We start from the raw sequence: 225,292 nt of genomic DNA, 5'->3' as shown, positions 1-225,292 counted from the left end.
GCCCGGTTCCCGTCCGTGCAACATCGCAAGAACGACGAACAAGGAGGAACGATGGATGCAGCCTCTCTGAAACTCGGCCTCGTCGGCAACTGCGCCGTCAGCGCACTGATCGACGACCGCGCCCGCGTCGTCTGGTGCTGCGCCCCGCGCTTCGACGGCGATCCCGTCTTCCACGCCCTCATCGACTCCCCGGAGGGCATCGGTCCTGACGGCACGTTCCAGGTGGAACTGGAAGATTTTTCCCGCAGCGAGCAGTCTTACGACCACGGCACCGCCGTGCTGCGCACCCGCCTCTACGACACGCACGGCAACGCGATCGAGGTCACCGACTTCATGCCGCGCTTCTTCCTCAACGACCGGCCCTACCGGCCCATGATGCTGGTGCGCCGCATGCGCCCGATCCAGGGCCATCCCCGCATCCGCGTGATCCTGCGGCCCGTCATCCAGTGGGGCTCCGCCCAGCCGGCCCGCACCCGGGGCAGCAACCACCTGCGCTTCGTCAGCCCGGACGGCACCATCCGGCTGACCACCAACGCGCCGCTGACCTACGTCCAGGAAGAGACGCCCTTCGCGCTCGACATGCCGATGAGCTTCATCTTCGGCCCCGACGAGACGCTGGACCGCGCCGTCGAGGACACCGCGCGGCTGCTCGAGGAGAAGACCATCAGCTACTGGCGCGACTGGACGCGCCGGCTCGCCATCCCGCTCGAATGGCAGGAGGCGGTGATCCGCGCCGCCATCACGCTGAAGATGTGCCTGTTCGAGGAGACCGGCGCCATCGTCGCCGCGATGACCACCAGCGTGCCCGAGGCGCCGCACACGCAGCGAAACTGGGACTACCGCTACTGCTGGCTGCGCGACGCCTTCTTCGTGGTGCGCGCGCTCAACAGCCTGTCCGAGACCGGCACCATGGAGGACTACCTGCGCTGGATGCGCAACATCATCGGCCAGTCCAAGGACGGCCACGTGCAGCCGCTCTACGGCATCGGTCTGGAAGCCAAGCTGACCGAGTACATGGTCCCGCACCTGCGCGGCTACCGCGGCATGGGCCCGGTGCGCGCGGGCAACCAGGCCTACGAGCATTTCCAGCACGACGTCTACGGCAACATCGTGCTGGGCTCGGCGCAGTCCTTCTTCGACCACCGCCTGCACCAGCGCGCCGGCATCGACGAGTTCGCGCTGCTGGAACGCGCCGGCGAGCAGGCCTTCGCCATCCACGACAAGCCCGACGCCGGCATGTGGGAGCTGCGCACGCGGGCGCGCGTGCACACCTCGTCGGTGCTGATGAACTGGGCCGCCTGCGACCGCCTGGCCAGGATCGCGCGCGAGCTCAAGCTGCCGCAGCGCGCCGCGCTGTGGCAGGAACGCGCCACGCTGATCAAGCAGAAGATCCTGGACAACGCCTGGAGCGAACAGCGCCAGGCCTTCGTCGAGAGCTTCGGCGGCAAGGATCTCGACGCCAGCGTGCTGCTGATGACCGAGGTCGGCTTCATCGATCCGAAGGACCCGCGCTTCGTGAAGACCGTCGACGCGCTGGAGGCGTCGCTCTGCGACGGCCCCTACATGCGCCGCTACGAAGCGCCCGACGACTTCGGCAAGCCCGAGACCTCGTTCAACATCTGCGCGTTCTGGCGCATCGACGCGCTCGCGCGCATCGGCCGCGTCGAGCAGGCGCGGGAGCTGTTCGAGTCGCTGCTCGCCTCGCGCAACCACGTGGGCCTGCTGTCCGAGGACACCCACCCGGTCACCGGCGAGCTGTGGGGCAACTTCCCGCAGACCTACTCGATGGTGGGCATCATCAACTGCGCGATGCGACTATCGAAGCCGTGGGACTCGGAGATCTGAGCGGGCGCCGCGCCCACGGCCCCCGCTCGCTTAAGCCTGGACCATGCCACCGTCGACGAACAGCTCGATGCCGGTGACGAAGGACGAGGCGTCGGAGGCCAGGTAGACCGCCGCCTTCGCGATGTCCTCCGGCTGGCCGATGCGGCCGATCGGCAGCTGCGAGGTCAGGTAGTCCAGCAGGCCCTGCTGGTTGGCCGGGTCAGGGCCGGCCAGTTCCACCAGGCCCGGCGTGTGGATCGGGCCGGGGGACAGCGTGTTGATGCGGATCGCGCGGCCCTTCAGGTCGAGGATCCAGCTGCGCGCCAGATTGCGCACCGCCGCCTTCGTCGCGCTGTAGATGCTGAAGTTGGCCGTGCCCATCGAGCTCGTCGTCGATCCGGCGAGGATCACCGACGCACCGGCCGCCGCCTTGTCCAGCAGCGGCAGCGCCTTCTGCACGGTGAAGATCACACCCTTGACGTTGCGCTCGAAGGTCTCGTCGACGTGCTGCTCGGTCAGCTCGCCGAGCGGCGCCATCGTGCCGCCGCCGGCATTGGCGTAGAGCACGTCCAGGCGGCCATGGCGCTCGCCGACCTCGGCGTACAGCCGGTCGAGATCGGCCAGCTTCGTCGAATCCGCCTGCACACCGATCGCGTTCGGGCCGATCGCGGCGACGGCCGCGTCGAGTTCCGGCTTGCGCCGGCCGGTGATGTAGACGACGGCGCCTTCCGACGCGAAGGCCTTCGCGGCCGCCAGGCCGATGCCGGTGGTGCCGCCGGTGACGACCGCGACCTTGCCTTCAAGTTGCTTGCTCATGATTCGCTCCATTCAGGATGTGGTGAAGAGGTGAGCGAAGCTTAAGAATTCGCCACGATCGAATAAAGCCGTCGATCCCGACTTCTTTTTTCCATTCATGAATAATCGCCCTGTGGTCGCGAGGGCGGCGTCGTCCTGATGCGGCGATGCCTGGCGACGTTGGGGAGAGATCGATGGATCAATTGCTGGCCCTGCGCGTCTTCGTGCGCATCGCCGAGTCGGGTGCGTTCTCGAAGGCCGCGGACGCGATGAACATTCCGCGGCCGACCGTGACGAAACTGGTGCAGGACCTGGAGCGCCACCTCGGCACGCGGCTGCTGCAACGCACGACGCGTCGCGTCAGCGTGACGCCCGAAGGCGCGGCGTACTACGAGCGCGCGCGGCGCCTGATCGAGGACCTCGCGGAGATGGACGAGCTCGCCGCGCAGACGCGCGCGCAGGCGCGAGGCCGGCTGCGCGTGGACATCGGCTCGGTGCTCGCGAACATGATCCTGATCCCCGCCCTGCCCGACTTCCGCGCGCGGCACCCCGAGCTGCACGTGGACCTCGGCGTCAGCGACCGTCCCGTCGACCTCATCGGCGAAGGCGTCGACTGCGTGATCCGCGGCGGCGAGCTCGCGGACAACACGCTGGTGGCGCGCCGCATCGCCGACCTCGACTGGGTCACCTGCGCGAGCCCGGTCTACCTGAAGGCGCGCGGCGTCCCGAGGCATCCGTCGGAGCTGATCGCCCGCACCCATGGGCCGGAGGACCGTTCCCGCGTGCCGGGACATGCGATCGCGGGCTACTTCTCGTCGTTGACGGGCCGGGCGTTTCCGCTGGAGTTCCACCGCGGCGAGGAGCACCTGCAGATCGCCGGCGAGGCCGTGATGGCCGTCAACGAAAGCACCGCGCACCTCAGCGCGCTGCTCTCCGGCGCGGGACTGGGCCAGACCTTCCGCTTCGCGGTCACGCCGCACCTGAAGACCGGCGCGCTGCGCACGGTGCTCGACGACTGGACCCGGCCGCGTCACCCGCTGCACGTGGTCTACCCGGCGTCGCGGCACCTGAGCGCGAAGCTGCGGCTCTTCGTCGATTGGGTCGCGGAGGTGTTCGCGCCGTTCGACGATCGGCGTTGAATCGCAGGGCCGTCGAGACGCCCCGATGTTCAGCGCATCGGCGCGCGGCCCGTCGGCCCGGCCGGTGCCGGTGCCGGTGCCATCGCTGCGCTTGCTGGTGCGGGCTTCGCGCGCACCACCCACAGCACCGACGCGATCGACAGCCCGACGATGACCAGGTTGCTCATTGCGAAGAGCACCGGCGCGAGTGTCGTGAAGACCGGATCGTCACCGCGTTCGGCGAAGCGCATCGTGCCGGTGGAGATCGCGGTCGCGCCGAAGGTGAACGCCCAATAGGACAGCGTGAACGGCTGCCTGATCCAAGGCATCAGCCGCAGCACCATCAGCGCCTGCACGATCGCGTAGCCCAGCAGCATGCGGGCGACGATGTCCGGCGGACCGGTGGTGACCGCCGCGTAGGCCAGCAGCGACACCGCCGGCGGCGCCATCTGGATGCCCACCGTCGGCCGCAACGCCAGGGGCATCGGCTCGACGGTCAGCAGGCGGCCCAGGATGATGGACTCCTGGACGATCCAGGCCAGCACGCCGGCCCCGAAGAACAGCTGGCCCCACGTCGGCCAGCCGAGCGCCGACATCGCGATCGCGGACACCAGGTTGGCGCCGACCGTCGGCAGGTAGAGCACCGTGGTGGTGGTCTTCTCGTCGCGACCGCCGCGCCATTGGCCGCCGTGGCGCCACAGACCGAAGAGCAGCGACGCCGCCGCGCCGGCGAGGATGATCACCGTCCCCGCGCCGTGCGCGTGCGGCAGCACGCCGATGCCGGCGAGCATCGTCGCCACCGGCACCAGGGCGATGAAGCAGCACAGGATGGGGTGCGCGGCCTCGGCCTTGGCGGCCTCGCGCACCGCGATCCACTTGACCGCGAACCGGAGGAGCAGCACCGCCCAGACAGTCACGGCGACCGCCATGACGGCCTCGCCGATCCACGCGGGAAAGCCCCACAGGCGCGCCGCGACGCGCCAGCCGTTGCCCAGGCCGGTCAGGCCCAGCACCATGCTGAAGTAGGAGGCGGGGACCGCCCATCGGGATGCGTTCATCGGGGTGCTCCTGCGCACGACGACCGGGGAAGCGGTCGGACGAGCGGACTGTAGAGTGAGAATCGCTGCGGCTGTGACATGGCATTTGCCGGATCGGACAACACATGGACAAGCTCGATGCCATGACCCTCTTCGTGGCCGTCGTCCAGGATGGCGGGTTCTCCGCGGCGGCGCGGCGCCTCGGCGTTTCAGCGCCGGTCGTGACGCGCGCGGTGAGCGAGCTCGAGGCCGCGATGAACGTGCGGCTGCTGGTGCGCACGACGCGCGTGGTCAAGGTGACCGAGGTCGGCGAGCGCTACGCGCAGGACTGCCGGCGTGTGCTCGGCGAGCTGCAGGAGATCGAGCAGGCCGCGAGCGGCACGCACGGCGCGGTGAAAGGGAAGCTGGTCGTCAGCGCATCGGTGATGTTCGGGCGGCTGCGACTCAACGCGGTGGTGCTCGACTACCTAAAGCAGTATCCCGAGACCGAGGTCGAATGCCGCTTCATCGATCGCAACGTGAATCTGCTCAACGAAGACGTCGACGTGGCGATCCGCATCGGCGATCTGCCTGACGCCTCGTTCCACGCGACGCCGCTGACCACGGTGCGGCGCATGGCGGTCGCGTCACCGGCGTATCTCAAGCGGAACGGAACGCCCAGGCAGCCGAAGGATCTCGCGCAGCACACGCTGATCGCGGCGACGGGCGTGGAACCCGGCTCGGAGTGGAAGTTCCGCGCCGGGTCGGGTGTCGACGCCGCCACGGTCGCCGTGCCGGTCCGGGCCAGGCTCGCGACCAACAGCAACGACCACGCCATCGTCGCGGCGAGCGAAGGCCTCGGGATCACGCGCGTGCTGTCGTACATGGTCGAGGAACAGCTCGCCGCAGGTGAGCTCGTGGAGGTGCTCGCGAAGCACGCGCCGCCGGCCGTGCCCGTGCAGGCGTTGCAGCATCAGGGACTGAGAGCGTCGCGCAAGGTACGGGCGTTCATCGATCTGGCGGTGGAGCGGCTGCGAGGCTGAGTCCCGGGAACGACTGCGTGAGGCCTGGCGCGGGCGCTCCACGGGGCATGGGGCATCCCTCCAGGGACCCCAAGCCCCATTCCGGCCCCACGGAGACCCGTGTACGCGGGCCTCGGCGTGCGTCAGGTCAGGAGCACGCGACGGCCGAGGGCAGCGAGCGGGCGCTCGACGACACGCTGCACGCCGGGACGAAGCAGCAGGGGCTTCAGCGTCATGCGGACCGCGAGACCCATCGGGATGTTCGAGCTGACGAGCCGGATCGCCTCCGCGGTCAGCCGCTCCGCGTCGGCGATGGGCGCAGGCCCCCATCGACGCCGCCCGTGCGCAGGCGGCCGTTCACCGCGTGCCTCAACGCGATCGAGGCATCCTCCTTGCGCAGTTCCAGCGCGCGACGCACCAGCGCCGTGAGCACTTGGCCGCGGTGCAGCCCCTCGATCTCGCGGTACTTGCGGAAGAAGGCGAAGAAGTTCTTGTAGTGCTGCACCTCATCGCAGCGGATGCGCCAGAAGAGGTCGCGCAGCACCGGCTCGTCGCAGGCCTCGTGCAAGGCCTGGTAGTAAGTCGTCGTGCCCATCTCGACGATGCAGCGCGCCACCATCTCCTGGCCGCGCGTGGGCTCGAGTTCGTCCATCGTGCACAGCCGCGCATATTCCTCGAAGAAGCCGGCGTAGGCCGATTCCCAGTCGAAACCGGGCCACACGTGCCGCACGTAGGCCTTCAACGCGGCGCCATGCTGGAGCTCTTCCGGCTCCCAGTGATCGCGCAGCCATGCGGCGACCTCGGGATCGTCGGCGAAATGTTCGATCAGGTTGCGCGTGTACATGTCGCTGCCGCTCTCGATGAACGAGGCGCTGCAGACGAGCAGGAAGAGCGCATCGTGCCCGCGCACGCGCTCAGGCTCAATGCGGGAGAGGTCCAGGTCTTGCAAGGACCAACGTGAAGGGGTCGGGGGAACAACGGTCATGTCGCAAGGTCCGGCAATCCGTGTGCGTGTCATTCCAACAGGACCCGGGTCCACGCGGCGTTAAGGCCCCGCATGGCCCCGCATCGTTGTGTCAAAGGGTAGGGATCGCCGCGCCGACATGGACTGGCCTCAGAATGGGCCCATCCACCGACGTCCCCGATGGCCCGACGCTCCTCCACCACCGCCCTGCGCAAGGCCTGGAACAAGGGCCTGCGCGCCGTGACGGGTCAGGTCATGCGCGCGGCGACCAAGGCCGCCCGGAGCGCTGCGCAGGACGTCGTGCCAGGGGTGGCGAAGACGCCGCCACATCCGTCGCCCGGTCTCGGCGACTGGCTGTCCGGCCTGGCGACCGGGCGCGCGGGCATGCGGCGCTTCCGGCTCTTCCGGCCAGCGGGGCTCACAGCAGGCGAACGCCCGCCGCTGATCGTGATGCTGCACGGCTGCGGACAGGATCCGGCGGGCTTTGCGCGCAGCACGCGGATGAACCGGGTCGCCGCGCGCGAGCGCTGCCTGGTGCTGTATCCGGAGCAGAGCCGGCTCGCCAATCCGCAACGCTGCTGGAACTGGTTCGACACCGAGTCCGGCCGCGCGCAGGGCGAGGCGGCGCTGATCCTCGCCGCGATCGATCAGGTCTGCCTGCTCCACGGCGCCGATCGCGCGCGTGTGGCGATCGTGGGGCTGTCTGCCGGCGCGGGCATGGCTGCGCTGCTGGCGACGATGCATCCCGAGCGTTTCCAGGCCGTCGCGATGCATTCGGGGGTGCCGCCCGGGCTGTCCGGTTCAGCGACGACGGCGTTGCGCGCGATGCGCGGCAAGGCCCCGGCCGCCGCGATCGAAGGCGGCGCGGCATGGCCGCCGCTGCTCGTGATCCAGGGCAACAAGGATTCCGTCGTGGCGGCGTCCAATGCGTTCGAGGCCGCGCGCCAGTGGGCACTCGCCGCGGGCGCCGCCACCGTGCGCGATCGCCGGCTGCAACGCGGCAAGCGGTTGCCGATGACGGTCGTCGAATTCAAGCGTGGAAGCACCGTCGCGGCGACGCTCGTCGAGATCGACGGCCTCGGGCATGCGTGGAGCGGCGGGCCCGCGAAGGAAGCGTTCAGCGATCCGAACGGGCCGGACGCGACGGCGATGATCTGGCGTTTCGTCGCCAAGCGCTTCGCGTCGATGCGCTGAGGTCTTCTGCCTGCCGAGGTTGCTGGCCCTCACCCCCACCCTCTCCCGCAAGCGGGCGAGGGAGTCCGACCGGCTCTTCTCGCAGCGCCTGCTCCTCTTGCTCCCTCTCCCGCTAGCGGGAGGAGCCCCCATGTCAAACGAAATCAGCGGTAGCCCTTGCTCCCTCTCCCCTTTCGGGAGAGGGCAGGGGTGAGGGCCAGCGGCGGTGGAAGTGCTGATGCCTTCTTCCACTCTCGCAGAGACTTTCCCTTCAGGCCTGAAGCTCGCTGCCCGCGAGCAGATCGCGCCATTGCTGCTGCTGCTCGGCGAACTCCCGCCAGGCCTCGTCGGCCAGCGCCTGATGCCGGTCCGCATCGGCCGCCTCGCCCAGCAGGCGGAAGGTCTGCGCCAGCCGGCTGTGCGTGATCGCGCGGTCGTCGAGTTCGCAATCCGGATCGAGTTCGATCTCGGCCTCGCGCGCCTGGTGCAGCGCGTGCTCGTGCTGGCCGAGGTTGGCCCGGCACCAGGCCAGGTCCGACAGCAGGCTGCTGCCCAGACGCTCCAGCCCCAGCGACATCGCCTGCGGCAGGTGCTCTTCGTAGAGCCGTCTGGCCTCGTCGAAGCCGCCCTGCATCGTCAGCACCTGCGCGCGCAGCACCGGCGTCAGCTCCGTCATCATCTGCGCGCCGACGGCCTCGTCGAAGTGGTGGACCGAGTCCACCGAGAGCATCAGCTCGGACCCGCGCCACGACTGGCTCGCCAGGCTCTCGCGCCGCAGCTGCGAGGCCCGCATGCCGGCCATGTTGAACATCAATGCGGACAGCGACGCATCATCGCCCTCCACCGACGCATGGCGGCGCGCGCGGATGTACCAGCGCTGCGCAGCCGCGTTGTCCCCGGCGTAATGCCAGCTCAGGCCCATCGTCATCGCGACGCGCGCCAGCGCCACGTTGTGCTCGGGCGGCGCCTCGTCGAGGCAGCGCTTCGCGTGTTCCACCAGCGCCACCGGGTCGTGACGGATGAAGGCCAGTTGCGCCAGCCAGGCCGACGCGAGCACGCGCACTTCGATGTGCGCCGGCGCGGTCCCCGCGATCGCATGCGCGCGCTGGATGCGGTCCCAGGCCTGCTGCGCGACGAAGCCGTTGTAATAGCTCATCAGGCCTTCGGCCATGTGCAGCCACGCGCCGATCTCCGGATGCGGATGCTGGAAGGAGAGCTGATGCAGCGCGGTCAGCGCCTCGCGCGCCTCGCCCACCGCGCCGTGACGCGCCAGCAGCATCGCGCGCTTGGCCCGCGCCGCGGCCGAGGCCGTCGGCGAGGTCGCGGCGGCGATGTCCTTGTCCAGCTGCTTCAGCAGCCGCGACTTGATGACCAGGGGGCCGCGGCGGTCGCGGCGGAGGCAGGCGGGGCTGAAGCGTCGTGCATGCCGGCCTCAGCGGGTCAGCCGGTCGAGCGCTTCCTGGTACTTCGCGGACGTGTTGGCGATCACATCCTCCGGCAGCGCCGGCGGCGGCGCGACCTTGCCCCAGGGCTGGCCGTCCACCGTCGCCTGTTCCAGCCAGTCGCGCAGGAACTGCTTGTCGTAGCTCGGCGGGTTGCTGCCGACCGCGTAGCTCTCCGCCGGCCAGTAGCGCGAGGAATCGGGCGTCAGCACCTCGTCCATCAGCGTCAGGGTGCCGTCGGCATCGAGGCCGAATTCGAACTTGGTGTCCGCGATGATGATGCCCTTCGTCAGCGCGATGTCCGCGGCACGCTGGTAGAGCTGGATCGCGATGTCGCGCACGCGCTCGGCCATGTCGCGGCCGATGATCTCCGCGCAGCGCTCGAAGTCGATGTTCTCGTCGTGGTCGCCCATCTCCGCCTTGGTCGCGGGCGTGAAGATCGGCTGGGGCAGCTTGCTGGCGTTCTGCAGGCCGGCGGGCAGCTCGACGCCGCAGACCTTGCCGCTGGCCTTGTATTCGGACCAGCCGCTGCCGGCCAGGTAACCGCGCACCACCGCCTCGATCGGCAGCGGCTTCAGGCGCTTGACCAGCATCGCGCGGTCGCGGACCTGCGCCTTCTCCGCCTCCGTCACCACCGACAGCGGATCGTCGCCGGTCAGGTGGTTGGGGACGATGCCGTCCAGCTTGTCGAACCAGAACAGCGCCATCTTCGTCAGCAGCGCGCCCTTGCCCGGGATGGGCTCGCCCATGATGACGTCGAAGGCCGAGATGCGGTCCGACGCGATCATCAGGATGCGGTCGTCGCCGACCGCGTAGTTCTCCCGCACCTTGCCGCGTGCGATGAGGGGAAGGGAGGTGATCGACGAGGTGTGCAGGGCGGCGGTCATGGGTGTGCGGTCGGACGGAACGGCAAAGCCGGGATTCTAGAGGCGGCACAGGAAACCCCGCCGTCCGCGGCGCCCCGTCCATCCGCTTCAGGACGCTTCAGGACGCTCCGGAATCCGCCCGAACGAGTTAGAGCGACGTGAAGCCCACGTAGCGCGACACGAAGCGCGCCTTGCCCTCGCGCTCGAAGCGCGTCTCGTCCCAATCCCCGTCATCGAGCCGCGCAGCGGCCTGCGGCTTGAAGAGATAGGTCCAGGCCCGCTGCCAGCTGCCGTCGGCCAGCGTCACCAGCACCTCGTGGCGTTCGTAGTCCTCGCCCTCGAAGCGGTCCAGGCGTTCCCACGCCGTCTCGGGCACGTCGAGGTAGAGCCGGCCGACCACCTGATGGCCAGGCGCCGGGATCATCGCGGGGTAATCGTGACCGCGCACCGGATGGCGCACATGGTCAGCCAGGGTGGCCGACACCGGCGGCGCGGACGGCTCGGCGTCGGGACCGCAGACGCGGGCCATGATGTCCGGCCACATCAACGTGCCGTAGGTGAACGCATGTGCCATGAGCAGATCCCCAGAGACGAGTGCGGAGGTGGGCGTGCAGCAATGAAAAGACCGGCGCGAGGCCGGTCCGTTCGGAGACGTTCTGACGCGTCCGGCGTTTACTGGACGACTTGCGCCAGCTCGCCGCGCTCATAGGCGGCGGCCACGTCGACCAGGCTGCGCGGCTTGATCTTCGGGGCCTGGCCTTCGCAGCCGAACTCCAGGTAACGCGCCTTGCAGACCAGCTTGGCGGCTTCGCGGGCCGGCTTCAGCCATTCGCGGGCGTCGAACTTGTCCGGGTTCTCGAACAGGAACTTGCGCACCGCGCCGGTCATCGCCAGGCGGATGTCGGTGTCGATGTTGATCTTGCGCACGCCGTGCTTGATCGCTTCCTGGATCTCCTCGACGGGCACGCCGAAGGTCTCCTTCATCTGGCCGCCGTACTGGTTGATGATCGCCAGCAGTTCCTGCGGCACGCTCGACGAGCCGTGCATCACCAGGTGGGTGTTGGGGATGCGCTTGTGGATCTCCTTGACCCGCGAGATCGCCAGGATGTCGCCGGTGGGCTTGCGCGAGAACTTGTAGGCGCCGTGGCTGGTGCCGATGGCGATGGCCAGCGCGTCCAGCTGCGTCGCCTTGACGAACACGGCGGCTTCTTCCGGATCGGTCAGCATCTGGCTGTGGTCCAGCTTGACGTCGGCGCCGATGCCGTCTTCCTCGCCCGCGTCGCCGGTCTCGAGGTTGCCCAGGCAGCCCAGTTCGCCCTCGACGGTGACGCCGACCTTGTGCGCCATCTCGACGACGCGGCGGGTCACGTCCACGTTGTAGTCGAAGCTGGACGGGGTCTTGCCGTCATCCTTCAGCGAGCCGTCCATCATCACCGAGCCGAAGCCCAGGTTGATCGCGCCCTCGCAGACCTTCGGGCTGGTGCCGTGGTCCTGGTGCATCACCAGCGGGATGTGCGGGTAGGCCTCGACGGCGGCCTGGATCAGGTGCTTGATGAAGGCTTCGCCGGCGTACTTCCGGGCGCCGGCGCTGGCCTGCAGGATCACCGGGGCGCCGACCTCGTCGGCGGCGGCCATCACGGCCTGGACCTGCTCCAGGTTGTTGACGTTGAACGCTGGAATGCCGTAGCCCTGTTCGGCCGCGTGATCCAGCAGCTGGCGCATCGAGACGAGTGCCATGAGAGTTCTCCGAGATAGTGAAAAATCCTGTGGCCGCGGGCGGGCGCCGAACTTCGTCGTCGACCTCGCCGTAACCGCGCCGTAACTGATCGGGATTCTAGCCAGCCCCCATGACGGGCCCTGTAACCAACCTGGGGCTCCCCCAAACTGGTGCCATACCAGTGCCCCTGCGGCATCCTCGCCCAGGGACCGCGCCCCCTGGCCGGCCTCCTGGTGAGAATGCGCGCACGGGCGCAGACCGCATCCGCGCGCCCGGGCTCCCCCGGACAGGGGTCTCTTCGCTTGCGCGGCGGCGGAAGCGGCCGGTAGGCTGTCGCCCGGGCGTCCCGGCCCGTCGGAGCAAGCGCCGTGCCTTGCCCCGCCGCCGGTGGCGAGGACCGCCCGCGCGACCGCCGCTTCCAGGAATTTCATGACCCGCCTCGCGATCGATCAGCTGACGCTCTGGATCACCGCCGCCGCCAACGAGCACTCGCTCGACCTGCCCGCCTTCGTCGAGGAGCGCACCGGCGCCAGCCACCGCGCCACGCTGAACGCGCTGCGCCGCCTGGTCGACGCCCACTGGCTGACGCGCTCCGGCACCGCCCGCCGGCCGGTGTTCGGGCCGGGCGCGCTGCGGCAGGTGGCGCGCAGCTACACGCTGCACGGGCTGATGGAGGACGTGGTCTGGCAGCGCGACTACGCGCCCCATTTCGCCTTGCCGCGCCATGTCGCTCGGATGATCCAGCACGGCTTCACCGAGCTGGTGAACAACGCCATCGACCACAGCGGCGGCACCAGCGTCACCGTGTCGCTGCGACAGACGCCGACGCACGCGCAGCTGCTGGTATCGGACGACGGCTGCGGCGTCTTCGACAAGATCCGCGACACCTATGAGCTGACCGACGCGCGCCACGCGATGCTGGAGCTCAGCAAGGGCCGGCTGACGACGCAGCCGCAGGCGCACACCGGGCGCGGGCTGTTCTTCAGCTCGCAGCTGGCGGACGTCTTCGACATCCATGCCAACGGCAAGGCCTTCCAGCGCCGCGCCTGGGAAGGCAACGCATGGAAGGACGGCAAGGGCCTGCCGCGCCAGGGCAGCTCGATCTACATGGCGATGTCGCTGGAAAGCAAGCGCACGCTGGAGCAGGTCCTGGAGCAGTGGAGCGTCGACGGCACCGGCATCGCCTTCGACCAGACGCGGGTGATGCTCAACCTGGTCGTGGTCGCGGGCCAGATGCTGGACTCGCGCGCACAGGCGCGTCGCGTCGCGGCACGGTTGCCGCAGTTCAAGCGCGCGGAGGTGGACTTCGACGGCGTCACCGACGTCGGACATGCGTTTGCGGATGAACTCTTCCGCGTCTTCGCGCGTGCGCACCAGGAAGTGGAGCTCGTGCCCCTGAACATGACACCGCGCATCGCCGCGCTGGTGCAGGCCGCGCGCAACAGCTGAGGCCGGCGCGCTCAGAGAGCGCTGTCGACCAGCGCCTGGATCGCCGCACGGCTGCGGGCGACCGCTTCGTCCAGCCGCGGCAGCAGCGCGGCGGCTTCGCTGCCCTTGGCGGCGGCGAACAGGATGCCCTCCTCCACCACGGGTTTGGGCAGCACCTGGAATGGCACGCCGGTGCGCAGCGCGCGCAGGCGTCGTTCCAGCGCGGCGGCACTGCCACGGTGGGTCGCGAGCATCGCGTCGCAGCGACCGATCGCCAGCATGCGCGCACGGCCGCCGAGGTCGTTGCCGCCGTTCTCCACACGGAACAGCTGCTGCCGCCGGGCTTCCTCGAAGGCCGGGCCATAGGTCGAACCGCGCGGCACGCACAACGCGTGGCCGCGCAGGTCCTCGAGCCGGTCGAACCGGATCGGCTTCGCTTTCGGCACGACCAGCCAGCCTCGGCTCACGAAGACCGGCTGGCTGTACGCGAACAGCTTGTCCCGCGCCGGGTTGCGCGACAGCCCGAAGACCAGGTGCTGGCCGAGCTGGGCGCCCAGCAGCGCGCGCGGCCAGGGCAGGAACAGCAGTTCCCACTGCAGGCCGGCGGCCTCGGCGATCTGCTTGAGCAGCGGCAGGACAAAGGGCTTGTGGGTCTGCTCGCTGACCGCGAGCCGGACCGGCGTCTGGTCGTCCACGACGGACCAGGGCGCTGAATCGGCACCGGCGGCACCGGCGCCGCCGCCCTGCGCGAGCACGGTCCCGACCATCGCCGCGCCGGCGCCGCCGATCAGCAGATCGCGGCGACGCAGCGGGGTCACGCGCGCGCTCCGCAGGTCAGCCGACCCGGCAGACCTTCAGCATGTTGGTGCCGCCCGGGTAGCCCATCGGCTCGCCGCAGGTGATCGCGTAGGTGTCGCCCGGCATCAGCACGCCGCGTTCGATCAGCAGGTCCTCGGCCGCCTTCAGCGCCTCGTCGCGGTCGTTGAAGTTGGGCATCAGCAGCGGCGTGACGTTGCGGTACAGCGCCAGCTTGCGCTGCGTCAGCACCTGCGAGGTCAGCGCGAAGATCGGCACGTGGATGCGGTGGCGGCTCATCCACAGCGCGGTGGAGCCGGACTCGGTCAGCGCCACGATCGCCTTGCAGCCCAGGTGGTGCGCCGTGAACAGCGCGCCCATCGCGATCGACTGGTCGATGCGGCCGAACTGGCGGTTGGCGAAGTCGGTGTCCAGCGTCACGAACTCGGCGTTCTCGGCTTCGAGCGCGATCGCGGCCATCTGCTGGATGGTCTCGATCGGGAAGCGGCCGGCGGCGGTCTCGGCGCTCAGCATCACGGCGTCGGTGCCGTCGAGCACGGCGTTGGCGACGTCGGAGACCTCGGCGCGCGTCGGCACCGGGTTCACGATCATCGACTCCATCATCTGCGTGGCGGTGATGCAGACCTTGTCGAGTTCCAGCGCCATCTTGATCATGCGCTTCTGCAGCGCGGGCACGGCGGCGTTGCCGACTTCCACGGCCAGATCGCCGCGGGCGACCATGATGCCGTCGGAGGCCTTCAGGATCGCTTCCAGGTGCGGGATCGCCTCGTAGCGCTCGATCTTGGCGATCATCCCCGGCTTGTGGCGGTACGGCTCGCCGGCGACGTTGGCCAGCTGGCGCGCCATCTCCATGTCGGTGGCGTTCTTGGGGAAGCTCACCGCCAGGTATTCGCACTGGAAGGACATCGCCGTCTTGATGTCCTCCATGTCCTTGCCGGTCAGCGCGGGCGCGGTCAGGCCGCCGCCCTGCTTGTTGATACCCTTGTTGTTGGACAGCTCGCCGCCCTGCTTGACGATGGTGTGCACCTGCGAGCCGCGCACCGACTCGACCGTCAGCACCAGCAGACCGTCGTTCAGCAGCAGCGTGTCGCCGGGCTTCACGTCACGGGGCAGTTCCTTGTAGTCCAGGCCCACGACCATCTCGTTGCCGGGCTCGGTGCGGTCGGCGTCCAGCACGAAGGGCGTGCCGTTGATCAGCTCGATCTTGCCGTTCTCGAACTTGCCGACGCGGATCTTCGGACCCTGCAGGTCGGCCATGATGGCCACCTGCCGGCCGGCACGCGCGGCGACCTCACGCACCATGCGGGCCCGGTCGATGTGGTCCTGCGCCTTGCCGTGCGAGAAGTTCAGCCGCACCACGTCGACGCCGGCCTGGATCATTTTTTCCAGGACCTCGGGGGACGACGAGGCGGGACCGAGGGTGGCGACGATCTTGGTGGCACGGGACATGTCTTGTCTCTGTCTGAAATTTAGTTACAGCGGTCGATTATGAGCCGCCAAAACGACATCGGAACAGTTTCCACGAGTTACGGAGGAGTTTCCAACGGCTCCAGTCGTTGGACCGGGCGCCCGGCGGCATGTCCACCCCCGGCGACTCGGGCGTCGCGAGGGGCGCCCAACTCGGTCCGCTCGCCTTCGGCTCGCTGCCCTCAGACAGTCTGCGCCCAGTCAGTCGTGGAAGCGCGCTCCGCGCGCCTCGCGTCACCCTCCTCGCCGGGGGTGGCCATGCCACCTCCCAGCAAGGCTCAGACCTTCGCCGCCTTGACGTCCGCCACCGCCAGCGCCGTCATGTTGACGATCCGGCGCACCGTCGCGGACGGGGTCAGGATGTGCACCGGGCGCTTGGCACCCAGCAGGATCGGCCCCACCGTCACGCCCTGGCCGCCAACGACCTTCAGCACGTTGAACAGGATGTTCGCAGCGTCCAGCGTCGGCAGCACCAGCAGGTTGGCCGAACCGGACAAGGTCGACTCCGGCAGGAAGTTGTTGCGCACGTCCTCGGACAGCGCCGCGTCGCCGTGCATCTCACCGTCGCATTCGATGGTCGGATACGCGGCGGCGAACAGGTCGCGGGCGCGGCGCATCTTGACCGCCGACGCGCGCTTGCTGCTGCCGAACATCGAGTGCGACAGGAAGGCCACCTTCGGCGGCAGGCCGAAGCGCTGCAGCTCCTCGGCCGCCTGCCAGGCGATGTCGGCGAGCTGCTCGGCCGTCGGATCCTCGTTGACGAAGGTGTCGGCGATGAAGAGCGTGCGCTGCTCCAGCATCAGCGCGTTCATCGTCGCGAAGTTGGAGACCTCCGGCTTCAGGCCGATCAGGTTCTGGATGTGCTCCAGGTGCGAGTCGAAGCGACCCACCGTGCCGCAGATCATCGCGTCGGCGTCGCCTAGCTGGATCGCGAGTGCGCCGATCGTCGTGTTGGAGCGGCGCACGGCGGACTTGGACATCTCCGGGGTGAAGCCGTTGCGGCCCATGACCTGGTGGTAGGCCTCCCAGTACTGGCGGAAGCGGTGGTCGTTCTCGGGGTCGATGACGAGCGCGTCCTCGCCCAGCTTGATGCGCAGGCCGGCGCGCTTCAGGCGCATCGCGATGACCTCGGGACGGCCGATCAGCGTCGGCTTGGCGAGACCTTCGTCCAGCGCCACCTGCACCGCGCGCAGCACGCGCTCATCCTCGCCCTCGGCGTAGATGACGCGGGCGGGATGGGCCTTCGCCTCGGCGAAGACCGGACGCATGAACATGCCGGTCTGGTAGACGAAGCGCGACAGCTGCTCGCGGTAGGCGGCCATGTCCTGGATCGGACGCGTGGCGACGCCGGACTCCTCGGCGGCCTTGGCCACGGCCGGCGCGATGCGCAGGATCAGGCGGCTGTCGAAGGGCTTGGGGATGATGTAGTCGGGACCGAAGGCCAGGTCTTGCCCCGCATAGGCGGCGGCGACTTCCGGCGGCGTCTCGGCCTTGGCCAGCTCGGCGATCTCGCGCACGCAGGCGAGCTTCATCGCCTCGGTGATCTTGGTCGCGCCGCAGTCCAGCGCGCCGCGGAAGATGTACGGGAAACACAGGACGTTGTTGACCTGGTTCGGATAGTCCGAACGCCCCGTCGCCACGATGCAGTCGGGGCGAGCTTCCTTGGCGAGTTCGGGACGGATCTCCGGCTCGGGATTGGCCAGCGCCAGGATGATGGGCTGGCGCGCCATCGTCTTGACCATCTCGGCGGTCAGCACGCCGGCGGCCGAGCAGCCCAGGAACACGTCCGCGTCCTTGACGACGTCGGCCAGCGTGCGCGCCGAGGTGATCTGGCAATAGCGGCGCTTGGACTCGTCGAGCTTGCCGGCATCGGCGCGCTCGCTCTGGATCACGCCCTTGGAGTCGACGGCGAAGACGTTCTCGCGCTTCACGCCCAGGCCGACCATCACGTCCAGGCAGGCGATGGCCGCGGCACCGGCGCCCGACACCGCCACCTTCACCGCGCCGATGTCCTTGCCCACGAGCTCCAGGCCGTTCAGCAGCGCCGCGCTCGAGATGATCGCGGTGCCGTGCTGGTCGTCGTGGAAGACGGGGATGTTCATGCGCGCGCTCAGCTGCTTCTCGATGTAGAAGCACTCGGGCGCCTTGATGTCCTCGAGGTTGACGCCGCCCAGCGTGGGCTCCATCGCCGCGATGATCTCGACGAGCTTGTCGGGATCGCGCTCGGCCAGCTCGATGTCGAAGACGTCGATGCCGGCGAACTTCTTGAACAGGCAGCCCTTGCCTTCCATCACCGGCTTGGCGGCCAGCGGGCCGATGTCGCCCAGGCCCAGCACTGCGGTGCCGTTGGTGATGACGCCGACGAGGTTGCCGCGCGAGGTGAAGTCGGCGGCCAGCGACGGATCGCGCTCGATGTCCAGGCAGGGATAGGCGACGCCCGGCGAGTAGGCCAGCGACAGGTCGCGCTGGTTCGCGAGCGGCTTGGTCGGCGTGACGGCGATCTTGCCGCGCGTCGGGAAGCGGTGGTAGTCCCGCGCCGCCTCGCGCAGTGCGGCCTCGGCCGGGCTCAGGTCGAGGTCGTCGTTCTTGTCGGTCATGCAAATCTCCGTCGCGATGAATGGGGCCCGGCGCCCTGTGGGTGGCGGTCTTCGCGGCGCGACAACGCGCCTCCGTAACCGCGCGGTAATGGGGCCTGGGGGGCGCAAAGCTTAATCCTCCGGCTCCGGCGGCGCGATGAATTCAGCTTTAACTCCCATGCAAAGATGGCAATCGCCGATGCCCGCGATGGAATCCGCATCGGGATTTGCCCGCAAGTTGGAGCAAGCTCCCTATATCCGTCCGCAAGTGCGGCCACCCGGACGTCCATCACGGCGTGCGAAGAACGTGCTCACTAAAATGCGCCCCGCTGTCGACTACCTCTTTCGAGCCCCCACGCCGTGCCTGCCTCCTTCCCTGCTTCGCAGCGCCGTGCGCTGCTTCGCCTGACTGCTACCCTCCCCATCACCCTCGCCTTCGCCGCACCGCGCACCCTGTTCGCGCAGACCGCGGCAGTCGCCGGGGCCGGCGCCTCGTTCCCCTCGCTGGTCTACGGCCGGTGGGCGTCGGCCTATGAGAAGACCAAGGGTCAGGCCGTGACCTACAAGCCGACCGGCTCCGGCGACGGCGTCAAGCAGATCACCGCGCGCGGCGTGGCCTTCGGCGGCAGCGACTCGCCGCTGGCGGTGGAAGAACTCACCAAGCGCAAGCTCGTCCAGATCCCGATGCTGGTCGGCGGCATCGTGCCGGTGGTCAATCTGCCGGGCGTGCCGGAAGGCCGTCTGCAGCTCACCGGCGACCTGCTCGCCGAGTTGATGCTGGGCCGCGTCGCGAAGTGGAACGACGGCCGCATCGCCGCGCTGAATCCCGGCGTCGCGCTGCCGGCGCTGCCGGTGAAGCGCATCGTGCGCGCGGACAAGTCCGGCACGACCGAGGGCTACACGAAGTACCTGAGCGCGGTGTCGCCCTCCTTTGCGAAGGACGTGGGCGCGAACGCGCAGCCGAAGTGGCCCGGCGAGGTCGAGGCGGCCGAGGGCAATGACGGCATGGCCAAGGCGCTGAAGGCGGCGCCCGGCACGATCGCCTATGTGAGTTACGACCGCGTGCAGCGCGACAAGCTCAACGGCGTGCGCCTGCGCAATGCGGCCGGCCAATGGGTGGCCGCAGGCGAGACCGGCTTCAAGTCCGCGATCGCCAACAGCGACCTCTCGCGCAAGGGCGACGACCTGGCCTCGCTGATGGACCGCGACGGCGCGGAGAGCTGGCCCATCACGATGACCAGCTTCATCCTGATCGACGCGACGCCCACGACCAGCGTCGGCGCGGCGCCGGTGATGAGCTTCCTGTACTGGTGCTTCATGCACGGCGACGACCTGACGCGCGGCACCGGCTTCGCGCCGCTGCCCGTCGCGCTGCAGTCCAAGCTGGCCGCCCGCTTCGCGGCGGTCAAGCCGGCCGACGGAAAGCTGCCGGCCTACCTGGGGATCTGAATCCCTCCGGTCAATCCGAAGCGGTTCGGGGAATCTGGAGCCGTCCGGTCAACTCGGTGCATTCTCACTCCCTCTCCCGCTTGCGGGAGAGGGCGAGGGTGAGGGCCAGCGGCCGAGGCAGTACGCCATTCAGCCCTTCAGTCGAGGCGTCGCGTCGACGCGCGCCTGCAGTTCAGGTGGAAGTCCCTCGGTCATGTAGCTGAAGCGCGGCATCCAGTCGCGTCCCGCTGGAAGCACGAGTCTCATCGTCAACGCCAAGGTCGTCGCGACCTGCTCGAGGGTGAGCTTCATCGCGATCATCCGCTCCGGATCGATGCGCAGCACGACGGCCACAGTCGACGGCTCGACCGGCACGTCGAAAAGCCAAGCCTGCACGATGGTCGAGTTGACCGACACGGCCCGGCGTAGCGCCTCGATCTGCGATGGCGCGAGATCGCAAGGCTGAACCCGTCCGTGCTCGATCGCCGCCTGGGCCTGGGCTTGCCGGCGATGGAGACGACGCCAAGCGGCTTCGTCCGGCAACTCCGGCAACTCCGGCAATTCCGATAGCACGGGCTGGCTGTCCGCATCGAGCCCGACCAACGCCTCATGCGCCATCGCCCAGCTCAGGCGCTCGGCGGCGCCTGCCCACGGCCCTTGAGCCTGACAGAGTTCCGGCCACACGCCGCCCATCCATTGGGCGGCGGCACTCTCTTCCCAGGCGGGTGGCCGCAGATTGAGCGACTCACCGGCCACGCCGAGCGCCTCCATCCGCTGGCGGTGCGGCGGATGACTGCCCTGCGGCTGACGATGGCGCAGCGCTTCGGCGATTTCCTCCGGCGTCGGCGGGCGCGCGATCAGTTCCTGGACCGGCTCGTCGGCCCATTGCGCGGGCGGCTCGGCGCTGGCGCGCAGTGCATCCAGGTCCAGCGTCGTGGACGCATCGCCCTGGCGCATGACGGCGATCTCGATCAACAGCAGCGCACGCGCCAACGCCTCCGGCGACGCCCACCGCGCCGCCAGCGCATCGGCCTCGAATTCGCAGCGTCGCGAATGCGCCTCTGAAGCGCGACTGAACCACGGGAGGAAGAGCTCCGCGAAGTTCGCACCGGCGCGATCCCAGGGACTGCTGTCGTCCTCATCCTCGCGAACGCTCGCGGCCCAGGCGGTCCACGCCGCCCGCGTGCGATAGAGCCAATGCCCGAGCCGCCCATGCCGGCGCGAGAAGTGCCCCAGCTCATGTGCAATCACGGCCTCCGCCGCGGCGGTGTCCAGCAATCGCAGCAGCGGCAGGCCGAGGATCAGCACCCGCCGGGTCGGCCGCAGCGAGACGCCGCGATTTTCTTCGAGCGCCCCGGCGTTGATGCTGTTGTCGATCGCGATCGCATGAAGGCGCGGAGCCCCGATGGCATCGGTCATCTCGTCGACGCGAGCGTAGAGCCGCGGCGCCTGCTCGCGGCTCAGGTGTTGCGTCGATCCGTGCCGGCTCGGCTGCGCCAGCCAGGCCATCAGCACGAAGCCCAGTACGCCCGCGCCCCAGAAGAGCCAGTTGTCGAACACCGCGGCCGGCGCCAGCGTCACCAGCGCCGCCGGCACCAGCAGCATCAGCTGATGGAAGAACGACGCCGCCAGCGCGGCCAGCGCCAGCCAGACGGGCGCGATGCCCGTCTCCGTGCCGTGCGCCGCGGGCGCCGCGCCGTCGATGTCGCTCATGATCTTCCTCCCTCTGCGCCCGAGTCCTGCGTGGGACCGGGTCGAAGAAAAGGGCGCTCGACGGCGCCCTCGATGTCCAGCCGCCGCGCGACTGCTGTACTGCCACCGCCGCTGGCCCTCACCCCTGCCCTCTCCCGCAAGCGGGAGAGGGGGCAAGAAGGGCAGAGGCGGTAGCGAGGGTCTTCAACCCTGCGCGCGCTTGGCCAGGATCTCGAACGCGGGCAGCGTCTTGCCTTCCAGCACTTCGAGGAAGGCGCCGCCGCCGGTGGAGATGTAGCCCACCTGGTCTTCGATGCCGTACTTGGCGATCGCCGCCAGCGTGTCGCCGCCGCCGGCGATCGAGAACGCGTCCGACTCGGCGATGGCGCGCGCGATGGTCTCGGTGCCGTGGGCGAAGGCGTCGAACTCGAACACGCCGACCGGACCGTTCCACACGATCGTGCCGGCCGCCTTCAGTTGTTCGGCCAGGAGTGCGGCCGTCTTCGGGCCGATGTCCAGGATCAGGTCGTCGTCGGCGACGTCGGTCGCGGCCTTCACCGTGGCCGGCGCGTCCGCGGCGAAGGTCTTGGCCGTCACCACGTCCACCGGGATCGGCACCGCGGCGCCGCGCGCCTTCATGGCCTCGATCACGGCCCTGGCTTCACCGACCAGGTCGGGCTCGGCCAGCGACTTGCCGATCTTCAGGCCGGCCGCCAGCAGGAAGGTGTTGGCGATGCCGCCGCCGACGATCAGGCCGTCGACGTTGGCCGACAGCGACTTCAGGATGGTCAGCTTGGTCGAGACCTTGGAGCCCGCCACGATCGCCACCAGCGGGCGCTTCGGATTGGCCAGGGCCTTGGTGATCGCGTCGATCTCGGCGGCGAGCAGCGGGCCGGCGCAGGCGATCTTCGCGAACTGCGCGATGCCGTAGGTCGAGGCTTCCGCGCGGTGCGCGGTGCCGAAGGCGTCGTGCACGAAGATGTCGCACAGCGCGGCCATCTTCTTCGACAGTTCCTCGCTGTTCTTCTTCTCGCCCTTGTTGACGCGGCAGTTCTCGAGCAGCACGACCTGACCCGGCTTCACGTCGACGCCGTCGACCCAGTTCGCGACCAGCGGCACGTCACGGCCGAGCAGCTCTCCCATCCGCTTGGCGACCGGCGCCAGCGAGTCCTCGGGCTTGAATTCGCCCTCGGTCGGGCGGCCCAGGTGAGACGTGACCATCACCGCGGCACCGGCCTTCAGCGCCATCTCGATCGCGGGGATCGAGGCGCGGACGCGGGTGTCCTCGGTGATCTGGCCGGCGTCGTTGAGCGGCACATTCAGGTCGGCGCGGATGAAGACGCGCTGGTCGGCCACCTTGCCGGCGGCGATCAGATCGGCGAAACGCAGGACGTTCATGGGATGAGCTTCGAGTAGTTGGAAAGCGGTGCGCCGGGGCTGGCGCGCGTGGCGGAGAAGCAGCGCGCGAAGCCCGGCAAATCGGGCCGCAGCTTAACAGCCGCGTGACGGCGACCCGTGTCCGAGCGGGTTACGGAACGCCGCTGAAACCCGCGACCCGAGGCCTCGGCAGTCCGATCCCCGGGCCGGGCGCGGCCCTGTTCACCAGCCCAGGCCGATCCTCAGCGCGAGCATCACCGCGGTGCCGCTGACGATGGTCCCGAGGATGCCTCGCTTCCAGAAGAAGTAGGCCGTGCCGACGGCGGCCGCGTAAAGCCGCGCATCCTTCCAGGTGTGGATCAGCTCGCCCTGGGTCATGACGATCTCCGGCACGATCACCGCGGCGAGCGCCGCCAGCGGCGCGTAGCGCAGCCCGTCCCGGACCCACTGCGGCAGCGGGATCTCTCGGTCCGGGATCATGAAGAAGCTGCGCGTGACCATCGTGATCACCGCCATGCCGAGGATGCCGAGCACCGCCTCCCACACGCTCATGCGGACCTCCTGGAGGACGAGTCGGACGGACCGGCCGGCGGCAGCCACTTCTCCATCAGCAGCCCGACCGCCACCGCGGCGGCGATCGCCACCAGGATGTTGAGCCGCAGCGGCAGCGCATACGCCGCCACCGCCGCGCAGCCGGCCACCACGCCCGAGATCCAGGTGTTGCGGTCCTTCAGCAGCGAGTAGCTCAGCCCCAGCAGCGCGAGCACGCCGGCAAAGCCCAGGCCCCAGTTCGTCGGGATGCGGTCGGCGAGCAGGATGCCGGTGATGGCCGGGATCTGCCACGCGAACCAGTTGGTCGCCACGCCGCCCCAGAAGTAGGGGAGCTGGTGGTCCGGATCGGGCTGCAGGTCGGGGAAGCGCTTGAGGAAGGCGACGTAGTTGAGGTCGGCCGCGAAGTAGCCGATGAGCAGGCGCTGCGTGCGCGGAAGCGGCCCGAAGTACAGGCGCCACTGGGCGCTGAAGATGACGAAGCGCAGGTTGACGCAGAACGCCGTGGCCCAGAGCACCCACAGCGGCGCGCCGCTGGCGAGCAGCGGCAGCGCGGCCAGCTGCGAGCTGCCGGCGAAGACCGCCAGGCTCATCAGCAGTGAGAGGCCCACGCCCAGGCCGCTCTTGACCATGGCCACGCCGGTCACCAGCCCCCAGGCCGAGATGCCCAGGGTGATGCCCAGCATCTCCTTCGCGCCGCGCTTGAATTCCGGGTGGCGCACCAGCGCCGAGAGTCCTTCCGCCATGGGCGCGATTGTCGTCTGCGCGGTGCAGAAACGAATCGCCCCTCGCCCGCCGTCGCGGTGAGGGGCGTCCACACAGCGCCCGGGGCGCCGCGTCAGGCCGTCACTTCAGCTTGCGCACCGAGCCCGACCCGGCGTTGGACATGCTGATCTCCGGGCTGCCGACGTACCCGACATCGCCGGAGCCGGCGATGCGCACGTCCAGCTTGCGGGTCGGCGCCACGGTGACGTCGCCGCTGCCGGAGATGCTGACCTTGGCCTCGTCGACGACCAGCTCGCGGGTCTTGACGTCGCCGCTGCCGGCCACCGTCACCGACAAGGCGTTGGCCTTGCCGTTGAACGACATGTCCCCGCTGCCGGCGACGCGCAGCGTCACATGGTCGGCGTCCAGGCCCTGCACGCGCAGGTCGCCGCTGCCGGCGATGCTGGCGTCCAGGTTGCCAGTCTTCATCGCCTCGACGCGGATGTCGCCCGAGCCGGAGATCGACAGGCCGCGCAGCTGGCGCATGTCGAGCGTGATGGTCGGCGTGCCCCGGGCGTTCAGGCTGTAGCCGCGCTTGGGCGAGATCTCCAGCGTGCGGCCCTTGCTGCCGTCGACGACCTTGGTCTCGATGTAGGTGAAGAGGTTGCGGTCGGTCCTGACCTCGACCTTGTCGGCCGAGCCCTGGCGCACCAGGACCTTGAAGTCGCCCGACAGCGCGACCGCATCGAACGCGCCGACATCGCGGGCGTCGGCGGCGACGTCGCCATTGCCTTCGATGCGCTGCGAGCTGCCGAAGCTCAGCGACCAGGCGTGCGCGGTGCCGACGGCGCCCACGGACGCGAGGCTCAGCGCGGCGATGGCGAACAGACGGCGGGTGGCGCGGTGGGACGTTGTGGTCATGAGCGATCTCCTGATCTTTCGGATGATCGTATCTTCGTCGCGACGTCCCGGTCGCGCGAGCGGGCGGTGACGAACTGCACCATCCAGGGAATCAGCTGCACGGCGGACCGATGCGCCGGACGCCCCGACGGCCGCTCAATGCCCGCCCTTGCCCTTGTCCGGCGCCTTGTCCGACGCTTTGTCAGACGCTTTGTCAGACGTCTTCTCGGCCGGCTTGTCCGCGGCCTTCTCGCCGACCTGCCCCTTGGCGGAGCGCGGCGACTCTTCCTCCTCGTCGGACGCCGCCGCGGCGGGCCGGCTGGCCTGCGGATTCGCGACCTGCGGGCGCGTGCCTTCCAGCTTGTTCTCGCGCATGTACTCGTCCATCTCCCGCCAGCCGTCGTAAACCGCGGCCTTCTGGGCCTTGGGGTTGAGGGCGTAGCAGTCCTCGATGGCGCGCAGCGCGTTGCGACAGGCGCCGCCGATGGCCTTGCCCTCGGCCTGCTTGGCCGCGGCGACCTTGGCGGGATCCTCGATGCCGAGCTGATCGCAGCCAGCCAGCAGCACGGCGGCGCCGAGCAACGCCGCCGGGACGGTCAGGGAACGGAAAGAGGCGGTCATGCTGTCCTTTTCGACCGCCGGGGACAGGCGCTCGCATGGAGCGCACCGGCGGGATCGGGTCATTGTGCCGCCGACCCCGACCCCCTCGATCCAATGAAAAACACCGCCCGGAGGCGGTGTTTCGAGTTTCCGGCGCATCCCCTGCCGCTCAGCGGCGGACCATCGCCATCAGGCGCTGGACGCGTTCCTCGGTCGACGGGTGGGTGCTGAACAGCCCCTTGAGGCCGCCGCCCGACAGCGGGTTCATGATCATCATCTGCGCCGTCTCCGGGTGACGCTCGGCCGTCTCCAGCGGGATGCCCTGGGCATAGCGGTGGATCTTGTCCAGCGCGCTCGCCAGCGCCTGCGGGTCGCCGGAGATCTCCGCGCCGCCGCGGTCCGCCTCGAACTCGCGGGCGCGGCTGATCGCCATCTGGATCAGCGAGGCCGCGATCGGCGCCAGGATCGCCACCAGGAGGCCGACGATCGGGTTGGCCGGACGGCCCTCGCTGTCGCGCGGGCTGAAGAACATCGCGAAGTTCGCCAGCATCGAGATCGCGCCGGCCATCGTCGCGCTGACCGTCGAGATCAGGATGTCGCGGTGCTTCACGTGCGCCAGCTCGTGCGCCATCACGCCGCGCAGCTCGCGCTCGGACAGCACGCGCACGATGCCGGTCGTCGCGGCGACGGCCGCGTTCTCCGGATTGCGGCCGGTGGCGAAGGCGTTCGGCGCGTCTTCCTGGATCAGGTAGACCTTGGGCATCGGCAGCTGGGCGCGCTCGGCCAGTTCCTTGACCATGTTGTAGAACTGCGGCGCGCTGCGCTCGTCGACTTCCTGGGCGTTGTACATCTTCAACACCAGCTTGTCGGAGAACCAGTAGCTGAAGAAGTTCATGCCCACGGCCACGACCAGCGCGATCAGCATGCCCGTCTGGCCACCCAGCAGGGAGCCGATCACCATGAACAGCGCGGTGATGGCGGCCATCAGGATGGCGGTCTTCATCAGGTTGAACATTGCAATCACTCCTCGAAAACAGCGGCAACAGCCGCGAAGGGAAATCCACCGGAACGGTACACCGTCCCGATGTCCCACGTGACGGCAAGCTGGCAAGCTTCAAGCCGGTACCAGGCCGGTTTGTCCGACGGTTCAGTCAGGGTTAAGCGAAGCGCGCACCGGCCTGGAGCGGTCGGGCCTGCAGGAAGGCCGCCGCGGGCAGGCGCTTGCCGCCGGCGCGCTGGAGCTCGGTCAGCCGCACGCTGCCGGTGCCGCAGGCGACGACCGGACCTTCGGGCGAGACCGCCAGCACCAGACCCGGCTCGCCGAGCGCGCCCTCGGGCTCGACGACCTCGGCACGCCAGACCTTGACCGCCTCGCCGTCGAGTTGCGCGACGCCGCCCGGGAAGGGGTCGAAGGCCCGCAGCCGGCGCACGATCTGCGCAGCGTCGTGGTGCCACAGGATCTGGCTCTCGGTCTTCTCGATCTTGTGGGCGTAGGTGACCCCCGCCTCAGGCTGCTTCACCGGATGGAAGCCGCCGCAGGCGGCCAGCTCGAGCGCCTCGACGATCAGCCGGCCGCCGAGCGTCGCCAGCTTGTCGTGCAAGGTCCCGGTCGTGTCCGCCGCGGCGATCGGCAGCCGCTCGAGCAGCAGCATGTCGCCGGTGTCCAGGCCCTCGTCCATCTGCATGATGGTGATGCCGGTCTCGGCGTCGCCGGCCTCGATCGCGCGGTGGATCGGCGCGGCACCGCGCCAACGCGGCAGGATCGAGCCGTGGATGTTCAGGCAGCCCAGCCGAGGCAGTTCCAGCACCCACTGCGGCAGGATCAGCCCATAGGCAGCGACGATGAGCACGTCCGGACGCGCATCGCGCAACGCCTGCCGTCCGGCTTCTGCTTCCTCGGGGAACTTGCCGTCCAGCCGCAGGCTGCGCGGCTGCGCCACGGCGATGCCGCGGGCCACCGCCAGCTGCTTCACCGGCGAGGCCTGCAGCTTCATGCCGCGACCGGCGGGACGGTCCGGCTGGCTCAGCACGAGCGGCACCTCGAAGCCGGCATCGAGCAGCGCCTGCAGCGCCACGGCGGCGAATTCAGGGGTGCCGGCGAAGGCGACGCGCAGACCGGCTGTCGAAGCGGCAGCCATCAGTGCTTCGCGTCCTCGCGGGCCTTCTTCACCAGCTTGGTCTTGATGCGTTCGCGCTTCAGCGGGCTCAGGTACTCGACGAACACCTTGCCGGCGAGGTGGTCCATCTCATGCTGCACGCAGACGGCCAGCAGGCCTTCGGCATCGAACTGGAAGGTGTGGCCGTCGCGGTCCAGCGCCTGGACGGTGACCTTCTTGTGGCGCATGACCTTGTCATAGATCGTCGGCACGGAGAGACAGCCCTCCTCGCCTTCCATCATCTCCTCGCTGCGCGCGACGAGCTCCGGATTGATCAGCACCAGCGGCTGGTTGCGCTCCTCGGAGACGTCCATGACCAGCAGGCGCTCGTGCACGTCCACCTGCGTGGCGGCCAGGCCGACGCCGTCGGCGTCGTACATCGTCTCCAGCATGTCGTCGGCCAGCGCGCGCAGGCGGTCATCGACCGCCGCGATGGGCTTGGCCACGGTGTGCAGGCGTGGATCGGGGTATCGAAGAATGGAAAGTTTCGCCATGGTGAGGACGCGGGGCGCGGTGAGCGGCTGTGGACAGCGCACAACGCCGGTTTGTAAGGGCTTGCAAGGGAGGGCGGGCCGGTTCATTGCCGGACCCCATGAACCGGGGCAGAATCGCCGTCAGCGAGACGGTTGATTTTCGCCGATTTGGCGGTCAGTCTGGCCCTCGTCACAAAAGCGCCATTGGCCACGAGGGGCCTTGGATCTCGGCGCGCGGAGAACAAGTAATGACGCAAAGGCGGCCGCTGGGCTTGACGATGATTTCTGCAGCCCTGCTGGCGGGCACCTTTGCCGCCGCGCCGTCGTTCGCGGCGGGGGACTTCCCGATCACCCAAGGACAGCGCCAGACGGCGCAGCAGGTCGCACAGGCCGGTGTGCCGCTGTCGGAGCTGGCGCCCAACGCCCCCGACTCGTACACCGTCAAGTCGGGCGACACGCTGTGGGCGATCTCGGGCCTCTTCCTGAAGAGCCCGTGGCGCTGGCCCGAGCTGTGGGGCATGAACACCGAACAGATCCGCAATCCCCACCTGATCTATCCCGGTCAGGTGCTGATGCTGATCAAGGCCGACGGCCGCGCCCGCCTGCAGGTGGGTCGCGATGTCGGCGCCGGCGGCCCCGGCGGCACGGTGAAGCTGTCGCCGCGCGTGCGCGCCGAGTCGCTGTACGACGGCTCCATCGCCGCCATCCCGCAACATCTGATCGAACCCTTCCTCAACGAGGCGGTGGTGCTCACCGGCAATGAGCTGGAGACGGCGCCCCGCATCGTCGCGGCGCAGGAAAACCGCGTCTGGATGACCAAGGGCGACCTGGCCTACGCCCGCGGCAACCTGCCCCCCGACGCGAACGCCTTCCGCGTGTTCCGCGAGCCGCGCCCGCTGCGCGACCCGCAGACCAAGGAAGTGCTCGGCTATGAAGCCGTCTATGTCGGCACCGCCGACCTGACCCGCGCCGGCAGCGGCGGCGGCACGAAGGACGAGGTCCCGGCCACGCTGACGCTGACGCTGAACCGCGTCGAGGCCCAGCCGGGTGACCGCCTGGCCCCGGTGCCAGAGCGCGGCTACACAAGCTACGTGCCCCACGCGCCTCAAGGCCCTATCGCCGGATCCATCATTTCGGTGTACGGCGATGCGATCACTGCCGGCCAGAACCAGATCGTGGCGCTGAACAAGGGCCGGCAGGACGGCCTCGAGCGCGGCCACGTGCTGGCGTTGTGGCATACCGGGCAAGTGGTGCGTGATCCCACGACCGCGCGCCGCGAAGAGGTCCGGCTCCCTGACGAGCGTCACGGCCAACTGTTCGTGTTCCAGGTGTTCGACCGCGTGTCGTATGCGCTGATCCTGACTGTCAAGGAGCCGGTCGTCTCGGGCGACCGCTTCACGCAGCCGTAAGCGCGGCGGCCAGCGCGGCGGTTCTCCGGTTCAGGTCATCCCGAGGACCGCACGGATGAGCCCCGACGAACTGCGCGACTGGCTCCACCTGCTCTCCTGCGTCTCACGCGGGGTTGCCCGACGGCTGCTGGCCCGTCACGGCGCACCAGGCGCCGTCTTGCGAGCAGGCCGCGCCGGCTGGGGAAACGCCCTCTCTCCCGAGGAGGCCACACTGCTGGCCAAGGGACCCGATCAGCTGGACCGGCTGGTCCGCCGGACCGAGGACTGGCTGGCCAGCGGCGAGCGTCGCTCGATCCTCCTGCTGGACGCCCCCGACTACCCCCTCCCCCTCCTGCACACGGCGGATCCACCGCTGATGCTTTATCTCGACGGCCGGCGCGAGCTGCTCGCCGAGCGCTGCGTGGCCGTCGTCGGCAGCCGGCATCCGAGCCCGCAAGGGGACGAGAATGCACGCTACTTCGCCGCCGGCCTCGGCGAGGCGGGATTCTGCGTGGTCTCCGGACTGGCGCAGGGCATCGACGGCGCCGCACATGAGGCCGCGCTGAACACACGAGGGAGCACGATCGCAGTCCTGGGTACCGGGCCGGACAAGGTGTTCCCGCTGGACCATGCGGATCTCTCCCGCCACGTCGCGCGACGCGGGCTCCTGGTGAGCGAGTACTTTGTCGGCACGCCCCCGATGGCGCCGAATTTTCCGCAGCGCAATCGCATCATCGCGGGACTGTCGGAAGGCTGCCTGGTGGTCGAGGCCGCCATGAAGTCGGGATCGCTGATCACCGCCCGGCAGGCATCCGAGGCAGGACGGGAGGTGTTCGCCGTGCCGGGCCCCATCCATGCGCCGCAATCCAAGGGCTGCCATCACCTGCTCAAGCAGGGCGCCTGCCTGGTCCAGGCGTTGGAAGACCTGCTCGACGAACTGCCCGCCGGCGGCCTGCCCCGCACGGCGACGCTCGACCTCGAATCCGACCCCGACGCAGAGCCGGCACCCGCCTCCAAACCGGTGGAGACGGATGACGATCACCCGCTCCTGCGAGCGATCGGACGGGACACGGTGTCGCTGGAGCAGCTCTCGCAGCGCAGCGGTTGGGCGCAGGACGAACTCAACGCGACATTGCTGGACCTGGAATTGGAGGGCCGTGTCGCACGCCTCCCTGGTGCCCTCTTCCAGCGCCGCGGCGCGGCGTGAATCCCGATCCCGTCAACGACGCGTTTCGACGCTCGGGACGGGGAAATTCAGTGGCTCGGACCGTTCATTTCGGCGGGAAGGGCTTTCTGGGCGTCGGTTATAGTCCCCGCCATGTTTGACGTCCTCGTCTACCTGTACGAAACCTATTGGCGGCCCGACGCCTGCCCGGATCACGCACAACTGACCCGGAAACTGTCGGCGGTCGGGTTCGAGGACGACGAGATCCGCGACGCCCTGTCGTGGCTGGACGGCCTGGCCGGCGCGGCGGAATCCCATCACGGCGAACCCGGCGATCGCAGCATGCGCGTCTACACGCGCGATGAACAGGATCACCTGGGCGAGAGCTCGATCGGCTTCATCAGCTTCCTGGCCTCGGCGGGCGTGCTGCCGACCGCCATGCGCGAGATGGTGATCGATCGCGCGATGGCCATCCCCGGCGGTCCGCTCGACCTCGAGGACCTGAAGATCATCGTGCTGATGGTGTTCTGGAGCCTGGGCGAGGAGCCCGATGCGCTGATCCTCGACGAGTTGTTCGTCGCTCCGGAAGAGCGCCTGATCCACTGATCCGCATGCCGCCGATGGCGGAACAGGAACCGGCCCCGCATCGCGGCGCCGGTTTTTTCATGGGCAGGGGGAACGCCGGCCAGCCTCAGGCAAGCAGGCGACTGGGATCGACTTCGAGCTTCGCGAGCGCGTTGCGCGTCGCCTTCACGGTGAGCGATTCGTCCTGCGCCGGCAGCATCAGCCCCGCCTGCAGGAATGCGGCCAGGCGGCTCAGCTGGAACAGCACGCCACGCCCCTGCGGCGAGACGAACAGGATCAGGTGGTGCCGCAGCCCGCGCCAGACGAGCTGGACCGGCTCGACCCGGCCACGGTAATCGAGCATGTACCAGCTGCCGACCTGCAGCTCGCGCGCCCAGGCCAGCATCGCCGTCGTCGGCGCGGCGCCGCCCTCGGCGACCACTTCCAGCCCCTCGCACTCATGGCTGGACAGGTCGCGCACCAGGGTCTCGTTGATCTCGCCGGAATCGGGCGACGGGAGCATCGCCTCCAGCGTCTCGAGCTGGCTCATCAGGTCGTCGAGCCGCTCGCGCGGGATCGCTGCCGTCTTGGCGGTGAACGCGGCGGCCAGCGCGTTGTTCAATGAACGGATGTGCTCGTCCTGGCGCTCGTGACCCAGCCCCGCATGGCCCATGCCGTCGCGCAGCGTCTTCAACAGCGGTGGCAGGCGACGGATCACCTCGGCCCGGTCCTCGCGCGACACCTTCGCGCTCGCCGACCAGATCAGGTCGGCCGCCGCGCGCTTCATCGCCTTGGTCTGCTCGGCTTGCGGTCCGTAGCGCACGCCGGTCACCGCCAGCACATCCGCCCAGACCTGGAACAGGAAATCACGCACGCCATCCTGCACCGGCACCTCGGACAGCATCTTGCGCAGCTCGATCGTGTACTGGATCGCCAGCGTCTCGCGCTGCTCGACCTGCTGGGCGAGCGACACGCCCTTCTTCGAGACCTCGTTTTCCTGCTCGAAGTAGTGGTCGAGGAACTTCTCGAACTCGGTCAGCACCGTCTGGAAGACGCGTCTGCCGGTGTCGGGATAGGCCTCGACGACCTGCACCACGCGCTTGATCTCGCGCTCCAGCGCATCGCCGATCTCGGCGGTCGAGGTGCTGAAGCCCATCACACACGACCCCATCCGGTCGATCAGTCGGCGCGCGGGGTGATCGTCGGTGGCGAAGAAATCAGGCTCGCTGACGGCCACGCGCAAGACCGGCATCTGCAGCCGCGCGAACCAGACGCGGATCGCCGGCGGGATGCGCTCTTCCTGCAGGATGGCCTGGAACAGCAGCGCGACCAGTTCGATCGTGGCGCGCTCGGCCGGCGTATCGGCCGCGTTCTTCAGGACCTGCTTCAGGGCCTGGTTGCGATGGCGGATCTCGTCCAGCGCCTGAGGCGCCGTCAGCTCCTGGTCGACGGTCGCGACCTTGTCGGCGCGCCGCTGCACCGCTTCCTGCGCATGATTGATCGCGGCGCTCAGCCGCGGCGAACCTGCCCGCGTCGACGGGCCGCCCGGATGCCCGGACATCGTTCCCGGGCCCGCCGGCGCGGCGGGCAATCCGCTGCGCGTCGCCGGCCCCGCCGCCGGCATGCCGCCAGGACGCGTCGGCGTCGGCGCCTGGGGCGGCCGTGGCGGCTGTGCCAGTTCCGGCACATGCCGCGCAAGCACGCGCTGCAGTTGCGCCATCACCTGCTGGGCGGACTGGCTCGCCGGCGTTCCCGCCGGTCCGGCGGCCTGGGCACCCACCTGCGCGGCCTGCGGGGCGATGCCGCCATGCGCCGGGCCCACGCCCTGCGCAGGCCCCAGCGGCGCCGCCTGCGTCATGCCTCCCGCCGGCGCGTTGCGACGGATGAAGGGACGCAGGTCGACTTCGGGCATCACGCCCTGCTGGATCAGCCAGTGGTTGGCCTCGTGATAGGCCTCGTTCAGCAGTTGGGAGAACTCATGGTGCAGCCAACGCTGCAGCATCTGCCAGACCGAGCTGCTCAGTCCGGCCTCGAACCAGGCGTCGAGCACCAGCCGCGCCAGCACCTGCGCGCGCAGCAGGTCCTGCTGCGGCAGGTCCTCGATGCGCTCCAGCGACTGCATCCGATTGCGCAGGTCGCTGAATTCCCAGCTGGCCTTGTCCATCATCGCCAGCGCCAGGCGCGAGGCGATGATCTCGCGCTCGATCGTGTCGTCGCTGACGAGGGTCAGGTTCTGCGGGCGCGAGGACAGCGAGGCCGACCGGGAGTCGCCCGCACCGTGATGGAACGCGTGCCTCAGCGACTTGCCCAGCCGCGCATGCCACGGCGTCGAGGCACGCTGCCACGCCTCGAACGCATCGCGGCGGGCCATCTGCAGCGCGTGTTCGGCCGGCTGCATGAGCTGATCCTGCACCGCCGTGGTGAGGATGGCCACCATGGCGGGCAGCCCTCGCAGCAGCACCTCCGTGTGGACGCGCCGCGCTTGCGAAGCCAGGGCCTGGGATCTTGCGTCGGCGGCGGTCATCGAGCTCGAGTTTGAGGAGTGCGGATGACTCTACTACACCACCGCGCCCGCGTTGGGGTCATCCGGGTCGCCGGCCTTGGCGGGACCCGCCTTGACCAGGTCCTCGCGCTTGACGCCCAGCCACATCGCGATCGCCGCGGCCACGAAGACCGACGAGTAGATGCCGAACAGGATGCCGATCGTCAGCGCCACCGCGAAGTAGTGCAGCGTCGGGCCGCCGAACAGCAGCATCGACAGCACCATCATCTGCGTCGAGCCGTGCGTGATGATCGTGCGGCTGATCGTGGAGGTGATCGCGTGGTCGATGACCTCGTGGGTGTTGAGCTTGCGGTACTTCCGGAAGGCCTCGCGGATCCGGTCGAAGATGACCACCGACTCGTTCACCGAGTAACCCAGCACCGCCAGGATCGCCGCCAGCACCGCCAGCGAGAACTCCCACTGGAAGTAGGCGAAGAAGCCCAGGATGATCACCACGTCGTGCAGGTTGGCGATGATGCCGGCCACGGCGAACTTCCACTCGAAGCGGAAGGCCAGGTACAGCATGATGCCGATGACGGTGAAGCCCAGCGCGTAGGCGGCGTCGTGCGCCAGTTCGGCGCCGACCGACGGCCCGACCACCTCGCTGCGGGTGAGCTTCAGCGGCTCGGCATCGCCGACCGCGCAGGCCTGACGGGTCACAGCCTCGCCCTGCGGCGTGACCTCCTGGTGCTGGACGACCTGGCCATTCTCGGACTTGCACAGCTCGCCGAACACGCGGCTGACCAGCACGTCCTGCTTGACGTCGGGCTTGACCGGCAGGCGGATCATCACGTCGCGCGAGGTGCCGAAGTTGGTCACCTGGATCTCGCCGAAGCCCATCTGCTCGACGGTGTGACGCGTCTTGTTGATGTCGGCGGCCTGGGCGTACTGGACCTCGACCACCGTGCCGCCGGTGAACTCGATCGAGAAGTGCAGGCCCTTCGTGACCAGGAAGAAGACCGCGGCGACGAAGGTGAGGAAGGACACGGCGTTGAGGATCAACGCGTGTTTCATGAACGGGATGTCCCGTTTGATTCGGAAGAATTCCATGGCGTGGTCTCGCTAAGGGGGCCGCAGCCGTTGTTACTTGGCCTCGACGGCTTCAGCCGCCGATTCGGTCGGCAGCGCGGTCGTGCCGGGCTTCCAGACGGTGCCGATGGACACGGACTTCAGCCGCTTGCGGCCGCCGTACCAGAGGTTGACCAGCGCGCGCGAGAACATCACCGACGAGATCATCGAGGTGATGATGCCCAGGCAATGCACCACGGCGAAGCCCTTGATCGGACCGGAACCGAAGGCCAGCAGCGCCAGGCCCGCGATCAGCGTCGTCACGTTGGAGTCCAGGATGGTCGCCCACGCGCGCTCGTAGCCGGCGTGGATCGCCTGCTGCGGCGCGAGACCGGCGCGCAGTTCCTCGCGCACCCGCTCGTTGATCAGCACGTTGGCGTCGATGGCCATGCCCAGCACCAGCGCGATCGCCGCGATGCCCGGCAGGCTCAGCGTGGCCTGAAGCATCGACAGCACCGCCAGCAGCAGCAGCAGGTTGAAGCCCAGCGCCACCGCGGAGAACACGCCGAACATCATGTAGTACAGGCACATGAAGACGGCCACCGCGACGAAGCCCCAGGTCACCGACGCGATGCCCTTGTCGATGTTGTCCTTGCCCAGCGACGGGCCGATGGTGCGTTCCTCGATGATCTCCATCGGCGCGGCCAGCGAGCCGGCGCGCAGCAGCAGCGCGGTGTCGCTGGCTTCCTGCGTGGACATGGCGCCGCCGGTGATCGAGAAGCTGTTGCCCAGCTCGCCGCGGATGACCGGCGCGGTCACGACCTGACCCTTGCCCTTCTCGAACAGCAGGATCGCCAGGCGCTTGCCGATGTTCTCGCGGGACACGTCCTTGATGACGCGGGCGCCCTTGGCGTCCATCTTCAGCGTCACGGAGGGCTGGTGGTTCTCGTCGAAGCTCGGCTGCGCGTCGTTCAGGTTGTCGCCGGTGACGACGACCTGGCGCTTGACGATGATCGGCGTGACGCCGTCCTTCTCGGTGAAGCGCTCGGTGCCGAAGGGCACCGGACCCGTGCCGGACAGCGCGGCCGTGGCCTCGGCGCTGTCGTCCACCATGCGCATCTCCAGCGTCGCGGTGCGGCCGATGATGTCCTTGGCCTTGGCCGTGTCCTGCACGCCCGGCAGCTGGACGACGACGCGGTCGCGGCCCTGCTGCAGGATCACCGGCTCGGCGACGCCCAGTTCGTTGACGCGGTTGTGCAGCGTGGTGATGTTCTGCTTGATCGCGGCGTCCTGGACGGCGATCACCGCCTTGGGCGTCAGCGAGCCGGTCAGGCGCAGCTCGGTGCCGGCGCCGGACGGCGTCCAGGCGAAGTCGGGCACCTGGTCGCGCAGCAGGTTCTGCGCCTGCGTGCGGGTGGCCTCGTCGCGGAAGTTGATGGCGACGTCGTTGCCTTCGCGGCTCACGCCGGCATGGCGGATGGTCTTGTCGCGCAGCATCGTGCGGACGTCGGAGGCCATCGACTCGGCCTTCTTCGTCAGCGCCGACTTCATGTCGACCTGCATCAGGAAGTGCACGCCGCCGCGCAGGTCCAGGCCCAGGTACATCGGGAACGCGTGCAGCGCGGTCAGCCAGGCCGGCGAGCGCGACACCAGGTTCAGCGCGACGATGTAGGTGGGGTCGGACGTCTCGTTGCCGTTCAGGGCCTTGGCGATCGCGTCCTTCGCCTTGATCTGGGCGTCGGTGTCATGGAAGCGCGCGCGGATCGAGCTGCCCTCCAGGTGCACGAAGTCGGGCGTGACGCCGACCTGCGTGATCGCCTGCTCGACGCGCTGGCGCACCGCGTCGTCGATCTTGACGACGACCTTGGCGCTGGACACCTGCACCGCCGGCGCTTCGCCGAACAGGTTGGGGAGCGTGTAGATCAGGCCGACGAGCAGCGCCACGACGAGCAGCGCGTACTTCCACAGCGGATAACGGTTCATGAGGAGGTCCTCTGCAAACCAGGCGCCGGGTCGGCCGATGCGATGCATCGTGCCGGGGCGCCTCTGAAAACCGACCCGGCGCGTGCGTCGCACGGGCCGGGTCGTCAGGGGCGGTCACGCCGGACGCGGCCGCCCCGGGTCGGGGTTTCGAATTATTTCGAGACGGTGCCCTTGGGCAGCACTTGCACGACGGACGTGCGCTGGACCTGGATCTCGACGCCGGAGGCGATCTCGACGGTCAGGTACTGCTCGCCGATCTTGACGACCTTGCCGAGCATGCCGCCGCCGGTGATGACCTCGTCGCCCTTGGCCAGGGCCTCGACCATCGTCTTGTGCTCCTTCTGGCGCTTCATCTGGGGGCGGATCATCACGAAGTACATGACGACGAAGACGGCCACCAGGGGCAGCATCTGCAGGAAGCCACCGGTCGGGTCGGACGAGGCGGCACCCGCGGTCTGGGCAAAAGCGTTGGAAATAAACACGTCGATATCCCTCAGGAATTGCGTTGGCGTCGGCCCGCGGGCCGGAGCGCCGCCGGACACGAGGTCCTGGCGTACGGAAGAACCGGTGATTGTATGCGGCCCATCCGGCCGGCCCGGCACCGGCCGGACGCGGATTTAACTGGGGTTGACCTGCGCAAACTCAATCCGATGCCGCTCCGGGGATACCCGCACGCCGGACCTGCGATGATCCGCGCCCATGACTTCAGGCACCCTTGAGCTGCAGGACATCGACAAGCGCCGTCAGGCGGACCAGGCCTACGACGCGATCGAGACGCTGATCGCGACCTTGCAGTTGCGCCCCGGCGCGCCGGTGGTGGAATCGGCGTTGATCGCGCGGATCGGGCTGGGTCGGACGCCGACGCGCGAGGCGCTGATGCGGCTGGTCGCCAGCGGCCTGATCACGCAGCAGCCACGGCGCGGCCTGCTGGTCAGCGACATGCCGCTGGCGGAGCACCTGGACCTGCTGGAAGCGCGACGGCCGCTGGAGCGGCTGATCGCGTGCTGCTCGGCCCGCCGGGCCTCACCGGCGCAACGCTCGGCACTGATGGCCTGCGCCGCCCTCATGGCCGAGGCGGCCGAGCGGCATGACCTCGAGGCCTACATGCGCGTGGACCAGTCGCTGGACCGGGTCAACCACACGGCCTGCCGCAACCGGTACGCGGTCGCGGCGGTGCTGCCGATGATCATCCAGTGCCGGCGCTTCTGGTATGCGTACCGGCACCTGGGCGACGTCGCCGTCGGCGCGCGCGCGCATCAGCAGCTCGCGGAGGCGATCGCCGGCGGGGACGGCGAGGCCGCCGCGTCGGCCTCGGACGTCCTGATGGACCACCTGCGCGTGTTCACGCAGCGGGTGATCGCCTGACAGTCCTGTGGCGCCCGCTCATCGGAAGCGCACGCGGGCGACGCTGATCTGCGTCGTGCCGTCCGGCAGCGGCTTCACCGAGACGACGCGGAAATCCTTCGGCAGGCCGACCTTGTAGAGCTGACCGCCGGCATCGGGCTTGTCGTCGTCGCAAGTCAGCGGACCACCGTCCTTCGGCTTGCCGCGCGGGGCGTCGGCGGCGCCGCAGTCCAGCGGCGTGCCGTAGCGCGACAGCGCACGGCGGTAGAACTTCCCGACACGATCGACTTCGTCCCTGCTCTGGAATTTTCCGGCTGTCAGCTGCATGCCGAACAGCCCGCCCCACAGGCTCATCTGCACGCTCGACTTGTCCTCGTCGCGATCCTTGTAGGGCACCGCGCCGGGGTAGAGCGGCGTCTCGAGGCCGGCACCATCGGTCCTGGTGTCGACGCGGATGCCGGCACCGAACCCTTCCGACGCGGGAGGGGGCGGCGCCGGCTGCGCGCAGGCACCGAGCGCCAGCGTGACGGCGCCGACGAGCAATGCGGCGCGAGGCATCCGGACAGGCGGGCGGCAGGCGGCGGACGGCGCCGGCGAGGACGCCGGCAAGGACAGCGAGGAGGTCGACGGCTGGATCACGGAGCGCTCCCTGGTTCGTGGTGTGCGACGCACTCTACGAAGGGGCGCGGTGGGGAGCACCCATGCGGCGACCAACTGCGGCTCCGGACGGACAGGCCGCATCGATGGCGGAGAAGCCGCGTCCTCAGGCCTGACGGCGCAAGGTCCACAGCGCGACGGCGATGAGTCCGACGCCCGCCATCTGCGACAGACTCAGCGCCCGGCCATAAACCGCCCAGTCGACCAGCACCGCGGTCCCGGGATAGACGAACTGCAGCACCGCGATGCGTCCGGTGCCGAGCCGCGCCATGCCCGCGTACAGCACGACATACGCCAGCCCCGTGTGCAGGACGCCGAGTCCCGCCAACCAGCCCCAGGAAGCGCCCAACGCCGGCAGCCCGTGCATCAGAGGCCACGGCAGCGCCACCACGGCGCCCACGAGGCACTGTCCCGCCGACAGCGCGAACGAACCGGCGCGTTCGGCCTCGAGCTTGGCAATGAAACTCGCCGCCGCGTAACTCACTGAACCGAGCAGGCACATCCCCACCCCGAGCGCGTAGCCCGGCAGTTGCAGGGCGCCGCCGGTCGAGCCGACCGGCGCGAATGCCTCATCCGCGATGCCGGTGGCCAGCGCGAGGCCGCACAAGGCGATGGCGGCGGCCATCCACTGGGCGCGCGTCACGCGTTCGCGCAGCCAGAACGCCCCCATCGCCATCAACCAGAACGGCTGCACATGGAACACGACCGTCGACACGGCGATCGAGCAGCGCGGAATGGCCGCGAAGAACAGCCCCCAATTCACGACGGTGAGCAGACCCACGGCAAGGACCGCCGCCAGCGCGCGCCCGCGCAGCCGCACGAGTTCGCCGAGTCGGCCGCGCGCGGCGCCCCACAGCAACAGGGCCGCGAGCCCGAACACACAACGGAACCACACCGTCGTTGCCGGGTCCTGCGCCGCCTCCTCGACGAACACGCCGATCGTGCCGAGCAGCAATCCGCCACCGACCATGAGCGCCAGGCCTTCGTGCTGGCGACGGCCCTGCGTGTCCGGGCCGGCCGGCGAGGCCTCGACGACGGAGGCCTCGCCAGTGCCGGGCCCAGTTCCGGTGGCAGCCCTGGTGGAGGGGATGTTGGCATCCGCGGCGGACGGCACGAGCGATGAGGACATGCGACGAGTCTCGGGCGCCACCTGCATCCGGCAAAGCGAATCCTCTTCACGTTTAGCATCACGGAATCGAATGGAAGCCCATGACGGGCAGAGAACCCGGATGCCCTCGACCGACCTTCAACTGGATTGGCTGCGCGCCTTCGTGGCGGCGGTGGATGCCGGCTCGCTGACGGCGGCGGGCGTGCTGGTTCACCGCTCGCAATCCGCACTGAGCATGCAGATCGCCAAGCTGGAACAGGCGGTTGGCCAACCGGTGCTGGTGCGCACGCCGCGACGGCTGGACCTCACGCCAGCGGGACGCGAACTGCTGGGCCACGCGCGCCGCCTGATCGCCCAGCACGACGAGGCGGTCCAGTCGCTCCGGCGGGAGACGCTGCATGGCCGGCTCACGATCGGCGTGCCGGAGGACTACGCCCTGCCCTACCTCACCCCGGTGCTGCGGGACTTCGCCGGTCGGCACACGGCGGTGGAACTGACGCTGGTCTGCCAGCAGTCGACGGTCCTCATCCCGCGCGTGTTGCACGGCGAAGTCGACGTGGCCGTCGTGACGCGTGATCGCGCTGGGCGCGGACAGCCACTGTTCGACGAGCCGCTGGCCTGGTTCGGCGCGCCGCGCTTCGAGGCATGGCGGCAGACGCCCCTGCCCGTCGCGGTGTACGAGTCGGGCAGCCTCGCGCGCAAAGCGGCGCTGTCCGCGCTGACGGCGTTGAAGCGGCCGCACCGCATCGTCTGCGACAGCGCGAGCCCGGCCGGCATGCTGGCGGCGGTCGAGAGCGGCCTGGCCATCGCGCTGTTCACACGCTGCAGCGTGCCCGAGGGCATGGAACTGCTGGACGAACGGCACGGCATGCCGCCCGCCACCTCGCTACCGGCGATGTCGGTGGTGCTGATGCGCAGCAAGGCGTCGGCGGGCTCGGCAGCCGCCGACGCCTTCGCGGGCCAGGTCTTGCGCACGCTGGCGCGCAGCCGGACGGGCTCGACTATGCTGCGCCGATGATGCTGCTCCGCCGGCTGCGGCCGCTCCTTCTCCTGCTGGTTTGCGCTGCGCTCACGGGCGCGCCGGGCGCCTGGGCCGCGGAGCCGCTGCGCATCGGCTCCAAGCGGTTCACGGAGAGCTACATCCTCGCCGAGGTGATCGCGCAGACGGTGCGCGCCGACGACCCGGGCGCCGAGGTCGAGATCCGTCAGGGCCTGGGCAACACGGCCATCGTCCACGCCGCGCTGAAGGCCGGCAGCATCGACGTCTACCCGGAATACCTCGGCACGATCGAGCGGGAGATCCTCGGTCACGCGACCACCGGCGCGCCGCTCGAACAACTGCAGGCGGAACTGCGCCCGCTCGGCCTCGCGATCGGCGTGCCGCTCGGCTTCAACAACGGCTACGCGCTGGCGATGCGTTCAGCGCAGGCGCGGGAACTCGGTCTCACCGCGCTGTCCCAGTTGAAAGGACAGCCGGCGTTGAAGCTCGGCCTGAGCAACGAGTTCCTGGGCCGCGCGGACGGCTGGCCGGGTCTGATGACACGCTATGCGCTGCCGCAGACGCCGACCGGGCTCGATCACGGGCTCGCGTATCGCGCGCTCGCCGATGCCCAGATCGATGTCACCGACGTGTACACGACCGACGCGCAGATCGCGGCGCTCGACCTCACGGTCCTGGCCGACGACGGGCGATTCTTCCCGCGCTACGACGCGGTGCTGCTGTATCGCATCGATCTGCCGCAGCGGCATCCGCGCGCCTGGGCCGCCTTGCAGACGCTGCGCGGGCGCATCGACGAGACCGCGATGATCGCGATGAACGCGCAGGCGGAGGTCAAGCGCCAGCCGTTCGACGCGATCGCACGCGAGTTCCTCGCGAAACGGGGCACGACGTCCGGGTCTGCCGAGCCGGTCGAGTCGGGCTTGTGGACGAGATTGACCGGGCCGGACCTCGGACGCCTCACGGGGCAACACCTGGCGCTCGTGCTTGGCGCCGTCGCGCTGGCCACGCTGGTCGGCGTGCCGCTGGCGGTCGCGCTGCACCCCTGGCCGCGCTGGCGCGAGGCGCTGCTGGCCGTCTGCGCCCTGCTGCAGACCGTGCCCTCACTGGCGATGCTGGCGCTGTTGATCTGGGCGATGAACCGGATCGGACCCGTGCCGGCGCTGGTGGCGCTGACCCTCTATGCGCTGCTGCCGGTGCTGCGCAACTGCACCGTCGGGCTCAGCGAGGTCCCCGAGGGGTTGACCACGGCCGCAAAGGCGCTCGGGCTCACGCGGGGTCAGGTGCTGCGGTCGGTGCAGTTGCCGCTGGCCTTGCCGGTCATGCTGGCGGGCCTGCGCACGGCGGCCAGCCTGTCGGTCGGCACCGCCACGATGGCGGCCTTCATCGGTGCCGGGGGCTATGGGGAACGCATCGTCACCGGGCTCGCGTTGAACGATCAGACCTTGCTGCTCGCGGGCGCATTGCCCGCTGCGGCGCTGGCCCTGCTCTTCGAAGGCGTGTTCGGATTGATGGCCTGGACATTGGCGAAAAGTCGCGGCGCCTGACACCGGCCGCGCACGCGCTCGACGCCGGCGGCTCAGACCTCGCCGGCAGCGAACTCGTGTTCCAGCTCCGCGTAGCAGCGCTGCTGCGCGGCGGACCAGTCCCCCAGTTGCGCGGGCTGCAGCCCCGGCTGCATCAGCTGGCGCAGCGCGACCGCCTGCGCCTGCCGCACCAGATGGGCCAGCACGACGGACTCGGCGCCCCGGCCCGGGCGAGGCGCCAGTGCCTCGGCGACCTGCGGCGGGAAGCCCCAGTGCTCGACGATCTGCGCCGACCACGCGGCCGTGAGCGGCAGCAGCTGGCGATGCAGGCCTTCGCGGTCCAGCGGCGGCACCGAAGGCGCGGACATCCCGTCCAGCGCGCGCAGCAGCGCCATCAGGCCGAGTTGCGAACTGAGACCGGCGAGGTAGGCGGAGAACTCGTCGTCGCCCGCATTGGCCAGGCGCGCCGTCGCGAACGCGGTGCGCTCGCTGAGGTCCCACAGCAGCGTGCCGGAGCGGCTGCCGTAGCGCCCCTTGCCATGATGGAAGATGGGGCGCAGCGCGACGCTCATCACCAACTGGTCCAGGCCCTGCTGGCCGAGCACCATCACGGCGCCGGCGAGATCGGTGATCTCGCGTTCGGTCCGATAGCGCGGGGAGTTGGCCAGCCGCATCAGCTCGCCAACCAGGCTGGGATCGCGCGACATCAGCTGCACCAGCTCCGTCGAGGACACGTTGCTGCGCCGCACGAGGCGCATCAGCTGCGGCAGCACCGCGGGCAGGCGGGGCAGCAGGTCGGCCCATTGGGAGCCGCGCTGCGCCTGCAGGCGTTGCATCAGCCCCTGCTCGCCGGCCGACGGGGGCACGTCCTTCAGACGCGACAAGCCGAACAGCCGGGTGCTGAAGTGCAGCCACTCCGGCGAGGCATCGAGCGTGGGGAAGACGATGTCGCCGCCGCTGTACACCGCCGTCTGGGTCGAGACCATGCCGGGGCCCTGCGAGTGCGAGGACGCCGACGACAGCGTGGGCGGGAGCGGGATGTCGACCGGCCGGACCGGCGCCGCCGCGGAGGGCGATCCCTTCGATGCCCCGCCCGAGGCGGAGGCTCCGCCTGTCGACCTGGAGTCGGCGGAACCGGTGAGCAGTTTGCGGAGGGAGGACAGCAGAGCCATGGCGCGAATTCGACGAATTATGGTCGGCCGGTCCCGCCCGGGTGTTTCGTGGGCGTCACGCTTCTCCCCCGATTCGGGGTGGAAAGGGCCGCTTGCGGCGTTTCGTCACGCGGCGGCGGGTTTCATTGCGGCTGGCGACTCGCTCCGAGGTAGGTGTCGATGACCCGGGAATCCTTCGCCAGTTCTGCGGCGGGTCCCTCGAGCGCGATCTCACCGGTCTCCAGCACATAGCCGTAGTCGGCGACTTCCAGCGCGGCCCGCGCGTTCTGCTCGATCAGCAGGATGGACACCCCCGCCTCGCGCAGCTGCGCGACGATGCGGAACACCTCCTTGACGATCAGCGGCGCCAGGCCGAGGCTGGGTTCGTCGAGCATCAGCAGCTTCGGGCGCGCCATCAGCGCGCGGCCGACGGCCAGCATCTGGCGCTCGCCCCCGGACAAGGTGCCGGCGAGCTGCACTCGACGCTCCTTCAGGCGGGGAAGAGCGTGTAGACGCGGTCCAGTTCATCGCGCCACCCCTTCACGCCCAGGCGCATCGGCCGGAAGCCGCCGAGCACCAGGTTGTCCTCGACCGACATCGTGGTGAACAGCTCCCGCTTCTCGGGCACCAGCGCGAGCCCCCGCATCACCCGATCCTCGAGACCCAGGCCCTGGATGTCCTGTCCGTCGAAGATCACCTGCCCGCGCGCCGGCAGCACGCCCATCAGCGCATTCAGCGTGGTGCTCTTGCCGGCGCCGTTCGGACCGATGACGGTCACGACCTCCCCTTCTCGCAGGCGCAGGTCCAGGCCCGTCAGCACCTCGGCTCGGCCGTAGCCGGCCTGCAGGCCGGTGACCTTCAGCAACTCGCTCATGTCAGTGCTCCGTTCCCAGGTAGGCCGCGCGCACCTCGGGGCTGGCCTGCACCTCGGCGGGCGTGCCCTCGATCAGCTTGGTGCCGAACTCCATCACCACGATGCGGTCCGTCAGGCCCATGACGAAGTCCATGTCGTGCTCGACCAGCAGGATGCTCATGCCCCCCGCACGCAACTGGCGCAGCACGTCGGCCAGCGCCTGCTTCTCCTTGTGGCGCAGGCCCGCGGCGGGCTCGTCCAGCAACAGCAGCGACGGGTCGCTGCACAGCGCCCGCGCGATCTCCATCAGCCGCTGCGGCCCGAGCGCCAGGTTGCCCGCGAGTTCATGCAGATGGTCCTGCATGCCGATGCGGCGCAGCTGGGTCTCGGCTTCGGCGAAGAGGCGTTTCTCCTCCGCGCGATCGAGGCGAAGCATCGCCCGCGCCGTGCCACTGTGCGAGCGCAGGTAGCCGCCGAGCGCGACGTTCTCCAGCACCGTCATGTCCGCGATCATCTTCACGTGCTGGAAGGTCCGCGACAGGCCGCGACGCGCGATCTGTCGCGCCGGCAGGCCGGTGATGGACTCGCCGGCGAAGCGCAGTTCGCCGCTGGTCGCGGTCAGCACGCCGGAGACCAGGTTGAAGGTCGTCGACTTGCCGGCGCCGTTCGGCCCGATCAGGCCCATGATCTCGCCCGCGCGCAGCTCGAAGCTGACGTCGTTCACGGCCACCAGTCCGCCGAACTGCTTGCGCAGCTTGTCGACCTTCAACAGCACCGAGCCGGCCTGAGGCTTCGCGCGCGACTCGAGCGGGGCGGCCCCCTCCCAGTCCCGCTCGCGAGGCCGTGCGGGCCACCAGCGCGACAGCGCCGTCTGCAGCGACGGCCACAGGCCTTTCGGCGCGTACTTCAGCATCAGCACCAGCACGACGCCGAGCACGATGATCTCGAAGTTGCCGTTGCTGCCGAGCAGCGCGGGCAGCAGCTCCTTGAGCTGGTCCTCGATGATCTTGAACACACCCGCGCCGACGAAGGCGCCCCACACGCTGGACACGCCGCCGACGACCGCCATGAACAGGTATTCGATCCCCATCTTCAGGCCGAAGGGGCTCGGGTTCACCGTGCGCTGGACGTGCGCGAAGAGCCAGCCCGAGATCGACGCCAGCAGCGCGGCGATCAGGAAGACCACGACCTTGTAGCGGAAGGTCGAGACACCCATCGATTCGGCCATCACCGTCGCCCCACCGAGCGCCCGGATCGCCCGTCCTGGACGCGAGTCCAGCAGGTTTCGCACGGCGATGGCGCCGAGGATCGCGAACAGCCAGATCAGGTAGTAGATCGCGCGACCGTCGGCGAGGCTGACGCCGAACAGCGTGATTGCCGGCACGCCGAGCAGGCCGTCGTACTTGCCCAGGGACTCCATGTTGGCGATGGTGAAGTTCAGGCTCAGCGCCCAGGCGATCGTCGCCAGCGGCAGGTAGTGCCCCGACATGCGCAGCGTGATCAGGGCCAGTACCAGCGCAATGCCGAGCGTGATCACGAGGCCCGCGGCCAGGCCGATCCAGGGCGAGAGCCCGTAGCGCGCGCTCAGCAGGGCCGTGGTGTACGCGCCGACGCCGACGAAGGCGGCCTGCCCGAACGAGGTCAGCCCGCCCACGCCGGTCAGCAGCACCAGCCCCAGGGCGACGAGCGCGAACATGCCGATGTAGTTCAGCTGGGTGATCCAGAACTCGGGGACCGGCAGCAACGGCAGGACGGCGAGCGTGGCCAGCAGCAGCGCCGGCACGATGCGGCGCGACCACGAGTGGGAGGCGACGGAGGGAGCCGCGGTGGAAGCGGGCGTGACAGCGGCCTTCACGGCCACGGATGGATCGGAGGCCACGTCAATGCTCCTCGTGATGCGGGTCGCGCCAGCTGCGCCACAGCAGCACCGGCAGGATGGAGGTGAAGACGATGACCTCCTTGAAGGCGCTGGCCCAGAAGGAACTGAACGATTCGATCAGCCCGACCAGCAGCGCGCCGAGCGCGGCGCCCGGATAACTCGACAGCCCGGCGAAGACGGCGGCCACGAAGCCCTTCAGGCCGATGAGGAAGCCGCTGTCGTAGAAGATCGTCGTCGTGGGGCTGATCAGGATGCCCGACAGCGCGCCGATGAAGGCCGCGAGCGTGAACGACAGCCGGCCCGCCGACGTACTGGAAATCCCCATGAGCCGGGCACCGAGCCGGTTCACCGCGGTCGCGCGCAGCGCCTTCCCGTAGAGGCTCTTCTCGAAGAACAGCCACAGCGCGACGATCAGCGCCGCCGAGGCCATCACGATGATCAGCGTCTGGCCCGAGAACATCAGGGGCCCCGCCGAATAGCTCGCCTCCCAGAAGCTCGGATTGCGCGAGCCCTCGGCCCCGAAGAACACCAGGCCGAGCCCGGTCAATGCGAAGTGCACGCCGACCGAGACGATCAGCAGCACCAGCACCGACGCATCCGCCAGCGACTGGTAGGCCAACCGGTAGAGCAGTCCGCCCATCGGCGTCACGACCGCCAGCGTCAGCAACGCCTGCGCCACCAGCGGCAGTTTCATCGGCGCGAGCCAGAGCGCGCAGAGTCCGATCGCGACGCCGGGCAATGCCCGCCCCGCGATCCCCGCCCATTCGGCCTTGATCCGTCCGGCGCGTGCGGCCGCGATCAGGTCCAGCACGCCCGCCAGCAGCGCCATGGCGATCAGGAAGTGGATCGTCAGCGGCGTGTGTCCGAGCTGCAGGCCTGCCAGCGTCAACGCGCCGAAGGCGACGAACTCCCCTTGAGGAATGAAGATCACCCGCGTGACCGCGAAGACCAGGACCAGGGCCAGTGCCAGCAGCGCGTAGATCGCGCCGTTGGTCACCCCGTCCAGCACCAGGATGCTTGCAATCGCCCCGTCCACCTTGTCTCCTGTCGTGGTACCGGGCAAGGCCGTTGACCGCGCGTCGCCGATGCGTGCCGGCGCCGTCGCGACCGCTCCGAAGGCCGTCGCCCGGGGGTTGGTCGTCCATGGGACGTGTGGCGACCGACTCTAGCGGGAAGCCCTCAGCCTTCCGTCAGTGGATGCCGCATTGACATTTCGCAAGAGATTAATCCGACCGGTCGGTCGAAGTTGAGGCTTGTCCGCCAGCCGGGCGCCGACCAGATGCCGGGCCGGTCAGACCGTCTCGAATTCGTTGCGCAGCGCGTGCAGGTGCAGACACGCCTTCGCGGTGGCACGGCGCAGGTCCAGTTCTTCGCGCTTGGTCCAGACACGGGCGGCATCCCGCTGCCCGAGCGCGATCACGCCGAAGGTCTTGCCGTTGATCTGCCCCGAGACGTCGAGCATCGCGCGCCAGGTCGGCGGCGGTTGCAGCGCGCTCAGCCGCGGATCAGCCAGCGCATCGGTGCAGTTGTAGACGCCCTCTGACAGCAGGGCGTCGAAATAGCCCGGATAGGCGCGTTGCTCGCAAAGCGGCCGTTGATGGCTCGCGCCGTCGACCGCATGTGCCCCGAGGCATCGCAGGCGATGTTCACCGGGCTCGCCATCCAGCAGCCAGAGGCTGGCGTGCGAGCTGCGGAAGTAGCCGCACAGCGCCTCGCTGACGGCCTGCGCATAGCGCTCGGCCAATTCGCCGGTCGTTTCCAGGCGGCTGTCGCGGGCCTCGGTCGCCGGCCATTCCATGTCCTGACTGGCCGCCCGCATGGCGGCAAACAGCCCTTCGATCCTTTCCATCGCTGCGCTCGCTCCCTGTGTGTCCTTGTTGTTGACGCCACGGTGAAACGGCGCGGCGGCATTCTAGGTGTTTTCCCTAAATCGCGCCAAGCACCTTTGAACGGGCTTTCGCCGGAGGGGAACACAGGGGCCTTCAGCAGCGGACGAATGTCTGTTGGAGCCGATTCGGGCGACCTTCGCGCGAGGTCATTAGCGATGCCCCGGTACGGGGAGGCCCCGGCTTATAGGAAAATACGGGTTTCGCCGTCTGTCCCTGGGGGGAACTTGGGACGGTCGGCGCGGCATTTCAAACTCTTATCAGGATCAGGAACAGCGTGGCCAAGGATACGACCAAGACGACCATCGAAGCCGATGGTCTGCGCTATCGCTCTAAAGCGCCAGGTTCGCCGTTCGCGGCAACCTCTTCGTTTGGCGCGGCAACCATGTCGTGCTTCCTCTGCGGAAAGCATCGCCCCCGGGCGCTGCTGAAGTCCCGCAAGCTGCTGGGCAAGTCCCAGCCAGTCTGCGCTCCTTCCTGCAAGGAACTGGAAGAGCAGCTGACCAAGAAGTAAGTCCAGGCTTACCGGGCGTCCGCAGGACGCCATGCCCTAGGACGCCCGGAAGCAGCGTCCACAGACCGCGCGGTAACGGGAGTTGCCGCCGATCTCGACCTGCGCGCCCTCGGTCTGCTTGCGACCGGTGGCGTCGACACGCATGTTCATCGTGGCCTTGCGGCCGCAATCGCAGATGGTCTTCATCTCGTCCATCTCGTCGGCGAGCGCCAGCAGCGCGGCCGAGCCCGTGAACAGCTCGCCGCGGAAGTCCGTCCGCAGGCCGTAGCAGATGACAGGCACATGGCGCATGTGCGCGATCTCGTGCAGCGACCAGACCTGGTCCTTCGTCAGGAACTGTGCCTCGTCGACAAGGATGCAGGCGATGCCTGGCGACTGCGTGATCAGCGCGCGGAAGTCCGTCTCGCCGTTGAAGACCTCCGCCACCCGCTGCGGACCCAGCCGTGACGTGACCATCCCCTTGCCATAGCGGTCGTCGACGCCGGCGGTGAACAGGCGCACCGCATGACCGCGCTCCTCGTAGTTGTGTGCCACCTGCAGCAGGGCGGTGGACTTGCCGGCATTCATCGCGGCGTAGCGGAAAAACAGTTTGGCCATGGTTCTCGAACGCCCGGGCTTCCGGGCACGCGGGCGATTGTCGGCGCAAAAACCGCCGTTCGTCGGACGGTGCTTTCACCCCGGGCAAGCGATGTAGCGGGGCGTCACACGCCCCACCTACTATCGATCGCGAGGGAATCGATGCGCCGACGGGACACGAACCCGCCGGCGCGAACAAGAGCGCCAAGCGAAGCGAGACCATGAGCAAAGACACCTGCACCGCCGTTCGGGATGACGGCCTGCGCTATGCCTCCAAGCTGGGGGGGTCGCCGTTCCAAGGCAGCGGTCAGACCCGCTCCTGTTTCAAGTGCGGTCGCCATCGGCCGCCGAGCAGCCTCCAGTCCAAGCGGATCCTGGGCCGGACCGAACTGGTCTGCAAGCCCGCCTGCGAACCGAAGACCTGATTCCACTCCGGAAGACGTCCTCAGGCAGGACGGGCGACTTCCGTCGATAGTCGCGAATTGCCACGCCCGCGCGGCTATGGGCACAATCCCCCTTTTCCCCGAAGGCCGGCCCCGCGCCGCTTGATGCATGTCCTCCAGCACCCCGCCGCAAGGCGAAGTGATCTCCTCCGAGTTCCCCGATCAGAAGGCCCCCGCCACCGAGACGACGGAGGCCGGCTTGACGGCACCCGCGTCGGAGGCCGCAGAGCCCGTGCAGGAAGTTGACGAATCCTCCGGCGAGGCCGCCACAGACGTCGAATCTGGCGAGGTCGCGCCCGTCGGCGCAACGCCTGGTCAGCCGAAGACCGCCGAGGGCGGTCGCGTCGATGTCCAGGCCGTCGCGGCCAAGCTCAAGGAGCTGTTCCCTGCGCTGTTTGCCGGCGGCGCCAAGCCGCTGAAGCTGCGCGTGCAATCCGACATCCAGCAGCGCGCGCCGGGCCAGTTCACCAAGGCACAGCTGTCCGCATTCCTGCGCCGCTACACGGGCGGCACCGGCTACCTGATCGCACTGACCCGCGCGAAGACGCGCTTCGACCTCGACGGCCAACCTGCCGGCGAGCTCAGCGATGAACACAGAGTCGCCGCACAGGAAGAACTGACCCGCCGCCGCGGCATCTCCGACGCACGCCGCGCCGAGGAAGATCGCGGTCGCCAGGAACGCTCGCAGCTGCTGCGCGACTTCTCGCGCACGACGCTGACGCCGGCAAATTTCTGCGCGCTGAAGGGCCTGACTCAGGAGCAGTTGGACGCCCAGCTGAAGCTGGCGCGCGAGGAAGAAGCGCAACAGCCGCCGCGTCCGGAGCGCAATGACCGCCCCCTCGCGGCGGTGAGCACCGTCGTGGTGGTGGACCTCGCGGCGAAGGCCATCCTGGAGGTCCGGGCCAGGGTCCGCGCGGCGACCGTCCGCGCCGTGACGGCCAAAGCCGTCCGAACGACGGACGCAAGCCCCCGCGTCAACCGCGCTGATCTTCCGATGCCCGCCACCGAGGGTGGCCTGAGCGGCCGACGCCCCCTTTGCGAGGGATGCGGACGGCCGCTCGTCGCTTGCTGGTGCGGCTGCGTGCGCCGGGTCGCGAACGGCGCGGCGCTGCTCATCCTCCAGGACGCCGACGAGGCGGGGCATGCGAAGGGAACCGGCGCGCTACTGGCGCGTTGCCTGTCGCGCGTGGAGTTGCGCGTCGGTGAGCGCTTCGAGCCACCGCCTTCCCTCGATGGATTCCTCCTGCTCTATCCACGGACAAGCGGCGAAGCACCAATCACTCGCTCGCCCAACCATCAGACACCTTCGGTGGCCGCGGGGGTCACAACGACAACACTGGTCGCGCTTGACGGCACCTGGCGCGGCAGTCGCCGGCTGCTCGCCTTGAACCCATGGCTTCAAGCGTTGCCGCGACTCGCCCTCGATGCTCCGCCGCCTTCGCGCTACACCATCCGCCGCGCCCATGCGGACACGCAGCGCAGCACACTCGAAGCCTGCGCCCTGGCGCTGGCAGTGCTCGACGGCGACGAGTCCCGCTATCTGCCGCTGTGGCTTGCCATGGAGGCCTTTGTCGCCCTGCAACGCCGCCTGGCGGGTCACCCCACACCCTCGCTGGTTTGAAGCGCCAGCGGTAAGCTGCGGCGCCATGACGACCCTCGCCACCTCGCCCACTCCAGCCCCGGCCTCTGAGCCGCGATTGACCTCGCTCTCTCACGGCGGAGGGTGCGGATGCAAGATCGCACCAGGCGTGCTGTCGGAGATCCTCAAGAGCACCAACGCCCTGCCGGTGCCCAAGGAGTTGCTGGTCGGCATCGAGACCTCGGACGATGCGGCGGTTTATCAGCTCAACGATGAGCAGGCCCTGGTCGCGACCACCGACTTCTTCATGCCGATCGTCGACGACCCGTACGACTTCGGCCGCATCGCCGCGACCAATGCGATCAGCGACGTCTACGCGATGGGAGGGCGTCCCATCATGGCGTTAGCACTCGTCGGCATGCCCATCGCGGTGCTGAGCGCAACGACGATCGGGCGCATCCTTGAAGGCGGCGCCTCCGTCTGCCGTCAGGCCGGTATCCCGATCGCTGGCGGGCACACGATCGATTCCGTCGAGCCGATCTATGGACTGGTCGCTCTGGGGCTGGTTCACCCCTTGCGCGTGAAGCGCAACGCGGACGCCAAGGTCGGCGACGTGCTCGTGCTGGGCAAGGCGCTCGGCGTGGGCGTGATGTCGGCGGCGCTGAAGAAGGGCAGACTCGACGATGCGTCCTATCAGCGAATGCTGGAGGCGACCACGTTGCTGAACACACCGGGACCGGAACTCGCGGCTCTCGACGGCGTGCACGCCTTGACCGACGTGACCGGCTTCGGATTGGCCGGGCATGCACTCGAGATCGCACGGGGCTCGCGTTGCGGGATCGAGATCGATTGGGCGGCGGTGCCCTTGCTCGAAGGTGTCCGATCCCTCGCCTCCGAGGGCCTGATCACCGGAGCATCCGGGCGCAATTGGTCCGCCTATGGCGCCGAGATCGCGCTCTCCGCCTCGCTGCCGATGGAGACGCAGGCGCTGGTCAGCGATCCGCAGACCAGCGGCGGCCTGCTCGTGTCATGCGCACCGGAGACGGTCGACCAAGTGATGGACGTCTTCGCGCGACACGGCTTTGGCGCCGCAGCCGTCATCGGACGCCTGGTCGCACCGGAGGTCGGTGTGCGGCTGACCATCAGTTGATGCGCGGAAAAAACAAAGGGCCCTCGCATGAGGGCCCTTGTTCGATTGGTTGCGGGGGCAGGATTTGAACCTACGACCTTTGGGTTATGAGCCCAACGAGCTACCAGACTGCTCCACCCCGCGGCTGTACCGCGCGGCGACCAGCGATGACGCTGATCTGCCGATTTGTTGAACGACCCTCAAACGCCTGATCGGCTTTCGTTTCGTTCAACCACGCTGCCCTGGGACAACGTTCAATATTCTGGTTGCGGGGGCAGGATTTGAACCTACGACCTTTGGGTTATGAGCCCAACGAGCTACCAGACTGCTCCACCCCGCGACTGAAGAATGAGAGTGTAGCACGGAATAGACCGCCCCTTCAAATTTCGACGACAGTCTTCCGGAGTCAGAGTCCGGCCGCCTGCAGCGACTGCAGAAAGCGGTCGGCATCCTGGAATCCGATCACGCGCACACCGGTCAGCTCCTCGCCCTTCGCGTCGAAGAAGATCGTGCCCGGCGGGCCGAAGAGCTTGAAGCGCTTCAGCAGCTCGCGGTCTCCGGCGTTGTTCGCGGTGACATCGGCCTTCAACAGCAGTGCGCCGGTCAGTTTGGCCTGCACGCGCGCATCGGTGAAGGTGAAGCGCTCCATCTCCTTGCACGAGACGCACCAGTCCGCATAAAAGTCGAGCATCACGGGTCTGCCGGCGCTGTGCAACGCTTCGTCCAATTCGGCGACTGTCGCGATCTTGCGGAAGCTCACCGCGGAAGATTCTGCGGTGGAGGCGGCACCCGACGCCTTGCTGGTGCTGATGACGCCGGCGAGCGGCTTCAGCGTGTCGGTCCCGCCGGCAGCAACGCCGATGAACTGCGCCACACCGAACACCATCGCTGCCACCGCTGCGCTCTTTCGCAGCCATACGCGCGGCGTATTGGCCTCGGTCCGTTGGAAGAGCCCCAGCAAGGCCGCGACAGCAATCAGCAATGAGCCCCACAGCGGCTGAGCGATCACCGTCGGCAACACGGGCTGCACGATCCACAGCGCCACCGAGAGCAGCAGCAGGCCAAAGAAGTATTTGACGGTCTCCATCCACGCACCGGCACGCGGCAAGAGGGTGCCAGCCGACAGACCCAGGAGCAGCAGCGGCACGCTCATGCCCCAGGCCAGCGCGAACAGCGCAAGTCCACCGATCGCGACGTTGCCGGTCTGGCTGATGTAGAGCAGCGCGCCGGCCAAGGGCGCGGCCACACAGGGGCTGACGATCAACGCGGACAGGCCGCCCATGACGAACACGCTGACGAACTTGCCGGCGGGCAGACGCTGCGTGGCGTCCGAGACGCCACCGGTAAAGCGGCTGGGCAGCTGGATCTCGTAGACGCCGAACATCGACAGCGAGAAGCCCACCAGCAGCAGCGCGAAGAGGGTCAGCACCCAGGGCTTCTGCAGGTAAGCCGCCAGGCCGCCGCCAGCCAGCCCCGCCGCGACGCCCAGCGCGGTGTAGAGCAGCGCCATGCCAAGCGAATAACTGAACGCGAGGAAGAACCCGCGCGCGCGCGAGGGGCCTCTCCCTGGCCCACGATGATCGAGGACAGGATCGGCAACATCGGCAGGACGCAGGGCGTGAGCGACAACAGCACGCCGGCGGCGAAGAACGCGCCGATGATCAACCACAGTCGACCGGACGCCAGCGCATCGTCGAGGGGCGATCCACCCGACTTCGCAGGAGCCGTCTGCGCGTCTTCTGCCGCCTTCACCGGCGACGCCTCGGCAGACGTGGCCGCCACCGCGTTGGCAATGCCGAAGCCGCTGAGCGCATCCGGTGCTGCGCCGACCTTCACCGCCCCATCGCCACCGAAGCCCTTCAGGCCCAGGGTCAACTGGCTCTTCATCGGCGGGTAGCACAGGCCCTTGTCCGCGCAGCCTTGTCCTGTCAGCACCAACTTCAACGGCCCGGCAGCAAGCGCCTCCACGGGCACCTTGATGCTCAAGTGGTCGCGATAGGTCTCGACCTCCTTCTGGAAGGTCTCGTCGAACTTGCGCTTCGGCGTCGGCCAGGCGATGTCGCCAAACTTCGCGTCGGTGGCGTCCAGCTTGAACTGGTCGCGATACATGTAATAGCCAGGTGCGATCGTGAAGTTCACCTGGAACTCACGATCACCAGTCAGTTGCACGTCGATCTTGAAGGCCTGCTCGGGATCGAGGAAATCGTCGGCGCGCGCCGGGCCGGCGAGCAAGGCCGAGGCCAGCGTCAGCAGCAGGAACAGCGCCGGCAGCAGGCGTCGCATCAGGGCAATGGGAGTCATGAACGCGGGGCGCATGCGGGACCGGTGGGACCCGCCTCGCCGTGAGGTCGGAAAGGCGCGAAGCTTAGCGCCAAGCGGACCGGCATGACGGTGGACAGGCACCATGCCCTGCTCGCACTGCGCGTATCGCGGACACACAAGAAAAAAGGCCAGCATTGCTGCTGGCCTTTCGTGCGCAGAAGCGAAGCGCTGCTTATTCAGCAGAGCCCTCGCCTTCGACGGCGTCAGGACGATCCACCAGTTCGACGTACGCCATCGGGGCGTTGTCGCCGACGCGGAAGCCCATCTTCAGGATGCGGGTGTAGCCGCCCGGACGGGTCGCGAAACGCGGGCCCAGTTCGTTGAACAGCTTCACGACGATGTCGCGGTCGCGCAGGCGGTCGAACGCCAGACGGCGGTTCGCAACAGTCGCTTCCTTGGCCAGGGTGATCAGCGGCTCGACGATGCGACGCAGTTCCTTCGCCTTGGGCAGCGTGGTCTTGATGGCTTCGTGCTTCAGCAGCGAGACCGCCATGTTGCGGAACATCGCGGCGCGGTGTTCGCTGGTGCGGTTCAGTTTACGGAGGCCGTTACGGTGGCGCATGGTGCTTTCCTTCCTTCAGTTATTGCCAGCAGCCGGATCAGGTACTGCCGGGGGCACCGGACGGATCGTCAGACCCGTCCTCTTTCAAAAATCAACGCTTGTCGAGACCTTGGGGCGGCCAGTTCTCGAGACGCGAACCCAGGGTCAGGCCGCGCGAGGCGAGCACTTCCTTGATTTCGTTCAGCGACTTGCGACCCAGGTTCGGGGTCTTCAGCAGCTCGGTCTCGGTACGCTGGATCAGGTCACCGATGTAATAGATGTTCTCGGCCTTCAGGCAGTTGGCCGAGCGCACGGTCAGCTCGAGCTCGTCGACCGGACGCAGCAGGATCGGATCGAAGCTGCTGGAACGGGCGGCCGGGGCTTGGTCGAACACGTCGACCAGATCGGTACCCTGCAGCTGCGCGAAGACGGCCATCTGCTCGACCAGGATCTTGGCCGAAGCGCGGATCGCTTCCTCGGGCGAGATCGCGCCGTTGGTCTCGATCTCCATGACCAGCTTGTCCAGGTCGGTACGCTGCTCGACGCGGGCGTTCTCGACGGCGTAGCTGACTCGCTTCACCGGGCTGAACGAGGCGTCCAGCACGATGCGGCCGATGGCCTTGGTCGGCTCGTCGCCGTAGCGGCGCATGTTGCCGGGCACGTAGCCGCGACCCTTCTCGACCTTGATCTGCATGTCCAACTTGCCGCCTTGCGACAGGTGGGCGATGACGTGATCGGGGTTGATGATCTCGACGTCGTGCGGGGTCTGGATGTCGGCGGCCGTGACCGGGCCTTCGCCTTCCTTGCGCAGGACCAGCGTCACTTCCTCACGGTTGTGCAGACGGAACACCACGCCCTTCAGGTTCAGCATGATGTGGACCACATCTTCCTGAACGCCGTCGATGGCGGAGTACTCGTGCAGCACGCCCGCGATCGTCACTTCCGTCGGCGCATAACCCACCATCGAGGACAGCAGCACGCGACGCAGGGCGTTGCCCAGCGTGTGGCCATAGCCGCGTTCGAACGGCTCCAGGATCACCTTGGCGCGATGACCGCCCAGGGGCTCCACAGTGATGGATTTGGGTTTGAGCAAATTCGTTTGCATGAGGTCTTTCTTTCAATACCCTCGGTTCGTTACACCGATAAGGCTGAGGGACCAACCAGGCCCGCCCATAAACAGCTGGCGAGCCCGGACGAGGAAAAGCCGAGCAGGCCCTTGCAGGGCCGCTCGGCAGGCACGAAAGAATTAACGCGAGTACAGCTCAACGATCAGCGACTCGTTGATCTCGGCGCCGAACTCATCGCGATCCGGCGTCTTCTTGAAGATGCCTTCCAGCTTCGTGGCGTCCACGGACACCCAGGCCGGCAGACCGATCGACTCAGCCAGCTTCAGGCTGTCGATGATGCGCAGCTGCTTCTTGGACTTCTCACGCACGGCGACCACGTCACCGGCTTTCACCAGGTAGGACGCGATGTTCACGACTTCGCCGTTCACCGTGATGCTCTTGTGCGAGACCAGCTGGCGGGATTCCGCGCGGGTCGAACCGAAGCCCATGCGATAGACGACGTTGTCCAGGCGCGATTCCAGCAGCACCAGCAGGTTGACACCGGTCGAACCCTTGCGGCGCTCGGCTTCAGCGAAGTAGCGGCGGAACTGACGCTCCAGCACGCCATACATGCGCTTGACCTTCTGCTTCTCGCGCAGCTGCAGACCGAAGTCCGACGTACGCTGACCCGAGGTGCGGCCGTGCTGACCCGGCTTGGTGTCGAACTTGGCCTTGTCGCTGATGGCGCGGCGGGCGCTCTTCAGGAACAGGTCGGTGCCTTCACGGCGGGAAAGTTTGGCCTTCGGGCCGAGGTAACGTGCCACTTTGCGTGTCCTTCATCAATCTGACGCGAGCTCGGAGACATTCCGGGCAACGCGCGAGTCCGGCCAGTGTTTTTGTAGGCTCGGACGGTGGGCTTCAAGAAGTCTGAGACTTCAATCGGGTCGACGTTTCCGCCGACACCTGCTGAGGGGCGTTGAAGCCTCCTCAGCAAAACGGCCGGCTGGCGCTCGCGCACCAGCCGGCGTGTTCTTAACGAACCGGAGATTATCGCACTAATCGCGACTGTCCCGCGGCGCCGCTTAGATGCGGCGGCGCTTCTGCGGGCGGCAACCGTTGTGCGGCACCGGCGTCACGTCAGAGATCGAGTTGATGCGGATGCCGAGCGCAGCCAGAGCGCGCACCGACGATTCGCGACCCGGGCCGGGGCCCTTGATCTTGACGTCCAGGTTCTTGATGCCCTGCTCCTGAGCCGCTCGGCCAGCCACTTCGGCAGCCACCTGGGCCGCGAAGGGGGTCGACTTGCGCGAACCCTTGAAGCCTTGGCCGCCAGAGGAGGCCCAGGACAGCGCACCACCCTGACGATCAGTGATCGTGATGATGGTGTTGTTGAACGAAGCGTGGACGTGGGCGATACCGTCGGCAACGTTCTTGCGAACCTTCTTGCGAACGCGCTGGGCAGCCTGGTTATTGGGTGCTTTTGCCATGGTTAGCTTTCTTCAGATGCCGCGGATTACTTCTTGCCGGTCGCCGCCGACTTGCGCGGACCCTTGCGGGTGCGGGCATTCGTGCGGGTACGCTGGCCGCGCACCGGCAGGCCACGGCGATGGCGGAAGCCACGATAGCAACCCAGGTCCATCAGGCGCTTGATGTTGATGGACATCTCGCGACGCAGGTCGCCTTCGATGGTCAGGCGGCCGACTTCCTCACGGATCTTTTCCAGATCGGAGTCGTTCAGGTCCTTGACCTTCTTGTCCAGCGGGATGCCGCAGTTGTTGCAGATCTTCTGCGCGGTCGTACGGCCAATGCCGTAGATCGAAGTCAGACCGATCTCCGTGTGCTTGTGCGGCGGAATGTTGATACCAGCAATACGTGCCATGTGCGTCCTCTAATTCGCTTGCAGTCGTTAGGCCAATCAGCCTTGGCGCTGCTTGTGCCGCGGATCGGTACAGATCACACGCACCACGCCATTACGGCGGATGATCTTGCAATTGCGGCACATCTTCTTGACAGATGCCGAAACTTTCATGGTCTGCTCCTTGACCTACTCTGTTCGCTCAATCAGCGTTGATCCGGGGGTTGCTAAAAAGCTCACTTCGCCCGGAACACGATGCGAGCACGACTCAAATCGTACGGCGTCAATTCGACGGTCACCTTGTCGCCAGGAAGGATGCGGATGTAGTGCATCCGCATTTTCCCGGAGATGTGACCGAGAACGACGTGACTGTTTTCCAGTTTGACTCGGAAGGTTGCATTGGGGAGGTTCTCCAGAATCTCCCCTTGCATTTGGATGACGTCATCTTTCGCCATACCTTCGCACTTGCCAAATTGGAATCCAATATTCTGTTTTGCCTAGCGCCTTCAGTTGGCCTTAAAACTGGCCTTCTTCAGCAGCGACTCGTACTGCTGGCTCATCACATAGGACTGGACCTGTGCCCAGAAGTCCATCGTGACGACCACGATGATCAACAGCGACGTGCCACCGAAGTAGAACGGAACGTTGTACTTCAACGTCAGGAACTCAGGCAGCAGGCACACGCCGGTGATGTACACCGCACCCGCCAGCGTCAGTCGGGACAGGATCTTGTCGATGTGTCGAGCCGTCTGGTCTCCAGGACGGATCCCGGGGATGAACGCGCCGCTCTTCTTCAGGTTGTCTGCGGTCTCACGGCTGTTGAACACCAGCGCCGTGTAGAAGAAGCAGAAGAACACGATCGCGGCCGAATACAGCAGCACATAGATCGGTTGTCCCGGACGCAGCGCGTCAGAGATGTCCTTCAACCAGCGCATGCTGTCACCCGTCGCAAACCAGCTCACGAGCGTGGTCGGCAGCAGGATGATCGACGACGCGAAGATCGGCGGAATCACGCCCGACATGTTCAGCTTCAGCGGCAGATGCGAGCTCTGACCGCCGTAGACCTTGTTGCCAACCTGCCGCTTGGCATAGTTGACCAGGATCTTCCGCTGACCACGCTCAACGAACACGACCAGGTAGGTCACGCCGATGACGATCGCGATCACGAGCAAGCAGGAGATCACGCTCATCGCGCCGGTACGGACCAGCTCAAGCAGACCACCGATGGCGCCCGGCAGACCTGCGGCGATACCGCCGAAGATCAGGATCGAGATGCCGTTGCCCAAGCCACGTTCCGTGATCTGCTCACCCAGCCACATCAGGAACATCGTGCCAGCCACGAGACTCGTCACCGCAGTGATGCGGAAGCCGAAGCCGGGGCTCAGCACCAGACCAGGCGAACTCTCCAGAGCGAAAGCAATGCTCAAGCTCTGGAAGATCGCCAGCCCCAGCGTGCCGTAGCGGGTGTACTGCGTGATCTTGCGACGACCCGCCTCGCCTTCCTTCTTCAGCGCTTCCAGGCTCGGGACCACGTACGTCATCAACTGCATGACGATCGAGGCCGAGATGTAGGGCATGATGCCCAGCGCGAAGACGGTGAAGCGCGACAGCGCACCGCCCGAGAACATGTTGAACAGGCTCAGGATCCCGCCCTGCTGACCCTTGAACAGCTGCTGGAGCTGCGTCGGATCGATGCCGGGCACGGGGATATGAGCCCCGACACGGTAGACGACCAGCGCGAGCACCAGGAACACAAGGCGGCGACGCAGGTCGCCGAACTTGCCGCTCTTGGCCAACTGTGATGCGTTGCTTGCCACTGCTGCCTAGTCCTGTGCTTGGCTGATCAAGCGACGGAGCCGCCGGCGGCTTCGATCGCCGCCTTCGCGCCAGCCGTCACGCCCAGACCCTTGATGCTCACCTTGCGGGTGATCTCGCCGGACTTGATGACCTTGACAGCCTTGGCCAGCTCGGACACCAGGCCGACCGCCTTCAGCGTCAGCAGGTCGATCTCTTCGCTGGTCAGCAGATTCAGCTCCGACAGCGTCACTTCCGCATTGAACGGACGAGCCAGCGACTTGAAACCACGCTTGGGCAGGCGACGTTGCAGCGGCATTTGACCGCCTTCGAAGCCCACCTTGTGGAAGCCACCGGCACGCGACTTCTGTCCCTTGTGGCCGCGGCCAGCGGTCTTACCCAGACCGGAGCCGATGCCACGGCCCACGCGACGCTTGGCGTGCTTGGAACCCGAGGCGGGCTTGATGGTATTGAGTTGCATCTTGTGTTCCTCGTTGATGCCGTGCTTTACAGCACCTGCACCAGGTAGGCGATCTTGTTGATCATGCCGCGGACCGCCGGCGTGTCTTCCAGCGTCTTCGTGCTGTTCAGCTTGCGAAGACCCAGGCCGACCACCGTCGCGCGATGATCTTCACGGCAGCCGATCGGGCTGCGGACCAGCTTGACCGTGAGCGTTTTCTTTTCAGACATCTCGATCTCCTGGCGCTCAGTTGAAGATTTCTTCAACCGTCTTGCCGCGCTTCGCTGCCACTTGGGCAGGCGTGGAGCAGCGCTTGAGCGCGTCCAGCGTGGCACGAACCATGTTGTAAGGGTTGGTCGAACCGTGGCTCTTGGTCACGATGTCGGTCACGCCCATCACTTCGAAGACAGCGCGCATCGGGCCGCCGGCGATCACGCCGGTACCGGCCGGGGCCGGCGCCATGATCACGTGCGCTGCACCGTGCTCACCCACCACGTTGTGCTGGATGGTGCCGTTGCGCAGCTGGACCTTGACCATGTTGCGGCGGGCCGATTCCATCGCCTTTTGCACGGCGACCGGAACTTCCTTGGCCTTGCCCTTGCCCATGCCGATGCGGCCATCGCCGTCACCGACCACGGTCAGCGCAGCGAAGGACAGCGTGCGGCCGCCCTTCACAACCTTCGTGACGCGGTTGACCGCAATCATCTTTTCCTTCAGGCCGTCGTCGTTGCCTTCGGTCTGAGCGCGGGGTTGAAACTTTGCCATTTCCTAATCCTTTGAGCGTCAGAACTGCAGGCCGGCTTCGCGAGCGGCTTCAGCCAGGGCCTTGACACGGCCGTGGTAAGCGAAGCCCGAACGGTCGAAAGCCACCTTCTCGACGCCAGCGGCCTTCGCCTTCTCGGCGATGCGCTTGCCGATCAGGCTTGCAGCGGCCACGTTGCCACCCTTGCCGGACAGCTGCGTGCGCACTTCCTTCTCGGCCGTCGAAGCGGAGGCCAGCACGCGCTGACCGTCTTCGGAGATGACCGAGGCGTAGATATGCAGGTTCGAGCGGAAGACCGTCAGACGGGCCACGCGCTGCAGGGCGATGCGAGCACGCGTTTGACGCGAACGACGCAGGCGTTGTTCCTTCTTGTTCAGCATGGCGCGGCTCCTTACTTCTTCTTGGTCTCTTTGAGGGAGACCTTTTCGTCGGCGTAGCGGATGCCCTTGCCCTTGTAGGGCTCCGGCGGGCGGATCGCACGCACTTCAGCGGCGATCTGACCGACGACCTGGCGATCGGCACCCTTGATCAGGATTTCCGTCTGGGTCGGGCATTCGACCTTGATACCAGCCGGCATGTCCTTAACGACCGGATGCGAGAACCCGATCTGCAGGTTCAGCTTCTGGCCTTGCGCCTGGGCACGGAAACCCACGCCGACCAGGTTCAGCTTCTTCTCGAAGCCCTTGCTGACGCCGTTGGCCATGTTGGCCAGCAGAGCACGCATCGTGCCGCTCATCGCATCGGCTTCGGCCGATTCGTTGACGGGGACGAAGGTCAGCTTGCCAGCTTCCAGCTTGACCGTGACCAGCGGGTTCACGGCAACGAACAGGGTACCTTGGGCGCCCTTGACGCTGATCTTCTCAGCGGTGATCGTCACTTCCACGCCTTGCGGGAGGACGACCGGCATTTTTCCAACGCGGGACATTGTCTGTCTCTCCTTGGCTTATGCGACGTAGCAGAGCACTTCGCCGCCGACACCGGCTTGACGTGCTTTGCGGTCGGTCATCACGCCCTTCGGGGTGGTGACGATCGCCACACCCAGGCCATTCATGACCTGGGGAATATCGTGGCGGCCCTTGTAGATGCGCAGGCCGGGGCGGCTCACGCGCTCGATGCGCTCGATCACCGGACGACCGGCGTAATACTTCAGCGCGATCTCGAGCTCGGGACGGGCGGCATCGCCACGCACCGCGAAATCATCGATATAGCCTTCATCCTTCAGGACCTTGGCGATCGCGACCTTCAGCTTCGACGAAGGCATCACGACGCTGGCCTTCTCAACGCTCTGGGCGTTGCGAATGCGGGTCAGCATATCGGCGATAGGATCACTCATGCTCATACGAAATCTCCTAAACCTGCCGATTACCAGCTGGCCTTGACGACACCGGGGATGTCGCCCTTGAAGGCCAGCTCACGAATCTTGTTACGTGCCAGGCCGAACTTGCGGAACGTGCCACGGGGGCGGCCGGTCAGCTCGCAGCGGTTGCGCTGGCGGGTCGGGTTGGCGTTGCGGGGCAGCTTCTGCAGCTCCAGGCGGGCCAGATAGCGCTCTTCGTCCGACTTCTTGCTGTCGTCGATGATGGCCTTCAGTTCCGCGTACTTCTTCGCGTACTTGGCGACCAGTTGGGCGCGCTTCAGCTCACGTTGCTTGATCGAGAGTTTTGCCACGGGTCACCTCAGTTCTTGAACGGGAACTTGAACGCAGCCAGCAGTGCCTTGGCTTCGTCGTCCGTCTTGGCCGTCGTCGTGATGCTGATGTTCAGACCACGCAGAGCATCCACCTTGTCGTATTCGATTTCGGGGAAGATGATCTGTTCCTTGACGCCGATGTTGTAGTTGCCGCGGCCGTCGAACGAGCGACCCGAGATACCACGGAAGTCACGCACGCGAGGCAGGGCCACGGTCACGAAACGGTCCAGGAATTCGTACATCGTGGCGCCACGCAGCGTCACCATGCAGCCGATAGGCACGCCGTCACGAATCTTGAAGCCGGCGATTGCCTTCTTCGACTTCGTCACGACCGGCTTCTGGCCAGCGATCTTGGTCAGGTCGCCCACGGCGTGGTCCATGACCTTCTTGTCGGCGACTGCCTCGCTCACGCCCATGTTCAGCGTGATCTTGGTGATGCGCGGCACTTCCATCACGGACTTGTAGCCGAACTTTTCGGTCAGACCGGGGACGACCTTCTCGCGATAGAACTCTTGCAAACGAGCCATGTCTTACCCCTTAGGCCTTGATCTCTTCGCCGGTCGACTTGAACACGCGCACCCGCTTGCCGTCGGCGCCGAGCTTGATGCCCACGCGATCGGCCTTGCCGGAAGCGGCGTTGAAGATCGCCACGTTGGATTGATGGATGGGCATGGACTTGTCGACGATGCCGCCAGTCGTGCCCTTCAGCGGGTTCGGCTTGACGTGCTTCTTGACGACGTTGATGCCGTCGATCACGACGTGGTCAGCGTCCACGCGCAGCGTCACGGTGCCGCGCTTACCCTTGTCGCGGCCGGTCAGGACGATGATCTCGTCGCCTGTGCGAATCTTGTTCATGGCAATACCTTTGTCTGAGCGGGGCTTAGAGCACCTCAGGCGCCAGCGACACGATCTTCATGAAGCGCTCGGTACGCAGTTCACGCGTGACCGGGCCGAAGATGCGGGTGCCGATGGGCTCCAGCTTGGCGTTCAGCAGCACGGCGGCATTGCCGTCGAACTTGACCAGGGAGCCGTCTTGGCGGCGCACACCCTTGGCAGTGCGCACGACCACCGCGTTGTAAACCTCGCCTTTTTTGACGCGGCCACGCGGCGCAGCTTCCTTGATGCTGACCTTGATGATGTCGCCAATATGCGCATAACGACGCTTGGAACCACCAAGCACCTTGATGCACATGACGGACTTGGCGCCAGTGTTGTCCGCGACGTCGAGTCGCGATTGCATTTGGATCATGTCTGTCCCCAACTTTTCCCGCTCAGGCAACTGCGACCATCGCAGCCATCCAGAGAGCGGTCAGTCTTGGGCCCGTAAGCCAATCACCTGTCACCTTGCGGCGACCCGCGTCTGGCCTAAATGGGCAAGAAACCTAGAACCGAAGGCGGCTGTCCTGTGCGCTGGTCACAGAACCCGTCGAGCGACGGGGCCACCAATCGGCGAAGCTGCGGATTATGCGGCAAGCACAATCCGCCTGTCAACTGATGTTGTTGCGCGTCAGAGCGACTGCGCCTGCTTGAGCAGCGTTTCGGCGTCGCTCACCTCGAATTTGCCGGGCGCCTCGATATTGAGGCTCTTGACCACGCCGTCCTTGACCAGCATCGAGTACCGCTGCGAGCGCAGGCCCATGCCGCGCGCGACAAGGTCCAGCGTCAAACCAGTGGCCTGCGTGAACGTGGCACTGCCATCAGCCATCATGCGCACCTTGCCGGCCGTCTTCTGTTCACGACCCCAGGCACCCATCACAAACGCATCGTTGACGGACACACACCAGACCTCATCCACCCCCGCCGCCTTGAGTGCATCGGCCTGCGCGACATAGCCAGGGACGTGCTGAGCGGAGCACGTCGGCGTGAACGCGCCAGGCAGCGCGAAGATCGCCACGGTCTTTCCCGCGGTCAGCTTCTCGATGTCAAAGCTGTTCGGACCGAGCGAGCAACCCTCGCCTTCGACCTCGATGAATTCCTGCAGATTGCCAGCCGGCAGTCGATCGCCCACTTTCAGCATGTCGCGCTCCTGATTCTGTTGTCGGTGAATGAATGCGGCAGAGTGTGCCGCGAAAAATGAAAAATGGCTGGACACCGGGAATTCCGATGTTCCAGCCATTGACAGCCATGGGGCGGTCACCCGCACCAGGCCACGTCGCGCTCAAGGCGCGACATCGGCAATCAGACCAGTTGAGCCTTCTGGACCAGGCGGGTCACGACCCAGCTCTTGGTCTTCGAGAGCGGACGGCCTTCGGCGATCTCGACCACGTCGCCCATCTTGTACTCGCCATTTTCGTCATGGGCGTGGTACTTGCGGGAACGGGCCACGATCTTGCCGTAGAGCTCGTGCTTGGCACGGCGCTCAACCAGCACGGTGATCGTCTTGGCGCGCTTGTCGCTGACGACGCGACCGATCAGGGTGCGGGTGTTCTTCTCTTGAGCTTGCGTCATTTCGCGGCTCCCTTCTTCTCGGCCAGGATGGTCTTGGCGCGGGCGATGTCACGACGCGTATTGCCCAGCACCGAAGTGTTGGTCAGTTGTTGCGTCGCTTTTTGCATGCGCAGACCAAAGTGGGCCTTCAGCAGATCAGTGACTTCCTTCTTCAGGGCAGCCACGTCTTTCGCGCGCAGTTCAGATGCTTTCATGGGGTGTTCTCCAATCAGGCGCCGAGCTGGCGCGCCACGAAGGTGCAGCGCAGGGGCAGCTTGGCAGCGGCCAGCGTGAACGCCTCGCGCGCCAGTGCCTCAGGCACGCCATTGACCTCGTAGAGCACCTTGCCGGGCTGGATCTCAGCCACGTAGTACTCCGGGTTGCCCTTACCGTTACCCATACGGACTTCGGCAGGCTTTTGCGAGATCGGCTTGTCCGGGAAGATGCGGATGAAGATCCGACCACCGCGCTTGATGTGACGCGAGATGGCACGGCGAGCCGCTTCGATCTGACGAGCCGTGATACGGCCGCGCTCGGTGGCCTTCAGGCCGAAGTCACCGAAAGCGACGGTCGCGCCGCGGGTAGCAACACCAGTGTTGCGGCCCTTTTGCTCCTTGCGGTATTTGCGACGAGCGGGTTGCAGCATGTTGAGTTCTCCTTACGCCTGGCCGCCGTCAGCGGCGGGCTTGCGCACCACACGCTTCGCAGCAGGCTTGTCGCCGCCTTCGGCAGGCTTGTCGCCACGACCACGGCCACCCGGCGCGCCCGGACGGGCATTGCGACGGGGACGACGATCATCTTCGGCACCCGGGGGGTGTTGATCACGGGCGCCTCGCCATTGGCCAGACGGTCACCGCGGTACACCCACACCTTGACGCCGATCACGCCGTAGGTGGTCTTGGCTTCGGAGAAGCCGTAATCGATGTCAGCCTTCAGGGTGTGCAGGGGCACACGACCTTCGCGATACCACTCGGTACGAGCGATTTCGATGCCGTTCAGGCGGCCGGCGGACATGATCTTGATGCCCTGCGCGCCCAGACGCATCGCGTTCTGCATCGCGCGCTTCATGGCACGGCGGAACATGATGCGCTTTTCGAGCTGCTGGGTGATCGAGTCGGCGATCAGTTGAGCATCGATTTCGGGCTTGCGCACTTCCTCGATGTTGACCGCGACGGGCACGCCCAGACGCTTGGTCAGTTCGGCCTTCAGGTTCTCGATGTCCTCGCCCTTCTTGCCGATCACCACGCCCGGACGGGCCGAGAAGATCGTGATACGGGCGTTCTTCGCAGGACGCTCGATCAGGATGCGCGAAACGGCGGCGTTCTTCAGCTTGGCCTTCAGGAACTCGCGAACTTGCAGATCTTCGGCCAGCATGGTGGCGAAGTTCTGGTTGTTCGCGTACCAGCGCGACGCCCAGTTACGGGTGACGGGCAGGCGGAAGCCAGTCGGATGAATTTTCTGTCCCATAGTCTTCCTTCAGGCTCAGTGGCCGACGGTCACGTAGATATGGCAGGTCGGCTTGCTGATGCGATTGCCGCGGCCCTTGGCGCGCGCGGAGAACCGCTTCAGCGTGGTGCCCTGCTCCACGTAGATCGAGGTGACCTTCAGCTCGTCAATGTCGGCACCGTCGTTGTGCTCGGCATTGGCGATGGCCGATTCCAGCGCCTTCTTGATGATCAGCGCGGCCTTCTTCTGAGTGAACTCGAGGATGTTCAGCGCTTGATCCACCTTCTTGCCGCGGATCAGGTCAGCCACGAGGCGACCCTTATCAAACGACAGGCGGACGCCACGAACGATTGCTTTGGTTTCCATCGTCGTCATCCTTACTTCTTGCCGGCCTTCTTGTCGGCCGGGTGGCCTTTGAAGGTACGGGTCAGAGCGAACTCACCCAGTTTGTGACCGACCATCTGGTCCGACACATAGACCGGCACGTGCTGCTTGCCGTTGTGCACGGCGATCGTCAGACCGATGAACTCGGGCAGGATCGTCGAGCGACGCGACCAGGTCTTGATGGGCTTCTTGTCCTTGATGGCAACGGCCTTGTCGACCTTGGCCATCAGGTGATGGTCCACAAAGGGACCCTTCTTGAGGGAACGAGCCATGTGGGTCTACCCCTTACTTCTTGCGACGCGAGACGATGAAAGTCTGCGTGCGCTTGTTGTTGCGAGTGCGGTAGCCCTTCGTCAGGGTGTTCCACGGCGACACAGGGGCCTGACCTTCACCCGTACGACCCTCACCACCACCGTGCGGGTGGTCGACCGGGTTCATGGCGGTACCACGCACGGTCGGGCGGATACCCTTCCAGCGGATGGCGCCGGCCTTGCCGTACTGGCGCAGGCTGTGCTCTTCGTTGCTCACTTCACCGATGGTGGCGCGGCAGTCGATGTGCACGCGACGGACTTCGCCGGAGCGCAGACGGATCTGAGCGTACGAACCATCACGCGCCATCAGCACCACGGAGGTACCAGCGGAACGGGCGATCTGGGCACCCTTGCTCGGCAGCAGTTCCACGCAGTGGATCGTCGAACCCACGGGAATGTTGCGGATGGGCAGGGTGTTGCCAACCTTGATCGGGGCTTCGGCGCCGCTCAGGAGCGTCGAACCGACTTCCAGATTGCGCGGAGCGATGATGTAGCGACGTTCGCCGTCGGCATAGCACACCAGAGCGATGTGGGCCGTGCGGTTCGGGTCGTACTCGATGCGCTCGACCTTCGCCGGGATACCGTCCTTGTTGCGACGGAAGTCCACCACGCGGTAATGGTGCTTATGACCACCGCCCTTGTGGCGCATCGTGATGTGACCGTTGTTGTTACGGCCGGCATTCTGCTTCTGGGGTTCCAGCAGCGAAGCCTCTGGAGCGCCCTTGTGCAGGTGCTTGTGCACCACCTTCACCACGCCACGACGGCCAGGCGAAGTCGGCTTGACTTTAACGACGGCCATTACGCAGCCTCCCCGGAGAAGTTGAGCTCCTGGCCAGCCTTCAGCGACACGTACGCCTTCTTGACGTGGTCGCGACGACCCTGACGGCCACCGAAGCGCTTGGTCTTGCCCTTGACGTTGACAACGTTCACCGCATCGACCTCGACCTTGAACATCAGTTCAACAGCGGCCTTGATCTCAAGCTTCGTCGCGTCGCGCAAGACCTTGAACAGGACTTGGTTGTGCTTTTCGCCAGCCATCGTGGCCTTTTCGGACACGATCGGAGCGAGCAGCACCTTGGCCAGACGGCCATCAGCAAACTTGGGCGCGCTCATGCCAGCATCTCCTTCAGTTGCTCGATCGCAGCCTTCGTCACCAGGACCTTCTTGTAGAAGACCAGCGACAGCGGATCGACATAACGCGGCTCGACGACCAGCACGTTCGGCAGATTGCGCGAAGCGAGCAGCAGGTTGTCGTCCACCTGGTCGGAGATCACCATGACGTGATTCAGACCCATGCCCTTGAGCTTGGCAGCCAGCAGCTTGGTCTTCGGGGCTTCGATCGAGATCGAGTCCACGACAGCCAGGCGACCTTCACGGGCGAGTTGCGACAGGATCGCGACCATGCCGGCGCGATACATCTTCTTGTTCAGCTTGTGCGAGAAGTTCTCGTCAGGCTTGTTCGGGAAGATGCGACCGCCCCCACGCCACAGCGGCGAGGACGTCATACCAGCACGTGCGTTGCCGGTGCCCTTCTGACGGAACGGCTTCTTCGTCGAGTGACGGACTTCAGCGCGGGTCAGCTGGGCGCGGGTGCCTTGGCGGGCGTTGGCTTGATAAGCCACGACCACCTGATGCACCAGGGCTTCGTTGTAATCACGAGCGAAAAGGGTGTCGGGAGCGTCGACCTTCGACGTCGCCTGACCCTGCTCATTCAGGAGCTCGAGTTGCATCAGTTGGCTCCCTTCTTGACCTTGACCTTGACGGCCGGACGGATCACGACGAATCCTTCCTTCGCGCCAGGAACGGCACCGCGGACCAGCACCAGCTGGCGGACTTCGTCGATGCGGACGACATCCAGGTTCTGGACGGTCACGGTGACATCGCCGAGGTGGCCGGACATCTTCTTGCCCGGGAACACGCGGCCCGGATCCTGGGCCATCGAGATGGAGCCAGGAACGTTGTGCGAACGGCTGTTACCGTGCGAGGCGCGCTGCGAACTGAAGTTGTGGCGCTTGATGGTGCCTGCGAAGCCCTTACCGATCGAGGTGCCCTGCACGTCGACCAGTTGGCCGGCGGCGAGCAGCGTCACGGGGACTTGAGCGCCAGCCTTGTATTCGGCGGCGACCGCGGCATCAACGCGGAATTCTTTGATGATTTCACCGGCTTCAACACCAGCCTTGGCGAGGTGACCCGCTTGCGGCTTGGTGACGCGGGAGGCCTTGCGGGCACCGTACGTCACTTGGATGGCGCTGTAGCCGTCGGTTTCTTCGGTCTTGACCTGGGTCACGCGGTTGTTGGACACGTCCAGCACGGTCACGGGGACGGTATCACCGTCGACCGTGAACACACGCATCATGCCCACCTTGCGGCCCAGCAATCCGAGACGATTGCTAAGACTCATGGTTTTCTCCTGACCCCGAACACCTCGACGGAGACACCGCCGCGCGCCTGAAGTCATTTCACACACCCGACATCGATTGGCCGGGCCGACAAGCATCGCTCCTTCGATGAGGACAGGGGTAAAGGCCCCAAACCCCTCCGACGGCGATGCGACGAAGCCGCGCCAGGAAATCCCGGCGCGGAAAAGCTGCGGAGTATAGCGCCAACCCTGACCACACCGCAAGCCGAGCAGCATCGGCGCCCAAAGAAAAAGGCGACCCGAAGGTCGCCTTTCAGAGAGCAGCCGGATCACGCCGGCGCTGACTGCATTACTGCAGCTTGATCTCGACGTCCACGCCAGCCGGCAGGTCCAGCTTCATCAGCGCGTCGACCGTCTTGTCGGTCGGGTCGACGATGTCCATCAGACGCTGATGGGTGCGGATTTCAAACTGGTCACGCGACGTCTTGTTGACGTGCGGCGAACGCAGGATGTCGAAACGCTCCTTGCGGGTCGGCAGGGGCACGGGGCCCTTGACGATCGCGCCGGTGCGCTTGGCGGTTTCCACGATTTCCAGGGCCGATTGGTCGATCAGCTTGTAATCGAAGGCCTTCAGCCGGATGCGGATCTTTTGCTTGGTAGACATGACTTTTCCTTCAAAGAGCGACGCAATGCGCAAGGCATCGCGGAGGCAGCGATGGCGCCGCCGAGTGGGGGACGCACCACCCGCCGAAGCAGGCAGTGCGCCTCACCGGTACCCGACGGGTACCAGCAAAAGATTTACTCGATGATGGTGGCCACGACGCCCGAGCCGACGGTACGACCGCCTTCACGGATGGCGAAGCGCAGACCCTGCTCCATGGCGATCGGAGCGATCAGCTTCACGGTGATGCTGACGTTGTCGCCAGGCATGACCATTTCCTTGTCCTTCGGCAGCTCCACGGCACCGGTCACGTCCGTCGTGCGGAAGTAGAACTGGGGACGGTAGTTGTTGAAGAACGGGGTGTGACGGCCGCCCTCTTCCTTGCTCAGAACATAGATCTCAGCGGTGAAGTGGGTGTGCGGCTTGATCGAGCCGGGCTTGGCCAGCACTTGGCCGCGCTCGACGTCTTCACGCTTGGTGCCGCGCAGCAGGATACCGACGTTGTCGCCGGCTTGACCCTGGTCCAGCAGCTTGCGGAACATTTCCACGCCGGTCACGGTCGTCTTCTGGACTTCGCGGATACCGACGATCTCGATTTCCTCGCCGACCTTGATGATGCCGCGCTCGACGCGACCCGTCACCACGGTGCCGCGGCCCGAGATCGAGAACACGTCTTCCACCGGCAGCAGGAACGCGCCGTCAACGGCACGGTCCGGCTGGGGGATGTAGGTGTCCAGCGCGTCAGCCAGGCGCATGATGGCCTGCTCGCCCAGGTCGCCCGTGTCGCCTTCCAGCGCCAGCTTGGCCGAACCCTTGATGATCGGGGTGTCGTCGCCGGGGAAGTCGTACTTGCTCAGCAGCTCGCGGACTTCCATTTCCACCAGCTCCAGCAACTCGGCGTCGTCCACCATGTCGCACTTGTTCAGGAAGACGATGATGAACTTCACACCGACCTGACGCGCCAGCAGGATGTGCTCGCGGGTCTGGGGCATCGGGCCGTCAGCGGCCGAGCACACCAGGATCGCGCCGTCCATCTGGGCCGCGCCCGTGATCATGTTCTTCACATAGTCAGCGTGGCCCGGGCAGTCAACGTGCGCGTAGTGGCGGTTGGCCGTCTCGTACTCGACGTGCGCGGTGTTGATCGTGATGCCACGCGCCTTTTCTTCCGGCGCCGCGTCGATCTGGTCGTACGCCTTGGCTTCACCGCCGAACTTCTTCGACAGCACGGTCGCGATCGCGGCCGTCAGCGTGGTCTTGCCATGGTCAACGTGACCAATCGTGCCCACGTTCACGTGCGGCTTGGTACGTTCAAACTTGCCTTTTGCCATTTCAATTCTCCAAAAAGAGCATCTGTCCGGTCTGTTGGTTTAGCGTTTCCGCAGTGCCCTGAAACCCCGGCGACCGACAACCGGGAGGCGTCACTGCGAAGACGATTCGATGATCAGGAACGCAACGAGCCGGCACCCGAAGGCACCGGCTCAGGCCATCACTTCGCGCGAGCGGTGATGATCGCGTCGGCGACGTTCTTCGGAGCTTCGCTGTAGTGCTTGAACTCCATCGTGTACGTCGCGCGGCCTTGCGTGGCGGAACGCAGCGAGGTCGAGTAGCCGAACATCTCGGACAGCGGAACTTCCGCCTTGATGATCTTGCCACCGCCGACCATGTCGTCCATGCCCTGCACCATGCCGCGGCGGCTGGACAGGTCGCCCATCACCGTACCAGCATAGTCTTCCGGCGTTTCGACTTCCACGGCCATCATCGGCTCGAGGATGACCGGGCTGGCGCGACGGCAGGCTTCCTTGAAGCCCATCGAGGCGGCCATCTTGAACGCGTTTTCGTTCGAGTCCACATCGTGGTACGAACCGAAGGTCAGCGTGACCTTCACGTCCACGACCGGGTAGCCGGCCAGCACACCGTTCGGCAGGCTGTCGATGACACCCTTCTCGACCGCGGGGATGAACTCGCGAGGCACCACGCCACCCTTGATGGCGTCGACGAACTCGAAGCCCTTGCCAGCTTCTTGCGGCTCCAGCGAGAACACGACGTGACCGTACTGGCCCTTGCCGCCCGACTGACGCACGAACTTGCCTTCGACGTCGGTCACCGACTTGCGGACCGTTTCGCGATACGCCACCTGCGGCTTGCCCACGTTGGCCTCGACGCCGAATTCACGCTTCATGCGGTCGACGATGATTTCCAGGTGGAGCTCGCCCATGCCGGAAATGATGGTCTGGCCGGACTCTTCGTCGGTACGCAGACGGAAGGACGGATCTTCGGCAGCCAGACGACCCAGCGCGATGCCCATCTTTTCCTGGTCGGCCTTGGTCTTCGGCTCGACGGCCTGCGAGATCACCGGCTCCGGGAAGACCATGCGTTCCAGCGTGATGATGCTGTCCGGATCGCACAGGGTTTCGCCCGTGGTGACGTCCTTCAGACCCACGCAAGCCGCGATGTCGCCCGCCAGAATTTCCTTGATTTCTTCACGCTGGTTGGCGTGCATCTGCAGGATCCGGCCGATACGTTCCTTCTTGCCACGGACCGGGTTGTACACGGTCGCGCCCGACTGCAGCACGCCCGAGTAGACGCGCACGAAAGTCAGTTGGCCGACGTACGGGTCGGTCATCAGCTTGAAGGCCAGCGCCGAGAACTTCTCTTCGTCGGTGCGTTGACGCGTGATCGGCTGATCATCTTCGTCGGTGCCAGCAACCGGCGGGATATCCAGCGGCGACGGCAGGAAGTCGATGACGGCGTCCAGCATGCGCTGCACACCCTTGTTCTTGAACGCGGTGCCGCACAGCATCGGCTGGATCTCGGTCGCGATGGTCCGCTTGCGGATCGCGAGCTTGATCTCTTCCTCGGTCAGGTCGCCCGTCTCGAGGTACTTGTTCATCAGCTCTTCGGTGGCTTCGGCAGCCGCCTCGACCATCTTCTCGCGCCATTCCTGGGCGACTTCGACCAGGTCAGCGGGGATGTCTTCGAAGGTGAACTTCATGCCCTGGGACGCCTCGTCCCAGATGATGGCCTTCATCTTGAAGAGGTCCACCACGCCCTTGAAGTTCTCTTCCGCGCCAATGGGGATGACCACGGGCACGGGGTTTGCCTTCAGGCGGGTCTTCATCTGGTCGACGACCTTGAAGAAGTTCGCGCCGGTGCGGTCCATCTTGTTGACGAACGCCAGGCGGGGCACCTTGTACTTGTTGGCTTGGCGCCAGACGGTTTCCGACTGAGGCTGCACGCCACCGACGGCGCAGTACACCATGCAGGCGCCGTCCAGCACGCGCATCGAACGCTCGACTTCAATCGTGAAGTCCACGTGTCCGGGGGTGTCGATGATGTTGAAGCGATGCTCAGGGTAGGACATGTCCATGCCCTTCCAGAAGCAGGTCGTCGCGGCTGACGTGATCGTGATGCCGCGCTCTTGTTCCTGCTCCATCCAGTCCATCGTGGCAGCGCCGTCGTGCACTTCACCGATCTTGTGGTTCACACCGGTGTAATACAGGATGCGTTCCGTCGTGGTGGTCTTGCCGGCATCGATGTGCGCCGAGATACCGATGTTGCGGTAGCGCTCGATGGGGGTCTTGCGGGACATGGTGTCACTCCAAATGCATGGAGCCGCCATCGGGTCAGTAGTAACCCGAGGCGGCCAGAGAGGTCTTGATTAGAAGCGGAAGTGCGAGAACGCCTTGTTGGCGTCTGCCATGCGGTGGACTTCATCGCGCTTCTTCATCGCGCCACCACGGCCTTCGGAGGCCTCCAGCAGTTCGTTGGCCAGACGTTGGGCCATCGACTTCTCACCGCGCTTGCGCGCGGATTCCTTCAACCAGCGCATGGCGAGGGCCAGACGGCGGACGGGGCGAACTTCCACGGGAACTTGGTAGTTCGCACCGCCAACGCGGCGGGACTTCACTTCGACCATGGGCTTCACGTTGTTGATCGCGATCATGAAGATCTCGAGCGGGTCCTTGCCGGACTTGTTCTCGACCTGTTCCAGGGCACCGTAAATGATGCGCTCTGCGACCGCCTTCTTGCCCGATTCCATGATGACATTCATGAACTTGGACAGATCAACGCTACCGAACTTCGGGTCCGGGAGGATCTCGCGCTTGGGTACTTCGCGACGACGTGGCATGGATTCTTCCTTCAATGCTTCAGTTGGTCAGGGCTCTCGCCCCGCCGGGGATCTCCACCGACATCTGGGGGGATCCACTTACTCGGCTGCCGGTGCACAGGCACTCGGGCCGCAAAAATTCGATGACCTCTCGGCCACCAAGACCTTGGCTGTTGAGCCTTACTTCTTCGGACGCTTCGCGCCGTACTTGGAGCGCGACTGCTTGCGATCCTTGACGCCTTGCAGGTCGAGCGAACCGCGCACGATGTGGTAACGCACACCCGGCAAGTCCTTGACCCGGCCGCCGCGCACGAGCACGACGCTGTGCTCCTGCAGGTTGTGGCCTTCACCGCCGATGTACGAGATGACCTCGAAACCGTTGGTCAGGCGCACCTTGGCAACCTTACGAAGCGCCGAGTTCGGCTTCTTCGGGGTGGTGGTGTACACGCGGGTGCAGACGCCACGACGTTGCGGGCACGACTGCATGGCCGGCGACTTGGATTTCGTCACCTCGGTCTCACGACCGTGGCGAACGAGCTGATTGATGGTTGGCATAAGTAACTTGTTCCCGTTTGAAGTCACAACCCCAGCCGGCCCTGGCCTTGAGGGAGCCCCGCGATCGAGGGCCTTCCACAAGCGACAAAAGCGCAGCGCCTTGCGGCACCACGCTCGAATCAACCCCGGTCCGGTTCGAAACCTGGACTCGGGACGCATCAAGACATGCTGGAGAGCCGGCGATTGTAGGCGAGTTCAACCGAAACACACAAGGCGCTATGCTCCCGGACCCTATGAACGACGCCGCCTCCCCCGCTTTTCCGCTGCATCCAGACAACGCCGACGCTCCTGCGCCACGGGTCATCCTGGACACACAGATCGTGATGGACTGGCTGGTCTTCGACGAAGCCACCCTGGCGCCGCTGATTGCAGCGGTAGTAAGCCGGCGCTTACATTGGACCGCCACGCTGGCCATGAAGGCGGAGCTTCTCCATGTGATTGGCCGCGGCGTGGCCGCGCGCTATGCACCCGATCTCGCTCGCATCGATGAGGCCTTCGAACAGCATTGCTGCTTCGTTGACGAGCCGGAACTCGGCATCGCGCGCCCGCGCTGCAGTGACACCGACGACCAGAAGTTCATCGATCTCGGCCTGGCTTTGGCGGCCTCGCGGGCGACGACCCTCATCTCCCGCGATCGGGCCGTTCTCAAGGTGGCCAAACGCGCGGCAAAGCTCGGGCTCCCCATCTTGTCTCCCACCGCCTGGCTGAAGCTGAACGGCTCGACGTCCGCCGGCTGATTCCGTCACGCCAATGAAAAAGGCTGCCGCCCTTTCGGGACGGCAGCCTTTGAATCAAGCCGCGAGCGGCTCGATGTCTTGCGCTTACTCGCTGGCGCCGGCGTCGCTGGCCGCGTCAAGCGCGGACAGCTGGACGGCCGCCATTTCCTCGGCTTCCTGGATGGCGATGGAGCGGCGCTCGGCGTCGTCCATTTCTTCCTTGGCGCGACGCGCCTGGTGGAAGGCCATGCCGGTACCGGCCGGGATCAGGCGACCCACGATGACGTTCTCCTTCAGACCACGGAGTTCGTCGCGCTTGCCCATGATCGCGGCTTCGGTCAGCACGCGAGTCGTTTCCTGGAACGACGCCGCAGAGATGAACGAGTCCGTCGACAGCGAAGCCTTCGTGATACCCAGCAGCACGTCGGCATGCGTGACCGTCAGCTTGCCCTCGCCGCGCAGGCGGTCGTTGGTGTCCAACAGCTCCGAACGCTCGACCTGCTCGCCGGCGATGTAGGCCGAGTCGCCCGGGTTGACGATCTGCACACGACGCAGCATCTGGCGAACGATCACCTCGATGTGCTTGTCGTTGATCTTCACGCCCTGCAGACGGTACACGTCCTGCACTTCGTCGACGATGTAGCGCGCCAGTTCCTCGATACCCAGCAGACGCAGGATGTCCTGCGGATCGGCCGGGCCGTCGACCACCAGTTCGCCGCGGTTCACCACCTGGCCTTCGTGCACCAGGATGTTCTTTTCCTTGGGCACCAGCAACTCGTGCTTGCGACCTTCCGGATCGGTGATCTCGAGGCGGACCTTGCCCTTGGTCTCCTTGCCGAACGAGACCGTGCCGGTCTGTTCCGCCAGGAAGCCGGCGTCCTTCGGCGAGCGGGCTTCGAAGAGCTCGGCAACACGCGGCAGACCGCCGGTAATGTCGCGGGTCTTCTGACCTTCCACCGGGATACGCGCCAGCACTTCACCAGGAGCCAGCTCCTGACCGTCGCGGATCTGGACCAGCGAGCCGACCTGGAAGCCGATCGTCACCGAGTGATCGGTGCCGGGGATCTTCACTTCCTGGCCGTTGGCGTCCAGCAGCTTGACCTGCGGGCGGATGACCTTGGCGGCGCCGCGGCGCTTCGGGTCGATCACGACCAGCGTGGACAGGCCCGTCACCTCGTCGACCTGCTTGGCCACGGTGACGCCTTCCTCGACGTTCTCGAACTTCGCCTGACCGGCGAATTCCGTGATGATCGGGCGGGTCAGCGGGTCCCAGGTCGCCAGGATCGTGCCAGCCTTGATGGTCTGGTCCGCCTTGATGTTCAGCAGGGCGCCGTACGGCACCTTGTGACGCTCGCGCTCACGGCCGTGCGGATCCGAGATGACGATTTCGCCGGAACGCGAAATCACCACCAGTTCGCCCTTGCCGTTCGTGACGTAGCGCATCGTGGCGTTGAAACCGATGATGCCGTCCGACTTCGCTTCGACGCTCGAGGCCACCGCCGCACGCGACGCCGCACCACCGATGTGGAAGGTCCGCATCGTCAGCTGCGTGCCGGGTTCGCCGATCGACTGGGCGGCGATCACGCCCACCGCTTCGCCGGTGTTCACCATGCCGCCGCGACCCAGGTCACGGCCATAGCACTTCGCGCACAGGCCGAAACGGGTGCCGCAGGTCAGCGGGGTGCGGACCTTGACCTCGTCCACGCCGGCAGCTTCCAGCATGTCCAGGATGTCTTCGTCCAGCATGTTGCCGGCGGTCAGCAGGACGCCTTGCGTTTCCGGATGGACGACGTCGATGGCGGCCACGCGACCCAGGATGCGGTCACGCAGGGACTCGATCACCTCACCGCCTTCCACCAGGGCGCGCATGTTGATGCCGTTGTCCGTGCCGCAATCGGTCTCGGTCACGACCAGATCCTGCGTCACGTCGACCAGACGACGGGTCAGGTACCCCGAGTTCGCGGTCTTCAGCGCCGTGTCCGCCAGGCCCTTACGAGCACCGTGGGTGGAGATGAAGTACTGCAGAACGTTCAGGCCTTCGCGGAAGTTCGCCGTGATCGGCGTCTCGATGATGGAGCCGTCCGGCTTCGCCATCAGGCCGCGCATGCCGGCCAGCTGACGGATCTGCGCCGCGGAACCCCGCGCGCCCGAGTCGGCCATCATGTAGATCGAGTTGAAGGACTCCTGCTCGACTTCCTTGCCGTGGCGGTCCAGGATCTTTTCCTTGGACAGCTGCGACATCATGACCTTGCCGACCTCGTCACCGGTCTTGCCCCAGATGTCGACGACCTTGTTGTAGCGCTCGCCGGCAGTCACGAGACCCGAGACGTACTGCTGCTCGATCTCCTTGACTTCCTTCTCGGCGCGGTCGATCAGCTCGGCCTTCTGCTTGGGCACGAGCATGTCGTCGATGGCGATCGAGATGCCCGCGCGCGTGGCCAGCTTGAAACCGGACTGCAGCAGCTTGTCTGCCAGCACCACGGTTTCCTTCAGGCCGCACTTGCGGAAGGACGTGTTGATCAGCTTGGAGATTTCCTTCTTCTTCAACGCCTTGTTGATGTTGGAGAAGGGCAGGCCCTTGGGCAGGATCTCGGACAGCAGCGCACGGCCGACGGTCGTGTCGGTCAGCTTGGTCTGGGCAACCCATTCCTCGCCTTCCTTGACGTACTCGACCAGGCGCACGCTGATCTTGGCGGTGATCTCCACCGCGCCGTTCTCCAGCGCGCGGATCATCTCGGGGATGTCCGAGAAGACCATGCCCTCGCCCTTGCCGTTGGTGCGCTCGCGGGTCGCGTAGTACAGACCCAGCACCACGTCCTGCGACGGCACGATCGACGGCTCGCCCGACGCCGGGAACAGCACGTTGTTCGAGGCCAGCATCAGCACGCGGGCTTCCATCTGCGCTTCGATCGACAGCGGCACGTGGACGGCCATCTGGTCACCGTCGAAGTCGGCGTTGAACGCCGCGCAGACCAGCGGGTGCAGCTGGATCGCCTTGCCTTCGATTAGCACCGGCTCGAACGCCTGGATGCCCAGGCGGTGCAGCGTCGGCGCGCGGTTCAGCAGGACCGGATGCTCCTTGATGACCTCTTCCAGGATGTCCCAGACGACGGGGGTGCCGCTCTCGACTTCCTTCTTCGCGGCCTTGATCGTGGTCGCGATGCCCATCGCTTCCAGGCGCGAGAAGATGAAGGGCTTGAACAGCTCCAGCGCCATCAGCTTCGGCAGGCCGCACTGGTGCAGCTTGAGCGTCGGGCCCACGGTGATGACCGAACGACCCGAGTAGTCGACGCGCTTGCCCAGCAAGTTCTGACGGAAACGACCGCTCTTGCCCTTGATCATGTCGGCCAGCGACTTGAGGGCACGCTTGTTCGCGCCGGTCATCGCCTTGCCGCGGCGACCGTTGTCCAGCAGCGAGTCGACGGCTTCCTGCAGCATGCGCTTTTCGTTGCGCACGATGATCTCAGGGGCCTTCAGCTCGAGCAGACGGGCCAGGCGGTTGTTGCGGTTGATGACGCGGCGGTACAGGTCGTTCAGGTCCGACGTCGCGAAGCGGCCGCCGTCCAGCGGCACCAGCGGACGCAGGTCCGGCGGCAGCACCGGCAGCACTTCCAGCACCATCCAGTTCGGCTTGATGCCCGAGCGCTTGAAGGCCTCCATCACCTTGAGGCGCTTGGAGTTCTTCTTGATCTTCAGCTCGGAGCCGGTCATGTCGTTGCGCAGGCGGTCGATCTCGACGTCGAGATCCATTTCCGCCAGCAGCTTCTGGATGCCTTCGGCGCCCATCAGCGCGATGAACTCGTCACCGAACTCGATGCGCTTCGCGTCGTAGTCGTCCTCGGACATGATGCTGAACTTCTTCAGCGGGGTCATGCCCGGATCCACCACGACGTACGCTTCGAAGTACAGCACGCGTTCGATGTCGCGCAGCGTCATGTCGAGCACCAGGCCCAGACGCGACGGCAGCGACTTCAGGAACCAGATGTGCGCGCAAGGAGCGGCCAGCTCGATGTGGCCCATGCGCTCACGGCGCACCTTGGTCTGGGTGACTTCGACGCCGCACTTCTCGCAGATCACGCCACGGTGCTTCAGGCGCTTGTACTTGCCGCACAGGCACTCGTAGTCCTTGATCGGGCCGAAGATCTTGGCGCAGAACAGGCCATCACGTTCCGGCTTGAACGTCCGGTAGTTGATGGTCTCGGGCTTCTTCACTTCACCGAACGACCACGAGCGGATCTTCTCGGGCGAGGCCAGCCCGATCTTGATCGCGTCGAAATGTTCGTCCGGCGTGAATTGCTTGAACAGGTCCAACAAACCCTTCATACGATTCTCCTGTTCTCTTTAGTTGCGCTCGAGCTCGATGTCGATGCCCAGCGAACGGATTTCCTTCACCAGCACATTGAACGACTCGGGCATGCCGGCTTCGATCGAGTGCTCGCCCTTGACGATGGACTCGTACACCTTCGTACGGCCGTTCACGTCGTCGGACTTCACCGTCAGCATTTCCTGCAGGATGTACGAAGCGCCATAGGCTTCCAGCGCCCACACTTCCATCTCGCCGAAACGCTGTCCGCCGAACTGCGCCTTGCCGCCCAGCGGTTGCTGCGTGACCAGCGAGTACGGGCCGGTGGAGCGGGCATGCATCTTGTCGTCGACCAGGTGATGCAGCTTCAGCACGTGCATGTAGCCGATCGTCGTAGGACGCTCGAACTGCTCGCCGGTGCGGCCGTCATACAGGAAGGCCTGCGTGCGGGTGGGCGTGAGGCCCTTCTTCGCGGCGATGTCGTCCGGATAGGCCAGCTTCAGCATCGCGCGGATCTCGCTTTCCTTCGCGCCGTCGAAGACGAGGGTCGCGAAGGTCGCGCCGTGCTGCAGGTTCTGGGCCATGCCGAGGATCTCGTCATCGCTCAGTTGCGCCAGCTCCTCGGACTTGCCGCCGTTCTGGTTGAACAGCTGGTCCATGAAGTCGCGCAGCTCGGCCACGCGGGCCTCGCGTTGCAGCATGTCGCCGATGCGTTGACCGATGCCCTTGCCGGCCCAGCCCAGATGGACTTCCAGCACCTGGCCCACGTTCATCCGCGACGGGACGCCCAGCGGGTTCAGCACGATGTCGGCAGGCGTGCCGTCGGCCATGTAGGGCATGTCTTCGATCGGGGTGATCTTGGACACAACGCCCTTGTTGCCGTGACGGCCGGCCATCTTGTCGCCAGGCTGCAGGCGGCGCTTGACGGCCAGGTACACCTTGACCATCTTCAGCACGCCGGCCGGCAGCTCGTCGCCTTGCGTCAGCTTCTTGCGCTTCTCGTCATAGGCGAGGTCGAAGCTGTGACGGGTCTGCTCCAGCGAGTTCTTGATCGACTCCAGCTGGTTGGCGATGTCGTCCTCGGCGGGACGGACGTCGAACCAGTGGAACTTCTCGACCTCGGCCAGGTAGTCCTTCGAGATGACGGTGCCCTTGGTGATCTTCTTCGGACCGCCGTTGGCGATCTTGTTCACCAGGAGCTTCTCGACGCGGTCGAACGCGTCGGCTTCCACGATGCGCAGCTGGTCGTTCAGGTCCAGGCGGAAGCGCTTCAGCTCGTCGTCGATGATCTGCTGGGCGCGCTTGTCGCGCTGGATGCCTTCGCGGGTGAACACCTGCACGTCGATGACCGTGCCGTTGGTGCCCTGGTCCACGCGCAGCGACGTGTCCTTCACGTCCGAGGCCTTCTCGCCGAAGATCGCGCGCAGCAGCTTCTCTTCCGGCGTCAGCGTGGTCTCGCCCTTCGGCGTGACCTTGCCGACCAGCACGTCGCCCGGGTTCACCTCGGCACCGATGTACACGATGCCGGATTCGTCCAGACGAGCCAGCTGCTGTTCGCTCAGGTTCGGGATGTCGCGGGTGATTTCCTCGCTGCCCAGCTTCGTGTCACGGGCCATGACCACCAGTTCCTCGATGTGGATCGAGGTGTAGCGGTCTTCGGCCACCACGCGTTCGGAGATCAGGATCGAGTCTTCGAAGTTGTAGCCGTTCCACGGCATGAACGCGACCAGCATGTTCTGGCCCAGGGCCAGTTCACCCAGGTCAGTCGATGCGCCGTCGGCAATGATGTCTTCCGCGCCGACCTTGTCGCCACGCTTGACGATCGGACGCTGGTGGATGTTGGTGTTCTGGTTGCTACGCTGATACTTGATCAGGTTGTAGATGTCGACACCGACTTCACCGGCCACGGTCTCGTCGTCGTTCACGCGGATCACGATGCGGTTCGTGTCGACGTAATCGACCACGCCGCCGCGGCGCGCCGCGACCACCGTGCCCGAGTCCTTCGCAGCCACGCGCTCGACGCCCGTGCCCACGAACGCCTTTTCAGGACGCAGGGTCGGAACGGCCTGACGCTGCATGTTGGCGCCCATCAGCGCGCGGTTCGCGTCGTCGTGCTCCAGGAACGGCACCAGCGAGGCCGCGACCGACACGATCTGCGTCGGCGCCACGTCCATGTACTGGATGCGTTCCGGCGAGGTCAGCACCGATTCGCCGTTCTCACGCGCGGAGACCAGTTCGTCGACCAGTTGACCGCCTTCGTTCAGCGACGCGTTCGCCTGGGCGATCACGTACTTGCCTTCTTCGATGGCCGACAGGTAGTCGATCTGGTTGGTGACCTTCGAGTCCACCACGCGGCGGTACGGGGTTTCCAGGAAGCCGTACTCGTTCAGGCGCGCATACAGCGCCAGCGAGTTGATCAGACCGATGTTCGGGCCTTCCGGCGTTTCGATCGGGCAGACGCGGCCATAGTGGGTCGGGTGCACGTCGCGGACTTCGAAGCCGGCGCGCTCGCGGGTCAGACCGCCCGGGCCCAGGGCCGAGACACGACGCTTGTGCGTGATCTCGGACAGCGGGTTGGTCTGGTCCATGAACTGCGACAGCTGCGACGCACCGAAGAACTCCTTCAGCGCCGCGGAGATCGGCTTGGAGTTGATCAGGTCGTGCGGCATCAGGGCTTCGGTCTCGGCCTGGCCCAGACGTTCCTTGACGGCCTTCTCGATACGGGCCAGACCCGAGCGGTACTGGTTCTCGGCCAGTTCGCCGACGCAACGGACGCGACGGTTGCCCAGATGGTCGATGTCATCGACTTCGCCGCGGCCATTGCGCAGCTCGACCAGGATCTTGACGACGTCGAGGATGTCCTCGTTCGACAGCGTCATCGCACCGGTCGGGATGTCGCGGCCCACGCGGGCGTTGAACTTCATCCGGCCGACGCGCGACAGGTCGTAGGTGTCTTCGCTGTAGAACAGGCGGTTGAACAGCGCCTCGACCGCATCTTCGGTCGGCGGCTCGCCGGGGCGCATCATGCGATAGATCGCGACGCGGGCGGCCAGCTGATCGGCGGTCTCGTCCGAGGCCAGCGTCTGGCTGATGTACGCGCCTTCGTCCAGCTCGTTCGTGAACAGCGCCTGGATGTCCTTGATGCCGGCGCCGCGCAGCTTCTTCAGCAGCGAGTCGGTCAGTTCATCGTTGGCCTTGGCGATGATCTCGCCCGTGTCCGGGTCGACCATGTTCTTGGCCAGCACGCGGCCGAGCAGGAAGTCTTCCGGCACGGTCACATGCTGCGTGCCGGACTGCTCCAGCTGACGCACGTGACGGGCGGTGATGCGCTTGTCCTTCTCGACCAGCACGTTGCCGCTCTTGTCTGTGATGTCGAAACGCGCGACTTCACCCTTCAGGCGTTCGGCCACGAACTCCATCTGGGCGCCCGAGTCCATCAGGCGGAAATTGTCGAAGACGAAGAAGTGCGCCAGGATCTGCTCGGGATTCAGGCCGATGGCCTTGAGCAGGATCGTGACCGGCATCTTGCGGCGGCGGTCGACGCGGAAGTACAGGATGTCCTTCGGGTCGAACTCGAAGTCCAGCCACGAGCCGCGATACGGAATGATGCGGGCCGAGAACAGCAGCTTGCCGGACGAATGCGTCTTGCCCTTGTCGTGCTCGAAGAACACGCCGGGCGAACGGTGCAGCTGCGAGACGATGACGCGCTCGGTGCCGTTGATGATGAACGAGCCGTAGTCGGTCATGAGCGGCACTTCGCCCATGTAGACCTCTTGCTCCTTGATCTCCTTGACCGTCTTCGGCTGCGGGCTTTCCCGGTCGTAGATGATCATCTGCAGCTTCGCGCGGACAGCCGCGGCGAAGGTCAGACCGCGCTGCTGGCATTCGCGAACGTCGAACGGCGGCTTGGCGATGTTGAATTCGAGGAACTTCATTTCCACGAACCCGTTGTGCGACGTGATCGGGAAGGTGGAGAGGAACGCCGCTTGCAGGCCTTCCGGTTTGCGCTTCAGGGGAGCGACATCCTTCTGCAGGAAGTCGACATACGACTCCTTCTGCATCGTCAGCAGATACGGAACGTTGAGCACGCTCACGCGCTTGCCGAAGCTCTTGCGGATACGCTTGCGCTCGGTGTAGCTGTAGGGGGTTGCTTGCGCCATAAAGACTCCGTGTCGAGCGCGCCCCTGGCCTGGAGGCGTGCTGCGTCGGCGACTGGCTGTTCGGGCGTTGCACCACGAAGCTTGGTGGTTGGCCACTACCAACCGCTGGCGGACAACCCCGATCACCGAACGGCACGGAGGGCGTTGCACCCCACGCGTGACGCACGGCTTGACCGCGGTCCGACCAAACCGTTCTCTGCAGTCGGATCAGAGAACACTCGAAAGAACCGTGCATGATACAGCACGATGCTTTCGATTGCACTTTGTCAACCGAAACCGTCCCAGGACAAACCCTGAAACGAGGAAAGGGGAGGCCCCATGGGACCACCCCTCTCGCGGTGCGGAACCCGGTGAACAGGTCACCGGATCCCCACAAGGTCTTACTTGAGTTCGACCTTGGCGCCGGCTTCTTCCAGCTTCTTCTTGGCGGCTTCGGCGTCGGCCTTGGCGATGCCTTCCTTGACGGGCTTCGGAGCGCCGTCGACCAGGTCCTTGGCTTCCTTCAGGCCCAGGCCGGTGATTTCGCGAACGGCCTTGATGACCGAGACCTTCTGAGCGCCGGCGTCGGTCAGGACGACGGTGAACTCGGTCTTTTCTTCAGCGGCGGCAGCGCCACCGGCGGCAGCGCCACCAGCAGCCGGAGCGGCCATCGAAGCGGCGGACACGCCGAACTTCTCTTCAATCGCCTTGACCAGGTCGTTCAGTTCCAGAACGGTCATGCTGTCCAGGGCAGCCAGGAAAGCGTCTTTGTCGAATGCCATGATAGGTTCCTAAATACAGAGAGATTTGAATGCGCGAATGCAGCGTCGATCAGGCCGCGGCGGGAGCTTCTTCGGCAACGGCTTCGGCGCCGCCACCCTTCTGCTGAGCCAGGGCAGCCAGCACGGCCGCGGTGCGTTGCACCGGCGACTTGAGCAGGCCGGCGATCTGCGACAGCAGGACTTCCTTGCTCGGGACAGCCGCCAGCGCCTTCACGCCATTGACGTCCAGAGCCTTGCCGCCGTAGGCACCACCCTTGATGACGAGCTTGTCGTTGGTCTTGGCAAAGTCAGCGATGACTTTGGCAGCCGCGACAGCGTCTTCGGAAAAGCCGTAGATCAGCGGGCCGACCATGGCGTCCGTTGCAGCCTCGAACGAGGTGCCGGCGACAGCACGACGTGCCAGGGTGTTCTTCAGGACATGAAGGTACACGCCTTGGGCACGCGCGGTGACGCGCAGCTTGTTCAGGGCTTCAACGGTGAGGCCACGATACTCAGCTAACGCCAGCGTCTGGGACTTGGCGGCTTGCGCTGCCACGTCGGACACGACGGCTGCTTTCTCGTTGCGATTGAGACTCAAGGTCTACTCCTCACATTTCGCCCTCGACGCGATGTTTGACCACCGCCTCTCGGGCACCGGAATCAGCGACCTCCTGTCAGGAACCCATCGCGACGCATCGCGATTCGAATCCTTTCAGCGGGACCGCCATCTGCGCTGGCTGGAGGCCGGAGCCTCCGATTAAGCGATCTCCCCAGAACTGCGGGATCTCTCGCCAGCGGTCTTGGATGACCTGGCTGGAAAAGCTCCAGCCAGCCCACCAATTCATCAGCATCACGCCAGACTCGCGCGACGCCTCAATTGAATGCTGCTTAGGCGGCGGCCGCGGCGTTGACCGTGCCGACGTCCACGCGGGCACCAACGCCCATCGTCGACGAGACAGCGATCTTGCGCAGGTAGATGCCCTTGCTCGAGGCCGGCTTGGCCTTGTTCAGGGCTTCGATCAGCGCGCGCAGGTTGCCTTCCAGCTTGTCGGTGTCGAACGAGCGACGGCCGATCGTGCCGTGGATGATGCCGGCCTTGTCGACGCGGAACTGGACTTGACCAGCCTTGGCGTTCTTGACGGCGGTGGCGACGTCCGGGGTCACGGTGCCGACCTTCGGGTTCGGCATCAGGCCGCGCGGGCCCAGGATCTGACCCAGGGTACCGACGACACGCATGGTGTCCGGCGAAGCGATCACGACGTCGAAGGGCATGTCGCCCGCCTTGACGCGCTCGGCCAGGTCTTCCATGCCGACGACGTCGGCGCCGGCGGCCTTGGCTTCTTCAGCCTTGGCGCCTTGGGCGAACACGGCGACGCGCGTGGTCTTGCCGATGCCGTTGGGCATCACGACGGCGCCACGGACCACCTGGTCCGACTTCTTGGCGTCGACGCCCAGCTGGATCGACACGTCGATGGCTTCATCGAACTTGGCGGTGGCGCATTCCTTGACCAGGTTGAGCGCGTCGGACAACGCGTACAGCTTGGTCGATTCCACCTTGCCCTGCAGGGCTTGTTGACGCTTGGTCAGCTTGGCCATGTCAGACACCTTCCACGATGATGCCCATCGAGCGGGCGGAGCCGGCGATGGTACGGACAGCGGCATCCATGTCGGCGGCCGTCAGGTCCTTCTGCTTGGTCTTGGCGATCTCTTCCAGCTGGGCGCGGGTCAGCTTGCCGACCTTGTCCAGATGGGGGCGCTGCGAGCCCTTGTCGATCTTGGCTGCCTTCTTGATCAGCACGGTCGCCGGGGGCGACTTGATGATGAAGGTGAAGCTCTTGTCCGCGAAGGCGGTGATCACGACGGGCAGCTTGAGGCCTGGCTCATAGCTCTGCGTCTGGGCGTTGAACGCCTTGCAGAATTCCATGATGTTCAGACCACGCTGACCCAGCGCGGGACCGACCGGAGGCGACGGGTTCGCCTTGCCAGCCGGGATTTGCAGCTTGATGTAGCCGACAATCTTCTTGGCCATGTTTTCTCCTGATGGCAAAGCGACGGCCTCGCCGCATCGCCTGAGTGCTAACGCAAGGGGCTGGTCAGAGACTTACCCTTGCTCCTCTTGTCCGCCTCTCGTTGCGGACTGGTCACGGAAGGTGGTGCCGGCTTGCGCCGTCGGGCACCTTCAAGCCCATATTCCTGAAACGACCGATGGCGGCCGAGGCCGCCATGACGCTTCTTGCGCGATCAGACCTTCTCGACCTGGGCGAAGTCCAGTTCGACGGGGGTCGCACGGCCAAAGATCGTGACCGAGACGCGCAGCTTCGACTTGTCGTAGTTGACTTCCTCGATGCTGCCGTTGAAGTCGGTGAACGGGCCCTCCTTGACGCGGACGACCTCGCCGACGATCCACTCGACCTTGGGACGCGGCTTGTCCACGCCCTCTTGCATCTGGTTGACGATCTTCATGACCTCGGCTTCCGAGATCGGCGCCGGGCGGTTCTTCGCGCCACCGACGAAGCCGGTGACCTTGGACGTGTGCTTGACCAGATGCCAGCTGTCGTCGTCCATGAACATCTCGACCAGCACGTAGCCCGGGAAGAAGCGGCGCTCGGTCACGGCCTTCTTGCCGTTCTTCAGCTCGACGACTTCTTCGGTCGGCACCAGGATGCGGCCGAACTTGTCCTGCATGCCGGCGCGATCGATGCGTTCACGCAGGTTGCGCTCCACCGCCTTCTCCATGCCGGAGTAGGCGTGGACGACGTACCAGCGCTTGGCCGGGCCAGCGGGCGCGGTCGACTCGGTCGCAACGACGTTTTGATCTTCGCTCATCTTGGTCCCTATCCGTTCTCGCTCAGCGCTTCCAACCCAGGATCAGGTCGTAGAACACCCACTCCAGCGTCTTGTCGGTGAGCCACAGGAACAGCGCCATCACCACGACGAACACGAACACGTACAACGTCATCTGGCCGGCTTCCTTGCGGGTCGGCCAGACCACCTTGCCCACTTCCTTGATCGAATCCTGACCGTAGGCGATCAGCGACTTGCCGGACTCCGACGTGAAGAACGCGGCCACGGCAGCAGCCAGCAGCGCCAGCAGGGCGCCCCACTGCACCCACGGGCCTTGCTTGCTCAGCACATAGAACGCCACGATCGCCGCGACCAGCAGCACCACGGCACCGGCCAGCTTGACCTTGTCGGCGCCCGTCGTGACGGTTTCGACTTGAGGATTGGACATTGAACTCACTTCCGTGCCACGACGCTGTGTCGCGGCCTTCATCCACCCAAACATTTGGGCGGATCCACCAGCACCAAAGCCCGCCGAGATGACTCCCGCGGGCTTGGCTTGACCACTAGGACCAACGTTCGCTTATCGCTGATCGTTGGCAGGGGCAGAGGGTCTCGAACCCCCAACCTTCGGTTTTGGAGACCGACGCTCTGCCAATTGAGCTATGCCCCTGTGGTCTCTGACTGAATTACTCGATGATCGTCGCCACGACGCCCGAGCCGACGGTACGACCGCCTTCACGGATGGCGAAGCGCAGACCCTGCTCCATGGCGATCGGAGCGATCAGCTTCACGGTGATGCTGACGTTGTCGCCAGGCATGACCATTTCCTTGTCCTTCGGCAGCTCCACGGCACCGGTCACGTCCGTCGTGCGGAAGTAGAACTGGGGACGGTAGTTGTTGAAGAACGGGGTGTGACGGCCGCCCTCTTCCTTGCTCAGAACATAGATCTCAGCGGTGAAGTGGGTGTGCGGCTTGATCGAGCCGGGCTTGGCCAGCACTTGGCCGCGCTCGACGTCTTCACGCTTGGTGCCGCGCAGCAGGATACCGACGTTGTCGCCGGCTTGACCCTGGTCCAGCAGCTTGCGGAACATTTCCACGCCGGTCACGGTCGTCTTCTGGACTTCGCGGATACCGACGATCTCGATTTCCTCGCCGACCTTGATGATGCCGCGCTCGACGCGACCCGTCACCACGGTGCCGCGGCCCGAGATCGAGAACACGTCTTCCACCGGCAGCAGGAACGCGCCGTCAACGGCACGGTCCGGCTGGGGGATGTAGGTGTCCAGCGCGTCAGCCAGGCGCATGATGGCCTGCTCGCCCAGGTCGCCCGTGTCGCCTTCCAGCGCCAGCTTGGCCGAACCCTTGATGATCGGGGTGTCGTCGCCGGGGAAGTCGTACTTGCTCAGCAGCTCGCGGACTTCCATTTCCACCAGCTCCAGCAACTCGGCGTCGTCCACCATGTCGCACTTGTTCAGGAAGACGATGATGAACTTCACACCGACCTGACGCGCCAGCAGAATGTGCTCGCGGGTCTGGGGCATCGGGCCGTCAGCGGCCGAGCACACCAGGATCGCGCCGTCCATCTGGGCCGCGCCCGTGATCATGTTCTTCACATAGTCAGCGTGGCCCGGGCAGTCAACGTGCGCGTAGTGGCGGTTGGCCGTCTCGTACTCGACGTGCGCGGTGTTGATCGTGATGCCACGCGCCTTTTCTTCCGGCGCCGCGTCGATCTGGTCGTACGCCTTGGCTTCGCCGCCGAACTTCTTCGACAGCACGGTCGCGATCGCGGCCGTCAGCGTGGTCTTGCCATGGTCAACGTGGCCAATCGTGCCCACGTTCACGTGCGGCTTGGTACGTTCAAACTTGCCTTTTGCCATCATGCGCTCCTGGCGATCAGATCAATCAAGAAACGGGATAGAAGAGTTGTGGTGCCCATGGCGCGGATCGAACGCGCGACCTCTCCCTTACCAAGGGAGTGCTCTACCACTGAGCCACATGGGCATCGACACAGGATTGATGACCTTATCAGCAAACCTGTGTCGATATCTCGACACGATACCTATAACTTCCGATGGAGCGGGAAACGGGAATCGAACCCGTGTCATTAGCTTGGAAGGCTAAGGTTCTACCATTGAACTACTCCCGCCCGGGAGTTTTCCAATCCCAACCGCTCGAACCGCGAAGCGGGTGACGATCACCCGCTTCGTTGCTCTTGCATTGGTCTGCCTTGGTGGAGGAGGCTGGATTCGAACCAGCGTACGCGTTAGCGGGCAGATTTACAGTCTGCTGCCTTTAACCACTCGGCCACCCCTCCAAGGCAAGCCCACGACTATAGCACCGTTATTTTTTGGCGCAAACAAAAATTGCGTCGAAAGCTGCTCGCGTGCGATTGGCGCTCTCCGGCTTGGCGTGGACACATTCGCTCGAACGCCACCAGCCCGCTCTCCTGAATGTGGCCCAGCGCACGCACCATCACGCTGCGGAACGGACCACTATTAATACCAATCTGCGACCAAGTGGTCTCATGAGCGCCCCTTGCGGCGCGGACGTGCCGCGCAGGTGACTGCGTACCCAGACACCGCTGTCCATGCGGGTCGCGGCGATGCCACAGCAGGGAAAACACCGGCCTGAAACTGGTAGCAAAGTGGCTTTACCGCTCGTTATAGTGGCATGGCATTGGTTGCATTGAGGTGTATCGGGGGCGCCAGCTGCATGCCACTCCGCCGAAGGGTGTCGTGATTTCAGGTGCCAAGTCTTCATCACGGCCACAACTCCCTGGCCACTCGAGGAGCAGTTCATCATGAAGGTCAACAAGACCCCAATCGCGGCGGCGGTGACGCTGGCGCTGCTGAGCGCGGCATTCGCCGTGCAGGCGCAGGAACAGAAAAAGACGACAACACGCAGCTGGACCAGGTGGTGGTTACCGGCATCCGCGCGTCGCTGGAATCGGCGGCCAACATCAAGAAGAACGCCAGCGCCGTCGTGGACGCCGTGACCGCCGAAGACGTGGGCAAGCTCCCCGATTCCGACGTCGGCCAGGCCCTGGGCCGCATCCCCGGCATTTCGGTGGGCCGCGCGTTCGGCCAAGGCGCCTCGGTGTCGATCCGCGGCACGGACCCGCAGATGACGTACACCACGCTGAACGGTCAGACCGTCGCGTCCACAGGCTGGTATGACCAGATGGACATCGACCGTTCGTTCAACTATTCGCTGCTGCCCTCCGAAATGATCGGCGGCATGGAGGTCTACAAGTCCTCGCAGGCCAACCTGACCGAAGGCGGCATCGGCGGCACGGTGATCGTCAAGACCCGCAAGCCCCTGGACCTGAAGGCGAACACGGTCTTCGGCAGCGTGCGCTACGGCGACGGCACCATCAGCGACTCGGAGAAGGAAGTCTCCGGCCTGTACAGCTGGCGCAACGAGGGCCGCACCTTTGGCGCGCTGATCGCCGCCGGCCTGTCCAAGGGCGACTACATCCGCCGCGGTGTCGAGGCCGACAGCCGCTGGAACGGCGACGTGGCCCCCACCGCCTTCGTGGCGGAGCGCAAGCGCACCTCGCTCAACGTCGCCCTGCAGGCGCGCCCGGTCGAGGGCTTCGAAGTCGGCCTGAACCTGCTGAAGCTGAAGCTGGATTCCGACAGCTCCAACGCCAGCGATTACCTGATGCATGACCAGAATTGCGACAAGCGCAATACCGAGGTCAAGTCCGATCCCTTCAACCCGGACGGCATCTGCCTGCATAGCACGACCACGGCGGCCAACCCGCTGTCGAACAAGTTCTTCCAGGTCTGGGCGCGCGGCGCCAGCATGGACTCGGAAAGCGCCGTGGCCGACGCCCACTACACCCTCGGCAGCGCCAAGTTCGACCTCGTCGTCGGCACGACCAAGGCGGACGGCGGCACCTCGGCCACCACCAACTACCAGACAGGTGCCTTCGGTGGCGCCACCGGCCCCTTCACGCGGCCGAACTGGCAGGGCACGATCGACGCCACCGGCAAGCAGATCAGCATCAACCCGAGCAACAACCAGTCCTGGGGCATCGGCGCCCTGCCGGCGCAGATGTCGCCGGAAACCTGGGCCACCTCCGCCGGCCCCAACAAGGACAAGGAAAAGTTCGGCCAGCTCGACGCCACCTTCGACCTGGACTGGGGCGTCATCAACGCCTTCAAGACGGGCGTGCGCTTTGCCGACCACACCTTCGAGAAGCGCAGCTTCCGTCCGATCTGGAACGCGACGATCACGCCGGTCAACACCGCCAGCCTGTTCGACGGCTCGGTGAACGTCGGCGGCTGGACGGTGCCGCGCGCCAACATCGGTGCGATGCTGGACAACACCAACCGGAACATCGCCGGCTGGGTCGAGGACCGCTCCGGCTATGGCGAGCTGAACGAGAAGAACCGTTCGGTCTACGGCATGTTCGAGTTCGACACCCAAGGCCTGCGCGGCAATTTCGGCGTGCGCTACATCTCCACCAAGGCCACCAGCACCGGCTACAAGTTCGACGGCGTGACCCCGGCCGACCAGTACGCCGGCAACCAGAACTGGGCGACGACCACCACGTCGACCAAGTCGTCCTACAACGACGTGCTGCCGAGCATCAACCTGGCCTTCGACCTGAAGAGCAACCTGGTGCTGCGGGCCACCGCCTCGCAGGCCATCACCCGCCCGAACTTCGCCAACATGTTCGGCGTGACGGTGTCCGGCTACAACGACGACCGCAACGGCAACGAGACCTGGACCATCGGCAACATCGGCCTCAAGCCGATGAAGTCGAGCCAGGCCGACATCGGCCTGGAGTACTACTACGGCCGCGGCAACATGATGTCGGCGACCTACTTCGTCAAGGACATCTCCAACTTCGTCGTCGCCAACGCCACGCCGAACCAGAAGGTCGGGCTGGTCGACCCCAAGACCGGCGTCGACAACTGGACGGTGCAGAGCTTCCAGAACGCCGGCGGCGGCAAGATCCGCGGGGTGGAGCTGCAGGCCAACCACGCCTTCGGCAACGGCTTCGGCGCGCAGGGCAACTACACCTACACCGAAGGCAATGCGCCGGCCAGCAGCTACCTGGACCAGCTGAGCGTGTTCACCCAGTCCTCCAAGCACAACGTGAACCTGGTCGGCTACTTCGAGAACGAGCAGTACTTCGCCCGTCTGGCCTACAACTGGCGCTCGAAGTACATGATCCGCGAAGGCGCGTTCTGGTACGGCAACCGCATGCACGATGACTACGGCACGCTGGACGCCAGCGTGGGCTGGAACATCACCAAGAACCTGCGGCTGTCGTTCGAGGCGATCAACCTGACCAAGGAAGACGACGTCCAGTACGGTGCCGCCGCGGCCTCCAACACCGCCGTCAAGGACCCGCTGCGCGCCGGCTACCCGGCCTGGAGCTTCAAGGGCGAGACCACCTACAAGCTGGGCCTGAGCGCCAAGTTCTGACCGACGCAACGGCGTCACCCCGAAAGCCCGGCAGCCGCCGGGCTTTTTCATTGCGCCGCGGGGACCGGGCCGCCGCGCCAACGGGAGGCGCCTTGTCCGCCGGCCGGTGGCGCTCGTGCGCTAGAAGTCGTAGAAGGTGGTGATGGTCAGCCGGCCCCGGCGCGGGTCGCTGCTGAGCCCCAGCGCCGGGTTGACGATGGCCGAATGCAGCAGGCTGCCCCGGTAGGCCACCAGGCGGTTGAATCGCGCCGGCAGCATGCCCAGCAGCTCGAAGCAGTCGTCCGAGTCGGTGAAATAGCGCGGCGGTGCCGGGCAGCGCGCCATCTCCGCATAGATCAGGTCGCCGTAACGTTCGCGCTGATCAGCGGTGATCTGCTGCAGGCCGCTGGCCTTGTGGCGGTAGAAGGCGGTGCCCCCATGGCGCTCGTCGCAGAGGTAGAGCATCACGGCCATGAAGTGCGGCGTGCTGGCATCGAAATGCGGCACCCGCTGCAGGGGTCCCAGGTCCTCGGGGGCCACCGTCGTCAGCGAGAAGGCGCACGGCGACTTGCGCAGCGGCAATGCCTCGGGAACGCCGAAGTTCAGCCGGATCAGCGGGTCCAGCAGCTCGGTCAGGCGCTCGGTATAGGCCGCAGGCACCGGCGCTCGCAGCCCTGGATAGCCCTTGCGCTCGTCAGCGCCCGGGCAGCGCTCGAAGCGGGCTTGACTGGCCGCCTCGACCAGCTCCTGCGGATGCGCCATGAAATCGTCGATGACGACGACCGGGTGCTCGCCGACCCGCACCGAGCGGATGTCGGGCGGCATGCGAATGGCGAAGGTCTCCGGGCTCATGGAGCGGTATTGTGAGGGTGCAGCCCGCTCAGATCTTCCAATACCAGCGGCGCCGGTCGAGCTCACGCACGATCGCCCACCACACGGCGACGAACACCAGCGCAAACGCCAGCGAGCGCCCATACGGTCCGACGATCGGCTCCAGCCAGCCGAACCCGTGCGCATAGAGCGGTGCCATCCAACCGAAGCCCGCGAGGAGCACCGTACACATCCACGCGCCGGCGTACGCGGCAATCGCATTGACGCCGAAGCTGCGGAACAGTGGCGGCCAGCCGAGGCGATCGATCAGTCCGTGCGCGCCGAGCAGCGCCAATGCGGCGAGTCCCCCGGTGAAGAGCACGAACGACGGCGTCCACAGGTTCTTGTTGATCGGCATCAGGCCGATCGCATCGAGCGCGAAGCCCGCCGCCGCGGCCGTGAGTCCGATGGTCGCGAGCTGCTTCAGCGCGCCGGTGCGCAGCGCTTCGCCGCAGCGCCAGCCGAGCAACGTCGTTGCGAGCGCGCCCAGCGTGGCAACGATGCCTTCGGGATCATGGCCGAGACCGGTGACCGGATCCCACTCATACCCATGCGGCCCCAACAACCACGCATCGACGCGGCTGGCGATGTTGCCGACCTTGTCGAGCGGTCCACCCCAGAGCAGCAACGCGCCGTAGCCGAGGAGCAATGCGGCGATCCACAGACGTTGCCCGGTCGCCCGCCACTGGATGGCGATCAATCCGGTGAAGGCGAAACACAGGCCGATGCGCTGCAGCACGCCGGGAATGCGCAAGGCCGGCTTGCCCATCAGCCACCAGGCCAGCGCGTGCAGCACCAGCCCGAGCACCAGGATGCGCAACCCGCGCTTGATCACCGTGCCGCGCAGCGCGTCACCGCCGCCCGCCTCGATCCGCGCGCCCATCGCGAGGGACAGTGACACGCCCACGATGAACAGGAAGAACGGGAACACGAGGTCCGTCGGCGTCCAGCCGTTCCAGGCCGCGTGCTCCAGCGGCGCGTAGACGTAGCCCCAATCGCCGGGGTTGTTGACCAGCAGCATCGCGGCCACGGCCAGGCCGCGCAGCGCGTCGACCGACGCGATGCGTTTCGAGGGAGCGTTCATGGGAAACAGGTCGGAAGGATCAGAAGTCGCAGCGGCTCTCGAGCGCCGGCTCGCCGGCCGGCACCTGGTCGAGACGCGCAACGCCGCCGGCACGCCAGCGCTTCACCTGCGCCTCCACCGCGGCTGGACTCAATACCGTGTCCTTCGCATGGAAGACCCAGTCGACGTCCTCTTCGTACACGCGCGGCGGGCCACCCGCAGGCCCCTGCGGCAGCGGGCCTTCCGGCGAGAACCACAGGTTGAAGTTGATCGACATCGGCACCACCGGATAGTTCCGCCCGCCGTGATCGTCGACCTTGCGGCCATCGATGAACCAATGCGTGCGGCCGTCGGCGACCTGCATCACCAGCGTGTGCCAGTCCTTGCCCGGCGCGCCCAAAGGGCCGAATTCCTCATGCTGCTGGTTGAAGGCGAGCCAGGGGTCCAGCCGCACCGTCTGCCAGGTGATGCCGTAGATCCGCGTCTTCTCGCTGCCCCAGCCGCCGTTGGGCAGGTATTCCCAATCCAGCTCGCTGAACTCGGGATCGAAGTCGTGCTTCAGCGGGCTCACCACGTAGAAGGTCTGGATCACCGGATCGCCGTCGGCGCCGCTCACCGGCTGATCGCTGAAGCGCACGCGCGCGGCGTAGGTGCCGGCCAGGTATTTGCGCTGGTGGCACACCTGCACCTGCGTCGTGCCCGCGCCGGTGCCGTCGGTCGTGCCGCGCAGACGCAGCTTGCCGTCGACGAGGCTCAGCGCCTCCGGCGCCCAGCGCGCGCCAGGCAATCCCGGATGCCCGGCCGCGCTGCGCGCCGTCCACCCTTGCTGGAACATCGCCGCCGTGTCGGCGTAGCTGAAGTCGTCGAAGAAGAACTGGGGCGCCTTGCCGGCATGCGCGGACAAGGACGCGACGGCCAAGGTCACTGCGAACCAGGCTTTCATACGACACGCTCCACCGGTTCCGCCGCACCTGCCGACGAGGACGAAGATGCGCCGTGCTTCTTTCCGGGCATGCGAATGAACATCAGCAGGATCAGCGCCGGCGCGCCGCAGCCAATCGTCCACAGAAAGAAGTGCTCGTAGCCCATGGCGATCTGGATGTCGCCGCTGATCGTCTTGGACAGGATGAAGCCCAGCTGCATGACCCCGGATCCAATCGCATAGTGGGCAGTTTGGAACCTACCCGGCGCCACGACCTGCATGATGTAAAGGATCATCCCGACGAAGCCGAACCCGTAGCCCAACATCTCGACGGCGACCGCGACACCGACATGCCAGAGGTCGGACGGCATCGTGACCGCAAGGTAGTAGAAGGTCGCGTTCGGTACCGCCATCGCGACGATCAGCACGGGCATCGCGCGGCGCAGGCTCAGCCAGCTGGTGAAGTAGCCACCGGCGATGCTGCCGACAAGAAAGGCCGCCGTTCCCACCGTGCCGTAGATGCCGCCCACCTGCTCTGTCGTCAACCCCAGGCCGCCTTTTTCACGCGGTTCGATCAGGAACAACGGGCCTATCGTCTGCACCTGCCCCTCGGCGAATCGGAACATCACGATGAACAAGATCATCAGCGCGATGCCCGGCTTGTTGAGAAGATCGGCGACGACCTCGCGCAACGTTTCGCCGATGCCGGCGACAGTAAGGTCCCGATGTTCGGTGTTCAACGTGCCTGGCAACGCGTAAGCGTTGTAGGTGGCCAGCAGGAACAACAGCACCGCCAGCAGCCCGAAGATCACCGACCAGGCATTCATCACGCCGATGCCGCGTTCCAGATGGCCCGCCAGCACCAGCAGGCCGCCCAGCGTCAGGAACTTCGACGCATTGAAGAAAGCGCCCTGCCAGCCCGCAAAGGCCGCCTGCTGCTTGTCGTCGAGTGCGGACATGTAGAGCCCATCACAGGCGATGTCATGCGTGGCCGACGCATAGGCGAGCAGGAACAGCACCGCGACGCTGGCCGCAAACCACATCGGAAGCTGCAGCGCCACGACCATGAGCGCGAGGCCCGCAGCACCGGTGTACTGACCTGCCACGACGATCAGCTTCTTGCTGCGCGCCAGCTCCAGGAATGGGCTCCACAACCATTTCATCGCCCAAGCGAGGCCGAGCAGGCCGGTCCATCGCGCGATCTGGTCGTTGGCGACGCCCATGTTCTTGAACATCAGGCCGGCGATCAGCATGACGACGAAGAACTGCATGCCCTGCACGAAGTACAGGCTGGACACCCAGCGGATGGGGCTGCGGTCGCCGCGCGTTCCGGCGGCGGGGAAGTCTTCGAAGAGCTCATGGGGGAGGACCTCGGTGCGGTGCTGTGCGGGGCGGCCTGGGCCGGCTTCAATCCAGCGTGACCGGCGACTGGCCGCCGGCCTCGCCGCGGCCTTGCAGCCAGGCGCCGAGCGCGCCCAGCGCGCCGTCGGCGTAGCCCCAGCTGATCACCGTCGGTGCCGAGACATCCAGCGCCTGGAACGGATTCCACAGCACCAGATGCAGGTCCGGCCGCCATGCGGCGGCGTTGGCGCCGTAGCGCGCCCGGTGCGTCGAGGCCACGATCGTGAAGCGGCCGTCGGCCGGCACGGCGGCCCAGTCCAGCGCCGCGATGTCGCCGAGCGAGACGAACTCGACGTCGCCGTAGCCTTCGAACAGCGCGCGCACCTGGGCGCCGGTCGGGCCGGCTTCGGACACGCCGTCGGTCGGCACCTCGTCCTGCACCAGCACGCGGATCGGCCGGTCGGCCGCCGGCGGCTTGGCGCCGCGCAGCGCGCTCAGTCCCGCGGCCCAGGCGCGGCGCATCAGCACGTCGTCGGCCTCGCGCGGCGCGCCCTGGTAGTCGTCGAAGCGGACCGGGAAGTCGCGCGCCAGCTTGTCCAGTCGCGCTTCGGCCTGACGGCCGCGCCCGACGCTCAAGCCGCCGCGCGTCAACGCATCCTGCAGCGCGTGGATCGCCTGCGCCTGCTCGTCCAGCGAGCCCTGCGCCAGGATCATGTCGGCGCCGGCGTTGATCGCCAGCACCGCCGCCTTCGCGTAGCCGTAGCGTTCGGCGATGGCCTTCATCATCAGCGCGTCGGTGATGACGACGCCGTCGTAGCCGTACTCGTCGCGCAGGATGCCGCCCAGGATCGTCTTCGACAGCGTCGCCGGGTACTGCGGGTCGATCTTCGGATAGACGATGTGCGCCGTCATGATCGACGGCGCCACGTCGCGCAGCGCCTGGAAGGGCTTGAGCTCGAGCGCGTCCAGCTCGGCGCGGGACTTCTCGACCGTCGGCAGGTCCAGGTGCGAGTCGACATGCGTGTCGCCGTGACCCGGGAAGTGCTTGATGCAGCAGGCCACGCCCGCCGCCATCGAGCCCTTCATCCACGCGCCGGCCAGGCGCGTGACGGTGTCCGCGGTCTCGCCGAAGCTGCGCTCGGCGATCACCGGATTCGCCGGGTTGTTGTTGATGTCGGTGACCGGCGCGAAGTTCCAGTTGATCCCGATGCCGCGCAGGCCGCGCGCCACCGCCGCGCCGACCTGCTCGGCCAGCCCCTCGTCGCCCGCCGCGCCCAGCGCCATCGCCGACGGCGGCTGCGGCAGGAAGGTCGCGCGCACGACGGAGCCGCCCTCCTGGTCCAGCCCGATCAGCGCATCCGCGCCCATCGCTTCGCGCAGGTCGCGCGTGAGCTGACGGACCTCCGCCTCGGTGCCCAGGTTCTTGCGGAACAGGCACACCGCCCGGATCCTGTTGTCGCGCAGGAAGGCCGCGGTCGTCGCATCCAGCGTCTTGCCCTGGATGTCCACCATCACCAGCCGGCCCGGATGGAATGCTGTGTCGCTCATGTCGCTCTCTTCTGCCTGGCCCGCGGGTCGATGGCTGGGGGTGGGAATCAACTTGCAATCAATGCGCCGAAGCGCTTCTGCGCCGAAACGCGGATCCGCGATCAACGGATCCGCGCATGCGCGATCAATGCGTCTTGGTGACCTTGGCCAGATGCCGCGGCTGGTCGGGGTTCAGACCCCGCGCCTGCGCCAGCGCCTCGACCATCGGATAGAAGCTCTGCACCGCCGTGATCGGATCCAGGTCCTCGTTGCCGGTGCAGGTCAGCGGCAGCTCGGCGCCCGGCGTGCCTTCCGGCGCCGCCAGCAGCACGCGCGCGCCGCGGCCACGCATCTCTTCAGCCAGCGCCAGCAGTCCGGCCTGGGCGGGACCGCGCGGTGCGAAGACCAGCAGCGGATAGCCCTCGTCCACCAGCGCCATCGGACCGTGTTTCACTTCCGCGCCGGAGAAGGCCTCGGCCTGGATGCCGCAGGTTTCCTTGAACTTCAGCGCCGCCTCCAGCGCGATCGGCAGCGAAGTGCCACGACCGATGACGAACAGCTTGTCCGCGCCCTTGAGCACGTCCACCGCCACGTCCCAGCGCTGCTTCGCGGCCTGCTCCATCGCCTGCGGCAGTGTCTGCAACGCGGCCGACAGGTGCTCGTCACCCTGCCAGGCGGCGACGACGCGCGCGCCCGCCACCAGCTGCGCGATGTAGCTCTTGGTCGCGGCGACGCTCTGCTCGACGCCGGCATGCAGGCGGAACACGTGTTCGGCGGCAGCCTCCAGCGGCGAGCCGTCGGCATTCACGAAGGCGACCGTGCGCGCGCCGTTGGCGCGGAAGTACTGCGTCGGCGAGACCAGGTCCGGGCTCTGGCCCGATTGCGAGAACGCGAAGGACACCAGCCCCTGGCTCTGGATCTTGCTCTGGTAGAGCGTGATCAGCGACATCGGCAGCGAGGTCACGAGCCGGCCCAGCCGCGCCATCAGCAGGTAGGCCAGGTAATGCGACGCGTGGTCCGAGCTGCCGCGCGCGATCGTCAGCAGCGAGGTCGGCGGCTGCTCGCGCAGCGCGTCGCCCAGGGCGGCATAGGCGTTCTGATCGGCGGCCAGTTGACGGGCCACCACCTGCGGCGCGCTCAGCGCCTCATCCAGCATTCGCGAGGTCAATTGCTTCTCCTTCAACGACCACGCACTGCAACTGCAAGCCACGGTCCATCACCACGAAATCCGCCCAGGCGCCCGGAGCCAGACGGCCCCGGTCGTCCAGACCCAAATAGTCCGCCGCGTTCGTCGACACGCGCCGCGACGCGTCCTCGATCGGGAGGCCCAGTTTCAACACCAGGTTGCGCAGCGCCTGGTCCATCGTCAGCGTCGATCCGGCCAGCGTGCCGTCAGGCAGACGCACGCCGCCCAGGCACTTGGTGACGCGGTGCCGGCCCAGGCTGTACTCGCCGTCGGGCATGCCGGCCGCGGCCGTCGAATCGGTGACGCAGAACAGGTGCGGGATGCTGCGCAGCGCGACGCGGATCGCGCCGGGGTGCACATGCAGCAGGTCCGGAATGACCTCGGCGTACTGCGCGTGCGCCAGCGCGGCCCCGACCATGCCGGGCTCGCGGTGGTGCAGGCCCGTCATCGCGTTGAACAGGTGCGTGAAGCCGCCGGCGCCGCGGCCGAGCGCGGCGACGCCGTCTTCATAGGTGCCCAGCGAGTGGCCGATCTGGACCTGGAAGCCGGCCTCGCGCAACTGCGTGACGAGGTCGAGGTGTCCCGGCAGCTCCGGCGCCAGCGTGATCAGGCGGATCGGCGCGATCGCGTGCAGGTCGCGGATCTCGGCGATCGACGCGGCCTTGGCGAAGTCCGGCTGCGCGCCGAGCTTGCCGGGATTGATGTACGGCCCTTCGAGGTGCACGCCCAGCACGCGCGCGCCGCCCTCGGGGCGCACGACGCAGAGCTCGGCCAGGCCGCGCATCGCGTGCCGGATCTCGTCCAGCGGCGCGGTCATCGTCGTCGCGAGCAGCGACGTGGTGCCGTGTTTCGCATGCAGCTTGGCGAGCTGCGCGGCGGCGTCGCCGCCTTCCATCGTGTCGCGGCCGGCGCCGCCGTGGACGTGGGTGTCGATGAAGCCCGGGAGGACGATCGGCAGGTCCTGCGCGCCGTGGCGCACGTCGTACTCCGGCGCGGGCGTCCCGTCGATGCGGACGACGCGTCCCTTGTCATGTTCCAGCACACCGCGGATGAACCCGCTGGGTGTCAATATGAATCCGTCGATGTGCTGGGTCGTCATCCGTCTCGCCTCATCTCCGCGACGAAGTCGTAGTAGTCGCTGCGGCAGTAGGAATGGGTGAGCTCCACGGCCTGACCCTGGTCGAGGTAGCCCACGCGGGTGATGAAGAGCACCGCCTGGCCCACCGGCACCTGCAGCAGACCCGCGAGACGCGAGTCGGCATTGATGGCGCGGATGTGCTGCAGCGCGCGCACCGGCGCGCCGCCGTGCTGGGCGAGGTGCTCGTACAGCGAGGACTCGACCTTCTGCGGATCGGGCAGCACGGCCTCGGGCAGGATCGAGAGCTCATAGGCCATGACCACGGCGTCCGCCAGGCGCAGGCGTTCCAGGCGCGCGACGCGCTGACCGGTCGTCAGGCCGAGCGAGAGCTGCTCGTCCGGCGCCGCCATGGCGAAGCCGCGCGTCAGCCAGCGGCTGCTGGGCTTGAAGCCGCGCTGGTGGAGTTCTTCCGAGAAGCTGGTCAGGCGCGACAGCGGCTGCTCGAGCTTCGGGGCGATGTAGTTGCCGGAGCCGCGCTTGCGCACGATCAGGCCCTGTTCGACGAGGCGGTCGATCGCCTTGCGGGCGGTGACGCGCGAGAGGTCGAGCGACTCCGAGAGCACGCGCTCCGACGGCAGGGCCTCGTCGGCCTGGTACTGCCCTTCGCGGATCGCCTGCGCCAGCTTGTGGGCCAGCTGCATGTACAGCGGCGAGGCGGCGGCGGGATCGGGCTTGAACTGGAAGGGCAGCTTGGTGCTCATCGGGCTTCTCGTCTTCAACGGGGGTCGGAGAGAGCGCCGCGGACCAGCCGCAGCGCGCCGTCGGCCGAGTCGCCCTGGGGCGACACGCAACGGGCCCGAATGTTGCCTGAGAAAAGCGCGGCGAGCCGCTGCGCCACGCTGCCCGCGAGCGACAGCGGCAGCTGCCGCGTCGGATCGAGCGCGAGCGCGAGCTGCTCCAGTTCCGCGACCGCCTGCGCGACGAGCGCCGCGGCGGCCGGATCGGATTCCGATTGTTCGAACACGAGCGGCGCGAGTTGCGCGTACGCATGCTGGCCGGCCTGGGCGACCCAGGCGTTGATGGCGTCGCGGTCCTGGTCGTCCTGGCAGCCGGCAGCGGTCCACACGGCACGTGCCAGCGATCCGGCCTCGACGCGGCCGTCCATCGCCTTCTGCGCGGTCCGCATCGCCTGGATACCGAGCCACGCGCCGCTGCCTTCATCGCCGCCGATCCAGCCCCAGCCGCTGACGCAGACCATCGAGCCATCGGCGCGCAGCGCCTCGCCCACCGTGCCGGTGCCGGCCGCGACCACGCCGCCGGGCCGGCCCGCATGGGCACCGATGACGGACGTGGTGCCGTCGTTCACGAGTTCGATGTGGGCATAGCCGGGCTGCTGTGCGACGAAGGCCTGGGCGTGTGAGGCGACGCCGGCGCCGGAAAGGCCGAGGCCGATCGCGGTCTCGGCGAGCGGCAGCCGGTCGATGCCTGCCTTGGCCGCCGCTTCCTGCACGGCCATCTGGATGTGGCGCCAAGCCTGGGCGATGCCCTGCCCCAGCGCCGACGGTCCCGCCCAGCCCTGGCCGAGCAGCTGTCCATCGACATCGCTCAGCCGGACCCGCGTGCCGGTGCCACCGCCATCCACTCCCACCAGGAAGCGGACGCCCGCGAAGCGCGGCTGCAGAGGAGCGGACCAGGCGTCCGCCAGAGGGTGGCTTGTCATGATTAATACCAGTTTAGTACCAAAAAACGCAGAGCGTCAATTGGTAGCGCACTGGACTTAACCCTGATGCCCGAGCCCCTTTCAGAGGGGTTGCGTGGTTATGACCACCAACGTACCAGTTATGGCTCTGCAAAGAATCGGGAAGATCACGCAGCAGGTGGCCTGCCGAGGCCGCTGGCCCTCACCCCTCTCCCGCAAGCGGGAGAGGGAGTCCGACTGGGGCCATTCTTGCCCCCGCCGCCCCTTGCGCGGCAGCCACCGCATCAAGAGCCATCGCTAGTGGAAATGCCGAGGCCGTCTTGCTCCCTCTCCCGCTTGCGGGAGAGGGTGGGGGTGAAGGCCAGCGGCCGCGGTAGTACGGTCAATCCAAGGACCATCCGAGCTCGACGCCCTGCCCTTTGAGCCAGTTGCTCGCAGCCGAGAAATGCCCACAGCCGATGAACGGCGCCGGCCCCCTCGTGGCGGACAACGGCGACGGGTGGTTGGCCTGCAGCACGAGGTGCCGATGGCCCGCGGCTTCGATCAACGGCGCCTTCGCCTGCGCGTGCGCGCCCCACAGCAGATAGACCTTGGGGGCCGGGTCTCGCGCGGTGGCCGCGATGAGCGCGTCCGTCAACGACTCCCAACCCTTCTTCGCATGCGAGGCGGCGGCGCCGTCCTCGACGGTGAGGCTGGTGTTGAGCAGCAGCACGCCGCGCCGCGCCCATTCGCCGAGATGCCCCGACATCGCCGGCTGCTGCCCCAGGTCGCGCTGCAGCTCCTTGAAGATGTTGCGCAGCGACGGCGGCAGCTTCTCCCCACCGGCACGGAGAACGACAGCCCCTCCGCCTGCCCCGGCCCGTGATACGGGTCCTGGCCGACGATGACGACCTTGACGTTCGTCAGCGGCGTGAGGCGCAGCGCGCGCAGCGGATCGGGCGGGTAGATCACCGCGCCTTCAGCAAGCCGCGTCTTCAGCAGCGCCTCGATGCGCTGACCATCGGCGCCCGCGCGCCACGCGTCGATGAGCGGCTGCCAGCCGTCCCCAGCCGACCAGTCGAGGGACTTGAGCGTCGCGGACATCAGCGGAACAGCGCCGACAGCGCCGCGCCCGGATCGGGGGCGCGCATGAAGGCCTCGCCGACGAGGAAAGCGTTGACCTGCGCATCGCGCATGCGCTGCACGTCGGCCGGGCCGAGAATGCCGGACTCGGTCACCAGGAGACGATCCGCCGGCACGTTTTTCAGCAGCCCGAGCGTCGTGTCCAGCGTGACCTCGAAGGTCTTCAGGTTGCGGTTGTTGATGCCGACCATAGTCGTCTTCAACCGCAGCGCGCGCTCCAGCTCCGCACCGTCGTGCACCTCGACCAGCACGTCCAGGCCGAGGCCCAGCGCGCAGTCCTCGAGCTCGGCCATCAGGCCGTCGTCCAGGCTCGCCGCGATCAGCAGGATGCAATCCGCGCCCATCGCGCGCGCTTCGTAAACCTGGTACGGATCGATCATGAAGTCCTTGCGCAGCACCGGCAGCGCGCAGGCCGCGCGGGCCTGCTTCAGGAACTCGACCGAGCCCTGGAAGTGCGGCGCATCGGTCAGGACGCTCAGGCAGGCCGCGCCGTGCTGCTCGTAGCTCCGGGCGATGTCGGCGGGACGGAAGTCCTCGCGCAGCACGCCCTTGCTCGGGCTGGCCTTCTTCACCTCGGCGATGACGCCACTGCGGCCCGCGTCGATCTTGGCGCGCAGCGCGTTCACGAAACCGCGCGTCGGCTCGGTGCGCGATTCAGCGTCGGCGCGCAGCGCGGCCAGCGGCACGCGGGCCGACGCGGCAGCGACTTCCTCGCGCTTGACGGCGTTGATGCGATCCAGGATGTCAGACATACGATTTTCTTTTCAGGCGTTCGCGGCGGCCTGCCGCTGCGTCTCGGCGACGAACTGGTCCAGCTTCGCGCGCGCGGCGCCGGACTCGATCGCGACACGCGCCTTCGCGATGCCGTCGGCGATCGACTCGACCACGTTGGCCGCGTACAGCGTCGCGCCGGCGTTCAGCAGCACGATGTCGCGCGCCGCGCCGGGCTCGTTGCCGAGCACGCCCAGCAGCACCTGCCGGCTCTCCTCCGGACCGCTGACGCGCAGGTTGCGGCTCGCGACCATCGGCATGCCGAAGTCCTCGGGATGGATCTCGTACTCGCGGATCTCGCCGTTCCTGAGCTCGCCGACCAGCGTCGCCGCGCCCAGCGAGATCTCGTCCATGTTGTCCTTGCCGTAGACGACCACGGCGTGCTGCGCGCCGAGGCGCTGCATCACGCGGACCTGGATGCCGACGAGGTCCGGATGGAACACGCCCATCAGGATGTTGGGCGCGTCGGCCGGGTTGGTCAGCGGTCCCAGGATGTTGAAGATCGTGCGCACGCCCAGCTCCTTGCGGACGGGCGCGATGTTCTTCATCGCCGGATGGTGGTTGGGCGCGAACATGAAACCGATGCCGGTCTGGCGCACGCACTCCGCGACCGCCTGCGGCGGCAGCGACAGCGTCACGCCCAGCGCCTCCAGCACGTCCGCGCTGCCGGTCTTGGACGAGACGCTGCGGTTGCCGTGCTTGGCGACCTGCGCGCCCGCCGCGGCCGCGACGAACATCGAGCAGGTCGAGATGTTGAAGGTGTGCGCGCCGTCGCCGCCGGTGCCGACGACGTCGACCAGATGCGGGCCCGGCTCGATCGGCACCTTGACGGAGAACTCTCGCATCACCTGCGCGGCGGCGGTGATCTCGCCGATGGTCTCCTTCTTGACGCGCAGGCCGATCAGGATAGCCGCGGCGGTGACCGGCGAGATGTCGCCGCTCATGATGCGGCGCATCAGCGACAGCATCTCGTCGTGGAAGATCTCGCGGTGCTCGATGACGCGGGTCAGCGCCTCGTTGTCGGTGATGGGCATGAGGATCTCCCGCTCAGGCGTTGAAGAACCGGCGCGTCGCCGCGACCGCGCGGTCGACGCCCGCGGCGTCCACGTCGAGGTGGGTCACGAAGCGCAGCTTGTACAGCCCGGTCGTGAGCACGCCTTCGGTCTTCAGATGCTCGACCAGCTTCGCCGCGATGCCCTTGTCGACGTCGCAGAAGACGATGTTGGTCTGCGGCGCCTCGACCGTCAGACCCGGCAGGCCCTGCAGTCCTTCGGCGAGGCGCTTGGCCAGCGCGTGGTCTTCGCCCAGGCGCTTCACCTGGTGGTCGAGCGCGTAGTGCGCCGCCGACGCGAGCAGCCCGGCCTGGCGCATGCCGCCGCCGAGCATCTTGCGCCAGCGGTGCGCGCTCTTGATGAGTTCGCGCGAGCCGCACAGCACCGAGCCGACCGGCGCGCCCAGGCCCTTGGAGAAGCAGACCGACACGCTGTCGAAGTGCGAGCAGATGCGCTTCGCGGCGTCGTACGGATCGCTCCCGTCGCGCGCGGCGACGGCGACCGCCGCATTGAACAGGCGCGCGCCGTCGAGGTGGCGCGACAGGCCGTGGCGCTTCGCCAGTTCGGAGGCGGCGGCGAGGTACTCCATCGGCAGCACCTTGCCGCCGATCGTGTTCTCGAGCGCCAGCAGCCGCGTGCGCGCGAAGTGCGCGTCGTCGGGCTTGATGTTGGCTTCGATGTCGGCCAGCGGCAGCGAGCCGTCCGGCGCGTGGTTCAGCGGCTGCGGCTGGATCGAACCCAGCACCGCGGCGCCGCCGCCTTCCCAGCGGTAGGTGTGGGCGAACTGGCCGACGATGTATTCGTCGCCGCGCTGGCAGTGCGCCATCAACGCGCAGAGATTGCTCTGCGTGCCGGTGGGCATGAACAGCGCGGCCTCGAAGCCGAGCCGCTCCGCCAGCGCCGCCTGCAGCGCGTTGACGCTGGGGTCGTCGCCGAACACGTCGTCGCCCAGCGGTGCGGACGCCATGGCGGCGCGCATGCCCGCGGTCGGCTGGGTGACGGTATCGCTGCGCAGATCGACGATCGCGCTGGGATGACCTGCTGCCTTGCTGCCTTCGTTCATCGTGCCAACTCCAGGAAGTTCTTGAGCATCGCGTGACCGTGCTCCGAGAGGATGGATTCGGGATGGAACTGGACGCCCTCCAGCGGCGTCGCGGTGCCGGCGAGCGCGCGATGACGCACGCCCATGATCTCGCCGTCCTCGCTGCGGGCGCTGATCTCCAGCTCCTTCGGGATCGTCGATTCCTCGATCGCCAGCGAGTGGTAGCGGATCACGTCGAAGCGGTCGGGCAGTCCGCTGAAGACGCCTTGCGTGTCGGTCGTGATCGTCGAGGACTTGCCGTGCATCTGCACCTTGGCGCGGACGATGTTGCCGCCCAGCGCGGCGCCTATGCTCTGGTGGCCCAGGCACACACCCAGGATCGGCAACTGGCCGATGAAGCGCTGGATCGCCGGCACGCAGACGCCGGCTTCCTTGGGCGTACACGGGCCGGGCGAGAGCACCAGATGCGTCGGGTTGAGCGCGGCGATCTCGTCGAGCGTGATCTGGTCGTTGCGGACCGTCTTCACCTCGGCGCCGAGTTCGGCGAAGTACTGCACCAGGTTGAAGGTGAAGCTGTCGTAGTTGTCGATCATCAGCAGCATGTCGTTGCTCCTTCGTTCACTTCAGCTTCAGAAACCTTCTTCGACCAGTTCCGCGGCGCGCAGCAGCGCGCGCGCCTTGGCCTCGGTCTCCTTCCATTCGAGCTCGGGGACCGAGTCCGCCACGATGCCCGCCGCCGCCTGCACGTACAGCACCTGGTCCATGACGATGCCGGTGCGGATCGCGATGGCCAGGTCCATGTCGCCGCCGAAGCTCAGGTAGCCGCAGGCGCCGCCGTAGATGCCGCGCTTGACGGGTTCGAGCTCGTCGATGATCTCCATCGCGCGGATCTTGGGCGCGCCCGACAGCGTGCCGGCCGGGAAGCTGGCGCGGAACACGTCCATGTTGCCCACGCCGGGTTTCAGGATGCCCTCGACATTGCTGACGATGTGCATCACGTGCGAGTAGCGTTCGACGGCAAAGGCGTCCGTCACCTTCACGCTGCCGGTCTGCGCGATGCGGCCGGTGTCGTTGCGGGCCAGGTCGATCAGCATCAGGTGCTCGGCGCGCTCCTTCGGATCGGCCTTGAGCTCGACTTCCAGCGCCTGGTCCTGCTCCGGCGTGCCGCCGCGCGGACGCGTGCCGGCCAGCGGGCGGATCGTGACCTTGCGGCCGTCGGGCGTCTGCTCCTGGCGCACCAGGATCTCCGGCGAGGCGCCGACGATCTGGAAGTCCCCCATGTCGTAGAAGTACATGTAGGGGCTGGGGTTCAGCGAGCGCAGTGCGCGGTACAGGCTCAGCGGGGACTCGGTGTAGCGCTTCTTCAGCCGCTGGCCGAAGACGATCTGCATGCAGTCGCCGGCGGCGATGTAAGCCTTGGCCTTGTCGACGGAGGCCAGGAAGTCGGCCTTTGCGAACTCGCGCTCGACCGGATGCGCCTGGGCGCGCGCGACGCGCGGCGCGGCGACCGAGTAGCCCAGCTTGTCCTTCAGCTCGGTGAGACGCTTCTTCGCCTTGAAGTAGGCCTCGGGCTGGCCGGGGTCGGCGTAAACGATCAGGTAGAGCTTGCCCGACAGGTTGTCGATGACGGCCAGTTCCTCGCACTGCAGCAGCATCACGTCGGGCGTCGGCAGACCGCCCTGCGGCGTGGACGCGGCCAGGCGCGGCTCGATGTATCGGACGGCGTCGTAGCCGAAGTAGCCGGCCAGGCCGCCGCAGAAGCGCGGCATGCCGGGCCGGAGCGCGACCTTGAAGCGCTGCTGGTAGGCCTCGATGAAGGCGAGCGGGTCGCCCTCGTGGGTCTCGATCACGGCGCCGTCGCGGATCACGCGGGTGACGGGGCCTTCGCTCTTCAACACGGTGCGCGCGGGCAGGCCGATGAAGGAGTAGCGGCCGAAGCGCTCGCCGCCGACCACCGATTCCAGCAGGAAGCTGTGACGGCCCGGGCCGTTGCCGGCACAGAGCTTCAGGTAGAGCGAGAGCGGGGTCTCGAGATCCGCGAAGGCCTCGCTGATCAGCGGGATGCGGTTGTAGCCGTCGGCGGCCAGGCTTTGGAATTCCAGTTCGGTGATCACGTCGTCAAACCTCTCGTCGAATGCGGCGTGTCGTTTCGGTGATGCAGGGCATCACGACGCGCGCGCAAGCGCTAACTCAGGTCGCCTGTTGGACCTGCCCCGTACGGTAGGGTGCAGAGGAAGTGTGACGGTCCCGCGTCCGGGGGATAGGGGTGGACGGCGGGCGGCAAGCAGCAGGCGGCTTCAGGTGAAGTCGGACCAGGATCGCCAGGGCCAGGCTCCCCGGTCGTTCGACCCCTTGATGTGCTTGCGCGTGATAAACATGGTGCGGATCAGTGTAGCAGGCGACATGGGCAGGAGGATTCCCGGAGGCCCGGCTTCGCATGGCTGTCGGATACTTCGCCTCAGAGTCGACCGTGGAGTCGACCGATCCTTCCGGAGGGAATGGAGACACATGTCCAAGCGCAATGTCCTGATGGCCGCGGGTCTGCTCGCGGCCGCGATGCTGACGCCGATCGCGGCGTCGGCCCAGTCCACGCCTCCGGCGGCTTCCGCGGCGGCCGCGGCGCCGACCACGGCCCCCATCGAGCTGGCCGGGGTCAAGTACGACGGCAACGTCGAGGTGGCCGGCCAGAAGCTCCAGCTCAACGGCGCGGGGATCCGCTACAAGGCGATCTTCAAGGTCTACACGGCCGGGCTGTACATGAACGCGAAGGCGACGTCGCCCGAGGCCGTGCTGGCCAACACCGGCCCGAAGCGCATGCACATCCAGATGCTGCGCGACATCGACGGCGAGGAACTGGGCAAGCTCTTCACCAAGGGCATGGAGCAGAACGCGACGCGCGAGGAATTCGGCCGGTCGATCGTCGGCGTGCTGCGCATGTCGGAGATCTTCGTGCAGAAGAAGAAGCTCAAGACGGGCGAAAGCTTCGGCGTGGACTACATCCCCGGGACGGGCACGGTGGTCTTCGTCAACGGCCAGTTGATCCCTGGCGAGCCCATCAAGGGCGAGGACTTCTTCAACGTGCTGCTGAAGATCTGGCTGGGCAAGTCACCGGCCGACAGCGACCTCAAGGTGGCGCTGCTGGGCGGCGGCAAGGCGGCGGCAGCGACCAGCAACCGCAACGCGGCGGGCAGCAGCCGCTGAACGTGCCGCTCGGGGGACTGTTCAGCCGAGCAGCTCGTCGAGCCGGTCGATGTAGCGCTCCGCAGGTACATCGCGGATCGGTTGGCCGTGGTTGTAGCCGTAGCTGACGAGCGCGATCGGGCAGCCGGCCGCATGCGCGGCGCGGGCGTCGTTGCTGGAGTCGCCGATCATCCACGTCGTCGCGGGCGCTGACCCGAGCGCCTCGCAGGTCTTGAGCAGCGGCATCGGATCGGGCTTCTTGCGCTCGAAATCGTCGCCGCCGAAGACGCGGTCGAAGTAGCGGTCCAAGCCCTTGCGCTTGAGCAGCTCCCGCGCGAACGCGGCGGGCTTGTTGGTCAGGCAGGCCATCGGCAGGCCGAGCGCCTTCAACGCATCCAACCCTTCGATCACGCCGGGGAACACGTCGGCGTGCTCGCCGTTGAGCACCTCGTAGTGACGCTGGTAAAGCGCCCACGCCTGCTCGTAGTGTTCCTGGGGAGCACCGACTTCGGCGAGCACGCTGCGGATCAGGTGCTCGCTCCCCTGCCCGATCGTGTGCTCGACGAAGTCGCGCTGAACCGCGGGCAGGGCCATGTCGGCCGTCACGCGGTTCAGCACCGCGACGAAGTCGCCCAAGGTATCGACGAGCGTGCCGTCGAGGTCGAGCATGAAGGCGGAGGGGTCGGATCGAGTGCGGGCATGGCGGCATCCTAGCCGCGCCTCACTTCTTCGCCGACGGCACCTCGCCCAGCGCCGCCACCTCGGCGGCGACCTCCGCCACCAGCGCCCGCAACCACCGGTGCGCCGGGTCGTCGCGATACCTGACGTGCCACGCGATCTCCACCGGGAAGGTGCCCAGGTCCACCGGCGATGGCAGCACCCTCAATCGCTTATCCGACGCCAGCTTGCGGCAGATCTGCGCCGGCAGCGTCGCGCAGTAGTCGGTCACCGCGACCACTTCCGGCACCGACAGGAAGTGCGTCACCGACACCGCCACCTCGCGCTTCAGCCCCTGCTTCTCCAGCGCCTGAAACAGGCCCACGCGCAGCCGGCCCGGCGGCAGCATGTTCACGTGCTTGAGCTGCTCGTACTGCTTGCGCGTCATCTTGCGGTCCACCGTCGGATGCCCGCGCCGCACGATGCAGGCGAGGCCGTCGTCCATCACGTGCTGCACCACGAGGTTGTCCGGCGGATCGACCACCCGCCCGAGCACCATCGCGGTCGAACCCGAGATCACGCCCGTCTCCGCCAAGTCGGTGCCGAACGGCGTCAGCCGCACGGCCATGTTCGGTGCCTGCTCCCGCAGCCGCGCGACGATCGCCGGCACCAGCACCAGCTCGACGTAGCTGTTCGGCGCCAGCGTCACCAGCTGCGTCGACTTCGACGGATCGAAGTCCTGCTGCCCGAGGATCGCCCCATCCAGGCTTGCCAGCGCGGCGGCGATGATCGGCGCCAGCTCCTCCGCCTTCTGCGTCGGCTGCATGCCGTAGCGCTCACGGATGAAGAGCGGATCCATCAGCATCGCCCGCAATCGCGTCAGCGCGTTGGAGAGCGCCGGCTGCGTGATGCCCAGCCGCTGCGCCGCGCGGGTCACGCTGCGCTCCTCCATCACCGCCAGGAAGACCGGCAGCAGGTTCAGGTCGTATCGCATCCAGCCATGTTGCCCGACGAATATCTGTTGTTCAACGGATAAAACGGATGAATGCCCGCGCCGCTCCAAAAACGACAAGGGCCTGGCGATCCATCGATCCCAGGCCCTTGTCACGGAAGCGTCGCCGCAGCGACGCGCCGCTCAGGAGAACACGCCGACGGCCGTCACCAGCACCCGCGACTGCTGCTCCAGCGATTCCGCCGCGGCGGACGCCTGCTCCACCAGCGCGGCGTTCTGCTGCGTCGCCTGGTCCATCTGCGCGATGGCCTGGTTGATCTGCTCGATGCCAGCCGTCTGCTCCTGGCTGGCGCTGGAGATCTCGCCGACGATGTCGGTGACCCGCTTCACGCTGCCGACGATCTGCGACATGGTCGCGCCCGCCTGGCCCACCAGCGCGCCGCCGGCCTCGACCTTCTGCACCGAGTCGCCGATCAGCGCCTTGATCTCCTTGGCCGCCGTCGCGCTGCGCTGCGCCAGCGTGCGTACTTCCGAGGCCACCACCGCGAAGCCGCGACCCTGCTCGCCCGCACGGGCCGCTTCGACGGCCGCGTTCAGCGCGAGGATGTTGGTCTGGAAGGCGATCCCGTCGATCGTGCCGATGATGTCGACGATCTTGTTGGACGAGCTGCTGATCGACGCCATCGTCGCCACCACCTCGTCGACGACCTTGCCGCCCTGCACCGCGATCTCGGACGCGGACATCGCCAGCTGGTTGGCCTGGCGCGCGTTGTCGGCGCTCTGCTTGACCGTCGCGGTCAGCTCTTCCATCGAGGCCGCGGTCTCTTCCAGCGCACTCGCCTGCGATTCCGTGCGCGACGACAGGTCGCGGTTGCCGGCAGCGATCTCGCCGGCGGCCGTCGCGATCGTGTCGGTCGAGCCGCGGATCTGGCCCACGGTCGTCGACAGGCTGCGCTGCATCCGGTCCATCGCGGACAGCAGGCTGTCGGCATGCGCGCCTCGCAGGTCGACCGCCACGTTCAGATCGCCCGCGCCGATGCGGTGGACGATGTCCGACGCGTACGCCGGCTCGCCGCCCAGTTGCCGGTAGATGCTGCCGGCCAGGCGCCAGCCCAGCACGCCGACCACCGCCATCAGCGCCACGCCGATGGACAGCAGCACGACGGCGCTGCGCCAGAAGGCGTTGTCGATGTCGTCGATGTAATCGCCGAAGCCGATGATCCAGTCCCAGGGCTCGAAGCGGACCACCGCGTAGAGCTTCTCGACCTCGTCCTTCGTGTTGGGACGGGTGCCCAGCGCGATCACGGTGCCGATCTTCTTGCCTTCGAGCGCGGTGCGGTAACGCACGCCGGCCTCCTTGCCGCCCTTGGCGTCGACGATGCCGACGCGCTTCGGGTTCGGGTGCACGAGGTTGACGTCGTCGCTGTAGCCGCGGACGAAGAAGTAGAGCTCGTCCTTGCGGAAGCTGCCGATGATCAGCTTGCCCTGCTTCTGCGCTTCCTCGCGGGTGATCTTGCCCGCCGCTTCCTGCTCATGCAGCTTCTCCAGCGCGGACTGCGCCAGCACGACCAGCGTCGACAGCTGCGCGGTGCGCTCCTTCATCATCGTCTGGCGCAGCGTCGTCAGCGACACCGCGGCCAGGACGACCATGCCGGTCAACGCGGCAAGACACAGGAAGAGGATTCGGGTGCGGAGTTTCATTGGGGCGTGTGGAAGGCTGGCGGGCCGCGCACGGCGGACGGAGTGGCCCGAACGGGCCAATCCGGGTTTATCGGCCAGATCCCCCTGGGATGAACCCTGACGGGCGCTAACGCACGGCGTTATCCGTCACAACCGCACGCATCGGGGTCCGGAGCGTGAAACCGATGCCGGTCCTGCCGTCACCCGAGTCGACGAAGGTCTCGCCCCCATGCATGCGCGCGACCGCGCGCACGATGGCCAGTCCGAGGCCGAAACGGTCCCCCGCCTTGGAACGCGAGGACTCGCCGCGCCAGAAGCGGTCGAACATGCGCCGGCGGATGTCCTCCGGGATCGGATCGCCGGGGTTGACCACGACGATCCGTGCGCCATCGCCGACACCGTCGGCATCCGCCATCCGCTCGATGCGCACCGTCAACGTCGCTTCCTCGGGCGCATGCCGCGACGCATTGGTCAGCAGATTCACCAGCGCGCGGCGCAGCAGCGCGCGGTTGACGGGCAGCCGGTGCTCGCCCTCGACCGAGAGCCGCTGGTGCTTCTCCTCGAGCAGGACCTCGACGAACTCGCCCACGCCCAAGGCCTCGTCGCGCAGCGACAGCTCGACGAGGTCCGCTGCCGCATCGCCCTGGTCCGCCCGCGCGAGGAACAGCATGTCGTTGATCATCGACGCCATGCCCCGCAGCTCCTCGAGGTGGGACTCCAGCACGTCGCGCATCTCGGCCTCCGGCCGGTCGCGAGACAGCACCACCTCCGCACCGTTGATCATGATGGCCAGCGGCGTGCGCAGCTCATGCGCCACGTTCGCGTTGAAGCCTTCGAGCTGGTGCCACGCCTCCTCCATCCGCGACAGCACCTCGTTGAAGCGCTGCGCCAGCGGCATCAGCTCGGCGCTGTCCTCGGGCAGCGTGAGCCGGCGCGACAGCGCGCCGGGCTGGATCACCTCGGCCTCGCGCGACAGCGCCGACAGCGCGCGCAGTCCACGACGCGTCGCCAGCCAGGCCAGCGCGATCGTGCACAGCACGCCGGCCACGCCGACCATCAGTCCCGCGTCGTCGTAGGTCGCCAGCATCTGCTGGCGCGGCCGCGGATCCATGCCGATCAGCACCTGCGCGTCGGGAAAGACCGCGTGGTCCGGCAGCAGGAAATGCGCGCCGCGCAGCTCGACACCGTCCTTGCGGCGCAGCCAGACCTTGTCGCCGTCGCGCTGCACCGACGGCGGCATCGGCTCCGCGCCGTACAGCAGCGTGCCGTCGCGTCCGACCAGCCACACGTTCCAGCGGAAACGTCCGCCGACGCTGGTCGCCGAGAGGTGACGGCGCAGCATCGGGAGGTCGTCCATCGAGCGTGCCTCGCCGATGAAGTGCTTCACCACCTCCGTCTTGCCGAGCAGGTCGGCGCGCTCGTCGGCGATCAGCACCTGCTCCAGCGCCTTGTGCAGCAGGAAACCCGCGGCGGAGAACACCACCACCGCCACCAGCGCCAGCATCAGCACCAGCCGCGCGGAGATCGATCCCAGCCGGCCCGCGCTCATGACGACGGCGCCTCCAGCACGTAACCCATGCCGCGCACGGTGCGCAGCATCTTGGTCTCGAACGGATCGTCGACCTTCGCGCGAAGCCGCCGCACCGCGACGTCGACGACGTTGGTGTCGCTGTCGAAGTTCATGTCCCAGACCTGCTCGGCGAGCACGGTGCGCGACAGCACCTCGCCGCGACGCCGCATCAGCAGCGCGAGCAGGAGGAACTCCTTGTTGGTCAGGTCGATGGACTGCCCGCCGCGGAACGCCTTGCGGCGCGCGAGATCCAGCTGCAGGTCGCCGAGCATCAGCATCGTTTCCGAAGCGCCGCCGGCGCCGTTGCCGGCACCAGATCCCGAACGCACGCCGCGTCGCCGCAGCGCGGTCAGCCGCGCGAGCAGCTCCGAGAACGCGAAGGGCTTGACGAGGTAGTCGTCGGCGCCCTCCTGCAGCCCGTGGACGCGATCCTCGACGCCATCGCGCGCGGTCAGCATCAGCACCGCGACGTCCTTCTCCGCCTTGATCGCCTTCAGCACGCTGAAGCCGTCGATGCCCGGCAGCATCACGTCGAGCACGATCAGGTCGTACTCGCCGTTCAGCGCCAGGTGGCGGCCGTCGATGCCGTCGGCGGCCACGTCGACGACGTAGCCGTTCTCCGTCAGCCCCTTGCGGAGGTAGCCGGCGAGCTTCGGTTCATCTTCGACGACGAGGACACGCATCTCTGCTCCTTGGACGCCGCCGCCGGACTCGATGTCCTGAGGCGGCACGGGCATCACGTCGCGGATTATCGGCAGCAACTCAACGCTGACCTTGCGCGGCCTTGACGATCAGGTCGGCGACCGCCTGCGGCTGCGACAGCAGCGAGACGTGGCTCGCGTTCAGCTCGATCGTCGCGGCGCCCATGCGCTGCGCCAGGAAGCGTTGCAGGTCGGGGTTGATGGTCCGGTCCTGCGTCGAGACGGCGTACCAGCTCGGCTTCACGCGCCACGCGGCGACCGTCGTCTTGCCGCTGGCCACGGCGCGGGCGAAAGGCTGCTGCACGGCGAAGTAGGTCAGCGCCTCGGCGGACGGCAGGTCGCCGGCGAAATCTTTCAGGAAAGCCTCCTGCGACAGGCTGCCCCAGTCGCCGCTCCACTTCAGGCCGGCGGCCGCGGGCGCGGTCGGGAACTTGCGCGTCAGCGCGGGGTAGTCCTCGCCGGCGTCGGGCGCGCGGGCCGCGATGTAGACCAGGCCACTGACCTTGGGATCGGTGCCGGCCTCGGAGATCACCATGCCGGCGTAGGAGTGACCGACCAGCAGCGTCGGGCCGTCCTGCTGCGCCAGCGCGCGCTTCACGGCGTCGGCATCGTCCTGCAGGCTGGTCAGCGGGTTCTGCACCGAGGTCACGTGCAGGCCCTTGGCCTGCAGCAGCGGGATCACCTTGCCCCAGCTGGAGCCGTCGGCGTACAGGCCGTGCACCAGCACGACGTTGTGGACGGCCACCGGCGCGGACTTGGCCGAGGCGGCGGTCGACTGCGGGGCGGACGGCGCGGCATCGGTCTCGGCGTGCGCGATGCCGAAGGAGGCCGTGGCGACGAAGGCGGTGGCCATCAGCTGGCCGAGGAAGGTCTTGCGGTTCATGAGGCTCTTTCGCGTGGAGGGGCGCCGGCGGCGTCCTGGTCATCGGGTGGATCGACAGCGGCCTTGTGCCGACTGCTTGGAATGCACTGTAGAAATCGGGCTCCCACGCGAAACGCACGGCCACATTACAAGTTTGAAATCTTCGGCACGCGTCCCCTTCATTTCCTCCGTCATCCCCAACTTGACAGATTGCGACCGGCCCGCGCCGAGCCTAGGCTGAGCGCTCCACACTGCGGGAGACCCGCCATGCCCTTCGACCAGAACGCGCGCAGCAGCGGCATCGCGCTGGCACTCTCGGGCGGCGGCTTCCGCGCCGTGCTGTTCCACGTCGGCGTGCTGTGGCGGCTCAACGAACTCGGCGCGCTGGGCAAGCTCGCCCGGATCTCCAGCGTGTCCGGCGGCTCGATCACCTCGGGGCTGCTGTCCGTGCGCTGGCCGCGGCTGGCGTTCGGCGCAGACGGCCACTCCGCGCTGTTCGAGGCCGAGGTCGCCGCGCCGCTGCGTGAGTTCTGCGCGCGCAACATCGACGTCGCCTCGGTGCTGTCCGGCGCGTTCAATCCCTTCCGATCCGCCGGCGAGGCCGTCGCCGACGAGTACCGCAAGCGCCTGGGTCTCGACGCCTCGCTGCAATCGCTGCCGGACGATCCGCGCTTCGTGTTCAACGCGACCAACTACGCGACCGGCGTCAGCTTCCGCTTCTCCAAGCCCTACGCCGGCGATTACCGCATCGGCCTGATCCCGAAGCCGCGCTTCGACGTGGCGACCGCGGTCGCCTGCTCCAGCGCGTTCCCGCCGGTGCTCGCGCCGATCGAGCTGGACGTCCGGCCCGAGGACTTCACCAAGGTCGACGGCGCCGACCTCTACGACCAGATCGACTACCGCCGCCGGCTGATGCTGGCCGACGGCGGCGTCTACGACAACCTGGGGCTGGAGACGGTCTGGGGCCGCTACGAGACGGTGCTCGTCAGCGACGCCGGCAAGCCCTTCGACATCGACGCAGGCATCGGCACGATGGCGCCGCGCCAGCTGATGCGCACGATGGACATCGGCCTGAACCAGGCGCTGGCGCTGCGCAAGCGCATGCTGATCTCCGCCTACGCCCGCGGCGATGCGAAGGGGGCGTTCTGGGCCATCGACACCGACATGGCCGATTACCCGGCGACCGAGGAACCGACGCTGCCTGTCGCCCTGGCGCGCGTCGCGGACCTGGCGGCGATCCGCACGCGGCTCGATCGCTTCAAGGAGCAGGAGCAATGCGAGCTCATCAACTGGGGTTACGCGGTCAGCGATGCCGCAGTGCGATCGCGCGCGCCGCACGTGGCGACGCGGCACCAGTCGCCCGCATGGCCCTATCCGAAGCACGCGCTGAACTGAAGCCGCTCAACGGACGTCGCTCCCGCAACACCCCACGATGCCCGACATCTTCCGCATCGAACTGCTGCCGGCGCGCCACGGCGACTGCCTGCTGCTCGAGTACGGCGACGCCGCCCGCCCGCATCGGGTGCTGATCGACGGCGGCCCGATCGGCGCCTACGGCGCCTTGTCACAACGGCTGGCCGCGCTGCCCGCCGACCAGCGCGAGCTGGAGCTGCTCGTCATCACGCACGTCGACGGCGATCACATCGAGGGCTGCCTCAAACTGCTGAACCATCGCGAGCTGGCGACCTTCCGCGACATCTGGTTCAACGGCTGGCCGCACATCGCGCAGCCGCTGAAGGAGCCGCCGCCGCCCCGTCCCGGTGCGACCCACACGACGGGGACGGCGGGCGCAACAGGCGCGGATGTGAACGCCCAGCGCAGCGCGCTGCAGGGCTCGATGATCAGCGTCCGCATCGAGGACCGGCAATGGAACGCGGCCTTCCAGGGCGCGCCGATCTTCGTGCCGGCGATCGGCCCGCTGCCGGTGCGCGAGCTGCCCGGCGGGCTGCGCCTGACGCTGCTCTCGCCGACGCTGGAGAAACTCGAGAAGCTGCGCGCCGCGTGGGATCGCGCGTTGGAACGCGCCGAACTGGATGCCACCGATGAAGCCGCCCTCGGCGCCCGCCTCGAAGGCCGCGCCGCGTTCCGATCCGGTGGACTGCGCCGGCGACCGAAGCCCGAGGAGATGTTGTCCTCGACCGCGCTGGCGCTCGGACCGATCGACGACGCGGTGGCCAACGGCTCCAGCATTGCCGTGATCGCGGAATACCAGGGACGCCGCATCGCGCTGCTCGGCGACGCGCATGCGCCGACGCTGACCGCCGCGCTTCGACGCCTCGCGGGCGCGGCGGGCGAGCCGCGCCTGCGGCTCGACGCGGTGAAGATGGCCCACCACGGTTCCGCCGCCAACCTGAGCGAGGACTTCCTGAGCCGGATCGACTGCGCGACCTGGCTGGTCTCGACCGACGGCAGCATTTTCAACCACCCCGACGACGAGGCGATCCACACCGTCGTGCGCCACGTGCCGGGCGCGCGGCTGCTCTTCAACTACCGCTCGGCGCGCACGGCCCCGTGGGACGACCCGGCCCTGCGCGCCGCGCACGGCCATCAGGCCTTCTATCCGACCGACGCCGCGGCGGGTCTTTCGCTCGACCTCATGACGGGACGCCCGACGTGACCAGCATCGCCGAGGCCCAGGCGTTGTCCAGGCCTTCGTAGCGACGGTAGAGGCGCCGCCGCGCGTGCCCGAAGGCGGCATCCAGCGAGCGGCTGCGCTGCAGCATCCGGTAGAACAGCAGCGCCTGCACCGCCGCCGTCCGGTCGTTCACCCGGCATCGATAACCGAGCACGGCATGGATGCCGGCCTCGGCGGCCAGCGTCGCGAAGCCGGAGTTGCCGCTCTCGCAGCTGCTCAGGTAGACAAAGCGCGTATCACGCAGATAGCTGAGGATGTCGCCGAAGTCGACGCACTGCGGCTCCTCCTTCGGTCCGACGAACAGGAAGCCCGTGCCACCCAGCTGCCGCGCGCCGGCCGGCTGGAAGCAGGTATGGCCGGCGAAGTGGATCAGATCCCAGCCGCCGTCGCCCAGCGCCGCCACGAGGCTTTCCCGGCTGAGCGGTCCGTCGAGGCCGATGACGGTGACGTTGCGCTCGTGGAAGAGCGGCTGGCCGCTGCGCGGATCGGGCCGCGTCAGCAGCTTCTTCACCCGCGAGCATTCGCGCCGCACCGCCGTGAGCGGCGCCAGCTGCAGCGCGCCGCCCTTCAGCTGGTCGTCGTAGGCGGTGCCGTGCGTGTCCGCGCAGATCAGCAGCGCGCGGCGTGCCGCGACCGGACCGGCGAACAGGCTGCTCTGGCTCTCCTTGGCCGCCGCGAGCCGCCGCGACATCGACGCCGCCTTCGCCAGCCAGGGCACTTCCTGCGAGGGTTCGTACATCGCCTCGAGCAGCAGCGGATAGCAGTCCTCCGACACCTCGAAGGTGATGCGGTCCGTCACGTCCTTGCCGGCGTCGCCGAGCTGCTGGAAGGCCTTGAGCCGCGCGTTCTCGCGCTGCAGGCGGAAGTTCTCCTGGTCCTCGCACAGGGCGATGCGGATGCTCTTGCCGATGCGGGAGAACTCCTTGTACCAGTCGGGCTCGTGCATGTACTGCGCCTGCCAGTCGAGCCGCGCCGACTTGCTCACCGTCAGCGGCCCCGCGCCCTGGAACTGGAAGTCGATGCCGTGCATCTCGAAGCGCCAGTTGTCCGCGATCGCGGAGACGCGGATGTCGAGGCAGGGATTCAGCGCCGCGACGCGGGCCCGGCCGCCGCGCACCGCGAGCGTGCCGTTCCCGGCGCCGCCCGCGCCGCCGTCCACGTCGGCACCGTCCGCGCCGGGCGATTCCAGTCCGAGCAGCTCCAGCGCGAAGCTGCCCGCCGACGCCGGATCCGCATGCAGCGTCACCCGGAGCCGGATGCAGGCCATGTTCAGCTCGGTGGTCATCGCGGGCGCCAGCAGCATCATCGGCGTGTTGCCGAGCACGCGGACCTCGCGGCAGAACGCCAGCCCACCGTCCTCGGCGACGACCGCGCCCGCGTCGTCGGCGAGTTGACTGCCGACGATGAGGTAGTCGAAGGGCTGGGCGGTCAGCAGCTCCAGCCCGGTCTCGCGGTTGGTCTCTTCCTGGATCGTGTGACGGCCGAGCTGCCGCAGCTGCTTCTTGATCTGCGGTCCGAGGCTGCCCTGCTGCTGCGGGCTGAGCACGAGGAGGATGTCAGACATAGCCCCTCCGGCGCGGGAAGCTCAGCACGAACTCGGTGTCGCCGTCCGGCAGCACGCCCGCCTTGAGCGCGCCGCCCTGGTTCTTCATCAGCTTGCCGAGCAGCGGATTGGCCAGGCGCAGGTCCGCCTGCGCGGCCTCGGGCGCCGAGAAGCGCTCGCCGTGCCGGCGCGCCGGCGGCAGCCGCCCGCGCAGGCGCAGGAAGACGAGCTCGTCGTCCGGCACCAGCGTGAGCCGCACCATCGCCGTCTCCGGGGCCGCGCGCAGCAGCACCGACAGCAGGCTCTCCACGACGATGTGCATCTGCATGTGGTCGGCCTCCACCTCGACCTTGCGCGCTGCCGTCTCGAACACGACCTTGCGACGCTCCGACGCCGCCAGGCTGGCCAGCAGTGCGTCGATCTCGCAATCGATCCGGATCGTGCTCGCGACGCGCGAGGCGACCCGCGCCTCGCGGTTGTACATGGCGAGCCGCGTGAACGCGTGCTTCACGCGGCCCAGTTGCCGGAGCACCGTCTGCAGCTCACGGCCGCGCGCCTGCTCGCGGGCCGCCTCGGAGGCGAACGCGGCTTCGAGCTGGTCCTCCAGACATGACATCGCCATGCCCAGCGGCGCCTGCGTCTCGACGGCGAGCTCGTAGGCGGTCTCCTCGAGGAACTCCAGCTGCACCGAGCGACGGATCGGCCGCAGGTCGCGCGCGATGAAGACATGGCCTCCGAGCTTGCCGGGGAAGTCGCGCCGCGTGATGAAGACCGGAAGCCCGCCCGCGTCGGCGCCGGACGACGCCGCATCGGACGCGGCGTCGGATCCCCCGCTGGACAGGACGCCGGGCGCGGCATCCGGCGCCTCATCGATGGTAGCGCCCCGGCGGCACACCCGCATCTCGCCGATGCGATCGCCCGCCTCGGTGCCGTCGAGCAGCGCCGCCAGCGGCTCCGGATTCTGGAACAGCGCCAGCAGGCTTCGCCCTTCCAGCGCCTTGCGCGTCACGCCGAACAGCGCCTCCGCCGCCGGATTGACGCGGCGGATCCGCAGCTTCGCGTCGGTCGCGATGATCGGGTCGGAGACGTTGTTGACGCACTCCGTCATCAACGTGAGGTCGCTGATGCGCTCCATCGCGCCAGCCACCTCGTGCGCGATGTCGGCCAGCTGCCGCACGTGCTCCCGCGAGAACGCGTTCACCCGCGGATCGTCGACGTTGACGATGAAGCGCACCCGCTCGCCTTCGGAGAACAGGATGGGCACCGCCAGCTCCGAGCGGATGGGCTCGCCGTCCGGCGTCGGGAGGTACTCGGCGTCCCGCGTCACATCGGGGATCTTCTGCGGCGCCATCGTCCCCACGACCCGGCCGAGGATCCCCTGCCCGAGGCCTTGCGAGTAGTCGCCCCACGAGACGCCGGTGTCCACGGCCAGGCCGTCGTCGCCGCGCCGGGCCGAGGCGACGCGCACGATCGCCTCCCGCGCGCTGTCGATCCGGAACAGCGACACGTGCTGCCAGCCGAAGATCTCGACCAGCGCATCGGACAGGCACCGGCACGCGCCCTGGATGTCGACGCAGCGGTTGAGCTCGCGGAACATCCGCAACTGCCGGCGGTCGCGCTCGCGATCGGCGTGGTCCAGGCTGCACAGCACCGCCTCGATCAGCGGCAGCTGGTTGAACAGGGCCAGGTGCTGCTCGTCGTAGGCGCCGCGCTCGCGGCTGAGCAGCGTCATGATCGCGACGGTCCGCTCGTCCTCGCCTTCGCCGCGCGTGATGCGCCGCCACATGCTGGACTTGAGGTCCATCGCGTGCATCTGGCGGCACATCGGCTCGTCGGCCATGTCGGACCACGGCGGCTCGCTCATCACCGTCTCGAAGTCGTGGACGCCGCCGCACTGGCTCTCCATGAACGCGCGCTGCGCGGCGTTCAGCTCGTACCAGGCCGTCGGCACGTCCTGCCGGAACGGCGGATGGTTGAAGACGATCTCCGACTCCCAGGCACTGTCGTCCTCGACGACGCGCGACACCAGCATCAGATCGAAGGGCAGCTCGCGGCGCAGCGCCTCGGACACCAGCGGCAACAGGTCGGCGCGACCGGCGTGGCTCAGCGTGAGCTCGCGCACCTGATCGCTCAGCACCTGATGCTGCAGGCTGCGGAAGAAGCCCAGCGACCCCACGACGGTGCCCTGGTCGTCCATCAGCGGCAGGCCGGTGACCTCGACGGCCACCTGCCGATCCGGGTCGTCCTGGCAGGTCAGCGTGACGCGGTAGGCGCCGAGTTCGCGGTTGCGGCGTCCGCGCGTCTCCTCGTCGAGCACGCGGCCGGCCTCGCCGGCGAAGAGCCGGTCCAGGCGCAGCTGGTCGACCCGCGCCACGCCGCTCATCGTCAGTGCGGCCGCATTGGCGTAGAGCACGTTGTTCTGGAGGTCCCGCTGGATCACGGCGATCCGCGAGCCGTCGAAGACCGCCCGCTTCATCTGTCCCAGCATCGCGGCGGCCGCCGCCGAGGTGGGCCGCTGCGCGGCGTCGTGTCCGGAGTCATCCATGAGGCCGCCTCCTGGCCATCCCTGGCCATCAATCCCTTGCCGTCATCCCTTGCCAACGGCACGAAGGCTACGCCGATCGGCCGGTCGGCGCGCCTGACAACATAGGGGTCCGAGGGCCGGAAGGGGCCGATTTCATCGGTCGCCCCCGATTTCCGTGGTGCGAAGCGATCGATCGCGGTGTTGAGATCATCCACCGCAGGTATCGGTGGGTGCGCTAGTTCATCAGCGGCAGCTGCGCTTGAAAGTCCACCAGTTCGAGCGCGCGCCGATGCTGGCTTTGCGAATTCCGCCCCCGTAGAGTGACTGCCCTCCCCGCGAAATCCCGCAGTGGAGCAGGCGCCGGCAGCCAGGGCTCGGCGATGTCAGATACCGCTTTGCCAGGACGTTCTTCAGCTCATGAATCCCGACCCCATTCCGCCCGAAACGGGCCTCCGCATCGTGTGGTGGAACACCAAACTCTCGCCAGCGGGAGTGACCTCCAAGACCGGCAACGAGATCATCTCAGCGGCGGCTGAAGTGCTGCTTCGGCTGATGGATGTCGTCAGGGCGGACATCATCGTCCTGGGCGAGATGTCGGATGAGAGCATTGCCGCCTTGCGAGACAAGTGCCCGAAAGGCGTCGCCCGCTACACGTGGCTCCCCGCCTGCCATCGGGCGGGCAAGAGCCGCTTTTCGTTCTGCGTCCTGAGTCGCAAGGACTACGTTCATGTGCAGTTCCAGGATTCCATCCTGCTCGAAGACGGGAAGTCGGTGACCAAGGTGGGGCTGTGTTTCGAGGTCCGCCTGTGGGACAACAGCCAGTGGATCCAACTCATCGTCTCTCACTGGCCCAGCCGCCTCCATCTGGATCGTCAGGACAGCGGACGAACCCACATCGCGGCTTTCCTCCGCCACTGGATCGAGGACCACATCTTCCGAGGCGATCCTCAACCCAACATCGTGCTCGTGGGCGACTTCAACGACGAGCCCTTCGATGAAGGCCTGGAGCGTTATCTACGCGCCAGCAGGGATCACGACAAGATCCAGCGCAATCCGAAGCTCTTCTACAACCCGTTCTGGCGACACCTGAGCTCGTTCGAACATCGGCTGCGCGAGCGACACGCTGCAGACCCGGGCACCTACTTCCATCGTCGTGGCCGGGACACCAGGTGGAGGACCTTCGATCAATTGATCGTCTCTTCCGCGGTGCTCTTCGGCAAGTCTGGCTGGCGCCTGGACGAAGCGTCCACCCGCGTCGTCTCCGAATCGGAGGCCGGCATTGAGATCCGCTCGATGCAACGCACCTTCGATCACCTTCCCATCATTGGACACATTGAAAGGCAGTACCCATGATCGACTTCGACAGGCATATCCGATCCGGTATCGACAATGCCACCACAGCCGATGGAGAGCGCGCGGAGATCGAGCGCATCCTGGGCGAGCTGGACAATGCCATCCGTCGTTGCACGTCCGGCAAAGGCAAGCTGTTCGTCGGCAAGTTCCACAATGCCGACGAAGATGAGGCGATGCGCCTTGCAAGCGTTCCGCTCCGTCTCGTCATCCAGAGCACGGAGGACGGACGCGAGGGACGAGTCATCGCGGGTTGGGAGCCCGGCTCGAACGGTGGATACGCCGCGCACTTGGTCTACGAGTTCCAAAGTCTCTATTGCGGGGATGGCGACGAATTGCTGGAGGAGTTGGCCAACCTGCTAGAAACAGCTCGCGTGGGCCGCGCGATCCAATACTTTGCCAACCGGTGACCCCAAAAGACGAAGGCGGACATCCTTTCGAATGTCCGCCTTACCCATTGACGTCCGGCTTGCGCCTCTGCGTATCCACCACCAAAACCCTGGACCGCATGAACGAAAGAATACGGATCCCCTCTGGATCCAGAAAGGCGGGTTCTCCCCATCGCGGCTTCGGCGGATCGCTGATGCGCGCGTGAGGGATTGCCCTACGCGTCGGGCGACGCATCAGGCGTCTTGAGCAGCCGGTACAGCGTGTTGCGCCCGATGCCCAGTCGCCGGGCTGCGGCGGAGTGGTTGCCCTCGCACGCCTCCAGGACGCTGCGCGCATGCGCCCGGGACTGGTCGCGCAGCATCGTCGGCGCGGTGTCCGTCGAGGCCGCTTTCTGCGCCGGAGTCCGTGGACGAGTAGCCGCCGGTGCGTGCGCCGGAACGAGCACCGGAATCGCCATGGGCTCGTCAAGACACTGGTCCAGTTCCTCCACGAGATCGTCCGGCAGATGCCCGCGCCGGATCACCGACTCGCCAGGCTCCATCAGCGCGCAGGCGATGCGCAAGGCCTGCTCCAGCTGCCGCACGTTGCCAGGCCAGCGGTAGGCGCTCAGCTCCCGTGCCAGCGCCGGGTCGAGCACCACGCGCCGGGTCGGTTCCAACGCCGCCAGCAGGCGCGCCACCAGCACGGGCAAGTCCTGGCGCTCGCGCAGCGGCGGCAGGCACAGCGTCAGTCCGTTGAGCCGGTAGTACAGATCCTCGCGGAACAGCCCCTGCGCGACCAACGGTCGCAGCGGACGGTGGCTCGCGCCGATCAGCTGGAAGTCGACTGGCACCGTCGGACCACCGCCCAGGGGCTGCACCTGCCGGTCCTGCAACACCCTCAGCAGCCGCGCCTGCAGCGCCAGCGGCATGTCGCCGATCTCGTCGAGGAACAAGGTGCCGCCGTGTGCCTCGCGCAGCCGCCCTTGCGCGCCGTCGCGCGACGCGCCGGTGAACGCGCCGGGCCGGTAGCCGAAGAGCTCCGCCTCGATCAGCGTCTCCGGCAGCGCGGCGCAATTCACCGCCACGTAGGGGCGATCCCGGCGCGGTCCGCTGTCGTGCACCGCGCGGGCGAACAGATCCTTGCCGACCCCCGACTCGCCCTGCAGCAGCAGCGGAATCGGCTTGTCCAGCACGCGACGCGCGCGCAGCACCGCCTGATGCATCGCGGCGTCGCCGAGGTCCAGCACCTGCAGGGCGTCGTCCGCCGCCGACTCTCGCGAGGCGTGTTCCCGATCCCGATGCCGCTCCGCGCGCTCATCGTGCCCATCGCGCTCGGCGTTCGTCGACACCGGGGGGACGATCTCCGCATCGGCGATCGCCGGGATCACGCTCGAGCGCGAGCCCGTGCTTGCCCCCGTGTCTGCAACGGGCGAGGACGGACGTCGCCAACCGCGCGGCGCATCGAGCCGCAGCCACAGCGGCGGCGCATCCTCTCGATGCAGCAGCCGAGCGCCTTCGCCGCCCTGTCGCGCCCAGTCCATCAGCTCGGCCCACCGCACCGGCAGCACCGACTCCAGCGGACTCGGCCGCGCCGCGTCCGTCCCGAGCCACGCCTGCGCCGCCGCGTTGCAGCCGAGGATCCAGCCGTCCTCGCTCAGCGCGAGCAGGCCCTCGGTCGGCGTGCCCAGCCCTTCCGGCTGGACGTGGACCTGCAGCCGAAGCCCGTCCGCGTGTCGTGTCTGGAACAGGCGATGCTCCACCATCCGCGCTGCCGATCGCACCAGCGCCAGCGTGTGCCGCTGGAAGCCGCGCTGCTCGCCGGAGATGTCCAGCACGCCCAGCACCCGTCCTTGCGGATCGCGGATCGGCGCCGCCGTGCAGCTGAGGAAGGCATTGCGCTCCAGGAAGTGCTCGCCGCCGAGCACCGCCACCGGCCGCTGCTCCGCCAGCGCCGTGCCGATCGCGTTCGTGCCCCGCCAGCGCTCGTCCCAGATCGCGCCGGGCCGCAGCGCCACGCGTTGCGCGCGGTCGACGAAACGCCCGTCGCCGAGCGCGCCCAGCAACAGCCCCTGCGCATCGGCCAGGATCACGAGTCCGTCGCCATCGCCGGTCTGCTCGAAGAGGTCCTCCATCACCGGCCGCGCATGGGCGACCAGCTCATGCTGGCGCTCCAGCGCGCGTCGCAGCTGCGCGCCGGACGCATGCGGCGCGCCGGGCGGTCGCCCCACCGGACTCAAGCCGAAATCGCGGCTGCGCAGCCAGCTGCGGCTCAGCCCTTCGTCCAGCGTCTCGACGCTGAGCCGGCCCGTGTCCAGCAGCTCGCGCCGCGCTGCGCGCAGCAGTCGCGGCGCCACTGCGGCGCCGCTCGGGGTTTTCACCATGCCGTTGTCTCCTTGGACGCTTCGCTCGCGCTCATCGGGTCGCCCCCGCCGGTTTGAACCGGTCTTGACGCTCAGTGGCGGCTCCGGTGTTCCATTCCGGAACACCTGTGCCGCCGATGCCGTGCCTGCGCCACCTTGGACCGATCCTGACCAAATCGGACCGCGATGGGAAGAGGCTTTCCGCCCGGCAAGCAGGGTCTTGCGCGCGAAGCCGGCGCTGGCACGGCCCATGCAATGAAGCCGTCGGCGTCCTTCGCCTCAACAAACCACGGAGACAACACCATGATCTACGCCAAGCCCAACGCGGCCGGCGCGCCGCTGGAGTTCAAGAAGCGCTACGACAACTTCATCGGCGGCCAGTGGACGGCGCCGCGCGACGGCCAGTACTTCGACGTGATCACGCCCATCACCGGGCAGGTCTTCACGCAGGCGGCGCGGTCGACCGCCGCCGACATCGAGCTCGCGCTCGACGCCGCGCATGCCGCCGCGGAAAAGTGGGGCGCCACGTCCGCCGCCGAACGCGCCAACGTGCTGCTGCGCATTGCCGACCGCATCGAGCAGAACCTGGAGCTGCTCGCCTACGCCGAGACCGTCGACAACGGCAAGCCCATGCGCGAGACGCTGAACGCCGACCTGCCGCTGGCGGTCGACCACTTCCGCTACTTCGCCGGCTGCCTGCGGGCGCAGGAAGGCGGGCTCAGCGAGATCGACGCCAACACCATCGCGTACCACTTCCATGAACCCCTGGGCGTCGTCGGCCAGATCATTCCGTGGAATTTCCCGATCCTGATGGCCGCGTGGAAGCTGGCGCCGGCGCTGGGCGCGGGCAACGCGGTCGTGCTCAAGCCGGCCGAGTCGACGCCGGTCAGCATCCTGGTCCTGGCCGAGCTGATCGCCGACCTGCTCCCGCCGGGCGTGCTCAACATCGTCAACGGCTACGGCAAGGAAGCCGGCATGCCGCTGGCGCAGAGCAAGCGCATCGGGAAGATCGCGTTCACCGGCTCCACCGCGACCGGCCGCGTCATCGCCCAGGCGGCCGCCACCAACCTGATCCCGGCCACGCTGGAGCTGGGCGGCAAGAGCCCGAACGTCTTCTTCCCCGACATCGCCGCGCAGGACGACGACCTGTTCGACAAGGCGATCGAGGGGCTGGTGCTCTTCGCGTTCAACCAGGGCGAGGTCTGCACCTGCCCGTCGCGCGCGCTGATCCATGAATCGATCTACGACAAGTTCATCGCCCGGGCGATCGACCGCGTGAAGGCCATCAAGCAGGGCAACCCGCTGGACACCGACACGATGATGGGCGCGCAGGCCTCGTCGATGCAGCTGGACAAGATCCTGTCCTACCTCGAGATCGGCAAGCAGGAGGGCGCGCAGTGCCTCATCGGCGGCGGACGTGCGCAGCTGGGCGGCGACCTGGCGGGTGGGTATTACATCGAGCCGACGCTGTTCAAGGGCACCAACGACATGCGGATCTTCCGCGAGGAGATCTTCGGCCCGGTGCTCGCGGTGACGACCTTCAAGACGGAGGAAGAGGCGCTGCGCATCGCCAACGACACGCCGTACGGGCTGGGCGCGGGTGTGTGGTCGCGCGACATCAACACGGCCTTCCGCATGGGCAAGGGGATCAAGGCCGGTCGCGTGTGGACGAATTGCTATCACGCCTATCCGGCGCACGCGACCTTCGGCGGCTACAAGGAATCCGGCATCGGTCGTGAGACCCATAAGATGATGCTGGACCACTATCAGCAGACGAAGAACCTGCTGGTCAGCTACTCGCAGAAGAAGCTGGGGTTCTTCTAAAGCCCCAGGCTTCCGTACTGCCACCGCCGCTGGCCCTCACCCCTGCCCTCTCCCGCAAGCGGGAGAGGGAGTCGTTGCACCGAGTGTTGCGAGCTCCCGCAAGCGGGAGAGGGGGCAAGAAGAGACCACGCTGCGAGTGGATCCGGTCGGACTCCCTCTCCCGCTTGCGGGAGAGGGCGGGGTGAGGGCCAGCGGCCTCCGCAGTCCTCAGCTCATCCTGAAGACCGCCACGGCCTGCACCAGCTGCGTGGCCTGTTTCTCGAGTGAATCACTCGCTCCGGCAGACCGCTGCACGAGTGCCGCGTTCTGCTGGGTCGTGCGGTCGAGTTCGCTCACCGCCTGGCTGACCTGGGCGATGCCCGTCGCCTGCTCGCGTGTCGCGTTGCCGATCGTCGAGATCAGCGCCGAGACGCTCTTCACCTGCTCGACGATCTCGTGCATCGCCTTGCTGGCCTCGTCGACCTGACGCCCGCCGGCTTCGACGCGTTCGACGCTTTCCCCGATCAGCTGCTTGATCTCCTTGGCCGCCGCCGCGCTGCGCTGCGCCAGGGAACGCACCTCGCTCGCGACCACCGCGAATCCGCGCCCCTGCTCGCCCGCGCGCGCCGCCTCGACCGCCGCATTCAGCGCCAGGATGTTGGTCTGGAACGCGATCCCGTCGATGACGCCGATGATGTCGCCGATCCGCTTGCTGGACGTCGTGATCCCCACCATGGTCTCGTTGACGTTGCGGACCACCTCGCCGCCTTGCGCGGCCGCGACGCTCGCCCCCTGCGCCAGGTCTTCGGCCTGACGCGCGGCGTCGGCGTTGCTGCGCACGGTGGCGCTCATCTCCTCCATCGACGCGGCCGTCTGCTGCAGGCTCGCCGAGGCCTGCTCGGTCCGCGCGCTGATCTCGTTGTTGCCGCTGAGGATGTCCCCGCTGGACGAGCGCACCGTCACCACCTGCGCCGCCACGTCATCGATGACCCAGCGGAACATCAGCCCCAGCTGGTTGAGCGAGCGCAGCGCCATGCCGATCTCGTCGACCCGGTCCATCTGGAGCGGGTCGCGCGTGTCGCCGCTGGCCACGCGCTTCGCATGCCGCGCGAGCGATTCCATCGGCGCCACGACCTGCGCTTCCAGGAACCACATCGCCAGCAGCGACACGACCACGAAGGCACCGATCCACATCGCGGCGGCGGCGAGCGTCGCGGCGCTCATCCACGCCGACACGATCGCCGCGACCGTCAACGCGAGCAGCGGCAGCCGCACGCGCCAGCGCACCGGCATCGTCTTCAGCATCGAGGTCCAGGCCATCGCACCCGTACGCACCAGCACGCCCTTGTGGATGCGCAGGTGCTTCGCGCGTCCCTCGCGCATGTCGGCGTAGAGCCGTTCCGCGCCGGCGATCTCCTCGGCCGACGGGCGCGTGCGCACCGACATGTAGGCCACCGGCTGGCCGTTGCGCATCACCGGGGTCGCGTTCGCGCGGACCCAGTAATGGTCGCCGTTCTTGCGCCGGTTCTTCACCAGCCCGGTCCAGGACTCGCCGCCCTGCAGCGTCTGCCACATGTCGCCGAAGGCCTCGGGTGGCATGTCGGGATGCCGGACGATGTTGTGGGGCTGGCCGAGCAGTTCCTCCGTCGTGAAGCCGCTGGCCTCGACGAAGGCCTCGTTGGCGTAGGTGACCCGGCTCTTGGTGTCCGTCGTGGACATCAGCGTCGCGTCGGCGGGGAAGTCGTACTGGCGCTGGGTGACGGGCAAGTTCTTCCGCATGGCGTCCTCCTTGACTGTTTGATGCGGCGCACTCCCCGCCGTTGTGGTCTGTGGGAGCAGGTGAAGGGTATGCAAAGTTCGCCTGTCGCGCGAGTCCCTGGCATCCTCAGCGACCAGGATAAACAAATGTCTGCTCTCAAAACATATGTTTGCATCAAGGTTTGAAGCTCTCTAGAATCCGGCGCCATGACGCCCATCAAGGAACCGTCCTCCAAGGAACAGCTGCTGGCGCTGGTCGAGGCCAACCCCTTCATCGGACAGCAGGAGCTGGCGGATCGGCTGGGGCTGTCGCGCTCCGCCGTGGCGGGGCATCTGGGACAGCTGACGCGCGAAGGCCGCATCCTCGGCCGCGCCTACGTGCTGCCGCAGCGTCAGCCCATCGTCTGCATCGGCGGCACGAACCTGGACCGCAAGCTGCGCGCCGTCGGCCCGCTGCGGATGGGCAGCTCGAATCCGGCCCGCCAGCATGAATCGGCGGGCGGCGTCGCGCGCAACATCGCGGAGAACCTCGCCCGGCTCGGCCTGCCGGTGCACCTGCTGACGGCCGTCGGCCGCGATGCCGCCGGGCAGACGCTGCTGACGCAGCTGCAGGGGCTGGGCGTCGATTGCGCGGGCTGTCTGCAGGCGGCGGACGCGGCGACGGGCAGCTACACGGCGGTGCTCGATCCTGAGGGGGAACTGGTGCTCGCGCTCGCCCACATGGAACTGACCGATCGGCTCGATCCGGCCTTCCTGCGACAGACCGCGCCGCAGCGCGCGCCGGCCCGCTGGCTGGTCGCCGATCTCAACCTGCCGCGAGAGACGCTCGACGAGTTGCGCGCCGAGGCGCGTCTGCGCGATCAGCGCCTGCTGCTGGTCGCCGTGTCGGAGCCGAAGATGGCCCGGCTCGGCAGTGACCTGCGCGGCGTCGAGCTGCTGGTGCTGAACCGCGGCGAACTGCAGGCGGTCGTGGGCCGGGCCTTGCCCGATGACGCCGCCTTGCGCGACGCCTGGCGATCGCTGCACGAAGCGGGGCTGCAACGGCTCGTGATGAGCGACGGCGCGGCGGGCGTCCGTTTCTCCGAGGGCGACGACCTCGTCCTGCTCCCGCCTCCGCGGCTGGACCCGGCCTCGATCCGCGAGGTCACCGGCGCCGGCGATGCGATGACCGCCGGCATCGCCGCCGCGCTGCATCGCGACCCCGACGACCTGCGCGGCGCCTGCGCGCTCGGCCTCCAGCTGGCGGCGCTGACGCTGCAGAGCGACGCCACCGTCAGCGAGGCGCTGAGCCCCGCGCTGCTCGTCTGAAGCCTGCTGCCGCAGGTCCGAATCCGAGATCGAATCCCAGATCGAATCCGACACGAATCCAAGTCGAATCCAAGAGAGAGCCCATGACCACGCAAGACCTGATCGACCAGAACCTCCTCGACTTCTCGCCCGAAGTGGCCGCCGCGCGCGCCGGGGGTCGTCCGCTGGTGGCGTTGGAGTCCACGATCATTTCGCACGGCATGCCTTATCCGCAGAACGTGCAGACGGCGCGCGAGGTCGAAGCCATCGTGCGCGAGCACGGCGCCGTGCCCGCGACCATCGCCGTGCTGGACGGGAAGATCCGCGTCGGGCTGAACGACACGCAACTCGAGTTGCTCGGCCAATCCCCCGACGCGATGAAGCTCAGCCGTCGCGACCTGCCCTTCGCGTTGGCGACGGGCCGCGCCGGCGCCACGACGGTGGCCGCGACGATGATCTGCGCCCGCCTGGCCGGCATCGAGGTCTTCGTCACCGGCGGCATCGGCGGCGTGCACCGCGGAGCGGAGACTTCGTTCGACATCTCCGCCGATCTGCAGGAACTCGCCCGCACGCCGGTGGCCGTGGTCTGCGCGGGCGCCAAGAGCATCCTCGACCTGGCGCTGACGCTGGAATACCTGGAGACGCACGGCGTGCCGGTGCTGTCGGTGGGGCAGGAGAACTTCGCCGCGTTCTACACGCGCGACAGCGGGTTGAAGGCGGACTTCCGCATCGACGCACCGGCGGATCAGGCGCGGTTCCTGCGCACGAAATGGGCGCTCGGATTGAGCGGCGGCGCGGTGATCAGCAATCCGGTGCCCGCTGAGCACGAGATGCCACAAGCCGTCATCGACGGCTTCGTCGAGCAGGCACTCCGGGAAGCCGCCGTGCAGGGCATCAGCGGCAAGGCGGTCACGCCTTACCTGCTCGCCCGCATCAAGGACCTCAGCGGCGGCGCCAGCCTCATCACCAACATCGCGCTGGTGAAGCACAACGCCGTCGTCGGCGCGGCGCTCGCCAAGGCACTCGCACGCTGACGGCCGCTGGCCCTCACCCCCACCCTCTCCCGCAAGCGGGCGAGGGAGTCCGACCGGCGCCGGTCCCGCTCGGCCTCTGCTTGCGCGGGGCTTCCGTTCCACACACCCGCTCCAGCTTGCGCGACGCTCCCTTCTTGCTCCCTCTCCCGCGTGCGGGAGAGGGTGGGGGTGAGGGCCAGCGGCGGAGGCAGTGCGCCAGCCTTTTTTCGCCCCCGGAAACGCTCGTTCACGCTCCAATCGCACAGGTTTTCCTCCCGCTCGCGCAGGATTAACCTGAACGAAACAATCATCGAAAGAGCCGGACTTAACCTTCCGCGCCCTTGGGGAGCTTTGCAGAGCGCCCCTCGAAGACTGTCCGTTGGAGAACGTGTTCATGCGCCGCAAGCCCCTCGTCCTATCCCTGATCGTCGTCCTGCTCCTCGCGGGCGGAGGATGGTGGTGGAAGTCGCGGGCCGCCTCCCGTGACGGCGGCGAGGCCGGCCCGGCAGCCGCCGCGCGCGGCGCCTCCGGCCCCGCCGGCACCCAGACCGTCGGCGTCGTCACCGCGCAGCGCCGCGACGTCCCCGTGACGGTCGAAGCCTCCGGCACCGTCACCCCGATCAACCAGGTCGACCTGCGCGCCCAGACCACCTCGACCATCCGCGACGTGCTGGTCCACGACGGCCAGACGGTCACCAAGGGTCAGGTGTTGTTCCGCTTCGACGAGCGCGCGGACCGCGCCAACCTCGACAAGGCGAAGGCCCAGCTCGCCCGCGACAAGGCCGCCCTCGGCGACCTGCAGCGCCAGTACGAACGCGCCAAGGACCTGCTCGCCCAGAACTTCGTCGCGCAGAGCGCCGTCGACACCGCGCTGGCCAGCCTGCAGGGCGGCCGCAGCCTCGTCGACGCGGACGCCGCCGCCATCGACTCCGCGTCCGTCGCGCTCAGCTACAACGAGATCCGCGCGCCCTTCGCCGGCCGCGCCGGCGCCGTCAATGTCTGGCCCGGCAGCCTGGTCCAGGCCAGCGCCACCGGCACGCCGCTGGTCAACATCGTCCAGATCGATCCGATCGCCATCAGCTTCAACCTGCCCGAGACCGAGCTCGCTCCCGTGCTCGACGCGATGCGCCCCGGCGCCACCGGCGCGCAGGTCACGCCGCCCGAGGTCCAGGTCGTCCTGCCGTCGATCGAGGGTGGCCCTTCCCGCAAGGACAGCAAGGGCGGCAAGCCCGTCGAATCCGTGGCCCGCGGCAAGCTGACCTTCGTCGACAACCTCGTCGACGCGACCACCGGCACGATCAAGCTGAAGGCCGAGTTCACCAACGACGCGCAGAAGCTCTGGCCCGGCCAGTACCTGCGCGTGCGCATGACGCTGCGCAGCATGAAGGACGCCATCGTGATCCCGCAGGCCGCGATCATCCTGCGCGGCAACGACCGCCAGGTCTACGTCGTCGGCCCCGACAAGACCGCCCAGCTCAAGCCGGTGAAGCTGCGCTACACCTTCGGCGAGATGGCCGTGGTCGACGGCGTCGACGCGGGCGCGACGGTGGTGCTCGACGGCAAGCAGAACCTGCGCCCCGGCACGCCGCTGCGCACGCAGCCCGCCGCCGTCGATCCGGCCGCCGCCGCGCGCCTGGCCGCGGCCTCGGCGGCTGCCGGCGGCGGCGCCTCCGCCACCGACGTCGCCGCGCCCTGATCCCGGCCTTCCGGCCCCCGCCTTCGACGCTTCGAAGCCTCCCGCCCCACGGAAGCCGCCATGAATCTCACCGAACTCTTCATCCGCCGGCCGGTCATGACCGTGCTGCTGAACGTGGCGCTGGTCGTCGCCGGCATCGCCGCGTGGAGCCGCATCCCGGTCGCCGCGCTGCCCAGCTTCAACACGCCGGTCATCAACGTGCAGGCCACGCTGCCCGGCGCCAGCCCCGAGACGATGGCCTCGTCCGTCGCGCTGCCGCTGGAGAAGCAGTTCTCCACCATCGCGGGCATCACGACGATCTCCTCGACCAACACGCTGGGCAACAGCTCGCTGACGCTGGAGTTCGACTCCGCGCGCGACATCGACGCCGCCGCGGTCGACGTGCAGGCCGCCCTGTTCCGCTCGCTGCGCGCGCTGCCGGTCGAGATGACCACGCCACCGTCCTACCGCAAGGTCAACCCGGCCGACGCGCCGGTGCTGCTGGTGGCGCTGACCTCGCCGTCGATCAACCTGTCCGAGCTCAACGACTACGCCGAGAACCTGATCACCCCCAGCCTGTCGACCATCGACGGCGTGGCGCAGGTCTCCATCTACGGCCAGAAGCGCTTCGCGGTGCGCATCAAGGCGCGCAACGAACTGCTCCAGCAGCGCAACATCACGCTCGACGAGCTGCAGGCCGCCGTCAAGGGCGCCAACGCCAACACGCCCGTCGGCACGCTGGACGGCGCGCGCCAGACGCTGACCATCCAGGCCAACAAGCAGCTGCGCGACGCCAACGCCTTCGGCGGCATCGTCGTGGCCACGCGCAACGGCGCGCCGGTGTTCCTGCGCGAGGTCGCCGACGTCGAGGACAGCTACGAGACCGTCAAGTCCTTCTCCAACTTCAACGGCGAGCGCTCCATCGTGCTGGCCGTGCAGCGCCAGCCCGACGCCAACACCGTCAAGGTCGTCGACGCGGTGAAGGCGATGCTGCCGCGCTTCGCCGCGCAGCTGCCGGCCTCGGCGCAGATGAGCACGCTCAACGACCGCTCGGTGTCCATCCGCGAAGGCCTGCACGACGTCTACTTCACGCTCGCGCTGACGGTGGCGCTGGTCGTGATGGTGATCTTCCTGTTCCTGCGCCGCATGGTCGCGACGCTGATCCCGACACTGTCGCTGCCGATCTCGCTGATCGGCGCGGTGACGCTGCTGTTCGCGCTGGGCTACAGCCTGGACAACATCTCGCTGCTGGGCATCACGCTGGCCGTCGGCCTGGTGGTCGACGACGCGATCGTGATGCTGGAGAACATCTACCGCCACGTCGAGGACGGCATGGCGCCCTTCGACGCCGCCATCCGCGGCGCGCGCGAGATGGCCTTCACCATCATGTCGATCTCGATCTCGCTGATCGCCGTGCTGATCCCGATCTTCTTCATGCCGGGCGTGATCGGGCTGCTGTTCCACGAGTTCGCCGTCGTCGTGTCGCTGGCGATCGGTGTGTCGGCCGGCGTCTCGCTGACGCTGGTGCCCATGCTGTGCAGCCGCTTCCTGAGCAGCCACCATGAGGTGGAAGAGAACGCGCTCGGACGCACCTTCGAGGCAGGCTTCAGCTGGGTGCTGAACAAGTACACCGCCTCGCTGGACTGGCGCTCGCGCGCCGCTGGGTCGTCGGCGTGGTGGCGCTGGCCACCTTCATCGCCAGCGCGTGGCTGTGGATCGTCATCCCCAAGGGCTTCTTCCCGGAAGAGGACATCGGCCAGATCCAAGCCAGCACCGAGGCCGCCGAGGACATCTCCTTCGCCGCGATGACCGTGCTGCAGGAACGCGTCGCGCAGATCGTGCAGGACGATCCGTCGGTGTCGTCGGTGTCCGCCGCGGTGGGCGGCGGCGGAGGCGGCGGCAACGTCAACACGGGCCGGCTCTTCATCAACCTGAAGTCGCGCGGCGATCGTCCGCCGATGCCGCAGGTGCTGGAGCAGCTGCGCAAGAAGCTGCGCGGCGTGCCCGGCATCGCGGTCTACCTGCGGCCGGTGCAGAACCTGCAGCTCGGCGGCCGGCAGTCCAAGAGCCGCTACCAGTTCACGCTGCAGTCGGTCAGCACCGGCGAGCTCAACACCTGGGCCGTGAAGCTGCAGGACAAGCTGCGCAACGACCCGGTGTTCCGCGACGTCACCAGCGACTCGCAGCTGCGCGGGCTGCAGGCCAACCTCGTCATCGACCGCGAGCGCGCGACGCTGCTGGGCGTGCAGATGCAGGACCTGCGCAACGCGCTGTACTCGGCCTTCGGCGAGCGCCAGGTCTCCAGCATCTACGCGGAGAGCAACACCTACCAGGTGATCATGGAGGCGACGGACAGCGACCGCCTCAGCGAGGACGCCTTCGGCAAGATCTATCTGCGTGGCAAGAACAGCACGATGGTGCCGCTCACGGCCTTCGCGAGCGTGAAACGCGAGCTCGGTCCGACCGCGGTCAACCACCAGGGCCAGCTGCAGGCGATCACGCTGAGCTTCAACCTCGCGCCGGACGTGCCGCTGGGCAACGCCACGGCCAAGATCGACCAGTTCACCAAGGAGATCGGCCTGCCGCCGTCCATCATCACCAGCTATGGCGGCGATGCGGCGGTGTTCAAGGACTCGCAGGGCGGCCAGCTGCTGCTCATCGTGCTGGCGATCGCGGTGATCTACGTGCTGCTGGGCGTGCTCTACGAGAGCTACATCCATCCGCTGACCATCCTGGCGGGGCTGCCGTCGGCGGCGGTGGGCGCGCTGCTGACGCTGCAGCTCGCGGGTATGGAGCTGACCATCATCGCGACCATCGGCATCCTGATGCTGGTGGGCATCGTCAAGAAGAACGCGATCATGATGATCGACTTCGCGCTCGATGCGCAGCGCAACGGCGGCATGACGCCGCAGCAGGCGATCCGCGAGGCCTGCATCCTGCGCTTCCGCCCGATCATGATGACGACGCTGGCCGCGCTGATGGGCGCGCTGCCGATCGCGCTGGGCCTGGGCGCCGGCGCGGAACTGCGCCAGCCGCTGGGCCTGGCGGTCGTCGGCGGGCTGATCCTGTCGCAGGCGGTGACGCTCTACATCACGCCGGTGATCTACCTGGCGCTGGACCGCTTCAGCGGGAAGGGGCCGGATACGCGGGAAGTGGCGCAGACGCGGTTGACCGAGCATCCCGCGCCAGGCGTCGCGGACTGACGGGGACCGCCCACCTGCCATCGCCGAGCGCGGCCTCCACGGGGCATGGGGGATCCCTCCAGGACCCCCAAGCCCCATGCCGGCCCGGGATCACCGCGGCGGCATGAAGCCCATGCGGGCGGCAGCCGCCGTCTGGCGGCCGATGCAGCCCGGGGCATGGTCGTTGACCAGCCCCATCGCCTGCATGAACGCGTAGACCGTCGTCGGTCCGACGAACTTCCAGCCGCGCTTCTTCAGTTCCTTGGAGAGCTGGATCGACGTCGCCGAGGTCGCCCGCACATCGCCGCCCTCCTCCGGATCCTCGAAGCGCCAGAAGAAGGCGGCCAGCGAGCCGGCTTCCTTCTGAAGCTCCAGCGCGCGGGACGCGTTGTGGATCACCGCCTCGATCTTGCCGCGGTGGCGCACGATGCCCTCGTCCGCGAGCAGCCGCGCCACGTCGGCCTCGCCGAACTTCGCGACCTTGGCGATCTCGAACTGCTTGAACGCCTTGCGGAAGTTCTCGCGCTTCGCGAGGATGGTCCGCCACGACAGCCCCGACTGGAAGCCTTCCAGGCAGAGCTTCTCGAACAGCCGCCGGTCCTCGCGGACGGGGTAGCCCCACTCGTTGTCGTGATAGTCGCGGTACATGTCGAAGCCGGGGGCCTCGCACCACTTGCATCGCCACTGGCCGTCCGGCCCCTGTGCCAACCGATCGCTCATCGCCGCCCTCCCAGGCGTGTCATGGACGGGCGATTCTGGCCCGGACGCCGCACCGCCTTGGCAGCAGGCTCAGCCGCCGGCCGTCTTGTGGAAGACCGCCTCGTCCGCCGGCCACGTGTGCACGCGCGCCTCGATCAGGTCGAGGACCTGCACGAAGGCGCTGCCCGTGCCGTAGTACGGGTCGGGCACCTCGTCCAGGCCCAGCCCCGTCATGCCGGCGAGGAACAAGCCCAGCTTCGCCGGCGAGACCGCCGGCTTTGCCGCCTTCAGTCCGCGCAGCACGCTGCGGTCCATCGCCAGGATCAGGTCGTAGCGGTCGAAGTCGTCGGTCTTCAGCTTGCGCGAGCGCCAGCGCCGGTCCATGCCGTAGCCGCGCTGCTCCAGCACGGCCAGCGCGCGCTTGTCGACGACGTGCGCGCGCGACGACGCGAACACGCCGGCCGAGTGCACCTCCGTCAGGCCGAGCTCGCCGGCGCGCAGGCGCAGCACCGCCTCGGCCATCGGGGAGCGGCACAGGTTGGCCGCGCAGACCAGCAGCAGTCGGGTCACCGGGTCGACGCTTCCGGACTCAGAGCGCCAGCTCGGCGCGCATGGCGTCGATGACGCTCTTGTAGTCCGGCTTGCCGAAGATGGCCGAGCCCGCGACGAAGGTGTCCGCGCCTGCGGCCGCGATCTCGCGGATGTTGTCGACCTTCACGCCGCCGTCGATCTCCAGGCGGATGTCGCGGCCGCTGGCCAGGATCATCGCCTTGGCCTGCTGCAGCTTCTTCAGCGCGCCGGGGATGAAACTCTGGCCGCCGAAGCCGGGGTTGACGCTCATGATCAGCACCAGGTCGACCTTGTCGATGACCCACTCCAGCACGTCCAGCGGTGTGGCCGGGTTGAACACCAGGCCGGCCTGCGCGCCCTCGGACTTGATCAGCTGGATCGTGCGGTCCACGTGCTGGCTGGCCTCGGGATGGAAGCTCACCAGGTTCGCGCCCGCGCGGCAGAAGGCCTGCGCCAGGCTGTCCACCGGCTGCACCATCAAGTGGACGTCGATGGGCGCCAGCGTGCCGTCGGGCTTCACCGAATGCTTCTTCAGCGCCTCGCAGACCATCGGACCGAAAGTCAGGTTGGGCACGTAATGGTTGTCCATCACGTCGAAGTGGATCCAGTCCGCGCCGGCGGCCAGCACGTTGCGGACTTCCTCGCCCAGGTTGGCGAAATCGGCGGACAGGATGCTGGGGGCGATGCGGTAGGTGGGCGGGTTCATGGCAGGGCGGGCGCGGAGCCGCTGGCGGGGAAAGTCGACGATTGTAGAAAGGCTGGCGCACGCCCGGGCGACGACCGGCCGCGACACCCGCGTCCGGGGCTCAGCGGTAGCGTTCCGCGAGCCGGGCGATCTCCCCGGTCGCGCTGAGCTGGCGCAGCCGGTCGGTCAGGCGTTCCACCACGGCCTCCGGCAACTGGCGCGAGACCACGACGTACTGGGTCTCCTCCTCGAAGATCTGCGGCCCGATGCGCACGCGAGACTCCAGGCCCGCGCCGCGCGCCGCCTGGCGCAGGTTGAAGTCCTGGCCGTAGACCCCGGCGGTGCGGCCGCGGACCAGCATCTGCAACGCTTCCTTGTCGCTGCGCGCGGACTCGATGAAGGACACGTCCGCCTCCTGCAGCGTCGCGGCCAGCTTGGTGCCCTGCGCCAGCAGCAGCGGCTGGCGCCGCGAGAAGGCGCGCAGCTCGTCCCAGGTGCGCGGCGCGCGCGCATCGTCGGCGCGCATCGCCAGCACGTGCGAGATCCGGTACAGCGGCACCGGCAGGTAGCGCATCAGCGCATGGCGGTGCTCGGACTTGAGCAGGCAGAAGAACACGTCCAGGTCGCCGTTGCTCAGCATCAGCTCCAGGCGCCGCAGCGGCACCGGCTGGTTCAGGCCCTCGATGTGCAGGTCCGGATCGGTCCGCATCACGGCCTCGGCGATCTCGCCGCACAGGCCGGGGCGCTGCGGGTCGCCGGACGCGTACTTGGCCGGCGCGCCGGCCTGCGCGGCGCTGCGCAGCGTCAGCGGTCCCGTCGCTCCGGCGCCCGGCACGGCAGGCACCGCAGGTCCGGACGGCGCCGCCATCGCCGAATTCGCGGCGACCAGCCCCAGCTCGACACCGACGGTGACCGCCACGCCGACCAGCGCGCAGCCGCGCGCCATGGCCTGGCGTCGATTGGGACGGGGAACTGCCAACGGGTGTCCTGCCCTTGTCTCCATGACGGATGGCGTCCGGTGCGTGCCGGTCGCGTATGGTGGTCCGTTCGAGCGGGTTCTGTTTTTTGCTCTGTGCGGTAGCCAGCATAGCCCACGTGGGGCCCCGGAGATTCCCTAGAATCCGCCGATGGCCCATCCGCACTTCCACTGCAGCGTCGCCGTCGAGCCGCTCGCCGACCAGACCTTCCCGGACCGCAACGAGTTCGCCTATGGCTACACCGTGACGATCGAGAACCGGGGCGACGTCACCGCCCAGCTGATCGGCCGCCACTGGACCATCGTGGACGGCAACGGCAAGGAACAGGAAGTGCACGGGCTGGCTGTCGTCGGCCATCAGCCGCTGCTGCAGCCGGGCGAGCGTTTCCAGTACAGCTCCTGGGCCCAGATCGCGACCCGCCACGGCACGATGAGCGGCCGCTTCCTGTGCGTCACGGACAAGGCCGAGGTCTTCCACGCCGAGGTGCCCGAGTTCCTGCTGGCCGACACGGGCTCCCTGCATTGATGTTCCGTCGCCAGGGCTGGGACCTCACCGCGCTGCTGAACGCGGCGCATCCGCAAGCGCCGCTCGCCGAGCGCAACCTCTGGCTGGTGCGATTGATCGAATGGCTGCGCCACGCGCCGCTGAAGGACGACCGCGCGCCGGCGCCCGCCGGGGAAGAGCCGGTGCCCCCGCGGCGCCGTCGGCCCCGCTGCCGATCCGCCGCCTCAAGTACCTGCTCCGCATGCTGGAGCGCCATCCGGATCACGCGAAGGCCTTCGCCGAGGTCATCGCCAGCGTCTGGGCCGACGTCGACGCGATCAGCCTGTTCGCCGAGGTCGGCTTCGCGCCGCGCATGGCGCTGTGGAACGAGTTCCTCGGCCGTCTGCGCCGGCGCCTGCTGCCGCTGAGCGCGGACACCAAGGACCTGTCCGAACTCTTCGAGCTGCTGTTCCCTCACGAGGCCGACGAGCAATGGATCGCCGCCGTCGACGACGAACTGCTGGAGCGGCTGGGCCTGCTCTTCGCCGGCGCGCCCGAAGGCGACTGGCGCGAGGAGATGCGCGCCGCGATCACGGTGCTGGTGAGCTCGGTGCGCTCGGCCGGCCTGTCGGGCGCGCTGCGCGTGCGCATGGATCCTCAGCTGCTGGCGAGGCGGCCGTTCCGCAACCTCGCCACCGCGTGGGAGCAGGTCGAGCACGCGCTCGTCGAGAACGACCGGGCCGCCCTGCCCGGCCAGCTGCAGTACCTGCGCGGCTTGCTCGATGAATGCCGGGCGGCGGTGCGCTCCGTCCCCGATCACCTCGAGGAACACGGCGTCTCCGTGGACCTGATGTTCGGCGTCGAGCAGATGCAGGCGCGGCTGCGCCGCGTCGAGGACCTGCTCGCGGTGCTGCTGGCCGATCACCCGCAGCGCGAGCTGCTGCGCCTGGTGGCGGCGCTGGTGGCCGTCGTGCACGACCGGCGCAGCATCCGGACGCTGTTCGCGCGGCACTACTCGCTGCTGGCGCGCAAGGTCGCCGAACGCAGCGCCGAGACCGGCGAGCACTACATCACCCGGAACCGTGAGGAGTACGGCGACATGCTGCGCCGCGCCGGCGGCGGCGGGCTGGTGATCGCAGGCACCACCTTCATGAAGTTCGCGATCATGGCGGTGGGGCTGTCCGCGTTCTGGGGCGGTTTCTGGGCGGGCGTGAACTACGCGGCCAGCTTCGTGCTCATCCTGCTGCTGCACTGGACCGTCGCGACCAAGCAGCCGGCGATGACCGCGCCGGCGCTCGCCGACAAGCTCCGCCACATCGACAGCGAGCCCGGCCTGCAGGCCTTCGTCGACGAGGTCGCCCACCTGTTCCGATCACAGACGGCGGGGATCATCGGCAACCTCGCGCTGGCGGCGCCGATGGTGCTGGTCGTGCAGTTGGCGGCGTGGCTCAGCTTCGGCAAGCCGCTGGTCGGCGCGAAGGAGGCCGAGCACGTGCTGCATTCGCTGACCGTGCTGGGGCCGTCCCTGTTCTTCGCCGCGTTCACCGGGGTACTGCTGTTCGCGTCCAGCCTGATCGCGGGCTGGGTCGAGAACTGGTTCGTCTTCCACCGGCTGGACAGCGCGATCGCGTGGAACCCGCGCATCGTCGCGCGGCTGGGCGCGAGCCGGGCGGGACGCTGGTCCCGCTGGTGGCGCGACAACATCTCGGGACTGACCGCCAACATCAGCCTGGGCCTGATGCTCGGCCTGGTGCCGGCGCTGCTGGGCTTCTTCGGCCTGCCGATCGAGGTCCGCCACGTGACGCTGTCGACCGGTCAGTTGGCCGCCGCAGCGGGGGCGCTCGGGATCGACGTGCTCAAGCACTGGCCGTTCTGGCTCTGCGTGATCAGCATCCTGGGCACCGGCGTGCTGAACGTGGGCGTCAGCTTCTTCCTGGCGTTCAAGGTGGCGCTGCGCTCGCGGGGGATCCGACTGGCCGATCAGAAGCGCGTCCGCGCCGCGATCTGGGCGCGGATGCGCCGTCAGCCGATGAGCTTCCTGGTGCCGCCCAAGGGCTGAGCTCCGACCGTCGACGCCCGGCCGCGGCGTCGCTCAGGCGGCGTCGCGGTCGTCGGGCCGCTCACCGCCCTTGCGGCCGGAGAACATCGTCCACCAGACGATGAAGACGAGCAGCGCGAGGGCGCCGAGCGCCTCCAGCAAAATCACGCCCATGATTCGTGGTCCGATCCGTAGAACTCGCCGCTGGAGCGCGGCGCTGGCGATTCTAGGCGTGCTCGGTGGCGCCGCCGTCGCGCCTCTCCTGCCCCCGCTTCCGCGACCGGATTGCCGATCGATCCGCTGAAGCTGCTGAACGGCGAGGACGACAGCGCCGGTCGGCACGTGCTGCAGCGCGAGCGCTCGCGATGGGTCGCCGCCGCCTGGAACGAGCTGCCCGGCTGGGGCCAGGACCGCGCGCTGGAATGGTGGCCCGCGATGCTGCGCGGCTGCGAGAAGCCGATGCCGGGCTGGGCCGCGATCTGCGCCCAGGCCCGCGGCTTCAAGCCGGGCGGCGACTGGGACGCGATGGTGTGGCTGATGAAGCGGCTGCAGCCGTATCGCGTCGAATCCCCCGAGGGTCAGCGCGAAGGCGTGGCGACCGGCTATTACGAGCCGGAGCTCGCGGCCCGGCGCCAGTCACAGGGCGACTTCCGCGTGCCGCTGCTGGCGCCGCCGCAGGACCTGACGCAGCGCAAGCCTTACGACACCCGCCAGCAGATCGAGAGCAACGCGGCGCTGTCCCGGCTCAGCCTGGCGTGGGTGCAGGACCCGCTGGACGCGCTGGTGATGCAGATCCAGGGCAGCGGGCGGCTGCGAGTGACCGAGCGCGACGGCACCAGCCGCTGGGTGCGGCTGTCCTTCGCGGCGCACAACGAGCAGCCCTACCGCTCGATGGGCCAGTGGCTGATCGCCCAGGGCGAGTTGCGGGCCACCGAGGCCTCGTGGCCGGGCATCAAGGACTGGGGTCGCCGCAATCCGCAGCGGCTCAAGGAGGCGATGTGGGCGAACCCGCGCTACGTCTTCTTCCGCGAGGAGCCGCTGCCCGATCTGGCGGTCGGGCCGCGCGGGGGTCAGGGCGTGCCGCTGACGCCGGGACGCTCGATCGCGGTGGACAAGGCCAGCATCCCGTATGGGACGCCGGTCTGGCTGGACACCACCGAGCCGCTGTCCACGACGCCGATGCGCAGGCTCGTGATGGCGCAGGACACCGGCGCGGCGATCATCGGCGCGGTCCGCGCCGACTACTTCTGGGGCTGGGGCGAGACGGCCGAAGCCCAGGCCGGCCGCATGAAGCAGCCGCTGCGGCTGTGGGTGCTGTGGCCCAAGGATGCGGGCCCGGCCGGAGCCACGACAGGCCCGGCCGGCGGCGGCAAGGTCACTCGGTGACCTGGACGCCCTTCCAGAAGGCGACGCGGTCCTTGATCTCGGCGGCGGCCTCCGAGGGCTCCGGGTAATACCAGACGGCGTCCGGGTTCATGTCGCCGTGGACCATCAGGCTAAAGTAGTGCGCCTGACCCTTCCACGGGCAGGACGTGCGGTGATTGCTGAACGTGGTGAACTCGCGCTTCAGCGAGGCGACGGGGAAGTAATGATTTCCCTCGACCACCACGGTGTTGTCGCTTTCGGCGATGACTTCGCCGTTCCAGATTGCCTTCATTCCAACTCCTCGTGCTCAAACGCAATTTCGCCCATCGGGGCAAGGACATCTTCGTCACCGCCGGCTCCGCGAGAGACCTCGCCCCCGGCAGTTTCGGAATCTGTGCGATCGGCGGCGGCGCGGAGGGCTGGTCCGTCGTCCACGTCGGCCCCGACGGCGATGCCGCCGACCTCGGCGGGGAGTACTACTTTGCCACCTCCGAGGAAGCCCTTGCGTTCCTGAAGGAACTGATCGACCTGATGGTGGATGGCGGGGAGCCGGAGGGGCTCCACGAGGACTGATGTCCTGACCCGCCTCACAACGGCTTCAGGTCCTCCCCCACCACCCGCACCAGCAGGCCCTTGCCCTCGGGCGTCACGCGGAACTCGCCGTACTTTGCCGGTTGCCAGCGCGCGGCCTCGCCCTCACGGAAGAACCAGGCATCGGAGACGAAGGTCCAGCCGCCGCCCTTGGGGGTGAGCTCCAGCAACTGCGTTCCGGGAGGAGGCGCTTCGCCGGGCTCGAGGGCTCTTGCCGACTGCACGACGCCGCGCGCATCGATCACCGCAGCGAGTTGCGGCCGACGCCCCCACAACGGCGGCGTGTCGCCCGCGCGCGGGGTCCAGTCGAACGCCCCCGCACGATTGCGTCCGCCGACGGACGGCAGCTCGTAGCTCAAGCGCATGTAATCGCCCTGCATCAGCGAGCGCGGATCGACCGGCGCGAGCTTCACGAAGACCGGCCGGCCCTCGGCGATCGACCGCTCACGCGCGGCGATCAGGACGTTCACGAGGACAAGCGCCAGCACGCCCGAGCCGAGCAGCAGCGCCCGAGCGCCCCGCCATGCGAGCGAAGGACGCGAGACCTCTTCCGACGATGGCACCGTCGGATGCCACGCCAGCCACCGAACCCAGGCCGCCAGCACCGCGCCCGCCGCGACCAGGGCCAGCGACTTGTGAGCGAGCGGCAACTGCCACTCGTAGTAGAGCGCTCCGATGGCCCACACCGCCGCCGCGCCGGCCAGCGCGGCCAGGCGCCAGCGGCGCGTCGACGCCGTGAGCGCCAGCACCAGGAGGATCCCGCCGAGCGCGGGCATCGGTGCGGCGAGCGCTACCAGCACCAGCAGCGGCGGGACCAACCGCGCCGCGCCCGAGGGTCGCCACCGGCGCCACAGCCACGTGGCCGCGGCCACCGTCAGCACCGCAGACACGGCCCTCGACACCCAGATCAGTGTCACGTCCGATGTCGCCAGCCCCGGCGTCGCGCCCCGGAAGAGGCCGCCGAGCGCGCCGCCTGCCGCGAACGACCAGCCCGCCGCCATCGCGAAGGCGGCCAGCACCGCCACCCACCAGCCGGCCAGCACCGGTTCGAGGAGCGCAGCCTGACGGGCTGAAGGCGCGCGCCGGCCGGCCTGATGCTGCAGCGCCAGCAAAGCCACGCCCACGAGCAGCAGCAGCGTGGCCAACGCCCAGCCGATCCCGCCGTGCCGTTCGTACCAGGTGAGCGAGAGCAGCTCCCTGAAGGCCAGATGGCCGAGGTGCGCCACCGGCGCGGCCATCGCCACGCCGAGCAGCACCCGCATCCACGACGCGTTCAGCAGCAGGATCAACCCCACACCGACCAGCAGCGCGACGACATCGAGGCCGGCCGGGGGCAGGTCTTTCCCCAACGCGAAGAACAGCAGCACGAGCCCCGTGATCAGCAAGGGCACGGCGGCCTGTTCCAGGAACAGCGCGATCCCGCGGGATCGCAGCATCAGCACCGACAGGACGATCAACGAGACCCCGAAGAAGTAGCCGACGCCCTCGCGCTCGATGGCCGAGCCGAACAGTGCGAAGAACATGGCCAGGAACGGCACCGCCGCCAGCCACGCCCCCAACGCCGTCAGCAGCACGACGGGCCAGGGCCGCGGTGCCTCGGGCGGATCCGCGGGCGCGAGCCCCTCCGCACGGGCCTGTTCGATCCAGTGGCCGCCGCTCATGCCCCTGCCTCCGCGCCGCGCAAGCGCCGCATGATCAGGCTGACACTGCCTGCCAGCAACGCACACGCGACCAGCGCGATCAGGAAGTAGCTGCCAACGTCCCACTTCCCATCGGCGATCCAGCGCGCGAATCCCGCCACCAGCAAGGTATCAACCGCCAACGCCAACGCGCTCATCGCGTAGACCTCGCCGCGTCGCCACGCCAGCACCAGCCCCACGCCCATCACGCCGAGTCCCAGGAAGAACTGCGGCGCCACGTCCCTCGCGAACAGACCGCCCAGCGCCGTTCCCGAGACTGCGATCACGGACGCCAGCACCGCCAGCCGCCACGCCCAAGGCTGCGTCGCCGCGGAAGGTCGCAGCGCGAGCCCCGCGCACAGCAGGCCGTAAGCGACGAAGCCGATCGCGTGCACCGGCACCGTGGACGCGTCGAAGCGCCATGAGTGGCCGCCGAAGGTCTCCATCCACAGACCGATCCCGGTCGTGACCACGAGCGCCCACGGCGTCCACGCCAGGTCTGAGCGTGCCGCCCAGGCGATCGGCAGCCCGAGCGCGGCCCAGAGCGCGAACAACTGCCAGGGATCGGCGCCGGTCTGGTAGGTCTGTCCGAAGAAGGCCAGCAGCCCGCCCAGCGTCAGGAACGCCGCCAGCGACAGCGGCGCGCGCCACGGTCGCAGCGCCGCCGCCGCGACCAGGCTGACCGCGAGCACCGCCTGCAGCAGCCCGAAGCGCATGACCCGGCCGAAGTCGTCCCAGTTCGCCGCGACCCACAGGATCAGCCCGAACCCGATCAACCCTGCCGCCAGCGCGCCCGCCCCGCGGCGCAGCGGCGTCCACGGATCGCCCGGCGGATCATCGACGCCGCTGAGCGCGCGCAAGCGCCGTGCGCTGGTCGCATCCAGGCCCTGGCTGGCCGTCCATTGGTACAACTGCTCGTGCAGACTCACGGGTTCCTCCTCAGGATGCGACCGCCCGCAGGGGTCGCCGGTGATGTTCTTCGAGGGAGCCGATTCTTCCTCATCCTTCGTTCTCGCACTGGGAGTTCCACATGGGCCAGATGATCGACTTCGCCCGCCCTGACGGCGGCACCACCAGCGGTTACCTCGCCAGCGCCGGCGATGGCGCGCCGGGCATGATCCTCATCCAGGAGTGGTGGGGGCTCAAGCCTCACATCAAGGAGATCGCCGAGCGCCTGGCCTCCGCCGGCATCACGACGCTGGCCCCCGACCTCTACCGCGGCCGCATCGCCGCCGATGCGGACGAGGCCAGCCACCTGATGGACGGCCTGGACTTCGTCGACGCCACCACGCAGGACCTGCAAGGCGCGCTGACGCACCTGCGCGAGCACCTCGGCTGCGGCCCGGTCGGCGTGATGGGCTACTGCATGGGCGGCGCGCTGACCATCCTCGCCGGCGTCAACTTCAAGGACCTGCAGGCGGCGGTCTGCTACTACGGCATCCCGCCGGCCGAATTCGCCGATCCGGCCAAGATCGACGCGCCTTTCCTCGGCCACTTCGCGACGCGCGACGACTGGTGCACGCCGGAGAAGGTCGACGCGCTGGAGTCCCGCATGAACGCGGGCGGCAAGCACCCGGTCATCCACCGCTACGTCGCGGACCACGCGTTCTCCAACAAGACCCGCCCCGAGGTCTACGACGAGGCCGCCGCCGAGCTCGCCTGGTCGCGCACCCTGGACTTCCTCAAGCAACACCTGGCCTGACCGCCGGATCGCCCGAACCCATGACCTTCCATCGCCGCTGCCTGATCCCCACCGCCGCCGCTGTCTGGGCGCTGATCGCTTCCTCCGCCATCGCACAGACCACGCCGGCCTCGGGGCCGGCGTCGGCGACGGCGCGCGCCGCGTCGGAGACCGCGCCCCCGCCGCTGGATCCGCGTGTGGCGCCTATGCTCGCTGACATCTCTGCCGAGCGCATCGAGTCGACCATCCGCAAGCTCGCTGCCTTCGGCACGCGCCACACGGCCTCGGACACGAAGAGCGACACGCGCGGCATCGGCGCGGCACGGCGCTGGATCGAGGCGCAGCTGAAGGACTGCAGCGGGAAGGCCGGCGGCCGGTTGCAGGTCACGATGGACGCGTTCATCGAGCCGGCGGGCAACCGCCTCTCGGCGCCGACCGAGCTGGTGAACGTCGTGGCCACGCTGCCCGGCGCGTCGGCGGGTACGCCACGTGAACGCATCCTGGTGGTCAGCGGGCATTACGACTCGCGCAACAGCGACGTGATGGACGCGCAGGGCGAGGCGCCCGGCGCGAACGATGACGCCTCCGGCACGGCTGCCGTCATGGAGATGGCCTGCGCGGCGGCGAAGCAGCGCTTCGACGCGACGCTCGTGTTCATGGCCGTTCCGGGCGAGGAGCAAGGTCTGCTCGGCGCCCGCCACTGGGCCCGCCGCGCGCGTGCGCAAGGGCTCAACGTCGAAGGCATGATCACCAACGACATCGTCGGCAGCTCGCGCGGCGACAAGGGCGAGCATGATCCGAAGCGACTGCGCCTCTTCGCCGACGGCTTCGATCCGCTGCTGCGGCTGCTGGTGAACGCCAACGCCAACAGTCCGGCCAACGAGGACGAGGTCAAGACCAACGCGGCGATCCGCGCGCAGCTGCAACCGCTGGCCGTGGCCGGCGGCGGCGAGGAGCTGCCGACGCAGCAGTTCGGCCGTCACCTGAAGGCCGAGGGCGAGCGCTACCTGCCGGACTTCCACATCGACCTGATCCAGCGCCGTGATCGCTACCTGCGCGGCGGCGATCACCTGCCCTTCCTGGAGCGCGGCTACGCCGCGGTGCGTTTCACCGAACCCTTCGAGGACTTCCGCCACCAGCACCAGAACCTGCGCACCGAGGGCGGCGTCGTCTACGGCGACCTGCCGGAGTTCGTCGACTTCGGCTACGTGGCCGACGTGGCACGCGTGAATCTCGCGGGCCTGGCGACGCTGGCGTGGGCGCCGTCGCCGGTGAAGGGCGCACGCATCGATGCGCGCGAACTGACCAACGACACGACGCTGCTGTGGACCGCGAACGTCGACCCGGAGCTGGCGGGTTATCGCGTCGTCTGGCGCCGCAGCGAATCGCAGACGTGGGAAGGGGCGAAGGAGGTCGGCAACGTCACCAAGGTCACCTTGCCGCTGTCCAAGGACAACCTGATCTTCGGCGTGCAGGCCGTATCGAAGTCGGGCCACGCGAGCCTGGCGAGTTATCCGTTGCCGCTGGCGCGATGACCGAGGTCCGAGCGCCTCAGTGTCCCGGTCGGCGGGAGCCGGGGTGCCCCCGGGCGATTTAGCGGAGCCTGCCGAGCGTATGAGCCCGGGGGTGCCCCGGCTCCCGCCGACCTGCTCGGTCCAATGCAGGACTTAGCGCAGCACGCCCTTCCCCAGCCACTGCCCCCAGATCTTCATCGTCGCGCGCTGGTCCGAGAGCCCGGGGTACTCGGCCATGGTCTTGCGCAGCGCCGTCTCGTCGGTGCCGCGCGAGAACACCACCTCGCCGATCGGCCCGTCCTCCAGCGAGTACCAGGCGCCGATGACGCCTTCATCGAGCGCGCGCTGCAGGAAGATCGGCACCGCGTCCTTGTCCTTCGCCTCCGCGCGACTGAACAGCACGATGCGGTGCTCCTCGATCCCGTCGGGATCGATGCCGGTGTGGTGCAACGCCTGATGCACCGTCGCCGGCTGCGCGTTGACCACCATGTAGCCCTCGCGGATGTACTGGTCGGGCTCGAAGTAGCTCAGCAGGATCTGCCGGTTGGGCGCCTTGACCACGACGATGCCGCGCTTCTGCTTCAAGGGATCGCGCATCGGTCCCGCGGCGAAGAGCTTCTCGTCGGCGAAGAGCCGCTTGAAGTTCTCGAGGTGCCCAGTCTGCATCGCCGTGACGGCGGCCTTGTCGTCGGGCACCGGCTTGCCGGTCTCGAGGAAGATGAACCAGTACTGTTCGGCTGCGATCATGGACGGACGGGTCTGTGCACGGGCCGGCAGCGCCGCCAGTGCGGATAACGCAGGGAGGGCCGCCGCCGTGGCGATCAGGGAACGTCGTTGCATCGGAGTCTCCTTCTGTCGTTCACCGGGGCCGTTGTCGGACTCCGGCGTCGACAGACGACTCTACTCCCGCCCGCCGCCCGTGCCGAGCACCTGCAGCGAACGCAGCATCAGCCGGCTGCTGGTGACGTTGGTGGCGCAGGCGACGTTGTGGACGTCGCAGGCCCGGACCAGCGCATTGATGTCGGGTTCGTGCGGCTGCGGCGTCATCGGATCGCGCAGGAAGACGACCGCGTCGATCAGGCCGACTGCGAGTCGCGCGCCGATCTGCAGGTCGCCGCCATGCGGGCCTGACAGCATGCGCTCGACCGTCAGGCCGACTTCCGCCGTCAGGCGCGAGCCGGTCGTGCCGGTCGCCACCAGTTCGCAACTGCCGAGGAAGCCGGCGAACTCGGTCGCGAGCATCACCATCTCGTCCTTCTTGCCATCGTGGGCGATCAGGGCGATGCGCAGGCGCGCGGGGGCGGCGGTCGCCGTCGAGGATCCGGGAGCGGTGGTGGCAGTCATGCCGCGATCGTAGGTCCGCGAGGACAGCGCGCGAGTTACCGGCGCGGTTCTTTCTGCGTCGCCAGCGGCACGTTGCCGACGCCGCGGTTCATCGCGTTGAGCAGGTCGCCGTTGTCCTGGCTCAGCTCCCAGGCGAAGACACCCGCCAGGCCCTGATCGCGCACGAACCGGCCCTTGGCCAGCACCGCCCGCGGATCGTCGTAGCCCATCCAGAGCTTCTGCGTCGGGTTGAACAGCGACCACGACTGCGTCGCCGGATCCCAGACGGACTGGTAACCCGCGCGGCCGTTGCCCTTCGCATCGAGGATGCGGCCAGCCATCTCGCGGTAGCCCTGCGCGCCCTCGGCGCCGGGGTAGGCGCCGGTCTTCGCGGCACCCGCCGACGCCTTGCTCACGCCGGTGAAGCCGCGGCCGTACATCGCCACGCCGGCCACCAGCTTCGAACGCGGCACGCCGGCCTTCTCCAGGTTGGCCACCGCGCGCTCCAGGCTGTCGTCCGCCTGCGGCGACGACGAGCGCAGCGTCGTGTGATGTCCCGCCACCGGCGACCACATGCCGTAGAAGTCGTAGGTCATCATGAAGACCAGATCCAGCGGCTTGGACGCGTCCTTGAAGTTGATCTTGCCGACGATGGAATCCATCGGATTCACGGCTGTCGTCAGCAGGTAGGGACGGCCCGTCTCCGCGGTCAGCGCGTCCAGCGCCTTGCGCAGGTCGGCCATCAGTTCCGCATAGGACTGGCCGTCCTGCGGACTGCCGAGCTGCACGCCGTTGGCCGCACCGTTGTTGCCCGGATGCTCCCAGTCGATGTCGATGCCGTCGAAGGCCGGATGGTCACGCAGGAACTGCTGCGCCGAGGCCGCGAACACCGCGCGCTTCGCCGGATCGCCGACGAGGTGGAAGATCGGATCCGAGCCGCCCCAGCCGCCCACCGACGCGACGATCTTCAGGTGGGGCGCGCGCCGCTTGTAGCGTTGGAACGCGGTGTTGAAGCGCGCATCGATCGGGCCGGTGCCGATCTCGAAGTCCTTCTTGCCGACGCACTTGGCGGCGTCCTTCTCCAGCTGACCCGGGCCGCACAGGCGCAGGAAGGCGTAGAGGACGTGCGTCAGGTTCTGCGGCGGGATGCGCTCGATCAGCTCGACCGGCTCCCAGTTGGGCACGTAGATGCCGACGATCTTCCCGCCGGTGCGCTCGAACTCGACCGGCCTGGCGCCAAAGAGCGGGTAGCCCGGCGCTTCGGCCTTCTGATCGACCTTCGCATCGGCGGCCGGCGTCGCGGCGATGGCGGCCGAGGCAGCCATCGCGCCGAGCGCAGCGATCGCGGCGGTCAACGGGGTCGGGATACGGGACAGGACGCGAACGGACATGCGGGGCCTCCAATGGACGCCGCAGCTTAGCGGATCACGTCAAGAATTAACACCAGTCAAATACCAATTTGACCGATGCAGTGGGTTCGGAGAAACCTTTATGGAGCCACTTCGCGGTGTGTCGGCCCTTCGTCTATGGCGCCACGTCGACCCGAAGCTGCAGCTCGCGGAGCTTCTGCACCTCCGCGTCCCGCGTGCTGTAGGTGTTGCGGTTGGCGCTGGCCGTCACGCTGCCCGTCCGAGCGATCGTGACCCAGATGCCGAGCGGCGCCTGGACAGTGCTGAGGACGTCGGTGCTCGGGCGCTGCTGGCCATCGGGCAGCGAGGTGCCGTAGGCGCCGCCCTGCGGCATCTGCGCCTGATCCGAAGCGCGGACCTCGACATCCACCGGGCTGCGACCGCCGGGCCATTTCGGTCGGACGACGATGCCGCGCACGCGCTCGGCCATGCCCTGGCGGGGCACGACGACCACGCGGTCGCGTTCGCCCTGCTGGCGATCCATCGCCACGTCGACCCACTGGATCGGCGTCGACTCGGTCATCGTGAACGAGGCCTGCGAGCCGTTGAGCACCAGCAGGCGCGGGAACAGCTGCTGACGCTGCTCGCGGTTCTCGGTGGAGAGCGCCACGCCGCCGCGCGCCGAGACGCTGCCGCCGGTGCTCACGACGGTGCTGCCATCGCGGATGCCGGCGACGGTGGAACCGCTGAGTTCGGACTCGACCCAGCGCATCTCGACCTGCAGGTTCTGCTTCGGTCCCTGCGCTTGGACCGGCGTCATCAACGAGGCGCCGACGCCGAGCGCGGCAACGGCAAGGACGGCGAGGCGGCGGTGCGAGTTCATCGCGCCAGCATACGCCGCGAGGACGTCATGTGTTCAATGCCGGCCCGTCCTGCGCCCGCTTGCGGAGCGCCTACTTGTTCAACGCTCTGCAGCGGTCGATGTCGCAGGCGGTCGGCAGCATCGAACGGTATTCGACGACGCTGCCCCAGCTCTTCGGATCGCGCAGCGCGCAGCGTTCGCCCTTGCCGTTGTCGTAGTAGGACATCGTGTCGACGCAGCGCTTCGAGTGCGCCATCAGGCCGAGGAAGTGGCCCATCTCGTGGGAGAGCACCATCTGCAGCGTCTGGTCCGCCGGGTGCTTGGGATTGCGCTCGCGCAGCAGCGCGAAGAGGCCGGGACCGATCGACAGGCTGCGCGCGGTCACGTTGGCCAGCGCGAACTGGCCGCGGCTGCCGACGTCGCTCCAGAGGATCTGGATGGCGTCCTCGGGCGGCACCTGGCCGCTGGGCACGGCGACGACAGCGAGCTTCAGTCCGCAGGCGGACCAGGCCTCGGCGGAACGCTTCACCAGCGCCATCACCTGCGGTTCGCTGAACCAGGGCGGCGCGTTGTCGTGGCGGTAGGCGAAGCGCAAGGAGCGTGTCGCGATCGCGCGGTCGCGGCCGTCGCCCCAGGTCTTCACTTCGCCGGGCAGGCACTGGGCGATCTCCTGGTCGCGCACGGAAGGAATCGCCGGGGGCGCCTTGCCCTTCTCCGGCGGGACGAATTGAGCGTTCGCGCCAAGCGGCGTGAGCCCACCGAGCAGCGCCAGTGCCGCGGCAACGAAGGCACGGGCGAGCCGATGGTGCGCGCTCATGCCCTGGAGCCTGCCGAAGCGCATGGCAATACGCATGTCAGGCTTTCGCGGCCCGCAGCACGCCGCGCACATGCGGCCACAGCAGGTTGATCGCGAGCCCGCTGATCACCAGCGCCGCGGCCATCAGCTTCCACGGCGGCAGGCCTTCGCCGAGCAGCAGCGCGGAGCAGCTCATGCCGAACACGGGCACCAGCAGCGCCATCGGGACGATGGTCGCGGCGGGATGGCGCGACAAGAGGAAGCTCCACGCGCCGTAGCCGAAAAGCGTGTTGCCGACCGACTGCCAGAGCACCGCGCCCCAGGCGCCGAGGCTGGCGTTCTGGATCGCCTCGCCCATCTGCGCGGGGCCCTCGACGATGAAGGACAGCGCGAACAGCGACGGCGCCGCGAAGGCGCTGCTCCAGACAACGTAGGCCAGCATGTTCACGGCGCCGGCGCGCTTGCCGACGATGTTGCCGCTGGACCAGCAGAGCGCAGCCAGCAGCACCATCCCGAGGCCGAGCACGGTGGTCGTGCCGTCGGTGTGCGACGCGATGACGCCGATGCCCGCCGCGGCCGTGACCAGGGCGAGCCACTGGAAGCCCTGGACGCGTTCGCCGCTCATGCGCATGGCGAGCAACAAGGTGAAGAAGACCTGGGTCTGGATGACGAGCGAGGCGAGCCCCGGCGAGATCTGCGAGCGCATCGCGAGGTAGAGCAACGCGAACTGGCCGACGCCGACGAAGGCGCCGTACGCGGCGAGGTTGCGCCAGCCGACCTTCGGTCGCGGCAGCAGCAGCATCGCGGGCAGCGCGGCGAAGGTGAACCGCAGCGCCGCGAACAGCAGCGGCGGGAAGGCGTTCAGGCCCCAGCGGATCACGACGAAGTTGCTTCCCCAGATGGCGACCACGGACAGCGCAAGCAGGAAATGTCGGAGCGGTAGCGTCATGGCGGCCGGGGAGCGAGGGGGATCGTCGACTATGCCTGTTGGGGCCATCGCTGACCCGGTACAGGGTCATGGGAGTGCAACCGGTACAGGACCCGCGCACTTCGGCGGCCGCTGGCCCTCACCCCCGCCCTCTCCCGCAAGCGGGCGAGGGAGCCCGATCCGTGCCAGGACATGGGTGACAGCTGTGCCAACACATGGGTGACAGGTGTTCCGGGACATGGGTGACACCTCTCCGTGCAGTCAGCGGATCCGGGGTGGCTCCCTCTCCCGCTTGCGGGAGAGGGTGGGGGTGAGGGCCAGCGGCGGTGGAAGTGCAAAGGCCTTCTTGCGGCGAGCGCCATCAGCCCTTCGGCTTCAAATGCCCGAGCGGCAACGCCCCGCCCGCCTTCACCTCACCGAGTGAAAAGCTCGTGTGGATGTCCTTCACGTTCGGCAGGTTCAGCAGCGTGTCGATCGAGAACCGGCTGAACGCATCCAGGTCGGTGGCCATCACCTCCAGCTCGAAGGTGCCGGCGCCGCTGATGTAGTGGCACGAGATCACCTCCGGCAGTTGCCGGATCGCCTCCTCCAGCTGCTTGGTCGCCGCGCCGTTGTTGCGGTCCGCGTCCACGCGCACGAAGGCCAGCACGCCCAGCCCCAGCCGGCGCCGGTCGATCTCGGCCCGGTAGCCGGTGATGAAGCCCTGCTCCTCCAGCCACCGCACCCGGCGCCAGGTGGGCGCCGGCGACAGCCCGATCCGTGTCGCCAGCTCCGCATTCGACAGGCGCGCCTCGCGCTGCAGCTCCGCCAGGATCGCCACGTGATACCGGTCGAGTTCGCCGCTTGCCGGAGCACCGGATCCGCCCGCGTCGTCACTCCGATCGGCGCCCCGATCGGTGCCCCGGTCGATCCCTTCGTCGCCGCCCGCGGAACCCGCCGTCGCCCTCATGGTTTTCCCTGAGGCTCCGTTTTTCGATGCCATTCGAATCCCTTTCGTCATTCCGGGAAAGATTCTTGCTCAAACGACCGTCCCCGGCGCAGAACTAGCAAACACTCGCCGGGCGTTGTTTCCTACACTGTTCTCTGCGTTTTCCGCGCGCCGCCATACTTGGCGCGACGGCAGCCAAGGCACACGGCCTCGCCACAAGCGGGGACCGGAAGTCAGCCACCCATCAGGAGACTCCCCGCATGAACGCCCCCTTGCCCGAACACATCCTGCGCGCCCTCGAGAAGGTCACGCTGGATGACAAGTACGCACTCGACGAGGGCCGCGCCTTCATGAGCGGCGTCCAGGCGCTGGTCCGCCTGCCGATGCTGCAACGCACCCGCGACGCCATCGCCGGCCTCAACACCGCCGGCTTCATCTCGGGCTACCGCGGCTCCCCGCTGGGCGGCTACGACCAGGCCCTGATGGCCGCGAAGAAGCACCTCGCCAAGCAGCACATCGTCTTCCAGCCCGGCGTCAACGAGGAACTCGGCGCCACCGCCGTCTGGGGCACCCAGCAGCTCGCGCTCTTCCCCGAGAAGGCGAAGTTCGACGGCGTCTTCGGCATGTGGTACGGCAAGGGCCCGGGCGTGGACCGCTCCATCGACGTGTTCAAGCACGCCAACATGGCCGGCACCTCCAAGCACGGCGGCGTGATCGCCATCGCCGCGGACGACCATATCGCCAAGAGCTCCACCGCCGCCCACCAGAGCGACCACGTCTTCAAGGCCGTCGGCTTCCCGGTGTTCTTCCCCAGCAGCGTCCAGGAGATCCTGGACATGGGCCTGCACGCCTTCGCGATGAGCCGCTTCTCAGGCCTGTGGTCGGGCATGAAGACGATCCAGGAGATCGTCGAATCGTCCAGCAGCGTCAGCGTCGATCCCGACCGCGTCGAGATCCTGATGCCCGAAGATTTCCAGATGCCCCCGGGCGGCCTGCACATCCGCTGGCCCGATCCGCCGCTGGACCAGGAAGCGCGGATGATGGACCACAAGTGGTACGCCGCCCTCGCCTACGTCCGCGCCAACAAGCTCAACCACAACGTCATCGCCACGCCGCATGACCGCATCGGCCTGATCGCCTCGGGCAAAGCCTGGAACGACACCCGCCAGGCGCTGCACGACCTGGGACTGGACGACGACACCTGCCGCCGCCTGGGCATCCGGCTGCACAAGGTCAACGTGGTGTGGCCGCTGGAAGCGACCATCACCCGCGACTTCGCCACCGGGCTGCAGGAGATCCTCGTCATCGAGGAGAAGCGCCAGATGATCGAGTACCAGCTCAAGGAGGAGCTGTACAACTGGCGTCCCGACGTGCGCCCGAACGTGCTCGGCAAGTTCGACGAGACCGACGGCGACCGCAGCGGCGGCGAGTGGAGCCACCCGAACCCGAGCAGCAACTGGCTGCTGCGCCCGCAAGCCGACCTGACCCCGGCCATCATTGCCCGCGCCATCGCCAAGCGGCTGAAGAAGCTGGGCGTGGACGCCGACACCGCCGCGCGCCTGGACGCGCGAGTCGCGCTGATCGACGCCAAGGAACAGTCGCTCAAGTCGGAAGAGAAGACCGCCGGCGGTGCCGACCGCACGCCGTGGTTCTGCTCCGGCTGCCCGCACAACACCAGCACGCGCGTGCCGGACGGCTCGCGCGCCGTCGGCGGCATCGGCTGCCACTACATGGTCACCTGGATGCCGGGCCGCAACACCGCGACCTTCACCCAGATGGGCGGCGAAGGCGTGCCCTGGGTCGGCCAGGCGCCGTTCACCGACGAGAAGCACATCTTCAGCAACCTCGGCGACGGCACCTACTTCCACAGCGGCATCCTGGCGATCCGCCAGTCCATCGCCGCAGGCGTGAACATCACCTACAAGGTGCTCTACAACGACGCGGTCGCGATGACCGGCGGCCAGCAGGTCGGCGAGCGCCCCGAGGGCCACAGCGTCACGCAGATCATGAACAGCCTGGTCAGCGAAGGCGTGGCCAAGCTGATCATCGTCACCGACGAACCGGAGAAGTACGACGGCAAGCCGCTGGCGCCCGGCGTCACCGTGCATCACCGCGACGAGCTGGACGCGCTGCAGCGCCAGTTCCGCGAGATCCCGGGCACCTCGGTCATCATCTACGACCAGACCTGCGCGACCGAAAAGCGCCGCCGCCGCAAGCGCGGCAAGCTGGTCGACCCGGCCAAGCGCACCGTCATCAACGAGCTGGTCTGCGAAGGCTGCGGCGACTGCTCGGTGCAGTCGAACTGCCTGTCGGTCGAGCCGCTGGAGACCGAGTTCGGTCGCAAGCGCCAGATCAACCAGAACACCTGCAACAAGGACTTCTCGTGCGTGAAGGGCTTCTGCCCGAGCTTCGTCACCATCGAAGGCGGTGAGCTGAAGAAGCCGAAGAAGGACAAGCGCGTCAGCCCGTTCGACGCGTCGCTGCCGGTGATCCCGCAGCCCTCGATCCCGAATGCGGTCGAGGCCTGGGGCATCGTCGTGGCCGGCGTCGGCGGCACCGGCGTGATCACGATCGGCCAGCTGCTCGGCATGGCCGCGCATCTGGAAGGCAAGGGCGTGATCACGCAGGACGCGGCCGGTCTGGCGCAGAAGGGCGGCGCGACCTGGAGCCACATCCAGATCGCCAACACCCCGGACGCGATCCACTGCACCAAGGTCGGCACCGCGGAGGCCGACCTGGTCATCGCCTGCGATTCCATCGTCGCCGCCAACAAGACGACGCTGGCCGTGATGCGCGAAGGCCGCAGCTTCGTCGCGCTGAACACGCACGGCTCGCCGACCGCCACGCTGGTCAACGACGCCAACTGGTCCTTCCCCGGCGCCGCCTGCGAGGCCGCCGTGCAGAAGGCCGTGGGCGCCTCGCACCTGGGCATGTTCGACGCGGAAGAGGTCGCGGTGAAGCTGCTGGGCGACTCGCTGTACACCAACCCGCTGATGCTGGGCTTCGCGTGGCAGAAGGGCCGCGTGCCGCTGAGCCATGCCGCGCTGATGCGCGCGATCGAGCTCAATGGCGTGCAGGTCGACAACAACAAGGCCGCGTTCGAATGGGGCCGTCGCTGCGCGCATGACCTGGCCGCGGTGCAGTCGCTGTTCGCGGCCCAGCAGGTCATCAACTTCGTCAAGCGCCAGGGCGTCGACGAACTGATCACCAAGCGCGTCGAGTTCCTGACCGACTACCAGAACGCCGCCTACGCCGAGCAGTACCGCGCCTTCGTCGAGAAGGTCCGTCAGGCGGAAGCGCCGGTGGGCGGCACGCGTCTGACGGAAGCCGTCGCGCGCTATCTGTTCAAGCTGATGGCCTACAAGGACGAGTACGAGGTCGCCCGCCTGCACACCGACACGAAGTTCCTCGACAAGATCAAGGGCCAGTTCGAAGGCGACTTCAAGGTCGTGCATCACCTGGCCCCGCCGATGCTGGCCAAGAAGGACGACCACGGTCATCTGCAGAAGCGCCCCTTCGGCAGCTGGGTCCGTCCGGCGATGGGCGTGCTGGCCAAGATGAAGGGCCTGCGCGGCACCGCCTTCGATCCGTTCGGCCACACCGAGGAACGCAAGTCGGAACGCCAGCTGATCAAGGACTACCGCGCGACCATCGACGCCATCCTGGCCAAGGGTCTCACCACGGAGCGCCTGTCGACCGCCGTCGAGCTGGCCCGCATCCCGGAAGACATCCGCGGCTACGGTCACGTGAAGGAGCGCCACCTGAAAGCGGCGCGACTGAAGTGGGACCAGTTGCAGAAGCAGTGGCAAGCAATGGCGTGACGCGCCACGGCCGCTGCTGACGAACGGCCAAGCGCGGGCTCTCCGCAGGGCATGGGGCGCCCCTCCAGGGACCCCAAGCCCTACTCCGGCCCCACTCCCGCTCGCTGCCCTCGGGCCTTGGCCTTGGCGATCGGGGCGATACAGCCCGCACCGGGATCTCCGGGGCGGGCTGTATGTCTTTGGTCACTGCGCTGGCTTTTTGATGCCCCCGGATGGGGAAGTGCGGATTTCCCGACAACCCACATCGATAGACTCGCACCCTTCGGCCCGTCAGAGGCCGGGTTCGATACACCGTTTCGAGGGAAATCTCCATGACCACCACCCCCTTCGCCCGCACGTTGCGGGCCCTTGCCGGCGCGCTGTTCGGCGCGATGTTCATCGCGGCCGCGCCCGCCTCGGCCCAGTCCGGCGAGAACGAGTTCGCCAAGGTCCTGACCGCGGCGCAGAACGACATCGTGAAGGGGCCGCAGGACGTGAAGCTGTCCAGCCAGGCCGTGCTGCACCTGCCCGAAGGCAAGGTCTACGTCCCGCAGCCGCATGCGGCCAAGCTGATGCGCGCGATGGGCAATCCCGGCGACTACAGCGATCTGGAAGGCGTGGTGTTCCCGCGCGGCGACGGCGACTGGTTCGCGACGCTGCGTTTCGAGAAGTCCGGCTACATCAAGGACGACGACGCCAAGCACTGGGACGCCGCCGACATGCTGAAGAGCTTCAAGGAAGGCACCGAGGCCAGCAACGACGAGCGCAAGAAGATGGGCGGCCGGGCGCTGGAGATCACCGGCTGGGCGCAGGAACCGGCCTACACGGCGGACTCGCACCGCCTGGTCTGGGCGATGAAGTCGCGCGAGGTCGGCGCGGCGGCGAACGAGCCGCAAGGCGTCAACTACAACACCTACGCGCTGGGCCGCGAGGGCTACATGAGCCTGAACCTGGTCACCGGCCTGGACGACCTGCCCAAGTACAAGGGCGACGCGCAGCAGCTGCTGGGCGCGCTCGAGTTCAACGACGGCAAGCGCTACGCCGACTTCAACAGCAGCACCGACAAGGTCGCCGAGTACGGCCTGGCCGCGCTGGTGCTGGGCGTCGGCGCGAAGAAGCTGGGCCTGCTGGCGGTGATCGGCGCGTTCTTCCTGAAGTTCGCCAAGATCATCCTGCTGGCGGTGGTCGGCTTCGGCGGCGCGATCATGAAGTTCTTCGGCCGCAAGAAGAGCGAGTCCGCGGAGTCCTGAGCCGATGACCAAGCTCCTGTTCCTGCTGTTCTCCGGCGTCAAGCTGAGCAAACTGCTGCTCAGCGGGGGCACGATGCTGCTGTCGGTGCTGCTGTACGCCACCCTGTATGGCTGGCGCTACGCGGTCGGCTTCGTCGCGATGATCGTGATCCATGAGCTGGGCCACTTCTTCGCGGCCCGTCACCGGGGGCTGCCGGCCGGTCTCCCCATGCTGATCCCGTTCATCGGCGCATGGACCTCGCTGGAGAAGATGCCGCACGATGCGGAAACCGAGGCCTTCGTGGGCCTGGGTGGTCCGCTGTTGGGCGCCGTCGCAGCCACCGGGTGCTACCTGATGGCGCGGAGCTGGAACATCGACTGGCTGCTCGCGATCTCGTATGCCGGCTTCTTCCTGAACCTGTTCAACCTGATCCCGATGTTGCCTTTCGACGGCGGCCGGATCACGGCGGTGCTGTCGCCGCGGATCTGGTTCGCGGGCGTTCCCATCATGGTCGGGCTGTTCCTGTACCGTCCCAGCCCGATGCTGCTGCTGATCGCGCTGCTGGCCGCGCCGCAGCTGATGAAGGCATGGAAGTACCGCGCCGACAGCGAGGAGGCGCAGACCTACTACGCCGTCCCCGCCCGCGTGAAGTGGGAGTACGCCGCGTATTACCTGGGCCTGGCCGCCTTCCTCGCGATGATGGCGCACGACGTCCACGAGATGCTCGGCGCGGCACGCCACCTCGGCGGCGACGCCTGACGCCGCCGCGTCTCCAGGACGCTCAGTCCGCCGCCACCGACGCCGCCGGCGCGCGATAGAACATCGCCGCCGGCGTTCTTCCATCCTGGCCGCCCGCCCACCGGAAATGCGGATGGTCGGCCTGGTTGTCGACGACGATCATCTCGTCCTGGTTCACGCAACGGACCACCAGGAAGACGTGGTCCTCGCCGTGGTGCTTGTCCTCGCGGCAGGTGCTGCCGACGTCCCCGGCACGCTGGTCGCCGGGCGGCACCTCGATCCAGCCGCGCGCCAGCAGCATCGCCGGCACGTCGATCGCCCAGCTGAGCTCGTTCACCGGGAACCCGGCTTCCCGCATCAGCAAGGTCAAGGTGATCGCGCAGCCATCGGCGGGGTAGACCTCGCCATCCGGGTCGAGGAATCTGCGGGCGGCCCGCGCCTGGGTGGCGCGGAGCCGGGCAGGATCGACCGCCAGGGCCAGCAGCCCGGGGATCCGGGCGCGGTCCGGCACATCGTCGCCGGGGCGGGGGGACGGTTCGTTGAAGGGCAGGGAATGGATCAGCGGCATGGGGGCCTCGCAGTGACTGAAATGAGGGAGTGCATCCCATCGCCTCGGCACGAGGCTGTGGGCGCGCCCCTCAGTGAAGTCAGCCGGCCGAAGTGCTTCAGTCCGGCTTGCGGCGCGTCGACGGTCCGGCGCGCTTCGACGCCTTGCCGCCGCCGGAGAGCTTTACGGCCTTCACGGCCTTGGCCGCCTTGTCCAGCGCCTGCTTCTGACGTGGCCTCAGCCACCCCAGCGAGAAGCCGGCCTGGGCCGCCGCCGGCACATCGCCGCGCGCCATCGCCAGCGCCAGCTGTTCGCGCGCCTGCGACAGGCCGACCTCGAGATCGTTGAGTGCGCCGAGCCGCTGGGCGGCCTCGTGGACGCGCGCCAGTCGCCGGGCCCGGGCCTCGATCTCCTTCCTCGACAGCTTGCCGCCGTCGTCCCCGCCGGGCACGGCGAAGGTCAGTTCCATCGCCAGCCGCAGGCGTCTCAGCCGGCGGCGCAGATGATGCCGCCCCTCGACATCGAGACGATCGAAGCGCTTGAGCTGCTTGTCGGTCCCGGCGCGCCATTGCGCGAGGTGCTGATGGACGAGGGCCAGTCCTTGCTCTTCCTCGGGCGCGGGCGCCGGCGCGGGCCGCGCGAGCCAGCCGATGACCGCGAGCATCCAGCCCTGGATGTCCGGCGTGAGCAGCAGGCCGGCGACATCGATTGGCGTCGTGGGCGGCGCCTCGGAGGCGGCGGACGGACGTTCGACGCGCCAGGCGGCCAGCATCCCGAGGCGCCAGCCGGCTTCGGCCTGCGCATCGGCGTCACGCGCGGCGGTGAGCCGGCGCGACAGCCGTCCGGCGCCGTCGGCGAGCGCCTGCAGCGCGATGTCGTCGTCCGACGCCAGCAGGCGCAGACCGGCGCGCAGGCGGCGGAGACCGACCCGCATCTGGTGCAGGTGCTCGGGCCGGTGGCGCCCGCTGGCGATCTGCGAGGCATTGCCGACGATCGGCTCCAGGCACTCGCGCAACAGCACGTGGAGCGCGTCGTCGCGGGTCATGTCGCCGGTCCAGTGGATCGCGTGCGAATCGGCGACCGGCGCCGCGTCCAGGTTGCGCGCGAGCAGGTCGCCGCGCAGCGCCTTGGTGCGCAGTTCCAGCGACAGTCCGAAGCGTTCGATGGCCCATTGGCGCGCGGTCTCGAGCACGGCGCGGGCTTCGCCGCTCTTCAGTTCGATCTCGAGTTCGGCGACCGGCGTGCTGCGCAGCGTGTCGCCCTCGCCCGCGAGCAGCGCGCCGTGGTCGAGCGCGAGTTCGACCGTGCCGTGCGGCGTGCGCAGCGGACGCGTCAGCCGCGTGATGTCGGTGCGGAACAGCGCCTGCAGCGCGCCCTCGGGCAAGGTGGCGAGCAAGGCCTGCAGCGCCTGCCCGGCGGGATGTCCGGCATGCCGGGTGACGTCGAGCGCGGGGGTCTCCGCGCCGAGCGGCACGTTGTGTTCGAGGCGGGTCATGCCGTCGGGCGCGGCGCCCTTGAGCGTCTGCACCCACACCTCGCCTTCGCGACGCAGCCGCAGCGCGAAACCGGCCTGCGCGAGGTCGCGCTCCGGCGTATCGAAGTACGAGGCCTGCAGGCGCTCCTCCGTCGCGACGGACTTGCCGGTCCCCTCGACCCAGCGGCGCACCGCGGGCCATTGCGAGGCCGGGATCTGGAAACGGAGCTCGATTTCGTTCATCCGGCAGTGTCGCATGTGGAGAACGACACCCCTTCCACGGCGGCAGTCACCCGATCGGACGCGGCCGGGCGAGCTGCGATGTCCATATGAAATGCATATGCATTCCTCTATTTCGAGATATTTGACGTCTTCCCCCGGTCTGCCCACGATGGACTCACCGTGTCCTCCACGGGAACAAGAACCGGAGACTTTCATGCCAGATTCGAGATGGTCAGACCGCCAGGTCCGGCCCCTTCCAGCCCTTCCCGCCGCCCTTCCCGCCGCCAATCCCGCTTTCCTCGCCGCGGCGCCGCTGAGCCTCGCGCTGTTGCTGACCGCCTGCGGCAGCGGCGGCGATGACGCCGACGTCACGCCGCCGTTCAAGCCTGCGGTGATCACCGCACAGTCGTGCAGCGCGGCCGCCGCTTTCACGGCCACCGCCGCGCAAATCAGCCTGCCGTCCTCCGGCGCCGAGATCGCCTCCGCGACCCTGATCGCCGCGGATGCGGCCGGCAACCTCAACGGCAGCTTCTGCCAGGTGCTCGGCCGCATCAAGCCGGTCGATCCGACGGCGCCCGTCATCAACTTCGAGGTCAACCTGCCCGCGACCTGGAACGGCAAGATGCTGCAGTACGGCGGCGGCGGCTTCGACGGCGTGCTGATCACCGGCCTGGACCCGACCAACTTCGCCGGCGCCGACACGCCCACCCCGTTGACGCGCGGCTACGTGACGCTGGGCGACGATTCCGGCCACGTCGGCGGCATCACCAACGGGTCCTTCGCCACCAGCGACGAGGCGCTGCGGAACTACGGCCGGCAGAGCCTCAAGAAGACGCAAGACGTGGCCCGGCTGCTGGTGCGCAGCCTGTACCAGGTCGACGGGCCGCTGAAGAGCTATTTCATCGGCAGCTCGACCGGCGGCCGGGACGCGCTCTCGGCGGCGCAGAACTGGCCCGACAGCTACGACGCGATCTTCATCAACCGCCCGGCGCTGAACTACACCGGCCTGCGGCTGTCCAACATCCAGCTGGGCCGCTCGATCTTCCAGAACGGCGGCGCGGGCTGGCTGAATCCCGCCAAGACCGCCCTGCTGCTGAACGCCGTGATGGCGTCCTGCGATACGCTGGACGGCGTGCAGGACGGGCTCATCGCCAACCTCCCGGCCTGCAAGGCGCGCGCCGATGCCACGCTGTCCAGCCTGCGCTGCCCCAACGGCACCGACGGCGGCGACACCTGCCTCTCCGATCCGCAGATCGCGACGGTCCGCACGATGGCCAGCCCGCTGCAGCTGAGCTACCCGCTGGTCAACGGCGTCACCCGATACGGCGGCTACAACCTGATGGCCGGCATGGTGTTCGGCCCGCCCTACTCCAGCTCGCGCAACTTCGGACCCAACGGCACCGGTCCGCAGGCACCGAACTATCTGGCGGTCACGTCGGGGACCCGGGCGAACGCGCCGAACGCCTACCTGACCGGCGACCAGTGGATGAAGTTCTTCATCACCCGCGACGCCGCGTTCAACACCACCAGCGTGGACCCGGCGAACCCGGGCAGCTGGCAGCAGCGCATCATCGACGTCTCGACGCAGACGGATGCCGCCAGCACCGACCTCGACCGCTTCTTCGCGCGCGGCGGCCGCATCGTCTGGACCCACGGCACGGCCGACGAGGTGGTGAGCACCGACTCGTCGGTCGAGTACTACCAGGCCCTGGTGGCCAGGTACGGACAGGCGAAGATCGACGCAGCGGTCCGCTTCTACCTGATCCCGGGCAACGGCCACGGCGACACCGGGCCGTTCATCCCGGTGTTCGACAGCCTGGGCATCCTGAGCGACTGGGTCGAGAAAGGCATCGACCCCGCGGACAAGATCATCGCGGGCAACAGCCAGACCAAGGCCGCCGCCGACACGTCGCCCGCCGGCACGGCCAAGCGGCCGCTCTGCCGTTATCCGACCTGGCCGAAGTACGTCGGCGCGCCGGCCGATCCCAATCAGGCCGGCAGCTTCACCTGCGCGAGCAGTTGAGCGTCGGGCGCGTCGGGGGCGGCCGACACGCCCGTCTGCGGACCGGATCGATCGAACCACAGGTCGATCCGGTCGCCCGCCCCCGCCACCCGGAGCACGGCGAAGCCGTCGCCCGGGTGATCCGCCCATGCCCCGACCACGCATCGCAGGCGTTGGCCGTCCGGGCCGTCGAACTCGAAGACATCGGGCGCGGCCAGTTCCTCGACCGCCGTGACCGCGAACGGCCACGGCGCATAGAGCGCAGAACTGTGGACCGAATGGATCCGCACCGGCGCGGAATCCTCGCCGTCGACCGCCGAGATCTCCGCGCTCACCCAGCCCGACCGGTGCTCATCGCCCGACAGGAACACCAACCCCGTCGCGCGGTGCCGCCACACGGCGCCGAGCAGCTCATGCAGGCTGTGCGGATAGCCGTCCCAGGCATCGGAGCGCAGGCTGCTCGCGGCGTGCTCCACGGTCGTGCGGCGCCGCGGCAGCGGCAGCGAGCCGCTCATCACGAACTTCGGCCGTCCCGCGCCGCGGGACAGCCACTCGCCGAACGCGTCGCGTTGCGCGATCGACCACAGGCGCGCGCTCGACCAGTTCGCGACCCGGCGCGCCTCGCGCTCGCAGCGTGCGTCGGCGACGAAGAAAGCCGCGCCGCGCCAGTCGAAGTCGTGCCACAGCAGCTGCGGGCCGCCGATGCGGGCGCCGGCTTCCCATCGGTGATCCCAGGCGGCCTGGCGCGCGACGTCGAACCACGGCCCGTTGCCGTCGTGGCTGGCACCGGGGCTCGGCTCCCAGTTGTCGACGATCTCGTGGTCGTCGATCCCGTGCACGACGCGGGCCACCGTCGGCGGCAGCAGTCGCACCGGCCCGGCCTTGAACTCGCCGTAGCCGCGCGCGTAGCGCTCGATGCCGCTGCGGGAATCGGCCAGCCCGCCGCTCGCATCCGCATAGATCTGGTCGCCGGCGAACAGCACCAGCGAGCAGGACCTGCCCCGTGCCGTCCAACGCGTGAACCGATGCAGCCGCGCCAGTGATGCAAGACCTGGCCCCGCCTGCGACGCGTCGAGTTCCCAGCCTGGGCTGACGTCGAGCAGTCCCGGCGGGTACTGGCACGCCGCCAGCGCGAAGCACAGGCCGTCGGCGGTCATGTCGGCGCTCGCGTCGGTGTCTTCCGGCGACGGCACGAAACCATGCGCCCAGCGATGCGGCGGCAGATCGAGGAACTGCTCGAGCGCGCCGTCGACCTGCGCCCGCAGCGCCTCCTCGCCGAGCGCGTGCATCACGCCGCGATGCGCCCCCTCCATGGCGAGCGCGCGCGGTTCCAGGTACAGCGCCACCAGCAGCAGTCCGTGGATGTCCCTCTCGCCGTCATCGCCGTCATCGCCGTCATCGCCTTCCTCGCGGGCCTCACCCTCGCCGCCGCGATGGCCACCGTCCGCGCCCTCCGCGTGCTCCGCCCGGGACGGGACGCGTGAGGGCGGCGGGAACGCGTCCACCGCCTGCGAGATCCGCCACGGCGCACCGGGCTGCCCCACCCCGGGCGGCACGAAGGCCTCGATCCGCCAGGGCAGCGGCAAGGGGTCATACGCCCAGCCGCCGCGCCAGCGCATCGGCACCCACACCAGCCAGTGCGGCCAGCCGCGCTCCGGACGCAGCGCCGTCAGCAACGGCACGCGGCCGGACTCCGGCGGCGCGCGTTCGACGCGATGCCCCGGCGCCTCCGCGCCGATCAGCAGCGTGCCGGCCGCCGCCCCCCGACGGGCCATGCGCGGGAATCCGCTCATGACTGCGGCTCCTCGGCGAGGAAGGCCAGCACATGCGGGAACACCTGCGTCGCGACATGGCGGCCGATCAGGCAGTCCTGATGCCCATGACCGGCGATCACCCGATACCGATAGCGCCCCGGCGCGGCCTGGTCGTAGTAGTCCTTCAGCAGCTCGGCGCTGTCGGCGCTGCACAGCCCGTTGTCCTCGCCGTGCAGCGACAGCACGGGGAACGCCTCCAGCAGCGCCAGGCTCTTGGCGAGGCTGTCGAGGTAGACGCTGGCGCCCTGCCAGTCGGTGATCTCGTGGCAGCGCGCGAAGTGGATCGCCTGCGCGACCGTGTCCATGTTCAGCGGCCCGAAATGGTCGTCGATGAAATCGAACACGGCCCGATCGACGTTGCCGATCGCGAAGTCGCGGCCGTACAGCAGGTCCATGCGATGCCGCGTCGCGGTCCAGGGGTACGCCGCATCCGCCACGGCGGCCAGGGCGGCGGGTTCTCCAGGTCGAATTCCGCGTCGGGATACGGCAGGCTGGCGAGCAGCCGGTCGAGCAGGTGATCGAACAGCGCCGGCGTGCCCTTCGGCCGGAAGGCGTAATCGCTCAAGGGCAGGTAGGGCCGCAGGTACTGCATCAGCACGCCGCGCAGGCTGTTGGTCGGGGACATCACCATCAGCGGCGTAACCTGCGAGATGACCAGCCTCGAGATCCTTTGCCCGAGCGCCGAGCGCAGCGCGAAGTGGCGCTCCCAGGGCTGCTCGCGCGGCTCCAGCAGGGCCATGTGCAGCATCACCGATCCCATGCAGTGCGCGAAGACGTTCAGCCGCTCGCGGCCGGTCTCGCGAAGCACGCGGTCGACGGCCAGCGGGATGTCGTTGAAGGCGGACTCCTCGAAGGTCCAGGGCAGCGTCGCCGTCGGCAGTCCGGCGCTGGTGCGCATGTCCAGCACCCAGACGTCGTAGCCCGCGTCCCACAGCAGCTTGGCCGGTCCGGGCCGCACCGAGTGATGCGCGAAGGTGGTGCCGCTGGCGCTGTAGCCGTGGATCATCAGCACCGGCTCGCCGCCCGGGCGGCCGTAACGCGTGAGGCGGATCAGCACCGGCCGGTCGTCGTCCTCGCGGGCCGGCCGGTCGAGGTCCTGGCGCTGCGCGCCCGCGTCGCCCCAGCGGCCGGCGGCCATCTCGATCACCACGGGGTCCGGCAGTCCGGGCACCGCGCCCGGCAGGCGCGAGATCCGCCGCGGCGGTGCCTCGTCGGGCTTGCGGAAGGTCCAGGCGTGCAACCCGATCGTCATCCGCGCGAGGTAGGCGATCAGCGCGCCGACGTCGCGCGCCGCCGAAGGGACGTCGCGCGCCTGCCGGATGCGCAGCAGCGGCAGGCGCTCGCGGGCGAGGTGGTGCATGTCCAGGGTCAGGACGATGTCCCGCGCGCCCGGCGGCGGCGCCATGCCCGCGACCGGCGTCAGCCGCATGCGGCTCATCTGCGTCCAGGGATTGCCGCGCCGCGTGTAGCTGATCCGCTTGCAGCCGCGCAGCGGCTGGTCGCGCAAGGCGGCGGCCCATGCGGGCAGATCGGCCTCCGGCGCGATGCGCACCTGATATCGCATCAGGCGCGCCTCGCCCGCATGGCCCGCCAGGTGCCAGGCGTTGACTGCCCGCGCGCGCAGTCCCGCCCGCGCCTCGCCCGGCGCCTTCGGCGGCGACCGGCGCCCCGCCCAATCGATCATCCCCTGCCAGGAATCACGCACGCCGCGGTTGATCGCCCAGGCCCACAGGCCGCGGGCGTGTCGACGCAGCGATCCGGACGCCTCGCGCTGGAACAGCGTCAACTCGCCGTCCGACAGTGGCGCGGTGAACAGCGCCAGCTCGTCGCCGCGTTCCTCGTGCGCCCACAGACGCCCGTCGCCGGGGCGGGGGCCGACGACCTCGAAACATCCCGGCCGCCGCTCGCGGGCTTCGAAGACGCGCAGCCGGCTGCCGGGCGCCACGATCAGCCGGCGCTCCGGGCCGGGTCGCAGCAGGTCGACCAGCGCTTTCGGCCGGTAGACGATGCAGAACTCCACGTACTTCAACGGCGAGCCCGGTGCCCCGGACCAGCGCACGAAGCCGCCGAGGCGCTCGCGCACCTCGATCACGGTCGCCTCGTCGGTGCTGTTCGTGCTGTTCGTGCTGGCCGTGCTGGCCGTGCCGACGCTGCCGACAGTGCCGCCGGCCTTCGACGGTGAAGGCGCGACTTGTCCAGGCCCGACGGAACGGCGGAAGACGGGACGCACCGCCTCCCGACGCAGGGTCACCGGCGATGGCGCGCCCAGTTGCCAGAGCTCGGCCAGCCGGTCCAGCGAGCGCTGCGCGAGCGCGCTGATCGTCAGGGCCGGGTTGATCGCGAGCGAGCCCGGCACGATCGCACCATCCAGCACGACCAGCCCGTCGTGCACCGCCTCGCCGTCGCCGGAGAAGACCCGTCCGATCGCATCGACGACGCCGTCGCTGCCGAGGTCGCCCATCGCGCAGCCGCCCAGGGGATGCACGCTGAGCATCGGCCCGCGTGCATCGTTCGTCAGGAAGGCCATCTCCGGCGGCAGCAGCTGCCACAGCGGATTGCGCAGCAGGCGCGCGCCGTGACTGCGGAGGTGACGCTCCAGCGCTTCGTGACGGCGCGCGATCGCAGGCTCGTCGCGCAGCCCGGGCCAGTCGACCTGCAGTCCGCCGGGCTCCTCGAAGCCGTCGCGCCGGACCAGCCGGCCCGTGCCGCTGTCGCGGCCGATGATCGCCAGCGGCAGTTGCCGTTCGGTCACGGACGCGCGGACGGCGAACGGATCGTCGAAGTCGGCGCGCTCCTCATGCGGTCCGGCGTTCGACCGGGCCAGTGCGTCCAAGGTCGCCGCCAGCGCGAAGCCCTCCTCGAACACCGGCCGCAACGCGCCCGGGATCGCCAGGTCCTCGACGACGTGATCCGGACCGGCGTCCCAGACGCCGGTGATCGTCGGCCCCACCTGCCGCGACGCGGGCGGTTGATCCTCGTCGGCCACCGCGTGGACCGCGCGAGGCCATCCGTCACCGACGGCGATCACGTCGCCGTTGGCCGAAAAGGCCTGCCCCAGCATCCGCGACAGCGCCAGCCCGCGCTCCCGCGAGCGCATCAGGATCTCCGTCGACCCCAGGCTGCCGGCGGCGAGGATCACGCGGCGCGCGATCACCTCGAACGGCGCGCCCTGCCGCTGGCGCAGCAGCTCGTCGGTGTGCTGCAGCGTGACGCGCCAGCCGGCGCCCGGAACGGCTGCCAGGGCTTCCACGCTCGCGCCGCAGACCAGTTCCGCGCCCTGGCGCCAGGCCTGCAGCAGCAGGCCCGTGTCGAGCGATTGCTTGGCCTCGTGGTTGCAGCCCGTCGCGCAGTCGCCGCAGGCGATGCAGGGCGCGTGCGGCCAGCCGGCCGCGCCGCGTGGCTGGGCATCCATCGCGACCTGGATCCGCGCCGCGCGGGTGCGTGCCGGATCGAGCGCCTTCAGCGCATCGAGGCGGCGCGGCTTGAATCCGGCCTCCGCGCGCCACCGCTCGATCGTGTTGCCACGGTCGCCATCGCCATTGCCGCCACGGACGCCGAGCAGCCGCTCGGCGCGCTCGAACCAGGGCGTCATGTCCTCGTCCAGGAAGGCCTGCGGCCAGCCGGGCTCGCGGAACACCGCCGGATCGGGCCGTTCCATCACCCCGGCGTTGATCAGCGAGCCGCCGCCCAGGCCGTTGGCCAGCGCGACGCAGACGTCCGGTCCCAGGCGCAGGTCGAAGAGCCCTTCGCGACGGCCCATCGGCGCATCGGCGCCCGGACGCGCCACCCGCACGTGGCCGGGCAGATCGGCGAAGCGGCTGGGGAAGGCGCCGGGCAGGTACTCACGTCCGCGCTCGAGCACGACCACGGCGAGCCGTCGTCCGTCTTCGCCGCGCCGTCCCGCGAGCGCGTGCGCCGCCGCGGCCCCCCGTAGCCGCTGCCGACGACCAGCACATCCACGGCCGCGGGGCCGGGCTCCGGAACCGCCAGCCGCGCGGCCATCCAGTCCTCGAGCGGCCGAGACAGCCAGCGCGTGCCGGTGGGTCTCGGTGGCGCGCCGGCAGCTTCAGGCGAAGCCGAAGGCGGCGATGCATCGGGCGAGGCGCGGGCCGGGGCCTCAGGGGGACTCTCGGCGCCTCCTCGAACGGTCGAGACATCGAAACCCTCCCTGCGATATTCGGCGAGCGCGGCTTGCATCGCGTTGATGAGCAGCTCTTCGGTGACCGGCTTGTGCAGCAAGGTGAGGCCCGCCTCGTGAGCTTCGCGCAAGCGTTCGGGCGCAGTGTCGCCGCTCACGATCAGCGCGGGCAGTCCCGGAAACGCGCTTCGCAGCGAACGCACCGCGCTGATGCCGTCCTCGCCGCCGCGCAGCCGGAAGTCGGTCAGCAGCAGGTCGGGCTGCTGCCCCATGCTCTTGAGCAGGCCCTCGCGGGTGCTGCCGGCCAGCAGCACCTGGCAGCCGTGCGCGCTCAGCAGCGCATGCATCGCGATCCGCACCGGCTCCTCGTCGTCGATCACCAGCACGCGGATCGGCGGCAATGCCGGCCCCTGCGTCGGCGTGGCGCCGGGCCGCACCTGCGCGATGTCGGCGGCCGTCACGTTGAGCATGAAGCTCGAGCCGTGCCCCGGCGCCGAACGCAGCGCCAGGTGCAGGTCCAGCAGGTCCACCAGACGCGTCACGATCGACAACCCCAGGCCCAGGCCCTTGGCGCGGTCGCGCTCCGGATTCCCGACCTGGTAGAACTCGTCGAAGATCCGTTGCTGCTCGTGCTCCGGGATGCCCATGCCGGTGTCTCTCACCGACAGGCGCCAGACTTCCTCGTCCTGGCCGCGGTGGACCTCGATCGACACCTCGCCGCGCGCCGTGTACTTGAGCGCGTTGTCGATCAGGTTGCGCACCACGCGCTCCAGCAGCACGGGATCGCTCTCGACGCAGGCCTCCGGCGGACAGTCCAGCCGCAGCAGCAGGTGCTTGCGCAGCGCGGCGGGCTGGAACTCCCGCTGCAGCCGGCCCAGCCAGGGCTGCAGGGCGAAGACCTGGTTGTTCACCGGCACGACGTTGGCGTCGAGCTTGGAGATGTCCAGCAGCGCGTCCATCTGCGAGGACAGCGAATGCAGCGCCAGGTTCATCTGCGTGACGATGACGCGGCCCTCGTCGTCGAGCGGGCGCTTGTCCAGCGCCGCGCCGAACAGGGACAGCGTGTGCATCGGCTGGCGCAGGTCGTGGCTCGCAGAGGCGAGGAAGCGCGTCTTCGCCGCCATCGCCGATTCCGCCTGCGACAGCGCCTGCCGCAGCTGCTGGTTGCTCTTGTTCTGCTGCAGCCGGATCAGCACCGACTCGGCGAAGACGCGGTAGGTGTCGCGCGCCAGGCCCGTCAGGATCAGGCCGAAGAAGATGATCAGCGCCGACAGCACCCAGTCCAGCCAGCGGTGCTCCGCGCCCGCCTGGTGGAACAGGCCCCACGACAGGGCCGTGGCGAGCGTCACCGGCCAGAGGAAGACCTGGAACACGACGCGATGGCCGGCGGTCGTCGCGACCGCGCCGGCGCACAGGCCCAGCAGCACGATGGTCTGCACCATCCGCTGGAAGTCGCTCAGGTGGGGCGCCGCGATCAGCGAGGCGCTGAAGGCCAGCCCGTTGGCCAGGCTCAGCCACACGGCCCAGTCCATGCGCTGCTCGAGCGGGCGGTCCTGCATCTCCGGCAGCCGGCCCAGCACGGCCCAGCGCGTCACCAGCACCGCATACACGACGGCCAGCCAGCCGTAGGCCAGCCAGGGCGACATCACGGTCGCCGCCATCACCGCCATCATCAGCGCGGCGATGCTCACCGGGTAGGGGACGCGCCGGCCCTGCTTGCCGATCAGGCGCAGCAGTTCGAGCTCGACGCTCGCCTGCTCCGCGCTGCGCTCATCCGCCATGACCGGAACAGACAGCGCCTGGCCGCTGCCGCGAAGGGAACTGCATGGGTTGTGTAAAGCTTGTTCTGGGCCGGCAATATATCTTGCCGATTCCCCGCCCGCCCAAGCGTTCGCCATGCGTCACGCAGATAAAACTATGCCGACCACCGCCACCCTTGCGGGCTTTGGTAGGTCGGCATAGCACTCCTCCCCTTGATCACGACGCTGAGGTCCAGGCAGCGCGCGATCGGTACCCAGTATGCAAAGCGGCCCGAGGGTCCGATATCCCCCTCAAGAGGGAGACACTCTTTTACATCGAACCATTCCGGCTGTGCTCATCCGGCATGTGCATGAGCCGGCCTCGGCTCAGGCGATGCGGACCCGTTCCGCGCCCTGCGTGTCGCGCAGCAGCTCCTCGAGCAGGACCAGGTAGTAGCCGAGCGGCGGCGTGCGCATGCCCGGCCGCTTGGCGAGGTCGTCCCAGCGGCGCAGCTGCAGCGCGGCGCTGGCCTGCGGGTGCGCCATGAAGAGCAGCCGTTCCTCCGCGTTCATCGGCCCGCCCTGCAGCGCCAGGCTGTGGCGCGAGGCGTCGGACAACCCGGGGCCGTAGGCCGGGTCGGTGCTCACCAGGTAACGCTTGGCCGCGACGTGCAGGCGGATCGGCTCCACCACGGCCGGGCCCAGCCCGCCGGCGCGCAGCAGGGGCAGTGCGGTCAATTCGTGCGCGTCATCCCGCAGGGGGAGGCAGGACCACCGTCCATCAGTTGCCCGATGTCGTGCAGCAGCGCAGCGACTACAAGGCTATGCTCCGCGTGGGCCCACTCGGCGAGCTGGGCGCATTGGAGCGCGTGCTCCAGCGCGGTGACGGGTTCCCGGCGCTCGTCACCGTACTGCAGGTGTCCGCGGCGGTGGAACACCGCCTCGATCTTGGCGATCAGGTCCATGGCAACTCCTAGCCATCGCTCCAAGGGCGGAGCGGGCGCCAGTCTCGACCCCGCCCATGACGGATCTGTGAAGCATGGCCGGGGCTCTCATTCAAATTGGATGAACAGTGGCCTCAGTTCCGATGAACCGACGATGTACGGCACGCGCGGACACTCCATGCCATTCCGGACCACCCGACGCCCCAGGTCTTCCCAAGGACGCGAGCCCGACATGACTGCCATCGACAACCCGAACAACGATCCCGACCAGCAGCCCACGCTGCCCGCCGAGACGCTCGACGCCGCCGCGCCGCCCGTGGCCGTGACGTCGGCCGCCAAGCCGATGCCCGCAGTGCCGTCCGCGTCTTCGGCGCCGCCAGTCGCCGTGGTGCCGCCTGCAGGCAAGACCCGGTACGACGGCCTGGCGATGCTCTTCCACTGGGTGCTGGCGATCGCGATCATCGGCACCTTCTCGGTGGGCTGGTACATGGCCGACCTGCCGTTCTCGATGACGCGGCTGAAGCTCTTCAACTGGCACAAGTGGGCCGGCGTGACCATCCTGGCGCTGTCCGCGCTGCGGCTGCTGTGGCGCCTGTCGCATCGCCCGCCGGCCGACCTGCCGATGCCGGGCTGGCAGAAGCTGGGGGCCCACGCGGTGCACTGGCTGCTGTACGCGGCCTTCTTCGCGGTGCCGCTGAGCGGCTGGGCCTACAGCTCCGCGGCGGGCTTCCCGATCGTGTGGTTCGGCGTGCTGCCGCTGCCGGACTTCGTCGGCAAGGACAAGGAACTCGCCGAATCGCTCAAGCAGCTGCACCAGTTCTTCGCCTATGGGTTGGGCCTGCTGGTCCTTGCCCACCTTGGCGCCGTGGTCAAGCATGTCGTCCTCGACAAGGACGGTCTGCTGCGGCGCATGCTCCCGGGCCGCGCCTGAGAGCGCCCCACAAGACCGACTCGAACAACACCTGACCCCGCCGGGCTCCAAGTCCCTTCACAGACTCGCTTCACAAGACTCGCAGAGGACCTCATGACCGCACGCATGGCCACCCATCTCTCGATCACCGCGTTGTCGGTGCTGAGCGCCGCCCTTCTCCTGGTCGCCCCCGCGATGGCGCAGACCAAGCCGGCGGCCGCGCCCGCCGCCGCTGCCGCCGCGGCCCCGGCCAAGCTGATCCCGGCCCAGAGCGACATCGCCTTCACCTTCCGCCAGATGGGCGTGCCGGTGGACGGCCACTTCAAGAAGTTCGACGCCCAGCTGGCCTTCGATCCGAAGAACGCCGCGGCCGGCAAGGTCTCGCTGTCGATCGAGCTGGGCAGCGCCACCATCGGCGACGCCGCCACCGACGCGGAACTGGTCAAGCCCGACTGGTTCGACACCAAGAAGATCCCGACCGCCACCTTCCAGAGCACGTCGATCAAGACGCTGGGCGGCGGCAAGTTCGAAGCCACCGGTAAGCTCACCATCAAGGGCCAGGTCAAGGACGTGGTCGTGCCGGTGGCGCTGACGCAGGCCGGCGGCACGACGACCGCGACCGGCAGCTTCGCGATGAAGCGCCTCGACTTCAAGATCGGCGAGGGCGAATGGAAGGACACCTCCGTCGTCGCCAACGACGTCCAGGTCAAGTTCAAGCTTGCCCTGACCGGCGTGGCTCCGCTGTAAGCCGTCGCCGCCTCGGATCACCAGCCTCCCCTGATTCTTTCCAACCGGTCCGGGTCCTTCGCCCGGTTCCTTTCCATCGCGGTACCCGCCGCGGTTTCCACCACTGTTGCGACCCCTGGTCGACAAGGACCCACCACCATGATGAAGAAAGCCCTGCTGCTCGCCTCCCTGTTCGCCGTCGCCGGCCTGGCGCAAGCCGAAGCCGCGACCTACGCGATCGACCCGACGCACACCTACGCCACGTTCGAGATCAAGCACTTCGGCACCTCGACCAACCGCGGCCGCTTCGACAAGAAGGAAGGCAAGGTCGAGTTCGACAAGGCCGGCAAGTCGGGCAAGGTCGAGATCACCTTCGACATGAACGGCATCAGCACCGGTTCGTCGCAGTTCGACACGCACCTGAAGAGCAAGGACTTCTTCGACGTGGCCAACAACCCGACGGCCAAGTTCGTCGGCGACAAGTTCACCTTCTCGGGTGACAAGGTCGCGACGGTGGCCGGCCAGCTGACGCTGAAGGGCAAGACCGCGCCGGTGACCCTGACGGCCACCAACTTCAACTGCTACGAGAACCCGATGCTCAAGCGCGAAGTCTGCGGCGGCGACTTCGAGACCACCTTCGACCGCACCGCCTTCGGCGTCGACTACGGCATCCAGTACGGCTTCTCGAAGGACATCAAGGTCATCGTCCAGGTCGAGGCCGTGAAGCAGTAATCCCCTCGGGAATACGTCTCACCCAATGCCGGAAGGCCCGCGGAAGCGGGCCTTTCGCGTTTGTGGCGGCCGCCCTGTCTTGGGGCGGAGGGTCTGTCCGGACCTCCGGCCTGTCGCCGGCCGGTGCAGTCCATCCCGCCGTCCGCACGGCGCGTCGCCCGCCGCGCCGGGGACGCCAGGGTCTTGCGTACAGTGCGAGGCATACGACAGGTCCTCCCATGAACGCGCCGACTCCCGCCTCCCCCACCCCGCTCCAGCGCTGGCAGAGCTTCATGAAGACTGCCGAGCAGGTCTTCCATGCCTACGGCAGCTGGCTGGTGTCCATCACCTGGAAGCGTTTCTCGCTGCTGGCGGTGATGCTGGTCATCGGTGCCAACATCCTCCAGACCCTGCCGCCTTTCTCCCTCAGCTGGCAGCTGCCGGTCGAGACGACCGAGACCACCCATCCGCCCAAGGGTCGCGATCGCGATGCGGAACGCGATCGCCGCGAGAAGCAGCGCGCCGCCGACGCCGAGAAGAAGGTGGCCGAGGCCCAGAAGAAGATCGAGAAGGCCACGAAGCCCGCCGACTCCGGCGAGGCCGGTTCCCAGGCCGGGCACGGCGCCTCCGACGCGGTCGAGGGCGACGGCCTGCGCTACGAGGTGCAGATCGACAGCCGCGGCGTGCGCATCGTGCCGCGCCACCCCGTCGCCGCCGCGGCCAGCGCCGCCTCCGCGGCCGACGCCGAAGGCGCCGTCGATCCGACCCTGCCCTCCGTCGACATCCGCATCCCGAACGAAAAGCAGCGCGAAGCCATCCGCGATGCGGTGAAGTCCGCCGCCGCCGACGCCCGGCGTGCCCTCGAGGAAGCCGCCGAGGAAGCCCGGCAGGCCAAGGCCGATGCCGAGGAAGCCCGCGACGAACTCGAACAGGTCCAGCGCGAGACCTCCCGCAAGACGCGCTATCGCACCGTGCACCTGGGCGACTTCCTGGACAAGCTGGCCGTCCTGGTGGTGCTGGCCTCGGCGCTGTTGAAGGCCACCTACAAGGGCCGGCTGCAGGCCGAGGTGAAGGCCGCCAAGGCCACCGAGACCGCCGAGGCCGAATCGCTGCGCCGCCAGGTCGTCGAGGCCCGCATGGCCGCGATGCAGGCACAGGTCGAGCCCCACTTCCTGTTCAACACGCTGGCCTCCATCGACCACCTGATCGAGACCGATCCGCCGCGCGCCTCGCAGATGCAGAAGAACCTGATCGCGCTGCTGCGGGCCTCCATGCCGACGATGCGCGAAGCCAACGCCAACGGCGGCGTGCGCGACCTGGGCCGCGAGATGGCCGTCATCCGGCCCTACCTGGAGATCCTGCAGGTCCGCATGGAAGAGCGCCTGGTGTCCCGCATCGAGGTGCCCGACGGCCTGCTGTCCGCCGAGTTCCCGCCCATGATGATCCAGAGCCTGGTCGAGAACGCCATCAAGCACGGCCTCGAACCCAAGGCCGAAGGCGGCAGCCTGCTGCTCAAGGCCGAGATCGTCCACGGCAAGCTGCAGGTCACCGTCGCCGACACCGGCCTGGGCTTCGGCCGCGCCGCGACCTCGGGCACCGGCGTCGGCCTGGCCAACATCCGCGAGCGCCTGTCCCTCCTCTACGGCAAGGCCGCCAGCGTCACCGTCGCCGAGAACCAGCCGTCCGGCACCGTCGTGATCATCACCGTCCCCTACCGGACGTCCGCCCACCACGCGCCAGAGCAAGGAACACAAGGAGCACACGCATGAAAACGCTGTTCAAGGCCTTCCTCGTCCTCGGATTCGTCCTCGTCGCCGGCGCGCTGCTGCTCGGCTGGGGCATGGTCCATCTGCTCGGCGACGTCCCGGGCGTGCACCTCACCGTCGACGGCGAAGAGGTCATCCTCAGCGGCATGGGGCTGGCGGACGCCTTCGGCGCCGGCATCGGCCTGGTCGTCGCCTTCGTCGTGCTGTGCCTGGTCGTGCCGCTGGTGCTGCTGCTCGGCCTCGGCCTGCCGCTGCTGATCCTGGGCGCGGTCGCGCTGGTGGCCCTGGCCGCGCTGGCCGGCGTCGGCGCGGTGGTCGGCTCGCCGCTGCTGCTCATCGGGCTCGTCGTCTGGCTGCTGGTGCGCGACAAGCCGCGCAAGGCGCCGCGGGTGCCGCCCGCCCCGGCCTCGCCGACGATGACGTCGTCGGGCGAACCCACGCTGCACGCCTGAGCCCGCTCCCGGGTCCCCCTCCGAGTCCACCTCCGGATCGATCCTCACCTGCCCTAACATCGCCTCCCATGAGCGACACCAGCGACACCCCCAAGGCCCGCGCGCCATCCTCGCGGACGACGAACGCCTGATGCGCGAGCAGCTGCGCAGCCGCATCGCCGAAGTCTGGCCCGAGCTGCAGATCGTGGCCGAGGCCAAGAACGGCCTGGAGGCGGTCGAGCTGGTCAAGGAGCACCGGCCGGACCTGGTCTTCCTCGACATCCGCATGCCGGGCCTGACCGGCGTCGAGGCCGCCAAGCAGATCGCGCAGCTGCCCGACGACGACGACTGGGCGCTGCCCGAGATCGTCTTCATCACCGCCTACGACCAGTACGCGGTCGAGGCCTTCGAGCAGGGCGTCTGCGACTACGTGCTCAAGCCGGCCGAGCGTGAGCGGCTGCTGGTCACCGTCGAGCGCATCAAGAAGCGCCTGGCGCTGCGCAGCGGCGAGGTCGAGCCCGAAGGCCCGAGCGCGGGAACCTTGCAGCAGCTGCTGCACTCGCTGTCGGCCCGGGTGAACAACACCAGCGGCACGCCGCAGTACCTGCAGTGGATCCAGGCCTCGGTCGGCCAGACCATCCAGATGATCCCGGTGGAGGACGTGCTGTTCTTCATCAGCGACGAGAAGTACACCCGCGTCCAGACACCCACCGTCGAGGCGCTGATCCGCAAGCCGATCAAGGAGCTCGTCGACGAGCTCGATCCGAAACTCTTCTGGCAGATCCACCGCTCGACGCTGGTGAACGTCAAGGCCATCAACGGCATCGGTCGCGACTTCCGCGGCCGGCAGCTGGTGGGCGTGCGCGGCCTCGATGAGAAGCTGGAAGTGAGCCGCAGCTACACCCACCTGTTCAAGGGGATGTGACGAGGGGCGGTTCGGGCGAAGGCTTCAGTACTGCCACCGCCGCTGGCCCTCACCCCTGCCCTCTCCCGCAAGCGGAAGAGGGAGTTCCAGCATCATCGGCGGGGACGCTTCGGCGTGACGGGGCCCTTGAGTTTGACGCCCGCCGCCGCCATCGCGCGGCGGACTTCCGGGGCATCCTCGAAGGCGGACTCCAGCTCCGGCTGCAGCGTCTCCAGTTCCAGGCGGGAGTCGGGATCGCCGGGTCGATGCACCTTGCGTGAAGACGCCCTCAGGCCCAGGCCGAGCGCCATCAGCGCGTAGAACAGGAAGGCGATCCGCGGCGCGTCGATCAGGCTGTCGAACAGGCCGACGATCACGAAGCCCACCAGTCCGCCCACCACCGCCGGCGCCAGCGGATGGTGACGTCCGGCGCCGAAGGTCAGGCGCATCAGCACCGTCACCAGCAGGCTGGTCCAGAGCGCGAGGCCGAACAGGCCCTGCTCGAACAGCACATGCGCCGGCAGGCTCTTCATGTGGAAGGGCATGTGGTTGCGGTCGCTGGAGAAGAACCAGCGCGCCAGACCGTCGCTGAAATCACCGTTCTGCAGCACGGGCCCGTGGACGCTGTCCACGATCGAGATCGACGCGATCTCCAGCACGCCACCGCGCCAGTTCTGCGTCACCGACGCCACCAGGCGCCGCGGCGCCCAGGCCGGTCCGCCGAAATCGGCCGGCGCATTCCCGAGTTTCAGCTGCACCGGCTGCCAGGCGCCGCCCTTGGGCTCGATGGCGGCCTCGCGGTCCACGCAGCGCAGCGGGTAGAGCAGGAACTTCTCGCAGACCTCGACGCGCAGCTGGGTCTTGAACTGGGTGCGCAGCATCACCGTCGCGGCGACCTCGCCGGCCACCGCCGGCACGCGCTGGCTGAGCCGGAACATCTCGCCGTTGCCCATCATGTGCAGGCCGCTGGTCAGGGTCACGGTCGGGTGAGGGAACGGCTCCGCACCGGGCAGGCCGGAAGCCGGCACCTCGGACCGCGCCGGATTCAGGTGGTAGTCGCCGACACGTTCCTCGAACGGACCGCCGTTGGCGAAGCTCGCCGGAAAACGCCCGCTGCCCTTGCCCAGCAGCCATTCGTCCGCCGACTTCAGCAGCCCCAGGCTCACGCGCCAGTGTTCGAGGCGGCCTTCGAAATCCTGCTGACCCGTCGACATCCGCTGACCGATGTACGCGCCGCCACCCAGTGCGGCCACCACCGCGCAGGCCAGCAGGCAGGCGGTCCAGACGAGACCGCGGGCGCGCCAGCTCGCGGTGCGCAGGTCCGCGCCGACACGCGGCGACCACTGCGTCGCGATCCACGCGGCCGCCAGCATGCCCAGCACCGCGGCGATGGCGACGACGTCCCGACCGCTGCCCCAGTGCGCCGCGACCAGGCCCGCGCCGGCGAGCGAGGCCATCCAGACGATCGCCAGCGCGAAGGCCTGCGATGGCTGGGTCAATCCACCGCGCCACAACCAGGCCAGTCCCAGCCCCGACAGCACGACGATGCCGTCGATCAGGTAGGCGCCCTTGGGCACGAGGTCGATCAGCAGACCACCGAGCAAGGCCAGCAGCAGTGCCGGCAAGGTCGCCAGCACCAGCAGCGCGCGCATCTGTCCGCGCGGCCACGCCGCGCGCGAAGCCGGCATCGCCAGCAGCACCGCGACGCTGCCGGACAGCGCCAGCAGTGCGCGGTAGCCCCCGGCGCCGAAGAGCACCCAGGCCGCCACGGCCGTCCCGGCGATCACGCCGACGGACCAGGCCAGCGGGACCCGGCGGCCCGCGCCCGGGAAGGCGGTGGACGCGGGCGCGTCCTGCCGCGACGCCTCGGGGCCGTCACGGCGCTGCACCGCCCAGAGGATGGCGCAGATCGCCATGCCGGCGGGCACCGCCAGGTAGACGCCGCGGGAGAAGGTCGTCAGCGAGGCATAGAACGCGAGCAGCAGCACCGCCAGCGCGGCCACGAAACGCAGCGGCCGGCGCTCCCGCATCGCCCACAGCATGCCGAACGGCAGGCTCAGCGCCAGCGCGCCGTCCAGCGACGCGCCGCCGACATTCATCTCCCAGAACAGCGAGGTCGTCCGGTAGTCCGTCGAGAAATCCAGCAGGCCGGTGTAGACCCAGCGCTCCCACAGCGCGCCGAGCGAGGTGGTGATCAGCACCAGCACCCAGGCCGCGCGGGACAGCCTCTGCACCGACGAGGGCCGCAGGTCCGACGCCTTCTGCCACAGCGGCAGCAGCAGCAGGACCAGGAAGAAGCTCTTGCCGGCGCGCAGGCTGTTCATCGGTTCCTGGAACCCTTGCCAGAAACCGAAGTCCATCCCGCCGGCCTGATCGAAGCCGCGCCAGACGGCGATGAATGCGGACAGCGCGAACACCGCCATCAGCACCCGCACCGCGGCGCGCCAGCGCAGCGTCCGGTAGCGCCAGGCCACCGGCTTGCGCGGCGGCGCGGTCGACGCGATCGCGAGGTAGCCGCCGGCGGCGACGGCCAGCACCAGCAGGTCGAGTTCCTCGAAGGTGATCCAGCCGGTCCAGGGCGCGAAGCCGATCACCGGCACCAGCGCCGGCACCAGCAGCGGCAGCGACCGCCAGCCGAAGAAACTCGCCACGGCGATGGCGACCCACAGCGCGGTGGCCGCCACCGGCTGCACCGGGTAATGCCGCATGAGCCAGAGGCCGACGGCGGCGCACGCGACGCCCGAGGCCAGCGTGGCCAGGGCTGACGCGCGTCGGGGCAGGACGAACTTCATGCGCGGGCCCGCCCGAGGCTGCTGGCGATGCACCACTGCGCCGGCCAGTAGCTGGCGAGCACCCAGAAGCTGGCCATCTCCAGCGGCCCGGCGAACTTGTTGATCGCCAGCATCGCATCCGACAGCACGAACAGCGTGCCGCCCCAGGCCGCCCAGCGCGCGAGCGGTTCATCCGGCTGTCCGACGCTGCCGCGCCACCAGGCCCAGGCCTGCGCCGCCATCGCCGACAGGCAGACGACATACACCACCACCGGCGCCCGCAGGTCGGCCGGAATGTGCGGCCAGAGCCGTCCCAGCACCGCCGCCGCGATGACGCCGAACATCAGGAAGGGCCAGCGCACCGCCCCCAGCCGCTTGCGGGTGCAGAAGCCGACGATGTAGCAGACATGGGCGGCGAGGAAGCTCACCAGCCCCGGCAGGAAGCCCTGTTCCGGCCAGAGCAGCGCGACGTCGCCCGCCAGCGAGCACAGCAGCCCGGCGCGCAGCCAGCGCGCCAGTCGCGGGCGCTCGGTGCCGCGGGGCCACGCGTAGACCAGGATGAGCACCGTCGTCAGCGGCTTGAAGAGGAAGGCGAGGACCGGCGGGAGTTGCGCCGGTTGGGACAAGGCGAGGATGGCGGCGGCCGCGCTGAGCAAGGTCAGCAACGGGAGCACGGCGGAAAGCCTGGTAGCGGACTTGGCGGCGGAGGCTGTCATGCGCCCGCATTCTGCCGTTTGCCGGTGACGCCCACCCCCCGGATACAGGTGATATGGCAGACCTTACAGGGTCGACACCGATGTCACGATGAGCGCCATGCAGCGCCGGCCTGCGCCCATCGCGCGTGCGGAGCGTACGACACACGGCGCCCGGGCGCTCACAGGTGCGACCACTGCCGGTCGAGCGCCTGCAGGCGCTCGTGGACCGCGGCCTCCGGGACGAACAACTTCTCCGCCAGCCGACGCGCGCTGACGACGCCTTGATTCATGAGCCGGTAGATCGCGAAGTCGGGCATCAGCAGGCCCAGCGCGAAGCGGTGAGCGTCCTCCTCGATGCGGCGCGGGCTGTGGATCGAGAGGTTCGGCGCCGTCTCTGCGGGGACCGGTCCGTGCTCGAGCACGTGATGTCCCAGCGCATGCGCCAGCACGATGCGACGCTGCAGCGGCTCGTCGGCGAGGTTGAGCTCGATCACCGGGCGCTCGTCCAGGGAGAGGAGCCGGCCGCGATAGGGATACATCGGCTCGCGCGCCCCGCCGCGGTCGCGGACCTCGACGCCGAGGCCTTCGGCCAGCGCGTGGACGTTCACCGCCAGCAGGGTCTGGTCCCCATGCGCCTTGCGCAGCTCGTCGGCGAGGACATCGATGGCACGGTGCCGCGCCGTCGCTTCGGCGGGCGTGCCGGATTCTCGGAAAGAGGAACTGGAAAGCGGGACGGCGGACATGGTCGGACTCCTCGGCGGGCGCAGAGGGTCCGGATGCTAGGAACGCGAGCTTCCCCGTGAAATGACTCGAACCAGTAAGAATCGTTCGCCTACCACTCGCACCCACTGTTCGAGTGACAGGTCTTGCCATCCACGGCGTCGATGGCCGTCGACAACGTGCAATCAGCGAGTGCGGGTGGGGCCGGAATGGGGCTTGGGGTTCCCGGAGGGAGGCCCCATGCCCCGTGGAGAGCCGCGCTTGGCCAAGCGCAGGAATCAGCGATCGTCCTTCGCCGCCTGCGCCTGCTTCGCCGCGCTGTCGGCGGCCTTGGCGGCGAGCTGCTCGCGCATGCGCTTGAGCTTTTCGCGGGGGTCTTCCTTGACGCCCCCCTCGCCCAGCTTCATCTCCGCGATGAACCGGCTGGGCACGCCCATCACCGTCTCGCGGTTCTTCTTGCGCCGCCGCAGCGTCGACACCGCCAGCGTCCGCCGTGCCCGCGTGATGCCGACGTACATCAGGCGGCGTTCTTCCTCGACACGCTGGGGCGTGAGCTCGTCGTTCTCGGCCTTGAAGGGCAGCAGGCCCTCGTTGACGCCGGCCAGCACCACGTGCGGCCATTCGAGTCCCTTGGACGCGTGCAGCGTCGTCAGCACGACCTGGTCCTGTTCCTCCTGGCGCTCGGCCAAGGACAGGATCACGCTGATCGTCTGGGCGACTTCGAGCAGCGTCTGGCGGGGGCTCTCGGTCGTGATGCCGCCGTCGGTGGAGATCTCGCCGCCGCAGCGCTTGGCGACCCAGTCGACGAAGTCGAGCACGTTGCCCCAGCGGGCCTGCGCCACCTTCTCGTTGTCTTCCTGGTCGATCAGGTACTGCTCGTAGGCGATGTCCTTGAGCCATTCCATGATCAGCGCCTTGCCTTCCTCGGCACCGACGGCATGGCGCGCGCGGTACTCGAGGTCGACGACGTAGCGGCCGAATTCATGCAGCCCGTGCAGCGCCTTGCTCGACAGTGTGGCCTTGAGCGATTCGGCGAACAGCGACTCGAACATCGACAGCTTCCACTTCGCCGAGAACTCGCTCAGGTGTCCGAGCGTCTGATGACCGATGCCGCGCTTGGGCGTGGTCACCGCGCGCAGGAACGCCGGATCGTCGTCCTGGTTGACCAGCAGCCGCAGCCAGGCGCAGAGGTCCTTGATCTCGGTGCGGTCGAAGAAGCTCTGGCCGCCGGAGACCTTGTACGGGATCTCGGCGCGGCGCAGCGCCTGCTCGAAGATGCGCGACTGATGGTTGGCGCGGTACAGGATCGCGAAGTCGGAGAACTTCGTCGTCGGCTCGTTGGCCCGGATCGCCTGGATGCGGGCGACGGCGCGCTCGGCCTCGTGCTCCTCGCCGTCGGCCTCGATGAGCGAGATCGGATCGCCCTCGCCGAATTCGCTCCACAGCGTCTTCGGGAACAGCTTCGGATTGCCGCCGATCACGTTGTTGGCGGCGCGCAGGATCGCGCTGGTCGAGCGGTAGTTCTGCTCCAGCGGAATGACCTTGAGCTGCGGGAAATCGACCGGCAGCTTCTTCAGGTTCTCGATCGTCGCGCCGCGCCAGCCGTAGATGGACTGGTCGTCGTCGCCCACCGCGGTGAACATCGCGCGGTCACCGACCAGGCACTTCAGCAGCTCGTACTGGACCGCGTTGGTGTCCTGGTACTCGTCGACCAGCACGTAGCGCAGCGTCTCCTGCCACTTGCCGCGCGCCTCTTCATTGGTCTGCAGCAGCTTCAGCGGCATGCCGATCAGGTCGTCGAAGTCGACCGCCTGGTACGCGGTCAGCCGCTCCTGGTAACGCTGCATGACGACGGCGGCGGCGCGCTCCATGTCGTCCTTCGCGTAGGCCAGTGCCTGCTGCGGGCTCAGGTTCTGGTTCTTCCACAGCGAGATGGTCCATTGCCAGGACTTCGCCGTCGCCGCATCAGTCGTGCCGCCCGCATCGCGCAGCACCGACAGCACGTCGTCCGAGTCGAGGATGGAGAACTGTTCCTTGAGCCCGAGGTGGCGTCCGTCCTGGCGCAGGATGCGCACGCCCAGCGAGTGGAAGGTCGACACCAGCAGTTCCGAGCCGGCCTTGCTGCCCACCAGGTGCTTGGCCCGCTCGCGCATCTCCTGCGAGGCCTTGTTCGTGAACGTGATCGCGGCGATGTTCTTCGGCCGGTAGCCCTCGGACATCAGCTTGGCGATCTTCTGCGTGATCACGCTCGTCTTGCCCGACCCCGCGCCCGCGATCACCAGGCAAGGCCCCGACAGGTGATGCACGGCCGCCAGCTGAGCGGGATTGAGCGTGGTCTTGGACATGGAACGTGCGGGACAGGGAACTTCGAGGCGGCCGGGGATGATAGCGGGACGTACAGTGCGAACCATGAACACAACACTTGCCCTAGCCGCCAATGTCGTCGTCGCCCTCGTGGCGCTGATCCACGTCTACATCCTCATCCTGGAGATGTTCCTCTGGACCACGCCCAAGGGCCGCAAGGCCTTCGGACTGACCCAGGAATTCGCCGAGGCGAGCAAGGTGCTCGCGGCCAACCAGGGGCTGTACAACGGCTTCCTCGCGGCAGGCCTGATCTGGGGCCTGGCGCTGGGCGCCGCGGGCGGTCCGGTGAAGGTCTTCTTCCTGGCCTGCGTGCTGGTGGCGGGTCTGTACGGCGCCGCGACGGCCAGCCGCAAGATCCTCTTCATCCAGGCCATCCCGGCGGCGATCGGCCTGGCGCTCCTGCTGCTGAGCTGAGCGGCACCGGAGCCTGAGCGCGGTCAGTCCGGCAGCGCGACGCCGCGCCGGGCCGCCATCTGCTGCAGTTCCCCGCTGGCACGCAGCCGCTGCATGCCGGCGTCGATCAGCGCCGACCATGGCTCGCCCGCCGCGTCGCGGCGGAAGGCGAAGTGCCCGCGCAGCTGCGCGAACGGCGGCGCGCACAGGGCGACCTGATCGCTCATGCCCAGCTCCTGGATCACCGGCTCCGAATTCCGCTGGTTGGCCGCGATCAGGTCCAGCCGGTTGAGCTGCAGCATGCGCAGCGCCGTGTTCAGGTCCCGCAAGGCGGTCACGTTCAGGCCCCGGCGCGCCTGCTCGAAGCGGTCGCCATAGACCCAGCCCTGCACCGCGCCGATGCGCAGCGGCACCAGCGCCTGGAAGTCCCCCCACCAGAGCCCTGCCTCGCGGCGGCGCGCGTAGAACACCAGCGCGTCCTCGTAGAAGGCCTGGCGCGAGAAACGCATCAGACGCTCGCGTTCCGGCGTGCGGTAGGGCCCGACGAGGATCTGCGCCGGTCCATGCCCGATCATGGCCTGCGCCCGCAGCCAGGGATAGAACTCGTAGCGCGGCTGGTGGCCGGCGGGGATCAGGATCGCGTCGAGCAGGTCGACGGCGAGACCGCCCGGCTTGCCGCCGTCGGGCGCGGGCTCGAAGAGCCGCGCGAAGGTCGTTCCGGCGACGACCACCTGCTGCGCCGCGCGGGGACGTCCCGCACCGGGCCCGCCGGGCGACGACGCCTGAGCCCGCACCGTGCCGCTCATGCCGACGGTCATCGCGCCGAGCGCGGCATGACGGAGCAGGTGTCGGCGGAGGGCGTCCATGGGCTGGCCCATGATAGGCGCGGGTTCCGTCGACAGGCAGCCCCGCGACACGGGGATTCAGACGTCGCGCGGATCGGCGCAAGGGCCGCGGGTTTCGGCGGCCAGGTCCTCCGGCACCAGCGCGCCCGGGATGAAGATGGGGGTGCGGATCGGGTCGCGCCCGATGTCCTCGCCATGGGAGCCGTGGACCGCGAACGCGGCCGAGAGCACCGCGTGGACCTGCGCCATCGTCTCGTACGGCGGCGACGAGCCGCCCGCGAAGAACAGCTTGGCGTCACCGATGCCCAGCCCGCACAGGCCGTAGAGCCGTTCGCCGACGCGGGCGCAAAACTGGTCGGCGATCTGGCGTCCGATCAGGGACGGCAGCCGGACCAGGTAGTCACCCGTACCCTTGTCCACCGCCCATCGCGTCGACAACCGCATCCAGTGCGCGTTCTTGCCGTCGATGCAGCTCTCCAGCACGCCCCGCAGCCAGTGCGAACAATCGGGATCGGTCACCGAATCCCGCCAGCAGTTGCGCCAATCCGCGGCGGACATCGGCTGAATGTCGAAACTCACGCACATCCTCCTCGCGTCGCCACCCAGGGCGACAGGAGAACGATCGTAGGCAGGCAGGCCCCCTCGGACAATCCGCCTTCATCGACCGATGCATGACGCGTCCAAGTCGATCGGCCACGCGGATCAGTCGATTCGCATGGGCGTTTTCGAACGGCTCTGCCTCACCCCCGATAGAGGACTAGTGCATCGAGGTGGGTCCCCGACCGGTCTTCGGCCAGGATCGCGGGCGAGGACCGACGGCGCGCTCAGCTGCCGCGCAACACCAGCCAGGCAACGATCGCCGCCAGCGCCAGCACGAGTGCCACGCCCGCCAGGCGTTCCGCCCACGACGCGCGGGAGGAGGCCGGGCGGTCGTCCTCGGCCACCAGCGGCGGCGGCGAGGGCAGCAGCGGCATCGGCGCCGAGGGCGACCCTGACGCGGTGGACGACGGGCGCGTCGACACGGGCTCGACCTCGATCCAGTCGCGCACCGCCTGCGCGAGCAGCTGCCGGTCGGTGAACGAGCGTCCGTCCATCATGGCCCGGTCCAGCAACTGGTCGAGGCTCTCACGCTGCGCGGCCGTCAACGACAGCCACGACTGCAGCGACGCCACCGGCGTGGCGCCGGGTTCGGGCTCCTCCTCGAAGCCGTCCTCGGTCGCATCGCGTCGCGGCAGACGTCCGTTGACGAGCATGCCCAGCAGCCGGCCCAGCGCGTGGGTCTCGCTGTTGGCATCGGGGCGGCCGCCGGCGCGTTGACGCGCGTTGGCCAGCGGCTCGGCGGCGCGCACCAGGGCGGTGGGCGCCTGGCTGTCGCGCGGCGTCAGCCCCTGCCCCAGCCAGTGCAACTGCTGCGCGGGACTGAGCCACAGCGTGCCGGGGTCGAGCTCGTGCAGCACCAGACCGTGCGCGTGCGCCGCGTCCAGCATCCCGATCAGGTCCAGCAGCAGCTGCATGCGCCGCTTCAGCGGCAGGGCCATCGCCACGCGCAGCAGCGGCGCGCCCTCCATCGCCGGCACGACGAGGTAGGGCAACCCGGTGGGACTGAGTCCGCTGTCCAGCGGCGCGCCGTAGGTCGGATGCTGGAAGCGCGACAGCGCTTCCGAGTCTTCCGCGAAGCGCATCAGCACTGCCTGCGCGTCCGAGTCGTGGCGGTAGACCAGGGCCAGGCCGGTCTGCGCGGCGGCCTTGCCGTGCTCGACGCGGACCCACACCCCGGAGGCGCATTCGAAGAGCACCGCCGCGACGCGCCAGACGCCCAGCCGCTCGCCGGCCACCGGCAGCACCGCGGGGCCCCGGGGGCCGGGTCGTGCGGTGCGCGGCTGTCCTGCGCGTGCGGGGCGGGGGCTCGATCATGGGCGCGAATCCTAGCGCAGCGATACTTCGACCCCATGTCCTTCCGCGTCCCCTCTGTCGGCCTGAGCCACCCGCCCGTCGGCGCCTCCGCGGCACGGGCCGCCCCAGGCCCCACGACCGCCACGCCCCGCCCGCGCCCCGCGTCGTCCCGCCTCGCAGCGATGCTGGGCGCCGCGCTGCTCGCGGCCGGGACCGCCGTCGCTTCCGCCGCCGACGCCGCCCCCGCGCCGTACAAGCAGCCGTCCGCGGCGATCCGCGAACTGCTGGACGCGCCGGCGCTGCCGCGGCTCATCCCCTCGCCGGACCGCCAGGCGCTGGCGCTGGTCGAGCAACGCCGCTACACGCCGCTCGAGGAACTGGCGCGGCCCGGGCTGCGCCTGGCCGGCGCGCGTTTCGACCCGCGCAACGCCAGCCAGCAGAACCTGCTCGCCGTGCAGCGCGTGCGCCTGCGCCCGCTGCTCGAGCCGGAGGCGACCGAGCGCGATGTCGAACTCCCCGCCGGCGGCACCTGGCACAACTTCGTCTGGGCGCCGGACGGACAGCGCTTCCTGCTGTCCCGCCGCACCGAGACTGGCGAAGAACTGTGGGCCGGCGCCACCGCCAACGGCCAGCTCTGGCGCATCTACAACGTGCGCCTCAACAACGCCGTCGATGCCGACGACATCGCCTGGCTGAATGCCCGCGAAGCGGTCGTGCTGACCATCCCCGACGATCGCGGCGCCGCGCCCAGCCGGGCGCAGACCGGGCCGGCGATCCAGGAGACGCACGGCAAGGCCTCGCCGGAGCGCACCTACCCGGACCTGCTGCGCAATCCGCGCGACGAGGACCTGTTCGAACACTACGCCCGCTCGCAGCTCACGCTGATCGACATCGCCAGCGGACAGAGCCGCGACATCGGCACGCCGGGCCTGTTCACCAGCGTCTCCAGCGTCGGCACCGGCCAGGCGCTGCTGACCGAGCGGCTGGTCCGGCCGTTCAGCTACAACCTGACCTTCGACGATTTCCCGACGGTGGTCGAGGTCCGCCAGCGCGACGGCAAGGTGATCCGCGAACTGGCCAAGATGCCGCTGAAGCAGGGCGTCGCGATCGACGGCGCACTGCAGGGGCCGAGGGTGTTCTACCCCTCCCCGACGAAGGACGCCGCGATCTACTGGGTCGAGGCGCTGGACGGCGGCAACCCGGCCAACCGCGCGGCGTTCCGCGACCGCGTGATGCGGCTGGATCCGCCCTACACCGGCGATCCCTTCGAGGTGCAGCGCATGCCCTACCGCTTCACGCGGCTGCGCTTCGTCGACGACGGCCTGTACGGCCTCCTGACGGAAGAGGACCGGAGCCGGGGCTGGTCCCGGACCTACCTGCTGCCGCTCAACGGCAAGCAGAGCCGGCCCCTGTTCGAGCACTCGGTGCGTGAACGCTACCGGCACCCCGGCTACCCGTTCATGCGCACGCTGGCCAATGGCCACCAGGTCGCACAGACGCTCAACGGCGACCTGCTGCTGTCGGGCCAGGGCTCGGGGCCGAAGGGCGACCGGCCGTTCCTCGACAAGATGTCGCTGAAGGACCTGAGCGTGCAACGCCTGTTCCAGTCGGCCGAAGGTGTGTACGAACAGCCCATGGCGCTGCTCGAGGACCGCCGCCTGCTGACGCAGCGCGAGACCGAACACGAGCCGCCCAACCTCGTGCTGCGCGAGAACGGCAAGGTCACGCCGCTGACCCGCATCAAGGATCCGACGCCGCAGCTGAAGGGCGTGCGACGCGAGCTGGTGAGCTTCAAGCGCAACGACGGCGTGGAGCTGTCGTTCTGGATGTACCTCCCGCCGGACCAGCGCGAAGGCGAAAAGCGGCCGGCGCTCGTGTGGGCCTATCCGCTGGAGTTCAACGACGCGGCGATCGCGGGGCAGCTGAGCGGGTCACCGGGGCGCTACATGACCTTCTCGGGCATCAGTCCGCTGAACCTGCTGATGGATGGGTACGTGGTGCTGATGGACGCGACGATGCCGGTGGTGGGCGACTCGCGCAACATGAACGACAGCTTCATCGAGCAGATCACGGCGAATGCCCGGGCGATCGTCGACAAGGCGGAGGACCTGGGCACGGTGGATCCGCGGCGGGTGGCGATCGGCGGCCACAGCTACGGCGCCTTCATGGCGGTGAACCTGATGGCGCACACGAAGCTGTTCCGCTGCGGCATTGCGCGCAGCGGCGCCTACAACCGCACGCTGACGCCGTTCGGTTTCCAGAGCGAGCGCCGCTCGCTCTGGGACGCGAAGGACGTCTACCTGAAGCTGTCTCCCTTCCTCTTCGCGAACCAGATCAAGGATCCGCTGCTGCTGATCCACGGCGAGGCCGACAACAACTCCGGCACCTTCCCGATGCAGAGCGAGCGCCTGTACCAGGCACTGGCGGGCCTGGGCGGCACCGCACGCTACGTCCTTCTCCCCTTCGAGGCCCACGGCTACACCGCCCGCGAATCCGCGGGCCAGGTGCAATGGGAGATGAGCCAGTGGCTGAAGGGCTGCGTCGGCGACCCGCGAGTTGAAGCCAAGCCCCGCCCCCCGCCGGATCAGGCGCATCGCAGTAAGCCGCTGATGTGGACTGGCTTGGCCGGGGCCGCCGGCGAAGCCGAAGCCTCCAGGACTGACCCGGCGCGTTCTGTCTGACCAAAGCGAGCCGCAGGCGAGCGGCGGGAGTTGAGCGCCGCAGCTTCGGCTTCGCCGGCGGCCCCGGCCAAGCCAGTCGCGCTGGTGCTAAAGCTGCTTCGCCGCGAACGTATCGCAGTCCCGCAGATCCCCCTGAGCCATCCCCCGCTTGAACCAGCGTTGTCGCTGTTCGCTGCTTCCGTGGGTGAAGCTTTCTGGCACGACGGCGCGTCCAGCGCTGCGTTGCAGCGTGTCGTCGCCGATTTTGGCGGCGGCGTTCAGTGCTTCGTCCACGTCGCCGGCTTCCAGCCAGCCCTTGGACTGCTGGGAGTGATGGGCCCACACCCCGGCGAAGCAATCCGCCTGGAGTTCGACGCGGACGCTGGTCGCGTTGGCGGCCTGTTCGGACTGACGGCGCCGGGCGGCGTCGACCTTGTCGGTGATGCCGAGCAGATGCTGGACGTGGTGCCCGACCTCATGGGCGATGACATAGGCCTGGGCGAAGTCGCCCGGGGCGCCGAGCCGATCGCGCAGGGTCTGATAGAAGCTGAGGTCGATGTAGACCTTGCTGTCGCCGGGGCAGTAGAAGGGTCCCATGGCGGCCTGCCCGAGCCCGCAGGCCGTGCGCGACCGGCCCTCGAAAAGGGTCCTGGTAGGTCTTGCCGGCGGCCTTGAAGAGCGAGGCCCAGACATCTTCGGTATCGGCGAGGACGATGCTGACGAACTTGGCGGGCGTGTCCTGGGGCCGGCTGTGCTCGACCGGGCGCTGGGCCGGGCCGGGCGAGGTCTGGACCGCGCTGCCGTCGAGCGCGCTGAGCACCGTCAGCGGATTGATGCCGAACGCCCAGGACGCGAGCAGCGCCACCACGATGCCGCCGATGCCGATGCCGCGTCCGCCGATCGGCAGGCCGCCGCCACCGCCGCCGCCCCCACTGCCGCGCAGATCCTCGACGTTGTCGCTCTCGCGATTGCCTTCCCACTTCATGGTGCGCTCCTGATGCCGTCCCGTCGGCATGAACCTTTGGCAAGGATGGCACAGCGCGCGTGACGAGGCTGTCGGACAGGGCCCCGATCAGGGGGACAGCGCGGGGTTCAGTCGGCCGCCCGGGCCTCGTTCCCCGCCGCCGGCGCGTCCTGGGCGGGAAGGATCAGGTGGAACTCGGCGCCGCCGTCCTCGCGGTTGGCGGCATAGAGGCGGCCGCCATGCAGCTCGACGATCCGCCGGCTGATCGGCAGGCCCAGGCCGGTGCCGCCGGAGCCGTCCTTGGTGGCGGTGGACTGGACGAAGGGGTCGAAGATCCGTTCGAGCTCGTCGACCGGGATGCCCGGTCCGCGATCGGCCACGCAGAGATGCAAGGCGCCCTCCGCCGTGCGACCGCCGCGGAGTTCGATGGTGCCGCCCTGCGGCGCGAACTTGATGGCGTTGGCCAGCACATTGCGCACCGCCTGCTGGAAGCGCAACGGATCGACGCGCCCGGGCATGGGCGCGGGCAGGTCGACCGCCAGCGTCAACTGGCGCTTCGCGCTCAGCGGCGCGAGCTCGCGCATGACGGCGTCGACCGGTTCGCGCAGGTCCTCGGCGCGCAGCTCCAGCGCACCGACGGCGTCGAGCTTGGACGCGTCGAGCAGGTCGTTGACCAGCGCCAGCATCCGCTGCCCGGAACCGTGGATGTCCGAGAACATCGCCTGCAGACGCTCCTGCCCGCCGCTGCGCATGATGCCGAGCTCGGAAAACCCGAGGATGGACTGCAGCGGCGTGCGCAGCTCATGGCTGATGTTGGCGAGGAACTCGGTCTTGGTCCGCGAGGCTTCCTCCGCCGCGTCACGCGCCTGCCGTGTCAGCCGTTCGGCGGCAGCGCGCTCGGTGATGTCGACCGCGCTGCCCGCATAACCCAGCAGCTCGCCGTCGCGTCGCAGCGGCACGGTGGCGATCTGGTACCGGCGGGGCGCGCCCTCGCCGTTGCGGATCGTCGCCTCGACGCTGCGCACGCCTTCGTCGCCGCCGAACAGGCTCGCCACCGCGTCCCGGTCGGCCGGCTCCGCGATGTCGACCAGCCGGCGCCCCACCGCCTCGTCCGGGCGGCCGCGATGCAACGTCGTCCAGCGCGCATTGACGAAGGTCAGCGTGCCCGCCGGATTGGTCCGGAAGATCACCTCCTGCACGCTCTTGAGCAGCACCCGCATGTCGCGCTCGCGGTCGGCGAGCTGCTCGTGCGCGCCCTCGAGAGCTTCCATGGCCTCCGCCCGCGCCTGCAGGCTGCGCCGCACGGTGATCGTCGCCAGCGCGATCAGCGCCAGCGCCAGCGCGCCGATCAGCAGCAGCCAGCGCAGCCCCGCGTGCCAGCGGGCCAGCACCTCGTCGGTCGACTGCTCGACGCCGACGATGAGCGGGCGCCGCGGCGCCGCGCGGTACGCGACGATGACCTCGCCCGGCAGCGCGCCGGCGCCGATGTAGGTGTCGTGCTCGCGCCCGCGGCGCAGCCCGTCGAAGGCGGGATGGCCGTCCAGCCGCTGGCCGGGGAGCTGATGCAGGGTCTCCATCGCGGCGAGCAGCTGGCCGTCCGTCGACGCCAGCCACGCCGCGCTGCGGCCGGTCGGCAGCGCACGCTGCTGGACCTGCGTCAGCGCATCGGGATTGATCAATGCCAGCAGCCAGCGCGGGTCTTCGTCGCGCGTGCCCGGCGAAATGCCCATCGAGGCGGCGCCGCTCGCGGCCTCGTCGGGCGGCGACGGCAGTTGCAGCAGCAACGGCAGCATGCCGACCGGAGACCCGCGCGCGCCGCGTCCGCGCGCCAGGTCCGCCAGCCCTCGCCCGGGACGCAGCGGCATCAGCATGTCGCGATCCGGCGCGGGCAGGCGCCCGAAGTCGTCGAGCGGGATCTCCAGACCGATCTCGTCGGCGTTCGTGCTGATCAGCACCCGCCCCCGTGTGTCCAGCAGCGAGACGCTGCGGATGAAGGGCAGTCCCACCAGCACATGGCTGAAATGCTCCTCGAGGTGCTGTGCCTCGTGTGGATCGGCCACCGTGCGCGTCAGCCCGTCGCCGATCGCATGCAGCGACAGCGAGGCGGTCTCGATCGTCCGGCTCGCGTCGCTCTCGAGCACCTGCGCCAGCAGCGCGCCGCGGGCGCGGGCCTCGTCGATCGCTTCCTGCCGGCCGACCCAGGCCGGTCCGATCAGCCCGGCCAGCGTGCCCGCACCCACGGCGATGCCCGCCCACAGCGTCGCGCGACGCAGGCGGAGAAGGGATCGGACGGCCGGACCGAGCATGGGGATGACTCCGCCTCAGGGCACGACGATCGCGCCCAGGCCGTGGCGCTCGGCGGCGGCGCGCAGGCGCCCGTCGCGCTTGATGCGCGCCACGAATTCGTCCAGCCGCGCCAGCCACGCGGCATCGCCGCGCTTGATCGCGTAGGCATACGGCAGGACATGGAACGGCCGGGGGAGGCGATCAGCTGCGCCCAGTCGGCGTTGTCCAGCATCCGCCGGCTGTAGGGATAGTCGGTCATGAAGACGTCGGCACGGCCGGATTCCAGTTCGCGCTCCCGCGTCGCGGGGGCTGCACCACCAGCAACCTGGCGCGCTTGAGGGTGTCGCGCATCACCCGCTCCGTCGACGTGCCGGCCTGCACGGCGACCACCACGCCCGACTGGTCGATGTCCTCCCAGCGCTTGACGACGCGGCTCGCCCGGCTCGCGATGGCGTAGATGTCGCTCTGGAGGTAAGGCTGGGTGAAGGACAGCGCCACGGCCCGTTGCGGCAGCACGGCGACGGCGAACATCGCGACGTCGCAGCGTTCCGCCTCCAGGTCGGGGATCAGGCGCTGGAACGAGGACTCGACATAACGCAGGCGCACGCCGAGTTCCTTGGCCAACTCATTGGACAGGTCGATGTCGATGCCGCTGAGCGTCTCGTCGCGCGGATGGCGGTAGGTGATGCCGTAGTAGTCGGGCCAGATGCAGACGCGCAGCACGCCGTGCGCGAGCACGCGCTGCAGCGCGGGACTGGCCGCAGGCGTGGGCGTCGGCGCGGATGCCGCCTCCGGGGCGCCCCAGGCGCCGGCCGCGGCCGCCAGCAGCAGGCAGGCCGCGCCCATCCGGGCCTGCCGGACGCGGGCGGGCAATCCGGTCCATCGCTTCGTCATCGCATCTCCTCGACCCGGATTGCACCAGAGTTCGCCCCATTCGATGGCGAGGGAAGGCCCCACCTCCGACCGAAGTCACACCCGATATCACTTTTATCGCTTATAACTGGGGATATTGCCCACCTACAAGTTTGGTTAATTCGGCAAAATCGACCCATGACAGCCATTGCCCGCACACCTGACGACATGCAAGAGGATTTCAGCACGCGCGAAGTCGCGCAGCGCCTCGGCATGGCCGTCCGATCGGTGCAGCTGATGGTCGACCGCGGGGAACTGCAGGCCTGGCGCACGCCGGGCGGCCACCGCCGGATCCTGCGGACCTCGCTGGACGCGTGGCTCACCGGCCGCGGCCTGGCGCCGACCAAGCCGGCCGAGCTGTCGCCCAACGATGGGGTGCCGCCGCGTCTGAAGGCGCTGCTGATCGAGGACTCGGTCCACTACCAGAACCTCGTCATGCTGCTCGCGCAGCAGGAGTTCCCAGACCTCGACCTGCACACGGCCAACGACGGCATCGGCGGCCTGGTCATGTACGGCCAGCTGCAGCCGGAGATCCTGCTGGTCGACATCCTGCTGCCCGGCATCGACGGCGCGGCGCTGGTGACCAGCCTGCGTTCGCAGCCGCAGTTCGCCAGCAGCGAACTGATCTTCGTCACCGCGCTCGACGAACAGCAGCGGGCGCCCTACGCGTTCGCGCTGGCCGGACTGCCGCTGGTGCACAAGCCCCGCCTCGTGACCGATCTGCCGCCGCTGCTCGGCGCCGCCGTCCAGCGCATCCAGGCCCGTCAGCCGCAATTTGCCGGTTGAAGCCGCCGGGCTGATCATGGCGTCCCGCGTCCGGGTCCTCCTGGTGGAGGACGACACCACCCTGCAACGCTTCGTCTCCATGGCCCTGGAGGACGACGAGGTGCGCCTGCAGGCCTGCATTTCCGTCGACGAGGCGCTGCTCGCGCTCGCGACCCAGAGCTTCGACCTGGTCATCAGCGACCTGATGCTGCCGGGGCGCCACGGCCTGGACCTGCTGCAGACGCTCAAGCAGCGGCCGGCGCTGCGCGGCAACGCGCGCCTGGCCGTGTTCAGCGCCGGCCTCAACCCCGCCGTGCGGGAGCAGCTGGAGGCGCTCGGCGTGACGCGTTTCCTTTCCAAGCCCTGCTCGCTCGGCGAGCTGCAGTCCTGCCTGGACGGCCTGCGCGACGCGACGCCGCCAGCGGCGATGCCGTCGATCCACCAGGCCGCCATCGAGCAGTATTTCGGCGGCAATGCCGCGCTGTATCAGGCCTTCCTGGCGCGCTGCCGGATGCAGTTCCCGCTGGACATCGCCAACGGCCGTCTCGCCTGCGAGCGCGGCGAGCACGTCAAGCTGCGCCACCTCGCGCACAGCCTCAAGAGCGTGCTGCTGACGCTGGGGCACACCGAGGCGGCCGAGGTCGCGAGGCAACTGGAGCTCGATGCGGAACAGGCCGCGACGGGGTCCGAGGATGCCCTCGCCGCCGCGCGCGCCGCCTGGCCGATCCTGGAAGAGGCGCTCGCGCGCCTGCTCTGATCCCGCGGCTCAGATCGCCAGCGGATCCACGTCCACCGCCCACCGCGTCAAGCCCTTCTGACGGCGCTTGAGCGCGTGCAGTTCCGGCAGCCAGGCGCGCAGGAAGCGCTGCAGCTGCGCGCGGTTCCCCGCCTCGATCAGCATCTGGAAACGTTCGCTGTCGGCCACGCGCGCGATGGCCATCGGCACCGGCGGATAGAGCAGCAGCCCCAGCGACAAGGGCAGCGCCTGCGCCGCCTCCTGCGCCGCGGTCAGGAAGTCGCGGGCCGCCTCGACGCTGCGCCCTTCGGCCCGCACCAGCGCCAGATGCGCGAACGGCGGCAGGTTCGCCGTCATCCGTTCATGCAGCTGGCTGCCGGCGAAGGCTTCGTAGTCGTGCTTCAACAGCGACTGGTAGAGCGCGTGCTCGGGATACCAGGTCTGGATCCACATCTCGCTCGCGGCCGCCTGCGCGGCGTCGCGCCCGGCGCGGCCGCCGGCCTGCATCAGCAGCGAGAAGAGCCGCTCCGGCGCGCGGAAGTCGCTGCTGAACAGCGCGCCGTCCGGGTTCACCGCGGCGACCAGCGTGATGCGGCGGAAGTCGTGACCCTTGGCCACCATCTGCGTGCCGACGAGGATGTCGACCTCGCCCTCGTGCACCGCCGCCAGCTGCGATTCCAGGCTGCCCTTGAGCTTGGTCGTGTCCGCATCGATGCGCGCCACACGCGCGCCCGGCAGCGCCTGCGCGAGCTGCTCCTCGAGCCGCTCCGTGCCGCGGCCGAGCGGCGCGATGTCCGGATTGCCGCAGGCGGGGCAGGCGCGCGGCACGCGCGTCGTCACGCCGCAGTGGTGGCAGCGCAGCGTCCGGTCCTCCTTGTGGAAGACCTGGTGCGCGCTGCAATGCGGACAGTCGCTCTTCCAGTTGCACTGGTCGCAATGCAGCACCGGGGCGTAGCCGCGGCGGTTCAGGAACACGAGGCTCTGCTCGCCGCGTTCCAGCCGCTTGCGCATGGCGTCCAGCAGCGGCACCGACAGCGCCGTCGTGACGCCCTTCTTGCGTTCGAGCCGGTTCATGTCGAAGAGCCGGACCCGCGGCAACGCGCCGCCGCCGATACGTTCGGTGAGGTCGACGCGGCGGTAGCGGCCGGCCAGCGCGTGCTGCCAGCTTTCCAGCGACGGCGTCGCCGAACCGAGCACCACCGGCACCTTCTCCAGATGTCCGCGATAGACGGCCAGATCGCGCGCCGAGTAGCGCGCGCCGTCCTGCTGCTTGTAGGACGGGTCGTGCTCCTCGTCGACGACGATCAGCCCCAGCCGCGGCATCGAGGCAAAGACCGCCAGCCGCGTGCCCAGCACGAGTTGCGCGCGGCCCAGATGCGCCGCGAGCCAGTTGCGCAGGCGCTGCGCCGGCGTCAGCGCGCTGTGCAGCGACACGATGGAACGGCCCGCGAAGCGCTCGGCGAACCGCGCCTCGAGTTGCGGCGTCAGGTTGATCTCGGGCACCAGCACCAGCACCTGCTGGCCGCGTTCGAGCGCGGCTTCGGCGGCACGCAGGTAGATCTCGGTCTTGCCGCTGCCAGTCAACCCCCACAGCAGCGCGGGCGAAGGCGCTTCGCGACCGGCCAGTTCCGCCAGCGCGTCCAGGGCCGCCTGCTGCTGCGTGCTCAGCGTCGGGCGCTCCGGCCCGGGTGTCGTCGACTCCGCCGCCGCCGCCGCGGCTTTCGCCGCTTCCGCATCCGCCTTGTCGAGCTTCTTCAACCGCGCCTGCAACTGCTTCGCGTCGAGGTCCCGCAGCTGCGGCGGGAGTACCGCCAGCGCCAGTTCGCCGACGCTGCGCTGGTAGTACTGCGCCGCGAAGTCGAGCAGCCGGCGCCAGCGGTCCGACAGGGGCGGCAACGCATCGAGCGCCTCGCCGACGGGACGCAGTTCCGACTCCGGCAGCTGCTCGCCCTCAGGCAAGTCCTGGCCCTCGGGCAGGTCGTCCCACACCAGCCCCATGACGTCGCGACGGCCCAGCGTCACATGCACCAGCGTGCCCGGGGTCAAGTCTTGCGGGCCGAGGTAGTCCAGCGGCCCGGTCAGCCCGCTGTGCTGTGGCGCCTCGACCGCCACCCGCAAGCGACGCAATGAGGACTCGCTCATCCCGGTCGCCGCGCCATGTCGGCGTCAACGGATGTCAGTGGGGCCGGAATGGAGCTGGGGGTCCTGGAGGGATCCCCCTGCCCCGTGGAGAGCCCGCGCTTGGCCGTCCGCATGCTGCGGCGTGGCGTCCCTCACGGTCTCCATCGACCATGAGGAAAACGCGCCAAGTGCCTGATTTCCAAGGGTGTTCACAACGGGGTCGACAGCCTGTGGATAACTTTGTGGGAAACGCCCCGGCTTTTCAGGGGCCGCCGGGATTGCCGCCGCGGCGGCCCTTCGGCGTCAAATCTCGGGGAAACCTGCATCCCCCTTTGAAATCAACGACTTACGCGCCCATCGGGGAAAGCCCTAGCTCAGAACCCGTGCATGTGCTGCGTTTCGGTGACATGCACGGATTTGGGGATAACTAGACCGTGGCCTTGCGCAGTTTGCGCGAATGCATATGCACTTCGTCGACCAGTTCGGCCACGCTTTCCGGTGGGGTGAACTGGCTGATGCCGTGGCCCAGGTTGAACACATGGCCGCCCCAGCCGCCGTCCGCACGCTGCGGCGCGCCGAAGCTGTCGAGCACGGCGCGCGCCTGCTCTCGCACCGCGGCCGGCGGCGCGAACAGCACGTTCGGATCGAGGTTGCCCTGCAGCGCGACGCGATCCTGCACCTGCGCCCGCGCGCGGCCGAGGTTCACCGTCCAGTCCAGGCCCACGACGTCGGCGCCGGCGGTGGCGATCTCGTCCAGCCACAGCCCGCCGCCCTTGGTGAACAGCAGCTTGGGAATGCGGCGACCGTCGTGTTCGCCCTTGAGTTGCGCCAGCACGCGGCGCGAGTACGCCAGGCTGAACTGCTGGAACTGGCCGTCGGCCAGCACGCCGCCCCAGGAGTCGAAGAGCATCACGGCTTGCGCGCCGGCCTCGATCTGTGCGTTCAGGTAGGCGGCGACCGCATCGGCGTTGATCGACAGGATGCGGTGCATCAGGTCCGGACGCGCGTACATCAGGCTCTTGACGTGGCGGTAGTCGTCGGAGCCGCCGCCCTCGACCATGTAGCAGGCCAGCGTCCACGGGCTGCCGGAGAAACCGATCAGCGGCACGCGGCCGTTCAGCGCGCCGCGGATCGAGCTCACCGCGTCGAAGACGTAGCGCAGCTTGTCCATGTCCGGCACGGCGAGCGCGTTCACGGCGGCTTCGTCGCGGACGACCTTCTCGAACTTCGGCCCCTCCCCTTGCGCGAACGACAGGCCCAGGCCCATCGCGTCCGGCACTGTCAGGATGTCGCTGAACAGGATCGCCGCGTCGAGCGGGTAGCGCTCCAGCGGCTGGAGGGTGACCTCGGTCGCGTAGTCCCTGTTGGTGGCCAGGCCCATGAAGCTGCCAGCCTTCGCGCGGGTGTCGCGGTACTCGGGCAGGTAGCGGCCGGCCTGGCGCATCAGCCAGACGGGCGTGTACTCGGTGGGCTCGCGCAGGCAGGCGCGCAGGAAGACGTCGTTCTGAAGGGGGGCGCTCATGGGGAGGGGATTATGCTCGGGGCCCCCTGCACTTGAATTGCGGGACATGGCACACGATATGCCTCTGCGCACAAGGAGGATCCGCACATGACTTCGACTTCGTCCCGTCTGCTCGCCACCGTCCGCACCACCGCGGCGGCCGCCCTGATCGTCGGCGCGCCGCTCGCGCTCACCGGCTGCGGCTACAACGAGTTCCAGAGCCTGGACGAGCAGGTCAATGCCAGCTGGTCCGAGGTGCTCAGCCAATACCAGCGCCGCAGCGACCTGATCCCCAATATCGTCAACACGGTCAAGGGCGAGGCCAGCTTCGAGCAGGACACGCTGACCAAGGTGGTCGAGGCCCGCGCCAAGGCCACCAGCATCCAGGTCACGCCCGAGCTGGCGCGCGACCCGGCCGCGCTGCAGAAGTTCCAGGCCGCGCAGGGCGAGCTGTCCGGGGCGCTGAGCCGGCTGATGGTCGTCAGCGAACGCTATCCGCAGCTGCAGGCCAACCAGGGCTTCCGCGATCTGCGTGTGCAGCTCGAAGGCACGGAGAACCGCATCACCGTTGCTCGCAACCGTTACATCAAGTCGGTGCAGGAATACAACGTGCTGACGCGCCGCTTCCCCTCGAACCTGACGGCGAAGATCTTCGGCTATGAGACCAAGCCGAACTTCACCGTGCAGAACGAGGCCGCGATCTCCGCGCCGCCGACGGTGAACTTCGACAAGCCGGCCGCGCCCGCCGTCACGGCACCGGCACCGGCGCCGTCGGCGTCGCCCGCGTCGAACTGAGGCCCCGCGCATGCGGGCCGTTCGATTCCTGACGCTGGTCTTCTTCGGCCTGCTGATGAGCGTCGGCCTGCTGCCGCGGGCGCGCGCGCAGGATGTCCAGCCGATACCGCCGCTCAGCGGCCGCGTGATCGACCAGACCGGGACGCTGAACGCCGCGCAGCGCGAGGCGCTCGACGCGAAGCTCGCCGCCTTCGAGCGCGAAGCCGGCCCGCAGATCGTCGTCCTGATGGTGCGCACCACCGCGCCGGAAGACATCGCCGCGTTCGCGCAGCGCCTCGGCGACCAGTGGAAGCTCGGTCGCCGCGATGTCGGCGACGGGCTGCTGATCGTCGTCGCGAAGGACGACCGGCGCATCAACATCCAGACGGCCAAGGCGCTCGAGGGCGCGGTGCCCGATCTCGCCGCCCGGCAGATCATCGAGCGCGACATCACGCCCGCGTTCAAGGCCGGCGACTACGCCGGCGGCCTGAACCGCGCGATCGACTCGCTGCAGGCGCGCATCCGCGGCGAGCACCTGCCGGCGCCCACGCAGCGGACATCGAAGTCCGGCGGCGGCCACAACATCGACATCGGCGAGATCGCGATGATCGCCTTCCTCGCCGTGCCGCTGGTGGGTGCGGTGCTGACTTCCATCTTCGGCCGCAAGGTCGGCAGCCTGTTCACCGGCGCCGGCGCCGGCGTCGTCGGCTGGGGCTTGAGCAACAGCGTGCTGCTGGGCGTGGGCGCGGCGGTCGCGTCACTGATCCTTGTCGGCGTGCTCGGCATCGGCGCGGCGCGTCGGCGCAGCGCCAGCCCGTCCTACGGCGGTTACCGGCGCAGCGCGCATGGGTCGGGCGGCATCGCGCCGCCGATCATCTGGGGAGGCGGTGGCGGCGATGGGGGTGGCAGCTGGGGCGGCGGCAGCGACAGCGGCGGCGGTTTCTCCTCCGACGGGGGTGGCGACTTCGGCGGCGGCGGCGCCTCGGGAGACTGGTGATGGACCGACCGACCGATCGCGACATCCGCCACGCCGGTGACACCAGCCGGCTCGGGCGCTTTTTCCGGCATCGCTTCTGGGACGAAGCCGATGTGCGGCGCGTGCTGCCGCCGGCGGCGCTCGCACGCTTGTCCGCGCGCGTCACCGAGAGCGAGTTGAGCCACGCTGGTGAGATCCGCCTGTGCGTGGAAGCCAGCCTGCCGATCAGCTACCTCTGGCGCGGGTTGACGGCGCGGCAGCGCGCGCTGGCGCTGTTCGGCAAGCTGCGCGTGTGGGACACCGAGCACAACAACGGGGTGCTCATCTATCTGTTGCTGGCGGAGCATGCGATCGAGATCGTCGCGGATCGCGGATTGAACCGGCGCGTCAGCGCGGCGCAATGGCAGCCGATCGTCGATGGATTGCGGCAGTCGCTGCGCGGCGGCCAGTTCGAGCAGGGGCTGGTGGAGGCCATCCGCGCGGTCGAGGCGCTGCTGGCGCAGCACTTCCCGCCGGAGGCCGGCGTCGTGCCGCGCAACGAGCTGCCGGACGCGGTCGTCGTGCTGTAGCACTCTTTGACTGCCTGGGCCGCTGGCCCTCACCCCGCCCTCTCCCGCAAGCGGGAGAGGGGGCAAGAAGGGCGCCACTCGGACTCCCTCGCCCGCTTGCGGGAGAGGGCGGGGGTGAGGGCCAACGGCCGTGGAAGTACTGACGCCCGATCGCGCCTTCAGAGACTCTTGATCGGCTTGAGCTTCCAGCCGAAGCGCTCTTCCTTGAGGCCGCCGGCCACCGGCGGGAACTCGAGTTCCTTGGCCGGGACAGTCACGTCCGGCAGATGGTCCAGCAGATGGCGGATCAGGGTCAGACGACCACGGCGCTGGTCATTGAAGTCGACCAGCGTCCAAGGCGCCTGCTTCGTGTGCGTGTGTTCGAGCATGCGATCGCGCGCGCGGCCGTAGTCCTCGTAATGCTGGCGCGCCTCGAGGTCGATGGGCGACAGCTTCCACTGTTTCAGGGGATCCTCGGCGCGCTCGGCGAAGCGCTCCTCCTGCTGGTGCTGATCTACCGTCAGCCAGTACTTGAAGAGCAGCAGCCCGTCGTCGACGAGCAGGCGCTCCAGCGTGGGCGTCTGCTTCAGGAAGTCGTCGGTCTGCTGCGGCGTGCAGAAGCCCATCACCGCCTCGACGCCAGCGCGGTTGTACCAGCTGCGGTCGAAGAGCACGATCTCGCCAGCGGCCGGCAGGTGCGTCAGGTAGCGCTGGAAGTACCACTCGCCCTGCTCCCGCTCGCTGGGCTTGCCCAGCGCGACGGTGCGGCACTGGCGCGGGCTCAGCGTCTCGGAGATCGCGCTGATGACGCCGCCCTTGCCGGCGGTGTCGCGGCCCTCGACGATGACCAGCAGCCGCTTGCGCGTGTGCTGCAGCCAACGTCCCAGGTTGTTGAGCTCGACCTGCATCGGCTGCAGGCGGTCCAGGTAATCCGACTTCGACAGCTTGCCGTTCCTGTCGCTGCCTTTGTCTCCGCCGTTCTTCGCGCTGCGCTTCTCGTCGCTGCGCTTGCCACCGTTCTTGGACTTCTTGTCGGCCATGCTGGCTCCGTGCCGTGAAGGACGGGCCAGCTTACCGCGCCTCGCCGAGGTGCCGGCAAACGCAGTCGATGCGGCGGACGCGGTGGGAGAGACTCAGAGCAGCTCGAGCGTCTGCATCCCCGCCCAGGTCTCGCCCGGCGGCAGTTCGATCGGCTTGAGCACTTGCGCGGCCTCGACGCACAGCATCTGCTTCCAGCCGCCCTCGGGCATGTCGGCCAGCGCGTCGCCCTTGGCCTGGCCGGGATTCCAGACCACGATGTCGGAGAAGCCTTGCTGGCGGATGGCGACGCGGCGGTCGCCGTCGCGCAGGGTCAGGTCGTGCTTCGCGTCCTGGTAGATGCGGTCCGTCTCCCCGTCCAGGCGCAGCAGGTCCTCGTGCTGGGTGGCCGCGCGTTCCGTCGTCGCATCCCAGTAGGCCAGGCCGGACAAGCCCTGCACGGACGCCGACATGATCTGAGTCAAGCGCAGGTAGGTGTGCAGCGCGGCGGTGAAGGACAACGGCGCGTCGCCCCTGTTCTCGCACGCGAGTTCGATCTGCAGTGCGCGGCCGGCGATGCGGATGCTGATCTCGGCTTCGAAGGCATGCGGCCAGACCATGCGGGTGGCGTCGTCATCCGTCAGGCGCAGGACGGCGAGCGCGTCCTCCTTCCCGGACTCGGCGCTGACCAGTTGCCAGGGCTTGCCGCGCGCGAAACCGTGGCGCTGCAACGGACCCCGGGTCGAGAACTGCGGAAAGATCACCGGCACGCCGCCGCGGATCGCCTGCCCGGTGCTGAAGGCGCTCTTCGGCGACAGGTAGAGCTGCTCGTCCGCGCCGGCCGGCACCCACGACACCAGATGGCCGCCGTGCAGCAGCAGCGTGGCGCGCGCGCCGCCGGGCGCGTGCAGTTCGAGGGCCTCGAGGCCTTGATGGCGGGTGACGGTGATGGGAGTGGTCATGCTCGGAAAAGAAAACCCACCGGCGCGAACCGGTGGGTGGTCGACCAGCCGGCCATCGAGGCCGACCGGTGTCGGGGTTCGGGACGAAGCCCTTAGTTTTTCACAACCTGGCGCGCCCGGGGACCTGGCAGCAGGCCATTGGGGGCGTAGACCAGACGGTTGCCCGCCAGGCTCGCGATCTGGAAGCTGCGATCGGACAGGTTGGCGGCGATCTGGTCCACCACCGCCTTCACCAGCAGGCCGATCAAGCCGCCTTGGCTGTTGTTGTTCTGCTCGGCGCTGGAGGCGCTGGCCTTGCCTTCCCAGAGCAGCGTGCCGGTACGCAGGTCGACCAGCTTGGCCTGCATTTCGACGACGGTTTCGCTCGACAGCACCTTGTAGACCGAGCCGTACTGCTTCACGCCGACGTACAGCGCCGCATCGGCGCCGAAGATCTGACGCAGCTTGGCGGTGTCGATGTTCTGCGCGTCCGACGGCGTCGTGACGCCGTTGGTGCGCAGGGTTTCGTCGACCAGCGTCACCGGCAGCACGTAGTAGCCGGCCTCGGCCAGCGGCATCGACAGGTTGGACAGCACGCCGTAGGTGGCGTTCACGTCCGGCGTGTCGTTCATCGGCGGCAGCACCAGCAGGGACGCCGGCTTGGCTTCCTTGAACGCGGTGTAGTCGTAGGGCTTGGGCGGCGCGGCGCAGGCGGTCAGCGCGGCCAGCACGGCCACCGCGCCCAGGCGCTTGATCAGGGACATCAGATTCGTCATGGTGTCTTTCTCCTGCACGCTCAGACGCCGCTCGCGGCCTTGGCGGGCGCGGCGGCCGCTGCGGCGGCGGTCTTCTCGGAAGGCTTCTTCAGCAGGAAGTCCACATAGCCGGCGGACTCCGGGAACAGCGCGCGTTCGGCTTCCAGATGCGCTCGGGCGGCATCGTCGTTGCCGACCTTCGCATACAGCAGCGCCAGGTGGCCGTGCAGGCCGGGGGCGTCGCTTCGTTGGCGGCCTTGTTCTTGATCAGCTGCGATTCGAGCTGCGTGATCTGGTCGCCGGGTGTCGCGCCGTTGGTCTTGAAGTACTGGTAGACGCTGGTCTGGTAGCCGCTCCATTGATACAGCGGCTTCTGCGGCGTGCCGCAGGCGGTCAGCAGGGCGGCCACGGCCGCGAGGGCGCTCACGCGGAGCGCGCGGGTCATGCGAATGCTCATGATCGGTCTCCGGTTCAGCGGGCGGCTTGCGGCTTCCAGGCGCCGCTGTCGATGCCGGCGACCATCGTGTTGACGGCCTCCTTGATGGCCAGGTCCAGGACCTTGCCGTTCAGCGTCGCGTCGTAGCTGGCGGTGCTGCCGAAGCCGACGATCTCGCGGGTCGACAGCTCGTACTCGCCCGCGCCCTGCGCGGAGTACACGACTTCCGAGGTCTGGCTGTTGACGATGTTCAGCGTCACCTTGGCGTAGGCGATCTGCTTCTTGCCGCGGCCCAGCACGCCGAACAGCGCCTGATCTCCGACTTCCTTGCGGCCGAACTCGGTCACCGAACCCGTCACCAGGAAATCCGCACCCTTGATGGCCAGGTTGCTGTTCTTGAACTTGGCTTCCTGCTGCGCTTCTTCGAGGTTGTCACGGTCCAGCACGCTGAAGCGGTTGGTCTGCTGCAGATGGGCGACCAGGATCGACTTCGACTGGTTGCCCAGGCGGTCGATGGCGTCGGCGAACATGCCGCGCATGAAGCTGGAGCGGTTCTCGAACTTGCCCACGGCGATCGGCGCGCGCTGACCCTGGTACTGGGCCGGGGCCGGCGTCGTGGCGCGCGGAACTTCAATGGTGCGGGACTGTTCGGTGGCGGCGCAACCGACCAGGGCGGTCACGGCGAGCGCCAACGAGGCGCGACGCGCCAGGACGTTGAATGATGACATTGGGAACTCCCTCAAAGATGCCGGCTAGTGGCGCCGGCTGCGTCCCCGGTTCGAACCGGGCGTGCGCAGTGTGCGTCATCGCACTCAGGCGAATCGGCGACTCTGAAAGAACATCGGCAGGAGTGCGAGTTTTTCGCAGTCCTGCCGATGCAGTGTGGTGTCCTCGCCGCACCGGGCGACCGGTGCGGTATCGGAGCTGATGGGGTGGGCTCAGCGCTTGGCGCGGAACTTCCGCAGGGCCGCGATCTGCGCGGCCATCGCGGCGAACTCGCTTTGCGCCTTGGCGAAATCGATGTCGCTCTTGGCGTTCTTCATCGCTTCCTCGGCCGCCTGCTTGGCAGCCTGGGCGCGGGCCTCGTCGAGGTCCTTGCCGCGGATCGCGGTGTCGGCCAGCACGGTCACGACGCCCGGCTGCACTTCCAGCAGACCACCAGCGACGAAGACGAACTCTTCATCGCCGTTGGGACGCTGGATGCGCACGGCGCCCGGCTTGATGCGGGTGATCAGCGGGGTGTGCTTGGGCAGGATGCCCAGCTCGCCGCCTTCGCCCGGCAGCGCCACGAATTTCGCTTCGCCCGAGAAGATCTGCTCTTCCGCCGAGACCACGTTCACGTGGAGGGTTGCCATTGCGTTTCCTTAATCGTTGACCTGCGGCGGCCGGAGCCACCGCGGTAAGAAGGTCCAGTAAGCGAGCAGACGGTGGGCTGGCTAGGCGCCGCGCGGAGCCGGACTGTCGAGTCCGGCGAGCACGGCAACGACGCCAGCGCGCCGTATGCGAAGTCTTACTGGATCTTCTTGGCCTTCTCGAAAGCCTCGTCGATGGTGCCCACCATGTAGAACGCTTGTTCCGGCAGGTGGTCGCACTCGCCGTTCACGATCATCTTGAAACCACGGATGGTTTCCTTCAGCGGGACGTACTTGCCGGGCGCGCCGGTGAACACTTCCGCGACGTGGAACGGCTGCGACAGGAAACGCTGGATCTTGCGGGCGCGGGCCACGGCCTGCTTGTCTTCCGGCGACAGCTCGTCCATGCCCAGGATCGCGATGATGTCGCGCAGTTCCTTGTAGCGCTGCAGCACCGACTGCACCGAACGCGTCACGTTGTAGTGCTCTTCGCCGATGACGTTCGGGTCGATCTGACGCGAGGTCGAGTCCAGCGGGTCCACGGCCGGGTAGATGCCCAGCGACGCGATGTCGCGCGACAGCACGACGGTGGCGTCCAAGTGGGCGAAGGTCGTGGCGGGCGACGGGTCGGTCAGGTCGTCCGCAGGGACGTACACGGCCTGGATCGAGGTGATCGAGCCGACCTTGGTCGACGTGATCCGCTCTTGCAGACGGCCCATTTCCTCGGCCAGCGTCGGCTGGTAGCCCACCGCGGACGGCATGCGGCCCAGCAGCGCGGACACTTCCGTGCCGGCCAGCGTGTAGCGGTAGATGTTGTCCACGAAGAACAGCACGTCGCGGCCTTCGTCGCGGAAGGACTCGGCCATCGTCAGGCCGGTCAGCGCGACGCGCAGACGGTTGCCCGGGGGCTCGTTCATCTGGCCGTAGACCATGGCGACCTTCGACTTGCTCAGGTCCTCCTGGTTCACGACGCCCGCGTCGGACATCTCATGATAGAAGTCGTTGCCCTCGCGGGTACGCTCGCCGACACCCGCGAACACCGACAGACCCGAGTGAGCCTTGGCGATGTTGTTGATCAGCTCCATCATGTTGACGGTCTTGCCCACGCCGGCGCCGCCGAACAGGCCGACCTTGCCGCCCTTGGCGAACGGGCAGATCAGGTCGATGACCTTGATGCCGGTTTCCAGCAGCTCCTGCGACGGGCTCAGCTCGTCGTAGGCCGGGGCCTTGCGGTGGATGGCCGCGGTCTTCTCGCGCGACACGTCGCCGCGCTCGTCGATCGGGTTGCCCAGCACGTCCATGATGCGGCCCAGCGTCGGCTGGCCGACCGGGACCTGGATCATGTCGCCCGTGTTGTAGACCTCGCTGCCGCGGCGCAGGCCGTCGGACGAGCCCAGCGCGATGGTGCGCACCACGCCGTCGCCCAGCTGCTGCTGGACTTCCAGCGTCAGGGTCGTGCCTTCCATCTTGAGGGCGTCGAACACCTTCGGCATCTGGTCGCGCGGGAACTCCACGTCCACCACGGCGCCGATGCACTGAACGATCTTGCCCACCGATTGAGTGTTAGCCATTTTTTCGTTCCTTCAATTCAAATCTGTTGCCTGCGATCGATCGCGAGATCAACCGCTGATGGCGGCGGCGCCGCTGACGATTTCCGACAGTTCCTTCGTGATCGCGGCCTGGCGGGTCTTGTTGTAGACCAGCTTCAGCTCACCGATCAGCGTTCCGGCGTTGTCGGTCGCGGCCTTCATGGCCACCATGCGCGCCGATTGCTCGGACGCCATGTTCTCGGCCACGGCCTGATAGACCAGGGCTTCGGTGTAGCGCACCAGCAGCTCGTTGATCACCGTCGGGGCGTCGGGTTCGTACAGGTAGTCCCATGCGTGACCCGCGGCATCCGTCTCCAGCGACTCCGCCGTCAGCGGCAGCAGCTGCTGCACCACCGGCTCCTGCTTCATCGTGTTGACGAAGCGGGTGTAGCAGAGATAGACCGCCGACAGCTTGCCGTCCGCATACGCGTCCAGCAGCGTCTTGACCGGGCCGACCAGCTTCTCGAGCTGGGGGCTGTCGCCGAGCTGCGTCGCATGCGCGACGACCTTGGCGCCGATCCGGTTCATGAAACCGAGACCCTTGTTGCCGATCGCCACCACTTCGGACTTCTGACCCGCGGACTCAACTTCCTTGAGCTTGCCGGTCGCAGCGCGAAGCAGGTTGGTGTTCAGGCCACCGCACAGACCCTTGTCCGTCGTGACCACCACGAAGCCCACCGACTTGGCCTCCGGATTCGCCACCATGAACGGGTGACGGTATTCCGGGTTGGCCTTCGAGAGATTGGCGGCGATGTTGCCGACCTTCTCCGCGTACGGACGGGCCGCGCGCATCCGATCCTGCGCCTTGCGCATTTTCGAAGCGGCGACCATTTCCATGGCCTTGGTGATCTTCTTGGTGTTCTCGACCGACTTGATCTTGCCGCGAATTTCCTTGCCTGCTGCCATGATTTCTCCTGTGAGGGCCGGGTCTTGCCTGACTTCAGCGAGACCCGGTCATGGTTGCTTAGGCGAAGGACTTCTTGAACGACGTGATCGCGGCGTTCAGTTCAGCTTCCGCGTCCTTGTCCATCGCCTTGTCGTTTTCCAGCTTCGTCAGCAGGGCAGCGTGCGAGGTCTTCAGGAACTGGTGCAGGCCGTGCTCGAAGGACAGCACCTTCTTGACCTCGATGTCGTCCATGAAGCCCTTGTTGGCGGCGTACAGCGACGCACCCATCAGGCTGATCGACAGCGGGCTGTACTGGGCCTGCTTCAGCAGTTCCGTCACGCGGGCACCACGGTCCAGCTGCTTGCGGGTCGCGGCGTCCAGGTCGGAAGCGAACTGCGCGAACGCAGCCAGTTCACGGTACTGGGCCAGGTCGGTACGGATACCGCCGGACAGCGACTTGATCAGCTTGGTCTGGGCAGCGCCACCGACGCGCGACACCGAGATACCGGCGTTGATCGCGGGACGGATGCCGGCGTTGAACAGGTTGGTTTCCAGGAAGATCTGGCCGTCGGTGATCGAGATGACGTTCGTCGGGACGAAGGCGGACACGTCGCCGGCTTGCGTCTCGATGATCGGCAGCGCGGTCAGCGAACCGGTCTTGCCCTTGACTTCACCCTTGGTGAAGGCTTCGACGTACTCGGCGTTCACGCGGGCGGCGCGCTCCAGCAGGCGGCTGTGGAGATAGAACACGTCGCCGGGGAAGGCTTCGCGGCCCGGGGGACGGCGCAGCAGCAGCGAGACCTGACGGTAGGCGACGGCCTGCTTGGACAGGTCGTCGTACACGATCAGCGCATCTTGACCGCGGTCGCGGAAGTACTCGCCCATCGTGCAGCCGGAGTAGGCCGACACGTACTGCATCGCCGCGGATTCGGACGCGGAGGCGGCGACGACGATGGTGTACTCCATCGCGCCGGCGGCTTCCAGGGCGCGCACGACGTTCTTGATCGACGAAGCCTTCTGGCCGATCGCGACGTACACGCAGGTCATGTTCTGACCCTTCTGGTTGATGATCGCGTCGATCGCCACGGCGGTCTTGCCGGTCTGGCGGTCGCCGATGATCAGCTCGCGCTGGCCACGGCCGACGGGCACCATCGAGTCGATCGACTTCAGGCCGGTCTGCACCGGCTGGTCGACGGACTTGCGGGCGATCACGCCCGGGGCGACCTTCTCGATGACGTCGGTCATCTTGGCGTTGATCGGGCCCTTGCCGTCGATCGGCTGACCCAGCGCGTTCACGACGCGGCCGATCAGCTCGGGGCCGACCGGCACTTCCAGGATGCGGCCCGTGCACTTCACGGTGTCGCCTTCGACGATGTGCTCGTAGGCGCCCAGGATCACGGCGCCGACGGAGTCGCGCTCCAGGTTCAGCGCCAGACCGAAGGTCTGCGTGCCATCGGCGGCGACCGGGAACTCCAGCATTTCGCCTTGCATCACGTCGGACAGGCCGTGCACGCGCACGATGCCGTCGGACACGGACACGACGGTGCCCTGGTTGCGCACGTCGGTGGACGCGCCAAGGCCTTCGATGCGGCTCTTGATCAGTTCGGAAATTTCAGCAGGATTCAGTTGCATTGCTTGCTCCCAGCGGCATCCCGCCGAAGCGGGACACCAGGGTGAATCGGGGGGATCTCAGGCAGTCGGGCCGAAGCCTGAAGCCGAGGCTTCAGGCAGTGAGCGCCACTTTCATGCGTTCCAGACGGGCCTTCACCGAGGTGTCCAGCACCTCGTCGCCGACCACCACACGGATACCGCCGATCAGGCCAGGCTCCAGCTCAACCTGCGCTTGCAGCTTGCGGCCGAAGCGCTTCTCCAGCGACGCGACCACGTCGGCCAGCTGGGCCGGCTCGATCGGGAAGGCGCTGAAGATGTGCGCATCGGACACGCCGGACGCGGCGTTGGCCAGTTCGTGGAACTGCTGGACCATCGCCGGCAGCGCCGACAGGCGGCCGTTGGCGATCACCTCGCGCAGGAAGTTCTGAACGCCGGGCACCAGCGACTGCTTGCTCGCCGCGGACACCACCTGGAACACCTGTTCGGTGGTCACTTTCGGGTCTTCGGCGAACTGGCGCAGTTGGCTGTCGCCGGCGACGAGCGCCAGCGCGGCGAGCTGCTCGTTCCAGGTCTTGAGGTCCTGGGAGGACGCGACCTGGAACAGCGCTTCGGCGTAGGGACGGGCAATGGTTGCGAGTTCAGCCATGATTACAGCTCCGTCTTGAGACGGTTCAGCAATTCGGCGTGCACGCCGGCGTTGACCTCGCGCTGCAGGATCTGCTCGGCGCCCTTGACGGCCAGCGCGGCGACCTGCTCGCGCAGGGCCTCGCGGGCACGCACCGACTGCTGCTCGGCTTCAGCCTTCGCAGCGGCGATGATCTTGGCGCCTTCGTCGTCCGCACGCTTCTTCGCTTCGTCCACGATCGCGGCGCCGCGCTTTTCAGCGTCGGACAGCAGCTTCGTGGTTTCGTTGCGGGTCTGCGCCAGTTGCTCGTCGACCTTCTTGTTGGCGTTGGCCAGTTCGGCCTTGGCCTGGTCGGCGGCGGTGAGGCCGGCGCGGATCTTCTCCGCGCGCTCGTCCAGTGCCTTCACGATCGGTGGCCAGATGAACTTCATCGTGACGAACACGAGAAGCGCAAACGGGATCCACTGGATGAAGAGGCTAGCGTTGATATTCACGGCACGATCCTTTCAGTCGTGAAAGGGTTCGGGCTCGATCAGCGAGCGACGGTGGCGAGCAGCGTAGCGGCGAACGGGTTGGCGAACGCGAACAGCAGGGCGATGGCGACGCCGATCAGGAAGGCGGCGTCGATCAGGCCGGCCAGGATGAACATCTTGGTTTGCAGTTCGTTCATCAGCTCGGGTTGACGGGCCGACGATTCCAGGAACTTGCCGCCCATCAGCGCGATGCCGATGGAAGCGCCGATCGCGCCCAGACCAACGATGATGCCGCAAGCCAGAGCGACCAGACCGAGGATGTTTTCCATGTTTTGCTCCTGAGAGAGTTAGATAAAAGAAAGGGAAAAGGAATCGAGAAACGAGGGATCGCGGCTGTCCGTCCGGATCAGTGCGCGTCGTGCGCCTGGCCCAGGTAGATCAGCGTCAGCATCATGAAGATGAAGGCCTGCAGCGTGATCACAAGGATGTGGAACAGCGTCCAGACCGTGCCGGCGAGGACGTGGCCGATGGCCAGGCCGATGCCGGTTCCGGTCAGGGCCCAGCCGCCGCCCATCAGGGCGATCAGCATGAACACCAGTTCGCCGGCAAACATGTTGCCGAACAGTCGCATGCCATGGGAGACCGTCTTGGCGACGAACTCGATGACCTGCATGAGGAAGTTGAACGGCCACAGCGCCCAGTGGTCGCCGAACGGCGCGGCGATCAGTTCATGGCCCCAGCCGCCCAGGCCCTTGATCTTGATGCTGTAGAAGAACACCAGGACCAGGACGAAGGTCGACAGGCTCAGCGTGGTCGACAGGTCGGCGGTCGGCACGACGCGCTGGTAGGCGTGGTGCGCGTCGTGGGCGACATAGTTGGTGAACAGCGTCGGCAGCCAGTCCACCGGCAGCATGTCCATCGCGTTCATGAAGAAGATCCACACGAACACGGTCAGGGCGACGGGGCCGATGACCTTGCGGCTCTTCTCGTTGTGGATGACCGACTTGGCCTGGTTGTCCACCATCTCGACCAGGATCTCGATGGCGGCCTGGAAGCGGCCCGGCACGCCGGCATGAGCCTTGCGTGCGACACGCCAGAGGAGGAACACGGCCAGCAGGCCGAGCACCGTCGAATAGATCAGCGAGTCGAAGTTGAAGACGTTGAAGTCGACCAGACCGGTCTGCTTGACATCCTCGAAGGCGAAATTCTTCTGCCAATGCTGCAAATGGTGGGTGATGTATTCACCCGAAGTCGGCGCGTGCCCTTCTGCTGCCATGGTGGTGTTTTCCGTCTCTATTTTCTGATTCGACCCCGCCGAAGCAGGGCCAGCCAATTTGCCTTCAGGGTCACGACGAGGGTCGAGAGCAATGCCGCCCAACTCAACGATGCGAAACCCATGGCGACCGCCACCAGGATGGCGACCGCCAGAATGATCTTCACCAGCTCCCAGACCGCGAACGTGAGCATCGGCGTGCCCGCGTCCCTGGCTGATTGCCGCGTCATGCCCCACGCCATCAGGGCGTTCGGCACGACGACCGAGACGGCACCGAACAGCGCCGACCAGGTTTTGTCGGCTTGCAGGGACAGCAGACCCCACAGCGCGACCATGATGGCGCCCGTTGCCGCCTGCCAGGTCAACAACGACCAGACGGACATCACCGGGAGCCGGGCCCGCAAGTCCTGCGCTTCTTCTCGCGTCAGGGGCTTGAAAGCCGGTTCGCCACCCGCATCTCCTTCTGTTCCATCATCCCAGGCATCCTTGCTGGCGGTGCCGCGGTCGTTCGTCGGAACGGGCCGGGGCGGCTCTGCGGGCGCTGCGTGCGACACCACGGGTGCACGCGCTGGATCGGGATTCACGGCGTCAGGGGGCGAGCTGCAAAACCACGGGATTATAGGGGGTCTGGCCTGACAGACCCTTAACAGGCCGTCGCGCCTGCCCATCCCCGCCGACTTGACAGCCCGTGCGAACCACGCCTAGGGCTCTCCCGAGCCCTGTTCATCGGCGTTGGCATCACTTGCGGCACCCGCCCGTGCGCGGTGTGCGCGCAACACCTGTCCCCGCGCGGCGGGAGAAAAGGCCCTCAGAAGGCCTTCAGTCTCCCCAGTGTGCGAACTGAACCGGCAAGCCCGCAACGGGTACCCGCATCTTCAGCACACAGCCGGCCCAGGGCTGCGCGGCGAGTTCCGCCTCGCTGCGCTTTTCCCGTGCGGTGGTGACGAAAAGGGTGCGCATGTCCGCACCACCGAAGGTCGGCATGGTCGCGCAGCGCACCGGCAGTTCGACGCGCTGGAGCACGTCGCCCGACGGTGACAGCCGCAGCAACTGCTGCCCTTCCATCATGGCGATCCAGTAGGCGCCTTCGACGTCGACCGCCGCGCCGTCCGGCCGGCCGCCGTAGTTTTCCAGCGACTGATCCGGCGCGCGCTTCTCGAAACTGGCGAAGACTTCGCGTGGGCCGACCGTGCCGGTTTCAGCATCGAAACTCAACCGGTAAATCTCATGGGCCTTGGTGTCGGCCCAGTACATCGTGCGGCCGTCCGGGCTCCAGGCCAGGCCGTTGGACACGGTGATGCCGTCCTGGACCTGCTCGAACGCCCCGTCGCGCAGGCAATAGAGCGCCGATTCCGGCTGGCGCGCATCGTCGATGGTGCCGACCCACAGCCGCCCCTTCGCGTCGGCCTTGCCGTCGTTGAAGCGTCGCTTGGAAGCGTCATAGGGCGGATCGAGCAGCTTCTCGTACGCGCCGGTGGCGGGATCGAAGCGCCACAGCCCGTTGCGCTGCGGGATCAGCAACCGGCCGTCGGGCAGCGGCACGACGCAGCCGGGCTCGTCGTTGAGCGGCCAGCGGGTCGGCGCGTCCGCGCCGTTGTCGAGCCGGAACAACGCCTTGCCCGGGATGTCGACGTAATAGAGGCATTGCTCCAATGGATGCCAGAACGGCGACTCGCCGAGCAGCGCCGGCGTCAGCGACGCGGGCTCGAGGCGGTAGAGGTCGTCCGAGGACGTCGTCGAGGCGGCATGGGGCTGTGAACTCATGCCCCGATGCTATGCCGGTAACCCGACGAAACCCGATCACCCTGCCGACGAACTGGCGGGATCGCCTCGACTCCCATCCGCCCTCAGTCCAGATCGACCTTCAGGTAATGCGCGCCGGCGATGGGATTGAAGTAGTACGGCGGGATCTCCTCGAAGCCGAGGCTTTCGTACAGATCACGCGCGGCCTCCATGTCGTCGAGCGTATCGAGCAGCATGCTGGAGTAGCCCGCCGTCGTGGCGCGATCGATCAGCGCCTGCGCCATCGTGCGTCCCAGGCCGAAGCGGCGGAACGCGGGGCGGATGAACAGGCGCTTCATCTCGCAGGCATTGGCGTAGTCGGAATCGGTCATCGGCCGGAAGCCGCCGCACCCGGCGATCTGGCCGTCGACCAGCGCCAGCAGCAGCATGCCTTGCGGCTCGTCGTATTCGCCGGGCAGCGAGGCGAGTTCCTGGTCGAAGTTCTGGAAGTCCAGGTCGATGTCCAGGCTCTGCGCGTATTCGCGCATGATCGCGCGCGCTTCTTCCCACAACGGGGGCGAATCGGGGCAGATCAGTCGTATCTCGGGCGTGTCCACAGCGGGCGAGTGTAGCGAGGCCGTTCTGGCGATCAAGTGTCGCGTCTAGAGGCGCTCATCAAGGACCGGCGGCAGGACCGTGAGCCGCGAAGCCGGGGCGGGTCAGCAGGCGCTGGTACCAGGCTTCGACCGCCGGCAGATCCGCGTGGGCGATCGGCGCCGCGCGCCAGCGGTGGGCAGACAGACCCAGCACCACATCTGCCAGCGTGAAGCTGGCGCCGAGCACGAAGGGGCCACCCGAGCGGGCCAGCTGCGCGTCGAGCATCGCCATGTGCCGGTTCCAGTTCACGATGCCGGCCTCGATCTGCGCGGCATCCTGATGGCGCGCGCTCTTGCGCACCGTCGCCATGAACGCATAGCGCCAGCTGTTGTTCAGCTCGCCGCCCTGCCAGTCCATCCACATCTCGACGAGCGCGCGCTGGCGTGGCTCGTCGGGCAGCAGGTCGACGCGGTCCTCGCGCCGCGCGAGGTAGCGGCAGATGCTGTTGCTCTCCCACATCGAGAACGAGGCCTCAGACCCGTCGTCGTCGATCAGCACCGGCATCATCGCGTTCGGGTTGAGCGCGCGGAATGCCTCGGCCTTCACGTCGACGTCCTCTCGCGTCAGGTCCAGGCCCAGTTCGGCGCCGGTCCACAACACCTTGCGAACATTGATGGACGCCGCGCGTCCGAGCACGCGAAGTCTGCTCATGCCGAGGTCACCGATGCCGAAGCGGGCGACGAGGCCGATGTGTCCACGGTGGCGAAGCCGAGTACGACGCGGCGCGTCTTGGCCGACTTCTTCTCGATCTTCGTGACGACCACCGCCCCGATCTCCGCCGTGTTGGCGACGTGCGTGCCACCGCAGGGCTGCAGGTCGACGCCGTCGATCGCGAGCAGACGCACGCGGCCGGTGCCGCGCGGCGGCTGCACGCTCATGCTGCGGACGAGGGTCGGATTCGCCTCGAGTTCCTCGTCGCTGATCCAGCGATGGCCGACCGGATGCGCCTCGGCGACGAGCCGGGCAATGCCGGCGGTCAGCGCATCCTTGTCCAGCGGATCGGTCATGTGGAAATCGAGCCGTGCGTAACCCGCCGTGATCGAGCAGCCGTCGACCGGATGCGGCACCAGCGCGCACAGCAGGTGCGTCGCCGTGTGGAAGCGCATGTGGGCGTGGCGGCGGCTCCAGTCGATCCGCGCCGTCACCGGCGTGCCGGCGTCGAGCCCGCTCAGGTCCTGATCCGGCGCGGGCAGGTGCAGGATCTCGCCGCCTTCGCCCTTGCGGGTATCGGCGATGAGGAGCTCGCGCCCGCCCGGCAGCGTCAGCATGCCGGCGTCGCCGGCCTGCCCGCCGCCTTGCGGATAGAACACCGTGCGGTCCAGCAGCAGACCGTGCTCGTCGGCGCGCAGCAGCGTCGCCTCGCACTCGCGCAGCTGCGCATCCTCGCGGAAGAGATCCTGCGTGCTCATCGGGTCCTTGTCGTCACTTCAGCGGCCCGCCAGCGGGCCCTTCCACAGAACTTCAGCGGAACTTCAACGGGAAGCCGGCAGGACGTCATCGAGGTCGCCCGACTGCGTCGGCGCATCGGACAAGGTCCCCTCGATCGCCTCCAGCTCGACCGTGCCCTTGGGCGTCGAGAGCTGCGCGCGCAGGCCGTCACGGGCCTCGAAGCCCAGCAGCTGCACGCCACTCTCGGGCAGCTTGTCGGTCGGATGGGCGTCGCCCTTCCATTCGATGGGCACCGGCAGGCCTTCCTTGCGCAGCCGGCGGCCGTCCTCGCGCAGCGCGATGCGCCAGCTCAGGTCGCCGCGGGCGGCCTCGACCGCCTCGCCGGCATCGACGCCCTCGCCCGACCAGGTGGCCAGCGTCGCGTCCAGGCTCTGCACCCGCGCGACCCAGTGCAGCAGCGACGGGCCGTCCTCCTTCAGGCGCTCGCGCACGGCGGGCTGGTCCAGGTCGAACCAGCGCGGCCGGCCTGGATCCGGAGCTTCCGGGTCGATCGCGATGATTTCCAGGTAGCAGCGCGGATAGGTCGGCGGCCCGCTGATGTTCAGCAGCAGGTTGTGCGTGCCCATCAGCGCATGGCGCCCACCGGGTTGAGGGGACACGCCCAGGACACGTTCGCACCAGGCGCGGCCCTCCTCCAACGTGATCGCGGCGACAACGAGATGATCGACTTCCATGCTCATGGCTTCACAACCTCACCTGACCGTGGATCAATGGCGTGACATCGCCGCCAATCCAGCAATGTCCGCCCTCTTTCGCCACATGCACCCGGCCGGCACGCCCGAGGGCGGCGCCCTGGGCGGCCACATAGCGGTCGGGCGCCAGACCGGCGCCTTGCAGCCATAGTGCCAGACCCGCGTTCAGGCTGCCCGTGACCGGGTCTTCGGCGGGGCCGAGGCCGGGCACGAAGGCCCGCACCTCGAATTGCAGCGGCGAGCCCGCAGGATAAGCGCCAACGACGCCCAGCTTGAGTCGCCCCATGGACACGTAATCGGGTTCGATGGCCAGGACCGCTTCGGCCGAGGCCAGGCGCGCCGCCATCCAGTCCGGCCCGTTGTTGACCCAGACGACGTCCAGCAGGTCCGCGTCCGCGACGCGCAGCGACCGCGCCACCTGTTCGCGCAGCGCCGGTTCGACCGGCCCTTCGCGCAGCAGCGGCGGCGCGGCGAAGGCCAGCCGCGCGCCGTCGCGGCGGATGCGCACCAGGCCGATGGCGCACTCCTGCACCACCTCGCCGGGCCGCTTCGGATCACCGCCGCTGGACAGCCACGCGTGGCAGGAGCCCAGCGTCGGATGGCCCGCGAAGGGCAGCTCGCCGCCGGGCGTGAAGATGCGGACGCGGTAGTCGGCGTCCGGATGCGTGGGCGGCAGCAGGAAGGTCGTTTCGGAGAGGTTCGTCCATTCGGCGAACTTCGCCATCGTGGCGTCGTCCAGGCCCGCGCCGTCGATGACGACGGCCAGCGGGTTGCCCTTCAGCGCCTCGGCGGTGAAGACATCGACTTGAACGAAGCGGCGGAGTTCGGACATGGGGAACCTCGGAAAACTCGGAAAGGCAGGGCGAGTCGATCCGTCCCGCCTGACGAGGCGGTGACGGGTGACGGGAACAGGGGACAAACTCCGACCCCGGACGGGGTCGGCCTCGGTCCCCGTGTGGGAACCGATGACGGCTCGTCGATCAGGGCGCCGTTTCGGCGGTCGTCAGCGCGAGCGCCTCGTGCAGCACGCGGCCGAGCTTGTCGACGCCTTCGGCGATCAGGTCGGGCGTCAGCGTCACGAACGACAAGCGCAGCGTGCGCGTGTCCGGCTGGTGCGCGTAGAACGCGGCGCCCGGCACGTAGGCGATGCCGGCGTCGACCGCGCGCGGCAGCAGCGCCATCGCGTCCAGGCCCTCGGGCAGGCGGATCCAGAAGAACATGCCGCCTTCCGGGGTCTGCCATTCGCAGCCGGGCGGCAGCGCCGTTTCCAGCGCCTTGGCCATCGCATCGCGGTTGGCCTTGTAGCGGGCGCGGATCTTGGGCACGTGCTCGTCCAGGAAGCCGCCCTTGATGACCTCGTGCACCACGCGCTGGTTGAAGCCCGGCGTGTGCAGGTCGGCGGCCTGCTTGGCCTGCAGCAGCTTCGGGTAGAGCTCGCTCGGCGCGACGATGTAGCCCAGGCGGAAGCCCGGCGTCAGCACCTTGGAGAACGAGCCCAGGTAGATGCTGCCTTCCGGCCACAGCGAGCTGAGCGAGGCCGGCGGCGCCTGGTCGAACCACAGGTCGCCGTAGGGGTTGTCCTCGACGATGGGCACGCCGGCCTTGCGGGCGGCGGCGACCACGGCCTGACGGCGCGCCAGGCTCATCACGCGGCCGGTGGGGTTCTGGTAGTTCGGCAGCAGGTACGCGAAGCGCGTGCCCGGCGCATCGTGCGGCAGCGCCTCGATGGCCGAAGGCAGCGGGCCTTCGTCGTCACTGGCGAGGCTGGCGAAGATCGGTTCGTAAGGCGTGAAGGCCTGCAGCGCGCCGAGGTAGGTCGGCGTCTCCACCGCGACCGGGGCGCCCGCGTCGCACAGCAGCTTGCCGACCAGGTCCAGGCCCTGCTGCGAACCGCTGGTGATCAGCACCTGGTCCGGCGAGGCATTGATCCCCAGCGTCGCGACCTTGGCCGCGACCCATTCACGCAGCGGCGCGAACCCCTCGCTGGCGGCGTACTGCAGCGCCTCCTTGGCGTTGTGCGTCAGCACGCGGTCGCAGGCCGTCTTGATGGCCTCCACCGGGAACGTGTCCGCGCTGGGCAGGCCACCCGCCATGGACAGGACGCCCGGCTTCTCGGTGACCTTCAGGATCTCTCGGATGATGGACGGGTTCATGCGCGCGGCACGGCGGGCTTGCGTCCAGGGACTGCGGTTCATGGGGGTTGTCTCCGGTTGAGCGGACCAGTCTAAGGGGTCGACCAGCACAGGACCAATACACTGCGCCATACCACCGCATGATCTGTATCGGCATGGACACCAGCACAGCCAACGCCAGCATGAGCGCTCCCAACAGCGCGAATGTCGCGCCGGTCGCCCTCTCCCGCAACGCCAGCCAGCCGCTTGCGCAGCAGCTGGCGCAGCGCTTCGCGGCGCGCATCCAGCAGCGGCTGCTGCTGCCGGGGCGCGGCTGCCGTCGGTGCGGGATTGCGCGCGGCATCACGGCGTCAGTCCCTACACGGTCGTCGCGGCCTATGACCAGCTGCTCGCCCAGGGCCTGCTCGATGCGCGGAAGAAGCGAGGGTTTTTCGTTCGCGAAACCCGGACGCCGCCGCCCCGGGCGCCGGCCGCCCATGACGTCGCGCCCGCGCCACTGCCGCCGCCGGTGGACGCCAGCGCGTTGATCCGGGGGATGTTCCAGGCGGACGCGCGGCGTTCGCCGGGCCTGGGCACCCTGCCGGCGGAATGGCTGGACCTCGGGCTGCTGCAGTCGACATTGCGCCGCCTCGCGGCCAACGCGGACGACGCGCTGATCTCCGGCTACGGGGAGCCGCTCGGCGATGAGCGGTTGCGGCGCGCGTTGTCGCGGCGGCTGCTGGACATCGCGGTGCAGGCCGCGCCCGACCAGATCATGAGCACCGTCGGCGCGACGCACGGCCTGGATCTGATCACGCGGGCCTTCCTGGAGCCGGGCGACGCCGTGCTGGTGGACGACCCGGGCTGGGCGATCGAGTACGCGCGGCTGTCCCAGGCCGGCATGCGGCTGCTGCCGGTGCCGCGCGGCGCGCACGGGCCGGACATGGCGGTGATGCGCCGCCTGATCGAGGAGCACCGGCCGCGCATGTACGTGACGGTGTCGGTGCTGCACAACCCGACCGGCGCGACGCTGGACCTGGCGCATGCGCACCAGGTGCTGCAACTGGCGCACGCGCACGACCTGCTGATCGTCGAGGACGACACCTACGCGCTGTTCGCGCCGAACCACGCGCCGCGGCTGGCGGCGCTCGACCAGTTGCGGCGCACGATCTACGTCTCCGGGTTCTCGAAGATGCTGTCGCCGGCGTGGCGCGTCGGTTTCGTCGCGGCGAGCCCGGAACGCATGGCGCGACTCACCGACCTGAAGCTGCTGGCCTCGCTGACGACCAGTCCGCTGATGGACCGCGCGGTCGCGCTGTGCCTGGAGCAAGGCCTGCTGCGCAAGCACGCGGAGCGGATCGCGGCGCGGCTGGTCTCCGCGCGCCAGCGCTGCGTGCGGCTGGCCGAGGACGCCGGCTGCCGCTTCGCCGCGACGCCGGCCGGCCTGTTCGGCTGGGTCGACGTGGGCGCCGACACCGAGCGCCTGGCGCCCGTGATGATGGACCAGGGCTGGCTGATCGCGCCCGGCATCCTGTTCAGCCCGACGCGCACGCCGGGCACGCTGATGCGCATCAACTTCGCGACCTCGCAGGACCCGAAGTTCTGGCAGGCTCTGGAGCGGGCGCGCGAGGCGCTCAAGCGCTGACACGCCGGACCGCCCTTGCTCGCTCCCTCACCCCGAACGCTCGTCGAGGGGCCGACGACCGCCACGCATAAGATCCACGCCCATGACGATCTCCACCCCCTCCCCGCCGACCTGGGCGCCGCGCTCGCCGAGGGCTGGACCACCGACACCCTGCTCGACGACAGCGCGTGGTCGCTTGCGGACGAAGGCGCCGCCTATGTGGCGCAGGCCGAACTCGCGAAGCGGCTCGACTGGCTGTCGCCCGGCCGGGTGCAGTTCTGGAAATGCGGCGGCTCGTCGCGCGACGGCGCGCTGGGCAGTTCGCCGCTGCCACCAATGCGGGCGCGCGAGGTGCGAGGCCTGCGCAACGGCGGCGATTTCAGCGAGTTCACGCTGGTCGGCGCCGAAGCCGAGATCGCGCTGCGTCTCGGTCAAGACGTGACCCCGGAGATGGCCGCGGCACTGGTGCCCGGCCAGGCCGAACACCTGATCGATGCGATGTGCGTCGCGGTGGAATGGCTGGGCTCGCGCTGGCAGCGCGGGCTGGCGGCGGACAACACGCTGCGCCTGGCCGACGCGCAGACGCACGGCGCGCTGGCGCTGGGCCCGTGGCAGGCGTGGAAGCCGGGCCACGACTGGGCGAACCAGCCCTGCGAACTGATCGTGGAAGGCCAGCCGCCCATGGGCGGCGTCGGCGGCCACGGCCTGAACGACCCGGCCTGGGTGATGGCCGGCTGGCTGCAGATCGCGACGCGCGGCGGGCAGACGGTACCGGCGGGCAGCGTCGTCACGACGGGCTCGTGGCGCGTGGCCACGAAGCTCGCCAAGGGATCGACGGTCACCGCCCGCTACGAAGGCCTGGGCGAGTTGACCGTCCGCGCCTGACGATCACTTCCCGTCGAGTTCTTCCCAGCGCGTCATCAAGGTCAGCAGCTCGTCGTCGATCTCGGCGGCGCGGTTGGTGACCTCGGTGATGCGGCCGGCGCCCTGCTGGTACAGGTCGGTGCCGTTGAGCAGCGCCTGCAGGTGCTTCTGCTCGGTCTCGAGCGCGCCGATCTGCTTGGGGATCTCGTCCAGCTCGCGCTGTTCCTTGTAGCTGAGCTTGCGCTTCATGGCGACGACCGGTGCCGGCGCAGGGGCCGGAGCAGGCGCCGGCGTGGGCGCGGCGGCCGGCGCCTGGCGCGCCTTGATCTCGGCGGCGCGCTGCGACTGCTGCAGCCAGTCCTCGATGTCGCCTTCGTACTCGCGCCACTTGCCGGCGCCTTCGCTGACGATGGTCGAGGTCACGACGTTGTCCAGGAAGCGCCGGTCATGACTGACCAGGAACACGGTGCCGTCGTACTCGGCCAGCAGTTCCTCGAGCAGCTCCAGCGTCTCGATGTCCAGGTCGTTGGTCGGTTCGTCCAGCACCAGCACGTTGGCCGGCCGTGCGAACAGGCGCGCCAGCAGCAGCCGGTTGCGCTCGCCGCCGGACAGGCTGGACACCGGCGATTCCGCCCGCGCCGGCGAGAACAGGAAGTCGCTCAGGTAGCTCTTGACGTGCTTGCGCTGGTTGCCGATCTCGATCCACTCGC

General features: G+C 68.1%; 202 protein-coding genes, 6 tRNA genes and 8 pseudogenes (1 of these 216 only partly in view). 53 read left to right on the top strand and 163 right to left on the bottom strand.

Translation table 11 applies throughout. The features are described 5' to 3' along the window. Nucleotides 1-51: 51 nt before the first annotated feature. A complete protein-coding gene (locus tag ACQ859_RS05360; protein ID WP_431264886.1) occupies nucleotides 52-1,845 on the top strand; it encodes a glycoside hydrolase family 15 protein in 1,794 nt (597 codons plus the stop codon). A 30-nt stretch (nucleotides 1,846-1,875) separates the two neighbouring features. Here ACQ859_RS05360 and ACQ859_RS05355 read toward each other — a convergent pair whose 3' ends face one another. Next, the gene (locus ACQ859_RS05355; protein ID WP_431264885.1) at nucleotides 1,876-2,640 is read right to left on the bottom strand and encodes an SDR family NAD(P)-dependent oxidoreductase; all 765 of its coding nucleotides are present in this window, start codon (nucleotides 2,638-2,640) and stop codon (nucleotides 1,876-1,878) included. Nucleotides 2,641-2,813: 173 nt separating this feature from the next. Here ACQ859_RS05355 and ACQ859_RS05350 point away from each other — a divergent pair, with 173 nt between their 5' ends. Then, nucleotides 2,814-3,758: a LysR substrate-binding domain-containing protein gene (locus ACQ859_RS05350; RefSeq protein WP_431264884.1), complete on the top strand. Its 945-nt coding sequence runs from the start codon at nucleotides 2,814-2,816 to the stop codon at nucleotides 3,756-3,758. A gap of 29 nt (nucleotides 3,759-3,787) precedes the next feature. Here ACQ859_RS05350 and tehA read toward each other — a convergent pair whose 3' ends face one another. Continuing rightward, nucleotides 3,788-4,795 (bottom strand): dicarboxylate transporter/tellurite-resistance protein TehA, encoded by a 1,008-nt coding sequence (tehA, locus tag ACQ859_RS05345; RefSeq protein WP_431264883.1) that lies wholly within the window; start codon nucleotides 4,793-4,795, stop codon nucleotides 3,788-3,790. Nucleotides 4,796-4,899: 104 nt separating this feature from the next. Here tehA and ACQ859_RS05340 point away from each other — a divergent pair, with 104 nt between their 5' ends. Further along, a complete protein-coding gene (locus ACQ859_RS05340) occupies nucleotides 4,900-5,796 on the top strand; it encodes a LysR family transcriptional regulator (RefSeq protein ID WP_431264882.1) in 897 nt (298 codons plus the stop codon). 122 nt (nucleotides 5,797-5,918) lie between these two features. On the opposite strand, the pseudogene ACQ859_RS05335 reads toward ACQ859_RS05340, so the two are convergent. Continuing rightward, nucleotides 5,919-6,760 (bottom strand): annotated as a pseudogene (locus ACQ859_RS05335) (ferritin-like domain-containing protein). A gap of 159 nt (nucleotides 6,761-6,919) precedes the next feature. On the opposite strand from ACQ859_RS05335, the gene ACQ859_RS05330 reads away from it, so the two are divergent. Further along, nucleotides 6,920-7,933 (top strand): extracellular catalytic domain type 1 short-chain-length polyhydroxyalkanoate depolymerase, encoded by a 1,014-nt coding sequence (locus ACQ859_RS05330; protein ID WP_431264881.1) that lies wholly within the window; start codon nucleotides 6,920-6,922, stop codon nucleotides 7,931-7,933. A 250-nt stretch (nucleotides 7,934-8,183) separates the two neighbouring features. Here ACQ859_RS05330 and ACQ859_RS05325 read toward each other — a convergent pair whose 3' ends face one another. The 4 genes from ACQ859_RS05325 to fba all read right to left on the bottom strand — a co-directional run bounded on the left by ACQ859_RS05325 (nucleotide 8,184) and on the right by fba (nucleotide 11,957). Further along, the gene (locus tag ACQ859_RS05325; protein ID WP_431264880.1) at nucleotides 8,184-9,191 is read right to left on the bottom strand and encodes a hypothetical protein; all 1,008 of its coding nucleotides are present in this window, start codon (nucleotides 9,189-9,191) and stop codon (nucleotides 8,184-8,186) included. Nucleotides 9,192-9,344: 153 nt separating this feature from the next. After that, complete coding sequence (locus tag ACQ859_RS05320; RefSeq protein WP_431264879.1) at nucleotides 9,345-10,241, bottom strand: phosphoribosylaminoimidazolesuccinocarboxamide synthase; 897 nt, start codon at nucleotides 10,239-10,241, stop codon at nucleotides 9,345-9,347. Between the two features lie 127 nt (nucleotides 10,242-10,368). Further along, entirely contained in the window at nucleotides 10,369-10,794 is a 426-nt protein-coding gene (locus ACQ859_RS05315) for a gamma-glutamylcyclotransferase family protein (protein WP_431264878.1), read from the bottom strand. Between the two features lie 98 nt (nucleotides 10,795-10,892). Continuing rightward, a complete protein-coding gene (fba, locus tag ACQ859_RS05310) occupies nucleotides 10,893-11,957 on the bottom strand; it encodes a class II fructose-bisphosphate aldolase (protein ID WP_431259488.1) in 1,065 nt (354 codons plus the stop codon). Nucleotides 11,958-12,366: 409 nt separating this feature from the next. Here fba and ACQ859_RS05305 point away from each other — a divergent pair, with 409 nt between their 5' ends. After that, nucleotides 12,367-13,386, top strand: a complete 1,020-nt coding sequence (locus ACQ859_RS05305; protein ID WP_431264877.1) for an STAS-like domain-containing protein — start codon at nucleotides 12,367-12,369, stop codon at nucleotides 13,384-13,386. 11 nt (nucleotides 13,387-13,397) lie between these two features. Here the strand turns inward: ACQ859_RS05305 and ACQ859_RS05300 are convergent, their stop codons facing one another. From ACQ859_RS05300 to ACQ859_RS05290, 3 genes are all read right to left on the bottom strand, one after another. Continuing rightward, a complete protein-coding gene (locus ACQ859_RS05300) occupies nucleotides 13,398-14,183 on the bottom strand; it encodes a substrate-binding periplasmic protein (RefSeq protein ID WP_431264876.1) in 786 nt (261 codons plus the stop codon). A 16-nt stretch (nucleotides 14,184-14,199) separates the two neighbouring features. Beyond that, nucleotides 14,200-15,630, bottom strand: a complete 1,431-nt coding sequence (gene pyk / locus ACQ859_RS05295) for a pyruvate kinase (RefSeq protein WP_431264875.1) — start codon at nucleotides 15,628-15,630, stop codon at nucleotides 14,200-14,202. 296 nt (nucleotides 15,631-15,926) lie between these two features. Continuing rightward, entirely contained in the window at nucleotides 15,927-18,245 is a 2,319-nt protein-coding gene (locus tag ACQ859_RS05290) for an NADP-dependent malic enzyme (protein ID WP_431264874.1), read from the bottom strand. Between the two features lie 339 nt (nucleotides 18,246-18,584). Between ACQ859_RS05290 and pstS the strand changes: the two genes are divergently transcribed. Continuing rightward, nucleotides 18,585-19,673 carry a phosphate ABC transporter substrate-binding protein PstS gene (gene pstS, locus ACQ859_RS05285; RefSeq protein ID WP_431264873.1) on the top strand — a complete coding sequence of 363 codons (1,089 nt, stop codon included), beginning with the start codon at nucleotides 18,585-18,587 and terminating at the stop codon, nucleotides 19,671-19,673. Between the two features lie 129 nt (nucleotides 19,674-19,802). On the opposite strand, the gene ACQ859_RS05280 is transcribed toward pstS, so the two are convergent. The 9 genes from ACQ859_RS05280 to def form a co-directional block, all read right to left on the bottom strand. After that, the gene (locus tag ACQ859_RS05280) at nucleotides 19,803-21,365 is read right to left on the bottom strand and encodes a M48 family metallopeptidase (protein ID WP_431264872.1); all 1,563 of its coding nucleotides are present in this window, start codon (nucleotides 21,363-21,365) and stop codon (nucleotides 19,803-19,805) included. A gap of 183 nt (nucleotides 21,366-21,548) precedes the next feature. After that, nucleotides 21,549-22,742: a phosphoglycerate kinase gene (locus tag ACQ859_RS05275; protein ID WP_431264871.1), complete on the bottom strand. Its 1,194-nt coding sequence runs from the start codon at nucleotides 22,740-22,742 to the stop codon at nucleotides 21,549-21,551. A gap of 201 nt (nucleotides 22,743-22,943) precedes the next feature. Next, nucleotides 22,944-23,273, bottom strand: coding sequence for an AzlD domain-containing protein (locus ACQ859_RS05270; RefSeq protein WP_088404647.1), 330 nt, complete (start codon nucleotides 23,271-23,273; stop codon nucleotides 22,944-22,946). Further along, nucleotides 23,270-24,016 (bottom strand): AzlC family ABC transporter permease, encoded by a 747-nt coding sequence (locus ACQ859_RS05265; RefSeq protein ID WP_431264870.1) that lies wholly within the window; start codon nucleotides 24,014-24,016, stop codon nucleotides 23,270-23,272. Before ACQ859_RS05265 ends, ACQ859_RS05270 begins: the two co-directional genes overlap by 4 nt. A 100-nt stretch (nucleotides 24,017-24,116) precedes the next feature. After that, entirely contained in the window at nucleotides 24,117-24,896 is a 780-nt protein-coding gene (locus ACQ859_RS05260; RefSeq protein WP_431264869.1) for a head GIN domain-containing protein, read from the bottom strand. Between the two features lie 135 nt (nucleotides 24,897-25,031). Continuing rightward, nucleotides 25,032-25,496, bottom strand: a complete 465-nt coding sequence (locus tag ACQ859_RS05255; RefSeq protein WP_431264868.1) for a hypothetical protein — start codon at nucleotides 25,494-25,496, stop codon at nucleotides 25,032-25,034. 148 nt (nucleotides 25,497-25,644) lie between these two features. Beyond that, on the bottom strand, nucleotides 25,645-26,490 hold the full coding sequence (htpX, locus tag ACQ859_RS05250; protein WP_431264867.1) for a zinc metalloprotease HtpX: 846 nt from the start codon (nucleotides 26,488-26,490) through the stop codon (nucleotides 25,645-25,647). Between the two features lie 142 nt (nucleotides 26,491-26,632). Continuing rightward, entirely contained in the window at nucleotides 26,633-27,589 is a 957-nt protein-coding gene (gene fmt / locus ACQ859_RS05245) for a methionyl-tRNA formyltransferase (RefSeq protein ID WP_431266466.1), read from the bottom strand. A 23-nt stretch (nucleotides 27,590-27,612) separates the two neighbouring features. Then, nucleotides 27,613-28,125: a peptide deformylase gene (def, locus tag ACQ859_RS05240; protein WP_377158056.1), complete on the bottom strand. Its 513-nt coding sequence runs from the start codon at nucleotides 28,123-28,125 to the stop codon at nucleotides 27,613-27,615. Nucleotides 28,126-28,352: 227 nt separating this feature from the next. Here def and ACQ859_RS05235 point away from each other — a divergent pair, with 227 nt between their 5' ends. The 3 genes from ACQ859_RS05235 to ACQ859_RS05225 all read left to right on the top strand — a co-directional run bounded on the left by ACQ859_RS05235 (nucleotide 28,353) and on the right by ACQ859_RS05225 (nucleotide 31,263). Then, nucleotides 28,353-29,513 (top strand): LysM peptidoglycan-binding domain-containing protein, encoded by a 1,161-nt coding sequence (locus tag ACQ859_RS05235; RefSeq protein ID WP_431264866.1) that lies wholly within the window; start codon nucleotides 28,353-28,355, stop codon nucleotides 29,511-29,513. A gap of 55 nt (nucleotides 29,514-29,568) precedes the next feature. Then, the gene (dprA, locus tag ACQ859_RS05230) at nucleotides 29,569-30,699 is read left to right on the top strand and encodes a DNA-processing protein DprA (protein WP_431264865.1); all 1,131 of its coding nucleotides are present in this window, start codon (nucleotides 29,569-29,571) and stop codon (nucleotides 30,697-30,699) included. 111 nt (nucleotides 30,700-30,810) lie between these two features. Then, nucleotides 30,811-31,263, top strand: a complete 453-nt coding sequence (locus tag ACQ859_RS05225; protein WP_431264864.1) for a DUF494 family protein — start codon at nucleotides 30,811-30,813, stop codon at nucleotides 31,261-31,263. A gap of 85 nt (nucleotides 31,264-31,348) precedes the next feature. Here ACQ859_RS05225 and ACQ859_RS05220 read toward each other — a convergent pair whose 3' ends face one another. The 4 genes from ACQ859_RS05220 to yajC form a co-directional block, all read right to left on the bottom strand. After that, nucleotides 31,349-33,745, bottom strand: a complete 2,397-nt coding sequence (locus ACQ859_RS05220) for a DUF1631 family protein (protein WP_431264863.1) — start codon at nucleotides 33,743-33,745, stop codon at nucleotides 31,349-31,351. 33 nt (nucleotides 33,746-33,778) lie between these two features. Beyond that, a complete protein-coding gene (gene secF / locus ACQ859_RS05215) occupies nucleotides 33,779-34,813 on the bottom strand; it encodes a protein translocase subunit SecF (RefSeq protein WP_431264862.1) in 1,035 nt (344 codons plus the stop codon). 33 nt (nucleotides 34,814-34,846) lie between these two features. After that, entirely contained in the window at nucleotides 34,847-36,754 is a 1,908-nt protein-coding gene (gene secD, locus ACQ859_RS05210) for a protein translocase subunit SecD (RefSeq protein ID WP_431264861.1), read from the bottom strand. Nucleotides 36,755-36,906: 152 nt separating this feature from the next. After that, entirely contained in the window at nucleotides 36,907-37,236 is a 330-nt protein-coding gene (gene yajC, locus ACQ859_RS05205) for a preprotein translocase subunit YajC (protein ID WP_431101423.1), read from the bottom strand. Between the two features lie 217 nt (nucleotides 37,237-37,453). On the opposite strand from yajC, the gene ACQ859_RS05200 reads away from it, so the two are divergent. After that, nucleotides 37,454-38,119 carry a GntR family transcriptional regulator gene (locus ACQ859_RS05200; RefSeq protein WP_431264860.1) on the top strand — a complete coding sequence of 222 codons (666 nt, stop codon included), beginning with the start codon at nucleotides 37,454-37,456 and terminating at the stop codon, nucleotides 38,117-38,119. 18 nt (nucleotides 38,120-38,137) lie between these two features. On the opposite strand, the gene ACQ859_RS05195 is transcribed toward ACQ859_RS05200, so the two are convergent. Next, nucleotides 38,138-38,737, bottom strand: coding sequence for a hypothetical protein (locus tag ACQ859_RS05195; RefSeq protein WP_431264859.1), 600 nt, complete (start codon nucleotides 38,735-38,737; stop codon nucleotides 38,138-38,140). Between the two features lie 124 nt (nucleotides 38,738-38,861). Beyond that, nucleotides 38,862-39,884 carry a DMT family transporter gene (locus tag ACQ859_RS05190; RefSeq protein WP_431264858.1) on the bottom strand — a complete coding sequence of 341 codons (1,023 nt, stop codon included), beginning with the start codon at nucleotides 39,882-39,884 and terminating at the stop codon, nucleotides 38,862-38,864. 100 nt (nucleotides 39,885-39,984) lie between these two features. Between ACQ859_RS05190 and ACQ859_RS05185 the strand changes: the two genes are divergently transcribed. Continuing rightward, nucleotides 39,985-40,881 (top strand): LysR family transcriptional regulator, encoded by an 897-nt coding sequence (locus ACQ859_RS05185; protein ID WP_431264857.1) that lies wholly within the window; start codon nucleotides 39,985-39,987, stop codon nucleotides 40,879-40,881. After that, the gene (locus ACQ859_RS05180) at nucleotides 40,878-42,407 is read left to right on the top strand and encodes a glycine betaine ABC transporter substrate-binding protein (protein WP_431264856.1); all 1,530 of its coding nucleotides are present in this window, start codon (nucleotides 40,878-40,880) and stop codon (nucleotides 42,405-42,407) included. The genes ACQ859_RS05185 and ACQ859_RS05180 overlap by 4 nt, the downstream gene beginning before the upstream one ends. Nucleotides 42,408-42,439: 32 nt before the next feature. On the opposite strand, the gene ACQ859_RS05175 is transcribed toward ACQ859_RS05180, so the two are convergent. The 5 genes and pseudogenes from ACQ859_RS05175 to ACQ859_RS05155 all read right to left on the bottom strand — a co-directional run bounded on the left by ACQ859_RS05175 (nucleotide 42,440) and on the right by ACQ859_RS05155 (nucleotide 48,118). Next, entirely contained in the window at nucleotides 42,440-43,372 is a 933-nt protein-coding gene (locus ACQ859_RS05175; RefSeq protein WP_431264855.1) for an HDOD domain-containing protein, read from the bottom strand. A 308-nt stretch (nucleotides 43,373-43,680) separates the two neighbouring features. Continuing rightward, nucleotides 43,681-44,411, bottom strand: a pseudogene (locus tag ACQ859_RS05170) (ABC transporter ATP-binding protein). Nucleotide 44,412: 1 nt separating this feature from the next. Continuing rightward, nucleotides 44,413-46,269 carry an ABC transporter permease subunit gene (locus ACQ859_RS05165; RefSeq protein WP_431264854.1) on the bottom strand — a complete coding sequence of 619 codons (1,857 nt, stop codon included), beginning with the start codon at nucleotides 46,267-46,269 and terminating at the stop codon, nucleotides 44,413-44,415. A gap of 1 nt (nucleotide 46,270) precedes the next feature. Continuing rightward, on the bottom strand, nucleotides 46,271-47,305 hold the full coding sequence (locus ACQ859_RS05160; protein WP_431264853.1) for a branched-chain amino acid ABC transporter permease: 1,035 nt from the start codon (nucleotides 47,303-47,305) through the stop codon (nucleotides 46,271-46,273). Nucleotides 47,306-47,560: 255 nt separating this feature from the next. Beyond that, nucleotides 47,561-48,118 (bottom strand): GAF domain-containing protein, encoded by a 558-nt coding sequence (locus ACQ859_RS05155; RefSeq protein WP_431264852.1) that lies wholly within the window; start codon nucleotides 48,116-48,118, stop codon nucleotides 47,561-47,563. 314 nt (nucleotides 48,119-48,432) lie between these two features. Here ACQ859_RS05155 and ACQ859_RS05150 point away from each other — a divergent pair, with 314 nt between their 5' ends. Next, nucleotides 48,433-48,669: a hypothetical protein gene (locus tag ACQ859_RS05150; RefSeq protein WP_067278790.1), complete on the top strand. Its 237-nt coding sequence runs from the start codon at nucleotides 48,433-48,435 to the stop codon at nucleotides 48,667-48,669. 36 nt (nucleotides 48,670-48,705) lie between these two features. On the opposite strand, the gene ACQ859_RS05145 is transcribed toward ACQ859_RS05150, so the two are convergent. Next, the gene (locus ACQ859_RS05145; RefSeq protein WP_431264851.1) at nucleotides 48,706-49,266 is read right to left on the bottom strand and encodes a thymidine kinase; all 561 of its coding nucleotides are present in this window, start codon (nucleotides 49,264-49,266) and stop codon (nucleotides 48,706-48,708) included. A 200-nt stretch (nucleotides 49,267-49,466) separates the two neighbouring features. Between ACQ859_RS05145 and ACQ859_RS05140 the strand changes: the two genes are divergently transcribed. The 3 genes from ACQ859_RS05140 to selD all read left to right on the top strand — a co-directional run bounded on the left by ACQ859_RS05140 (nucleotide 49,467) and on the right by selD (nucleotide 52,417). Next, nucleotides 49,467-49,670: a hypothetical protein gene (locus ACQ859_RS05140; protein WP_082938792.1), complete on the top strand. Its 204-nt coding sequence runs from the start codon at nucleotides 49,467-49,469 to the stop codon at nucleotides 49,668-49,670. A gap of 127 nt (nucleotides 49,671-49,797) precedes the next feature. Beyond that, nucleotides 49,798-51,309, top strand: coding sequence for a DTW domain-containing protein (locus ACQ859_RS05135; protein ID WP_431264850.1), 1,512 nt, complete (start codon nucleotides 49,798-49,800; stop codon nucleotides 51,307-51,309). 25 nt (nucleotides 51,310-51,334) lie between these two features. Then, nucleotides 51,335-52,417, top strand: a complete 1,083-nt coding sequence (selD, locus tag ACQ859_RS05130) for a selenide, water dikinase SelD (RefSeq protein ID WP_431264849.1) — start codon at nucleotides 51,335-51,337, stop codon at nucleotides 52,415-52,417. A 46-nt stretch (nucleotides 52,418-52,463) separates the two neighbouring features. Here selD and ACQ859_RS05125 read toward each other — a convergent pair. From ACQ859_RS05125 to rpsL, 38 genes and pseudogenes are all read right to left on the bottom strand, one after another. After that, nucleotides 52,464-52,540: transfer RNA gene (locus ACQ859_RS05125), tRNA-Met, on the bottom strand. Between the two features lie 119 nt (nucleotides 52,541-52,659). Then, nucleotides 52,660-52,736: transfer RNA gene (locus ACQ859_RS05120), tRNA-Met, on the bottom strand. 66 nt (nucleotides 52,737-52,802) lie between these two features. Beyond that, nucleotides 52,803-53,906, bottom strand: coding sequence for a protein-disulfide reductase DsbD (gene dsbD / locus ACQ859_RS05115; RefSeq protein ID WP_431264848.1), 1,104 nt, complete (start codon nucleotides 53,904-53,906; stop codon nucleotides 52,803-52,805). Further along, nucleotides 53,819-54,679 (bottom strand): protein-disulfide reductase DsbD domain-containing protein, encoded by an 861-nt coding sequence (locus ACQ859_RS05110; protein ID WP_431264847.1) that lies wholly within the window; start codon nucleotides 54,677-54,679, stop codon nucleotides 53,819-53,821. The genes dsbD and ACQ859_RS05110 overlap by 88 nt, the downstream gene beginning before the upstream one ends. Nucleotides 54,680-54,890: 211 nt before the next feature. Beyond that, nucleotides 54,891-55,280, bottom strand: a complete 390-nt coding sequence (rplQ, locus tag ACQ859_RS05105; protein WP_421035258.1) for a 50S ribosomal protein L17 — start codon at nucleotides 55,278-55,280, stop codon at nucleotides 54,891-54,893. A gap of 91 nt (nucleotides 55,281-55,371) precedes the next feature. Continuing rightward, nucleotides 55,372-56,364 carry a DNA-directed RNA polymerase subunit alpha gene (locus ACQ859_RS05100; RefSeq protein WP_067278809.1) on the bottom strand — a complete coding sequence of 331 codons (993 nt, stop codon included), beginning with the start codon at nucleotides 56,362-56,364 and terminating at the stop codon, nucleotides 55,372-55,374. Nucleotides 56,365-56,505: 141 nt separating this feature from the next. Then, nucleotides 56,506-57,129 (bottom strand): 30S ribosomal protein S4, encoded by a 624-nt coding sequence (gene rpsD, locus ACQ859_RS05095; RefSeq protein ID WP_431264846.1) that lies wholly within the window; start codon nucleotides 57,127-57,129, stop codon nucleotides 56,506-56,508. Between the two features lie 258 nt (nucleotides 57,130-57,387). Next, entirely contained in the window at nucleotides 57,388-57,792 is a 405-nt protein-coding gene (gene rpsK / locus ACQ859_RS05090; protein WP_088404621.1) for a 30S ribosomal protein S11, read from the bottom strand. Between the two features lie 26 nt (nucleotides 57,793-57,818). Further along, complete coding sequence (rpsM, locus tag ACQ859_RS05085) at nucleotides 57,819-58,184, bottom strand: 30S ribosomal protein S13 (protein WP_421035259.1); 366 nt, start codon at nucleotides 58,182-58,184, stop codon at nucleotides 57,819-57,821. Nucleotides 58,185-58,220: 36 nt separating this feature from the next. Beyond that, nucleotides 58,221-58,334, bottom strand: a complete 114-nt coding sequence (rpmJ, locus tag ACQ859_RS05080) for a 50S ribosomal protein L36 (protein ID WP_058933616.1) — start codon at nucleotides 58,332-58,334, stop codon at nucleotides 58,221-58,223. Between the two features lie 62 nt (nucleotides 58,335-58,396). Next, nucleotides 58,397-58,615 carry a translation initiation factor IF-1 gene (gene infA, locus ACQ859_RS05075; RefSeq protein ID WP_088404619.1) on the bottom strand — a complete coding sequence of 73 codons (219 nt, stop codon included), beginning with the start codon at nucleotides 58,613-58,615 and terminating at the stop codon, nucleotides 58,397-58,399. A 51-nt stretch (nucleotides 58,616-58,666) separates the two neighbouring features. Further along, nucleotides 58,667-59,977, bottom strand: coding sequence for a preprotein translocase subunit SecY (gene secY / locus ACQ859_RS05070; RefSeq protein WP_088404618.1), 1,311 nt, complete (start codon nucleotides 59,975-59,977; stop codon nucleotides 58,667-58,669). A 26-nt stretch (nucleotides 59,978-60,003) separates the two neighbouring features. After that, a complete protein-coding gene (gene rplO / locus ACQ859_RS05065) occupies nucleotides 60,004-60,435 on the bottom strand; it encodes a 50S ribosomal protein L15 (protein ID WP_431264845.1) in 432 nt (143 codons plus the stop codon). Between the two features lie 26 nt (nucleotides 60,436-60,461). Then, complete coding sequence (gene rpmD / locus ACQ859_RS05060; protein ID WP_067278823.1) at nucleotides 60,462-60,644, bottom strand: 50S ribosomal protein L30; 183 nt, start codon at nucleotides 60,642-60,644, stop codon at nucleotides 60,462-60,464. Nucleotides 60,645-60,660: 16 nt separating this feature from the next. Next, a complete protein-coding gene (gene rpsE / locus ACQ859_RS05055; RefSeq protein WP_067278825.1) occupies nucleotides 60,661-61,179 on the bottom strand; it encodes a 30S ribosomal protein S5 in 519 nt (172 codons plus the stop codon). Nucleotides 61,180-61,197: 18 nt separating this feature from the next. Then, nucleotides 61,198-61,557 carry a 50S ribosomal protein L18 gene (gene rplR / locus ACQ859_RS05050; RefSeq protein WP_067278827.1) on the bottom strand — a complete coding sequence of 120 codons (360 nt, stop codon included), beginning with the start codon at nucleotides 61,555-61,557 and terminating at the stop codon, nucleotides 61,198-61,200. An 11-nt stretch (nucleotides 61,558-61,568) separates the two neighbouring features. Beyond that, nucleotides 61,569-62,102 carry a 50S ribosomal protein L6 gene (gene rplF, locus ACQ859_RS05045; protein WP_431259522.1) on the bottom strand — a complete coding sequence of 178 codons (534 nt, stop codon included), beginning with the start codon at nucleotides 62,100-62,102 and terminating at the stop codon, nucleotides 61,569-61,571. Nucleotides 62,103-62,120: 18 nt separating this feature from the next. Next, the gene (rpsH, locus tag ACQ859_RS05040) at nucleotides 62,121-62,516 is read right to left on the bottom strand and encodes a 30S ribosomal protein S8 (RefSeq protein ID WP_058933609.1); all 396 of its coding nucleotides are present in this window, start codon (nucleotides 62,514-62,516) and stop codon (nucleotides 62,121-62,123) included. A gap of 23 nt (nucleotides 62,517-62,539) precedes the next feature. Next, nucleotides 62,540-62,845 carry a 30S ribosomal protein S14 gene (gene rpsN, locus ACQ859_RS05035; RefSeq protein ID WP_067065192.1) on the bottom strand — a complete coding sequence of 102 codons (306 nt, stop codon included), beginning with the start codon at nucleotides 62,843-62,845 and terminating at the stop codon, nucleotides 62,540-62,542. A gap of 8 nt (nucleotides 62,846-62,853) precedes the next feature. Next, nucleotides 62,854-63,393, bottom strand: coding sequence for a 50S ribosomal protein L5 (rplE, locus tag ACQ859_RS05030; protein ID WP_067278833.1), 540 nt, complete (start codon nucleotides 63,391-63,393; stop codon nucleotides 62,854-62,856). A gap of 10 nt (nucleotides 63,394-63,403) precedes the next feature. After that, nucleotides 63,404-63,721: a 50S ribosomal protein L24 gene (gene rplX / locus ACQ859_RS05025; protein ID WP_067278835.1), complete on the bottom strand. Its 318-nt coding sequence runs from the start codon at nucleotides 63,719-63,721 to the stop codon at nucleotides 63,404-63,406. 25 nt (nucleotides 63,722-63,746) lie between these two features. Beyond that, nucleotides 63,747-64,115: a 50S ribosomal protein L14 gene (rplN, locus tag ACQ859_RS05020; protein ID WP_058933605.1), complete on the bottom strand. Its 369-nt coding sequence runs from the start codon at nucleotides 64,113-64,115 to the stop codon at nucleotides 63,747-63,749. 258 nt (nucleotides 64,116-64,373) lie between these two features. Continuing rightward, nucleotides 64,374-64,883, bottom strand: a complete 510-nt coding sequence (locus tag ACQ859_RS05015; RefSeq protein ID WP_431264844.1) for a peroxiredoxin — start codon at nucleotides 64,881-64,883, stop codon at nucleotides 64,374-64,376. A gap of 161 nt (nucleotides 64,884-65,044) precedes the next feature. Then, nucleotides 65,045-65,314, bottom strand: coding sequence for a 30S ribosomal protein S17 (rpsQ, locus tag ACQ859_RS05010; RefSeq protein ID WP_067278841.1), 270 nt, complete (start codon nucleotides 65,312-65,314; stop codon nucleotides 65,045-65,047). Then, nucleotides 65,311-65,508, bottom strand: coding sequence for a 50S ribosomal protein L29 (rpmC, locus tag ACQ859_RS05005; protein ID WP_088404614.1), 198 nt, complete (start codon nucleotides 65,506-65,508; stop codon nucleotides 65,311-65,313). Before rpmC ends, rpsQ begins: the two co-directional genes overlap by 4 nt. Nucleotides 65,509-65,522: 14 nt before the next feature. Beyond that, nucleotides 65,523-65,939 (bottom strand): 50S ribosomal protein L16, encoded by a 417-nt coding sequence (gene rplP, locus ACQ859_RS05000; RefSeq protein WP_067278848.1) that lies wholly within the window; start codon nucleotides 65,937-65,939, stop codon nucleotides 65,523-65,525. A 12-nt stretch (nucleotides 65,940-65,951) separates the two neighbouring features. Continuing rightward, a pseudogene (rpsC, locus tag ACQ859_RS04995) lies at nucleotides 65,952-66,760 on the bottom strand (30S ribosomal protein S3). 15 nt (nucleotides 66,761-66,775) lie between these two features. Then, nucleotides 66,776-67,105 (bottom strand): 50S ribosomal protein L22, encoded by a 330-nt coding sequence (gene rplV / locus ACQ859_RS04990; protein WP_067283213.1) that lies wholly within the window; start codon nucleotides 67,103-67,105, stop codon nucleotides 66,776-66,778. An 11-nt stretch (nucleotides 67,106-67,116) separates the two neighbouring features. Continuing rightward, entirely contained in the window at nucleotides 67,117-67,395 is a 279-nt protein-coding gene (gene rpsS, locus ACQ859_RS04985) for a 30S ribosomal protein S19 (protein ID WP_058933599.1), read from the bottom strand. 13 nt (nucleotides 67,396-67,408) lie between these two features. Continuing rightward, nucleotides 67,409-68,233: a 50S ribosomal protein L2 gene (gene rplB, locus ACQ859_RS04980; protein ID WP_431259525.1), complete on the bottom strand. Its 825-nt coding sequence runs from the start codon at nucleotides 68,231-68,233 to the stop codon at nucleotides 67,409-67,411. Further along, nucleotides 68,233-68,547, bottom strand: coding sequence for a 50S ribosomal protein L23 (rplW, locus tag ACQ859_RS04975; RefSeq protein ID WP_377158104.1), 315 nt, complete (start codon nucleotides 68,545-68,547; stop codon nucleotides 68,233-68,235). Before rplW ends, rplB begins: the two co-directional genes overlap by 1 nt. After that, nucleotides 68,544-69,164, bottom strand: a complete 621-nt coding sequence (gene rplD, locus ACQ859_RS04970) for a 50S ribosomal protein L4 (RefSeq protein ID WP_431101406.1) — start codon at nucleotides 69,162-69,164, stop codon at nucleotides 68,544-68,546. The genes rplW and rplD overlap by 4 nt, the downstream gene beginning before the upstream one ends. Next, on the bottom strand, nucleotides 69,164-69,835 hold the full coding sequence (gene rplC / locus ACQ859_RS04965; RefSeq protein WP_431266465.1) for a 50S ribosomal protein L3: 672 nt from the start codon (nucleotides 69,833-69,835) through the stop codon (nucleotides 69,164-69,166). The genes rplD and rplC overlap by 1 nt, the downstream gene beginning before the upstream one ends. 307 nt (nucleotides 69,836-70,142) lie before the next feature. Next, nucleotides 70,143-70,457: a 30S ribosomal protein S10 gene (gene rpsJ, locus ACQ859_RS04960; RefSeq protein ID WP_067278868.1), complete on the bottom strand. Its 315-nt coding sequence runs from the start codon at nucleotides 70,455-70,457 to the stop codon at nucleotides 70,143-70,145. A gap of 134 nt (nucleotides 70,458-70,591) precedes the next feature. Continuing rightward, complete coding sequence (tuf, locus tag ACQ859_RS04955) at nucleotides 70,592-71,782, bottom strand: elongation factor Tu (protein WP_377158110.1); 1,191 nt, start codon at nucleotides 71,780-71,782, stop codon at nucleotides 70,592-70,594. Between the two features lie 158 nt (nucleotides 71,783-71,940). Beyond that, the gene (gene fusA / locus ACQ859_RS04950; protein ID WP_431264843.1) at nucleotides 71,941-74,043 is read right to left on the bottom strand and encodes an elongation factor G; all 2,103 of its coding nucleotides are present in this window, start codon (nucleotides 74,041-74,043) and stop codon (nucleotides 71,941-71,943) included. A 69-nt stretch (nucleotides 74,044-74,112) separates the two neighbouring features. Further along, a complete protein-coding gene (gene rpsG, locus ACQ859_RS04945; protein ID WP_088409123.1) occupies nucleotides 74,113-74,583 on the bottom strand; it encodes a 30S ribosomal protein S7 in 471 nt (156 codons plus the stop codon). Between the two features lie 159 nt (nucleotides 74,584-74,742). Next, complete coding sequence (rpsL, locus tag ACQ859_RS04940; RefSeq protein ID WP_067278874.1) at nucleotides 74,743-75,117, bottom strand: 30S ribosomal protein S12; 375 nt, start codon at nucleotides 75,115-75,117, stop codon at nucleotides 74,743-74,745. Between the two features lie 233 nt (nucleotides 75,118-75,350). Here rpsL and ACQ859_RS04935 point away from each other — a divergent pair, with 233 nt between their 5' ends. Next, entirely contained in the window at nucleotides 75,351-75,854 is a 504-nt protein-coding gene (locus ACQ859_RS04935) for a PIN domain-containing protein (RefSeq protein WP_431264842.1), read from the top strand. Nucleotides 75,855-75,938: 84 nt separating this feature from the next. Here the strand turns inward: ACQ859_RS04935 and rpoC are convergent, their stop codons facing one another. The 13 genes from rpoC to ACQ859_RS04870 form a co-directional block, all read right to left on the bottom strand. Next, nucleotides 75,939-80,156 (bottom strand): DNA-directed RNA polymerase subunit beta', encoded by a 4,218-nt coding sequence (gene rpoC, locus ACQ859_RS04930; RefSeq protein ID WP_431259528.1) that lies wholly within the window; start codon nucleotides 80,154-80,156, stop codon nucleotides 75,939-75,941. Between the two features lie 18 nt (nucleotides 80,157-80,174). Then, nucleotides 80,175-84,296: a DNA-directed RNA polymerase subunit beta gene (gene rpoB / locus ACQ859_RS04925; protein WP_431264841.1), complete on the bottom strand. Its 4,122-nt coding sequence runs from the start codon at nucleotides 84,294-84,296 to the stop codon at nucleotides 80,175-80,177. Nucleotides 84,297-84,676: 380 nt separating this feature from the next. Beyond that, nucleotides 84,677-85,057 (bottom strand): 50S ribosomal protein L7/L12, encoded by a 381-nt coding sequence (gene rplL / locus ACQ859_RS04920; protein WP_067278882.1) that lies wholly within the window; start codon nucleotides 85,055-85,057, stop codon nucleotides 84,677-84,679. Nucleotides 85,058-85,106: 49 nt separating this feature from the next. After that, entirely contained in the window at nucleotides 85,107-85,634 is a 528-nt protein-coding gene (gene rplJ / locus ACQ859_RS04915; RefSeq protein WP_088409119.1) for a 50S ribosomal protein L10, read from the bottom strand. A gap of 290 nt (nucleotides 85,635-85,924) precedes the next feature. After that, nucleotides 85,925-86,632 (bottom strand): 50S ribosomal protein L1, encoded by a 708-nt coding sequence (gene rplA, locus ACQ859_RS04910; protein ID WP_431259530.1) that lies wholly within the window; start codon nucleotides 86,630-86,632, stop codon nucleotides 85,925-85,927. A gap of 1 nt (nucleotide 86,633) precedes the next feature. Next, the gene (gene rplK / locus ACQ859_RS04905) at nucleotides 86,634-87,065 is read right to left on the bottom strand and encodes a 50S ribosomal protein L11 (protein ID WP_088409117.1); all 432 of its coding nucleotides are present in this window, start codon (nucleotides 87,063-87,065) and stop codon (nucleotides 86,634-86,636) included. A 212-nt stretch (nucleotides 87,066-87,277) separates the two neighbouring features. Beyond that, on the bottom strand, nucleotides 87,278-87,862 hold the full coding sequence (gene nusG, locus ACQ859_RS04900; protein ID WP_088409116.1) for a transcription termination/antitermination protein NusG: 585 nt from the start codon (nucleotides 87,860-87,862) through the stop codon (nucleotides 87,278-87,280). A 22-nt stretch (nucleotides 87,863-87,884) separates the two neighbouring features. After that, nucleotides 87,885-88,268 carry a preprotein translocase subunit SecE gene (secE, locus tag ACQ859_RS04895; protein ID WP_088409115.1) on the bottom strand — a complete coding sequence of 128 codons (384 nt, stop codon included), beginning with the start codon at nucleotides 88,266-88,268 and terminating at the stop codon, nucleotides 87,885-87,887. A gap of 146 nt (nucleotides 88,269-88,414) precedes the next feature. Continuing rightward, a tRNA-Trp gene (locus ACQ859_RS04890) sits at nucleotides 88,415-88,490 on the bottom strand. A gap of 16 nt (nucleotides 88,491-88,506) precedes the next feature. Continuing rightward, nucleotides 88,507-89,697 (bottom strand): elongation factor Tu, encoded by a 1,191-nt coding sequence (gene tuf, locus ACQ859_RS04885; protein WP_377158110.1) that lies wholly within the window; start codon nucleotides 89,695-89,697, stop codon nucleotides 88,507-88,509. 49 nt (nucleotides 89,698-89,746) lie between these two features. After that, nucleotides 89,747-89,821 (bottom strand) — tRNA-Thr (locus ACQ859_RS04880). 71 nt (nucleotides 89,822-89,892) lie between these two features. Further along, nucleotides 89,893-89,966, bottom strand: a tRNA-Gly gene (locus ACQ859_RS04875). Between the two features lie 82 nt (nucleotides 89,967-90,048). Further along, a tRNA-Tyr gene (locus tag ACQ859_RS04870) sits at nucleotides 90,049-90,134 on the bottom strand. A gap of 602 nt (nucleotides 90,135-90,736) precedes the next feature. Here ACQ859_RS04870 and ACQ859_RS04865 point away from each other — a divergent pair. Beyond that, the gene (locus tag ACQ859_RS04865) at nucleotides 90,737-93,262 is read left to right on the top strand and encodes a TonB-dependent receptor (protein WP_431264840.1); all 2,526 of its coding nucleotides are present in this window, start codon (nucleotides 90,737-90,739) and stop codon (nucleotides 93,260-93,262) included. A gap of 120 nt (nucleotides 93,263-93,382) precedes the next feature. Here the strand turns inward: ACQ859_RS04865 and ACQ859_RS04860 are convergent, their stop codons facing one another. From ACQ859_RS04860 to trpE, 15 genes and pseudogenes are all read right to left on the bottom strand, one after another. Continuing rightward, nucleotides 93,383-94,093, bottom strand: coding sequence for a DUF6445 family protein (locus ACQ859_RS04860; RefSeq protein WP_431264839.1), 711 nt, complete (start codon nucleotides 94,091-94,093; stop codon nucleotides 93,383-93,385). Between the two features lie 28 nt (nucleotides 94,094-94,121). Further along, nucleotides 94,122-95,195, bottom strand: coding sequence for an acyltransferase family protein (locus tag ACQ859_RS04855; protein WP_431264838.1), 1,074 nt, complete (start codon nucleotides 95,193-95,195; stop codon nucleotides 94,122-94,124). Nucleotides 95,196-95,214: 19 nt separating this feature from the next. Beyond that, on the bottom strand, nucleotides 95,215-96,117 hold the full coding sequence (locus ACQ859_RS04850) for a glycoside hydrolase family 16 protein (protein ID WP_431264837.1): 903 nt from the start codon (nucleotides 96,115-96,117) through the stop codon (nucleotides 95,215-95,217). After that, nucleotides 96,114-97,394 (bottom strand): MFS transporter, encoded by a 1,281-nt coding sequence (locus ACQ859_RS04845; RefSeq protein WP_431264836.1) that lies wholly within the window; start codon nucleotides 97,392-97,394, stop codon nucleotides 96,114-96,116. The genes ACQ859_RS04850 and ACQ859_RS04845 overlap by 4 nt, the downstream gene beginning before the upstream one ends. A 109-nt stretch (nucleotides 97,395-97,503) precedes the next feature. After that, on the bottom strand, nucleotides 97,504-98,985 hold the full coding sequence (nagZ, locus tag ACQ859_RS04840) for a beta-N-acetylhexosaminidase (RefSeq protein ID WP_431264835.1): 1,482 nt from the start codon (nucleotides 98,983-98,985) through the stop codon (nucleotides 97,504-97,506). Nucleotides 98,986-99,109: 124 nt separating this feature from the next. Continuing rightward, a complete protein-coding gene (locus tag ACQ859_RS04835) occupies nucleotides 99,110-100,120 on the bottom strand; it encodes an SIS domain-containing protein (protein WP_431266464.1) in 1,011 nt (336 codons plus the stop codon). Further along, a complete protein-coding gene (gene nagA, locus ACQ859_RS04830) occupies nucleotides 100,110-101,249 on the bottom strand; it encodes an N-acetylglucosamine-6-phosphate deacetylase (protein ID WP_431264834.1) in 1,140 nt (379 codons plus the stop codon). Before nagA ends, ACQ859_RS04835 begins: the two co-directional genes overlap by 11 nt. After that, complete coding sequence (locus tag ACQ859_RS04825; protein ID WP_088405999.1) at nucleotides 101,246-101,989, bottom strand: GntR family transcriptional regulator; 744 nt, start codon at nucleotides 101,987-101,989, stop codon at nucleotides 101,246-101,248. Before ACQ859_RS04825 ends, nagA begins: the two co-directional genes overlap by 4 nt. A 14-nt stretch (nucleotides 101,990-102,003) precedes the next feature. Next, nucleotides 102,004-102,948, bottom strand: coding sequence for a BadF/BadG/BcrA/BcrD ATPase family protein (locus ACQ859_RS04820; protein WP_431264833.1), 945 nt, complete (start codon nucleotides 102,946-102,948; stop codon nucleotides 102,004-102,006). Nucleotides 102,949-103,309: 361 nt separating this feature from the next. Continuing rightward, nucleotides 103,310-104,010: pseudogene (locus ACQ859_RS04815) on the bottom strand (uracil-DNA glycosylase). Continuing rightward, a complete protein-coding gene (gene trpC, locus ACQ859_RS04810; RefSeq protein WP_431264832.1) occupies nucleotides 104,010-104,801 on the bottom strand; it encodes an indole-3-glycerol phosphate synthase TrpC in 792 nt (263 codons plus the stop codon). The pseudogene ACQ859_RS04815 and the gene trpC overlap by 1 nt, the downstream one beginning before the upstream one ends. Before the next feature lie 12 nt (nucleotides 104,802-104,813). Continuing rightward, nucleotides 104,814-105,854, bottom strand: coding sequence for an anthranilate phosphoribosyltransferase (trpD, locus tag ACQ859_RS04805; RefSeq protein WP_431264831.1), 1,041 nt, complete (start codon nucleotides 105,852-105,854; stop codon nucleotides 104,814-104,816). Nucleotides 105,855-105,867: 13 nt separating this feature from the next. Further along, a complete protein-coding gene (gene ltaE / locus ACQ859_RS04800; RefSeq protein WP_431264830.1) occupies nucleotides 105,868-106,935 on the bottom strand; it encodes a low-specificity L-threonine aldolase in 1,068 nt (355 codons plus the stop codon). Further along, complete coding sequence (locus ACQ859_RS04795) at nucleotides 106,932-107,516, bottom strand: anthranilate synthase component II (protein WP_431264829.1); 585 nt, start codon at nucleotides 107,514-107,516, stop codon at nucleotides 106,932-106,934. Before ACQ859_RS04795 ends, ltaE begins: the two co-directional genes overlap by 4 nt. A gap of 27 nt (nucleotides 107,517-107,543) precedes the next feature. After that, nucleotides 107,544-109,028 (bottom strand): anthranilate synthase component I, encoded by a 1,485-nt coding sequence (trpE, locus tag ACQ859_RS04790; protein ID WP_431264828.1) that lies wholly within the window; start codon nucleotides 109,026-109,028, stop codon nucleotides 107,544-107,546. Between the two features lie 394 nt (nucleotides 109,029-109,422). Here trpE and ACQ859_RS04785 point away from each other — a divergent pair, with 394 nt between their 5' ends. Beyond that, on the top strand, nucleotides 109,423-110,115 hold the full coding sequence (locus ACQ859_RS04785; RefSeq protein WP_431264827.1) for a chalcone isomerase family protein: 693 nt from the start codon (nucleotides 109,423-109,425) through the stop codon (nucleotides 110,113-110,115). Between the two features lie 21 nt (nucleotides 110,116-110,136). On the opposite strand, the gene gph is transcribed toward ACQ859_RS04785, so the two are convergent. The 6 genes from gph to ACQ859_RS04755 form a co-directional block, all read right to left on the bottom strand. Further along, nucleotides 110,137-110,763, bottom strand: coding sequence for a phosphoglycolate phosphatase (gph, locus tag ACQ859_RS04780; RefSeq protein ID WP_431264826.1), 627 nt, complete (start codon nucleotides 110,761-110,763; stop codon nucleotides 110,137-110,139). Nucleotides 110,764-110,815: 52 nt separating this feature from the next. Continuing rightward, nucleotides 110,816-111,745: a LysR family transcriptional regulator gene (locus tag ACQ859_RS04775; RefSeq protein ID WP_431264825.1), complete on the bottom strand. Its 930-nt coding sequence runs from the start codon at nucleotides 111,743-111,745 to the stop codon at nucleotides 110,816-110,818. A gap of 141 nt (nucleotides 111,746-111,886) precedes the next feature. Continuing rightward, the gene (locus ACQ859_RS04770) at nucleotides 111,887-113,404 is read right to left on the bottom strand and encodes a methyl-accepting chemotaxis protein (protein WP_431264824.1); all 1,518 of its coding nucleotides are present in this window, start codon (nucleotides 113,402-113,404) and stop codon (nucleotides 111,887-111,889) included. A 106-nt stretch (nucleotides 113,405-113,510) separates the two neighbouring features. Further along, the gene (locus tag ACQ859_RS04765; RefSeq protein ID WP_431264823.1) at nucleotides 113,511-114,932 is read right to left on the bottom strand and encodes a heavy metal sensor histidine kinase; all 1,422 of its coding nucleotides are present in this window, start codon (nucleotides 114,930-114,932) and stop codon (nucleotides 113,511-113,513) included. Then, the gene (locus ACQ859_RS04760; protein ID WP_431264822.1) at nucleotides 114,929-115,636 is read right to left on the bottom strand and encodes a heavy metal response regulator transcription factor; all 708 of its coding nucleotides are present in this window, start codon (nucleotides 115,634-115,636) and stop codon (nucleotides 114,929-114,931) included. Before ACQ859_RS04760 ends, ACQ859_RS04765 begins: the two co-directional genes overlap by 4 nt. Nucleotides 115,637-115,715: 79 nt before the next feature. Continuing rightward, nucleotides 115,716-116,537 (bottom strand): alpha/beta fold hydrolase, encoded by an 822-nt coding sequence (locus tag ACQ859_RS04755; RefSeq protein ID WP_431264821.1) that lies wholly within the window; start codon nucleotides 116,535-116,537, stop codon nucleotides 115,716-115,718. Nucleotides 116,538-116,783: 246 nt separating this feature from the next. Here ACQ859_RS04755 and ACQ859_RS04750 point away from each other — a divergent pair, with 246 nt between their 5' ends. Both ACQ859_RS04750 and ACQ859_RS04745 read left to right on the top strand, forming a co-directional pair. After that, nucleotides 116,784-117,911 carry a patatin-like phospholipase family protein gene (locus ACQ859_RS04750; protein ID WP_431264820.1) on the top strand — a complete coding sequence of 376 codons (1,128 nt, stop codon included), beginning with the start codon at nucleotides 116,784-116,786 and terminating at the stop codon, nucleotides 117,909-117,911. Nucleotides 117,912-117,948: 37 nt separating this feature from the next. Then, entirely contained in the window at nucleotides 117,949-119,133 is a 1,185-nt protein-coding gene (locus tag ACQ859_RS04745; protein WP_431264819.1) for a hypothetical protein, read from the top strand. On the opposite strand, the gene ACQ859_RS04740 is transcribed toward ACQ859_RS04745, so the two are convergent. Further along, nucleotides 119,111-120,715 (bottom strand): CHAT domain-containing protein, encoded by a 1,605-nt coding sequence (locus ACQ859_RS04740; RefSeq protein WP_431264818.1) that lies wholly within the window; start codon nucleotides 120,713-120,715, stop codon nucleotides 119,111-119,113. The two genes, ACQ859_RS04745 and ACQ859_RS04740, sit on opposite strands and share 23 nt — an antisense overlap. Beyond that, nucleotides 120,708-123,239 (bottom strand): PAS domain-containing protein, encoded by a 2,532-nt coding sequence (locus ACQ859_RS04735; protein WP_431264817.1) that lies wholly within the window; start codon nucleotides 123,237-123,239, stop codon nucleotides 120,708-120,710. Before ACQ859_RS04735 ends, ACQ859_RS04740 begins: the two co-directional genes overlap by 8 nt. Before the next feature lie 396 nt (nucleotides 123,240-123,635). On the opposite strand from ACQ859_RS04735, the gene ACQ859_RS04730 reads away from it, so the two are divergent. Continuing rightward, nucleotides 123,636-124,571: an endonuclease/exonuclease/phosphatase family protein gene (locus tag ACQ859_RS04730; protein WP_431264816.1), complete on the top strand. Its 936-nt coding sequence runs from the start codon at nucleotides 123,636-123,638 to the stop codon at nucleotides 124,569-124,571. Further along, complete coding sequence (locus tag ACQ859_RS04725) at nucleotides 124,568-124,978, top strand: hypothetical protein (protein WP_431264815.1); 411 nt, start codon at nucleotides 124,568-124,570, stop codon at nucleotides 124,976-124,978. The genes ACQ859_RS04730 and ACQ859_RS04725 overlap by 4 nt, the downstream gene beginning before the upstream one ends. Before the next feature lie 194 nt (nucleotides 124,979-125,172). Here the strand turns inward: ACQ859_RS04725 and ACQ859_RS04720 are convergent, their stop codons facing one another. Then, nucleotides 125,173-127,320 carry a sigma-54-dependent Fis family transcriptional regulator gene (locus tag ACQ859_RS04720; RefSeq protein ID WP_431264814.1) on the bottom strand — a complete coding sequence of 716 codons (2,148 nt, stop codon included), beginning with the start codon at nucleotides 127,318-127,320 and terminating at the stop codon, nucleotides 125,173-125,175. A gap of 282 nt (nucleotides 127,321-127,602) precedes the next feature. Between ACQ859_RS04720 and adh the strand changes: the two genes are divergently transcribed. Continuing rightward, nucleotides 127,603-129,123 carry an aldehyde dehydrogenase gene (gene adh / locus ACQ859_RS04715; RefSeq protein WP_431264813.1) on the top strand — a complete coding sequence of 507 codons (1,521 nt, stop codon included), beginning with the start codon at nucleotides 127,603-127,605 and terminating at the stop codon, nucleotides 129,121-129,123. A 207-nt stretch (nucleotides 129,124-129,330) separates the two neighbouring features. Here adh and ACQ859_RS04710 read toward each other — a convergent pair whose 3' ends face one another. Continuing rightward, entirely contained in the window at nucleotides 129,331-130,881 is a 1,551-nt protein-coding gene (locus tag ACQ859_RS04710) for a methyl-accepting chemotaxis protein (RefSeq protein WP_431264812.1), read from the bottom strand. 186 nt (nucleotides 130,882-131,067) lie between these two features. Here ACQ859_RS04710 and ACQ859_RS04705 point away from each other — a divergent pair, with 186 nt between their 5' ends. The 4 genes and pseudogenes from ACQ859_RS04705 (at nucleotide 131,068) to ACQ859_RS04690 (ending at nucleotide 138,038) form a co-directional block, all read left to right on the top strand. Next, on the top strand, nucleotides 131,068-132,168 hold the full coding sequence (locus tag ACQ859_RS04705) for a carbohydrate kinase (protein ID WP_431264811.1): 1,101 nt from the start codon (nucleotides 131,068-131,070) through the stop codon (nucleotides 132,166-132,168). Between the two features lie 83 nt (nucleotides 132,169-132,251). Continuing rightward, nucleotides 132,252-133,181 (top strand): pseudouridine-5'-phosphate glycosidase, encoded by a 930-nt coding sequence (locus ACQ859_RS04700; RefSeq protein ID WP_431264810.1) that lies wholly within the window; start codon nucleotides 132,252-132,254, stop codon nucleotides 133,179-133,181. 373 nt (nucleotides 133,182-133,554) lie between these two features. Further along, nucleotides 133,555-134,856 (top strand): efflux RND transporter periplasmic adaptor subunit, encoded by a 1,302-nt coding sequence (locus ACQ859_RS04695; RefSeq protein WP_431264809.1) that lies wholly within the window; start codon nucleotides 133,555-133,557, stop codon nucleotides 134,854-134,856. 60 nt (nucleotides 134,857-134,916) lie between these two features. After that, nucleotides 134,917-138,038: pseudogene (locus ACQ859_RS04690) on the top strand (efflux RND transporter permease subunit). A 90-nt stretch (nucleotides 138,039-138,128) separates the two neighbouring features. On the opposite strand, the gene ACQ859_RS04685 reads toward ACQ859_RS04690, so the two are convergent. From ACQ859_RS04685 to ACQ859_RS04670, 4 genes are all read right to left on the bottom strand, one after another. Beyond that, nucleotides 138,129-138,737 (bottom strand): DNA-3-methyladenine glycosylase I, encoded by a 609-nt coding sequence (locus ACQ859_RS04685; protein WP_431264808.1) that lies wholly within the window; start codon nucleotides 138,735-138,737, stop codon nucleotides 138,129-138,131. A 69-nt stretch (nucleotides 138,738-138,806) separates the two neighbouring features. Further along, the gene (locus ACQ859_RS04680; protein WP_431264807.1) at nucleotides 138,807-139,286 is read right to left on the bottom strand and encodes a low molecular weight protein-tyrosine-phosphatase; all 480 of its coding nucleotides are present in this window, start codon (nucleotides 139,284-139,286) and stop codon (nucleotides 138,807-138,809) included. 19 nt (nucleotides 139,287-139,305) lie between these two features. Next, a complete protein-coding gene (gene rpe, locus ACQ859_RS04675) occupies nucleotides 139,306-139,992 on the bottom strand; it encodes a ribulose-phosphate 3-epimerase (RefSeq protein ID WP_431264806.1) in 687 nt (228 codons plus the stop codon). Nucleotides 139,993-140,092: 100 nt separating this feature from the next. After that, nucleotides 140,093-140,950 (bottom strand): substrate-binding periplasmic protein, encoded by an 858-nt coding sequence (locus tag ACQ859_RS04670; RefSeq protein ID WP_431264805.1) that lies wholly within the window; start codon nucleotides 140,948-140,950, stop codon nucleotides 140,093-140,095. A 148-nt stretch (nucleotides 140,951-141,098) separates the two neighbouring features. On the opposite strand from ACQ859_RS04670, the gene apaG reads away from it, so the two are divergent. The 3 genes from apaG to mltA all read left to right on the top strand — a co-directional run bounded on the left by apaG (nucleotide 141,099) and on the right by mltA (nucleotide 144,855). Beyond that, nucleotides 141,099-141,473: a Co2+/Mg2+ efflux protein ApaG gene (apaG, locus tag ACQ859_RS04665; RefSeq protein WP_431264804.1), complete on the top strand. Its 375-nt coding sequence runs from the start codon at nucleotides 141,099-141,101 to the stop codon at nucleotides 141,471-141,473. Nucleotides 141,474-141,573: 100 nt separating this feature from the next. After that, on the top strand, nucleotides 141,574-143,490 hold the full coding sequence (locus tag ACQ859_RS04660) for a site-specific recombinase (RefSeq protein ID WP_431264803.1): 1,917 nt from the start codon (nucleotides 141,574-141,576) through the stop codon (nucleotides 143,488-143,490). A gap of 264 nt (nucleotides 143,491-143,754) precedes the next feature. Next, nucleotides 143,755-144,855: a murein transglycosylase A gene (gene mltA, locus ACQ859_RS04655; RefSeq protein ID WP_431264802.1), complete on the top strand. Its 1,101-nt coding sequence runs from the start codon at nucleotides 143,755-143,757 to the stop codon at nucleotides 144,853-144,855. Here mltA and ACQ859_RS04650 read toward each other — a convergent pair. Continuing rightward, nucleotides 144,845-145,126 (bottom strand): DUF427 domain-containing protein, encoded by a 282-nt coding sequence (locus tag ACQ859_RS04650; protein WP_431264801.1) that lies wholly within the window; start codon nucleotides 145,124-145,126, stop codon nucleotides 144,845-144,847. The two genes, mltA and ACQ859_RS04650, sit on opposite strands and share 11 nt — an antisense overlap. Nucleotides 145,127-145,137: 11 nt before the next feature. On the opposite strand from ACQ859_RS04650, the gene ACQ859_RS04645 reads away from it, so the two are divergent. Continuing rightward, a complete protein-coding gene (locus ACQ859_RS04645) occupies nucleotides 145,138-145,407 on the top strand; it encodes a hypothetical protein (protein ID WP_431264800.1) in 270 nt (89 codons plus the stop codon). 14 nt (nucleotides 145,408-145,421) lie between these two features. Here ACQ859_RS04645 and ACQ859_RS04640 read toward each other — a convergent pair whose 3' ends face one another. After that, nucleotides 145,422-147,086 carry a GDYXXLXY domain-containing protein gene (locus tag ACQ859_RS04640; RefSeq protein WP_431264799.1) on the bottom strand — a complete coding sequence of 555 codons (1,665 nt, stop codon included), beginning with the start codon at nucleotides 147,084-147,086 and terminating at the stop codon, nucleotides 145,422-145,424. Beyond that, a complete protein-coding gene (locus ACQ859_RS04635; RefSeq protein ID WP_431264798.1) occupies nucleotides 147,083-148,033 on the bottom strand; it encodes a DUF2157 domain-containing protein in 951 nt (316 codons plus the stop codon). The genes ACQ859_RS04640 and ACQ859_RS04635 overlap by 4 nt, the downstream gene beginning before the upstream one ends. A gap of 101 nt (nucleotides 148,034-148,134) precedes the next feature. Between ACQ859_RS04635 and ACQ859_RS04630 the strand changes: the two genes are divergently transcribed. After that, nucleotides 148,135-148,806, top strand: coding sequence for a dienelactone hydrolase family protein (locus ACQ859_RS04630; RefSeq protein WP_431264797.1), 672 nt, complete (start codon nucleotides 148,135-148,137; stop codon nucleotides 148,804-148,806). A gap of 20 nt (nucleotides 148,807-148,826) precedes the next feature. Beyond that, nucleotides 148,827-150,320, top strand: a complete 1,494-nt coding sequence (locus ACQ859_RS04625; RefSeq protein WP_431264796.1) for a M28 family metallopeptidase — start codon at nucleotides 148,827-148,829, stop codon at nucleotides 150,318-150,320. Between the two features lie 132 nt (nucleotides 150,321-150,452). Here ACQ859_RS04625 and ACQ859_RS04620 read toward each other — a convergent pair whose 3' ends face one another. The 7 genes from ACQ859_RS04620 to ACQ859_RS04590 form a co-directional block, all read right to left on the bottom strand. After that, on the bottom strand, nucleotides 150,453-151,139 hold the full coding sequence (locus tag ACQ859_RS04620; protein WP_431264795.1) for a YciI family protein: 687 nt from the start codon (nucleotides 151,137-151,139) through the stop codon (nucleotides 150,453-150,455). Nucleotides 151,140-151,199: 60 nt separating this feature from the next. Beyond that, nucleotides 151,200-151,643 (bottom strand): methylglyoxal synthase, encoded by a 444-nt coding sequence (locus ACQ859_RS04615; RefSeq protein ID WP_431264794.1) that lies wholly within the window; start codon nucleotides 151,641-151,643, stop codon nucleotides 151,200-151,202. Nucleotides 151,644-151,678: 35 nt separating this feature from the next. Further along, nucleotides 151,679-153,013 carry a glycoside hydrolase family 18 protein gene (locus tag ACQ859_RS04610; RefSeq protein WP_431264793.1) on the bottom strand — a complete coding sequence of 445 codons (1,335 nt, stop codon included), beginning with the start codon at nucleotides 153,011-153,013 and terminating at the stop codon, nucleotides 151,679-151,681. A 133-nt stretch (nucleotides 153,014-153,146) separates the two neighbouring features. Further along, on the bottom strand, nucleotides 153,147-153,854 hold the full coding sequence (locus ACQ859_RS04605; RefSeq protein ID WP_431264792.1) for a hypothetical protein: 708 nt from the start codon (nucleotides 153,852-153,854) through the stop codon (nucleotides 153,147-153,149). Between the two features lie 70 nt (nucleotides 153,855-153,924). Beyond that, the gene (locus tag ACQ859_RS04600) at nucleotides 153,925-154,650 is read right to left on the bottom strand and encodes a hypothetical protein (protein ID WP_431264791.1); all 726 of its coding nucleotides are present in this window, start codon (nucleotides 154,648-154,650) and stop codon (nucleotides 153,925-153,927) included. 37 nt (nucleotides 154,651-154,687) lie between these two features. After that, nucleotides 154,688-155,578, bottom strand: coding sequence for an EamA family transporter (locus ACQ859_RS04595; protein ID WP_431264790.1), 891 nt, complete (start codon nucleotides 155,576-155,578; stop codon nucleotides 154,688-154,690). Between the two features lie 340 nt (nucleotides 155,579-155,918). Then, the gene (locus ACQ859_RS04590; protein WP_431266463.1) at nucleotides 155,919-156,506 is read right to left on the bottom strand and encodes an Lrp/AsnC family transcriptional regulator; all 588 of its coding nucleotides are present in this window, start codon (nucleotides 156,504-156,506) and stop codon (nucleotides 155,919-155,921) included. Nucleotides 156,507-156,745: 239 nt separating this feature from the next. On the opposite strand from ACQ859_RS04590, the gene ACQ859_RS04585 reads away from it, so the two are divergent. From ACQ859_RS04585 to ACQ859_RS04575, 3 genes are all read left to right on the top strand, one after another. Beyond that, a complete protein-coding gene (locus ACQ859_RS04585) occupies nucleotides 156,746-160,306 on the top strand; it encodes an indolepyruvate ferredoxin oxidoreductase family protein (RefSeq protein WP_431264789.1) in 3,561 nt (1,186 codons plus the stop codon). Nucleotides 160,307-160,617: 311 nt separating this feature from the next. Beyond that, on the top strand, nucleotides 160,618-161,535 hold the full coding sequence (locus ACQ859_RS04580) for a DUF2167 domain-containing protein (RefSeq protein ID WP_431264788.1): 918 nt from the start codon (nucleotides 160,618-160,620) through the stop codon (nucleotides 161,533-161,535). A gap of 4 nt (nucleotides 161,536-161,539) precedes the next feature. Continuing rightward, nucleotides 161,540-162,274 carry a site-2 protease family protein gene (locus ACQ859_RS04575; RefSeq protein ID WP_431264787.1) on the top strand — a complete coding sequence of 245 codons (735 nt, stop codon included), beginning with the start codon at nucleotides 161,540-161,542 and terminating at the stop codon, nucleotides 162,272-162,274. A gap of 22 nt (nucleotides 162,275-162,296) precedes the next feature. Here the strand turns inward: ACQ859_RS04575 and ACQ859_RS04570 are convergent, their stop codons facing one another. Both ACQ859_RS04570 and ACQ859_RS04565 read right to left on the bottom strand, forming a co-directional pair. Next, nucleotides 162,297-162,821 carry a hypothetical protein gene (locus ACQ859_RS04570; RefSeq protein WP_431264786.1) on the bottom strand — a complete coding sequence of 175 codons (525 nt, stop codon included), beginning with the start codon at nucleotides 162,819-162,821 and terminating at the stop codon, nucleotides 162,297-162,299. A gap of 97 nt (nucleotides 162,822-162,918) precedes the next feature. After that, nucleotides 162,919-164,517 (bottom strand): inorganic triphosphatase, encoded by a 1,599-nt coding sequence (locus ACQ859_RS04565; RefSeq protein WP_431264785.1) that lies wholly within the window; start codon nucleotides 164,515-164,517, stop codon nucleotides 162,919-162,921. Nucleotides 164,518-164,710: 193 nt separating this feature from the next. On the opposite strand from ACQ859_RS04565, the gene ACQ859_RS04560 reads away from it, so the two are divergent. Further along, complete coding sequence (locus ACQ859_RS04560; RefSeq protein ID WP_431264784.1) at nucleotides 164,711-166,519, top strand: tannase/feruloyl esterase family alpha/beta hydrolase; 1,809 nt, start codon at nucleotides 164,711-164,713, stop codon at nucleotides 166,517-166,519. Here ACQ859_RS04560 and ACQ859_RS04555 read toward each other — a convergent pair. The 6 genes from ACQ859_RS04555 to ACQ859_RS04530 form a co-directional block, all read right to left on the bottom strand. Continuing rightward, a complete protein-coding gene (locus ACQ859_RS04555) occupies nucleotides 166,486-168,291 on the bottom strand; it encodes an alkaline phosphatase D family protein (protein ID WP_431264783.1) in 1,806 nt (601 codons plus the stop codon). The two genes, ACQ859_RS04560 and ACQ859_RS04555, sit on opposite strands and share 34 nt — an antisense overlap. Then, on the bottom strand, nucleotides 168,288-168,707 hold the full coding sequence (locus ACQ859_RS04550) for a hypothetical protein (protein ID WP_431264782.1): 420 nt from the start codon (nucleotides 168,705-168,707) through the stop codon (nucleotides 168,288-168,290). Before ACQ859_RS04550 ends, ACQ859_RS04555 begins: the two co-directional genes overlap by 4 nt. Beyond that, the gene (locus ACQ859_RS04545; RefSeq protein ID WP_431266462.1) at nucleotides 168,620-171,970 is read right to left on the bottom strand and encodes an alpha/beta fold hydrolase; all 3,351 of its coding nucleotides are present in this window, start codon (nucleotides 171,968-171,970) and stop codon (nucleotides 168,620-168,622) included. The genes ACQ859_RS04550 and ACQ859_RS04545 overlap by 88 nt, the downstream gene beginning before the upstream one ends. 14 nt (nucleotides 171,971-171,984) lie before the next feature. Next, complete coding sequence (locus tag ACQ859_RS04540) at nucleotides 171,985-174,231, bottom strand: ATP-binding protein (RefSeq protein ID WP_431264781.1); 2,247 nt, start codon at nucleotides 174,229-174,231, stop codon at nucleotides 171,985-171,987. 345 nt (nucleotides 174,232-174,576) lie between these two features. After that, a complete protein-coding gene (locus tag ACQ859_RS04535) occupies nucleotides 174,577-174,927 on the bottom strand; it encodes a hypothetical protein (protein ID WP_431264780.1) in 351 nt (116 codons plus the stop codon). Further along, the gene (locus ACQ859_RS04530; protein ID WP_431264779.1) at nucleotides 174,924-175,154 is read right to left on the bottom strand and encodes an HD domain-containing protein; all 231 of its coding nucleotides are present in this window, start codon (nucleotides 175,152-175,154) and stop codon (nucleotides 174,924-174,926) included. The genes ACQ859_RS04535 and ACQ859_RS04530 overlap by 4 nt, the downstream gene beginning before the upstream one ends. 322 nt (nucleotides 175,155-175,476) lie before the next feature. Between ACQ859_RS04530 and ACQ859_RS04525 the strand changes: the two genes are divergently transcribed. The 6 genes from ACQ859_RS04525 to ACQ859_RS04500 all read left to right on the top strand — a co-directional run bounded on the left by ACQ859_RS04525 (nucleotide 175,477) and on the right by ACQ859_RS04500 (nucleotide 180,602). Next, nucleotides 175,477-176,064, top strand: a complete 588-nt coding sequence (locus tag ACQ859_RS04525) for a cytochrome b (protein WP_431266461.1) — start codon at nucleotides 175,477-175,479, stop codon at nucleotides 176,062-176,064. A 174-nt stretch (nucleotides 176,065-176,238) separates the two neighbouring features. After that, nucleotides 176,239-176,790, top strand: coding sequence for a YceI family protein (locus ACQ859_RS04520; RefSeq protein WP_431266460.1), 552 nt, complete (start codon nucleotides 176,239-176,241; stop codon nucleotides 176,788-176,790). Between the two features lie 141 nt (nucleotides 176,791-176,931). Beyond that, nucleotides 176,932-177,501 carry a YceI family protein gene (locus ACQ859_RS04515; protein ID WP_431266459.1) on the top strand — a complete coding sequence of 190 codons (570 nt, stop codon included), beginning with the start codon at nucleotides 176,932-176,934 and terminating at the stop codon, nucleotides 177,499-177,501. Nucleotides 177,502-177,719: 218 nt separating this feature from the next. After that, entirely contained in the window at nucleotides 177,720-179,249 is a 1,530-nt protein-coding gene (locus ACQ859_RS04510; protein WP_431264778.1) for a sensor histidine kinase, read from the top strand. Next, nucleotides 179,246-179,698 (top strand): hypothetical protein, encoded by a 453-nt coding sequence (locus ACQ859_RS04505; RefSeq protein WP_431264777.1) that lies wholly within the window; start codon nucleotides 179,246-179,248, stop codon nucleotides 179,696-179,698. The genes ACQ859_RS04510 and ACQ859_RS04505 overlap by 4 nt, the downstream gene beginning before the upstream one ends. A 130-nt stretch (nucleotides 179,699-179,828) precedes the next feature. Then, complete coding sequence (locus ACQ859_RS04500; RefSeq protein WP_431264776.1) at nucleotides 179,829-180,602, top strand: LytR/AlgR family response regulator transcription factor; 774 nt, start codon at nucleotides 179,829-179,831, stop codon at nucleotides 180,600-180,602. A 92-nt stretch (nucleotides 180,603-180,694) separates the two neighbouring features. On the opposite strand, the gene ACQ859_RS04495 is transcribed toward ACQ859_RS04500, so the two are convergent. The 4 genes from ACQ859_RS04495 to ACQ859_RS04480 all read right to left on the bottom strand — a co-directional run bounded on the left by ACQ859_RS04495 (nucleotide 180,695) and on the right by ACQ859_RS04480 (nucleotide 187,112). Continuing rightward, nucleotides 180,695-183,373: a hypothetical protein gene (locus ACQ859_RS04495; protein ID WP_431264775.1), complete on the bottom strand. Its 2,679-nt coding sequence runs from the start codon at nucleotides 183,371-183,373 to the stop codon at nucleotides 180,695-180,697. Next, nucleotides 183,370-184,068 carry a lysoplasmalogenase gene (locus tag ACQ859_RS04490; protein WP_431264774.1) on the bottom strand — a complete coding sequence of 233 codons (699 nt, stop codon included), beginning with the start codon at nucleotides 184,066-184,068 and terminating at the stop codon, nucleotides 183,370-183,372. Before ACQ859_RS04490 ends, ACQ859_RS04495 begins: the two co-directional genes overlap by 4 nt. A 158-nt stretch (nucleotides 184,069-184,226) precedes the next feature. Continuing rightward, the gene (locus ACQ859_RS04485) at nucleotides 184,227-184,790 is read right to left on the bottom strand and encodes an ImmA/IrrE family metallo-endopeptidase (RefSeq protein WP_431264773.1); all 564 of its coding nucleotides are present in this window, start codon (nucleotides 184,788-184,790) and stop codon (nucleotides 184,227-184,229) included. Nucleotides 184,791-185,045: 255 nt separating this feature from the next. Further along, nucleotides 185,046-187,112 carry an ATP-dependent helicase gene (locus ACQ859_RS04480; protein WP_431264772.1) on the bottom strand — a complete coding sequence of 689 codons (2,067 nt, stop codon included), beginning with the start codon at nucleotides 187,110-187,112 and terminating at the stop codon, nucleotides 185,046-185,048. A gap of 64 nt (nucleotides 187,113-187,176) precedes the next feature. Between ACQ859_RS04480 and ACQ859_RS04475 the strand changes: the two genes are divergently transcribed. After that, nucleotides 187,177-187,545: a DUF1304 domain-containing protein gene (locus tag ACQ859_RS04475; RefSeq protein WP_431264771.1), complete on the top strand. Its 369-nt coding sequence runs from the start codon at nucleotides 187,177-187,179 to the stop codon at nucleotides 187,543-187,545. A gap of 23 nt (nucleotides 187,546-187,568) precedes the next feature. Here ACQ859_RS04475 and ACQ859_RS04470 read toward each other — a convergent pair whose 3' ends face one another. The 3 genes from ACQ859_RS04470 to ACQ859_RS04460 form a co-directional block, all read right to left on the bottom strand. Beyond that, nucleotides 187,569-188,390: a substrate-binding periplasmic protein gene (locus ACQ859_RS04470; protein WP_431264770.1), complete on the bottom strand. Its 822-nt coding sequence runs from the start codon at nucleotides 188,388-188,390 to the stop codon at nucleotides 187,569-187,571. 57 nt (nucleotides 188,391-188,447) lie between these two features. Next, nucleotides 188,448-188,948, bottom strand: coding sequence for a hypothetical protein (locus tag ACQ859_RS04465; RefSeq protein ID WP_431264769.1), 501 nt, complete (start codon nucleotides 188,946-188,948; stop codon nucleotides 188,448-188,450). A gap of 245 nt (nucleotides 188,949-189,193) precedes the next feature. Then, nucleotides 189,194-190,213 (bottom strand): hypothetical protein, encoded by a 1,020-nt coding sequence (locus tag ACQ859_RS04460; protein ID WP_431264768.1) that lies wholly within the window; start codon nucleotides 190,211-190,213, stop codon nucleotides 189,194-189,196. Between the two features lie 105 nt (nucleotides 190,214-190,318). On the opposite strand from ACQ859_RS04460, the gene ACQ859_RS04455 reads away from it, so the two are divergent. Beyond that, entirely contained in the window at nucleotides 190,319-192,943 is a 2,625-nt protein-coding gene (locus ACQ859_RS04455) for an alpha/beta hydrolase family protein (RefSeq protein WP_431264767.1), read from the top strand. A gap of 87 nt (nucleotides 192,944-193,030) precedes the next feature. On the opposite strand, the pseudogene ypfJ reads toward ACQ859_RS04455, so the two are convergent. The 3 genes and pseudogenes from ypfJ to ACQ859_RS04440 form a co-directional block, all read right to left on the bottom strand. Further along, nucleotides 193,031-193,907: pseudogene (gene ypfJ / locus ACQ859_RS04450) on the bottom strand (KPN_02809 family neutral zinc metallopeptidase). Between the two features lie 107 nt (nucleotides 193,908-194,014). Then, on the bottom strand, nucleotides 194,015-196,192 hold the full coding sequence (locus tag ACQ859_RS04445) for an ATP-binding protein (protein WP_431264766.1): 2,178 nt from the start codon (nucleotides 196,190-196,192) through the stop codon (nucleotides 194,015-194,017). Between the two features lie 15 nt (nucleotides 196,193-196,207). After that, nucleotides 196,208-197,018 (bottom strand): annotated as a pseudogene (locus ACQ859_RS04440) (substrate-binding periplasmic protein). 234 nt (nucleotides 197,019-197,252) lie between these two features. Here ACQ859_RS04440 and ACQ859_RS04435 point away from each other — a divergent pair. Together ACQ859_RS04435 and ACQ859_RS04430 are read left to right on the top strand one after the other, a co-directional pair. Further along, entirely contained in the window at nucleotides 197,253-197,870 is a 618-nt protein-coding gene (locus ACQ859_RS04435; RefSeq protein WP_431264765.1) for a helix-turn-helix domain-containing protein, read from the top strand. Nucleotides 197,871-197,886: 16 nt separating this feature from the next. Then, nucleotides 197,887-198,606 carry a response regulator gene (locus ACQ859_RS04430; protein WP_431264764.1) on the top strand — a complete coding sequence of 240 codons (720 nt, stop codon included), beginning with the start codon at nucleotides 197,887-197,889 and terminating at the stop codon, nucleotides 198,604-198,606. 9 nt (nucleotides 198,607-198,615) lie between these two features. Here the strand turns inward: ACQ859_RS04430 and ACQ859_RS04425 are convergent, their stop codons facing one another. Together ACQ859_RS04425 and hemE are read right to left on the bottom strand one after the other, a co-directional pair. Continuing rightward, a complete protein-coding gene (locus ACQ859_RS04425) occupies nucleotides 198,616-200,727 on the bottom strand; it encodes a primosomal protein N' (RefSeq protein ID WP_431264763.1) in 2,112 nt (703 codons plus the stop codon). Nucleotides 200,728-201,133: 406 nt separating this feature from the next. Then, nucleotides 201,134-202,228 (bottom strand): uroporphyrinogen decarboxylase, encoded by a 1,095-nt coding sequence (gene hemE / locus ACQ859_RS04420; RefSeq protein WP_431264762.1) that lies wholly within the window; start codon nucleotides 202,226-202,228, stop codon nucleotides 201,134-201,136. 87 nt (nucleotides 202,229-202,315) lie between these two features. On the opposite strand from hemE, the gene ACQ859_RS04415 reads away from it, so the two are divergent. The 3 genes from ACQ859_RS04415 to ACQ859_RS04405 are packed head-to-tail and all read left to right on the top strand — an operon-like array spanning nucleotide 202,316 to nucleotide 204,526. After that, a complete protein-coding gene (locus tag ACQ859_RS04415; protein WP_431264761.1) occupies nucleotides 202,316-203,002 on the top strand; it encodes a LemA family protein in 687 nt (228 codons plus the stop codon). A 10-nt stretch (nucleotides 203,003-203,012) separates the two neighbouring features. Continuing rightward, on the top strand, nucleotides 203,013-203,978 hold the full coding sequence (locus tag ACQ859_RS04410; protein WP_431264760.1) for a TPM domain-containing protein: 966 nt from the start codon (nucleotides 203,013-203,015) through the stop codon (nucleotides 203,976-203,978). After that, nucleotides 203,978-204,526, top strand: coding sequence for a TPM domain-containing protein (locus ACQ859_RS04405; RefSeq protein WP_431264759.1), 549 nt, complete (start codon nucleotides 203,978-203,980; stop codon nucleotides 204,524-204,526). Before ACQ859_RS04410 ends, ACQ859_RS04405 begins: the two co-directional genes overlap by 1 nt. Nucleotides 204,527-204,684: 158 nt before the next feature. On the opposite strand, the gene ppk2 is transcribed toward ACQ859_RS04405, so the two are convergent. From ppk2 to ACQ859_RS04300, 21 genes and pseudogenes are all read right to left on the bottom strand, one after another. Next, the gene (gene ppk2 / locus ACQ859_RS04400) at nucleotides 204,685-205,545 is read right to left on the bottom strand and encodes a polyphosphate kinase 2 (protein ID WP_431264758.1); all 861 of its coding nucleotides are present in this window, start codon (nucleotides 205,543-205,545) and stop codon (nucleotides 204,685-204,687) included. A gap of 93 nt (nucleotides 205,546-205,638) precedes the next feature. Then, entirely contained in the window at nucleotides 205,639-206,484 is an 846-nt protein-coding gene (locus ACQ859_RS04395; RefSeq protein ID WP_431264757.1) for a D-hexose-6-phosphate mutarotase, read from the bottom strand. 92 nt (nucleotides 206,485-206,576) lie between these two features. Further along, on the bottom strand, nucleotides 206,577-207,239 hold the full coding sequence (locus ACQ859_RS04390) for a DUF799 domain-containing protein (RefSeq protein ID WP_431264756.1): 663 nt from the start codon (nucleotides 207,237-207,239) through the stop codon (nucleotides 206,577-206,579). 20 nt (nucleotides 207,240-207,259) lie between these two features. Beyond that, nucleotides 207,260-207,663 (bottom strand): annotated as a pseudogene (locus ACQ859_RS04385) (DUF4810 domain-containing protein). Nucleotides 207,664-207,689: 26 nt separating this feature from the next. Then, nucleotides 207,690-208,382 carry a CsgG/HfaB family protein gene (locus ACQ859_RS04380; protein WP_431264755.1) on the bottom strand — a complete coding sequence of 231 codons (693 nt, stop codon included), beginning with the start codon at nucleotides 208,380-208,382 and terminating at the stop codon, nucleotides 207,690-207,692. A 210-nt stretch (nucleotides 208,383-208,592) separates the two neighbouring features. Further along, nucleotides 208,593-209,009: a F0F1 ATP synthase subunit epsilon gene (locus tag ACQ859_RS04375; protein WP_067279181.1), complete on the bottom strand. Its 417-nt coding sequence runs from the start codon at nucleotides 209,007-209,009 to the stop codon at nucleotides 208,593-208,595. Between the two features lie 155 nt (nucleotides 209,010-209,164). Further along, nucleotides 209,165-210,577 carry a F0F1 ATP synthase subunit beta gene (gene atpD / locus ACQ859_RS04370; protein ID WP_088405912.1) on the bottom strand — a complete coding sequence of 471 codons (1,413 nt, stop codon included), beginning with the start codon at nucleotides 210,575-210,577 and terminating at the stop codon, nucleotides 209,165-209,167. Between the two features lie 48 nt (nucleotides 210,578-210,625). Then, complete coding sequence (atpG, locus tag ACQ859_RS04365) at nucleotides 210,626-211,501, bottom strand: F0F1 ATP synthase subunit gamma (RefSeq protein ID WP_088405911.1); 876 nt, start codon at nucleotides 211,499-211,501, stop codon at nucleotides 210,626-210,628. Nucleotides 211,502-211,559: 58 nt separating this feature from the next. Further along, on the bottom strand, nucleotides 211,560-213,113 hold the full coding sequence (atpA, locus tag ACQ859_RS04360; protein ID WP_431259623.1) for a F0F1 ATP synthase subunit alpha: 1,554 nt from the start codon (nucleotides 213,111-213,113) through the stop codon (nucleotides 211,560-211,562). 91 nt (nucleotides 213,114-213,204) lie between these two features. Continuing rightward, a complete protein-coding gene (locus tag ACQ859_RS04355) occupies nucleotides 213,205-213,738 on the bottom strand; it encodes a F0F1 ATP synthase subunit delta (RefSeq protein ID WP_431264754.1) in 534 nt (177 codons plus the stop codon). 2 nt (nucleotides 213,739-213,740) lie between these two features. Beyond that, nucleotides 213,741-214,211 (bottom strand): F0F1 ATP synthase subunit B, encoded by a 471-nt coding sequence (locus ACQ859_RS04350; protein WP_067279199.1) that lies wholly within the window; start codon nucleotides 214,209-214,211, stop codon nucleotides 213,741-213,743. 38 nt (nucleotides 214,212-214,249) lie between these two features. Next, nucleotides 214,250-214,519, bottom strand: coding sequence for a F0F1 ATP synthase subunit C (atpE, locus tag ACQ859_RS04345; RefSeq protein ID WP_067066400.1), 270 nt, complete (start codon nucleotides 214,517-214,519; stop codon nucleotides 214,250-214,252). A 77-nt stretch (nucleotides 214,520-214,596) separates the two neighbouring features. Further along, entirely contained in the window at nucleotides 214,597-215,466 is an 870-nt protein-coding gene (gene atpB, locus ACQ859_RS04340; protein ID WP_431264753.1) for a F0F1 ATP synthase subunit A, read from the bottom strand. A gap of 17 nt (nucleotides 215,467-215,483) precedes the next feature. Further along, nucleotides 215,484-216,047 (bottom strand): ATP synthase subunit I, encoded by a 564-nt coding sequence (locus ACQ859_RS04335; protein ID WP_431264752.1) that lies wholly within the window; start codon nucleotides 216,045-216,047, stop codon nucleotides 215,484-215,486. A 235-nt stretch (nucleotides 216,048-216,282) separates the two neighbouring features. Continuing rightward, complete coding sequence (locus ACQ859_RS04330; protein WP_431264751.1) at nucleotides 216,283-217,227, bottom strand: SMP-30/gluconolactonase/LRE family protein; 945 nt, start codon at nucleotides 217,225-217,227, stop codon at nucleotides 216,283-216,285. A gap of 83 nt (nucleotides 217,228-217,310) precedes the next feature. Then, nucleotides 217,311-217,802: a GNAT family N-acetyltransferase gene (locus ACQ859_RS04325; RefSeq protein ID WP_431259626.1), complete on the bottom strand. Its 492-nt coding sequence runs from the start codon at nucleotides 217,800-217,802 to the stop codon at nucleotides 217,311-217,313. A 58-nt stretch (nucleotides 217,803-217,860) separates the two neighbouring features. Then, on the bottom strand, nucleotides 217,861-218,493 hold the full coding sequence (locus ACQ859_RS04320; protein WP_431264750.1) for a glutathione S-transferase family protein: 633 nt from the start codon (nucleotides 218,491-218,493) through the stop codon (nucleotides 217,861-217,863). Then, nucleotides 218,490-219,251: an alanyl-tRNA editing protein gene (locus ACQ859_RS04315; protein WP_431264749.1), complete on the bottom strand. Its 762-nt coding sequence runs from the start codon at nucleotides 219,249-219,251 to the stop codon at nucleotides 218,490-218,492. Before ACQ859_RS04315 ends, ACQ859_RS04320 begins: the two co-directional genes overlap by 4 nt. A gap of 63 nt (nucleotides 219,252-219,314) precedes the next feature. Continuing rightward, the gene (locus ACQ859_RS04310; RefSeq protein ID WP_431264748.1) at nucleotides 219,315-219,965 is read right to left on the bottom strand and encodes a VOC family protein; all 651 of its coding nucleotides are present in this window, start codon (nucleotides 219,963-219,965) and stop codon (nucleotides 219,315-219,317) included. Nucleotides 219,966-219,975: 10 nt separating this feature from the next. After that, the gene (locus ACQ859_RS04305; RefSeq protein WP_431264747.1) at nucleotides 219,976-220,815 is read right to left on the bottom strand and encodes a PhzF family phenazine biosynthesis protein; all 840 of its coding nucleotides are present in this window, start codon (nucleotides 220,813-220,815) and stop codon (nucleotides 219,976-219,978) included. 148 nt (nucleotides 220,816-220,963) lie between these two features. After that, nucleotides 220,964-222,178 carry a PLP-dependent aminotransferase family protein gene (locus ACQ859_RS04300; protein ID WP_431264746.1) on the bottom strand — a complete coding sequence of 405 codons (1,215 nt, stop codon included), beginning with the start codon at nucleotides 222,176-222,178 and terminating at the stop codon, nucleotides 220,964-220,966. A 259-nt stretch (nucleotides 222,179-222,437) separates the two neighbouring features. On the opposite strand from ACQ859_RS04300, the gene ACQ859_RS04295 reads away from it, so the two are divergent. Together ACQ859_RS04295 and ACQ859_RS04290 are read left to right on the top strand one after the other, a co-directional pair. Next, the gene (locus ACQ859_RS04295; RefSeq protein WP_431264745.1) at nucleotides 222,438-223,739 is read left to right on the top strand and encodes a PLP-dependent aminotransferase family protein; all 1,302 of its coding nucleotides are present in this window, start codon (nucleotides 222,438-222,440) and stop codon (nucleotides 223,737-223,739) included. 15 nt (nucleotides 223,740-223,754) lie between these two features. Beyond that, nucleotides 223,755-224,603: a fumarylacetoacetate hydrolase family protein gene (locus ACQ859_RS04290; RefSeq protein WP_431264744.1), complete on the top strand. Its 849-nt coding sequence runs from the start codon at nucleotides 223,755-223,757 to the stop codon at nucleotides 224,601-224,603. A gap of 3 nt (nucleotides 224,604-224,606) precedes the next feature. Here the strand turns inward: ACQ859_RS04290 and ACQ859_RS04285 are convergent, their stop codons facing one another. Then, nucleotides 224,607-225,292 carry the 3' portion of an ATP-binding cassette domain-containing protein gene (locus tag ACQ859_RS04285; RefSeq protein WP_431264743.1) on the bottom strand. The gene runs 1,192 nt beyond the window's last position, so the window shows 686 of its 1,878 coding nt (coding positions 1,193-1,878); its start codon lies beyond the right edge, outside the window; the stop codon is at nucleotides 224,607-224,609.

Origin of the sequence: Roseateles chitinivorans (assembly GCF_050632235.1) — a bacterium.
GTDB lineage: Bacteria > Pseudomonadota > Gammaproteobacteria > Burkholderiales > Burkholderiaceae_C > Roseateles > Roseateles chitinivorans_A.
Note: the sequence above shows the minus strand (reverse complement) of the source record. Positions and strands in the feature narration are given on the sequence as shown.

Bases quoted from the DNA above. Each gene is read 5' to 3' on its own strand.
- ACQ859_RS04685 (WP_431264808.1), bottom strand. From the start codon at position 138,737: ATGAGCGATCGGTTGGCACAGGGGCCGGACGGCCAGTGGCGATGCAAG.
- ACQ859_RS04585 (WP_431264789.1), top strand. From the start codon at position 156,746: ATGAACGCCCCCTTGCCCGAACACATCCTGCGCGCCCTCGAGAAGGTC.
- ACQ859_RS04600 (WP_431264791.1), bottom strand. From the start codon at position 154,650: ATGAGCGCGCACCATCGGCTCGCCCGTGCCTTCGTTGCCGCGGCACTG.
- nagA (WP_431264834.1), bottom strand. From the start codon at position 101,249: ATGACGACCCAGCACATCGACGGATTCATATTGACACCCAGCGGGTTC.
- ACQ859_RS05320 (WP_431264879.1), bottom strand. From the start codon at position 10,241: ATGACCGCCGCCCTGCACACCTCGTCGATCACCTCCCTTCCCCTCATC.
- rplK (WP_088409117.1), bottom strand. From the start codon at position 87,065: ATGGCCAAGAAGATTGTCGGCTACATCAAGCTGCAAATCCCGGCTGGC.
- ACQ859_RS04855 (WP_431264838.1), bottom strand. From the start codon at position 95,195: ATGAACGCTCCCTCGAAACGCATCGCGTCGGTCGACGCGCTGCGCGGC.
- ACQ859_RS04565 (WP_431264785.1), bottom strand. From the start codon at position 164,517: ATGAACGAAATCGAGCTCCGTTTCCAGATCCCGGCCTCGCAATGGCCC.
- ACQ859_RS04520 (WP_431266460.1), top strand. From the start codon at position 176,239: ATGGCGCAGACCAAGCCGGCGGCCGCGCCCGCCGCCGCTGCCGCCGCG.
- ACQ859_RS04580 (WP_431264788.1), top strand. From the start codon at position 160,618: ATGACCACCACCCCCTTCGCCCGCACGTTGCGGGCCCTTGCCGGCGCG.
- ACQ859_RS04500 (WP_431264776.1), top strand. From the start codon at position 179,829: ATGCGCGAGCAGCTGCGCAGCCGCATCGCCGAAGTCTGGCCCGAGCTG.
- ACQ859_RS04320 (WP_431264750.1), bottom strand. From the start codon at position 218,493: ATGAGCAGACTTCGCGTGCTCGGACGCGCGGCGTCCATCAATGTTCGC.
- gph (WP_431264826.1), bottom strand. From the start codon at position 110,763: ATGCTCGACCTCGACGGCACGCTCGTCGATACCTTGGGCGACTTCGTC.
- ACQ859_RS04860 (WP_431264839.1), bottom strand. From the start codon at position 94,093: ATGAGCCCGGAGACCTTCGCCATTCGCATGCCGCCCGACATCCGCTCG.
- ACQ859_RS05305 (WP_431264877.1), top strand. From the start codon at position 12,367: ATGACCCGCCTCGCGATCGATCAGCTGACGCTCTGGATCACCGCCGCC.
- trpD (WP_431264831.1), bottom strand. From the start codon at position 105,854: ATGCCCATCACCGACAACGAGGCGCTGACCCGCGTCATCGAGCACCGC.
- ACQ859_RS04435 (WP_431264765.1), top strand. From the start codon at position 197,253: ATGCAAGAGGATTTCAGCACGCGCGAAGTCGCGCAGCGCCTCGGCATG.
- ACQ859_RS04710 (WP_431264812.1), bottom strand. From the start codon at position 130,881: ATGCGGAAGAACTTGCCCGTCACCCAGCGCCAGTACGACTTCCCCGCC.
- ppk2 (WP_431264758.1), bottom strand. From the start codon at position 205,545: ATGGCCGACAAGAAGTCCAAGAACGGTGGCAAGCGCAGCGACGAGAAG.
- atpD (WP_088405912.1), bottom strand. From the start codon at position 210,577: ATGGCTAACACTCAATCGGTGGGCAAGATCGTTCAGTGCATCGGCGCC.
- ACQ859_RS04405 (WP_431264759.1), top strand. From the start codon at position 203,978: ATGGACCGACCGACCGATCGCGACATCCGCCACGCCGGTGACACCAGC.
- ACQ859_RS04480 (WP_431264772.1), bottom strand. From the start codon at position 187,112: ATGTCCAAGACCACGCTCAATCCCGCTCAGCTGGCGGCCGTGCATCAC.
- ACQ859_RS04530 (WP_431264779.1), bottom strand. From the start codon at position 175,154: ATGGACCTGATCGCCAAGATCGAGGCGGTGTTCCACCGCCGCGGACAC.
- ACQ859_RS05315 (WP_431264878.1), bottom strand. From the start codon at position 10,794: ATGGCACATGCGTTCACCTACGGCACGTTGATGTGGCCGGACATCATG.
- secE (WP_088409115.1), bottom strand. From the start codon at position 88,268: ATGTCCAATCCTCAAGTCGAAACCGTCACGACGGGCGCCGACAAGGTC.
- ACQ859_RS05260 (WP_431264869.1), bottom strand. From the start codon at position 24,896: ATGACCACAACGTCCCACCGCGCCACCCGCCGTCTGTTCGCCATCGCC.
- rplP (WP_067278848.1), bottom strand. From the start codon at position 65,939: ATGCTGCAACCCGCTCGTCGCAAATACCGCAAGGAGCAAAAGGGCCGC.
- nagZ (WP_431264835.1), bottom strand. From the start codon at position 98,985: ATGAGCGACACAGCATTCCATCCGGGCCGGCTGGTGATGGTGGACATC.
- rpsK (WP_088404621.1), bottom strand. From the start codon at position 57,792: ATGGCAAAAGCACCCAATAACCAGGCTGCCCAGCGCGTTCGCAAGAAG.
- rplE (WP_067278833.1), bottom strand. From the start codon at position 63,393: ATGGCTCGTTTGCAAGAGTTCTATCGCGAGAAGGTCGTCCCCGGTCTG.
- ACQ859_RS05360 (WP_431264886.1), top strand. From the start codon at position 52: ATGGATGCAGCCTCTCTGAAACTCGGCCTCGTCGGCAACTGCGCCGTC.
- rpmJ (WP_058933616.1), bottom strand. From the start codon at position 58,334: ATGAAAGTTTCGGCATCTGTCAAGAAGATGTGCCGCAATTGCAAGATC.
- ACQ859_RS04820 (WP_431264833.1), bottom strand. From the start codon at position 102,948: ATGACAAGCCACCCTCTGGCGGACGCCTGGTCCGCTCCTCTGCAGCCG.
- ACQ859_RS04315 (WP_431264749.1), bottom strand. From the start codon at position 219,251: ATGAGCACGCAGGATCTCTTCCGCGAGGATGCGCAGCTGCGCGAGTGC.
- ACQ859_RS04415 (WP_431264761.1), top strand. From the start codon at position 202,316: ATGACTTCGACTTCGTCCCGTCTGCTCGCCACCGTCCGCACCACCGCG.
- ACQ859_RS04730 (WP_431264816.1), top strand. From the start codon at position 123,636: ATGAATCCCGACCCCATTCCGCCCGAAACGGGCCTCCGCATCGTGTGG.
- rpoC (WP_431259528.1), bottom strand. From the start codon at position 80,156: ATGAAGGGTTTGTTGGACCTGTTCAAGCAATTCACGCCGGACGAACAT.
- ACQ859_RS05290 (WP_431264874.1), bottom strand. From the start codon at position 18,245: ATGACCGACAAGAACGACGACCTCGACCTGAGCCCGGCCGAGGCCGCA.
- ACQ859_RS04525 (WP_431266461.1), top strand. From the start codon at position 175,477: ATGCCCGCAGTGCCGTCCGCGTCTTCGGCGCCGCCAGTCGCCGTGGTG.
- rpoB (WP_431264841.1), bottom strand. From the start codon at position 84,296: ATGGCGCAAGCAACCCCCTACAGCTACACCGAGCGCAAGCGTATCCGC.
- rplN (WP_058933605.1), bottom strand. From the start codon at position 64,115: ATGATCCAAATGCAATCGCGACTCGACGTCGCGGACAACACTGGCGCC.
- ACQ859_RS04775 (WP_431264825.1), bottom strand. From the start codon at position 111,745: ATGCGATACGACCTGAACCTGCTGCCGGTCTTCCTGGCGGTGATGGAG.
- ACQ859_RS04620 (WP_431264795.1), bottom strand. From the start codon at position 151,139: ATGCAACGACGTTCCCTGATCGCCACGGCGGCGGCCCTCCCTGCGTTA.
- ACQ859_RS04560 (WP_431264784.1), top strand. From the start codon at position 164,711: ATGCCAGATTCGAGATGGTCAGACCGCCAGGTCCGGCCCCTTCCAGCC.
- ltaE (WP_431264830.1), bottom strand. From the start codon at position 106,935: ATGAACGAAGGCAGCAAGGCAGCAGGTCATCCCAGCGCGATCGTCGAT.
- ACQ859_RS05015 (WP_431264844.1), bottom strand. From the start codon at position 64,883: ATGCTGAAAGTGGGCGATCGACTGCCGGCTGGCAATCTGCAGGAATTC.
- ACQ859_RS04850 (WP_431264837.1), bottom strand. From the start codon at position 96,117: ATGAAAGCCTGGTTCGCAGTGACCTTGGCCGTCGCGTCCTTGTCCGCG.
- rplQ (WP_421035258.1), bottom strand. From the start codon at position 55,280: ATGCGCCACCGTAACGGCCTCCGTAAACTGAACCGCACCAGCGAACAC.
- hemE (WP_431264762.1), bottom strand. From the start codon at position 202,228: ATGAGCGCCCCCCTTCAGAACGACGTCTTCCTGCGCGCCTGCCTGCGC.
- rpsM (WP_421035259.1), bottom strand. From the start codon at position 58,184: ATGGCACGTATTGCTGGTATCAACATTCCGCCGCACAAGCACACGGAG.
- rplW (WP_377158104.1), bottom strand. From the start codon at position 68,547: ATGAGCGCGCCCAAGTTTGCTGATGGCCGTCTGGCCAAGGTGCTGCTC.
- ACQ859_RS05175 (WP_431264855.1), bottom strand. From the start codon at position 43,372: ATGGTCTCGACCCAGACGGCGGTGTACAGCGGCGGCGACATCGTCTTC.
- ACQ859_RS04540 (WP_431264781.1), bottom strand. From the start codon at position 174,231: ATGGCGGATGAGCGCAGCGCGGAGCAGGCGAGCGTCGAGCTCGAACTG.
- ACQ859_RS04720 (WP_431264814.1), bottom strand. From the start codon at position 127,320: ATGGTGAAAACCCCGAGCGGCGCCGCAGTGGCGCCGCGACTGCTGCGC.
- atpA (WP_431259623.1), bottom strand. From the start codon at position 213,113: ATGCAACTGAATCCTGCTGAAATTTCCGAACTGATCAAGAGCCGCATC.
- ACQ859_RS04705 (WP_431264811.1), top strand. From the start codon at position 131,068: ATGACGCCCATCAAGGAACCGTCCTCCAAGGAACAGCTGCTGGCGCTG.
- ACQ859_RS04510 (WP_431264778.1), top strand. From the start codon at position 177,720: ATGAACGCGCCGACTCCCGCCTCCCCCACCCCGCTCCAGCGCTGGCAG.
- tuf (WP_377158110.1), bottom strand. From the start codon at position 89,697: ATGGCAAAAGGCAAGTTTGAACGTACCAAGCCGCACGTGAACGTGGGC.
- ACQ859_RS05145 (WP_431264851.1), bottom strand. From the start codon at position 49,266: ATGGCCAAACTGTTTTTCCGCTACGCCGCGATGAATGCCGGCAAGTCC.
- ACQ859_RS04475 (WP_431264771.1), top strand. From the start codon at position 187,177: ATGAACACAACACTTGCCCTAGCCGCCAATGTCGTCGTCGCCCTCGTG.
- ACQ859_RS04700 (WP_431264810.1), top strand. From the start codon at position 132,252: ATGACCACGCAAGACCTGATCGACCAGAACCTCCTCGACTTCTCGCCC.
- ACQ859_RS04310 (WP_431264748.1), bottom strand. From the start codon at position 219,965: ATGGAAGTCGATCATCTCGTTGTCGCCGCGATCACGTTGGAGGAGGGC.
- ACQ859_RS04515 (WP_431266459.1), top strand. From the start codon at position 176,932: ATGAAGAAAGCCCTGCTGCTCGCCTCCCTGTTCGCCGTCGCCGGCCTG.
- rplA (WP_431259530.1), bottom strand. From the start codon at position 86,632: ATGGCCAAGCTGACCAAGCGTCAACAAGCCCTGCAGGGCAAGGTGGAA.
- ACQ859_RS04445 (WP_431264766.1), bottom strand. From the start codon at position 196,192: ATGCTCGGTCCGGCCGTCCGATCCCTTCTCCGCCTGCGTCGCGCGACG.
- secD (WP_431264861.1), bottom strand. From the start codon at position 36,754: ATGAACCGTTATCCGCTGTGGAAGTACGCGCTGCTCGTCGTGGCGCTG.
- ACQ859_RS05235 (WP_431264866.1), top strand. From the start codon at position 28,353: ATGACGCAAAGGCGGCCGCTGGGCTTGACGATGATTTCTGCAGCCCTG.
- tehA (WP_431264883.1), bottom strand. From the start codon at position 4,795: ATGAACGCATCCCGATGGGCGGTCCCCGCCTCCTACTTCAGCATGGTG.
- ACQ859_RS04660 (WP_431264803.1), top strand. From the start codon at position 141,574: ATGGCTGCGCCACGCGCCGCTGAAGGACGACCGCGCGCCGGCGCCCGC.
- ACQ859_RS04735 (WP_431264817.1), bottom strand. From the start codon at position 123,239: ATGGATGACTCCGGACACGACGCCGCGCAGCGGCCCACCTCGGCGGCG.
- rpmC (WP_088404614.1), bottom strand. From the start codon at position 65,508: ATGAAAGCATCTGAACTGCGCGCGAAAGACGTGGCTGCCCTGAAGAAG.
- def (WP_377158056.1), bottom strand. From the start codon at position 28,125: ATGGCGAAACTTTCCATTCTTCGATACCCCGATCCACGCCTGCACACC.
- ACQ859_RS04750 (WP_431264820.1), top strand. From the start codon at position 116,784: ATGCCCTTCGACCAGAACGCGCGCAGCAGCGGCATCGCGCTGGCACTC.
- ACQ859_RS04935 (WP_431264842.1), top strand. From the start codon at position 75,351: ATGAACGACGCCGCCTCCCCCGCTTTTCCGCTGCATCCAGACAACGCC.
- ACQ859_RS05190 (WP_431264858.1), bottom strand. From the start codon at position 39,884: ATGTCCTCATCGCTCGTGCCGTCCGCCGCGGATGCCAACATCCCCTCC.
- ACQ859_RS05280 (WP_431264872.1), bottom strand. From the start codon at position 21,365: ATGAGCGACATCGACGGCGCGGCGCCCGCGGCGCACGGCACGGAGACG.
- ACQ859_RS05270 (WP_088404647.1), bottom strand. From the start codon at position 23,273: ATGAGCGTGTGGGAGGCGGTGCTCGGCATCCTCGGCATGGCGGTGATC.
- dprA (WP_431264865.1), top strand. From the start codon at position 29,569: ATGAGCCCCGACGAACTGCGCGACTGGCTCCACCTGCTCTCCTGCGTC.
- ACQ859_RS04300 (WP_431264746.1), bottom strand. From the start codon at position 222,178: ATGAACCGCAGTCCCTGGACGCAAGCCCGCCGTGCCGCGCGCATGAAC.
- ACQ859_RS04695 (WP_431264809.1), top strand. From the start codon at position 133,555: ATGCGCCGCAAGCCCCTCGTCCTATCCCTGATCGTCGTCCTGCTCCTC.
- ACQ859_RS04745 (WP_431264819.1), top strand. From the start codon at position 117,949: ATGCCCGACATCTTCCGCATCGAACTGCTGCCGGCGCGCCACGGCGAC.
- ACQ859_RS04455 (WP_431264767.1), top strand. From the start codon at position 190,319: ATGTCCTTCCGCGTCCCCTCTGTCGGCCTGAGCCACCCGCCCGTCGGC.
- ACQ859_RS04495 (WP_431264775.1), bottom strand. From the start codon at position 183,373: ATGAAGTTCGTCCTGCCCCGACGCGCGTCAGCCCTGGCCACGCTGGCC.
- rpsS (WP_058933599.1), bottom strand. From the start codon at position 67,395: ATGGCTCGTTCCCTCAAGAAGGGTCCCTTTGTGGACCATCACCTGATG.
- ACQ859_RS05180 (WP_431264856.1), top strand. From the start codon at position 40,878: ATGATGCTGCTCCGCCGGCTGCGGCCGCTCCTTCTCCTGCTGGTTTGC.
- ACQ859_RS04610 (WP_431264793.1), bottom strand. From the start codon at position 153,013: ATGTCCGTTCGCGTCCTGTCCCGTATCCCGACCCCGTTGACCGCCGCG.
- ACQ859_RS05330 (WP_431264881.1), top strand. From the start codon at position 6,920: ATGGCCCGACGCTCCTCCACCACCGCCCTGCGCAAGGCCTGGAACAAG.
- ACQ859_RS04410 (WP_431264760.1), top strand. From the start codon at position 203,013: ATGCGGGCCGTTCGATTCCTGACGCTGGTCTTCTTCGGCCTGCTGATG.
- ACQ859_RS04380 (WP_431264755.1), bottom strand. From the start codon at position 208,382: ATGTCATCATTCAACGTCCTGGCGCGTCGCGCCTCGTTGGCGCTCGCC.
- adh (WP_431264813.1), top strand. From the start codon at position 127,603: ATGATCTACGCCAAGCCCAACGCGGCCGGCGCGCCGCTGGAGTTCAAG.
- ACQ859_RS05265 (WP_431264870.1), bottom strand. From the start codon at position 24,016: ATGGCGGAAGGACTCTCGGCGCTGGTGCGCCACCCGGAATTCAAGCGC.
- rplO (WP_431264845.1), bottom strand. From the start codon at position 60,435: ATGCAACTCAATACCATCAAGCCCGCCTCGGGTTCCAAGCACGCCAAG.
- atpE (WP_067066400.1), bottom strand. From the start codon at position 214,519: ATGGAAAACATCCTCGGTCTGGTCGCTCTGGCTTGCGGCATCATCGTT.
- htpX (WP_431264867.1), bottom strand. From the start codon at position 26,490: ATGTTCAACCTGATGAAGACCGCCATCCTGATGGCCGCCATCACCGCG.
- ACQ859_RS04570 (WP_431264786.1), bottom strand. From the start codon at position 162,821: ATGCCGCTGATCCATTCCCTGCCCTTCAACGAACCGTCCCCCCGCCCC.
- ACQ859_RS04835 (WP_431266464.1), bottom strand. From the start codon at position 100,120: ATGCTGGATGAGGCGCTGAGCGCGCCGCAGGTGGTGGCCCGTCAACTG.
- selD (WP_431264849.1), top strand. From the start codon at position 51,335: ATGACGACCCTCGCCACCTCGCCCACTCCAGCCCCGGCCTCTGAGCCG.
- ACQ859_RS04330 (WP_431264751.1), bottom strand. From the start codon at position 217,227: ATGAGTTCACAGCCCCATGCCGCCTCGACGACGTCCTCGGACGACCTC.
- rplL (WP_067278882.1), bottom strand. From the start codon at position 85,057: ATGGCATTCGACAAAGACGCTTTCCTGGCTGCCCTGGACAGCATGACC.
- ACQ859_RS05135 (WP_431264850.1), top strand. From the start codon at position 49,798: ATGTCCTCCAGCACCCCGCCGCAAGGCGAAGTGATCTCCTCCGAGTTC.
- ACQ859_RS04595 (WP_431264790.1), bottom strand. From the start codon at position 155,578: ATGACGCTACCGCTCCGACATTTCCTGCTTGCGCTGTCCGTGGTCGCC.
- rpsL (WP_067278874.1), bottom strand. From the start codon at position 75,117: ATGCCAACCATCAATCAGCTCGTTCGCCACGGTCGTGAGACCGAGGTG.
- ACQ859_RS04590 (WP_431266463.1), bottom strand. From the start codon at position 156,506: ATGAGGGCGACGGCGGGTTCCGCGGGCGGCGACGAAGGGATCGACCGG.
- ACQ859_RS05185 (WP_431264857.1), top strand. From the start codon at position 39,985: ATGCCCTCGACCGACCTTCAACTGGATTGGCTGCGCGCCTTCGTGGCG.
- ACQ859_RS04640 (WP_431264799.1), bottom strand. From the start codon at position 147,086: ATGAGCGGCGGCCACTGGATCGAACAGGCCCGTGCGGAGGGGCTCGCG.
- ACQ859_RS05110 (WP_431264847.1), bottom strand. From the start codon at position 54,679: ATGCGACGCCTGCTGCCGGCGCTGTTCCTGCTGCTGACGCTGGCCTCG.
- rpsG (WP_088409123.1), bottom strand. From the start codon at position 74,583: ATGCCACGTCGTCGCGAAGTACCCAAGCGCGAGATCCTCCCGGACCCG.
- rplC (WP_431266465.1), bottom strand. From the start codon at position 69,835: ATGAGTCTTAGCAATCGTCTCGGATTGCTGGGCCGCAAGGTGGGCATG.
- atpG (WP_088405911.1), bottom strand. From the start codon at position 211,501: ATGGCAGCAGGCAAGGAAATTCGCGGCAAGATCAAGTCGGTCGAGAAC.
- rpsJ (WP_067278868.1), bottom strand. From the start codon at position 70,457: ATGTCTACCAAGCAAAAGATCCGCATCCGGCTGAAGGCCTTCGATTAC.
- ACQ859_RS04785 (WP_431264827.1), top strand. From the start codon at position 109,423: ATGTCCAAGCGCAATGTCCTGATGGCCGCGGGTCTGCTCGCGGCCGCG.
- ACQ859_RS04725 (WP_431264815.1), top strand. From the start codon at position 124,568: ATGATCGACTTCGACAGGCATATCCGATCCGGTATCGACAATGCCACC.
- apaG (WP_431264804.1), top strand. From the start codon at position 141,099: ATGGCCCATCCGCACTTCCACTGCAGCGTCGCCGTCGAGCCGCTCGCC.
- ACQ859_RS04505 (WP_431264777.1), top strand. From the start codon at position 179,246: ATGAAAACGCTGTTCAAGGCCTTCCTCGTCCTCGGATTCGTCCTCGTC.
- ACQ859_RS04825 (WP_088405999.1), bottom strand. From the start codon at position 101,989: ATGAGCACCAAGCTGCCCTTCCAGTTCAAGCCCGATCCCGCCGCCGCC.
- rplF (WP_431259522.1), bottom strand. From the start codon at position 62,102: ATGTCCCGCGTTGGAAAAATGCCGGTCGTCCTCCCGCAAGGCGTGGAA.
- ACQ859_RS04755 (WP_431264821.1), bottom strand. From the start codon at position 116,537: ATGAACCGCAAGACCTTCCTCGGCCAGCTGATGGCCACCGCCTTCGTC.
- ACQ859_RS04470 (WP_431264770.1), bottom strand. From the start codon at position 188,390: ATGGACGCCCTCCGCCGACACCTGCTCCGTCATGCCGCGCTCGGCGCG.
- ACQ859_RS04395 (WP_431264757.1), bottom strand. From the start codon at position 206,484: ATGACCACTCCCATCACCGTCACCCGCCATCAAGGCCTCGAGGCCCTC.
- ACQ859_RS04765 (WP_431264823.1), bottom strand. From the start codon at position 114,932: ATGAGCGCGGGCCGGCTGGGATCGATCTCCGCGCGGCTGGTGCTGATG.
- rplD (WP_431101406.1), bottom strand. From the start codon at position 69,164: ATGCAACTCGAGCTCCTGAATGAGCAGGGTCAGGCGACGTCGAAGGTC.
- ACQ859_RS04545 (WP_431266462.1), bottom strand. From the start codon at position 171,970: ATGGAACGGCCCGATCCGGCGGTGTTCCGCGAGCCCGGCTGGCCGCAG.
- trpC (WP_431264832.1), bottom strand. From the start codon at position 104,801: ATGTCTGACATCCTGGATCGCATCAACGCCGTCAAGCGCGAGGAAGTC.
- ACQ859_RS05340 (WP_431264882.1), top strand. From the start codon at position 4,900: ATGGACAAGCTCGATGCCATGACCCTCTTCGTGGCCGTCGTCCAGGAT.
- ACQ859_RS04770 (WP_431264824.1), bottom strand. From the start codon at position 113,404: ATGAAACTCCGCACCCGAATCCTCTTCCTGTGTCTTGCCGCGTTGACC.
- ACQ859_RS05325 (WP_431264880.1), bottom strand. From the start codon at position 9,191: ATGCTGCTGGCGCGTCACGGCGCGGTGGGCGAGGCGCGCGAGGCGCTG.
- rpsH (WP_058933609.1), bottom strand. From the start codon at position 62,516: ATGAGCATGAGTGATCCTATCGCCGATATGCTGACCCGCATTCGCAAC.
- ACQ859_RS04375 (WP_067279181.1), bottom strand. From the start codon at position 209,009: ATGGCAACCCTCCACGTGAACGTGGTCTCGGCGGAAGAGCAGATCTTC.
- ACQ859_RS05220 (WP_431264863.1), bottom strand. From the start codon at position 33,745: ATGACCGCCGCCGACGCAAGATCCCAGGCCCTGGCTTCGCAAGCGCGG.
- tuf (WP_377158110.1), bottom strand. From the start codon at position 71,782: ATGGCAAAAGGCAAGTTTGAACGTACCAAGCCGCACGTGAACGTGGGC.
- ACQ859_RS05275 (WP_431264871.1), bottom strand. From the start codon at position 22,742: ATGAACGTCCTGCGTTTCGCCGATCTGATCGCCGCCGGCAAGGTGGCC.
- pyk (WP_431264875.1), bottom strand. From the start codon at position 15,630: ATGTCCCGTGCCACCAAGATCGTCGCCACCCTCGGTCCCGCCTCGTCG.
- ACQ859_RS04550 (WP_431264782.1), bottom strand. From the start codon at position 168,707: ATGGACCTGCTGTACGGCCGCGACTTCGCGATCGGCAACGTCGATCGG.
- rplX (WP_067278835.1), bottom strand. From the start codon at position 63,721: ATGAACAAGATTCGCACAGGCGACGAGATCATCGTCCTGACCGGCCGC.
- secF (WP_431264862.1), bottom strand. From the start codon at position 34,813: ATGGAATTCTTCCGAATCAAACGGGACATCCCGTTCATGAAACACGCG.
- ACQ859_RS04355 (WP_431264754.1), bottom strand. From the start codon at position 213,738: ATGGCTGAACTCGCAACCATTGCCCGTCCCTACGCCGAAGCGCTGTTC.
- ACQ859_RS05350 (WP_431264884.1), top strand. From the start codon at position 2,814: ATGGATCAATTGCTGGCCCTGCGCGTCTTCGTGCGCATCGCCGAGTCG.
- rpsE (WP_067278825.1), bottom strand. From the start codon at position 61,179: ATGGCAAAGTTTCAACCCCGCGCTCAGACCGAAGGCAACGACGACGGC.
- ACQ859_RS05255 (WP_431264868.1), bottom strand. From the start codon at position 25,496: ATGACCGCCTCTTTCCGTTCCCTGACCGTCCCGGCGGCGTTGCTCGGC.
- fba (WP_431259488.1), bottom strand. From the start codon at position 11,957: ATGGCACTCGTCTCGATGCGCCAGCTGCTGGATCACGCGGCCGAACAG.
- ACQ859_RS04740 (WP_431264818.1), bottom strand. From the start codon at position 120,715: ATGTCTGACATCCTCCTCGTGCTCAGCCCGCAGCAGCAGGGCAGCCTC.
- ACQ859_RS04625 (WP_431264796.1), top strand. From the start codon at position 148,827: ATGACCTTCCATCGCCGCTGCCTGATCCCCACCGCCGCCGCTGTCTGG.
- ACQ859_RS04575 (WP_431264787.1), top strand. From the start codon at position 161,540: ATGACCAAGCTCCTGTTCCTGCTGTTCTCCGGCGTCAAGCTGAGCAAA.
- ACQ859_RS04425 (WP_431264763.1), bottom strand. From the start codon at position 200,727: ATGAGCGAGTCCTCATTGCGTCGCTTGCGGGTGGCGGTCGAGGCGCCA.
- ACQ859_RS04650 (WP_431264801.1), bottom strand. From the start codon at position 145,126: ATGAAGGCAATCTGGAACGGCGAAGTCATCGCCGAAAGCGACAACACC.
- ACQ859_RS04605 (WP_431264792.1), bottom strand. From the start codon at position 153,854: ATGAACTCGCACCGCCGCCTCGCCGTCCTTGCCGTTGCCGCGCTCGGC.
- ACQ859_RS05155 (WP_431264852.1), bottom strand. From the start codon at position 48,118: ATGGAAAGGATCGAAGGGCTGTTTGCCGCCATGCGGGCGGCCAGTCAG.
- fusA (WP_431264843.1), bottom strand. From the start codon at position 74,043: ATGTCCCGCAAGACCCCCATCGAGCGCTACCGCAACATCGGTATCTCG.
- ACQ859_RS05355 (WP_431264885.1), bottom strand. From the start codon at position 2,640: ATGAGCAAGCAACTTGAAGGCAAGGTCGCGGTCGTCACCGGCGGCACC.
- ACQ859_RS04760 (WP_431264822.1), bottom strand. From the start codon at position 115,636: ATGCGTGTCCTCGTCGTCGAAGATGAACCGAAGCTCGCCGGCTACCTC.
- ACQ859_RS04795 (WP_431264829.1), bottom strand. From the start codon at position 107,516: ATGCTGCTGATGATCGACAACTACGACAGCTTCACCTTCAACCTGGTG.
- rplB (WP_431259525.1), bottom strand. From the start codon at position 68,233: ATGGCCGTCGTTAAAGTCAAGCCGACTTCGCCTGGCCGTCGTGGCGTG.
- nusG (WP_088409116.1), bottom strand. From the start codon at position 87,862: ATGAGCGAAGATCAAAACGTCGTTGCGACCGAGTCGACCGCGCCCGCT.
- ACQ859_RS05100 (WP_067278809.1), bottom strand. From the start codon at position 56,364: ATGCAAACGAATTTGCTCAAACCCAAATCCATCACTGTGGAGCCCCTG.
- ACQ859_RS04390 (WP_431264756.1), bottom strand. From the start codon at position 207,239: ATGACGAATCTGATGTCCCTGATCAAGCGCCTGGGCGCGGTGGCCGTG.
- ACQ859_RS05140 (WP_082938792.1), top strand. From the start codon at position 49,467: ATGAGCAAAGACACCTGCACCGCCGTTCGGGATGACGGCCTGCGCTAT.
- rplR (WP_067278827.1), bottom strand. From the start codon at position 61,557: ATGCTGAACAAGAAGGAACAACGCCTGCGTCGTTCGCGTCAAACGCGT.
- ACQ859_RS04490 (WP_431264774.1), bottom strand. From the start codon at position 184,068: ATGACAGCCTCCGCCGCCAAGTCCGCTACCAGGCTTTCCGCCGTGCTC.
- ACQ859_RS05200 (WP_431264860.1), top strand. From the start codon at position 37,454: ATGACTTCAGGCACCCTTGAGCTGCAGGACATCGACAAGCGCCGTCAG.
- ACQ859_RS04615 (WP_431264794.1), bottom strand. From the start codon at position 151,643: ATGACTGCCACCACCGCTCCCGGATCCTCGACGGCGACCGCCGCCCCC.
- rplV (WP_067283213.1), bottom strand. From the start codon at position 67,105: ATGGAAACCAAAGCAATCGTTCGTGGCGTCCGCCTGTCGTTTGATAAG.
- dsbD (WP_431264848.1), bottom strand. From the start codon at position 53,906: ATGGCGCTGCTCTACACCGCGCTGGGCGTCGCGGCGGGGCTGGCTGGC.
- rpe (WP_431264806.1), bottom strand. From the start codon at position 139,992: ATGAACCCGCCCACCTACCGCATCGCCCCCAGCATCCTGTCCGCCGAT.
- ACQ859_RS05225 (WP_431264864.1), top strand. From the start codon at position 30,811: ATGTTTGACGTCCTCGTCTACCTGTACGAAACCTATTGGCGGCCCGAC.
- rpmD (WP_067278823.1), bottom strand. From the start codon at position 60,644: ATGTCTGAAAAGAAAACGCTCACGGTCAAGCTGGTCCGCAGCCCGATC.
- ACQ859_RS04555 (WP_431264783.1), bottom strand. From the start codon at position 168,291: ATGAGCGGATTCCCGCGCATGGCCCGTCGGGGGGCGGCGGCCGGCACG.
- ACQ859_RS04485 (WP_431264773.1), bottom strand. From the start codon at position 184,790: ATGTCCGCCGTCCCGCTTTCCAGTTCCTCTTTCCGAGAATCCGGCACG.
- rpsQ (WP_067278841.1), bottom strand. From the start codon at position 65,314: ATGACGCAAGCTCAAGAGAAGAACACCCGCACCCTGATCGGTCGCGTC.
- ACQ859_RS04430 (WP_431264764.1), top strand. From the start codon at position 197,887: ATGGCGTCCCGCGTCCGGGTCCTCCTGGTGGAGGACGACACCACCCTG.
- infA (WP_088404619.1), bottom strand. From the start codon at position 58,615: ATGGCGAAAGATGACGTCATCCAAATGCAAGGGGAGATTCTGGAGAAC.
- atpB (WP_431264753.1), bottom strand. From the start codon at position 215,466: ATGGCAGCAGAAGGGCACGCGCCGACTTCGGGTGAATACATCACCCAC.
- ACQ859_RS04305 (WP_431264747.1), bottom strand. From the start codon at position 220,815: ATGTCCGAACTCCGCCGCTTCGTTCAAGTCGATGTCTTCACCGCCGAG.
- ACQ859_RS04630 (WP_431264797.1), top strand. From the start codon at position 148,135: ATGGGCCAGATGATCGACTTCGCCCGCCCTGACGGCGGCACCACCAGC.